Here is a 230686-nt window from a genome sequence, read left to right on the forward strand (position 1 = left end):
CTATTTTATCTTTCTTTGCTAATTTTGATATTCCCTTTCTTATTTCGCCGATAGTAATACAACTTAAGTGTAACTGGCTAGAATGAACAATTGAAAACCATGCTGCTACTTGAGAATTGGATTTTTTCTTTTGAATTTCAGATACAACATTAGTATCTAATAAATATTTCATAATTCAAAATCTCTAGCATATCCCTTTGCTCTCTGAATATCCAAATTATCCGTCTTAGGTATGCTCAATAAATATTCTTTAAAATCAGGTTTTTGTTTAGTAAGTTGCTTATAGTCTTTTATACTAATAATTACAACTGCCTCTTCTCCCCTTTTTGTAATGCATTGAGGTGTACCTTGCATTGCTGTATCAATAATATTACTTAACTTATTTTTTGCTTCGTGTAACTGCCATTTATTCATATAAAATCCTCATATAGCTATATTGTCTAGATTATTATAATATAAAGATTCAAAAAAATAAAATATTTTTTTATTAATTTGAGATCTTAATAATACTCCTTGCCGATTTCGATTTTAGGGCGATTGTTTGCTACTCGCCAATCGTTAGTATCACGGAAAGAATAAACACAGCCGCAAAATTCTTGTTTATAAAAATTCTCTTCTTTGGCGATTTCATACATCCTACTAGCACCACCGTCTTTACGCCAATTATAAGTCCAATATATTATCCCCTCATAATGAGATGCGGCTCTAATCCCTGATTCATTAATTTGGTTCATATCTTTCCATCTAGAAATACCAAGCGAACTAGTTATATAACCTTAAAACCGTTTTCATAAGCATATAAAGCCGTACGCTCGAAACGCATATCAAAACACATTGTGCAGCGTTTACCTCTCTCAGGCTCAAACTCCATCCCTTTAGCACGCCTAAACCAATTTTGCGGATCATAATCTGCGTCGATAAATTCTATATTATGCTTCTCGGCAAACTTAATATTTTCATTCTTACGAAGCTCATATTCTTTTTTAGGATGAATATTAGGATTATAGAAAAAAAGCGTAAACTTAATACCGGTATCAATCATTTTTTCCATTAAAGGACCAACGCACGGAGCACAACAACAATGGAGTAAAACCTTACTTTCACCATCCGGTACTTCAAAAATTTCACTCATGATTAGCTGACCAAATTCTTTTTATATGTCTCTTTATAGAATTTTAGGATTATAGAAGATAACAAAGCAAGTGCAATTAAATAATATGCAATAGCATAATTGTCTCCGGTAACTTTCGTTAATATCATTGCTAACATTGGAGCAGTACCGCCAAATATAGCAGCTGCAAGGTTGTATGAAAGTGCAACGCCGGTAAATCTTACACTAGTCGGGAATATCTCTACTAAAACCGTTGGGATAGGTCCCATATAAATAGCGATAATTCCGGCAAATATTACTTGAGATATTATAGCTAAAGTAAAGTTCATTGATCCTAAGGCTACAAAAATAGGATAGACTGATAAAATTAACAAGATAATCCCCCATATTAGTACAGGACGCCGCCCCACCTTATCCGAAACATACGCAGATATAGGAAATACTATCATCATTACAATTAATATTATACTACTAACAATTGTGCTTTGCGTACTTGTATAACCAAGCGTTTGCATAAAATTACCGATAAAAACCGTAGAAGTATAAAAAGGAGCAGTTACGGTAATATAAAGACCAAGTGCGATAATGAGTTCTTTTGGATATTTAGTTAATGTTTCACGCAAAGGAAAACGTGTTAACCTGCCACTCTCTTTAGCTTTTTTATAAATAGGGCTTTCTGCTAAATTTTTTCTGATATATAGACCTATAGAGCCAATAAATAATCCTGCGATAAAAGGTATTCTCCAACCCCATTCAAATAGCATATCGGCAGGCATAAAATAAGAAAAACCGGCAGCGGTTAGTAGCCCAAGCAGCATACCGCCGCACATACTAACAAACGAGGCACTTCCTGCAAGCCCTCTTTTCTCAAGCGAAGCATGCTCGACTATATAAGAAATACAGCCGCTAAACTCACCTCCTAGAGAAAAACCTTGGATAAGCCTGATAATAGTCAAAATGATGGGGGCAGCAATTCCAATAGTGTTATAACCAGGGAGCAGCCCTATTCCGGCAGTCGGCACTGTCATAGTTATAATACCAATAACTAAAGCAGTACGTCTGCCGAATCTATCTCCGATATTACCGAAAATAATACCTCCGAGTGGACGTACTATAAAACCCGCAGCAAATACAGCAAAAGTTAAGGTATCACGCATTTCAGAATCAGGAAAAAAATGCTGCCCTATAATATAAGCAAATTGTGCATATAACGCATAATCAAACCACTCAGCAGCATTACCGATCATTCCCGGTATTATTACTTTTCTCATTAAGTTATTTTATTGATTTTAAAAAAAGATAATAAAAGGAATATTGTATATTCTCAAGTAAAAATTAGCTTTATAGCTCGTTTATGTCATTCCTAGCTAGAAACAGGGCGTTGTTGCATGGTTCGAGAAATCTACTCGATGTCATTCCCGCGTAGGCGGGAATCCAGCATAAAGCGAGATAACCTAAGCTTTTAATTTTTAAAATTTATATACTTCTTTCTAGATTCCCGCCTACGCGGGAATGACATAAATGAGCCGTGCGGGCAACGCTTATACAATTACGATACCCTATCTATGTTTTTCATTAACCACTTTCTTAGTTAATTTAGCATTTATTTGAGAAGGAGAAACTTTAATATTTTGTTGGATGTTTTTTGTTTTTTCTTGAGAGAGAAGACTTTCTTTATCATTTTGTAATGTTTTCATAAACTTATCTATATTGCTTTGTTCTAGTTTTATTGCATTATCATTATTTAAAATTAATCCTCCAATTTTTTCACCAAGTTCAGGTGCATATCTAACTGCAAAAATCGATGTCGGTACAACTATGATAGAAAAAGCCGCTCCCGAAGTCGCAACACTAATTGCTCCGACTAATAAAGCACAAACAGCACCGGCGATTTTTCCGGTTGCCTGTTTGAATATATTACTTTTTTGTGTAAATGCTAAAGACATCTCTAATATTTTATTAAATTCTTTCTTTATATAGATGGTTGCTTCATCAATATTATTATATTTCTTCATTGCATACATTACAGAAGCCTTAAACAATTTTTTGTGAGACTCCGCATAATTTATTATTTTGTCAAAATTCTTCTCTTTTAAAAGAGTTTTAAATATATTTTTAATTTTTTCTTTTTCGGTACTATTTATTTTTTCATCTCCAAAATAAACTTCTACAAGATTTTCTGCTATTATATCTTGTGATTGCTCCAAAATATTATTCTTATTTTGCTCATTTTCGTCTTCAGAAGTAATCATTATTGCAAATAACTCTAATGCTACGGAAAAATTATCATCGTTAATAACCCGCATACCTAAATAATTTTTGAGTCTAGAAATACATTTATTAATATATTTTTCAGCTTCCGGTTTAGAATTAAGCCTTAGCGTATAATCTATAGCAAGCATATTTGCAATAGTAGAGCAAGTAGATTTCGTAAGATTATTGACAAAATTATTAACAATATCTTTTTTAAATAAATTAGTATTTACGTTATTAAGTACTATTGCATTATTCATTTTGGTAATTTATTTTGAGGCTAATTCTCTGATATATAATATCAATTTAGCATAAATAAGATTAGGAGCATGATTCACTGAAAGTTTATATATATTCTTAGGCGTTAACACTTCTTCATTACGCACTCGTACAAAAGATATAATAGTATTAGGAGGCATATAAGAATAAATTTCAGAGAATATTTTTAGAAAAGTCAAAAAATCTGCACATGCATATTTTATATTTATGCTATAATTATTTACATGAATCGATTCACCTTTTCCTCCTTCAATCGCCTGAACATTATTTTTAAAAAATACTGAATTTATAGATACGTCTATAGGTTCTACTAAATCATATTTATTGCTTAAGCTTTTTATTTTAGGAATTAGTTCTTGATAATTTAAGCAACTCACATTACTTGGAACGCTTAAATCTACATATTTTTTGTAAGATTCTAATATTTCTTCTTTAGAGTTAATGACAGAATAAAGCTTTAAAACTTCCTCTGTTAGATTTTCTTGTGAAACTTGTTTATCAAGAATAGATTTACTGTATTCTTGCTGGAAAATTTTTATTATCCAAATAGTTAAGGAAATAAAGAAGAAATATATAATAAATTGAAAGAATATAAGATTCTTTAAATACATAATATATTTTTCAAACATTATCTTTACCTTGGGTTATTAATGCTGTTGCATGACTTATGTCATTCCCGCATGGCATTGCCTGCGTGGTTCGGTTTCCCGTCATTGCGAGAAGAGTTACGTAGTAATTCGACGAAGCAATCCAGTAAAAAATTCTGATTTACAGAATTTTTTTATTATTTTTTCTGGATTGCCGCGTCGCTTCGCTCCTCGCAATGACGATTTGATATCCACGCAACAATGCCTTCCCGCTTCCACGGGAATGACATAGAATACTACGTTTTAACTATATTAACCGATAAAGGAATTACTACCTTACCGAATATATCAAGTATTTTATCCTTATATATAACATAATCTATCTGCAAATTAGATAATTTATTTTTTACGTTTTGCATATGATCATCTAGCATCTTTAGAGATTCATCTACTGATAGATTATTAGTATGATATTTAAGTATTAATTTGATTATTAATTGTCTCTTAGAAACTAACAGAATATTATCTATATTTGTTAATTCCCATTTAATTTCTTCTAATTTAAAAGCCGGATTTAAAGTAATTATAAGTCTGTTAAGTAAATCAAACGGTAGCGGTACCGGTGCTTCTAGTAATTTTTCTATTACATATAAATCAGCTAGGCTAGTAGTATTTTTAATATAAGGATATTTATATTTAATACTATCATATTCTTGATTTGTTGCATAATATTTTTCATTAATAGAGTTTATGTCTTTGTAATTCTGTTTTGTATTATATTTGATAATACCGACCACTAATATTAATATTATAAGTAATGCACTATATAATTTAAATGTCAGATCCTTTATAGTAACTAGTTTTTTTATTGATTTTAAATTATTATTATAAGCGGGAAAACTCTTATATTCTAGAAACAGCCTACTAATATTCGTATCTATAAATCTTTCTTTTTCTAGAGTTTGCTTATTTAGTATATTATCAACCGGTATAAAGATTACAGGGCGATCTTCAAAATTTGTTGATTCTAATAAAGATTTTAACTCTTCATCTACTATAAGAATTATACAGGCTCTTTGATCAAGATTACTTATATAGTTTTTAAATAATATCAAACAATCATTAATTTCTTGTTCTATAATACCTTGAACATAGCCGGTTGTTTTATCGAATGGATACTCAAGATTTCTAATTGTTATTATATTATTTTTATGTTTGATAATAAATTTTATACCGCTAGCTTGTGAGGCATATACACAAATTTGGAAATAATCATTATATTTATCATTTTCTATATTCTGTACTATTTTATTTATAATAACTTTTAGCTCTAGCGTTAAAAAGTAAATTCCTTTTAAATCAAGCGATCTTTTATCTATAATGCATGAAATTATATCACTTAAAGGTGTTTCAAATGGACACGACATAATTAAAGTCGACCAAATTTCACTTAGTGTAGTAGTAATTTCGTAAACACAATGTGCTATAATGTCTTCTTTATTAAAATAACCTTCGATAAATTGTTCAATAGGATCAAGTTTAACTATTGACTGTAATATAGGTATTTGATCGTGCCGTGTCTTACATTCACTACCGTCAAGTAAAAAATAAATATCGCTTTTTGGAAATTTACTAAAAAAGTTTTTATAAGGGTTTAAGTCTATCTGTTCCTGAGTAGGGATAAATAATTTATCTAATAATTTATTATCGAGAAAAATACTAAGAAATACACCTTTATTACCTAGTAACACCACGATCTTTTTTCTTTTGAAAGAAAATATTTTTAATTTTGTTACAAAATTAACAAAATGTAATTTGATCGAATCAAAAATATTTTTCATAAATAAATTTATTTTAATAATAATTCAGTGTATTTTACTATACTGGACGTCATTTCTGCGTGGATACCCGAGCCGTCATTGCGAGCGACTCTGATAAGGAGCGTGGCAATCTCAGGACTTTGGCAGGAAATTGCTTCGTCAATTACTACGTAATTTTCCTCGCAATGACGAAAAATGATCCACTCCGAAATGACATAACATTAAATAATATATCTTACCATGACTAAATTTACCACTGAAGAAGTTAGAAGTAAATTTATAACTTACTTTAAAGCAAATAATCATACACATGTACCGGCTTGCTCGTTAATTCCACACAATGACCCTAGCTTAATGTTTGTTAATTCCGGAATGGTACAATTTAAAAATGTTTTTACCGGACAAGAAAAAAGACCTTATAACAAAGCGGTAACTAGTCAAAAATCTCTTAGAGCCGGCGGTAAACATAACGACCTTGAGAATGTGGGTTATACGGCAAGACATCATACATTTTTTGAAATGCTAGGTAATTTTTCATTCGGTGACTATTTTAAAGAACAAGCCATATATTACGCTTGGAATTTATTGACTAAAGAATTTGAACTCCCAAAAGACAAGCTTTATGCGACAATTTATCATACTGATGACGAAGCAGCTTCTTATTGGAAAAAAATAGCAGGTTTTGGGGATGATCGCATAATAAGGATTAAAACAAACGATAATTTTTGGTCTATGGGCGATACTGGTCCTTGCGGTCCTTGCTCTGAAATTTTTTATGACCACGGAGAACAAATATACGGCGGGCTACCTGGCACTAAGGATGAAGACGGTGACAGATTTATCGAGATTTGGAACATGGTATTTATGCAATATGAACAAATCGATAAAGATACTAGAATAGAGTTACCGCAAAAATCTATCGATACCGGTATGGGTCTTGAGCGTATGACGGCAATACTACAGCATGTTAACAACAATTATGACATAGATTTATTTCAGGAAATAATTAATTTTACCGAAAATATAGTAAAAGTGAAAATAGAGGGAGAAGCTAAATTTTCTTACCGAGTTATTGCCGACCACTTACGAGCAAGTAGCTTTTTAATAGCTGACGGCGTTATTCCTTCAAATGAGGGGCGTGGTTACGTACTTCGCCGTATTATGAGGCGAGCCATGAGGCATGCTCATATGCTTGGGTCAAAAGAGCCGTTAATGTATAAATTACTGCTAAAACTTGTTGATTTAATGGGGAATGTTTATCCTGAACTTAAAAGAGCCGAAAGCTTTATCAGCAGCATCTTAGAACAAGAAGAAATTAGGTTTAAAACTACTTTAGAACGTGGATTAAAGCTACTTACCGAAGAAACGGAAACGCTAACGAAAGGTAATGAATTATCAGGAGAAATAGCGTTTAAACTATATGATACTTACGGATTTCCGCTTGATTTAACCGAAGATATTCTAAAAAACCGTGATATTTCCGTTGATCACAAAGGGTTTGAAGAGCAAATGCTTATGCAAAAGGAACGTGCTAGAAAATCTTGGCTTGGCACCGGTGAATCAAAAACCGATCAGTTGTGGTTTGATATCAAAGAGCAGCATGGTAGTACGGAGTTTTTAGGATATACACTTAATGAAGCAGAATGTAAAATAATTGCATTAATTAAAGATAATAATTTAGTTAATGATATAAAAGAGATAGATACGCAATTTCTGCTAATCAGCAACCAAACACCTTTTTACGGTGAGTCCGGCGGTCAGATGGGTGACATTGGAACGATATTTGCAAAAGATTCTGAAGTAGAAGTAATAGATACTTTAAAATATTTAGGCTCTATTATAGTCCACAAATGTATTTTAAAAAAGGGGCAGATTAACGTAGGCGAGAATGCTAATTTTAGTATAGACATCAAATATAGACAAAATTTAAGGATTCACCACTCGGCCACGCATATATTACATGCAGTACTACATGAGGTACTTGGTAAACATGTTACACAAAAAGGTTCTTTAGTCGCTCCGACTTATTTACGTTTTGATATTAGCCATTCTAAAGCTGTGACTAATGAAGAAATCACTTTAATCGAAGATAAGGTAAATGAGATTATTAGAGATAATCATGAAGTAAATACTACATTAATGACAACTGAAGATGCAGTCAAACAAGGAGCTATGGCACTGTTTGGCGAGAAATACGACGCTGAAGTAAGAGTAGTTAAGATGGGTGAGACTTCTTTAGAATTATGCGGCGGTACGCATGTCAGACGTACCGGTGACATCGGTTGCTTTAGAATCACAAGCGAAAGTGCTATAGCAGCGGGTGTTCGTAGAATTGAAGCAGTTTGCGGTGAATTCGTAATTAAATTAATGAGAGAAAAGGATAGTTTACTTAAATCAATAGAAAGCAGTTTAAAGACTAACAAAAACGAACTTGTTACTAAGGTTAATAATACCCTAGAGCGTAATAAGGAACTTGAGAAAGAGTTAGAAAAAACTCATTTAGCTCGTTTAGATTTAAGTATAGAGCAAATTGAAAAGCAAGCTAAGGATATAAAAGGAGTTAAGTTAATTTATCGATATATAGAGAATTTAGACAATAAAGTATTGCGTCAGGCTGCAGAAAATTTAACGAAAAAAGTAGAAGATTTAATAGTAGTATATATTACGGGTAATAACGATAAATTATCTATTACGGTTGCAGTTAGTAAGCAATTAATTGATAAATTTAATGCAGGTATAATTGTAAAAGAACTGTCGTTATTTTTAGGCGGTAGCGGTGGAGGTGGGCAGCCTTCGATTGCCCAAGCCGGTGGAAATGATTTAGGTAAGCTAACTAACATCCATGAAAAATTATACAGTTTATTAACAGTATCATAGTGTGCTAGTTTAGGTCATCATTGCGAGCAGGTATTGTTGCGTAGATATCTAATCGTCATTGCGAGGAGCAAAGCGACGTGGCAATCCAGAAAAAATAATAAAAAAATTCTGATTTACAGAATTTTTTACTGGATTGCCACGCAGTCTACGACTGCTCGCAATGACGGGGTGGTATACACGCAACAATGCCTAGCAGGAATGACATAGGTATCCACGCAACCGTATTATTATAATACCGTTAAATTCCCAAGTGCTTCTACTAACTTATGGTTATTAGCAAAATTTTCTGCCTCAGAATGATTGCCGTAATGATCAAAATTTAGTAATAGTTCTTCTTGAGAATTTTTATAAAAAATGTTGGTAAATAAACGCATATCGCCGTCAATTTTAACTTCTACTGCTTTATTTTGTAAAAATTTAACTCCATTGATACCTGTTTTACAATATGTGATACCTTTTTCTATAGCTCGAGTAAAATTCTTATCTAGTGTCCTTTCAACTTCTTTTGCAATTTTTGCAAAACAATTTAAACCTTTATATTTACCTACCCAAAAAGTATTATCTTTTTTAATGATCTGTTTATCAATATTCCAATTACTAACAATTTGGTTATTAGTGATTTTTTGACTAACTTCAAAAAGCTTTTGTTGTTTTACTCGTTGATAATAAGCATGTATTTCTTTTGCGTCATATTGCTCAATAAGCTCGTCTATATTTTCTGCTTTGTTATCTGTAGAATAATTTGCAGAAATTTCTTGTTGTTTTTCTTTGGTTAATTGATTTGCGTATTCTCTTGTTTTTTCTTTATTATTATTTAATAAAGAAGCAGCTATACCTATTTCTAAAGCTTCTTAATTTTTTTGGTCATATTTTAAAGCGTTGTCTACCTTTTCAGGAACAGAGTTAAATTCTTCATTAACAATTAAAACAGTACTCAAGATATTAATTAAATCAGCCGCTTCTTTTCCTTCTAGATGATTGCTATCAATAATAATTTGTGAAGCTTCAATATCCTCTTCTAATCCAAATAAAGCTTTAAATTACCATAAATATTTATTTTGGAATAATTCTTTCTTAGGGATTTTTTGTGCAATGTTTTTTGCAATATCAAATTGTTCAGTATAGATAGCTGCTGAAAGCCATAATGTATTATTATTATAACTGTTAATAAGTTTGTTAAGAACCTTAGCTTTATCAGACTTAGAAAACTTACCTTCATTAAATTTAGCTATATATTCTAAACTTAAAACTAAAGAGGTAAGAGTTTCAGGAATGGGTTTACTTGTAACTGATTTGAGTTTGGTTGTAGAAAGAGTACCTACATCAAAAGACATTTCGAATAAGTTCTTTATATCTTCGGACTGTAAGCTCTTTATATAATTTTCTGCAATTTCTATTTCATTACTGGCTAAACAGATTTTAATTAATTCTACAATCGTGTCTTGATCATTTGGTAAATGTTTTAAAGCACTTAAGTGGTATTTTTTTGCAGATTGATAATCTGCTTTATTGTGATATGCGAGTCCAAGGTTATAATAACAAGCTCCGATGCTTTCATTTGCCGGAGCTTCATTATCTATATTTGCTAGTTTACTTTCTAACAACTCAATTGTTTCATCAAAACGTTTTGTTCCTAGTAAAGCATTAGAAAAATTTACTAATACGTAAAAATTTTTCTGATAATGCTGTTCCAATATTTGAAAAGCATGAACTTGTGATTCTAGCTCTAATAGAATTATTAATTTAGCAATAGTTGCGCTACCTTTATCATTATAATTACAATATTTAGGATCATTATTTCTTAAAAAGATAGTTAAATTTAAATCTGCAGTTTTTAATACTTCTTTTATTAACTCTTCAGCAGTTTTGTCATGATAATTTTTTATAGCAGCACATATAGCATTATACATAGCTTGCATTTTTAAAAATGTATTTTCTATGAAACTCGTATTTTGAGTTTCAATAGACGTAAGTATAACTGTACAAGGTCTGTTATCTATTCGATATGTAAAAAAATTTTCATCTTTAGTTGATTTCTTAATTTTATACTTACTAAGTAATTTATTATCTTTATAGTCTTCATATTTATAACTAGAAAATAATCCTGATATAATAGCTGGTACAGAGTTTAGGTCATTTCTTTTGGTTAAATAATCTAATGAATAAACCAACATTTCTACAGCAGGCTTAACATTTTTTACCGAAGTAATAGAACCGCCTAACAATTGTAAATCTAGCTCTGTTTATAATATATCTAGTAATTGTTTAGAAGTATTATTGGTGGAAAAAATGATTTTACTTTCAGGAAAAGTAATAGCTTGGGGATTATTTGATTTAGATTGTAAAGTTTCTTGGTTTATCATAATAACTTAAGTACTAATTAATTTTTTAATTAGTTATATACTGGTTTTGATTTTTTGTAAAGAACGTTAATATTGAAAGTTACAATATGAAGCGGAGATTATCATTGTAAGAGCTATTGCAAGTAGATAGGAGTAATACTATGGTTGTTAATACTCTGCTTTTACAAAATAAAGTCCAGAGGCGGGGGCAGTAGGACCGGCGGCTTTTCTATCTTTGGCTTCTAGAATATCTTTAATTTGTTCTGTTTGCCAAACATTCTTACCGACAAGCACTAAACTACCGACAATATTACGTACCATATGATGTAAAAACGAAGGGGCTGAAAGATATAATTTTATTTCTTCGTCTTCTTTAATGATATTAAGTTCCGTTAAAGTTTTAATCGGTGATTTTGATTGACATGAGCTAGCCCTAAATGAAGTAAAATCATGTTTGCCTAATAGATAAGCGGCAGCTTTTTGCATAGCTAGAACATCTAAAGGTGAACTAATCCACCATGCTCTATTTAAATCAATTACGGATGGATAAGGTCTATTAATAATTCTATATATATAATGACGGGAGGTAGCTGAAAATCTTGCATGAAAATTATTTGGGACTATTTCGCAATGCCATACCGCTACTGCATAAGGTCTTACAAAATAGTTGATAGCTGTAATAATTTTATGAGATTCTAAATGTTTTGAAAGATCAAAATGTGCTACTTGACCTATAGCATGAACACCGGCATCTGTTCTTCCTGACCCAAACAATATTACCTGTTCACCAGAAAATTTACAAATCGCTTCTTCTAATATCTGCTGTACCGACATTACTCCTGCTTGCCTTTGCCAACCTGCAAGATCCGTGCCTAAATATTCAATGGTAATCTTATATCGATACATAAGGGGATTGTTATTGTCATTCCTGCGGAAAGGATACCTAAGCCGTCATTGCGAGGAAATTACGAAGTAGTTGACGAAGCAATCTCAGGATATATTTGATTAGATTGCCACGCTCCTTTCAGTCGCTCGCAAGGGATTGTTGCGCCTCTAGTAAATCTGATGGATTACCGTCACCACGCTTTCCACCGCTTCTAAAGCTATTAAGCTTTTTGGATCTAATAGGATGTTGTAACTTTCTTAAAGCTTTGGACTCGATTTGTCTTATACGTTCCCTAGTTACTTTAAATTGCTGCCCTACTTCTTCTAATGTATGGTCAGTATTCATACCTATACCGAAACGCATTCTAAGCACTCTTTCTTCACGAGGCGTAAGGGTTGCAAGTACTCTAGTGGTAACTTCTCGTAAATTTGACTGAATTGCCGCATCAATCGGTGCTACTGCATTCTTATCTTCGATAAAATCGCCTAATTGGCCGCCGTCACTATCATCACCTACGGGATTTTCAAGGCTTATAGGTTCTTTAGCTATTTTCATGACTTTACGCACTTTATCAAGCGGCATTGAAAGACGGTTAGCGATTTCCGTTGCTGTCGGTTCATAGCCGAGTTCATTAAGCATTTGCCTTGAAGTACGCAGTATCTTATTAATTGTTTCAATCATATGCACAGGAATACGTATAGTCCTTGCTTGATCTGCAATAGCTCTTGTTATAGCTTGTCTAATCCACCAAGTAGCATAGGTAGAGAATTTATAACCACGGCGATATTCAAATTTATCCACCGCTTTCATAAGTCCTATATTACCTTCTTGAATCAAATCTAAAAACTGCAATCCCCTATTAGCGTATTTTTTAGCGATAGATATAACTAAACGTAAATTCGCTTCTATCATATCTTTTTTTGCTTGTAGCGTTTGTCTCTCACTTTTTTGTATAGTATTCACTAGTTTTTTAAAATCATTAACTAAAAGCCCGGTATTAGATTCTATAAGCGATAATTCGGCAATCATTTGATCTATATAATCCGATTCTTTAGTAATTAACTCTTTCCAAACGACTTTTTTATTTTTCAGCATTTTTTCTTTCCATGCTGCATTGATAACCGATCCTATATATTCATCTAGGAAATTTTGGCGAGTTACTCCGTATTTTTCAGCAAGTTTTAAAAAGGCTGTTTCTTTATTAATTAAATCACGATTTATTCCATACATCTTACCTAAAATTTCTTCCGTTCTTTTAGAATTAAAATGTATTTCCGAAACTTCATTTATCAATAATTCCAAATTATTATTATATTTTTTACTATTTTGTAAAACTTTCGGCTCAAAAGATTTCTCATAACATTTTTTAGCTTCAATGAGTAGCTCTTCGCAGATAAAAGAAATCTTTTTCATACGCTCTATGATATTAGGTAATATCTGTGTTTCTACTCTAGACATAGATAAGTGATTATCCTCATGCTCTTCTCCTTCGGTCTCACTACTATGTTCTTCATCATTTTCGGGTGTTTCGTCATGTAACATGTTAGCTTCTAAATCTATCAGATCGCGTAGTAACATTTTTTCATTAACTAAATCTTCATACCATACTATAAAACAACGCATAGCAATAGGGCTTCTGCATAAGGAAGCAGTCATTGTTTTACGTCCTTCCTCAATCCTTTTTGCTATTTCTACTTCGTTTTCACGAGTTAAAAGATCGACTCCCCCCATATCCTTAAGATACAATCTTACGGGATCATCGGTAGTACCTATATTTTCTTCTTCTACTTCATCCTCAGGTTCATTATCAACATTGGTAGATAGCTTAAATTCTTCATCCATTCCAATATCAAGCTTAATTTCATCATCTTCGTTAGATTCTAAAATATCTACTCCCGCATCGGAAAATTTTAATATAGCTTCCTCTAATTGTCTTATTGAAGGATTTTTATTAAGAGGAAGAGCTTTGTTTATATCATCATAAGTGACCGGTATCTTTTTAGATTTAGCTTTTTTAAGTAAACTATCTATTTTATCTAGATCATTGTCTATATTGCTATTGCTCATTAAATACCTATATGCTTTTTCTTTTAAAAGAAGTTTGAAATAATTAAGTTATCGTGTGATTAATAAAAGATTCGTTTAAAACTTGAAGTTCATTTGCAATCTTCAGAATTTCTTTTTTATATAATAAAACTTTTTCAAAGTCGTGATTGTCTGTACTGTTTATGGTAATAGCGTATTCTTGTTGTAAATTTATTAGATAATATTTCTTATGTAGCCACTGCCATAATAAATCCAGTCTGATATTATTTTTATTAAATGAGATATCTAAAAATAAATTATCCGTTTTTGATAATAATAAAAAAATATCAAAAAAGCTAGTTTTTTCCACAATTGCAGTAATTTCAGTTGCTTCTACGTTATTATCTATAATCTCGTTTAAATACCAATTACGGAATTCTTCAAGCGATTTATTATTAAAATTTAAATTTAAGATGAAATCTCTAATATCTTTTTCTTCAAGTATTATAGGAAATTTAACCAACAAAGCACAAAAAGCGTGTTCTAGAATTTCAAGCTCTGAATAGCCGTGACTTGAAATTATAGGAGCCAAATTTGAGTTTTTAGTTGTAGCTTTCTTCTGCTTTGTGACTAAATTTTGCCATATTTGATCTTTAAAAAACCTGTAATAACTTGCTTTTAAATTACTATCCGATATTTTACTACAGTAATCTTTTAAATTTTTCTCTAAATTAGCTTTTTCTTCCGCAGTTTTAAAACTCTTGCCACTATACTCAATATGCCAAATCATTTCTGATAGGCTTATTCTTTTATCTATAAGCTTTGCAAAAAAATCAGCACCGTTTTTATTTACTGCATCGTCGGGATCAAGTCCACTTGGTAACCTAATAAAAGAAATTTTCTTTTCACTATTAATAAGCGGTAATGCTAAGTTAATAGTTCTTATGCTAGCTTTTATACCTGCATTATCTCCGTCAAGACATAATATAATTTCATCGCCGGCACGCCATAATTTATGTAAATGATTCTCGGTAACGCTAGTACCAAGACTCGCAACCGCTTCGCTAAAACCTGCTTGATGTAGTGCTATAACGTCAAAATAACCTTCTACTAGAATCGAGTGTTTTTTTTTATAGCTACTGCTTATCGCTTTATGCTCACCGTATAGAGTTTCACTTTTTTGAAATACTGTAGTTTCAGGTGAATTCAAGTATTTAGGCAGCCCCTCCCCTAGTACCCTACCGCCAAAGCCTACAATTTTATTGTAAATATTTCTAATTGGAATAGTAATACGGTTAGAAAATAAATTATATATTTCACCGTTTTCTCGCTTGCCGATTAGCCCTGCTTTACCAAGCTTTATAATATCTATATTTTTATCGTGAAAAAACTTTTCAAATTTATTATTCTTCGGAGCGAAGCCTATTGAAAACTCTTTTACTGTTTCTTCGGTAATACCCCTTTCGTGTAGATAATTTAATATTTCAGGCGTTAATTGTGTCCTGAAAAATTTATTGGCGAGTTCTAAAATATTTAGAATTTCATCGGATTCTTCATAAAATTCTTTCTGTTTCGCAGTTAATTTCGGTATCTCTATACCGTAATCGGTTGCAAGCTTTATAGCAGACTCATTATAGGATAAACCGCTAATATTAGAAGTAAATTTTATAACGTCACCGGCTGCTTTACAACCAAAACAATAGAAAAATCTCTTACTATCACTAACTGTAAAAGATGGGGTCTTTTCTTGATGGAAAGGACATAAACCTACATAGTTACCGGATTTTCTAGTTAAAGCTACTTTTTGCCGCACTACATCAGATATGTTAATACGGTTTCTTAAGAACTCATAAAATTCCGGTGTAACTCTCATTATATTACAATATGTAAGAAAGAATAGCTGTAGAAAGACAATAAGAAAGCGGTATAGATAAATTATCGTTAATTCTTAAATCTTTTGAATAAAATTCAGCTGCTGTAGCCCCTATGCAGCTTATAATGATAATAATAAAACTCGTATTGTACCCTAAATAGAAATATACTAATATACTTATAAAAATTGCAGAAGCTAAGAAAGTAACAGAACCTGCTATAGATTTACCGTTACCTAAGCTATTTCCTATTTTAACGCCGACAAGAGCCGCTAAACAATCTGAAATAATTAAAATCAACCACGAACAAATCACTAAATTTTTAGGGAAAAGAAGAGCAGTTAAGAAAAAACCGAGCATCATAAAGCTAATGCCGCTTAAAGCAAAAGAACCGTTATTTTCTTCGAGCCTTATAACTTTTGAAAAAAATCTAGTTACAAATTCGCTAATTTTTGCATTACTATGACGTGATACATCTAAATATAATATAATAGCCGTTATTATAAATAATAATAACGTAATAGCGGTTCTTGGAATAAATAAATAAAGCAACGGAAATATTATAGCCGATAGGTGGAAAATTTTACGCTTTTTCTCAAAGTCAAAATCTTTAATTTCCATAAGATTACTAATTTGTTGCTATTGTTATATGAGAAATAATGCCAACATCATTGCAAGAAATTATTGGTGCGTGGACATTAAATCGTCATTGCGAGCAGCCGTAGACTGCGTGGCAATCTCATGAAATAATACTCCTGAGATTGCTTCGTCAAAACTTACAGTTTTTCCTCGCAATGACGGGAAAACTGAACCGCACAAGCAAGGACCGTTTGCAATAACGATATTTAGGCAATGCCAAATAATTAAAAAGGCTTATTTGACAAATTTAACTATTACAAATATATTGCTGAAATCTATATTATTGAAAATAGTATACTAAAATTACTAAATCTATACAATATAATTATGAATACAAAATTTCCTATCACCGCTAAAGGTTTTGAAAAATTAGAACACGAGCTTAAACATTTAAAACATGTAGAGCGTAAAAAAATTAGTGAAGATATAGCCGAAGCACGAGAACACGGCGATTTATCCGAGAATGCGGAATATGAAGCGGCACGTGAGAAACAAGCATTTATAGAAGGACGTATTAAAGAGCTTGAAGATATGACGGCAAGAGCGGAAATTATTGATATTGGTAAATTATCAGGAGATAACATAAAATTCGGAGCTACGGTTACTTTGATTGACGACGATACTGAAGAAGAAGTAACATATATTATTGTAGGAGAATATGAAGCCGATATAACTAGAAAAAGAGTTTCAATCGCTTCTCCTATAGCAAAAGCTTTGATTGGAAAATCGGTAGGTGATTTTGTAGAAGTTACAACACCGAAAGGATCTAAATCATACGAAGTAGTTACCGTTGAATATAAAGAACTAGAACTTTAATTTGACTTTTTGTCTAATAACTATAGCTTTCGTCATTGCGAAGAAAAATTGAAAATTTTGACGAAGCAATCTCAGGAGTATTATTTCATGAGATTGCCACGCAGCCTACGGCTGCTCGCAATGACGATTTGAGTATCAACGACATTATAATTACTTCTTTTTAAACATCTCGAGCATTCTTTTTGTTACTATAAATCCGCCGAAGATATTTATAGAAGCAAGCAGCGTTGCAAAATACCCAAGTAAACCGGAAAACCCAAAAGCAGAGCTACTTGCGGCAATCATAGAACTAAGAACTATAATACCTGAAATAGCGTTAGTAATAGACATAAGCGGAGTATGGAGTGCAGGCGTTACTTTCCACACTACATAATATCCGACAAAAGAAGCTAATACAAAAATGGTTATAGCAAATACTAGCGGGTCTATAGTACTTGTATTTGTTTGCCAACTAGTATCTATTACCAAATCTTTTAATTTATCTGATAATTCTTGGGTATTATGGGCAATTTCAGCAGCCTGTTTAGCCATTATCGGTAATTGATTCATATTTTTCTCTTGGTTAGTATTTTCTTAGTCATTGCGAGGAAATTACAAAGTAATTGACGAAGCAATCTCAGGAGTTTGTTATTATTTCATGAGATTGCCACGCAGCCTACGGCTGCTCGCAATGACGATAGACATATAATCATTTGATTTTCTCACTCACAATTTTTCCGTCTTTAGTAATCAACATATCACGTACTAAATCATCATCCATATTAAATTTACCGTCTTGCAATGCATAGGTTAGAAAATTATACAAATTCTTAGCATATAATTTTGAGCTATCGGTAGGAATCTTAGCAGCAAGGTTCGACAAACCTATTATGGTAACTCCGTGCTTAGTAACGATCTTATCCGGCTCTGATCCTTCCACATTTCCTCCTGTAGAGGTCGCTATATCAACAATCACTGAACCGTGCTTCATAGATTCTAGCATTTTTTCCGTAACAAGAAGAGGAGCTTTTTTCCCTGGAATTTGCGCAGTAGTAATAACTATATCATATCCTTTAATAATTTTTGCTAAAAACTCTTCTTGTTTAGCTTTGTAATCTTCTGAACTCTCATTAGCATAACCTGATTTATCTTGTAAATCTTCTTGTAGTTCCGGTGAAACAAACTTAGCTCCTAAGCTTTCTACCTGCTCTTTGGTAGCAGCTCTTACGTCATATCCCGCAACAATACTACCAAGTCTTTTTGCTGTTGCAATAGCTTGAAGACCCGCAACGCCGATACCAAGCACCAAAGTTTTACATGGTGAAATCGTGCCTGCTGCCGTCATCATCATAGGAAAAGCCCTTATATAATGATAGCTTGCTTCAATTACGGCTCTATAACCAACTAAGTTACTTTGAGAAGATAAAGCATCCATATTTTGAGCTTTAGTAATTCTCGGGACGAACTCCATGGCAAAAGTCGTAAGATTTTTTTTAGCTGCCGCTTTTATATATTCATGATTTAAATAAGGCGATAATAATCCTATAATAATTGCTCCTTTTTTTGCAAATTCAAGCTCGCTATATTTATCCGTAACGGATGAAGGTTGTACCTTTAATATAATATCGGCATCGGAAATAATTTCGAGCGGTACCGAAGATATTTTAGCACCTAGAGCAATATACTCTTCATCAAGAAAACCGGCATGAAGCCCTATATCTTTTTCTACCGTAACCGCATAGCCTTTTTTGACTAGCAATCCTGCTACTTCAGGCGTTATAGCAACTCGCGTTTCATGCTTGGCTTTTTCTTTTAAAGCAACGATTTTCATAAAAATTATTATTTTGCATTAACTGAATACATAAGGTATTTTAAACATAATTTAAAATATAAAACAACGAAAATGAAAAAAATATTTTTTCTAATTATTATTTATCTTTTTGTGAATTCAAGCTTAGCATTTGGGACAGATGATAAAACAGCTATTTCGGAATTAAAAACTTATCTACGTACGATAAAATCGGTTGCGATAGATTTTACTCAAGAAGATTCTCACAGTACTACGGTTAAAGGGAAATTATTGATTAATAAGCCTAATAATTTCAGATGTAATTATTATCCTCCTTTTCCCATAGTCATAGTCGGTACTAAAAATTTCGTATCGATGTATGATTATGATATGGAACAAGTAAGCCGAATTAGTCGAGCTGAAAATATATTTAATTTTTTATTAGAAGATAATGAGCATTTTGACAAGGATTTTGTTTTTGAATCGGTAGTTAATGAAGGAAATATTTTTAAAATTACTATCTATCATACTTTAACAGAAAAGCGTAGCGAAATTACTTTTAATAAAGCTACTAAACAAATTGAAGCATTAAAAATATTTGAAGATAATAATATAGTCACTATTACTTTTGATAAAATAGCTAAAGTACAAAAATTTTCCGATGATTTGTTTAAATTAAAAAACCCTGAAATATTTGGTCCGCCTGAAAGATTAACAAAATCGGAAATAGAAAAAAAATATATTGTTTCTTGAAAATAAACAGGTTATGTTAATTATGCTAGTAGTGGGCATTGTGCCTGCTTAGTCGGTCAGGTCTGAAAGGAAGCAGCCGGAGTGGGATTCAGTGGGTCATTACTAGCATTATTCTTAAAAGAATTGGATGTCAAAGCCGTCATTGCGAGCAGCCATAGGCTGCGTGGGCTGGTTTTGCCGTCATTGCGAGAAGAATTACGTAGTAATTCTTCGAAGCAATCTCAGGAGCTTGTTATTACTTCATGAGATTGCCACGTCGCTTCGCTTCTCGCAATGACGGTTCGGACACACAGTCAATACTCCCCTCGCAATGACGAGGTAGACATAAAAAGTCTTATAACAATCGTGCTAGATATAAATTCATCTAATCAGTATATTCCTTTTGCAAGGAAATATCGTCCTAGTAATTTTACCGAGCTTCAAGGGCAAGAGGTATTAGTCAAAGTTTTAAGCTATACTATTTTAAATGATAGGCTCACCGGAGGCTATCTTTTAACAGGTATTAGAGGGGTCGGTAAAACTACCTCCGCCCGAATTATTGCTAAAGCCGTAAACTGTTCTGCTTTAATTACTGAAAATACGACCATTAAAACATGCGAAGAATGTACGAATTGTATCAGCTTTAATAATCATAATCACCCCGATATAATCGAAATTGATGCGGCAAGTAAAACTAGCGTAGATGACATACGTAGAATTATAGAATCCGCTGAATATAAACCTCTGCAAGGTAAACATAAAATCTTCATCATTGATGAGGTGCATATGCTCTCTAAGGGAGCATTTAATGCACTTCTTAAGACTTTAGAAGAACCGCCGCCTCATATAATATTTATCTTTGCAACGACGGAAGTACAAAAGATACCTGCAACTATTATCTCAAGATGTCAACGTTATGATTTAAGGCGGTTGAGTTTTGAAGAGATTTTTAAGCTACTTGAATATATAACTAAGCAGGAAAATTTAAAAACCGATATAGAAGCACTAAGAATTATAGCTCATAAGTCTGAAGGATCGGCACGTGATGCAGTATCTATTTTAGATCAAGCGGCTAGTATGTCGGCGAAATCCGATAATATAATTAGCCCTCAAGTAATTAATCAAATGCTTGGGCTTGTTGATAGTTCGGTTATAATAGGATTTGTCGAATGTATTATCCACAGAGAGACGGAAAAAGCTATAAATTTAATAAATAAGCTTTATGATTTTTCGGTTAATCTTGAGATTTTTATAGAATCGGTAGCAGATTTTATTGCGTATCTTAATAAAGTAAAAATGTTACCTAATTATAGTTTGCCAATATATGAATCGTTTAATGATAGAACTAAAAACCTACTAGATACAACCAACTTGCCGTATTTATCAATCTTATGGCAAATATATAATAAGGGAGTAGGAGAAATAAAAATTTCCTATAATCAACTAACAGAAACGGAAATGTTAGTTATAAAATCTATATATTCGATATCGCTACCCTTGCTTGCAGATTTTGACGGTAATAATCAAAATTTAAATCAACCAATTAATCCGGAAATAAAAAAAAAATTTGAAATTGTAGATTTTCTTGAATATCTATATAAAAATAATGAGATAGATATATATTACTTCCTGCTTAATGACACAGAACTTAAAAATCTCAGTGATAATAGATTAGAACTCGTAAGCCTTGAAGTTACAAGCAAAATAAAGAAACAAATAGAAGATTTGTTAGCTGCTTTTACTAAAGAAAAGCTTGAGATAGTAATAATAAAGGAACAGAGCAAGCAAACCTTAAAGAATCAGTTAATAGGTAAGATTGAAGTAAGTAATGATTTTGGTTTAATTAAAAAACATTTTCCTAATGTAACAATTTCAGATATATTACTTAAAAATTAAAGGATAGAATTATGGTAAATTTTAATCAGTTTTTAAAGCAAGCCCAATCAATGCAAAAGAAAATGCAAGAAGCTCAAGAGCAAATGGCAAATGCAAGATATACCGGAAAAGCCGGCGGCGGGCTCGTTGAGGTTATTGCAACAGGTAAAGGTGAAGTTGAAAAGATTACAATTGATGAATCTTTATTAAAAGCGGAAGAAAAAGAAATGCTTGAGGATTTAATTAAAGTTGCTTTTAACGATGCTAAACAAAAATGTGATGAAGATTCTCAAAATTCTTTATCAGGAGCTTTAAACGGTATGAGCTTACCACCAGGCTTTAAAATGCCGTTTTAATACGGCGTTTGTTTATGGTTTAAAATCGTCATTGCGAGCAGCCATAGGCTGCGTGGCAATCTCGTACCAAAATCCTGAGATTGCTTCGTCAAAATTTTCAATTTTTCCTCGCAATGACGATGAAGTCTAATAATTCAGAATCAATAAATCCTTATCAATCCTGAAACCTTTGAAACGCTCAAGTAGCGACATACCGAGTAGTGAAATATCAAGGTCACCTAGACCTACATGTCCTTTGATGTTCTTAAATTCCGTACCGATTACTACACTATTTAAGGTTATAGGGACAGCTTTATTTTCGCCGTTAGCTGTTAGATAAGTTCTAGTATATTTTAATTTAGTTAAGTCAAAGCCTAATTTTTGGGCATCTTCTTTAGTCAAAGCTATATCACTTGCCCCGGTATCTACCATAAATTTTATTTTAACGTTATTTACAAAAGCATTGATATAAAAATGCCCGTCTCCGCTACGGGCTATAATAATTTCTCCGACTTCAGTAGACCATTTATATGACGGAATTAAAGCAGACATTACTCTATGATAAGCATAGTTCAGCTCAAACCTAAAAGCATAACCGGTTATTATAACTAAGAAAATTGCTGCCCACATTGCTAATTGCAAACAAAATCTGCGTATTTCATTTTGGCTAATAGTACTGTAAATTATACTAAATAATATTAATAACGACGCACAAAAACTCCCCATATTTTGTGGCTCTTTAAAAAATTTTGGATAATGTTGATTGATATATTTGTATAATAAACCGGTTACAATCACGGTGCTACAAACGATAAAAATAAGTTTTATGAGTTTTTTATTCATATAATATACTACAAGTAAATAAAGAATAGATATACGAAGTTCTATCTGAGTATATAATTTTAACCTATATAATCAAACCAAAGCCCCAGCCCATTTTTAAGTGGAAAACTACCTTCTTGATTCACTAGAATAATAATTCCAAGTTCTTCTGACGGTATAAAGCCAATAAAAGGATTAATACCGTTAATATAGCCTGAGTGAAAAATTAAATCCTTATTTGAGCGTCCTTTTACTTTAAGAATACGCCATCCAAGAGCATAATATGACTCAATCATTTTTTGATCAATCGGCCAAATCGGTTGCCATTTAAATCCAAAAACATCTTTGTTTGATTTTACTATTTTATACATACGATCTAAAGTACTTTTAGAAATAAGATTCGGTTTATAACCAAAACTAAGTTTGAATATTTCAATCATTCCGTCTATCGATGCAAAAATACCGGCAGATGCAGGTACCGTCTTTGGATAGTAAGGCGGGAACGGCAGTAATGTTATTACCTCTTGTCCGTCTATTATTGCTTTAGAATGCGGATAAGCAAGTTGTATATTCGGCTCTAGCGGTAATATTTGTATATCTTGCGTTTTAAGCGTTGTACGCAAATTATCTATGCAGCATTTAAGCTTGATTTTTTACAATTTAAAGCTTCTTCAAGTAAACTAAAAACGATATTACTATATTTATAACATTGCCCTGGTTTACAACTAGCTTGTTGTTTTTTTAACAAGGTTAAAAGCTTTGAGCGACTCATCCCTTGCTCAATTTCAATATTTCCTGAGAATTGATAACCTGTTGTATGGCTTAAAATATTATTAAGACTAATAGTATTTTTTAAGTATGGTAATTTGAATTTTTCATCAAAATCTAAACTTCCTTGATCTACCATTAATGCAATTGCCGTTGCTGAAACAGCTTTTGAAACCGATGCTAAAGGAAATAAAGTTTTATCCGTAATAACTCCACTATTACCTCTCTGATTTCCAAACGTTGTTTTATAAATTTATAAATAACTTCACCTTTGTATAAAATTGCAATTGCTCCTCCTTGTAATTCGTTTTTTTGCAATTCGAGTTTTATATAAGTTATTTCCACCGTTTACTGCATCTTTGGGTACGTGGGGTGATTTAAGTCTCTCTGATAACTTCTTTTTAAACTGTTCTTTTATTGTAAAACCTAACTTATCCCATTCTTTTTTGGCAATAGGAATAAATTCTAGACTACAAGTCATTTATATCAACCTTGATCGCTGCCTTTTTATCTTTTAATCTAATTTTAGAAAGCTCTAATAAATAATTATCATCTAAAGCTTCAATGATTCTCGCATATAATTTAGCTGAAATTAAATAAGCAGTCGGTTTATTATGATTTAATAAGGCAACAGGCTCACCGCTTGCCTTATCCAATAATGCGGTAGGACTTTTTTTAAATTCAGAGACACTAACTGTTAGATTTGCATAAATATGTTCCATTATTAGACCTACCATTATTAGACCTATCTATAATTAATACTAAATTAAATACTAATTATAATTTACAATTTTATATTTATCAAGAAGATTACATCAAATCACCGATATTCTCTAAAAACAGCCTAGCTCGGTGCGATGCCGGTTTATTAAAAAACTCCTTAGCAGACTGATTTGCCAAAATCTGCCCTTGATCCATAAAAATAACACGATCCGCTATTAATTTTGCAAATTTCAAATGGTGAGTGACTACTACCATACTCATTTGATCTTTTAATAAATTTATATTCTCTATAACATCCTTAATATTTTCGGGATCGAGTGCTGACGTTGGTTCATCGAATAACAAAATTTCCGGTTTCATCATTAAAGCCCTTGCTATCGCGATGCGTTGCTTTTGCCCTCCTGATAGGCTAGCCGGGTATGAGTCAAATTTTTGCGTTAGCTTAAATTTTGCAAGTAATTCCTTTGCCATAGAAATTGCTTGTTCTTTTGGCAATTTTAAAACATTTATCGGCGTATAAATTAGGTTTTCTCCTACCGTTAAATGAGGAAAGAGATTAAAATTTTGAAAAACCATACCGACTTTTAAGCGAAGCTTTCTTCTATCTTTTGGCAGTAGTTTCTTCTGGTCTACCAAAAAAGTACCGCTACTTGGTTCTTCCAAATTATTTAAAATTCTAAGTAGAGTAGTTTTACCGCTTCCCGAAGGACCAATTATTACAGTAGTTTCCTTATTAGTAAAACTTAAATCAATATTCTTAATTGCATAATTTTTGCCGTAACGCTTACAGACTTTTTCTAAAATAATCATAAACTAGACCGTAAATTTATAACCGTCATAAAGAGGCTTAACGTTACTTGGGAGTATTTTCGTAATTTCATGATAATCTATCGTGTGTCTCATATTAGTTAATAATATCTGCTTAGGTTTATATTTTTCACGCCATTCTAGAACTTTATCAAGCCCTGCATGGTTCGGATTTGATTTGTAATCCATACAATCTAATATCCATATTTTTATATCTTTTAAATACTCTTCCGACTCGGGCGGAAAATCAACAACATCGGGTGAATAAACGAAATCACCTATACGCAAGCCTAAACTGTCTATAGGACCGTGATGTTGTCTAAAAAATTGTACTTCTATAGTATTAATTTTGATCTTATCAAAAAAACTCACGGATTTAGTCGCAAGCAGCCTACCAAGCTTAAATAATTTATTATTAAATAAATAATCAAATTTTGCATGGAGCTTTGCCGCACTATCGTGATCCGTATAGATTTCGAATGGCTTATCTTGCATAAAAGTAAATACCCGCAAATCATCTATACCGTTAACGTGATCGGAATGATCATGTGTTAATATAGCACAATCGAGCTTATTTATCTTTTCTCGTAATAGTTGATTTCTAATATCAAAACCGAAATCAACTAATATTTGACTATTTTCATCGTTAATATATATTGCCGATCTAGTCCTTTTATTGTACTTTGAAGGAGATGTGCAAGTACTACAATCGCACCCGATCACCGGTACGCCTATAGATGCTCCACACCCAAGTATTGTTACTTGTAACATAAATATTTAAAATGATGTTTGAAGTTTTTTATAATTTTTGCGGCTTAAATCAAGAAATATTCTTATTTTTGAATAACATTACTAACATTGGTCTAATACCTTATTTTTTAAAAATAATTTCGTTTTGTTTTAATATCGCTAATTTCGCCTTAATATATATTTTATACTGTATATATTTTTATATTCAATTAAAGAAAATTAAAAATGATGAGAAGCGGCAAAATAAATTTTGGCACGGTTATAATAAATTAGTTGAAATCAGTATAATATACGGGGTATTCGGTTTAATTTTTACCGCTCTTAAATTTTCAGTTAATTTCCCTCGCCCTTATTGCAGTCTTCCTGCTGATAGTTTCATGACCATAATAAATACTGCAAATGAAAGATGCTTTTCAAGCTTTCCAAGCAGCCACGCGGCTCTCAGCGTTTTGGTAACATATTTTATTTGGGATTATATTAAATTACCGTTAAAAATCTTAATGATTTATGTTATCATACTCGTGTCTTTATCTCGTATAAGCCTTGCCATGCATTATCCAAGTGATATAATCTACGGCATTGCTATTGCATTTATAACAATACTGATAGGTAAATTAATTTATCGAGTCTTTGCAAATAATATAATAAGGAAGGTTGGAGATTTAATTCTTACTACATATAAAAAACTTGATTTTTAATCTTGAAAGTTTTTAATATAACTGCTACAATGTAGCTACATTGTTGAAAGAAGAATTTTTATGTCTGCTGATTCTATTGTGCGAGCCCGTATTAACGAAGATGTAAAGGAAGAAGCATCCTTAGTGCTTGCTGCTATGGGGCTTACTTTATCTGATGCTGTTCGTATGCTTTTATTTCGTGTTGCTCGTGAAAAAGCATTGCCGTTTGAACCGCTTATCCCAAATGATGAAACAATTAAGGCCATGAAAGCTGCAAGAAGCGGCAAATTAGTTCATATTGGTAATATAAATAATTTGTTGTCCGATTTAAATGAGAACGATTAAACGTACTGCACAGTTTAAACGTGATTATACTCGATGAACTTCAAAAATTGGCTACATCGTCTTATAAGATCTGCGGTGCTCACGTATTAAGTATACGCTCCGCTCCTCGACTTATAGACTCCTTGCTCTTTTTGAAGTTGATCTTCGTATACTAATTTTTCATTTACTTAGAGTATAAAGTTTTTGAAAAGCATTAGATACTATTCCTCATTAAAAATGACGTTGTTGTATGGCTCATTTATGTCATTCCCGCGTAGGCGGGAATCCAGTATGAACGACATCAAAAAATCAAACAAACATTATGCTACTATACCGAAAATACTTTATAAAAAATATCTTACCGCTGCTTATAGTCGTTACTTTTTCAGTGACTAGTATAGTATGGATAACGCAAATATTAAAACTTTTATACTTATTTGATAAAGGTATAAAAGTTATGGACTTCTTCAGTTTAATAGTTCTAGTACTTCCTACTTTATTATTTATTCTGTTACCGGTAATAACGGTTATTGCCGTGATCTATATCTATAATAATTTAAAAGTCGAGCGACAATTAATTATATTACAAGCTTCGGGAGTTAATAATGTACAGCTAGCATTGCCTGCTTTATATGTCGCATTAATAGTTATGCTACTTGTTTATTATATATCTTCTACCATCCTGCCGTTATCTCATATAAACTTAAAATCACGTTTAAACTTTATAAAGAATAATTATATCTCAAGTATGATTGAAGAGAAAACTTTTAATAAAGTAACGAAAGATATCACTGTTTTTATAGATAAAAAATCAGCAGGAAATATTATGAACGGTGTAATAATATTTGATAATCGCAACGCTGATAACCCATCAGTAGTATTTGCGGGTTCAGGTACTCTTAATATATATGATAATAGCCCGATTTTTGAACTTAATAAAGGCATAAGACAAGAATATGACGTAAACGGTAATTTAACTCAGTTAACTTTCGATTCTTTAATGATAAAACTACAAAATGATAATCCTTTAGTATCGCAAAGAACTAAACATAATAAAGAAGCAAACGAATATTATATAAGCGAATTACTTGCCCCTCCTCATGATTTAGCTATTACTAAAAAAATTAAATTAATTGCTGAAGCACATCAAAGAATAATTTGGCCTTTATATAATTTTGTATTACCTTTTTTAGCACTTGCAGTTTTTTTGAGATATCCTTATAGCAAAAAGACAACTTTTATGCCGGTATTATTTTCTGCCTTAACAGTATTGCTAGTTACTTCAATTCATTTTATATTGCAAAATTTTGCTTCAAAAAATCTAGATTTTATTTTTGCTTGTTATTCCAATTTGGTTATTGCTTTAACGATCGGATTATATTTATTTGTACGTAAAAGAATATAAATCTACTCTACCTTATTCCACATTCCACGAAGATTTTGAGTAAAACAATCGATTTTATTTTCTTGCTCGGTAAATTTATTTATTTTAACTGTTAATTCTTTTAAATCTTCCGGTAAATCGGTTATTATAATTATCCTTTTAAAAACTCTTATATATTCTTTTGCTTGTAAAATTTTTCCTATATCCGTAGGCGAAATAATAACAAGCACACTAGCACTATTAGGATTTTGTAACTCATCGGTAATATAAATCGGCTGTTTTTCAGGCTGCGGATCAAGTTTACTACCGTGAGGTATAAATTGCTTACGTGAATAAGTCCAAAGATTTTTATTGAGCATTTCTTGTTGATCTGCATCTGCAGTTAATATCACGCTTTTAAGATCAGAGTGATAGCATTTTTCTATCAGAAGCAATATCGATTTTAGAAGCAATTCATCGCTTGTTTGATAAATACTAAATTGCTGCATAAAAATTTTATGTTATTTTTTATGAGAAAATTTAAGTGGTACGGATGAAGGGACTTGAACCCCCACGCCTCGCGGCACAAGAACCTAAATCTTGCATGTCTACCAGTTTCATCACATCCGCATATGGTAATGTCGTTACCGTAAGTCATTGCCCGCGTGGTTCGGTTTTTGTGTCTGAGCTACGGAAACTGCATAGCAATTGTACGTCCGCAATCTCAGGAATTTGTTATTATTTTATGAGATTGCCTCACAGCCTAAAGCTGCTCGCAATGACGTTTTCTGATCCACACAACAATGATATCAAAGTATTTCTATCAAAAAATTATAATACACATCATATAATTTTTGTAAATCGCTAATTTTTGTGTATTCGTTTATTTTATGTGCCGTTTCGGATAATAAACCGAATTCTACTAACGGACAATAATTTTTGACGAATCTTGCATCTGAGGTACCGCCGCTTGTAGAGAATTCAGGCTTTATTTTAAGCGTCTGTTCTACTATTTTAGAAAATTCTTTTATTTTATCGTTAGGTTTTTGAATAAAACTATCAGCAGAGCTACTATATTCTAGTTTATAATCTACTTTATATTCTTTGCAATGTCGTTTAATAAGTTCTTCTATATGTTTTGCTAAAGTTTCTGCACTATGTAAATTATTAAAACGTATATTGAAAGATGCTTCCGTACTTGCCGGAATTACGTTTGAAGTATTATTACCGACATCGATATTCGTCACTTCAAGATTTGAACTTTGAAAAAATTCCGTCCCTTCATTAAGTCTTATATTTGTTAACTCATTCAATATTTTTATTAAGCAAGGCAACGGATTATTTGCTTTATGAGGATAAGCTACATGCCCGCTTAAGCCTTCTATATTTAATTTAAAGTTAACACTTCCTCTTCTGCCGATCTTAATTGTGTCGCCTATTTCTTTTTCACAAGTGGGTTCACCGACAATAGCAAAATCCATCTTATGCCCTTGGTCATAAATATATTGCAGCATTTCTTTAGTACCATGCTTTGCTTTTCCCTCTTCATCACTAGTAAGTAAGAAACTAATAGAACCTTTAAAACCGGTATTATTTTTTATAAAATCTAAGCTAGCTGCTAGAAAGCACGCTATAGCCCCTTTCATATCCACCGCACCTCTGCCATATATCTTACCGTCTTGCTGGCTAGCCTTAAATGGACTCGCATTATGCCAAAGCTCATGATTACCTGCCGGCACTACATCTACATGCCCAACAAAGCAAATATTAGGCTCATTGCTACCGAAAACAGCATAAAGGTTAGTAACTTGCTCGCTTTTAGAATCGCCGAATATTTTTATTTCGGTCTTAAAGCCGTGCTGTTTAAGCAAATCATCAATATACTCAATAGCCCCGTCGCTCTCAGGAGTTACAGACTTAAAACCAATCAAATCTTTTAAGTAGTTAATGTACATCAATTATAGCCAAAGAGAGTTTAATTTAGCTTCATTATTTGGAATTTTAATTACTTTTTTAGTATCAAGTAAAAATAGCTCATCTACTCTTAGTTTTTCCATTTTTCTATTATCTAATATGTTATGCATATCTTCAAATTTAGAAAACCAATAATATTTCTGTTTATTTGGTTTATGTGCATCGGTAAAATAAAGTATCGACGTTTTTACTCCCACATAAGGTAAGAAAGTACCTTGTGGCAGAGAAATAATAGCCTGTAATTTTGCTTTTGATAGTAAAAATTGACGGACGCTAGATGTGTCTTTCCTAAACAAAAATCCCTCAGGTACTACCAAGGCCATTCTACCGCCTTCTTTTAAATTTTGTAGACAATGCAAAACACAAGCAACATCACCGTTATTTTTCGCAATGCCATTATAATAAAGAGGAGCTATATGATTTTCTGTTATAGTTTTGCCGTTTTTTATAGTTTTTTTAGTGATAGTTTGAGAAAATGGCATATTAGTAGCTATTATGTCAAACTTTAATTGTTGGCTTGTCTTGGAGCTAATATAGTAAGGATTTCTTAGGGTATCTATTTGCTGGATTTCACTATGTCCATCATAACCTTGTAAAACAGTGTTCATCTTTGCGATTCTAGCAGTTTTAGTTAACTCTCGTCCATATAATGTATTAAACCTTAACCTTTCTAAATCTTTTTCAGTGTTAATTATATTATTTTCTTTTATATAATTAAAAGCTTCAGTTAAAAAACCACCTGTACCACAAAAAGGATCATAAATAGTTTCTCCAAACTTGGGATCAATTAGGTTAATAATTGTTTTGATTATATTGCTCGGTGTAGAATATTCACCAAAATTATTTTCAATGAAAATGGTTTTTTCTAGGAAACACTCAAATGCATCACATTTTATATCCGTATCGATTGTAGATAAAATGAGAGGATCGATTGCATCAATAATATAACGAAGAGTATTATTACTTAGAGAAATAGGCGTAAAAACATCACCACCGTATTTATTCTTAATTTGTTCTATAACATAGCTATTAATGTAACCGATAATATTATCGTTTGATTGTGCTTTGATATTATTCCACCAAGATTTTTTGTTGTTTTCGCTTAATAATTTTAAGAATAATATATTTGCAAATTCGCTAAATCTTTCTATTCCTGCTCGGAGTCCTTCACTTCTTAAAAGATTATTCAAGTTTTTAAATATCGATATTAATTCTTCACGTGATACTTTAACTTCTTTCGGTATAGTCCAAGCTTCATTACTGTTTGCTTCTAAAAAAGCTAATAATTCTTTTTCACGCAGTAATTCCCTTACTTCATCACCACATTTAATATAAGCTCTTTATTATTAGCAACAAAACGAGCTTCACAGTAAGCTCCGTTCATTGCAAATACTATAGGTACATCAAGCAATTTTGCATATTCCGTTGCTTGATCCAAAGCTCGCCTTAAATCTGCTCCTGTTTTTTTTGCTTCTATTATTGCAATAGGTTTATCATTATTACTTTCATATAAGATATAATCCGGTCTTTTTCCGTTTAATCTTGTCTGTTCTGTTTTTGATTTTGGTTTTTGGAAATAAACATTCTTTTTAGTATCATTATCTAATATGCCATCCCTTATTTACAAGGTTATTACTGATAATCCATTCGGTTTGCTGTTCTGCTAACCATAAGAATTGCTTAGATATTTTTATTTTGTAATTAATAATTATATCTTCTTACACTTATTATACAAGCTTATAAAAGTATAAAAAACAACTTTTTATCTGACTAAAAAATAAATTATTGCTATGAATTTATATAGATTTTTGACTTTCTTAATGAATTTAAATAACTTAATTATTATGAGCTTGTTATAACTAATATTAAAATCATGGGCATAAATAATCAATTAAGAGAATTAATTAAATCTGGTACTTTTGCCAGTATATTATTAATTATTGCTTTTACTTTAGCAATAATTGTCAGCAATAACATTTTCCTAGCAAAATATTATTCTTCTTTTATTTACAGTAAATTTTCTTTAACAATAGGGAATGTAAGTTTACAAACGACTTTTATAGAGTTGGTTAATGACGGTCTCATGACTTTCTTCTTTTTATTAATAGGTTTAGAGATGAAATTTCACCTAGTAGAAGGTAAATATAAAAATAAAAAAAAACTAATATTACCTGCGGCGGCAGCCCTTGGAGGTGTGGTAGTTCCTGCCTTAATATACATAGTTTTTTAATTATGATAAACCGGGATTAATAAAAGGATGGGCTATTCCTATAGCAACCGATACTGCTTTTGTCCTTGGTATTTTATCTTTTTTCAGTCGACATATATCTTTAGAATTACGAGCTTTTATTATAGGTTTCTCATTAATTGACGATGCTTTTGCGTTAATTATACTAGCCTTGTTTTATACTAAAACAATCAATACTCCGGCATTATTAATTTCCTCTGTAATTATATTCATCTTGTTTATATTGAATTATCGACAAGTTAAACAATTATTTTATTATATAATTGTAGGTTTATTATTATGGATTAGTATGGTGGAGTCAGGTATTCACGGTACTTTATGCGGAGCTATTATAGCACTTTTTATACCTGTTAATATAAAAGGAGAATTTAACACTTCTTTTAAAAAACTTGAAAACTTAACTCGTCCTTTTGTAAATTACTTTATTTTACCGCTTTTTGTATTTATGAATTCCGGTATCCTTTTAGAATATTTTGTATTTAAAGGCACCTGTTCCAACTCAATACTTGCTTTAATTTATGGGATAATATTTGGTTTATTTGTAGGTAAGCAATTATGTATTATGCTATTTTCATATCCATTTGTAAAATTTAAACTCTGTAATTTACCAAGTGATACCTCATGGTTAAAATTTTATTCTATATCTATACTTGGAGGAATTGGATTTACCCTAAGTTTATTTATAGGTAGTATTACGTTTGAGAGTAGTTGTCCTTCAAACTCTATGAGAGCTGCAGTAATAATAGGCTCTTTAATTTCTGCATTATTTGGCGTAGCCGTTCTAAAATATTGTACTAGCAAAGAGTAAAGAACCTAAGAAGCTCTACCTTGAGTAACAGACCCATTTTGTGACAGGCGTGAGGAGCGAAGTCTATAACTAATAGGCAAGCCAACGAACAACAAAGACATTGTTGCGTGGACCGATAAAACCCACGGGGTCCATAAAAACAATAAAAAATACTAATAATTTTAGTATTTTTAACTGGATCCCGTGGTCAAGCCACGGAATGAGACAGAGATAAAATTGATCCGCACAACAATGCTAACAACGAAGCACAAAGTGGGGATCAGTTTACTATACTTATTAAATAACGATGATAAGATTTTAATAACACATCATATTTTTGTTTGGAAAAAACAGGATATGGTACTATATAGATATTATTAGAAGAAGGAATCGCTTTTTCAAGCTTATTTAGCATAAAAGGCATATTATAATTATGCTCTACTAAAATTATTGAAGTAAGATTGTAAGTTACAATAAAATCAACCGCTTTCTTAATATTATCTTCTTCAGACATTATTTTATTCGGAGCAAGTATTACCTGCTGTTCTATAACATTACGTTCCTTTAACAAATTTTTTAATTGCTCTGTAGATTCTATACCGGTAATAAATAATATAGGTGCATAGCCTGCTTTAAGCAAAGCAATACCGGTTTCAATTTTATGTCCTCCTCCTGCAAATACTATTATTGCATTAGTGGTATTACTATTGAGCTTATAAGAATTTATTAAATATAAATAATAACCAAGACCACCAACACAAAGAGCAAAAATTGCTAAAACTGTGAGTAAAAATTTTCTGATCATTTAAATATTTTATTAAATTCAGTTTGAATAATTTTATCAAATTCAGACATTTCAATATGAATTCCTAACTGATTTAAAGATGTTACTAAAGAATTTTCAAGTCCACAAGGAATAATCCCACTAAACTTACTTAAATCTGTTGAAATATTTATAGCTACACCGTGATATGTAACCCATTTTCTTACTCTAACACCTATTGCAGCAATTTTAGCAAATTCATCTTTTCTTACTTTTACCCAAATTCCTACTTTATCTTTAATAATATATGCTTTAATTCCAAAATAATTTAAGCTATTTATAATCCATTCTTCAAGCATTCTTATATATAGCTTTAAATCTTTGTGTCGATTTGGTGAAGCTAAATTAAGAATTGGATAAATAACACGCTGACCCGGTCCATGAAAAGTAAATTTACCGCCACGTCCTGTGTAAATTACCGGAATATCACCGTAATTTAATAATTCTTCTTGTTTATAATTAGTACCGGCTGTATATACTTCCGAATGTTCAACTAAATAAACAATTTCCGGCTCATTATCACTAATTACTTTGTTAACGTAATCTTCCATTAATTTCAAAGTAACCCGATAATCCATAAGATTCGGTATAGTTATAAATTGTAGCATATTATAAATGTGTTATACCGCGAGCTTGTAGCGGTATCTATATATTAATTTTTTGTATACTGCTACAAGCTCGCAGTATGACATCAACTTTGTTGTATCATATTAATTACTTAACTCAGATTTATATTTCAATATTAATGCATCTAAAATTGCTATGGTTTCAGCATCCAAATCGCCAGAAAAATTACTAGGACGAAAATGTATTTGAAACGAAATTATAACATCTTTCATTTTAGAATCTAAAATTCCGGTAGCTTCAAGTTTATAACCGTATGTAATAAATTTTTGCTGAATTGCTTTAATATCGGTTATGTCGACTTGAGGCAATAGCTCGTTAAAAATTTGCTCATCATACCATGCTCCAATATCGTTATCATATAATAGTTTCCAAGGAAATAGCGGACCGGGGTCCTGTTTTCTACCTGGAGCAATATCAGAATGCCCAACCACTCTAGTAGGTTTAATATCATATCTAGCGATAATCTGTTTACACAAACTTATGACACTATTAATTTGCCTTTCCGCATAGGGTAGCCAAACTATATTATTGTTTTTTGTATTTATTTCAAATGCAGGATTTACGATTTCAATACCGATTGATGTATCATTAATACGCTCATAACCTTGCCAGTAACTTACTCCAGCATGCCATGCTCTATCATGCTCTTCTACTAATTGAAATATATGTTCAGGGTTTTCATTGTTTATTAAATAATGGCTACTTAACTTTTCACCGGTTAGAAAATCTAAAGACTGCTTAAAATCACACTGTGTATAATGTAGCACTAGGAATTTAATACGTTTATCAAACCCCACAGCTCTATAAGATGTTTTATCGATTACTATCATAGTTTAAAGGATGTTAATCTTAGTTAAAAACGGCTTTGTTGCATGGCTCTTATGTCATTCCTGCGTGGTATTGTTGTGTGGACCTGTTTATCCGTCATTGCGAGAAAATTTACAATAGTAAATTGACGAAGCAATCTCAGGAGTTTGTTATTATTTCATGAGATTGCCACGCAGCCTACGGCTACTCGCAATGACGATTTGCTATCTATACAAAAATAGCTTCAAAGTATAACAAGAAAAATTTTGATGGTGCCGGATATCGGATTTGAACTGATGACCTACCGCTTACAAGGCGGTTGCTCTACCACTGAGCTAATCCGGCATATTAATATAATTATAGAGAAAAGTATATAATTTGGTAGGAAAAACGTTATCGTATGGATCTAAAAACTTCATTGCGAGAAAATTTACAATAGTAAATTGACGAAGCAATCTCAGGAGTTTGTTATTATTTCATGAGATTGCCACGCAGTCTACGACTGCTCGCAATGACGACTTGGGTATATACCTGCTCGCAATGACAAAAACACACTGCAAATTAAGCTTCTTTAGCTTCCTTTTTACTTGGTCTAGCTTTGCGGTTTTTTGCTTTAACTTCCATTTCCTTTTTAACTTTCTCAGGAAGAGTAACACCCGCTTGCTCAATAAATTTTGCGACTCGTTCAGTTGGTTTAGCACCGGTGCCAAGCCAATATTCTATACGATCTTTTTTTAAAACCACACGCTCACTATTATCTGAAGCAAGCATTGGATTATAAGTTCCGACTTTTTCTAAAAAGTCACCGTCACGAGGTGCTGTTGCGTTAGCTACTACTACACGGTAAAAAGGACGCTTTTTAGCACCGCCTCTAGCTAAACGAATTTTTACTGCCATATATTACTTACAATTATTTTATTTTTTCTTCTTTAAAAAGAACATGTTTTCTAACTACTTTATCATACTTACGAAAAGAAAGCTTCTCGGTTTGGGTTTTCGGATTACGTTTTTTTACCCAAAAAACACCTGTGCCGGCAGTACTTACTAGCCTTACCAAAACATTTTTATTTTTCTTTGCCATTAGCTGACACCTTAAATCAAGATATTATTTTATTATTACTCAAGAAAGCAGAATAAAACGAAATTGAAAAATAGTCAAGTAAAAACTATGCATTGCAAAATAAAGAGAGATACGTCATTGCGAGCGACTAAAAGGAGCGTGGCAATCTCATAAAGCAGGGTTCCTGAGATTGCTTCGTCAAAATTTTCAATTTTTTCTCGCAATGACGTAGGTTTTTTAAGCTATCACCCTTTACCGTCCAAACAAGCGTTCGATATCCTTAAGCTTCAACTCAATATAAGTAGGTCTACCGTGATTACATTGACCTGAAAACGGCGTATTTTCCATTTGACGCAGTAAAGCATTCATTTCGTCTGCCGATAATTTTCGTCCCGCTCTAATAGAGTAATGACAGGCATAAGTTTCCGTCACATGCTCTATTAACTCCGTCAAAGCTATATTCTCACCAAAATCCGATAAATGATCAGCGAGATCCTGAATTAACTTTTGTACGTTTACATCTCCAAGGATATTTGGAATTTCAGTCACTATAATAGATTTCTCACCGAATTTTTCTAGAGTTAAACCAAGTTTATATAGTTTTTCTCTATTTTCATATAAACAATCTGCTTTTCTTTCATTTGGCAGTTCTACTATCTCAGGAATAAGCAAACGCTGTTTTATTAATTCTTCCGTTTTAAGGTAATCTTTTATTTTTTCATATCCTAAACGTTCATGTGCTGCATGCTGGTCGGTAATTACTATACTATCTTCAGTTTGTGAAATAATATAAGTAGTATGAAGTTGTGCTTTAGCTGCCCCAAGTTTATATTGTTTATGGGCTTGCTGCTCATGTTCTATACGTCTTTCTACTTCTTGTTCTATTTTAGCGTGCGGTAATGTATCGATTAGTTTTTGACAAGCAGTATTTGGCGTAGGTTTAAAACTAGGCGACATAGCAGGTCTATAATCTGCCGGTTTACTATTCACGCTTACAGCTTTACTTACTGACGGTTGTTTGTTAATTAAAGGATTTTTAAATAACTGAAGAGCATCAGAGGCGATAGTAGTAGAAGTAACATGGCTTTTATTTGTTAAAGCATTTTTAATCGCTTCTATTAATAAGTTTCGTACATAATTCGGGTCATGAAACCTAACCTCTGCTTTTGCTGGATGTACGTTAACGTCAACAAGTTGCGGATCAATTTGTAAGAATATAGCACATAACGGATAACGATCACGAGCTAAATAATCCTGATATGCTACCCTTAAAGCTACTTGTAGCAACTTATCTTTTACCGGTCTATTATTGATAAATAAAAACTGATCTTCACTTGAAGCCCTGTTATATGTCGGGATACTAGTATAACCGCAAATAGAGAAATCAGGAGTTTTGAAATCTATATAAGCGGCGTTTTTTATAAAATCATCACCTATTATATCAATTATACGCTGTTTTAGGTTAGTTTCTGCATCTTTATTTTGTCCTTTAAACTTTAACAGATTTCTGTCATCATGCGTTAAGCTAAAAGAAATTTCAGGATGTGCTAGAGCGATTTTCTTAACCACGTCTACGGTTGCTGCAAGTTCAGTCTTGTCGGCTCTTAGAAATTTTAAGCGAACAGGTGTTGCGAAAAATAAATCACGTATCTCTATTTTAGTACCTTCATTATGGACAGAAACAGTAACTTGTTTTTCATTGCCACCGATTAACTTAATCTGAAATGCTTTGTCAGCCCCTTGTTTCTTAGAAGTAATTAGCATTTTGCTAATGGCAGCAATAGACGGCAGTGCTTCACCTCTAAAACCGAAAGTATGAATATTTAGGAAATCGCTTTCATCAAGCTTAGAAGTTGTGTGACGTTCAACGGCAATTTCTAATTCCTTATCAGTCATACCGATACCGTCATCGGAAATAATGATTAGATTTTTACCGGCACGTTCTAAAATAATATCTATTTTTGTACTACCAGCATCAACAGCATTTTCAACTAATTCCTTTACTACCGATGCGGGTCTTTCTATAACCTCACCAGCAGCAATTCGGTTGATAGTACTTTCTGAAAGAAATTTGATAGTCATTTTGTTACTAATTTAAATTTCTTACTACAATATGGACAGATAACTTCCTTTTTTTCTTTATCTATCTCTAAATAAACTTTTGGATGGTCATATGGAGGTTCTTTGCCCTGGCAAGATACAGATACATCAACGCTATTAACAATTTCCATAGATTTATACTTTATTTCTTTAAGTGAAATCTAATATAAGTTACTTTTAAATAAAAGACAAATAATAGTTGATTAACTATGTCATGCCGTGGCTTGTACCGGCTAAATCGTCATTGCGAGCAGCCGTAGGCTGCGTGGCAATCTCATGAAATAATAACAAAACTCCTGAGATTGCTTCGTCAATTGCTACGCAATTTCCTCGCAATGACGGTTTAGCTTACAAGTCGCAGAATGACACACAGCAGGAGGTAAAAATGAAAGACAAAGTAGCAGTTATTACCGGTTCTACTAGCGGTATCGGGCTTGAGATAGCAAAACATTTTGCAAAACTTGAGTCTAAAATAGTTATTAACGGTTTTGCAAAAGAAGATGAAGTAGCCAAAATTTTAGCAGAATTGAAAGAGCTTGGTGCAAGTAGCGTATTTTATCAAGGAATAAATTTGGCAGAACCTGAAGAAATACGTTCTATGTTTGAGAGAATAATAAAAGAATTCGGTAAAATAGACATATTAGTAAATAATGCCGGTATTCAGCATGTTGCTCCTATCGATGAATTTCCTGAAGATAAATGGGAGCAAATTTTGCGTATAGATTTAATAGCCTCTTTCTATACTACAAAATATGCAATACCGATTATGAAAAAAAACGGCTTCGGACGAATTGTTAACATTGCTTCCGCTCATGCATATGTCGCATCACCTTTTAAGTCGGCATATGTCGCAGCAAAGCATGGTATCCTTGGGCTTACCAAAACCGTTGCTTTAGAAGTGGCTGAGAATAATATTACAGTTAATGCTATCTGTCCCGGTTACGTCAACACACCGCTCGTGCAGAATCAAATAGCAGATACTGCTAAAGCTAGACATATCAGTGAAGAATCAGCGTTAAGGGATGTAATCCTTAAATCTCAAGCTACGAAAAAATTTGTAGAAGCTGATGAAATAGCAAACTTAGTAATATTCTTATGTGATGAAAAAGCATCATCAATAACAGGTAGTGGACTCTTGATAGATGGCGGCTGGACGGCACAGTAGTTTTTAATTCTTAATATTTGTTAGTTATTGAGAAATAATTAACAATAAAAACTTCTTGCAAAAATTTAATTTACTCCTTTACACTTGAAATAAATCAAAATTTATTCAAGGAGGAATTTATGCCAGAAAAAAAACATCTACATTTTCAAACTGAAGAAATTGAATTAAATAGAGTAAAAAATGCCAAATTAATTCATTTTAAAGATGAACTGGGTAGACCCATAGATGGGCAGTTAGTTATAGGAGAAGTTGAAGAAGTAAAAGAGAAAGAATTTTCTAGACCCGTAGAAGTTGAGGTAAAGCGTAATTTGGGTAAGTTTAAAAAAGCTCTAGCCTATCTTGGAATTATTAAAAATACTAAAAAAGTTATTAAAGAAGAAAAATATACGGAAAAAGTAGTAAGCAAAGAAGAGAAAATTATAGGTACTTATGAATTAGGCAATTTTACTAATGATAAGAATTCCATAGAGAACTTTTTAAACAACTTAGATTTCCATGAAGAAAAACTTTACGCATATGATCTTAATGGTACAAAAGTTGGAGAAGTAGGTGATTTTGGAAAAGTAGTATTAGATGAGAATATTAAGCTTGATGAAACTATTCTTCAAAAAAATGGAAAAGTATTTGCTATTGAAAAAAATGGCAAATTCTTAGATTTAGAAGGTAAAGCTTTACAAAATCAAAATCAGTTTATACAAAAAAGTAGTGGAGTTTATCATTTAAGCACTTCTACAGACATAAAATATTTTGATAAAGATGAAGATATTAAGACTTCAAGAGGTGTTACGAATCTTAACACAAAGCCCGTAAAAAGTGCTCTTAAAGGTAGCAGAGAAGCTACAAAAATAGGAGAAAAGCTACGAAAACAACAAGAAGAACAGAAATTTGCAGGAATTAAAAAGCCAAAAGGAGCTAAACTTACAAAAGTAGGAATTCCGGTAGTTCCCACTAGAGGATAACTAGGTTATAAGTGCTTGACCATTATAACGTGTATATTATAATAGTTATGACCAAATTAATATGCACGTTATAATAGTCATAATAAATATATGAAAAGGATTTATGAATTAGTAATAAAAAATCACTTGCAAGAAAATAGGCAAATGGTTTTTATAGAAGGAGCCCGTCAAGTCGGTAAAACTACTTTAGCTAAAAAAGTAATAGATAAAAATTACTACTTAAATTGGGATGAAGAAAAGGCTCGTTTGCTAATTCTAAAAGGAACAACAGCAATAGCAGATTTTATAGGTCTACATATTCCGGCTCAAAATAACCCTATCGTGATTTTTGATGAGCTACATAAATTCTCAAACTGGCAAACTTTTTTAAAAGGATTTTATGATGTTTATGGAGAACAAACTCACATTATAGTTACCGGCAGCTCAAAGCTTGGAGTATATAAAAAAGGCGGTGATAGTATGATGGGAAGATATTTTCCATATCGTATGCACCCTTTGACACTAGCTGAAGTAATAGAAAATTTTAGTAGTCTAACCAAAGAAATAAATCTACCAAAAAAAATATCTGAAGAACAATTTGAATCCTTATTTAAATTTGGTGGTTTTCCTGATCCTTATCTTAAGAATTCTTCCACATTTTGGCATAGATGGAAGAAAACTAAAAATACTCAGCTTTTTAAAGAAGATATTAGAGAGTTAACACAAATCCAAGAATTATCTCAAATGGAAGTCTTAGGAAGCTTTTTGATTTCCTCTATAGGAGGACAAGCATCTTATAGCTCTCTTGCAAATAAAATTAAAGTATCGATTCCAACCATTACAAGATGGCTTGAGTCATTTGAGTCGTTTTTTTATAGTTATCGTATTTATCCATGGTCAAATAATATTCCTAGAAGTTTAATAAAAGAGCCAAAAATATATCTATGGGACTGGTCGCTTATAGAAGATATGGGAGCAAGATATGAAAATTTTATTGCAAATCATTTATTAAAATTCTGTCATTTTTGGAGTGATTTAGGATTTGGTGAATATGAATTATATTTTATTAGAGATAAACAAAAGAAAGAAGTAGATTTTTTAGTAACAAAAAATAACAAACCATGGATGTTAGTTGAAGCTAAAACTTCTTCAAATCAAGAATTAAACTCAAATTTAAAATATTTTCAAGAACTTTTAAATTGCCCTTTTGCCTTTCAAGTAGTACTTAACATGGAATATAAGGAAATTGATTGCTTCAGTTATAATTATCCTGTAATAGTTCCTGCCAAAACTTTCTTATCCCAATTAGTTTAAACTTTACACTTTATAAATGATGTAACTTGTCTATAATAACTAATTAGTAATTAAGTTATTTAAAGCTCGATGAATAGGTCTAAGTTCATTTTTTTATCTGCTATTTCAGGTAATGTACTCGAATATTATGATTTTACGGTATATTCAGTTTTTTCGCTGATTATTGGACAAGTTTTTTTTCCAGGTGAATCAGAATTCATTAGAATTCTTCTAAGCCTTGGAGTATTTGCAGTTGGCTTTCTGACAAGACCGATAGGAGGCATATTATTCGGTTATATCGGTGATAGATACGGTAGACGTATCGCTTTAATAATTTCGATGCTAGGCATGACTATTCCGACTTTTATTATGGGTCTCATACCCTCATATGCAAGTATTGGGATTTACGCCCCTATAACTCTAGTTATAATGCGGCTTATTCAAGGTTTATGTATTAGTGGTGAAGGGACGGGAGCGGCTATTTTTATTTTGGAACACCATCAAAATTTAAGACCGGGTTTTACGGCAGGTTTAATACATGGTTCAAATATCGCAGGTACCTTAATTGCAACATTTATCGGTATTATAATTGAGCGTTATTTTTCGCATATAGATTTTGCTTGGCGTTTTGCTTTTCTGCTTGGTGGATTTATGGGTCTTGCCGGATTTTACTTGCGATTACGTGTATCGGAAACACCGATTTTTAAAATGCTTGAGAAAAAGAAACAAGTTCTTAAAGCACCTTTTTCCAATGTAATTAGAACTGCTTGGAGATCGATGTTTTTAACTATGTGTATAGGTGCTATTGCTAGCAGTGTTATGTATTTAGTAAAAACTTATATAAATGTTTTCTATTATAATGTAATGCATCTTAGTAATACTATTGCTTTATCATATTTAGCGTATAGTTCATTTATTGCAATGATAGCGATGCCGCTTGCCGGCGGTACTGCCGATATTATCGGAAAATTTAAAATGGCAATGCTTGTTGGTACTGCTATTTTGATATTGATTTTACCGACCATGTTACTTATGTCAGCAGAAGAGATGTGGCAACAAATTATAGCTCTTACAATGCTTGGTATGCTCGCAGGAAGTATAGCAGGTACGGCTTATATATTCGTTATATCCTTGTTTACGGCAGAACAAAGATTTACCGGTGTTGCTTTCAGCTACAATTTTGCAATAGCGATATTCGGCGGAACTTCACCTATTATTTCTCGTTGGCTTGTAGAGCATACAGGCTTATTTTATGCTCCGGCTTTTTATATCATGATCATTGCTGCTGTATTTTTAGTGATTATGTATATGATGAGGAAAGTAATTAAATCGTTGCTTAATAATTATGAAAATAGAAAATAAAGAAATAACAAGTAATTGGTTTACTAATTTACGTGATTTATTGTGCAAAGAATTTGAAAAAATCGAAGAAGAATATGCACAGCCAAAAGGTTTAAAACCGGCTAAGTTTGTACGTACAAACTGGCAACGTAACGGCGGTGGTGGTGGTATTATGTCTCTCATGAAAGGAGAAGTATTTGAAAAAGTCGGGGTTAATATATCTACCGTATTCGGCGAATTTTCTCCCGAATTCCGTAGTGAAATTCCAGGAGCAGAGCTAGACGGGAAATTCTTTGCAACAGGCATTTCATTAGTCGCACATCTTAAATCGCCACTAATTCCCGCTATGCATTTTAATACTCGTTATATAGAAACTTCTAAAAGTTGGTTTGGCGGCGGTGGCGATTTAACACCTTTCTATCCGGAAGAAAACGAAACTGCAAAGTTTCATGCAGCTTTTAAAGAAGCGTGCGATAAGTATGATCCTAGCTATTATCCTAAATTCAAAAAGCAATGTGACGAATATTTTTATCTAAAGCATCGAAAAGAGCTGAGAGGAGTAGGCGGAATATTCTATGATTACTTAAATAGCGGTAATTTTGAACAGGATTTTGCTTTCACGCAGGATGTAGGTAGGGCTTTATTGTCGGTATATCCTGAAATCGTTAGAAGTAAGTTATTTTTACCTTGGACAGCTGAGCAGAAAGAATACCAACTTATAAGGCGAGGTAGATATGTAGAATTTAATTTGCTATATGACCGCGGTACTAAATTCGGCTTAATGACCAACGGAAATGTTGAAGCAATATTAATGTCGCTACCACCTGAAGTAAAGTTTAATTGACTTTTTGGAAGTTATATATAGAACCATAACCGAAATAGTAAAACGCTACGAAACCTCTGTCAAAAGTGAGAGTATTTTTCACAAAACTGATGCAATCCTTGGCTTCTAGCATTATTGCGTGGATACCACCCTATCATTGCGAGCAGGCATTGTTGCGTGGATTAATTTCACCTTTATCATCCCGTGGCTTGACCACGGAATCCAGTTAAAATACTAAAATTATTAGTATTTGTTTATTATTTTTATGGACCTAGTTAGCAAGCCACGAGTGACACAGTGGGTTTTACCGGTCCACGCAACAATGCCTTGCGAGTAGCCGCAGGCTGTGTGGTAATCTAGAAAATAATTAAAAAAATTCTGTAAATGATAACGAACCTGCACTCCTCATGCCATAATTATAACCGCTACTTCTTAATGATGTCGTAACATCATATATAGGTCTTGGTTCGTCGTGATTGGAAGAAATAATATTCACAATCCTCGTTTCTTCCACCATGCGTCAGTTTTATATTCTTCAGGTAACTTTTCCCATTCTTCAGCAAATACTTCCTCTAAACCAAATTTTTGTTTAATTACTTCACACCATTCGTCTCCTAAAGATTTTGGTAATTTTGAACCACACCATGGACAATAATACATTTCTTGTTCTAAACCATAATCATATCCATGTAATAGAAGCCTGTATTCTCTTTTTTCCGAATGATATCTTATTAATTCGTGTTCTTCTTGAGGGGTAGTAATAAAGTAATTCATATTATCGCAACAATATTCACTTTTTAATTCAATCATTTATTTAATTCCTATTAAATCTTTTATTCTTATTATACTTCCAGTTTGTCCTTTATTACTATTCATAACATTTCCAGCCATATCTATATTTGCTTCATGGTAAAGCTTTTCTCCTTTTTGAATAAACTTTTTCCAGTGTTTCCCAGCATGAGTACGATCACCACTTACCTCTTTACTATACCATATTCTATTATCCTTAGCATCACGGTAAATCAGAATTTTTTTTCTTTCTTGCTTCGTCAATTACTTACGTAATTTCCTCGCAATGACGGAAAAATCGATCCACGCAACAACACCTCACGATCTATAACAAATTTTTTTACTTTGTAAGTTTAGGCGGTAAATAATTTTCTGTTGAGATTACTTTTTTACCGGTTTTATTTTCCAAGGCCGTTTTAGCGTTTTTAGCTATACTTCCTCCTATTTTACCTGCAACCTTATTTTCTTCCATTCCTGTTGCATTATTAGTTTCTGCTACCTGACGAGTAGATAATTCAGCAAGAGCCGTATGTCATTCCCGCGGAAGCGGGAATCCAGTAAAAAGTTTAAAAAACTAGATTTCCGCTTCCGCGGGAATGACATAGAATGACTTTTCCGGATCAGAAATTTCTTGAATCCTCTCATAACCGACTTTAGCAAGCCATTGTTTAAACGGTTCTGCTTTTGGAAACGGAATAGATTGTATAATACGAAGTAATGATTCTGTATTTGCACAGTCTGTTTGATAATGTTTACCATCAATACTTAAAAGTTTCAGCTGTACGATTTTTTCGTACAACTCAGTAAATCCTTCAGTTTTTAATAATTGCTTTTTTAAATCTGACCAATATCGCCGTGGGATAGCACTATCAGTCAATGCTCCTACTACGTCGACTACTGAAAACCACCATTCATTATTATGCAAAATTCTTCTAATGGTTTTATCTTTAAAAATTACTAACTTATTAAGTTCATCGCTATTATTCATAATGTTCCATATTATTTTTTATGAATTATAAATATTCTAAATAAATTTTACAACTTATGTACAGAGCTTAAAGGCTATTATGGCTATCGTTGATGGTTTTCTTACTTCCCCGGTGATTGTGTTTAAGAAGTCAAGATAATTTGTTTATATTGTTCCTGCCAAGGCCGTTTGTTTTTAACAATATTATTGATAATAATTATTATCTTTCGCATTACAGCAGTAAGAGCTAATTTTTTGGCTTTTCCTTTTTCCACAAGTCTTTTATAAAAAGGTTTAACGGCGGAATTACATCTTACAGACGTAACAGCTGCCATATATAATGCTGCCCGTACTGTTTTTCTACCACTTTTAGTTTTTGCTTTAAATCGTGTTTTCCCACTTTCCTTACAGTGAGGTGCTACCCCTACTAAAGAAGCAATTTGTTTACAATTTAAATTACCAAGCTCTGGTAATTCTGTAATTAAGGTTATTGCTATAATAGAGCCAATACCTGGGATAGTAATAAGTAAATTATATATTTCTTTGTAACTTTCTAGATTTAAAATAAGATGTAATATAAGCTTTTCTACTTCTTCCTTTTGGCTATTAAGTAAATCAATAACATTATTTATACTATTAATTATTTTTTGATTAGTAACTCTACGTAAGCGATTGCGTTCAGATACTATCATAGTAATTAATTGGTTACGTCTAGATGTAAGTTCTTTTAATTCTTTTTCTATCTCATTCGCTACTTTTCTAGACTCAGGGTTAATTTTTTCTACAAATAATGCTAACATTTGTGCATCAATAGTATCAGTTTTTGTAAACTTACCTCTCATAGTTCTAAATGCTGATGTAAAATAAGGATTAACTACTGACACCAAATAGCCTGTTTTTTGTAAGGTTTTTGCTGCTTTATATTCAAGTCCACCAGTACTTCAATTACAATTTTAGCTATATTATAATCCGCTATATATTCAACTAGCTCCTTAATTCCTTTTTGATCATTATCAAAAACTTTATATTTATTCAATGGGTGTAACCAAACGTCTAAAGTATCTTCAGATACATCGATACCTATAAAAATATGCTTTGTCATGTTTTTCTCTCCTGTCCTATGTACGAGCTAAGGGGTTATTCACTTGATATTAATGGTTGATCGTGAATAACCCCTTACTCTATTGATTGTTCGGAACCAAATGAAGTAAGGAGTAACACACCGCGACACGGTTCATTAATTATAATTAAATACATAGACCACCCGAAGTTAAAATCTTCGGTGGTTGAAACTTGAGCAATTTAAGTTTAATAAATCGGGAGTGTCCATATGTCCAACCAAAATACTAAAACCCTATCTGAACTCGTAGCAGAGTTTACTTCAAAAGAAAATTTAGAAATTCTAAAAATTGAGATAGCAGAGCTGTTAGAAAGACCTTTGAAAAAGAGAGATATCGACGCAATAGAGAAACGCTTAGAAGAACTAGAAGCAATATTTGGTATTGCTAAAGTATAGATGAGCAGGCATTGCTTTCATTTATGTCATTCCTACTATTTAATATTTTAAGCTGTATTTATAGATACCGTGGTCAAGCCACGGTAACAGAACAGAATAAATATTAATCAAATGGTTTCACTATAACCATTATTACTGCAATAACCATACAAATAGCTGGAATCTCATTAACTATACGGTAAAATTTTTCTGAATGGACATTCTTGCCATTTGTAAAATCTTTTCGCCATCTTGCAAGTAAACCGTGAAATATCACTAAAATTAACACTGCAAACATTTTAACGTGAAACCAAGTATCAAGAGCAACAAACCCGTAAATATGAGCATTTATTAAACCGAATATAAATGTGCTAATCATTGCCGGATTCATAATGAACCTGAGTAATTTTAGCTCCATCACTTGTAAGGTATTATCTAGCTCACTACCTATTTTAGCTTTGGTATGGTAAACATATATTCTAGGTAAGTAAAGAAGCCCTGCCATCCAACATATAGCAGATATCAGATGGACTGACTTAAACCATAGATAGTAACTTGCCATTCTTTTCCTTGTTAATTTGTTAATTTACATAAACATTTAGTAAATTCGTTTGGACATATTCTTGTACTAGAGCTACTCGTAACTAAATTAGCATCAACCTTATTAATAAATTGTAGCAATATATTTGTCAAACTATTAATAAAAATTTTATTTGTTCCAAGTGTCGGAATTCGGATATATTGAATTTCATATTTATCTGCGATTAATTTATATTCAATATCAAGTTCTACTAGTGTTTCAACATGCTCGGATACAAAGGATATAGGTACGATAATTATGTCCTTTTTTAACTTTCCTGCTAGCTCTATTTCGTCTTCCGTATTCGGTTTTAACCACTCTATAGGTCCTACTCTACTTTGATAAGTTATCTTATAATCTAGATCTTTTATATTTAATTCTTTAACTATTGCTTTTACTGTTTCTTTTATCTGAAAACTATAAGGATCGCCTGCTTTTATTATTTTTTCAGGTAATCCATGAGCAGAAAATAATATACGAAAATTTTTATCGTCATCGTATAGTTTTTCCTTAATCAATGAAACATGGCTTTTTATAAAATCTTCTTCTAGAGGATAACAACAAATTGTTTTAATTGGAATATCAATATCAAAGTTTTGTAAAAAATTTTTAACCGAAGATCCTGTCGTAGTACTTGAAAATTGAGGATATAGAGGCAATAATATTATTTCGCTTGGATTATATTTTTTTATTTGACCTATTACTTCTTTAGCAAACGGTGCTGAATATCTCATATTTATAAAAATAGCGAAATCTTCTTTTATGAGTTGCTTTAGTTTTTCGGTTAGTGCTAATTTCTGCTCTTCTGTTTCCTGAAGTAAAGAAGATTTACCGCCGATTAAAGAATAAATTTTTTGAGATTTTCTCTCTCTAGTAGTAGAAATTATTTTTGCAATAATATAGCGTAATGGATTCGGTAGATTAATTATAGCTTTGTCATAGAACAAATTAAATAAAAAAGGTTTTACGGATTCAAGGTTTTTTGGACCACCTAAATTAAAAAGTACTATTGCTATTCTTTTCTTCATATAACCTAACATATTCTGTTAAAAATTCTACATTTTCCGGAGGTGTTTCAGGCAAAATACCATGCCCTAAATTAAAGATAAAATTCTTTCCTTTCATTGTCTGAAGAATTTTATAAGCTTTTTCTTTGATAATTTCTTTATTAGTTAATAATACGACTGGATCTAAGTTACCTTGTACTATTACTTTATCACTCCACTCTTTCATTTTTTCAAGAGGGACCATTTGATCTACGGCTAAAATATCTATAGGTACTTCTTTTATAAATTTTTCGTACAATAATCCCGCTCCTTTAGGAAAAACAATTATAGGAATTTTTGGAAAAACTTCTTTTACTTTCAGTATAATCTTTTTTGTCGGTTTTATTACAAATTCAGTAAACTCCTCTTCTGCAAGTACTCCTGACCATGAATCAAAAAGCTTTAAAACATCTGCTCCCGATTTTGCTTGATTTATAAGATGATCAGCTGTTTTTTCCGTAATAAAATTTAATAATTCTTTAGCAAGTATTTTATTTTCATATATAAATTTTTTGCTCGTTTTAAAATTCTGTTTTCCTTTTCCTTCTAGCATGTAACTCATGACTGTCCAAGGACTACCTGCGAATCCTATTAAAGAAGTGGTAGAAGGTAACTCTTCTTTTACTTTTTTTATTATTTCGTAAACTTTCTCTAATTTATTATTCGGATTGCCTTGTAGATATTTAAAATCTTCTTGTGATTTGAACTGCTTTAATATAGGTCCTATATTTTCTTTAAAATCTACTTCCCATCCAAGAGCATGAGGTAAAACTAATATATCAGAAAAAATAATAGCTGCATCAAATCCATAATGTTTTATCGGTTGTAAGGTTACTTCCGTTGCTTTGTTAACATCATAACAAAAATCTAGAAAATTTTTTGTTGTTTGTCTTACTTTTTTATATTCCGGCAAATATCTACCTGCTTGACGCATAAACCAAATAGGTATCTTATTACTATTTCCTTTTAATGGATTTATAATTTGCTTCATGTTATTACTAAAAATATTGTAAATAATAAATATATTTATTATTTGTTGTTTATGTAAACAGAATTATGTAGATTAAATGTTTTAAACAGAGTTATCAACAAAATTTTCATTAAAATTTTCTTAAAAATATCGGTATTTTTAATTATAATTCACATAAATTTATAATGAATTTATATAAGTGGATAATTAAGTGTAAAATTCATTTATAGCTTAGAAAAGACTATTTTTTCAAAGAAAAATGATATTTATTCACAATTTTATCCACAAACTATTTATTTAAAAGAAAATACACTAGATTTACTTGATTTAATAAGGATTTGAGGAAATTTTTAATAGATTTTAATAGGAAAAATAATAAGTTATTAAAAAATTTATCCACAATTACATGTGTAAAGTATGACAAAGCTAATTATTCACTTGGTTTCAGACTCTTCCGTGCAAACTGCAAAATATGCAGCAAATTCTGCTCTTGCACAATTTACTTCCGTAAAACCAAAATTATATCATTGGCCAATGATTAGAAGTTTGGAATTGCTAAATGAAGTATTAAGTAAAATAGAATCTAAACACGGGATAGTATTATACACGATTGCTGATCAAGAACTCCGAAAAGCTTTAACGAAATTTTGCTATGAATTAAAAATTCCATGTATTTCTGTAATAGGTAAGATTATTAAAGAAATGTCTGTTTTTTCAGGTATTGAAATAGAAAAAGAACAAAATTACAATTATAAATTCGATAAAACTTATTTTGATACGCTCGATGCTATAGATTACGCCATAAGACATGATGACGGACAAATGCTTAATGAGTTGTCGGAGGCCGATATAATATTAATAGGTCCTTCTAGAACTTCTAAGACACCAACTTCCGTATTTTTAGCGTATAACGGTCTAAAAGCTGCCAATATTCCTTATGTTTATAATTGTCCCTTTCCTGATTTTATAGAAAAAGACATAGATCAATTAGTAGTAGGACTCGTTATTAATCCAAATAGATTAATAGAGATAAGAGAAGCTAGGTTAAATTTATTGCAAATTAACGAAAATAAAAGCTATACAGATTTTAATATAGTACAAAAAGAATGCTTAGAGGTTAGAAAAATTTGTGATCAAAGAAATTGGCCGGTAATTGATGTGTCGACTAGATCAATAGAAGAAACAGTAGCTTTAATAATGCGGATATATTATAATAGAAAAAATAAATATAATAAATAAAAAGATTTTCATTATTTACAAGTAGAAGCCTGTAAATATAGATGTTGTCCATATGAATATGAAAACAACATTATGTCATTCCCGCGTAGGCGGGAATCCAGTACTTTAAAATTTTTTGAAAAGCTCGATTTATCTCGCTTTACCCTAGATTCCCGCCTACGCGGGAATGACATAAAAGCCATATGGACAATACTAAAAAAACACAGAGGAAAAATTATGGCAAATAACGTAACGGATAGCTCTTTTAAAAAGGAAGTATTAGAATCGGATTTACCGGTACTGGTTGATTTTTGGGCAGAATGGTGTGGACCATGCAAAATGTTAACACCGATAATAGATGAAATCAGTAAAGAATTAAAAGGCAAAGTAAAAGTACTTAAAATGAATATTGATGAAAATCCTAACATTCCTTCAGAATACGGTATTCGTAGTATTCCAACGATAATGTTATTTAAAAACGGTGAACAAAAAGATACTAAAATAGGTTTGCAGCAAAAAAACTCTCTTTTAGATTGGATTAATAAATCTATTTAATAGTTATGTCACTTAGCCATTCAAAAGTATTTATAGAAATAACAAATGGTTATGTAGAAGGTATAGATACTCATAAAAGAGCTCAGGGTTTAAAGCATTTTTTCTTGAAAAAAGGGGTTTCTCTTTCTCCAAATATACCTATATTAAACGATATTAACTTTTCTTGCCAAGAAGGAGAAAAAATAGCTTTTATAGGAAGTAACGGTTCCGGAAAAAGCTCTCTTTTGAAACTAATCGCCGGAATATATCCGTTAAAATCCGGTACGGTTAAAGTTCATGGAGATATTGCTGCAATTATAGATATGGGAGTCGGTTTTGAGCCGGAACAAACCGGTCGTGAAAATATAAAAATGTTGATGCTATATAATAATATGTTAGATAAATATAACAGGAAAATTGAAAATGAGATTATAGATTTTTCGGAACTAGGTAATAAAATCGACTTACCGATAAAAAATTATAGTTCAGGAATGTTATCACGACTTGCTTTTTCTGTATCAATATTTCAAAATCCTCAAATTCTATTACTTGATGAAGTTTTTGCGGCAGGAGATAGCCGTTTTATAGAAAAATCTCTTAATTTAATGAAAAGTAAATTTAAAAATACCCCTATTTCGATAATAGTAAGTCATCAAGAAGAAATTATAAAAGATAATTGCTACAGATGTATTTTATTAAAAGACGGCAATATTATAGGTGATGGTACACCATCGGAAATGTTTAAAATCTATAACCAACAACAAGGAAATTCATAAATGATAAAGTATTTTTTTTCTAAAAAATACTGGCGGGCAATAGCATTACTAGTTAAAGCTTCTATAATTAGGCAAAATAAGGATTCTTTTTTAGGTTCTTTATGGGGTTTAATTCAGCCTTTTATTCACATAATGGTAATTTCATATTTTTTCGGTTTTTTATTAAGACAACCGAGAGAATTTATGGTAATGAACTTAGTCGGCGGTATTCCTTTATGGAGTTTTATAGTAAGCAGCCTAACGATTTGTTCAAGTTCTTTAGTTACACGTGATCAAATAATAAAAAAAGTTAGAATTTCTAAGACTTTTTTTCCTGTTGCGGATAGTTTAGGGCAATTATATACTTTAATTTGCTCATTTTCGGCAATGTATTTTGCTTTTATTTTATTATTTCCAGAAAAATTTTCTTGGCAAATAATATTTATGCCAATATTAATTTTGCCCTTAATAATATGTGTGATTAGCGGTTCTATCGCAGTAGCATTTTTAACGCCGTATATTCGAGATATACCACAAATGTTGAGTGTTATTCTTGGAGTTATTTATTGGAGTATACCGATAGTTTATCCTTATTCACTAATTCCGGAATCTAAAAAAATATATTTTGAATTTAATCCGTTCTTTTTAGTTATAAGACCCGTACAAGCGTTGGTGATTGACGGAACATTACCGGATATGATGCTGATAGTTAAGTCTATTATAGTTGCATTTATTACTGTTTGTGTCAGTTATTTAATTTACAGACAATTTTCTAAAAGAGTTATTTATTACTTATGAAACTTGGTTTTAATCTAGATTTTAATGAATTAGATTTAACCGGACTTAAAAAATTAGATCAAATATTTTTAGATTATCTCTTTAAAGCCGATAAATCTCTGCATAAAGATTTAATGTTATTTAGATCGACTCCTCTCTCCATTATTCCACAAGATTATTCCGAATTTTTATTAAAAATCTCTCCTCATTTAGACGATTTTTTAGCAGAGTTATTTTGTATTTCAAAAGAAGTAACGATATCAAGGTTAAAACATAAAGATTTTGATATTATTTATGAATGTAAAAGAAAATTTGTTCAGCGTGTTGCCGTAAAAAAATACCCACCGGAAAAAATAGAAGATATTGATTTTGAAGATGTGTATTTAAAGCTAACTGATTTAATAGGTACGAATTTTACCTCTAGAGAATTTGCCAAACAAATAATTATATGGCAACAGGATGAAGAGAATTTTGCAGAAGAGTTAGATATAGCAGCTAGGTATGCAGCATGCCATTGTCATTCCCGCGAAAGCGGGAATCCAGAAAAATTATATCTAGATCCCCGTTTTCACGGGGATGACATAAGAGATGATGACATCCTATTCAACCTCCCTCAAAAACTAGATAAAGAAAATCTAATAGATAATAAAAAAATATCTAAATATCAAAAGAATCAGCGGTTAGATTTTGACTATACAGATTCTTTTTTAAATTTAGATGAAGCTTTAAACGATTCTCATTATTGTATTTATTGTCATAAGCAGGGTAAGGATAGCTGTTCCAAAGGCTTGCTACAACCTAAAAATCGTCATTGCGAGGAGCGAAGCGACGTGGCAATCTCGTCAAATCTCCTGAGATTGCCACGCTCCTTGCAGTCGCTCGCAATGACGGAGTTAAAACAAGGCTGCCCTTTAAAGCAAAAAATTTCTGAGATGAACTATGTTAAGGCACAAGGCTTTAACTTAAGTGCTCTTGCTATTATTGTTATTGATAATCCGATGGTTGCAGCAACAGGTCATAGGATTTGTAATGATTGCTCTAAAGCTTGTATTTACCAAAAGCAAGATCCGGTAAATATTCCTTTAATAGAATCAAATATTTTAGAAGAAACGCTCAAATTACCTTACGGTTTAGAGATATATCTACTTCTTACCCGCTGGAATCCACTTAATATTTATGCACCGCTACCACAAGAATCTACTAATTATAACATTTTAGTTACCGGGCTTGGTCCTGCAGGTTTTAGTCTTAGCTATTATTTATTACGGTCAGGTCACAATGTCACGGCTATTGACGGCTTAAAAATTATTCCTTTACCTTTTAACGTTCATAAGCCTATAAAATTTTGGCATGAATATAAAAATTTGTCATCAGAAAGAATGCCGAGAGGATTTGGAGGAGTAGCGGAATATGGGATTACCGTTCGGTGGGATAAAAACAATCTTGATATATTGCGGCTGATACTCGAGAGAAATAACAATTTCAAATATTATGACGGAGTAGCTTTAGATTTTAATATAACGAACGAACAGGCTTTCGATTTGGGTTTTGACCATATAGCTTTTTGTATTGGAGCAGGTCAGCCGAAAGTTTTAGATATAGAAAATTTTGAAGCTAAGGGCGTAAAAACAGCTTCTGATTTCTTAATGACTTTGCAAAGCGGAGGAGCATTTTTGAAAAATTCTAATACTAATATGGTAATTAGAATGCCGATTGTGGTAATAGGTGGTGGTCTTACTTCCTTAGATGCAGCAACGGAAAGTTTATATTACTATAAAAAGCAAGTAGAGGAATTTGCCGAAAATTATATAGAAAAAGATTTAACGGATGAAGATAAAGAAATAGCTGAAGAATTTATTGCTCATGTAAGATTATTTAAAGAAGCTAAGAGTAATGAAGAATTAAGAAAGGTTTTTAATAAGCTTGGAGGAGCTACTGTTTATTATCGTGGAAGATTGCAAGATTCGCCGGCATATAAATTAAATCACGAAGAGCTAATATATACATTAGCACTCGGTGTTGATTTTAAAGAAAATATGCAACCTTTAAGGATTAATGTTGATAAATACGGTCATGTGGAATCTGTGGAGTTTGAGAATCGAAACCGTCATTGCGAGCCAACATTATGTCATTCCCGCGAAAGCGGGAATCTAGAAAAAAATAATATAAGCTCCGGTTTAGTTGATTTTAATTTACTGGATTTCCGCCTCCGTGGGAATGACATAATGGACACTGTGGTACTTAAAGCCAAAACCGTGATTATGGCAATCGGTATAGAAAATAACACTCAATTCGATGAGGATAAATATAGTTATTTCGGTGATTGTAATCCTAAATATTCGGGAAGTGTAGTGAAAGCTCTTGCAAGCACTAAAGAAGGGTACGAGGCTATTAATAAAAGACTTATAAATAATGCCCCTAGCTTTAAAAATAGTTATAAAGACTTTATAACGCAGCTTGATTATTTATTGATTAGTAGAATTCATAAAATAAATATTTTAGATGATAAAACTTTTGAGTTGATAATTCATTCGCCGCTTGCTGCTAAAAATTTTAAGTTCGGACAGTTCTTTCGCTTACAAAATTATTCTGAAGATGCTTCTAAGTTAATAGAACCGGTAGCCTTAAGCCCTACAGATATTGATGTAGAAAAAGGTTTAATTAGATTTGTAATTTATGAAGTCGGTAAATCAACTAGCTTATGTAAAACATTATCTGAAAATGAGAAAGTAGTTTTAATGGGACCGACAGGCTCGCCGCTAGAAATACCTCAAAATAAAAAAATAGTTATTGTTGATTCTGAATGTACTAATATAGGCTTATTAAAAGTTCTAAAAGAAAATAATAATGAAGTTATATTTTTTACTTATCCTAATATAAAAAACCATAAATTAACTTCTGTAGATATAGTAATAATTAATGCTTCTCCTGACATAATAGAAGAATTGCAAAGTCTAAAAAATGAAATATTCGGTGAAAATACGGAGCTAATAGTTAGCGTTAATTCATCGATGCAATGTATGATGAAAGGAATCTGCGGACAATGTATACAAAAGGTTAAAGGAGAGCAGAAATATATTTTTGCATGTATTTGTCAAAATCAAAAAGCAGAAATAATTGATTTTAAGAGCTTAAAAACTCGTTTACGCCAAAATTCTTTACAAGAAAAAATTAGCAGCTAATTCATCCATGATTTAATAGCTTCAATTAACTCTTCTAGTTGTTTAGGTGACAATTCACCAATTTTTTTTTGAATTTTATCACTTCTTATAGCACTAATTTTATCAACCATAGTATGAGATTCTAAATTAAGACCATTAAGCGTTGTAGGAGTCAATAACAGGCGAAAAGTTGGGGCATCTATTAAATCCGTTGTTAGAGGGCAAACTGTTATACTGGGATGATTTTTATATAAATTAGATTGAACAACAACAGCGGGGCGAGGTTTACCATAATCTCTGGATATTACACAAGCAACAATATATCCTTTTTTAATTTCTATTATTTCCATTCATCTAGCCAACTTTCTTCATTGTGCTTTAACCACAAATCGGCATCAGGATTGTTTTCTTTACTAGCTAATAAGGATTGACGTCTAGCTTCTTTGGTTAGGTCTGAATTTTCTAGTTGTTTAAGATATATACGTATTGCTTCACTAATTATCCAGCTTTTGCCACGGTGTAAATCATGAGCTGCTTTTTCAAGTTTTTTACTTAAATTTATTTCTAAACGTATACTAGTTGTAATACTTTTTGTCATTTTTATCCTTTTTAATAAATTAAAATAACTCTGCTTATAATATTTAATTGTAACACAATGTGTTACACATTGCTAGTTAAATAAATTCACTTCTCAAAACGACAAAATGCTCTACTACTATCTTGATTAAGAAAATCGATAATTTGCATTACTATAGAATTATTTTTATATTTCTCGGCAACTTGTTTAATACGTTCAGCAAAATTACCTTCACCTGAGAAAATTTCTTCGATAGCCTTTAAGGCATTTAAAGAATCTGCTTTATCAAACCCTTTTCTATTCATTCCGATTAGGTTTAAGCCCTCAAGCACCGCACGTTTACTACTTACAAGCCCGAACGGTATTACGTCTGCTCCGACCGGTGATAGCCCGCCAATCATCGAATATTCACCGATTCTAGCGTATTGATGTACGGCAGATAGCCCGCCGATTATTGCGTAATCACCTACCTCAATATGACCTGCTAGGCTTACGTAATTAGCAAATACTACATTATTGCCGATTTTACAATCATGACCGATATGAACGCCGACCATAAATAAATTATTATTTCCTACTCTTGTCACCATTCCGCCGCCTTGGCTTCCTGCTTGTACCGTAACATATTCTCTAATAGTATTATTAGAGCCGATTATCGTGCTTGATCGCTCATTAGCATATTTTAAGATTTGCGGAGGTTGACCGATTGATGCAAAAGGATAGATTACGGTATTTTCGCCGATTTCAGTAATCCCTTCAATTATCACATGAGATTTTAGCTCAACATTGTCATGAAACACAACTTCAGGACCTACAATACAGTATGGACCGATTTTTACGTTTTTACCGAGCTTTGCCCCTTCTGCGATTAAACTAGTCGGATGTATATTAGAATTTGACACTATATCCCTTACGATTTATCTTTAATCATTGCGGTAAATTTACTTTCTGCAGCCATTTCACCTTCAACTGTAACCGTACTTGAAAATTTCCATACGTTAGCTCTTTGCTGCTCAATAACAGCGTGGATATGCATAGTATCACCGGGCTGAACGATTCTCCGAAATTTTGCATTTTCGATAGCCATTAAAAACACTTCTTTATTCTTAGTAGAGCCTAACGATTTAGCAACTAATATAGCAGCAAGTTGTGCCATAGCCTCAACCATTAGAACGCCCGGCATAACAGGTCTTGCCGGAAAATGTCCTGTAAATTGCGGTTCGTTAACGGTAACGTTTTTAATACCTTTTATTGATTTGTTAAGATCAATTTCAAGTACCCTATCTACTAATAAAAATGGATAGCGATGAGGTATTAAATCCATGATTTCGGTAATATCTATGATCATTTATTTAGGTCTCTTCTTTAATATAAATTTTCTGTCATTGCGAGCGGGCATTATTGCGTGGAACGGTTTTTCCGTCATTGCAAGAAGAATTACGCAGTAATTCGACGAAGCAATCCAGTTAAAAAATTCTGATTTACAGAATTTTTTTAATTATTTTCTAGATTGCCGCGTCGGCTACGCCTCCTCGCAATGACGATTCAGTATTTTTTCAATAGCAAACTACTTTTTTAATTTGCTATTAGAGGTCTTTACTAATTGTTTCATAATAATAGATTGTCTATGCCAATCCATGATAGGAACTGCAGGGCTACCGCCGACAATTTTACCCGCCTCTATATTTTGTGCTACACCGCCTTGTGCCGCTACCTGTGTCCCGTCGCCTATATTTAGGTGTCCGGCGATTCCTACTTGTCCTCCAAGAGCACAATATTTGCCGATTGTGCTACTTCCTGCTATACCTGCTTGTGCTACGATAATAGAACCTTTGCCTATTTTTACACCATGTCCTATTTGCACTAAATTATCTATGCGGCATAAATCTTCTATAATAGTATCTTGAAGTGAACCTCTATCAATAGTAGTATTGCTACCGATTTCAACATTATTGCCGATTTTAACTATACCTATATGGAATATTTTATGATGTACGCCTTTTTCGGTAGAAAACCCAAACCCGTCCTGTCCGATTTTTGCACCTGCAAGTATTACTACCTCATCACCTATAATTGTATAATTTATTGAAACATGTTGTTCTATTCTAGCGTTTCTGCCGATATTTACGCCTCTACCTATAAAACTTCCGGCTTCTATAATACTATTATCACCTATAATAACATCGTCTTCAATAACTACATTGTGACCTATATAACAATTTTTTCCGATAGTCGCCGAATCTGCAACAATAGCGGATTTCATTATTTTAGCAGGGTATGATTTAATAGGAGTATAGAAAAAATCTATTAATTTGCCGTAAGCAAAATATGAATTCTCGGCATGTATTAAAACAGTATTTGGATTTGCTTCTCCCGTAAAATTTTTCGGCACTATACAAGCAGCAGCTTTGGTAGCTTTTAAAAATTCTGAGTATTTAGGATTGCTTAAAAAGCTAATGTCATTTGAAGATGCTTCTTGTAGAATTTTAATATCATGAATAGCTATATCTTCATGAATCTTAGGAGGTTCTATAATATCGTGTAAAAAATCTATAATTGCCGTTAGTTTTCGTGGTCCTAAATTTTTATAAAAATTACTACTTACCATATGAAACTTTAAGCAAATTAATTATTAGCGACAGTATATAAGTGATAGTTTTATTATGCAACAAAATTTACAGGTGGCATAAAAGGTATTGCTAAGTAAAGAATGATATCGTCATTGCGAGGAAAAACTATAAGTTTTGACGAAGCAATCCAGTAAAAAATTCTGATTTACAGAATTTTTTTATTGTTTTTCTGGATTGCCGCGTCGCTTCGCTCCTCGCAATGACGATTTGGCATCCACATAACAATACCTATTTGATTGTAAGATCTAGGAAAAAAATAGATAAATATTAATTATTAATTCTAATGATAGCCTTGTATTATAACAATGCGAGTTGATAACCCACTATTCGCTTTAATCTTGTTGCGTGGATCAATTTTTCCGTCATTGCGAGGAAAAACTATAAGTTTTGACGAAGCAATCCAGTAAAAAATTCTGATTTACAGAATTTTTTTATTGTTTTTCTGGATTGCCACGTCGCTTCGCTCCTCGCAATGACGATTTGACGTCTACGCGGGCAATATCAATTTCTGAAATCAATAATCATATTGACTTGTTTAGAGTTTTGCTTAGAATCATCTTGGAACAGCTAAGGTTGTTCTGGAGTGTAGAAACCTCCATCAACAGGCGGTAAAACCACCGTTAAATTGGTTTATTCCTCGATATTTTACGGTCGGGGAGGTAGTAGTCATGTTCAGGGCTTAGAGTATAACTTTAGCCTAAAAACTACTCAGCTGTTTTTGTTGACGGTGTTTCTAACTCCCTGATCACCAATCGGGCTTTGAATTAGCTTCTTGGTGATCAAACTTGAATCATTTAAGTTTAATCAGGAGAACTAAGCCGTTATGAACACTAAAACAGCAGAAGAAAAAATGGCTATCATTGAGCCGTATCTAGATTTTATTATTAAAGACAAAAATTTATTACGTGAAATTTATCCGAATGGAGTGGGTGAGGTAAATATAGAACTTATTTTAGCTAAAAAACCTTACACATCATATTCTTACTACAAATTAATCAGAAATTTATTCAAATTACCATACCGAAAAATTGTACTTATAATCGATAAACAACTTCCAAAAGCATCGCTTAGTTTATTCCGCTCAATTATTCTCGGCACTTTCTAGGTCTTTTAGGGAGTTTTCAATATTTTGTTTTGTTATGGTTATTATTTTTAAAAACTCCTCTTGTTTTTCTTGCAATAAATCAAATACTTCTTTCGCATATTCCGGATTAGAATCTATTAAATTTCTACTTACCTATAATATTATCTCGTCAACTATTTGTACCAATTCTTTAGCTACAAACTTTACTCTCAGTATAATCATTACCTGAACTGTGTACTGCAAACACCACTCTTGCTAGTTTATTAGCTACTGCAACAGTTGTTTTATTATGCCCATTTCGTTCAGATAAATTAAACATCCACTTGGTAAACTTGCTATAATCTTTTTTAGATTTTTGCTCTTCCGTGGTAAATCTTATCTTACTATTCAGTACTGCTCTTGCTCCTTGAATCAACAAAGTGCGTAAATAGATATCACCTCTTTTACTAATACCAAGCAACTTATCTTTGCCACCACTAGAATGTTGCCTTGGCACTAATCCTAGCCATGCTGATAATTGCCTGCCATTTTTAAAACAACTAGCATTACCTATTGACGCTATTAAGGCTGTAGCAGTTATTAAACCTATACCTGGTATCGTCATTAGTCGTTGGTGATTACTATACTGGCTAGCTATAATTTTTAATCTTTGTTTTAATTCTTTTATTTTTTTATCATTCTCTAGAAATTCTTCTTTTAACTCACTAAACGTTCGATAGCTTAGCTGACTTAAATCCCCTTCATCTAAAATTTCGGTTAATTTTGTCATAATCTTATTGATTCCTTGCGGAATAACAAAACCAAATTCATGTAATAATCCCCTGATCTCATTAACAAGAGCTGTACGATTTTTTACCAATCTCTGTCTTACCCTATGAATAAATAAAATATCTTGTTGCTCTACAGTTTTGATAGGCACAAACCTCATATTAGGTCTTGCTACTGCCTCACATATTGCTTCTGCATCAGCTTGATCATTTTTATTAGTTTTAACATAAGGCTTAACAAATTGTGGAGCCATTAGTTTTACATTATGACCTAATTTTGTTAATTCTCTTGCCCAATAGCTAGAACCACCGCAAGCTTCCATGCCTACTAGACATCTTCTTGGTAAATTAGCCATAAAAGTTATAACCTGCTCTCTCATTAATTTTTTTTTTAATATTGTCTTACCATTTTTATCTACACCGTGAATTTGAAAAATTCTTTTTGCAATATCTATACCAATTGTGGTAACTTCCATATGGACCTCCTTATTGTTGTTTAGGATTCATTTCCTATCCTAGAAGATTAGCTTCTGCTTCTCATTCTGTATATAGGGTAGGTCCATACCATTATTTTTGAAATGAGTATATCACTAACTTCTTTTAAACCTTGTTCAATACCAGAATGTAGAAGAGTATTATGATAAGCATTAGCTTTATTGAATAACTCAGTATTTTCTATCTTTTCAATTAATTTTTTGGCTTCTATTGTATTTTTTTCTTTTATTGCTTTTGTTAATTTATCATATAACACTTCATCAGATTCTATTTCAAAAAATTCTTTTATACCTGCAAGCATAATTTACTCTTATTAAATTTCATTACCTTATTAACCTTAGGTTAATTAAATTATATAAATAAGTTTAGAAATGCAATGGATATTTAATCGAAGATATAAAAAAGTGGGGTTTAAATAAGAAATGGTGGCCACGGTTGGAATTGAACCAACGACACAAGGATTTTCAGTCCTTTGCTCTACCGACTGAGCTACGTGGCCATGTATACTCGTTTTATTTGAAAAATTGGCTACGTCGTTCTACAAGTACTACGGTACTCACGTATAAGCATACGCTGCGTTCCTCGTCTTGTGAACCGATTACTCTTTTCTAAATAAAACTTAGTCTACTCTTCATTTATTCAGAGGATGCCTAAATCGTCATTGCGAGAAGAATTACGCAGTAATTCGACGAAGCAATCCAGTTAAAAAATTCTGATTTACAGAATTTTTTAACTGGATTGCCGCGTCGCTTCGCTCCTCGCAATAACACTTCCTCGAATGACTGAAAAATCAAATACAACAATAAGCTTATAATAGATTAATCGGCTTTTGTCTATTCTTAATTAGTAATATTAGACAAAAATACTTAATATGATATTATGAGCGTTTATTTTTATAACGGTTTTTTATGATCAAAATCGGCAATATAGAACTTTCTTCAAATGTAATTCTTGCTCCAATGTCTGATATTACGGACTTAGAATTTAGAAAATTGGTAAAAAGATTCGGTGCAGGGCTTGTAGTTTCTGAGATGATAGCAAGTCGAGCAATGGTTGTGAAATCTAGGCAGTCAATGCAAAAATGTGCTATCGTGCATGACGATCCGACAAGTGCATGCGTGCAGCTAGCCGGCTGTGAGCCGAATGTAATAGCTGAAGCTGCTAAAATGAACGAGGATATGGGGGCAAAGATTATCGATCTTAATTTTGGTTGTCCGGCGAAAAAAGTAGTAGGCGGTTATGCAGGTTCAGCTCTAATGAGGGATGAACAGCTGGCAGCTAAGATTTTTGAAGCGACGGTTAAAGCGGTGAAGATTCCGATAACGGTTAAAATGCGTATGGGCTGGGATGATAATACGAAAAACGCTCCGACTTTGGCTAAAATTGCTGAAAACTCAGGGATTCAAATGGTTACCGTTCACGGTAGAACGAGATGTCAGTTTTACTCCGGTAATGCCGATTGGGATTTTATACGATCAGTTAAAGAAACGGTGAAAATCCCGGTTATTGCTAACGGTGACATCACTAATTTTGCTAAAGCAAAAGAAGCCCTGCAAAAATCCGGTGTGGATGGTATTATGGTCGGTAGAGGAGCATACGGCAAACCTTGGATTATTTCACAAATTGATCATTACCTTAAAACCGGTGAAGAAAAACCTGCTCCCTCTATAGCAGAGCAGCTAGATGTCGTAACCGAGCATTATAACGCAATACTTGATTATTACGGCGAATCTGTGGGCGTACCTATTGCTCGTAAGCATATTGGTTGGTATAGTAGCGGTTTGCCGAGTTCAGCAGAGTTTAGAGGTGCCGTTAATTTGATGAACGACCCCGCAGAGGTAAAAGAGAAAATTGCAGAATTTTATACGAGCGTTATGGAGACGAATAAATGAAAAGAATTTTAAGTTTTATTTTTATAATATTGTTTTTTAATTTAAGCTATGCAAGTGAAAAAGCAGCGATTATAACTGATTATAAACCGGTATTTTTGCCTGTAATTGCTGAGAATAAAAAAATAAAAATCGCTATTCGTTCTTATTTAAATAATGAAAAATCATATTTCGTTTTAGTAGACCCGAATTCTTTTAAAACTGAGTTAGTCCTACAAGAGCCGGTAACTTTACCTACGAATAAAATAGAAAAACAAAGCCTTCTAAAAAAATTAAATAAAACTCCGTATATTAAAGCTTTAAATAAATACAACTCTGCACCTTATATGTTACAAAATTATGGTGCTACGAGTAGCATGTATAAAGTAAAAGGTCAATTTCTTACAATTGATATGTGTCCTTCTTCCAAAAGCTTTGAAGAAGATTTTTTTAAAAAGCTCATAGAATTATCGAGCAAACTAAATAAACCTATTCCGATTGCTATATGTGTTTCAGGCTTATGGATTAATAAGCATACAGAAGAGTTCTTATGGTTATTAAAGCAACAAGAAAACGGTTATTTACAAATAACATGGGTTAATCATTCATTTAGCCATCCTTACTTTAAAGATAAACCTCTTGAAGATAATTTTCTTCTTTCCAATAAAGATGATTTTGAAAATGAAGTATTAGAAGCAGGGAAAATATTAGTAAGTTATAATATTGCTCCGTCGCCTTTCTTTCGTTTCCCAGGATTAGTTTCTGATCAAACATTAATAGAAAAGCTAAAAGATTTAGGATTTATTCCGCTTGGCAGCAATACATGGCTTGCTAAAGGCGAAAAAGTTCAAAATGGTTCTTTTATATTGGTACACGGTAATAGTAACGAAAAAGCCGGAATAGATTTAATTATGCCTATGTTACCGGAATTAAAGTTACTTCCTATTGAAAAGGCGTTTTTATTACATGGCAATTGATTAGTTAAATATTAAAATTGGAGCATCAATGACTCAAGCAGTAAAATCACCAGTAATTATAAATAAATACGGCAAACTTCTTATATCACCTGAAGAATATGAGAAATTTAATCAGTTTGAAGATATGTACTGGGCAATGCAAGCAAGAAATGCAAGTAAAAGCGATTTTTTATCAGAGGAAGAGAGTAAAGATTTTTTAGATAAGATGTTAAAGAAATAGATATGATTATAACTTAATTTTTCTAGTAGGACTTTTATCTCTTTGAATATCAAGCTTTGTACCGAATAACGGAGAAGCTTGTAAAAAATCAATAAGGAAAGATTCTGACGAATTTGTTATAATGCTATACAAACGTTTGTTTTCGTCTAATACTTCTAGATTTACTTCGATTAAAGGTTGCGTGAGTAAATGCTTAATAATTTCAGACCATTCTATTAAAATTAAATTGCCGTTTAATGCCTCTTCAAATCCAAGTTCGTAAATTTCTTCAGGTGATTTAAGACGATACAGGTCATAGTGATAGATAGTAAAGTTAGATGCTTTATATGTTTGCAGTAAGTTAAAAGTCGGGCTTATAATGCTCGTATTTTCACCGCAAAAATGTTTAATAATTTCACGACAAAAAAATGTTTTACCTGCTCCAAGGTCACCGTTAAGTAAAACTATATCATTTGGCTTTAAGCTTTGTGCAAAGAGTTTTGCAAGTTTTTTTGTCTCTTCTTCATTATTTAGCGTATGCATTTTTTAACTTGATTAATCATTTGTAAATATTGGTTCTGAAAAGTGTTTGAATGAATATTCTGAACATTCCAGTTTTCGCTATTTAATATTATTATTTTAGCGTTTAATTTGTCGTATAATCGTGAATTTTGTTCGTTACTTAAAATAAGACATTTGTTATTAGACTCTTTAATTAAATCTTCTAGCTTGCTTATATATAGTAGGCTTTTTTGACTTTCGCTATATAATTTTGCAGTTTTAATATTAGTATTAACAAAAAAATACTCGCTACTATCACTTAATAAAATTACGTCTTTTATTGCTCTAAGCTCATTATTTTTAATTTCTTGTAGCTTGTTTAATTCTTTAAGTGCTGCTGAAAGGTTATTATTAATATCTTCTTGTAGCTCAGGAAAATTTTTACTAAATATTCGTGCAAATTCTTGTAGTAAAATTCTTACATTATCAAGATCAAGCCAAATATGCCAATTATCTTTGATAATTTTTAAAGATTTAATATCGCTAGTTTTGATAATATTTTTGCTATGATTATCAATTAATTTTTCGGCAAAACCGTCAAATTGTTCATTAATATAAATAGCTATATCGGCATTTTTAACTTTAGCAAGATCACTTGGCTTTATATTATGGTGATGAGGGCAATCATTGTTTACTGCTAAACTCTCGATATCAGCTTTATCCTTAACAAGCATTGCGGCTATACTAGCGATTGGCGTAATACTTACAACTATCTTAGGCTTAGCGTAGCTAGTAAGGCTGAAGAATGTAAGACATAATAAAATTGTCATTCCCGCGAAAGCTTGCTTGCGTTGATACCAAATCGTCATTGCGAGCGACTGAAAGGAGCGTGGCAATCTCAGGATTTTGGCACGAGATTGCTTCGTCAAAATTTTCAATTTTTCCTCGCAATGACGGCTTGATATACTCGTTCTCATAACTTTTCCAACAACTCCAATTTAGTAAGTTTGAAATCCTGCTCTATCCAAAAATTTTTTAGATATTCCAGTTTTGCACCTATCTCTTTTTTTTCTATATTCATATTTAACAAATCATTACCGTTTACTTGGAATTTCGGACGTAATAACGCATCATATTTATGTATAAATTCTTTTACTTGTAAATAATCTAGTTTACCGATTATGCTAGCTGCTAATAAATATTCCTTATAATCCTTCTTTTCAAACCAAATTTTCTTTATATTAAATTCAGTATCATTCAGAAAGTTTAGTATCGATAATATTTGCATTGCTTCATGTTTTGAGAATTTCCAATCAAGAAGAAGTTTTGAATCTAAATTTTTTTGGTATAATAGGAGAGCATATCGAGTAGCTAATTCTAATTTAAAATCATTTGCCTGCTCAAAAATTTTTATTTCATAATTTTGGATAGAGAATATTAGTTCTAATATTCCTATTTCAAACATAGCTTCTAAAATTTGCGGGGCTCTTTTTGAAACGATGATTTTATCCATTTCGCTTTTTATTCGCTCTCGTGATAAAGTTTTCAAGCCGTTTTTTAAATCTTTACATGCTTTAAAGCTTCCATCATCAAGCTGCTTCGCATAATAGCTAGAAAACCGAAAAAAACGTAGAATTCGTAAATAATCTTCTTTAATTCTATCTAGAGCTTTCCCTATAAATACAACCTTTTCCTGCTGCAAATCCTTAAATCCTTCAAAATAATCATATATCTCGTTCTTAAAGGGACAATAGCTTAAAGCATTAATAGTAAAATCTCGTCTTGCGGCATCTTCGGCAAAATCGTTTGTGAATATTACTTTGGCATGTCTGCCGTTACATTCGATATCTTTTCTGAGAGTTGTAATCTCAAATTTTTCCTCGTTTAAAATAGCCGTAATCGTGCCGAATTTTAAACCGGTCGGGATGGTTTTTATATTATAGTCAAATGATTTGAATTCACTTACATCGTCTCTCGTCGCTCTCCTATTATCTATAGGTTTCGCTCCTCGCTCCTTGTAATTAAATCCAACTGATTTGACTATAGCTTTCGATAAAATATTTATTACTTCATCCGGTATTAAATCAGTAGCTATATCGATATCATAGCTATCTTTCTCAAGTAACGCATCTCGTACACAGCCACCGATAAGCCTTGCTTGCCCTTTTTCATTTAAAAGGCTCAAGATTTTTCTATATCCTTTTGAGGAAATTTTTAATGTTTTATGTATAATTTGCATTATTCGATTTTACCGTACATTCTTTTTTATTGCAAAAGATAAGTATAACAGGGCTTTTTTTAAAAAAATCGTGATTAATCGTTATTAAGCTCCCGTGGCATTTAGCTTTGTAATTGAGATTGATATGAATTTCGGCTTTTTCACAATGATTATTGTTATTAATGACAATTTTCTGTCCGTGATTAGTTATGAAAATATTATCTTTTAAAGGTAACACCATACTATCTTTTTGTTCGAACCAATTAGCCCAATAGGTTCTATTAAATGTAGGCATTTTATCGGCATAAATTATAAGCTTTTCGTCTTTGTCTTTAATGCCTACTGCCATATGATTTGTGTCAAATATTAATTCCGGCTTTGGAGAGTAGAACATAAATATAAAAGATATTATCATAATTACAAGACCAAGCAAATGCCACGAAGTTTTCCATATACAAATCCAAAAAAAACCGAATAAAAAAAGTAAAATACTAAAATTGGTAATATAACCGAAATACCATACCGCTCCTTGCAGATTGTTAAAATAATTTGCTGATCTAATTATTATCTCAATAAAAAATCCCATGATCATTAATATATAGCTATCAAACCCAATCATAGTAAAAGGCAGAGATAGCAAAGCAAGCGGCATAAGGAAGAATGATGTTATTGGAACGACAATAAGATTAGCCGGTACTGAGTATATAGAAAATATGAAGAATTGATTAATTACCACCGGAGCGGTTATAATACTTGCTAAGGAAGCTTGAATAAATATTTGAAGCCATATAAAATTTTACTGCTCCAAAAATGCCTTTATTTTCCCCAATTAACCACGAATTTTTTTAAGTAAAACTCGAAACCTGCAACAAGTGATAATACGGCGATAAAAGATAATTGGAAGCTTGGATGAAAAATATATTCGGGATTTAACGATAATATTACAAAAGCCGCAATTGCGAGTGAACGAAGAGGAAAGCAAGAGCGTCCGATAATAATACCAAAGATGAAGATTGCAGCAGTAATAAAAGCTCTAGTTGCTGCAATTTGCATACCGCTTAGCTCTAAATAACCAAAGCTTCCTATTAGCGAACAATAAGCAGAAATTAATTTTATATTGAAATTATACGCTAAATAATTTGAGAGATTTAATAAAAATCTTGTAGTTACGAAAATAATCATCACAACTAAAGATAGATGCAACCCTGAAACGCAAAGCACGTGCGATATACCGCTTTGCCTCATATCCTGCATTATTTGCCTGTTTAGCCCTTTCGTCTCACCGAGTAATATCGCAGCTGCAAAATTCCCTTTATCTTTTCCTAGCTTTTCTATTAAATTATTATAAATATAAGAACGCACACTATAAATAAAGCTATCAAAATTTGTCTCGTTACGTTCTATAATTTGTGGCTGCGACATCGCATAGCCGTTTGCTCCAATATCCGATAGATAAGCGTAAAACCCGAAATCATACCCCCCGGGGAGTATACTATTTTGCGGCTTATAGAGTTTAGCTAGCAAGGTAATTCTGTCATTTACCCTAATTTCTTTTATACTCGATGGACCCCCAAAATTGGCTACGTCGTCTTTGTAAGCCCTCGGATGCTCACGTACTTCTGTACGCTCCGCTCCTCGGCTTACAGACCGATTACTCCTTTCCAAGTTGATCTTCATATAATCACTCTGCATTTCACTAGAGTATATATACTTTCTCGGTATACTAATTTTAACTTTTTGTAAATTACGATTAATTTTTTCAATCTTAATGTTGTTTAATACTACTTGCCCTCCTATAATAGTTGGTTTTATCGATTCTATATTGCCGCTAATTTTTGTTATTATTGGTTTATGAAGTGTTTCGCCGTGTAAATTTGTCACACAATATTTAGAGATAAATACGCCAAAAATAAAAGCAATAATCATCCAGTAAGTAAACTGTAAAAATATATTAGAATTTCTAGTAAAGGTTAATATTAGGCAAGCACAAAAAATGAAAAAAATTGTTGTAAATGAAAGCTCAAAATCAAGCGAAAAATAAACAATAATACCGTAAATAAAACTAACAAAATACCAAATATTTAAATTATTATACTCTGCTTCCAAAGTTATTTTAAAACATTGTAGCATTTTCAATCAAAAGTTAAAAAATGCATTATACATTATATGTTATATTTATTATATTTTCAATAATTAGAATAAAATTCTCTCGTAATTATAAGTTAAGATAAATTAACTTATATATTGCTTTTATTAACTTATTTATTATAATGCTCGACGTTTATGTATATAAAATTTTAATTTAAGTTGAGATATTTATAATGAATAAGTTAACAGAACAAAATTTACTAAAAAAATCAAGATTTTTAAAATATTCTCTGCTTACCTCTATTTCAGTAGGGGCGGTAATGGCAATGCCTGTTGAAGGAATGGCGATGAATAAAGAAGCATTTCGCACCGAACTCAGTAAGAAATTATCGCTAAATAAAGATACGACAAATACACCGCAGCAGATAGGAACAGTGATTGTACCGGAACCGGAAAGAAACACATATACTTCATCTGAAATAAGAGAAATGGAAATATCTAAGCAATCTAAAGCATTTAATCCATTAAAAGATATTCCTATAGAGGATCATTATAAAGTGGTAGCACATAGTAAGTCTGATGTCGGGAAGGCAAGAAAAGCACGACCAATTACTAGACGCAAAGCATTTGTAGGTGCTGAAAAAGTAGAGCAGAATCAAAATAATTATAATCCTGAACCAACAGAGCAAACGCCTCAAAAACCAGAAATTATAATAACAGCGTCTTCGCCTACTGTTAGCCCAGCTTCAAATGGCTTTGTCACTGCACCTAATACACCAAATACTACTCTGATATCACCGGAACATTATACTACGGCACCTGGTACTCCGTCATCAACACCGGCTACTCCGTATCAGCCTACTCTAGATTCTAAACCAAATGATAATTTAGGAGCTAAGACACCACCAAACACAAACTCAAAGGCAGTACGAAGATTATCGTTTAGTAGCGAGCCACAACAGACAGTACAACCTAACACACAGGCTAAACCTCCGGTTCCTCCAAAACCTCTATTGTTGAGCAGTGCTGAAGTTGCAGCGAAGATGGTAAGTAATATATTAAGAGTTAATGAGACGTTAGGAATCAAGTTAGCTGAAGTAGAATCGACAATTAAAAATACCCAAGGCAAAAAAAATAAAAAACCGTTACAACAGCTACAAAAACAGATAGTTTCATCACAGAAAAAAATAAAAGCACTAAAGTTAGAAGCTGCAGAGATAGGAATAAAAATAAAAGCATTAGATGAAGAAAATAGGAGTCTGGCCAGTTGTAACAAAAAGACAGGAGGAGTAAAAAATAAGCGTGAATTGGATAAAGATAGTGCAAAAGTAAAAGAAAATAATAAAAAAATAGATGAACTTCAACAAAAGTTAACAAATAAAAACGAGGAAGCAAATAGTTTATCTAGAGAAATAGATGTTTCAGTAGGTGGGATAGTTTTAACAAAACCCCAAGGAAAAGCTCCGGTTACGGAGATGCCGCCGGCTGGGTCATTCTTAAATCAGCAGCAACAACTAGAGGTGCTTACTCAACAGCAGAAAGTCAATGCTGCTAGACAAGCTGTAGTCGATAAAAGGAGAGCGGAAGCAAATGAAGTAAGAAGAAATAGTGCAGAATACAAAGATCTAGTAAGTGAAAGAGAGGGAGTTCAATTAGAGCAAAATCAACGACATATTGTTGTAGAAAAAACAAAAAAACAGCAACAAGCGGAGGATAAGCAAAGAACTGAAAGAGAAAAGAAAAGAAAAGAAAAAAATCATCAAAAAGAAAAAGCAAAAGATATAGTAGAAATCAGGGAAGATATTGCAAAAAAAATGCAGCAAATATCAAATGCTAATACAACATCGAACAGGTTGCAAGAATTAGAATTAAAAGTAGGAGCTATAGAGGATAAAAAGCAAAGACGAGAAGCACAAAAACAATTATCGAAAATAAAGAAGCAAGAAAAAGCTATAAAAGCGGCGGCAGATGAAGCTCAAAAAATATTGAATGATGCAAAAAAGGAAGCAAGTAGAACAAAGCTAAAAAAACTGCAAGAGCAAATGGGCAATCATGTTGCAATGGTAACAAATGATAAGATTGAAGAAAGTATAAAAAAACTAGAGGGACTAGTTCTTACTCCGTCAACAACTTCTTCTACTGCTACTATTTCTAAGCAGTCGCTAACAGCAAAGTCAACCATGCCATTAAGTCATGAGCTTCAGAGAACTTTGCCGGAGGATGAAGATGGGTACTTAGAGCCAATAAAAGCTCAGCCTAAAATTAATAAAAATCTAGAACTTTTTTCGGAATTATGGCGTGAAGATAACTATGATCCATTCCTTACAGATTTGGGGAATCAAATCTTTAAAGGAGAACAAGAAATACAAAAGTTAGAAGAAGAGAAAAAAATATTAGAGGACAAAGTTACTCCAAATAGTTTAAAGGATAAACCACTAAGGCGTTCATCTTCAGCTAGTAGCTTAAACATATTTGGTAGTAATGAAGATTTATCATGGGATAATACAGGAGATAATATAGGAGTAGGTCATAGATATGGAGCTGAGGATAGCTGTCCAACTCCGGATCATTCAAGCTCAAAGATAGCCAATAGTAGTGATAAAAATTCAAGTGAAACTAAATTAGCTCTTCTACAGGCATATCAAATGGCAGTAATAGTTAAAAGGCAAGAACTAGAACAATTGCCAAGTACAAGCTCAGGAGCTGCTCAAATCGTTCAGCAGATTGAAGTGCTGAGAGAAGAAGAAGTAACTATGCACGATACTATAAATGCATGTATAGCAGATTCATCAAAATTAAATGATGTTTCTTTTGAAGAAATAAATGAAGCACTTAAGAAATTGGGTTCAGAAATTCCTGAATCAGCTATTAGTGATTTTGAATCTAAAGCCCAGAAAGATCCTGAAGCTATTTCAGATGGATCAATATTACAGGAAATGTTAAGTTCAAAAGATTCTTTAATTCCTGAATCAGCTATTAGTGATTTTGAATCTAAAGTCCAGAAAGATCCTGAAGCTATTTCAGATGGATCAATATTACAGGAAATGTTAAGTTCAAAAGATTCTTTAATTCCTGAATCAGCTATTAGTGATTTTGAATCTAAAGCCCAGAAAGATCCTGAAGCTATTTCAGATGGATCAATATTACAGGAAATGTTAAGTTCAAAAGATTCTTTAATTCCTGAATCAGCTATTAGTGATTTTGAATCTAAAGCCCAGAAAGATCCTGAAGCTATTTCAGATGGATCAATATTACAGGAAATGTTAAGTTCAAAAGATTCTTTGCCATCAGGAGATGAAGAACAAGAAGACACAGAAGTAACAGAATCTGGTATTCAAAAAGCAGGAGATAAAGGGTTACTTGCACTACCTGTATCAAGTAATGAGTGTGCATTAGCATTAAGTGACAGTAGAGAAAAGGAATGTTTAGCATTAGACGATGGTAGCGAAGATGAAGAAAGTTATGATTCAGGATTTGAAGAGGAAGAAGAAATAATAGAGCAATTATCCGATTCCGATGGGGGTAACCTTAAAATAACGGAAGTTGATATGGCTATTCCTCTTGAACAGAAAGCAAAAAAAGAAATGCAAACGCAAATTTCAGAAAATGCTCCTACTTTAAATCAAGCTAAAGTTGTTAATACTATTGTAAATAATATGATTCGTAACAGATTAGATGCATCTATGAATATGTCTAATAATATGGTAGCGGTAGGAGCTGGTGATGAAGAAGAGTCTCGTATAAAAAGAGGTTTGTGGATGCGTGGTATGTACGGCACTAATAATCATGGACGCGTAGAAAATATGACCGGTTATAGAGGTACTAACAAAGGTGCTACTATTGGGTTTGACGTTGAAATCGACAATAATATTCTAGGTATAGCTTATAGTAATGTTCATTCAGTATTTAAATTTAAAAATAGTAAAAATAATGACAAAGAACTTATTGATAGTCATGTGGTTTCTATTTACGGACAAAAAGAATTACCGAGGAATTTTGCACTACAAGCTTTAGTATCTGCTTCTAAAAACTTTATTAAAGATAAGACAACTTATTCATATGGTGATACTAAAATTAGAAGTAATGTAAAACATCGTAATCATAGTTATAATGCGGAAGCATTACTGAATTATAATTATCTTTTGCAGAACAAGCTTGTTATTACCCCAAATATCGGCTTAAGATACGGGAAGTCACGAGACGGGATATATAATGAAACCGGTATTAACATACAAGAAATAGCTCTTACAATGAAAGAGAATAATATATTGTCCGGAATTGTCGGTACTAAAGTCAAAGTACCTTTAAAAGATGTTCTAAAATTTAATAATTTAGGTCTAACATTCCAAGGAGCGGTAGAACATAATTTTAAAGAGAAAACCCAAAGAATAAATAGAGTTGTTAAAATATTTGATAATACATTCAAACAGGATTATCTAATACCGAAGCAACCGAAAACATCCTATAATTTAGGAACGGGTATTATAGGTAGTATCAAGAATACTACTATTTCTTTGGATTATAATTATTATCTTAATAAACATTATAGAAGCCATCAAGGTAGTGTTAAGCTTAAGGTAAACTTATAATTTTTATACTTGCAATATTTGCAAAGTTGTTGTATAAAACTTCTAACTTACTGTCATGCCGTAGATTAATTCCATCACTGTCATACCGTGGCTTGTCCACGGTATCCAGAAAAAAACTAAAAATACTAATATTAGTATTTTTAACTGGATTCTGTGAATAAATCACGGAATGACAACAAAAAAACTGAGCTGGTCGTAGCCACGGTATGACTAATATATCTATTTGCCTACTTTCAAAGTGAAGGCCCCTTCGTCTAGCGGTTAGGACACCACCCTTTCACGGTGGGAACACGGGTTCGAGTCCCGTAGGGGTCACCATTCTATATTTTCCTATAAACTCATTATCTCAAATAATCTAATTTTAAATTCAGAATAAAAATAATAATTGAAAGTAATAACTTTTAATTTATAATACTTCAAAAAGTTTGGTTGAAAACGCAAAGTTCAGTTCAATTAGAGCTAAGTATATTTATGAAAGCAGATGTGTTTTCTTCAAAAAATCCGGTTAATACAAGTGATTATCAAACAATTATAGCGTGTCTAGAACAGAACGTCCCTTCATTTATTCATCTAGATTTTAGCAATCTACATTTAACGCTTCCGCAGTTAGAGGAAATAGCCGCTAAAATCCAAAATAATAATTTTATCGGTAATGTAAGCTGGGGCAAGATGCCTAATGCTTCTAGTGAGCTTGTACAAATCCGAAATGAACAATTAAAAGACTGGAAACTATTTAAAATATTTAACAAGCCTAAAATAGGCAGATATTATGCAGTAGCATATATAAATGAAAATACAAAATATGCTGAAGAGAACAATTATAATTTATCTTTTACCGGTTATTCTTTAGGTGCATGGCTTGCAGAGCTTAGTTTATATTTTGCTCATAGAGATTTTCATTATCAAAAAGCAAAGGCAATCACATTCGATAGTCCGGGTTCGGCATTAACTATAAAAAGCTTTAAGTCAAATGTTCATAGTTATAAAACTGATTTTAATACGAGAATCCTAAATATAACTACTTATTTATCTGCACCGAATTTTGTAAATGTCTGTAATTCTCATATTAATAAGGCATATAGATTATTTCCTGAAATTACTGCAAAATATACAAGTAAGATAATAAATATATTAAATAAAACACCGCTAATTAAAAACTATACTCCCTTGTTACATGGCGTATTATCATTATCCGGTTATTTACTTGACCCAATACTAGATAGTTTTGATCCCAAAACCGGTAAGCCGGTAAAATATGAACAGATATTAGATTGGCCTCGCATAGAATATAATCCTAAAGATAACACACTAATAAATAAGGCACTTGATTTTATACCTTTAGCAAGCAACCTAATATATAAAAATGCTACTGCAGCGACATTTGGAAGCTTCTTAGAGGTAATCGATCAGCTTATAAGCGGTAATATTGCAACCGGACAATTTTTAGAGGTTTATAAGCATTTAGAAAATAATGCAGCACAAGGATACCCATCAAAAGAGATCATAACCTCTGAGGGCAAATTTGAACTTTCTTACAAAGGTCATTACCGCATAGAAGAAGTAAATTTGTCTGTAGATATAGCAAATACAAATAATAAGGGCAGTAGTGATTGGTATCTAGCACAGTTGAGCAAATTGAGTATAGATAAAAAAGAAATACCGAATTTAATAAAACAACAGTTAAAAGTAATAAAAGAACTATATGAAATAAAACCTCAATACGGCAAACATTATAATGATAAAAATATAATTAGCAATTTACCGCTTTTATCGGACCATAATCTTATTACTCGTGAAAAAATATTACAAAAAATAGAAAAAGTTTTAAGTGAAAAACAATTCATATCAATCAGTGCTTTCGCTGGAACAGGTAAGAGTACAATATCTATAGAATATGGTCGTAAACAAAGAGATGAAGCAAAGAAAATAGTACGTTTTATTTATGCAGATTCTGCAGATAAAATCTTTGAAGCATATAGGCAACTCGCTAAAGAGTTTGCTATTTATACAATAGGCGAAAAGGAAGAAGATATAATAAGATTAGTCCATGAGAGGATTGCTAATTTAAAGCCGTCTACATTATTTATTTTTGATAACGTAGAAGCATATAAAGACATTGAGCCTTATATTAACGGTATAATTAATATGCCTAGAGATAAGACGCAAGTTATAATTACTACTAGATATAATAATTTAAGTGATAATATAGAAAATATTAAATTACTGCCTTTTAGCAAAAACGAAGCAATTTCATATTTAGTCGAATCTTTAGGTGATAGGTTGAATGAACAAGATATTAGTAATTTATTAGCAGAACTTAGCAGTGAAGATGGTTTTATATTACCGTATAGCTTATCTGAAGCAGTGGCATGTTTAAAGGAAAATAAATTACTTAAAGTAAACGATTATATTAACTATTTGCAAGATAGTGAAGATGATCATCCAGGAACGGTTTTATTATTGCAATCATTAGAAAAATCGCCGGCAGCTTGGCAGATATTGCAATGTTCTGCACATTTAGACCCAGACTTTATCAGTATAGATATTTTCAAAGAATTATTTTTAGTAAATGAAGAAAAACTGCAAGAACCTATAAAAAGGTTAGAAGAATTATCATTAATGAATCTAATACGTCAAAATGGACAAACCGGCTTACAATTACATAGATTGGTACAAGTCACAGTAAAGAGATATGTAAAAAGACATACAGAATTTGTAATATATGAACAAAAAGTTCGAACAGCCCTAATAGAAGTATTAGATAACTTATTTCCTTATTTAACAGGTGTTCCAAACAAAGACTGGGAAATTTCTAAATTATTTTATCCTCATATAGTAAAAATATTAAACAATAATATTGAAATTGATAAGCTCAGAAAAGCAAACTTATATAGAAAGTTAGCTTATTATAATGACTATATATTATATAAATTTGAGAAATCATTAAAATATCACAAAGAAATTTTAAAAATACTACAAAAACTATATAAATATAATCATCCTAATATTGCTCATTCTCTTAATGATGTCGGGGCAGCATATGAAAAATTAGGATATACTAGAGAAGAGCTAAAGTATTTTAAAGAAGCTTTAAAGATGTCGCAAGGTTTATACCAAGGCAACCATCCTGATATTGCTGCCTCTCTTAATAATGTCGGATTGGTTTATTGAAATTTAGGTGATATCTCTAAAGGTCTAAAATATTTTAAAGAAGCTCTAAAGATGAATCAAGAATTATATAAAGGCAATCACTCTTCTATTGCTAGCTCTCTTAATAATATCGGCGAAATTTATATCAACTTAGGCGATATCTTCAAAGCATTAAAATATTTTAAAGAAGCATTAAAAATGTTTCAAGAATTACCTTATAGCAATCCATTTTCTATTGCTAATTCTCTTAATAACATTGGTAAGGCTTATCGAAGCTTAGGCAACATTTCTAAAGGTCTAGAGTATCAAAAAGTAGCCTTAAAGATATCGCAAGATTTATATCAAGGTAATTATCCTTTCATTACTACCTTTCTTAATAATATTGGATTGACTTATCTAGACTTAGGCGACATTTCTAAAGGTCTAAAATATTTAAAAGAAGCTTTAAAGATGAATCAAGAATTATATAAGGGTAATCACCCTTCTATTGCTAACTCTCTTAATAATATTGGCTTGGCATATCAAAACTTAGGCGATATTTCTAAAGGTCTAAAATATCGAAAAGCAGCCTTAAAGATGTTTGAAGCAGTGTGTCAAAGCAATCATCATAATATTGCTATTTCTCTCAATAACGTTGGTAGATCTTATAAAAACTTAGGCATCCCTTCTAAAGGTCTAAAATATCTAGAAAAAGCTCTAAAAATATTTCGAGTAGTGTGCCAACGAAATCATTCTAATATTGCTAGTTCTATTGTTAATGTCAGTTTAGCTTATTATGAGAAATTAGGTGATACAAACAAAGCCATAGAACTTTATAAACAAGCTTATTTAATGTTTATGCAAACTTTAGGAGAACTCATCCTCATACTAAGGAATTAAAAAGTTACCTTGAGAAAAATGCTCTAGAATTTATAAGAAATAATGAAACTAGGGAGTTTATATTACAAAGAGGCGATTTTGAGGAAGTTACTTTAGAAATTAAACAAAAAATACAAAAAAGAGTCTTAAATAAAATATATATTAATGCTGCTAAAGATAAATGGAATAGTAAGTTCTCAATCTTAGGAAATTGTGAGGTGAAAGGCTATTTAGGCGATAGATATTTAGCAAAACAACTAGGAGCTTTAGCAAATGTTAAAAATATAGAAATAGCAAAAATGTTATGTTTTGAAGCAATCTGCTTAGGAGCGATTAACAGCCCTAGCAAAAACTTCGCTTGTGTAAAAGAATTTGCTGTAAGCTATCCTGCATTAATAAACAAAATAGCCACCGAGCATCCTGAATATTTTATTGACGGCTCGATATTACGGGCATGTATTAATGACGAGGCAATCTTAAATAAGTTGCTGGCTGTGGCTATGTAGCTTTATCCTAATCCTGAGGAAAATCAGATTTATCCATTAAATTTTTAGCAATATTACTTTCTGAAAGCTTAGCTGATTGGAAATATTCGGAGACAAGTTTTATCACTTCATCACAAAATTCATCTTGTAGCTCTTTACTTGCAGTTGATTTTTGGTTTTGAATTAACTTTATAGCATCAGATTTTTTATGCTCTAAAAATTCTTCAATTTCTTTAGTTTTTTCTTGAATGATTTTCTTGGTAACTTCATTGCTTTCTTCTATCATTTGAGAGCGTAAAGTTTCTAATTTTTGTATTTGTGCGTTGGTTTGTTCAAAGAGCAAAGCAGCATCTTCTTTTAACTTTTCAGCTTTTAGAACTTTTTCTTGGACTTCTAAAATCTTAGCATCTAAAGAATTTAAAATAGCCTTTTTTGCCGGTCTATAAATTAAATATACAAAAATTACAAAACTAACGGCAAGCCAGAAGCTTTCATCTAGGAAATTCATTATTTTATTTTTTTTACGTTATTGCCTAATTATCAATATCGTCATTGCGAACGACTGCAAGGAGTGCGGCAATCCAGAAAATAATAAAAAATCCTGTAAATCAGAATTTTTTACTGGATTGCTTCGTCAAAATTTTCAATTTTTCCTCGCAATGACGTAGGCTTTTTAAGCTATCTATATCTGCTTTAGTTCCGGCTATTTTTTCAATAATATTAACTGCGAGCTTTATGATTGCTTCGCTTTTATTAGTTCTAAATTGCTTAGCAGCTAAATTTATATCTTCAATATTTTGATTTATAGAGTTTTTTAAATCTTGCTCTAGATTCTTTTTTTTAATTAAAAATTCTGATTCTAAAGAGCCTATTTTTTCTTTTTTTAGCCTATCTATTTCGGTATTTGTTTTTTCTATTTCCTCGCTATAATATTTATTTAGCTTTTCTACTTCTTGGGTTAGCGTATCGGCTTGCGTAATATTATCTTGAATATTTGTCTGTCTATTATTAAAAATTTCTTCGGATTTTGGAGTGATAAATTTATAAACAAAGATATACAATAAGCCGAAAGTAACGATAAGCCAAAAAATTTGTGAATAATAGGTAGCAATATCAAATTGAGGCATCTTATTTAAAAATGAATTTTAAGAAAAAATAAGTAACATAGCAATTACAAAGGAAAAAAGTCCCATTGCTTCAGCAAGACCTGCACCGATCAGAGCCATTCTTTGTAAGTTTTCTGCAGCTGAAGGGTTTCGTGCTATTGAACTAAGTAGAGAGCTAAATATATTACTAACGCCTAGAGCCGCACCGTACATGCCGATAGCCATAAGTCCTATACCAATAAATTTTAAAGAAACCATATCCATAAAAAACTAACTTTTAATTAATCAAAAAATTTTATCTAATTATCTGTATAATAGGCTTTTTGCACAACGAAGCTAATAAAGAGGAATTTGAAGGAAATACGAAGCACAGAACCGCAGCGTACAAAAAAGTACGTGAGGATTCGAGCATCGGATTGACGTACAAATTACCTTTAGAAGCAAGTTGTGTGACAAGCCTAGTGTAAATTAATAGCATCATTAAGATACATACAAGATAAAATAGTAAAAATATAAGCTTGAAGTATTGCAACAAAAATTTCAAACCCAATTAGTATCACCATAACAGGGATTGGCAGAAATTTCAAGTAAATCATTAATGAAACGGTAAAACCGGCTATTACTTTTAATAAAACATGTCCCGCCATCATATTAGCAGCGAGTCGCAATGATAAACTAACCGGTCTTGCTAAATATGTAAACAGTTCAATTACTATCATCAACGGTGCTAACCATAAAGGAGTACCGTGCGGTAAAAAAAGAGTTAAAAAACGTAAGCCGTGTTTTATGAAACCGACTATAGTGACCGTTAAAAATACTAGAATTGCCAAGGTAAAAGTAACGATAATATGACTAGTAGCAGTAAAGCTATAAGGTGTCATACCAAGTAAATTACAGAATAAAATAAAAATAAACAAACTAAAAACTAACGGAATAAATTTGCGTCCTTTTACTCCTATATTCTGATTTAACATATCAGCTACAAGATTATAAACTATTTCAGCACTTACTTGTAATCTAGAAGGTACTAATTTCCGGTTATAAAAAGCTAAGTAAAAATAAGTTAAGGCTAAGATGCTAGCAAGTAACATATAGATACTCGAATTAGTAAAGCTGACGTCAAAACCGAACATTTTGATGTCTATCAATTTTTTGATATCAAATTGTGCTAAAGGGCTATGAGTCATTTCCTTACTTTTTGTTATTCACTTTTTGCCTTATAATGTTAAAGCCGGCAATCATTCCTATTATTGTAAATATAATAAGAAATAAAGGTTTAGAATTAAAAAACTTATGCGTAAATATTCCAATTACGACACCTACCATTGTACCTGAAACTAAATCTACAGCGATAGTGAACGGGCTAATTTCTTGCCGAATTTTAGGATTAGAAAACTTAGGAGTTTTTAAGTCTTTAATTCTTGCTTTGATATCTTTTAGTTTTTCCGTATTCATTAGTTTATCTCCGTCATTGCGAGAATACATTGTTGCGTGGATACCACCCCGTCATTGCGAGGAGTCATAGGCGACGCGGCAATCCAGGAGATAATTAAAAAAATTCTGTAAATAAGAATTTTTTACTGGATTGCTTCGTCAATTACTTCGTAATTTCCTTGCAATGACGGGAAAACTGATCCACGCTCCTTTCAGTCGCTCGCAATGACGATCTATTGTCAAAATTACAAACTCATCTCATTTTTTGCTTTTCTTTCTGCTCCTCTAAAGCTTTATCAACAGCTGTGGAAATATTATCTATACTATAATTTCCGGTTTGTACTCCGTTAACAAAGAAAGAAGGAGTGCCTATAAATTTTGGTGTTTTTGCTACAAAGTTAGTATTAGCAATTAGCGTTTCAGTAATTTTATCACTATTTAAACATTGCTTATATTCTTCCGGAGGAACACCGCCAAGCTGACCTATATCAGTTAATAATTCTCTGTATTTATTGCTATATGCCCATTTATCTTGTTGTTGTAATATGATATTATGAAACTGTACAAAACTATTTATATCACCCTTGCAGCGGGCTAAAATTGCAGCGTCTAAATCTTGTTTTGTAGCAATAAATTCACGAACCACATATGCAATTTTATTAGTATCGATATATTTTTTCTTAAGTTCCGGAAAAATTGTTTGATGATAATAAGCACAATGCGGACAGGTAGGAGAAAAATACTCGACTACTATAACATTTGATTTTTTGTTACCGAGCACCATATCATTATCATCAACTTTAAAAGTAACTTTAACAGGTTTTATTTCAGGATTTTTTTGTTCTTGTGAAGCCGGCGTTGATACTTCATCAATCTGATTATTATCGTTAGCAGGTACTATCGACTCAGCTGCATTTTCAGAATTTACTGCTTCTTGATTTATTTCTTGAGAAGTGTTGTTGTTTTGCAGAGTTTCCTGCCCTATTATTTGTTTCTCTTCTTGGTTCTTATTTTGTGTTTTTTCTTCTGAACAACTACTCAAAAATAATAAAAATATCGGCACGATAAAAATACTTCGCATAACTTTCCCTTAACTATTAACTTTCTCTACAATAAAAGCGTATCAATTTTATTTCAATAAAAATATCTACTTTATAATAGAAGCAAAATGTGCTATGCTATAGAAAATAATAGTCTAACATTAAGTTCTTAGGCACTAAAACCACTACGGAGGAATTAATAATGGCAAATATAACACAATCCGAAAATAAAACCGAACAAAAATCCGAGTTTAAAATAGGGCAGAGAATTGTCTATCCTGCACATGGAGTTGGTGAAATAACAAATATTGAATATCATACTATTGCAGGTACTGAAATTAAAGTATATGTAATTTCCTTTTCGCAAGATAAAATGACATTAAAAGTGCCTATTAGTAGAGCTGCGGTTGTTGGTCTTAGAGCGGTTGCAAGCAGAAAAGATTTAGATGTCATATATTCAACTCTTCAAGGTAAACCAAAACAAGGAAATAGAATGTGGAGTAGAAGAGCCCAAGAATATGAAGGCAAAATTAACTCAGGTAATATTGTAGCCATAGCCGAAGTATTACGGGACTTACATAAAAATGTTGATAATGATCGTTCTTACAGTGAAAGAACGCTCTACGAATCAGCTTTAAATAGACTCGCAGGCGAGCTTGCTATCCTTGAAAACATCCACCCAACCGAAGCAATTAATAAGTTAGTTGAAGTATTACGTGAAAAATTAGTAGCGTAGATACTCGTTGAACTTGAAAAATTGGCTACGTCGTCTTTGTAAGTCCTCGGATGCTCACGTATTAAGTATACGCTCCGCTCCTCGGCTTATAGACTCCTTGCTCTTTTTCAAGTTGAACTTCGTATAACAACTCTTTATTTCACAGGAGTATATTTTTTGTCATTGCGAGGAAATTTACAATAGTAAATTGACGAAGCAATCTCAGGAGTTTGTTATTATTTCATGAGATTGCCACGCAGCCATGGCTGCAGTCTTGTTGCATGGCTCGAAAAACATGCTCGGTGTCATTCCTGCGAAAGCAGGAATCCATCATAAAGCGAGATAAATCGAGCTTTTAATTTCAAAAATTTGCTATATTTATGCTTTTTTTTTGGATTCCTGCTTTCGCAGGAATGACATAAACAAGCCATACAACAACGCCTGGTTTACGGACCGATTACTCTTTTCTAAGTTGAACTAACTTCGTATAGCTACTCTTCATTACTCGAAGTATATTTCTGCTAGATTGCCATGCTCCTTTTAGTCGCTCGCAATGACGACAAGGTCATACTAACTTACCCTACTAACAGATAGTTCATCCGGAATTTCTCAAGAGATACAGCAACTACATAGTCAACAAATTCTTTTAGTAATTTTGGATCTGTTACTTCTTGTCCTTTATCATCACGAGCAGTTAAAAGTTTTGAATTAATTTTTTCAAGAACTACTTTCTTAATATCATCAATATTATGCGTACCGTCTAACATTTCTAAAATATATTTTTCATGTATCGGTATACCTACCATATCATTAAGTCTATTAGTGACGCTAAACACGCTAGTTACATTATTAAAATGTGCTTGTTTTGCTTGGTATCTTGCAAATTCGCTAGTTTTAGGTTTTTCGGTGATAGTTGCTATAGCATGCGGCTTAGTCTCAAATATTTTGAGATAACCTTGAAAAATGAATGTGATAAAATGTTGTTCTAGTGCAGCTAGAAAATCTTGTAATTGATATTTACCAAGCTTTTTAAAAGCTTCTTTTGCTACTTGTTCTAAGCTTATCGGATTGCTAATATTTTCAGCATATACATATAAAATAGCTTTCATAATCGGTGAAGTGGTTGAAATAAAAGGATCAGGTAAATTTTCGTAATAGAAGCTAACATTTTCCTGTTCGTTAGTTAAATCAACATCTTTTTCTAGAGTTACCGGTCTAATATTAAGGCTAGTAAAAAACTCTTTTAAATTATTAAATTCAATTTTTCTGTTTATAGGTATGTTTTGATGACATAATAATGTCGAACGGAATTTTCTATTAGTGATAAAATCCATATATTGCTCTGTACGAACAATATCGTTAACAGCTTGTAGTTGTTCTGCTGCTTTAGCCGGTAAATTACCGATAAACATTGCAGTAAGCGACGTATCACCTAAGTAATTTAGATGATTTTTTTGAGCTTTTTCTATGAATTGGTGAAAATATGTAGCTGTATTAATTTCGCCTAAATATTCATGTAATACATACGAGTCCGTATATGCGGATAATAATTTTGTTTCATCTCGTAAGAAGTTGGAATAAGGAGTTATAGAACTTTCTAATGAGTCATTAATAAACTTTAAAAGTAATCTAGCTTGCTGTAATTTATCGTGACTAGTATTAAATATTTCTGAGTGGAACATCATCATTTCACGTATTGTTCTCTGCATATTCCACCCCGGCAGCGTATTATAGCTTACAAAGGCTATGCCGTTCGGATTTAGCAGCTTATTACAGACTTCGAGTATTTTATCTTGTACTTCTTTAGGCACCCATGAATATACTCCATGACAAACTATGTAATCAAACTTACCATATGACTCATCGAGATCTAATATAGATAATGCCTTTAGCTCGGCATTTTTTATTTTCAAATCGTTGATAATTTTTTTACCTAATTCTATTTGTGTTTTGGATAAGTCAACACCTAGAGATTGTGATTTAGGATATGTTTCAGCAAAGTTAAGCAGATTAACACCAACTCCACAACCGATATCAAGTACTTTAGCAGTTTCAAGAGGCGGAGGGTTTAGTCCAAATAGCTTACCGATAGTTCTTAAATACGGTGGGGAGGTATAACTGAAAGTAAATGGAGAGTAAGGTACTTCATCGTAGGATATTTTATTAGCTTGTTTTGTCATAGTATTTACATAAATTAAAAATTAATTTTAAGCAGTTTCAAAAGATTAAGCAATATATTTTATATACAATTTCCTGTCATTGCGAGGAAATTACGAAGTAATTGACGAAGCAATCTAGTAAAAAATTCTGATTTACAGAATTTTTTTATTATTTTTCTAGATTGCCGCGTCGGCTATGCCTCCTCGCAATGACGACTCGGATATCTACGCAACAATGCCACGCGAGAATGACATTCGTATAAATTAAACTACAACCTTATCAATTGTGCTTTATTTGCAAAATTTTCTATTCCCTCTAGATCGGTAGCGGTAACCCATAGCTGCATGTTTAAACCGGTAAAAAATTCGATTAAATATTGACGTCTTTTGTCGTCTAGATGCACAAAGACTTCGTCTAAAAGTAAAATCGGTGCTATTTTAGTTAGCTTTATAGCATAATTCATTTCAGCAAGGATTATTGCAATTAATATAGCTTTTTGTTCACCGGTAGAACAGAATTTGGCTAAGATATTTTTCTTTTGATGCTTTACTAAAAAGTCGCTTTTATGAACTCCAAAACTAGTGCGACCAAGTAGTTTATCTTTGCTTCTTGTTTGATAAAGTTCTGCAGTAATAAAATTAACAATATTTTCTTCGCCGTCTAATATTTTTTGTTCAACAATGCCGTCAATCGATAAATCGGCTTTTGGAAATTCATTTTCAAGTTCATCTATTGCTTGCTGCATAAATTCTAAGGTTTTTAAGCGATTATTAGCAATATGACTAGACATATCAGCCATCTTTTCTTCAATAATTTTAAGCCAATTATCATCTCTTATATCTTCTGCTAGAATTTTATTTCTCTCATGCATGTAATATTCGTATTTACTAACTAACTCTGCATGTTTTGGATCAAAATTATAAACTATTCTATCAAGAAATTTTCTTCTATCACTACTACCGCTTGTAAAGATACCTTCCATTTGCGGAGTCAGCCATACCATACTAGTGAATTTACTTAGCTCATTATTAGCTATTTTACTTTCGTTATATTCGGTTATTCGCCTATTTGAGCTGCGTTTGATATGCGTACTAAACTCTGCAAGTCCTAGCTTACTTTGCAATAGAGCTTTAACGATGCAATAATCTTCTGAAGCTTTGCATATATCGGCAAGTTTCGCTGATCGCAAGCCCCTGCCTGGATAAAATAGTGATATAGCTTCTAAAATATTAGTTTTACCGCTACCGTTTTCACCTATTAAAATTATTGGGGTATTATCTGTTTTTAGTTCAAGGTTTTTAAAATTACGATAATTTTCAAGACTTAAGGAATGTAGGAAGATATTTTTCATTTTATGAAAGAGAATAATAGTTAAATTATTGATACGTTGTATACTCGGTGAATTTCAAAAATTGGCTACGTCGTTCTACAAGAGCTGTGGTGCTCACGTATTAAGTATACGCTCCGCTCCTCGCCTTGTGAACTCCTTGCTCTTTTTAAAATTGACCTTCGTATACCAACTCTTCATTTACTCGAGGTATACCGTCTAGAAATTGCCATAGTAGTTTTGCACCTTTTATCGCTCCTTGATATACTAATTTTTGTTCTTTTGAGCTTAAATTATTAATCAAATTTGCACATTCTTGTGTATGCCATTGATCAACTTTACTATGAACAATGAAAAATTGTAAAGTTCTGTAATCTGAAATTCCATAAAATTTTTGTAACCCTTGAATTTTAGAGTCAGATACTTCAGGAGTCTGACGCTCATAAGCATAAAGTGCTCCAAGACCTATAGAAAAAGATTCCTCTGTTAATTTAAAATAACCTTGAACAAGTTGTTGAGTTGAGTCTAATTTAGGTTCTGAAGTGAGCTGGTTTCTTAAACATCCAAGTCCTTCGGCAAAACGTTTCCATAGTTCCGGGTGATTTTCTTCACCTTGTTCTTCTTCTATAAGATTACCAAGTAAATATTTGCCTAGCTTGTATATCACTACATTTGGAATGTATTGCACTTATATAACGTGGGAAAGCTGTAACGTGATGATAATATTCTTTTGCGTAAATTTGTAAAGTGGAATGAGTAAGTTTTCCCATATTCCATAATTGATAAAATGGATGATTTAAAAGGTTATATTGTTCAAGATCTATATTAAGCTGTTCTAAAAATTTCATCTTACCTCTTTATTTAATGAATTTGTAAATTTGATAATTATTTGTCTTGTCTATTATTACCGAATGCCATCCTGCTAGAAAATCAATAGGAAAAAAAGCATCTCCATCATAATTTTTATTTATTTTTGTAAGTAAAAATTCATCAATAAGATTTTGCTCTAGGAAAAGAGTCGCTATTTCTGCCCCTCCAACCATAAAAATTTTCTTATCAGTAAAAGGTTTTATTACCCGCCAAAAATCATCTAAAGATTTAATAAAAAATATATTATTATAAGATTGTAATGGTGTATTTCTTGAAAAAACAATACAAATACAATTTTTTAAAATCTTTGCAGGTATAGAGTCAAAGGTTTTTCGTCCCATGACTATAATATTATTTTTTACCGTCTGATAAAAATATTCAAACTCCTTAGTATAAGACCAAGGCATCTGACCTTTATTACCTATCACCCCTTGTGGGTCACATGCCATTATACCGATGATTTTTCTATTTTTCATGAGATGAATGTTTAATCATATGGTCTGCTACAAAAAATCTTTGATGCTCTATAACATTATGCACTCGTAAATAATCAGCTCCATGCTCTGTTAAATATTTTGATATTGCTATTGTTTCTAAATCTCTTTCCGATGCTTTGGAATTATAAAAAGCAGAAATATAAGATTTTCGTGAGTGTCCTACCAATATCTCACATCCTAGATTTTTAAATTTTTTAATATGTTGTAATATATATAAATTTTGATAAACGGATTTTCCAAAACCAATTCCAGGATCAAGAATGATATTTTTTCTATCAAATTCACATTTTTCTAATTTTGTTATTTCTTGCTCTGCCCATATATTTAAGCTAGCAAGCGGAGATTTATCGAAATCAAGACATTTTTTGTTTTTGCGGTGGAACGGTTAATGAGTGCATAGTAATAATTTTACAATTATAATCGGCAATTAATCGTAATGTATAATTATCTAGATTATTTTTAACCAAGTTTATACAGGAAATAGGGTATTTTTTTAAAACATTTTTAATTACTTCAGGAGTAAAGCTATCAATACTGACTATAATTTCTTTTTCCTTTATAACTTCCCTAAGCTCTTCAAGAACATTCTCAAGCCTTGCATATTCTTCATCTTCATTAATAATTAAAGCAGAAGGACGTGTTGATTGTGATCCAAGTTCAATTATTGTAGCCCCTTCATTTATCAAGCGTACAAAATTTCTAACGGCATCTTCTTTATGAAAATTTAATCCTCCATCAGAAAAAGAATCAGGAGTAATATTTAAAATACCGACAAATTGAGGATTTAAAACAAGAGAGCGTATAACTCCTTGATTTTCAGTTAAATGTGCTATTTCTGCAAAGGTTTTATTGTTGTAAAAATTATTAGTCGAACATGAATAACGACATTCCAAACTTAAACCTGCAATTAGATGAATAAGAAACGGTCTGTTTAATAATTCAGGATGCGGTATTTTTAAATCAGGCAAATCTATATGGTAATTACTCCAAAGTAGGATATCTAAGTCAATAACTCTTGGAGACCATTTATCGTAAGAGCTTGCTCGACCTAGTTGTTTTTCAATCTTTTTAAGCAATTAGAAGTTTACTAGGCGTTAAAGTACTTTTGCCCTGCACCACCATATTTAAATATGATTTATCCCAAGCTTTATCTGCATTAGGTGGTAGAATAACTTGTGTTTCAAAAATAATAGATTGCTTAAGCAATATTAAGCAATCTAAAACCACAGCTTTTTAGTAAATTTAGAGCTTTTTTAATATTTAAAAGTCTATTACCTAAATTACTGCCTATAGAAATATAAATCATAGCGCCTCCTTTCCTGAATAAGAAAAAGAAACTCCGCCATGCACTCCTGAAACCGGTGATTTTAATTTAGTAACGGTTACGTTTAGAAAAATCTTTTCTAATTTAGATTCGATAAAATTTTGATAAATAATATCATATATTTGTGCAGCTAAATACTCGATAAGATTAAAGTGATTTTCTTGAGAAAGTTTTTGTACTAGCCGTACGATTTCTGCATAACAAATAGTATCGTTTATATTATCCGTTACAGTAGCAGGCGGAGGAGTTGATAGAAGGAGTTGTATGTTAATTTTTACAGGTTGAGCGTGGTGTTTTTCTTGAGTACTGCAGCCAAGATGTACCCGAGTTATTAGTTCCGAAATATTAAGTTTACATGAATAATTTAAGTTGAAAGCTTGATACCTATCATAATATTAATTTTATAGTAAACACAGTTGAATTATATACGATTTATACATTATCTTTTAATTTTTTAAAAACATATCTCATGCCGTAAATGGGTTAGCTATTCGCTGGCATTCGCTATATTCTTAAAAAAATAAAACATTTCCTATAAATAGCACATAATTCAACTGCGTTTACTATAGTTTAATATAAGCTCTTTATAAAAAGATACAATAGTTAAATTGATATACCGCCACTTTTTTTAAAGCCGGCATGAGCTTTTTCAAGTTTTTTAATAAGTCTAGGTGAATATGATTTAATGTCTTTTTCCTTGCCGCCTTCATATTTTTTAGCGAGTTTCATTCCCCCTCTGATCATATTATAGGCGAAGTTCATTAGCTTTGTTTCGCCTGCTATTCTTTTTGGGTTCATAAACATATAAACTTGATAAACGGCAAAGCTCTTTATTAAACGCTTTAAGTCCATTCTAGCTTGCCGTGTTATACCTTGCAATTTATCTTTTGGGTTTGCAAGGTTTTTATTAGCATCTCTAACTATTTTAGAATGCTGATGCATTAAATAATTACTGACTTCGGCAACATTCTTGTTGATGAGCTTCTCATCCATTTTAAGCATTTTAAGCTTTAAGTTTTTAGTTTTACCTAAATACTTACGGATTAATAAGATAATTCGGCTTTGCAGTTGAGTTAAATCCATAGTTTGTTCGTTAAAGATAGCAAGTATTCGCTCTATCTCATACTCAAACTCTTCATTTTGGCTTAATTCTTCAAAAATTTCCTCCACCTCTTTACTCTCAAGTACAAGATCGTCACTAATACCCATTAATGCATCTTTTATTTGATCGGCGATTTTTTTGGTATCTTCGGAAAATTGATTATTTGTCATAATCTAATTCATCGTTAAATATAGCTATTTTTATACTAGCACCACATTTCTACTTGTCTATAAAAATTGTATTAAGAGATATTAAATTTTTCTCATTGAGGATACTCTGAGGAATTATAACAAGCACCTAACATATTGCTAGAATCTTCATTATTATCATTAGGTATATCCTTAAGACTAAGTAGATATGAGGTCTCATCTTTTAACGTATTATTAAATTTTAGTGCAAGATCTTTATATGTTACGGCTATCTTATTAAATTTAAGTTGAGTATCAAGAGAGGAGTATAAAGTACTTAGACATTTATAAAGGTTATGTAATATTATATTATTGTTATATTCATCTATGGTTATTGTTGCCGTTATAATATCGAAAAACGCTATTCTTGTTAATTCTTGTGCGTCTCCTGCTAACTTTGTTAGCCCCTTTTACTCTTAAAATATTTTGCTTGTTCTAAATATGCTTCAGTTAATACTAAAGATAATTTTGTTATATCTTCGATACCACCATGTTGTATTTTGCTTATTATTTCTGATTTATGAGTATTGATTAAGCTTTCAAAAGCTTTTAATATGCCGGTTACATCGGGAGTTAAGTGTAAATATTTGAGAGCTTCAGAATAATTCTTCCTGCCGAGTTCTATAGTTCCGAGTTCTATATTTGCTTTAACAGAACCAAGTTCGGCAGCTTTTTTATATAACTCTATTGATTGATTCGGCGTTATTGTGGAGATTTTGGCTTTTTGGCAATAAATTTCAGCTAATTGACGCTTAAAAAATTGTTCTTCCTTATGTTTTTTAGACATATTGTCATAAGCATCTTTTAATAATGTCTCTAACTTGTTATAAGTCTCTATCTCTTGTTGTGGAAGTATTTTAGAAGTAAGTAGCTTATTATAGATTACTATATTTATATCTTCGTCTTTAATAATTTCTGTTATAGAACCGGCAATATATTCCCATAGCGATTTAGCATCTTCTTCATTGACGGGATTTATTAGGTTTTGTAAATTAGTAATATTTTTATCTATAGATAAATTCAAAGATAAATTTATTAAATTTGATTTTAAGTTAGTTTTAATATCTTCTAAATTTTTTATATTAGCGGTTTTAATTCTTGTTAAAAATTCTCTTAGCTTAAATATATCATTAACTTCTGCAGTATCTAAAGTTTTGTTAGTTTTTATGTTATTATAAAAGTTGTGAACAGTTTCATTTAATTTTTTAAGAAACGAATCTTTAGTACTCTCTATCATTGCTATGAAAGCTACTAATAATTCTGCATTTATATTATAGCTTGCTACCTCGCTAAATAAATTATCAAACCACTCTGAAGAATTAATTAAATTTAAATTCTCTTGAAAATTATTGATATTGGAAAAATATTTCAAATAATTTATAAGAGAATTTAAACTACTTTCCAGTTTTGAAATTTGTAAAATAGAATATAATTCATCACTAACCTTAAGAAAATTTGCTATAGTCTTGTCTTTATTGTCCCTAGTTTGAGAATCATTTAGGATTTTTATTAATTGTACTAATTTTTGATTTTTAGATGGATCAAATATTGTATTTTTTTCTTTATCCCATATGTGATCTATTTCTGTTTTAAGTGTATCTATATTAGATTTTATTTCTAGATTAATCATCTGTATTGCACTTAAAATTTCTTGTGAATTATAATCATTTATGGTTATTTTATTACTTTTATTAGGTGTGATATAATCTTTATCATATATTATCTTTAATATTTTTCCGTATTTTTGGCTTATTACTAGGCTTAGGGAAAAAGTATGAATTGGATGTTAATTTAGCAATAATAGATTTTTGTTTTTCACTAAAGCTTTTTTCTTTAAGAGCTTCATTAAAAATATTAGATATTTGAATCTGAGTTTTCTCATTTATTGTGTCGGTAAAAATTACGGATATATTATTACCTGTGTCCATGAATTCAAATAAATTAGTAAATTCCCATAATACACTAGTAAGCTCTTTTATCTTATTTTGAGTATCAGGCGATTGAGCGTTTTGTATGGCAATATCTTTTATTACTAAAATAAATTTGGTTGGTTTAGTATCTAAAATCTTTTGTAAAAAAAATGTATTAAGAATTGACTGGGCAAATGAATGGTTGTTATTTAAATAATTACTGTTATAAATCATTAAATTCGGTTGATTTTTATTTGCAGGAATATTAAAGATGTCTATTTTATCATCCTGTTCGCTTGTTCCAATAAATTCAAAATTTCCAAATTGATCACTCTTAACTTCTAATTGTTTATCTTTAAAAAATTTAGTTAGAATATTTAAATCTTCTTTGTTTGGTCCTAAGGTGACTATAGCTTTATTACTTTGATTAATAATAGGTGCATATTTCTGCTCATATTCATTTATCAGCTTAACAGGTTCTAATATTTCAAGAACAGATTTTTCTATTTCTTGCTGTTGGTGTGTTTTAGTCATCTTTGACCAATCTAACATATTAATTATCCTTATCAGTTGTTTTTTTATTTAATAATCTTAACTTTAAGATTAACTCAAAAAATTTCAATTTAGTTAATAAATTAATTAATTTATTTTAACTAAAAATATGTATATGATAAAAATATCACAATTTAGATATTACGATATTTAATACAGTAAAAGATGATTTTTATTGCATATATGATAAGAATAAGTTTTATTATAAATAAATATTAATAATTACTTAAGGTTATGAGAAATAATAAAAACCAAATGTATATTATAAAAATTTTTATAACCCTAGCTATGATTACGGGCATAATATTTTTATGTTTATTTTATTCTTCATTAACTCCGTCTAAGCTTAAGATTGGTGCAAAAACTAGTAATATGGACGATTCGCCTAAAATTAAGTTCACTCTTATAGATCAAGAAGGAAAGAAATTTGATAGTACCCATTTGCAAGGTCATTTAAGTTTGATTTATTTTGGTACTACCTATTCCTTATATGACAACCAAGCACTAAAAAGAGTAGAAGATATTATTAAGATTTTGAAGAAAGAGAATATTGTAGTACAAGTAGTTTTTATTACTCTAGATCCTGAGCATGATACAAGTGAGGTATTAAAAAAATATTTAGAAAAAATAGATGGTAATTTTATAGGTTTAACAGGAAGAGTACAAGATATTGAACAATTAGCAGATCAATTTAAGGTCTTCTATACATCCAAAATATTTGATGTAAAAACAAACGAATATGAATTACAACATTCTAATTTTGTGTATTTAATTAGTAGCCAGGGAAAATTTTTAAAGCATTATTGCTTAGGCTTACCGAAAAATGGTTAACAGATAATCTCTAAGCATTTCCTATTTGTGATGAGAAATGTATTTCATCAATGCCTAAGTGTTTTAATGCATTATGCCATTTACTTTCAGGATTATCGGCAAAAATAAATTCTTTATTACAATCCATAACCAACCATAGGTTTTTCTCTAATTCTTCTTCAAGCTGCCCTGGTTTCCATGCGGTATAACCGACAATGAATAAGCTATTTTTAGGTCCTTTACCGAAAGCTATATCTTCTGAAATTTCTAAATTAGAGCTTACTGTTAAATCATTCTGGAAATCCAATAACAAATTTTTATTATAATCGCTAGAATGAAGAAAAAAACCTTTTTCATGTTCTACGGGTCCGCCAAGATATATAGGAACCATAACCGGGGTTGTTATTTCGTCATTTTTTATTTTAAAAAACGATTTTAAATCTATATGATTTACTAAGCGGTTAAATATTAATCCTATTGCTCCTTCTTCCGTGTGTGATAACATATAAATTAAGGATTTATGGTAAATGCCTTTTGTAATTACATGCGGTGTAGCAACGAGTGTTTTACCGGATAAGTTATGAAAAATTTTATCGCCCATAAATAAAACTTTAATTATAATATTAGAGGTGATCTATAAAGATATTTTAATTGATAATTAAAGAGCTTTTTTAGCGAAAATGAATAAGATTTTTGTAGTAATAGTAGTTCCTATTTCAAAAAAATCTTACAATTTGCAGCAAGAAAGAATTTAACTAGCTTTAAAATATCTTTATAGATCACCTCTTAAAGTATATAAGATTTAAATTCAATTATTCAATAGAAGTTAACAATAATGATCACATTTTTTGATATTACTATTTTTGCTATTATTACTCTTTTCTCATTTTTCGGCTTATATCAAGGTATAATCGGGTTTTCAACTAGAATACTCGGTTTTATTACTTCTATAATGTTAGGATATTTCTTATATCCGTATATTTCTGAACTAATCGGGAAATATATGGAGAATGAGGTTATAAGAATAATTATTGCCGGTGTTATATCTTATGTTGTTTCTTTAATTTTATGTGTTTTTATAGTTTATAAATTTCTTGCTATAATTTCGTTTATGAGAAACGGTTTTATTGACAGATTCTTAGGGCTATTAGCAGGATTTGCCGTAGGTACTATTATCTCGTTAGTACTATTTTTTATAACAATAATCTTTACTTCTGAAAACTATTTTAAAAGTAAATCTTTAGAAGATTTTGTAGTAAGTAGCAAACAAAGCAAATATGGAGGAGTGCTGAAAGTTTCCGTCACCACTGATTATTTAGATGAATTAAGTAAAAATATTATAGTTATAATTCCAAACGAGACTTTAAAATCTATTGAAATATTTGAAAATAAAGACTTAAATAATTTCAAAAACTCCCTTAAGAAATCAAATGATTCTAACGATGATGAGGATATATTTTCTCAAGAATTACAAGATGAGCTTTCTAATATAGATGATGAATAGGATGTTACTTCATAGCTATTATGTCATTCCCGCGTGGCGTTGTTGCGTGGACCGGTTTTCCGTCATTGCGAGAAGAATTACTACGTAATTCGACGAAGCAATCCAGTAAAAAATTCTGATTTACAGAATTTTTTTAATCTTTTTCTGGATTGCCACGTCGCTTCGCTCCTCGCAATGACGGTTTTGGTATCTACGCAATAGTATCGGGCTACTTGCAAGCATGGAAGGTTTTGCAGCGAATATTGTTCCTGTTCCTGACATGCGTGATCCTAGAAACCCTAATACTGCTTTTACTGCAAGTATAAATCTTTGGCGTAGTAATAATGGTAACTTACATAATCCACGAGGTGGTGATAACATTATTTTATCAGGTCCACATAACGTTGAGATTAATAACGATATTAATTTAGGAGATATTAATAACTTTGGTTATAGAAGCAATGTTATAATTGCTCCTCATTTTGGAGTAGATCGTGTAGTGAGTATAAACAATCTTATTAATGATAACGGTGTTCTCTATAGAAATGCCGGCAGAGATGCTCTAGGTCAACCATTAGTATATGGTAATGCAAATGCAGCAATACAACTCGAGCTTCAAGAAATAGGGATAGTTGGACAGGGTGCAAGCAATGCTAAATTAACTATTACCGGTAATGATATTAGTGCTGTTGATTCCATTATATTAGGTGGTGGTTAGAGTAAAATAATTTTTCAAAATCCTATTACGGTAGATGCTGAAATATATGCTCGGACTAATAATGCTGGGTATATAGAAGCAAATAATGATATTGTTTTTAATAAAGCTATAGGGTTTAGCGGTAATCAAGATCATAGAATTACCGGACTACTTATAAAAGATAATAAAACAGTTACATTAAAATCTGATATTTATGCTTCAGATATTGAGTTAGAAGCAAATTCAAAACTAATTATAGATGCTTCTAAACAAAATATTACAGTAAGGACAGGTATTGCAACCGATCTTTTTGGAAATATGAATGATAACACCGGTAGAATTCAAATAAAAAGTAATACAAAGAATGCTATAACTTTTTATAATGATATAGGGGGAGCAAATGAAAGAGTTGCTGAAATAGAAATTGCTAGAGGTAAGAAAACTGAATTTAAAAGCGATGTATATGCTAAGAACATTAAAGTAGCAGCTAATGATGTCGAGTTTCACGAAAAGCTTGATATGCAACGTCGTAATGGAGGTGGTAATGTAATACATACAGGTAATTTAGAATTTACGAATTACGGTAAAGTAAAATTTCATAAAGATTTTACCGGTGATATAAATACCTCTAAAATTAATAGAGGTGAAGTAACTTTTGTAAATACTCCTGATATTTATGGTGTCGGTGCATTAAATAAAAGGATTGAAAAATTAGTATTTACAGGTAACCATCGTCATAATTTGCATAAGGATATACATGCAGCCCGAACTGAATTTGATGCTGGAACTTATAATATTCATACTAATCCTATTACAATTGATGGAAATGCTAACATTAACGGCTCGACATTTGACCTTAGACATGACTTAATTTTTACCGGTAATGTAGAATTGTCTAATAATATTAGAATAAATTCAGCCGGAAATAGGGTGATTTTTCAAAATTATGCCCCAACTGTAAATAATGCAGGTGCAAATATTACTTTTTTAACGGAGCACCTCCTGCTAATGAAGCAGCAGCATTAGCTGTTTTACACATCAATGTTGGAGGAGTTGTATTCCCTCCTGTCGGATCTCGTTATGATGTGGGTACAGCTACTTTAATTTTACCAGGATTTGGAGGAGCTCAAGTGCAACAGCAGCAGCAACAAGCACAAGCTCAGCAACAAGGAAACGGGCAAGGCGGTCAGCCACAAGTGCAGCAGAACTAGCAACAAGCTCAGCAGAACCAGCAAGGACAAGGTCAGGGGCAAGACAAGCTCAGCAAAATCGGCAGCAAGTGCAGCAGAACCAGCAAGGTCAAGCTCAGCAAAATCAGCAGCAAGTGCAACAGAACCAACAGCAAGTTCAGCAACAACAACAAGTGCAGCAGAACCAGCAACAGCAGCAAGCTCAAGCTCAGCGCGAGGCTAATGAAAGAGCTAGACAGCAAAGACTACAAGCGGAACGTGAAGAAAATGCTAGAAGAGAGCAACAACAACAGCAAGAAGAAGAAAGAAGAAATGAAAATGAAAGATTAGCACAACAAGAGGCTAATGAAAGAGCGATAGCCGAAGAAAATAATAGAAGAATAGAAGAGCAAAGACTGGAAGCAGAGTATCAGCAACGTCAAGCTAATGAAATAAGAGTAGCTGAGGAATATGTTAAAAAACCTGAGCCGCAAAAATTAGCTGAGGCAATCAATAATACTATCGTTGCTTATACAGAAAATACTTTTGTAGCGGAAGCACAAAAAGAAGTGATTAGAGAAAAATCTGCACTTGTTATGAAAGATCCTGAAAGACACGCTGTAGAGCTTGCTAAGGAATTAGTAAATATAAAGCTGAGCTTAAAGAAGTGGCTAAAGTAGCTAACGATGATACTGTTGTAGTGAATAAAACAAAGCAAGAGCAATCTTTATTATTCGTATTATTATTCGTAGCAAACTTAGCTCAAGTTGCACCTGATAATGCAAAAAAAGTAGTAGAGCATTTAACCGAGCAAGGAACAAGATCGGTTAGTGTAGTAAATGTTACGGCTGAAGCAGTAACTGCTAATATTAATAATCACTTATCAGGCGGTACTATGATAGCTGTTGCGGCAGGTGATGAAGAAACCCCTATAATTACTAAAAAAGGATTATGGATTGCCGGTACGTTCGGTTCAAGTAATCAAGATGCATATAAAGGTAATCCTAGCTATAAAGGCACAGTATCCGGCGGTACTATCGGCGGTGATCTTTACATCGGGGAAAATAGTCTTGTCGGTATTGCATATAGCCGTATGAACTCTGACTTTAAGTTTAAAGGTTCAAGCACTGGTGATAAATTATCAGCAGAAAGCGATATTATTTCTCTATACGGTCAACAACAATTTAGTAACAGCCTTATATTACAAGAAATATTTTCAGCAAGTAACAGTAAAATCAACAAGAAGGATTTAAGACCAGTCGGACCTAACAGCTATAAGACTGCTAGCGGTAAATATACAAGCACAGCTTACGGTTTTGAAGGTAATATCGGTTACCAATTCTCTGCTGTTGACGGTATAAATTTAATGCCTAATATCGGTATTAGATATAATACATATAAAGATAATGCTTATACCGAAACCGGTACAGGTGTGAATAATATGTATGTTGCAGATAAATCCGGTAACTTAACTACAGGGATTGCACGCTTCCGTAGAAAATAGCTTTAGCAATAAGCAACCTAAAGTGAAAGCTAGATTTATTTGGGCAGATAATTACTTTGAGAACACTACAAGTAGTAGCACGCCGAAAGTCGGCTATAATGTAGGTGCAAGTTTACTTACGGCTCATAAGAATATTGAGCTACTTGCAACGTATAACTGTAATTTACGCAGCAAATATACTAGCCATCAAAGGTTCATTAAAGTTAAAGATATTGTTCTAAAAACCAAATCGTCATAAGCCGCACAGCCTAGTGTTGTTGCATGGCTCAAAAAACGCCATCGCTGTAATCTAGTAGCTTGTCCACGGTATCCAGAAAACAACTAAAAATACTAATGCTATTAGTATTTTTAACTGGATCCCGTGGTCAAGCCACGGGATGACAGAGGTGAAATTGATCCACGCAACAATGCCTCCCCGCGTAGGCGGGGATCCAGAAAAATAACTTCAATATTAATATAGGAGTTACATATTTGATAAAATAAACCTAAAAAAACAAGTTTTTTATAGGTTTTACTGGATTCCCGCCTACGCGGGAATGACATAAAACGATCCATGTAATAATGCCTACAAGCTCGTAGGACGAAAATAGCTCATAATTCCCTAACCGGTTTCAGTATTAGCTTCTTATTCCTGAAGATATTGGTTTTAGAAAATAAGCTGCTTTTTGGTTTTTTAAAATCACGTTTATAATTTTCACCGGTAACAGCATTATAGCTAGTAATTAAAGAAGGTATAACCTCGTTATAATATATTTTATAAAGGTCATGCATAGTTTCTTTGGTAGTTAAATATCCCCATTTTACGGCTTGTTGAGGTACTCTAGCGAGTGCCTCAATACAGGCTACAGCTTCTTCAATTTCAGGGTTTTTATTTTTATACACTTCAGCGTTTGGTGATAAATTAGCTTGCATATCTTTAAACATAGCCTCAATCATTAATGCCATATATTTATCGGTTTTAAATTTTTTTACAAATATTAGGTTATTCCTACTGCTATAATTTAAAAGCCAAAATTTATATATAAAAATCATGAATTTTATAGCATAAACTTTTAAGCCGCTAACTTTATTTGCATTATAAAATTTAAGTTTCGTTTCATAATCTAATTGCTTTTTCATGCCTGCTTTAAGGAGCTTACCCAGCAAATTATGACAATGTATGATATCATTTTTTCTAGCAATTCGTACTTTATCGGTAGCTTTAGTACCGGAAAAATTAGCCGAATGGCGAGTTATTTGCCTGCCTTTATCATCTCTTTTTATGTCGGCAAAATGCCCAAGCTCTTGGGCTGCGATAATCTGAAGCCTAGCAACGGCAGGCCAGCCATTACCGTACATAGGATAGTCTTTATTGTTTTCAGCAAAAGGATTACCGCCGCATGAAACAAAAATAGCTACGTCCTTGCCGTTAGTGCTTTGCATACCGCTATTACCGCCTACTCGTTGCCAGCTAACCATATCCATCATATCGCCGATATTATGCGAATAGGTGAGGAATACTTCCGTCTTATTAAGAAGAAGCCACCTTATTACGATCGGATGAGCCGACTGAACAAAAAGACGTGCCAACATTTCGGTTACTTCTTTCTTAACCGGTTGTAGCTTTTGTATTTGCTGTTTTAAATTATTGAAAATTGATTTTATTTTCTGATCTGAAGCAGAATTTCTATATAAATTTTGAAAAAGCTTGGTAGTTTCAGGAATTAAATGCGGGCTTGTTAGTTCTTCTTTACTAACCATCAAGCTTATATTAAGAGCAGGTTCGGTAAATCTTGCAAAATTGCAGCAATCATCGGTATCTATCCGTAATTTACCGGACTTAATTAATTGCATCGCCAAATGCTCATACTCTATTTCCATGTCCTGCTTATAAATAGCAGGAACATTGTCAAGAATGTGGTATATGCTGGTCATTTTGTTTAGTTGTTATTATCTTCTACATTACCTGTTGGCTGTGTACTTCGTCATTTTCGTCTATATTTAAAGATAGAAGCTCTAAGTTAAATAAAAGCTCAGGTTCATAGGTACGTGCTTCGGTTTAGGTTCTTCCTCAAGTGTAAGATTTACAACAACATCTACCTTAGGGAATACTGTGTCAGAGCAATCTTTAAAAAATTTATCCGATGATTTTGACTTTATTGCATCTAAGGCTTTTTGTCTACCATCTTCATTTTTAATACATATGTTAATTGTCTCTCTCCTAAAAAATAAATGAGGATAATCATTGAAAATTTTTGTAATTAGTTCCGGCTGTTTCTCGCTAAAATATTCGAGGCATACCTTATTACCATATCTAAATATTTTGTATGCTAAGAATAAGACAAAACAACCTTGTTCTTCTTGAGTAAATTTATCAGCAAAATATTTTTGATCAAGAAAATCCTCAACTCCTCTTCTGACGCCGGTTGAAGAAATCGCTATTTTTTCCAAAAGTGGTTTTGAGAAATCAACTGAAAAGCGAGATATTTTTACACTTCGCAGCTGTCCGTTTTTTGCTTTCTCAGTTATTATTTCAGATTCAGGTACTTGCTTTTCCATTTGCCATAAATCATATTCTACATTACCGGGAGTAGTTTTCATTACATTATCCCATATTTGTATAATCCCTCTTTTGTAGTAGTTAAAATCTGGTTTAAAAACGATTTAGAACTACTTAATATGGCCTCTGCATTATGATACATATAACTAATCAAAGCAATAGCATCTTTATACGCTTGCTTCTCTATAGGCTTATCATTCATTTCTTTGGTATCTGTGGTATCATAACGAAAAAATTTACTTTGCATCGGCAGTTTAGTCTCAAAAAGATTACTAAAACTATTTTTTTGTATCTGCATAATCAAGTTTTGTGATTTCTGCACTCCTTAAATGAGCAAAAGTAACGCTAATTTCTGTAGATCTTGTGCTACAGGTATGGTCATATCAGATTGTTTATTAATCATTTTACAAAATTTAGTAAGTACATCTACTAGCTTTTTTTCTTCCTTAGAGTTAAACATATTATCACCGGCATCATGCAGAACTGCTATTAGAGCAGTGGTAATAGGATTTAAAAAACCGGACGCTGCTATGTCGCCAAGATAACAAACCCATTTTATAAGAGAAGAGGCACTCACACGTTCCAAATGCCCTGCGTCAGGAACTACTAGGCCACTACTTACGGCACTAGCAGCAATACATACATTGTGTAAAGCCATATTAAAACATTTATAATATTCTTCTAATTTAGGGTTAATGACTTTTCAATTCTTTAATTTGGTCGTTTATATCTGCAGTATACCCAATATTTGCAGATTGTAATATTTTTTGTACGTCTGCAATAGTTAGCTTTATTTCTGTAACATCTTGACGAAGTTCAAGCATAGAGCTTTTTAATTCATTATATTCTTCTCTTGTTACATAATCGCTATTATTATTACTTACAATTAATTGACTCTTAGATAAATCATTTTCTCTCGATAACATCAGTGAATTAGTAGTTTTATTAAGTTTTGGAGTTACTTGACTGAGAATTCTCTGAAATTCTTCCTCATGCTCCGGGCAAGGTGTATATTTGATAAGTACAGCACCAGCTTCGCTTAATTTGCCTGCTTTCCAAAAAGCTTTTCCTAATAAAAATCAGTATCTTTAGGCTTAGATGATGTATATAGAGCTGCTTGTTGTAATGAAGCTACTGCTTTAAGGTAAAGGGGTTGTTGCTCAGTTATATTATTAGTATGCTCTCCCCAACATAAGTAAGTGAAGCCTTCATAATAATAATAGGCATGTAGAAAACCTTTATATTGTTTAATTAAGGTAAATATCTTAAGTGCTTCTTTATATTCGTTTTTACTTAAAAACTCTCTTCCTTCAGAGATTAATTGGTCTACTATCTCTTTCATATTCAAATCTATTATAGTTATATTTGTTTAAATCATATTATGGCCGCCGTTGATAGAAATAGTCTCGCCTGTTATAAAGCCGGCATTTTCATCAACTAAAAATGCCACGGCCTAGCTATTTCTTCAGGCTGTCCTAGTCTTTTTTTGGGGATACTATTAACGATTTTAGCAAGTACGTCTTCAGGTACCGCTCCTACCATTTCTGTTGCAATATACCCTGGAGCTATACAGTTAACGGTGATATTTTTAGAAGCAGTTTCACGAGCAAGGGCCTTAGTAAAGCCTATAATTCCGGCTTTAGCGGCAGAGTAATTAGTTTGTCCAACCTGCCCTGCTTGAGCATTAATTGAACTGATATTTACTATACGACCGTAATCTTGGTTTCGCATCTGTTCCATTACGCTACTAGACATATTAAAGCAAGAATTGAGATTAACGTTAATGACGTCATTCCAATCTTGATGACTCATTCTATGTAGCATTCTATCTTTGGTAATACCGGCATTGTTAACAAGAATACTTACCGGTTTTTTAAATTCCTCTTCAATTTCCTTTACTGCTTTTCTACATTCTTCAAAATCCGCAACATTCCAGCGTTTGGTTTTTATACCGTATTTTTCTTCCATTTCTTTAGCCGCATTGTAATTACTGAAAAAATTAGCAACTACCGTAAGACCCTTATTTTTTAATTCTAAAGCGGTAGCTTTACCTATTCCTCTAGTACCGCCTGTTACAATTGCAATTTCTGACATTATTTCTCCATAATTTTGACTTTTATTAAATTTAACAGGTGGGGTTATATTTGGTTTAAGTTGTGACACCGATTTAGTTAACGGTTTAACAACTTTCTTATCACTGCGTATTACGATAGATTCTTTAGGATGATTTTTTTTATATTCTGTATCTATCTTTTTATCCATCTTTTTTTTGTCTTCAATTTTATTTGTTTTAGCCGTTACCTCCATTATAGCAGTAAGTGCTTCTTTTCTACTTTTTGGAATGACTCTTTTATTTTCTTTTTTAGTGCAGTAACAACCTATTGTTGCACCGCCTGCATAAATACTACCTGCTTGCTGAGCAATATGACCGTTTTTAAGTAATTGTTTATCGATGTCTGTTAATTTTTATACCGGTATATTTTGAGACTGCTTGAGATATTTTATTATGTTCATTAAGCCCTTCTCTATCTTTACCGCTAGCACACATTGTTAATATTTCTTCCTGAGGTAAATTTATTAAACTAGTGGTTTTATTTTCTTGTTTATTTTGTCTTATTTTTTCTGTTAAATTACTTAAGACATCTGATATATTTAGATTAATATTTTCTTTATCAAAAGATATAAAAGGAAATTTTGTCTCGAAGGATACTCTAAAAGGAACATCTGCTTGCTCAATATTTTCTCTTAATGTTAAAGCTTTTTTTAATATTTCTTTTTCCTGATCCGTTAAATTTGCATTGTTAATTATTTCTGCTGCATTTCCTTTAGATTTATTTATCCTAAAAAAACGTTCAAATTTGCTTCTAGGTTTAATATGTGCTTTTAATTCATCAATTCCTTTTTCAGTCGGTAAATTTTCTGCTATTTTGTTTAAAGTATCACTCGCTCCTGAAAAGTTATTTGTTACTCCTATAAGCCTAAATAAATTAAGAGGAGTATTAGTATTTTTCCCACCGACATTTTCCATAGATTTTTTTGTCTGATCAACAATTGTGGGATCATTACCAGCTCCTATAGGACCTGAGTTTAATGTATTGGTATGAAGAGTAACACCGTCTTCAGTCCATTCTTGGGCTTGACGTGCATTTAAGTCGGTAATTTTTTGCCTAGAATCTATATCATCCGAAATCGAGGCTAATGTGCCTGCATGTTTAGATGTAAGCAATGTTTCAAAATTTTTACCGTCTTTGTCAGTTATTGCCCCAATTTTCTCAAAGGCATTTTTCATGCCAACAATTTGTCGTAACTGGGTTGGGATAACATGCTTACCATTTTGAATTGTATCAGCGTACTGATCAACAAGCTTCCTCTCCCATTCAGGCATTACATTATACCAGTTTTTACCTTCTCTATTTTGATATTCTTGCTTTTGTTCTTCTGTCAAGCCTTTAAAAGCTACTTCCGCTTCGACTACAATATGCTCTTTTCCCTTATCATTGGTGACTTTTGACAAAGTTACTATATTACAATGCTCATCATTGAAATTTTGAAAATCTTTAGCAACATTTAATTTTTTATGAGCATTTTTAATACCGTTTGTTCCTAGCAATTCAGCAACATTGTCAATCTCAGTTTGCATATTTTTTGAGATATTTTCTTGTGATTTTTCCATATTCAAAGCATTAAAACTATTAATAAATTTTACTGCTTCTTTATTTAATTTCAGCACAAGCTCAGGTTTATTTTCGGTCTTTGCTATGTCTATCGCTCCTCTGATAGCGTTTAAATATTGCATTTCAAAAGCTTCAGTGCCTAAAACAATTTTTTCATTAGGATTGTTACGACCGTCACGTATTAATATTGAAGTTTCGCCATTTTTTCCTTCAATTTTAGTAAGCTTTATACCGGTTTTCTCATGACGTAAAATTTCTAAACCCTGTAATGCCTCGGTAAAGTTGCCTTTTTCAACAGCTTCTTCAATTTTAGCTCTATTTGTTTCTAAAGGAACGCCTACTCCGGATGTAGTTAAAAATTCTTTTGTATGATTTAATAAAAACGCCTTATCGTTATCAAATTGTTTTTTTAATGATGAAAGCATTATAAAATTCTATATGTAGTTGTTCATCTCTTGTTATTTTAATTAAAAATTATTATATAAAAATAGTCTAGTTAAAAATATTTAACTTTATTAATTAAAATATGTTATTTATATGAATATTGATAAATTTACTGCACATGCTAAATCAGTGATAGCTAGTAGCCAATCGATTGCTGCTAAAAACGATCATCAGCAAATATTACCTTTGCATTTATTATCTAGTCTTTTAAGTGAAGAAACAGGTATAATTCAAACCCTTATTAATAATACTGGAGGTAATATAAACTTATTAAAAGATCAAGTTCAGCTAGAACTAAATAAAATCCCAAAAGTTCAGGTTGAGGGAGGGGGACAAGTTTATTCTTCTGCTGAAGCTCTTAAAGTTTTAGAAAAAGCTAGTAGCATTGCTAAAGACAGTGGGGATAGCTTTGTAACCATAGAGCGTATATTTGAAGCATTAACTTATGATAATACTATAGCCGGTAAAATTTTAACGAATAATGGAATTAATAGTAAAAAATTAGCAGCAGCTATTTTACAGCTTCGTAAAGGCAAAAAAGCAGATACCGAATCGGCAGAAAATAGTTACGATGCTCTAAAGAAATACGGCAGAGATGTAATAGAGCTTGCCGAAAGCGGTAAGCTTGACCCGATAATCGGACGTGATGAAGAAATAAGAAGAACCGTGCAGGTACTATCACGACGCATGAAAAACAATCCTGTGTTGATCGGTGAACCAGGAGTCGGTAAAACTGCTATAATAGAGGGGCTTGCACAACGTATATTTAGTAAGGACGTACCTGAGTCGCTTATGAACTGCCGTATTATTGAGCTTGATGTGGGAGCATTAATAGCAGGAGCTAAATATCGAGGTGAATTTGAGGAACGTCTTAAAGCAGTGCTTAGCGAAATTAAAGAATCAAGCGGTGAAATTATTTTATTTATCGATGAATTACATCTATTAGTCGGTACGGGAAAAACCGACGGTGCTATGGATGCCTCGAATTTACTAAAGCCGATGCTTGCTCGTGGTGAGCTGCACTGCATCGGTGCTACTACTCTAGACGAATATCGTAAATATATCGAGAAAGATGCAGCACTTGCTCGCCGTTTCCAGCCTGTTTACGTGAGTGAGCCGACGGTTGAGGATACTATATCAATACTTAGAGGAATTAAAGAAAAATATGAGCTGCATCATGCCGTGCGAATTTCCGATAGTGCAATAGTTGCAGCAGCGACGTTATCAAACCGTTATATTACCGATCGTTATTTACCTGATAAAGCTATTGATTTGATTGATGAAGCTTGTAGCCGTATGAAAATAGAATTGTCAAGTAAGCCTGAAGAGCTTGACGAGCTAGATCGCCGTATTATTCAGATAAAGATTGAGCTTGCAGCACTTAAAAAAGAAAATGACGAGCATTCTAAAAAGAAAATTACCCATTTAACCGAGGAACTCGAAAAGTTAGAATCTAAATCATATGATATGAACGCTAAATGGCAAGCAGAAAAGTCTAAACTACAGCAAGCCCAAAAACTTAAAGAAGAGTTAGAACGAGCAAGAATCGATCTAGAGCGTGCCGAGCGTGACGCTAATCTCGCTAAAGCTAGTGAGTTAAAATACGGAATTATACCTGAGATTATGAAAAAGATTCAGGAAGTCGAAAGTATGGATAATAAAGGGCTATTAAAAGAAATTATATCGGAAAGTGATATAGCAAGTATTATCTCTCGTATTACTGGTATTCCAATTGATACGATGCTATCAAGTGAGCGTGAGCGTCTACTTGTAATGGAGCAGAAATTACGAGAATCGGTAATAGGGCAGGATGAGGCAATTAAAGGTGTTAGTGATGCGGTAAGAAGATCACGTGCAGGTATTCAGGATATTAACCGTCCGCTTGGTTCGTTCTTATTCTTAGGACCGACAGGAGTTGGTAAAACTGAGCTTACCAAAGCCTTAGCTAGTTTTCTTTTTGATGACCGTAATGCGATACTTCGTATAGATATGTCGGAATATATGGAGAAGCACGCTATTTCTCGTCTGATAGGAGCACCTCCCGGCTATATTGGATATGATCAAGGCGGGGTGTTAACGGAAGCAGTAAGACGCCGCCCATATCAGGTAATATTATTTGATGAGGTTGAAAAAGCCCATCCCGACATATTTAATATTATGCTACAAATACTTGATGAGGGAAGATTAACCGATAGTCAGGGTATCACAGTTGATTTTAAAAATACTATCATAGTTTTAACTTCTAATTTAGGTGCTGAGATACTCGTTAATCAGAAAGAGAACGAAGATACATATAAAGTAAAAGATGAGGTTATGGAATATGTAAAAGCAGTATTTAAGCCTGAGTTTTTAAATAGGTTAGACGAAATTATATTATTCCATCGCCTAAATCGTAATAATATTCATGATATAGTTAAGATACAGCTTGAAAGCTTAAAGAAAATTTTACTAGCACAAAATATTATTCTTGAATTTGATGAATCTGCTTTAAATTATTTAGCCGAAAAAGGCTATGACCCAAGCTTTGGAGCAAGACCCTTAAAACGCCTTATCCAGAGGGAAATACAAAATAACTTAGCCAAAATGATTTTAGCAGGCGAAATAAGTAGCGGCAATACCGTGAAAATAGGTAGAGAAAAGGAAGAACTAAGGATAAAGATAATTGATTAAGCTCTGCGTACGAAAACTAAATTATTGCATAATTCATGATTTTCATTAATTTTTTCTTGAGCCTAGTCTATTACTTTGTTATAACCACCTTTCTAACTTTGATAAATAAGTAAGTTAGATACAATAAAAATCTAATGAACGGAGGTGTGAAGCATTATGTATAATGACGATGAAATAGATTATGAAACAGCAGAAGAGATATTGAAAGAAATCTACTCCTTAAATGAGCTGGAAGAATCAAAAAAACAAGATGGAGTAGAACTTGAAGAATATCTCGATGCTTACAATGAAGCAGAATTAGATGATAATAACAGTATAACTTTTAGAGAATTTTTTGCATTGAAAGATTTCAAAGAAACCGGCTATATGAGGTTGTATGATAAAACAAAAGAATCCTATGAAATGCAACGTGCTTTAGTAATACTAACTAATGATCAATACCAAATGAGTCAAGGACAAGTTGAAAATCTTACTATTTGGCGTGGAGAAACAAGAGAAAAATCAGAGGTGGGTACATTTAACATAGGAAATGAATATTCTACAGAGCGGTTTATGTCTACAACTTCTGAGCAGAGAGAGTATTATTAATAATCATATGTCAGATGAATTAAAACCGCATCAAATTAATATTGAATATGAAATTGAAATGAATTCCCCTCTAGTAGGTGCTGATATTTCTTCTATTATATTAAACGATGGGGAAAAGGAAATAGTAGTATTGCCAAATACTAAGTTTGAAATAACTAATGTTAAGCACGAGGATGATCATACCCTATGTATTAGTATGAAAAACAAGCCAATCATATATGATACATGGAAAAGTAATTTTGATCTATAGCTTTCTAACATAGAGCAATTAGTATCCACAAATACCGATATAGACATGGAAACTTATACATTAGGATCCGATGCTTCACAAATTGATATCATAATTTGATATAAAAAAGAAATATTACTCACCGAATTATGGATAAATCTTTATCCATAATTCGGGTCAATTTAGAGTTAATAACATTCAATTTCAGTTAATGTTATACTTTCAGTACCTAATAATTTATAACAATCATTACTAGTAGAGTTAGGAATTTGTAAGTCAAATAATAGTGTTTTTTCTTCTTTATACGGATCAACTAAGTAAGAATTTGTAATATCTGTAACTATTGGCGATAAGTAAGTTGTTGTTTCAATAAGCTTATCAATAGCATTCTGTCCGTCTTTTAATATTTTATCGACTAGTTTTTTATCTTTATAAAAAGTATTTACAGCACCTATTAAGGTTGTTGATATCTCATATATAATAATACCGTTTTTAATTATATTGGTTATATTAGAGTCTAATTTTGCTGTTTTAGAAAAAATTAAAGAAATAACAGTAGGATATTTATTAAATACATTAGGTAGTTCTAAAAAATTATTTACGGCTGAATAGGCAGAATTGGTTGCTTCTGAAAAACAATTAAATGCTTTGTATATGTTTTCATAATTGTTATTGCTCATAAACTTACCTCTTTTTTATATAGATAATTACCATGTTTCATGGTAATTACATATCATACTACTAAATTAAGAAGTGTCAATATTAAAATTTATTTACTGATATCCTCTAAACTCCATCTAGCTTTTGGACAGAAATTCAAAGGAGTAAATAACTTATTATTGTAATGCTCAAGTCCTGCATATGCAATCATTGCAGCATTATCGGTACATAAACGGATAGGTGGATAAATAAGCTGATAACCATATGTTTTAGCACAATTACTTAATATTTCTTGTAAATATTTATTAGCAGCAACACCGCCGGCAATAACTATATTCTTCTTATCAAAATTATTTGTTATTTGTTCATATGCTCTAATAGCATCCTGTACCTTACTACCTAGAATTTCTCCTATGGTGAACTGAAAACTTGCCGCTATATCATTAATTACATCATCATTTAGAAAGCTTGATACAAGCGAATTTTGCGGCTTTCGCCTGTGCTCACGTACTTTTGTACGCTGTGCAGGCTCTTCCTTAAATTCATCTTGTCTGAAGCTTTCTAAATGATGACGGTCTTTATAATTAATTTCTTGCAAATTCATTATTAAAGTATGCACGGCAGTTTTAAGCCCTGAAAAGGACATATTGCAATTACCGCTGTTAATTATAGGTTTTGGAAATTTATATTTATGAGGATCGCCAAGTTTTGCTCTTTTCTCAATTTCAGGTCCTCCAGGAAAGGCTAAGTTTAGCATCTTTGCTACTTTGTCAAAGGCTTCGCCTACGGCATCATCTATAGTAGACCCTAGGATTTTATATTTTCCGAGTCCTAAAACTGCTACAAATTGGCAATGTCCACCCGAAGCTAACAAGAGTAAATAAGGATAAGGGATATTATCGGTTAGCCTTGCGGTTAAGGCATGACCTTCTAAATGATTAATTGCAATAAATGGTTTTTTTAAAGCACTGCTTAGCGACCTTGCAAACATTGAACCGACTATAACACCTCCGATTAAGCCCGGACCGGAAGTTGCGGCAATTGCACTAATTTCCGTTAATTTAGTGTTGCTCTCTTTTAAAACATTTTTTAATGCTTTATCTAGATTAGATAAGTGAGAACGTGCAGCAATTTCAGGCACGACCCCTCCAAAAACTGCATGTTCTGTATTTTGTGAAATGATTATATTAGATAAGATTTCTCGATTTTCGGTGATTATAGAAACAGCTGTATCGTCACAGCTTGATTCTATACCTAAAATTTTTATCATTTAATATTGAAACCGGTATTGGCTAAAAAAGTAGTGTTGTTGCGTGGATCAGTTTTTTCGTCATTGCGAGGAGTTGCGTTAGCAACGACGCGGCAATCTCAGGAGTTTGTTACTATTTCATGAGATTGCCACGCATCCTATGGCTGCTCGCAATGACGACCGGGGCTACGCAACAAGACTCGTTCGCAATGACGATATTTATCTTTATTTAATAATGCCTAATTAGATACCTTTAAGGTATTTAATTGATTATACAGCTTATAAATAGATTGTTCGGCATCAATAATTTTTTTATTAACTATTTTTAGTAATTTTTCCGAAGGTTTTTCTGTTATTTGCGTTGCAGAACTTACTTGCTCTGCTAAATTTTTAAGTGATTCTTGTATTTCTACAAAAGATTTTTTAAATTGTTCTTTAATAGTAATAGATGATTCTTCAAGCTCTTTAATTTTTAAGCATAGATTTTCTAATAAATGATCTATTTTAGTTTGCATTAAAGTCAATTTTTGCTTTTGTTTTTCACTAAGATAGCTTAAAGTTTCTTGCATTTTTGCCTGTATACGTACTTTTGTAGTACGTTCAAGTTCTGAAGCTAAACCTATTTTACTCATTAAAAATATTATCCATTTGTGAACGTCAAAATGATACCATTTTGCACCGTTACGATAATCTGAAGGAAAAGCATGATGGTAATTATGCCAATTTTCACCTAGTAAAAATAGAGCCATCCACCAAATATCTCCAGCGGTACCTTTGTAATATTGTTTACTACCGGCAAAGTGGCATAAAGAATTAACACAAAAGGTTGCTTGCTGCTGTAGGAATCTACCGAGTCCCATAAATAAAAATCCTGCATATGCCGATTGTATAGTACCGCCGACTAAGTAACCGATAAATAAAGGCACGACAATATTCATAAAAGCTGCTATTTGCCAATAATATTTTAGCTGCCATTTTAATAAATTGTTTTTCCCGTGCTTAGCCCAAGTAATACGATCAATAGACTTATAGCTACCGCTTCCGACTAGCATCCATCCTATATGAGACCACATAAAGCCTAAAAATTTATTGTCAAATTTTAAAGGAGTATGCGGATCTTGGTCTTGATCCGTATATCTATGATGTTTATAATGATTCGATGCCCAAGATAAAGCCGGTCCTTGTAATGTTCCTGCAGACAGCATAATTAAGACAAACTCGGCATATTTATTTATTTTATAGGCATTATGAGACCACAATCTATGCAAACCAATCCCAACGGTAATATTATTAATATAATAACTAGCAATTATAAAAATAACTTCAGTTAGTCCTATCCCATAATTAAACGAATATTTAACTACAAGAGATATGATAAAAATAGGATAAAATATTAAAGCAAATAAAGCAGGCTTATTTAGTTTACTTAACATAAAATTTACAGTTTTTAGTTATAAAATATATAAATTGGCAACGAATAAAATCTTATTATATTATAGTATACATAAATATAATTAATAGATATTAACATACTTAATGCATAAATACAAAGAAAATTTTGACAACAAAATTCTAGGTTATGTGAAAGAGGATTAAATTATTTGTATTTTTAGATATTTTTTAGCGAAAATTAATAAGATTTTTGCAGTAATAGTTGTTCCTATCTCAAAAAAATCTTATAATTTACAGTAAAAAATAGATTAATTCTCCTTCACAGAGCCTAACCATTATCCTTATTTAAACAATAACCGATAAAACGAACGGTTTTAATAATTAAATTGTCTTTCCCTAAGGCCTCTCTAATTCTATTTTATATGAACATCTATAAGACGTTCATTAAAGGTCTCTTCACTTTCCCATAAATATTTTATTATTTCTTGACGCGAAAATACTTCATTTGGAAACTGAAAAAAAAAAGTCGCAAAATTTTAAACTCAGTAGGACCTAGGCGAATATTCAGTCCGTCTTTGTATACTTTTTCAGTATTTAAATCAATATTTATATTCTTAAATTTAATAATATTATCCTGTAAAACTGACTTAGAACGTCTCAATAAGCTCTTTAAAGTACCTACTATTTGCTCAGATAAAAAGGGCTTATAAAAAAATAGTACGTTATCGTCTATTTCTGTTACATTTAATTGCTTGTTAATAAAAATATTATAGGCGTTTTAGAAAATTTATTAATTTTTCTAACGTTATTTATTGTTATTAAAGGATTTTCTTGTAATTCTGCACTAATAATCATGATAGCAAGCGGCTGACTAAAGAAATAAGTTAATGCTTTTTCTAGAGTTGAAGCCCTAATCTAATTATATTAAATCCTGCTCTCTCTCTATATCATTACTTAAAGAAATATTAACACTTTTTTTATTTTTTTCTTCTATAATTAAAACTTCAGGTAATAGCTTATCAAACACTGAATTAATCTCCATTAATATTTAGTAAATAATTAAAAACTTTTGTAATAATTTTCTGATTTATTAGGGTTTATAGCAAACTTTTTATAAAAAGAAACAAAGAAATAATAATTTTTTAAAGATAATACTTGAATTTAATAGTTTTAGTTGCTATAAATAGCTTTATTTTAAAGTTTGTTTGTTGGAGATTTTTATATATCATGAGCTTTTATGAATCAGTTTTTATTATACGCCAAGACGTATCATTAAACGATATAGATAAAATCGTTGATGATTTTGTTAAAATTATTAAAGATAATAATGGCACTATAATAAAAAAAGAATATTGGGGGTTAAGAACTTTAGCTTACAAAATCGGTAATAACAAAAAAGGACATTATTATTTTTTAGGTCTAGATATTACTGGTAATGTAAAAGAAGAGCTAGAAAGAAAAATGAAGCTTAACGAAAATATCATTAGATTTCTTACAATTAAAGCAGATTCAATTAGTAGTGAACCTTCACCGATATTAAAAAATCAGAGTACAGAGAATACTCCGGTAATTGATGTAACGATTAATAATTAAATTTGTAAGAATTAAGGTTAAAGAATGTTAAAAAGTAATAATGCTAGTGAAACAGCTACTCGCAAGGTAGGAGATAAAACTGCTAAAAAAGTGTTTTTTAGAAGACGTAAAGGATGCCCTCTTTCTGTGCCTAATGCACCTGTTATTGATTATAAAAATCCTGAGCTTTTAATAAAATTTGTCTCTGAAGGCGGTAGAATGCTACCAAGCAGGATCACAAATGTTTGTGCAAAGAAACAAAGAAAGCTAAATAATGCTATTAAAATTGCAAGAATTTTAGCGTTATTACCTTTTGTATTTCAAGCTAAATAAAGGCATAATACATGGAAATTATATTAATAAAACCCGTAAGAAAATTAGGTAAAATTGGCGACATGCTCAAAGTAGCAGACGGATTTGGTCGTAATTATCTTTTACCGCAAAAATTAGCTATTAGAGCTACTGAGCCTAATAAAGAGCTAATAGTGAAACAAAAACACGAATTTGAAGCAAAAGATAAGCAAATAAGAGAAGAAGTAGAAAAAATTAATGCTCTTATTAAAGATCAAAAATTAGTTTTTATCCGTCAAACATCAGATGACGGTAAACTTTTCGGTTCGGTTACTAACAAAGAAATAGCCGATAAATTATCTGAAAATGTATCTTATAATATCTCTCATTCAAATATTATTCTTGATAAACAAATTAAATCTACCGGAATTTATACAGTTGAAATAAGACTCCATGCGGAGCTTAATGCTATAGTTACGGTTATTGTTGCAAGATCAGAATCAGAAGCACAAGATTATTTACGCGAACAAAAGACTGAAACTTCAGAAAATTTAGCTGAGTCAGCATAAATTTTTTCTATCGTCATTGCGAACGAACGAAGTGAGTGCGGCAATCTAGTTAAAAATTCTGATTTACAGAATTTTTTTAATTATTTTTCTGGATTGCAACAATGCTTCGCTCCTCGCAATGACGGTTCGGTATCCATACAACAACGTCCCACCTATGCGGGAATAACATAATTTGTACACTACCGAATTAACTACGATATCCTTAAAAATAACTTTCAACAATACTAATATTTTTCAACCATGCTATATGAAAAATTTGAGTATAATATCAATAATCTAATAGGTAATTTTGGTTTATCTAAAATAGCGGTTGCAGTCTCCGGTGGGAGCGATTCGGTAGCACTTCTTTATCTTGCTAATATTTGGGCAGAAAAAAATAATATAGAATTATCTGTTATATCGGTTGATCATAACTTACGGGAACAGTCGAAGCAAGAGACCCATTATATCCAAAATATCAGTAATAGTCTAAATCGCAAGCATTATAGTTTATCTTTTGATCATCAAAATAATTTTTCCAATTTACAAGAAAGAGCAAGAGAAGGACGCTATGATTTGATGACAAATCTATGTCTAGAACTCGATATATTAGTACTTTTAACTGCTCACCATGAAGATGATTACGTAGAAAATTTTTGTTTAAGATTAGAACGTAATAGCGGTATATTTGGACTTAGTAGCAGTAATATTAATTGGTATAATAATATACAAATAATTAGACCGCTATATAATATTCCAAAAAGTGAATTAGTAGAGTATTTAGTCAGTCATAATATAAAGTGGTTTGAAGATGAGTCAAATTCATCTGATAAATATAGACGAAATATTATTAGGCAAAAATTAGCTAAAGGTGAAGGCTATATTAAAGCCGAGATAATCTTACAACAGCTTAAAATTAATGATTTACTGGATAATAAATTTAAACCGGAGTTAATATCAGCAATAGCCGAAGCAGTCAAAATTTTTGAATATGGCTTTGCTTTTCTTGATTTAGTTAAATTTGATAAGTTTTCAAATGAGGTGAAAGTACAAATAATTAATTTTTTACTGATAATAATTAGCGGACAATCTAGAGCAGCTCGTTTTTATTCGGTAGAACCTATTTTGAAATTAATTACTCAAGACGTAAACTTTAAGAATACCCTTCATGGCTGTGTAATTAAGCGTATACAAAACGAGTTACTTATATACAGGGAATTCGGCAAAAAATTACCTGAAAGTAAAATATTACTAGATAAATCCGTTATTTGGGATAATAGATTTTGCATCACAAGAAATCAAGAAACTCCAAATTGTTTTGTAACTCATCTATCGTTAGAAGATTATAAAATGATAAAGAAACAATTAGATCTAGAACCTTTGAAAAATCTATCCTGCAAAAACCACAATGCAATTTTATTTACCTTACCTATCATTAAAATACTTGAAAAAGTTATAGTAATACCACATATATCATATTATGATAACGACATGTGGAACTTTGAAGTATCTTTTGCTCCAAATTTTGTATCTCGTTTCACCCATTTTTGCTAACACCGGTATTTAGCTTTGTTGCATGGATACCAAATCGTCATTGCGAGCAGCTGTAGGCTGTGCGGCAATCCATAAAAAATGCTATAAATTAGTGTTTTTTACTGGATTGCTTTGTCAAAACTTGCAATTTTTCTTCGTAATGATGAAAAAAAACGATCCATACAACAACGCCTCTAATACCGATAAAAATTTTTATTAGGTTTTATATCGATGAATAATCAAGGTAGAAGTATTTTAGCTTGGGCAGCACTTTTTGTTTTTGTAATATTACTTTTTAATGTTTTCCAATCTGACGGTTTACTTGGCGGAAGAAATAATATAACTTTCTCGGATTTTTTAACACGAGTTGATGAAAAGACCGTTAATTCGGTAAAAATTCAAGGTAGAGTAATTGAAGGCACTTCAAATGACGGCTCTACTTTTAACACTTATGCTCCTGATTATCCTGATTTAGTAAATCGTCTTACTAGTAATGACGTTAATATTGAAGTGGTGCCTCTTGAAACAAGAATGAATACCTTTTTAGGCTTTTTAATTTCTTGGTTTCCTATGCTTTTATTGATAGGTGTTTGGGTTTTTTTCATGCGTCAAATGCATGGAGGCGGGAAAGCCATGGGGTTTGGAAAATCGAAAGCTAGGTTGCTATCAGATAAAGGACCAAAAATTACCTTTAAAGATGTAGCAGGTATCGATGAAGCAAAAGAAGAATTAACTGAAATAGTAGATTTTTTAAGAGATCCAAGCAAGTTCCAAAACCTTGGCGGTAAAATACCGAAAGGCTGCTTACTTATAGGACCTCCTGGAACAGGAAAGACCCTGCTTGCTAAAGCAATTGCAGGTGAGGCTAATGTTCCGTTTTTTAGCATATCCGGCTCTGATTTTGTTGAAATGTTTGTAGGTGTTGGTGCAAGCCGTGTGCGTGACATGTTTGAACAGGGTAAACGTAATGCTCCTTGTATTATCTTTATCGATGAAATTGATGCGGTAGGTCGCCATAGAGGTATCGGTATGGGCGGCGGCAATGATGAACGTGAGCAAACCTTAAACCAAATGTTAGTTGAAATGGACGGATTTGAAGCAAATGAGGGAGTTGTGATCATTGCAGCTACAAACCGTCCTGATGTTCTTGATCGTGCATTGCTACGTCCTGGTAGGTTTGATCGTCAAATTGCCGTTGCAAACCCTGATATAAACGGTCGTGAGCAAATTCTAAAAGTACATTTAAAGAAAATTAAATATAATAGTACGGTACTAGCACGAATTATTGCTCGTGGTACCCCGGGCTTTTCCGGTGCTGAACTTGCTAACTTAGTTAATGAAGCTGCTCTTATTGCTGCAAGGCTTGGTAAGAAAGAAGTAGATATGCACGACATGGAAGAGGCAAAAGATAAGGTGCTGATGGGAGTTGCACGTCGTTCTATCGCAATGTCGGAAAAAGAAAAAAAATTGACTGCATATCATGAAGGTGGACATGCATTAGTAGGGCTGTATTGTCCTGCAGCATCGCCTATTCATAAGGCTACGATTATACCGCGCGGTAATGCTCTTGGGATGGTGCAAAGACTTCCTGAAACTGATGAATATTCTCAGAATCGTGAACAAATGGAATCATCTATAGCAGTTTATATGGCGGGAAGAGTAGCAGAGGAAATTATTTTCGGTAGAAATAAAGTTACCTCAGGAGCTTCATCGGATATAAAAGGTGCAACTAATATTGCAAGAGCGATGGTTACAAAAGCAGGTTTAAGTGATTTAATAGGACCGATATTCCATGGTTCAAGCAGTGATGATATGTATGGTAGACAACCGAGTAATGAAACCTCGGAAGCTACTGCAGAGTTAATTGATGCCGAAGTTAAAAGAATTATTACGCAAGGATATGAATTTGCAAAAGATATTTTAACAAAACATATAGATCAACTTCATACTTTAGCGAATGCTTTAATTGAGTATGAGACATTATCAGGTCAGCAAATTAAAAATTTACTTAGCGGTAGAGCTTTAGATTCAGAAGAGGAAAATAAGTTTCCTTTTAATGATTCATCTACTATAAAAATAGATAAAGAAAAATCACCTGAGAAAACAAAAACAAGTAAGGCTAAAAAAGAGAATACTTAAATGGCAGAGTTAAGATTACCGCCAAATTCAGTAGTAAAAAAAGGAAAAGAGCATAAAGAACAAGAGGAAATGCTTAAACCTAGAAAGGTAAAAATTTATAGGTATGACCCTGATCTTGATGAGAATCCTACTATCGATAGTTTTGAGATAGATTTAAGCAAAACCGGACCAATGGTTTTAGATGCTTTAATTAAAATCAAAAACGAAATCGATTCGACTCTAACGTTCAGGCGTTCTTGTCGAGAGGGAATTTGCGGTAGTTGTTCCATGAATATTGACGGTACAAATACTTTAGCATGCATAAAACCGATAGAAGAGATATCAGGCGATATCAAAATCTATCCCCTTCCTCATATGAAAGTAGTGAAAGACTTAGTACCTGATATGTCGCATTTTTATGCACAATACGAATCTATAGAACCTTGGCTCAAAACCGATAGCCCTACCCCTTCAAACTCTGAAAGATTACAGTCGATTAAAGACCGAGAAAAGCTTGACGGTTTATATGAGTGCATATTATGTGCTTGCTGTTCTACTTCCTGTCCTAGCTATTGGTGGAACGGTGATAAATATTTGGGTCCTGCGATTTTATTGCAGGCTTATCGATGGATTGCCGATTCAAGGGATGATCATACCGGCGAACGTCTTGAAGATTTAGAAGATCCGTTCAAGCTTTATCGTTGCCATACGATTATGAACTGTACTAAGACCTGCCCGAAAGGCTTAAATCCTGCTAAAGCTATCGGTAAAATAAAAAGTTTAATTGCAGAACGTCATGGCGTATGATTCTTAATTAATTATTTTTAAAAGTAATAATGCCATGACACAAGGTGACATGAATTATTGTGCCGGCGAAGAATATAAGAAAGTTGATAAGAAACTAAATCAAATATATCAAGAAATATTAAAGCATATTTCAGACGAACAAGAAAAAGTTAATTTGCTTAAAAAATCCCAAAATTTATGGATTAAGTACCGAGATGCTGAATAGATTAATTCATAATTTGTAATACTTTAAATAATGTTCCCATTTGTTTCGGTGATATTAATCTTTCTACCTGCTTTTCTATTATTTGGGCTTGCTCCTCGCTAAGCTTGTCTTGTAATGTTTGTTTGCTTAATAAGATTCCGTTTTCTATTAAAAAATCTCGTTGCGATATTGTATTTATTACGTTTATTTTACTATTTTTAACTACTGTTTTTAATGTATAAAAATCCACATGTGCCGATAAATCAGCTTCTCCAAGATTTTCAAGGATGGGGCAATATTTATGGTTTTTGACCGCTTGTAATGTTGGATTATATTGATATCTAGTTCTATCATTTGGAGCTATATCATAGCCATAATCTATTATTAAGCAACTACCGCTCAGTGTTTTTAGATGCTGTGCTATAAATTTTATAATTTCTATCGATTTATAAGATTCTTCAAGCACTGCTCCGTCTTTTGCTTCAATATGAGTACGCAGCAAATATTCTTGTAATTGCTTATTAACGCTTATTTTATCGTATTTAATTCTGCCGTCTACTGGTTGCACTACAAATATTCTTTCATACCATAATTCCTTGACTTTAATATATTGCTTTATCGGCATAGCATCAAAGAATTCATTAGCTATTATTATAGTAGGTTTTTTGGGTATATCTTCTACAAATGATCGATGGCTAATCGGTAAATTAATATCTTGTAAATTAGCCTTTTGATGAGCAATAAAATTTTGATTAATTTCTATTAGTTCAATTGATAAAGCTTTGTAAAATTCCGGTACTAATTTTGCAGTGCGTAGTAAATCACGCATTAATAGACCTCGACCAGGACCAAACTCAACCAAACTAAGACTTTTTGGGCAACCGATTCTTTGCCACTCCTTGATACACCATAAGCCGATAATTTCACCGAATAGCTGCGAAATTTCAGGAGCCGTAACAAAATCCCCTTCGCTAGCCAATGATTTTACTTGCTTATAATAGGAAGTAGGATTTGATTGTAATACTTCCTGCATGAGAACATCGCAAGTAATATAGCCGTTTTGTTCAATTGATTGTCTTATTTTGGATTCGATTGACATATTAAATAACTTCCTAAAAGTAACATAGGTACAGATAAGATTTGTCCCATAGTTAAGCTATCTAAAATAAACCCGATTTGTATGTCTGGTTCTCTAAATATTTCAATAGTGATTCGGAAAAGAGCGTAAAATATTAAAAATATTCCTGAGTTTAAACCGCACTTTTTAAGAGTTTTGTGCCTAAATGTTGCATACGCTAAGATACAAAATAATACTAAACCTTCAAAAAAAGCTTCATATAACTGACTAGGATGACGGGGCTGTAAATCACTATTAGGAAAAATCATACCAAAAGAAGAATTTGTAATACGTCCGTATAGTTCACCGTTAATAAAATTAGCGATTCTACCTAAAAATAATCCGATAGGTACTACAGGGGCTATTATATCTGTGAGACTTAAAAAATTAACTTTATATTTTCGACAAAACAAATAAGCAGCAATAATCACCCCTAAAGCTCCGCCATGGAAAGACATCCCGCCTTCATAAGTTTTTAAGATATCTATTGGATGTGAAAAATATCTAGAAGGGTTATATAATAAAACAAATCCTAGTCTGCCTCCGACTATTATGCCTATAACGGCATAAGTAATGAAATCTTCTAGATTTTTTTTAGTAATTTGAGGCTTAAATTTTTCTATAATTTTGTTTGCATAGAACCAACCTAGCAAAATTCCTACTACATATGAAAGAGAATACCAAGAGACAGCAAGTGGACCTATAGAGAAAATAATTGGATTGATATTAGGAAATGTCATAATAAGTTATTTAATTCATTTAACGTCTGAGTTACGGAAAATTACGTAAGTAATTGACGAAGCAATCCGGTTTTTTATTATTTTTATGGATTGCCACAGTCACTTCGTGGCTTCGCAATAACAGTATCTATATTTGGTTAGCAATACCAAATTCTTTTGAGTTAAAATTATTGAAAAAATAAAATTTTTAGTAATAATAAAAAAGATTTATATTTTATAATAATAATGATAGGTAAAATATGCAATATTTAATGGATCTATATCATACCTCAAGTACTGAGTTAGTATTATTGTTTGTTATGTTAGTATCTCTTATACCGGTGATATTTCTAATTAAAAGATTAATTTTTATTCCTGTAAAAAATTATTTAACTAGACATCATTATGATGATTATGAAAGGATACTAAAAAAATATCCTATATTTCGTTATTTATTACACACTTTATTAGCACTTTACTTTATAGGTTGGGGAAATGTTTTTCATCCTACTTCTTTTAAAGCACATGTATTACTAGGAATCAAAGATACTATAGTAATCTTATATACTAGTATATCTGTGACGATGTTATTATTAACGCTTATAAATGCTTTTGCAGATTTGTATAACAATAGGATCAAGGCCGTTACAAAAAATGCACCGCTTAGCTTATATTTTCAAATATTAAAAATTATTGTCATAGTTATTGCAGCAATGGTAACTATTTCATATATATTAAATATTTCGCTTAGTACATTCTTAACAAGTTTAGGTGCAGCCGCAGCTCTTTTAACATTTGTTTTCAAAGATACCGTTTTAGGGTTACTTGCAAGCTTGCAACTAACTACTCAAGAAATTATTAATATTGGAGACTGGGTACGTATAGGCGAAATTGAAGGAACAGTTGAAAAAATTACTATTTCCGTAGTAACAATTAGGAATTTTGACCAATCTATTTCTACAGTTCCTACTTACAGTATTTTAAATTCTAACGTAACTAATTATAGAGGAATTAGTGAATCAGGAGCAAGAAGGGTAAAGAGAGTATTTAATATTAATATGGCAACTATTAACTTCTGTGATGCTACTATTTTAAAAGAACTAAAAAAATCTCCTTATATATCAAAGGATGTAATAGATAAAATAACTCTTGATAAAGAAGAGAAAGATTTAACCAACATTAAACTATTCAAATTATATATTCAGGAATATCTAAAAAATAATCCAGCAGTTTATACCGAAGGATTTACTTTTCTAGTAAGACAGCTTGAACCTACGATTAATGGGTTGCCTATAGAAATATATATATTTGTTAAAGAAGTGAATTTAATAGGTTATGAAAATATACAAGATAATATTTCTGAACATTTAATTTCTATACTTCCTGAATTTAAATTAAAAATATTTCAGAATGTAGGAGTGGTATAATATATCTGAAGTTAAATTTGTATCCAAGATGGAAGCCGCCCTTCATCTTGGATATTCAATACTTTTGAAAGAAAAGAAGTATATATACTACTTGATTATTTTCTCTAAATGCTTTAAAACTTAAAGCTTTAAAAATATGAAAATTTAAGACCTAGGAATGAATAATAATATAATTAATTTAATAGCCACTATTATACTGTCTTTAAGTATAATTTTCGGTTGGCAATATTTTGTTGTAAAACCTGAACAAAAAAAACAGCAACAGCAAATAGCAGTGCAGAAAGCAGAAAATTTAAAGAAACAACAGTTAAAAGCTTTAGTAAAACCTGCAACTGATATTGTTGTTCAAGAAGAAAGTCAAGTACAGCGTATTAAAATAGAATCTGAATCACTCACCGGTTCTATTTCATTAAAAGGACTTAGATTTGACGATTTAATATTAAAGAAATATAAGCAAGATTTATCTAACAATAGTCCTGAAGTGAGATTATTTTCACCGGCTAATACAGAAAATGCATATTTTGCTGAAATTGGTTTAGTTAGTAATTTATCTAGTGTAAAACTCCCTAACAACGATACTATATGGAATAGTGATAGTGAAATATTAAGCCCTGAAAAACCTGTTAATTTATTTTGGGTTAATGAAGACGGAGTTAAATTTTTAGTTACTATTACTGTCGATGAAAACTATTTATTTACTATAGAACAAACCATTGTTAATAATAGTGATAAAGAACTTCCTGTGCAATCTTACGGTTTAATAAACCGTAAATATATTGCTGTAGAGAAAGCAGTGAATATATTACATCAAGGACCTATCGGGTGTATAGACGAGAATCTTAAAGAATATTCGTATGATGATATTAAAGATAAGAAAAGTGAAAAATTTGCAGCAAGTAAGGTTGACTGGATAGGAATTACCGATAAATATTGGTTATCTTCCTTGATTCCGGATAAATCAAGTAATTACAGCTCGAATTTTAATTATGCTCTTAAGCAAGGGACTGAAAGATATCAGGTAGATTTTATTTCACCGGTACAAATAATAAAGCCCGGCGAAAATTTTTCCATTAAAAGCAGAATTTTTGCAGGAGCAAAAAAAGTAGATTTGCTTGATAAATATGAAAAGCAATATGATATTAAATTATTTGATAGAGCTATTGATTTCGGCTGGTTTTATATAATTACCAAACCGGTTTTCTACGCCATGAATTTTTTCTATGGCTATGTCGGTAATTTCGGTGTTAGTATATTAATTGTTACGGTTATAATTAAGCTATTAATGTTTACTTTAGCCAATAAGTCTTATCGTTCGATGAAAAAAATGAAAAATTTACAGCCGGAAATCGATAGGATAAAAAATTTATACAGTGATGATAAAGCACGTTTAAATCAAGAAATAATGGCTTTATATAAAAAAGAAAAAGTAAATCCGGTAGCGGGTTGTTTGCCTATACTTGTTCAAATTCCGGTATTTTTCTCTATCTATAAAGTATTGTATGTAACTATTGAAATGCGGCAAGCACCGTTTTACGGTTGGATTAAAGATTTATCCGCACCTGACCCTACTACTATTTTTAATTTATTCGGCTTATTACCGTTCTCGCCGCCGTCATTTTTAATGATTGGAGCATGGCCTATTTTAATGGCTATTACTATGTTCTTACAGCAAAAAATGAGTCCTGAACCTGCCGATCCGATGCAAGCTCAAGTAATGAAATTTATGCCGCTAATTTTTTTATTTATGTTTAGTAGTTTTCCTGTGGGACTTTTAATATATTGGTCTTGGAATAATATTCTATCCATAATTCAACAATATTATATTAATAAATTTAATTAATTAATGAGAATAGATAAAAATTTACCTAATTATCTAACTATTGCTCGAATAATGGTAATTCCGGTTATTATACTGGCATTTTATATAAATAATTCACTTGCACGTAAACTTGGGGCATTATTATTTGTTTTAGCTAGTATTACGGATTTTTTTGACGGTTATATTGCAAGAAAATATAATTTAGTTACGAGCTTTGGCAAGATGTTTGACCCTATAGCAGATAAGCTACTAGTAGGTTGCGTTATTATAATGCTACTAAAAAAAGATAACGTAGATGAGATACCTTGTCTATTAATTTTAGTACGAGAATTTTTAGTTAGCGGTCTTCGGGAATTTTTAGCTTTAGTAAAGGTTAGTGTGCCTGTATCGAGACTCGCTAAGGTAAAAACGTTTTTACAAATGTTTGCTTTATCGATATTGATACTAGGCTCCAAAGGTTCAGGAATTATTTATTTAGATATAGTAGGGGAAATAATTTTATGGATTGCCGCTTTTTTAACAATCATTACAGGTTATTCTTATTTTAAAGCATGTAAGAAATATTTTTAAATAGGAGAATTTTATGATATATGTAAAATATATAATTTTAGGGTTTATTATGGTGTCTAGTTTAAATCTTTACGCTGCTAACAATGATATAATTGCCAATAAGAAAGTTGTAAAGGTAGAAGTAAGTAATGAACATTTAAAAACATTAAATGAAGCTTCTACTCTTTTAATTAGTTGTGTAGATTTTAGATTAATAGATGAAACAGATAAATTAATGAAGCAATTAGGGTTAGAAGATAATTTTGATAAAGTATCACTGCCCGGTGCATCGCTTGCCCTCGTTAACGACGAATATACTTATTGGGGAAAAACAATAGAAGATACTATCGAGATTTTACAAGAATTACATAATATCAAACAAATTGTTTTTCTTGATCATAGAGAATGTGGAGCTTATAAAATACTTATAGGTCAGGAACAGCTAAATACCAAGGAAAAAGAAACGGCAGCACATGCAGAAATTTTAAACAAGGCCCGTGATATAATAAAAGAAAAATTCCCCCAATTAAAAGTTTATACTTTTTTAATGGGTCTTGATGGTGTAGTAGAGCAGATTTATGAAATACCTAGCTAAAAGCGTAGTTGTTGTAGGGATAGGTTTACTGTCATTGCGAGGAAGTTGCGTAGCAATTGACGAAGCAATCTCAGGAGCTTGTTATTATTTTATGAGATTGCCGCACAGCCTACGGCTGTTCGCAATGACGATTTTTGACCCGCACAATAACGGCTGAGAAAAATAATTTATTTTGTATCTGTATCCTTATTATCTTTAGAATTAGCAGTATTATTTGGAGAGTTGTCTTCTGTAGGTAGTTTAGAGATGGATAGTTTTTGTTTATATTTTTGCTGCTCTGCTAAAAAATTTTGAGCCTCTTTGGAAAGGCTGTTATATAGTTCACGTTTCTTCTTATTAATATTGACTATTTCTACTCTATATTCTTGTATTTCCTTGCGTACTTCCGGTTTTATAGTACCGGCATAAGCAGAAAAATCATCTATAATTTTTTGTGTTGTAGCGTCGTTGGTTTTTGCTGCATATTTTTTTGAGTCGTCAGAAGTTGTACTATTGGCAAAGCAGCTTGTACTAAGTAAAATAGCTATTCCAAATATTATTTTTTTTATCATATAAACCTTAAGCCTTATTCTTAATAAGTGTTATTGTTGTGTGGGTACCTATGTCATTCCCGCGAAAGCGGGAATCCAGAAAAAAAAGCATAAATATAGCAAATTTTTAAAATTAAAAGCTCGATTTATCTCGCTTTACGCTGGATTCCCGCTTTCGCGGGAATGACATAAGAACCACGCCTATGCTTGTACGCAATGATGACTACGGTATCTACGCAAAAACTTCTTAATAAGTAGACCATTTTTAAGTCTAATAGTCAATGAAAAGATATAATAGAAATTATTTGTATTTTATTGTTTGGTGAGTATAAATATACTAATAGTTGGGAATAAATATAAAATTATGAAAAATATACAATATTATAATAATAATGCTCAAGAGTTTTATAACAGAACAATCAATGCAGATTTATCTGATAATTATAAAGAATTTATTAGCTATTTGCCGAATAAAGCTCATATTCTAGATGCCGGTTGCGGAGTCGGTCGTGATACAAAATATTTTTTAAGTCAAAGATATCAAGTTACTGCTTTTGACGGTTCAACCGAAATGGTTAAATTAGCTACAAAAGAAACTGGAATAAATGTATTACACTCAACTTTTCAAGATATCGATTTTAAGAAGTCGTTTGATGGTGTTTGGGCTCAAGCAACTCTCCTTCATGTACCTTATAATGAAACAACCAATGTTTATAAAAAAGTTCACGCTGCATTAAAGCCAGAAGGAATTTTTTATGCTTCTTACGGATATGGTTCAGATATTATACAACGTGATGCTCGCGATTTTTACAATATGAATAAAGATACAATAAAACCTTATTTTAACGGGCTTTTTGAGGTAGTTAAAATATGGACGGAAAAGAGTAAGAGATTCTCTCCAAGTAAAGAAGCATTATGGTTAAATTTTATTGTAAAAAAAAGTAAAACAATTGATTAGATTAGTTTACTTATTCGTGATTTTAATAATCAGTTTTAAAATATATGCAAAGGAACATACAGGCTTAACGTATAGTCGTTATGAAAAAGATAAGCATATTATCCATGTATTAACTATTGATCCTAAGAATTTTGAGTTAAAACTAGTTAAAGCTCATAATCAGGTTATAGGCAGAGAAACAGTAGACGCTATAGCACGCCGCACTAATGCAGTTGCTGCTATTAATGCTGGATTCTTTGAGATTGCAGGTAGCGATGACGGTAGACCTAGCCTTACCTTAATGGTTGATGGCAAGCTATTTAGTCTTAGAAAACAACTACAAAGTTTGTTAATCATAGATCAAAATAATATTCAAATTACCAAGGCTAGTGCAAAAATTTCTGTAGATATAGGCGATAAATCGATTATTCCAAATCAAGTTAATTATTTTTCAAATCCAAAAGATATTACCTTCTATAATGATGTGTGGGCATCTACTACATTAACGCCGTATACTAACAAAGAAATCTTGATTGATCAGAACTTGATTATTATGGACATAAGCAATCATGGTGATAATCAAATTCCGCAAAAAGGTTTTGTATTATCTTTCCCAAAAGAAGTAAGCTTGCCGATAGTAAATATAAATGATGCTGTGAAGCTGAATTTAGAATTTATTGATAAAGACGGTAAGTCTATAAATTTAAGCAAAACTGCTTCAGTAGTAACAGGCATTCCTGTATTAGTTCAAAACGGTAAAAATATTGTAGATAATATAAAGCAAAATGATTCGGCTCATGCACGTACTGCTTTGGGAGTGCGTAATGACGGTATCATAGTTGTAGTTGTAGCCGAGCATATTTATAAGCAGCATGTAAAAGACCTTAAGCTTGTGCAAGTAAGAACAATATTACGGAAAGAGAAAGGAGTAACTTTTGAGAAATTAACGCTACCCGAAGCTTTAAAGATTCTAGAAAAACACCTTGTAAATGATACTGTGATAGGATTAACTAAAACAGAACTTGCTGATTATATGTTAAGTCTTGGATGTGAATCAGCAATTAATCTAGACGGCGGCGGTTCTTCCACGCTATTTATGGACGGGAAAATTATAAATAATGTTACAGGAGATGAAGATATAAAGCTTTAGGCGAACATACAATACGTCCCGTATCCGATGCAATAGTTATTATACCAAATAATATAGACGAATTTATGCTGCCTTAGCATGGAATGATATCATTCCTGCTAGGCATTGCTTGCGTGGATCAATTTCACCTCTGTCATCCCGTGGCTTGACCACGGGATCTAGTTAAAGCTAAAATTATTAGTATTTTTTATTGTTTTTATGGACCCCGTGGTCAAGCGAACTAGGTGACACAGTGGGTTTTACCGGTCCACGCAACAATACTTGCCTGCGAAGGCAGGAATCCAGTAACTAAAAGATACAAATATATTTAATTTTTTATATTAAAAGCTCGAATAGTTTTGCTTTTTTTTAGATTCCCGCTTTTGCGGCAGTGACATCGTTTCATACAACAATGCAGCTTTTAGTTAGGAATGACATACTAAAATTTTAGCTAGAATGATATTTGAGATTTGGAGGGCTCTAAGATTTTATATTTTCCTGCTCCATAGCTTTTTTACGTTTTTCTAAATATTTTTTTGTCATTATTTTTTCGGGAGCTACATAATCTAAAAATACTTTTCTGTTTAGATGATCGATTTCATGCTGGATAACTCTTGCTAAAAATCCTTCTGCGATGCCTTGGATTTGATTTCCATTTATATCATATGCGTGATAATGAATCTTTTTGAATCTTGCAACTGGACCTGTAGCATTTTCAACAGAAAAGCATCCTTCGTAATCTTCATGTTTATCAATACCTATCGGTTTATATGAGGGATTAATCCATATAGTTTTAGGCATTGTATCCTTAAGGTCAGGACGCCATTTTTTTAACTCTTCATTTTCATGTACTGCAAATATTATTATACATTTTTGAGATACCTATTTGCGGTGCGGCAAGCCCTGCACAATTTTCTTCTTGATCATATTTTTTCTCTAATATAGATACATCACGTAAGTCTTCTGCGGATAAAGGGAAGTTTAACGTTTTTGCCTTTATTCTAATAGTTTTAGCCTCAGAATTATTTAGAGTCTCTAAGTTTAAGGTTACATATTGCGGTAATGAAATATTGTTTTCATTTTTCATATTACTTTTACAACCTGTTATGAAAATTATAGCAGTTAATAATAGAGCTATTTTTAATTTGGACATATATTTTATTATAATAATTTATAAATAGAAAATTATAGATAGAAATTGAAATCAAGTAAATAAATTGTCATATTTCTTTTATACATCTCAGAGTTAATACATTTTATTTAATTTCCTTTGAGAAAAAATCAATAGGTTTGACTTTTCTAACATATTCTAGTATAATATTTATCTTCAAAATAAATAGAAAAATTTAATTTATGAGTACTCCCAAAAGTGACAATTATCTCTCGGAACTAAGAAAGGTAATTTGGCCTATAGAAAGATATGAAAATAAGAAGTTTCTTCCTATGGCGTTTATGATGTTCTGTATTTTATTAAACTACTCAACGCTTCGTTCAATTAAAGACGGATTTGTAGTAACGGATATAGGGGCAGAAGCAATAAGTTTCTTAAAAACATACATAGTACTACCTTCTGCCGTAATTGCTATGGTAATTTATGTTAAGCTCTGCGATATTTTAAAGCAAGAAAACGTATTTTATGTTATTACTTCATTTTTCTTAGGGTATTTTGCGTTATTTGCGTTTGTTCTTTACCCCTACCCTGATTTAGTTCATCCTGATCCTGAAGCCATAGAATCTTTAAGTTTAGCTTACCCTAATTTTAAATGGTTTATAAGAATAGTTGGAAAATGGAGCTTTGCATCTTTTTATACTATGGCAGAGCTTTGGGGAACAATGATGCTTAGTTTATTATTTTGGCAGTTTGCTAACCAAATTACTAAAACCGATGAAGCTAAACGTTTTTACTCAATGTTTGGTTTACTTGCTAATTTAGCATTGCCTGTAACATCCGTGATTATTGGATATTTCTTACATGAAAAAACTCAAATAGTTGCAGAACATCTAAAATTTGTGCCTTTATTTGTTATAATGATAACAAGTAGCTTTTTGGTAATATTAACATATAGATGGATGAATAAAAATGTTCTAACCGATCCTAGACTTTATGATCCGGCATTAGTAAAAGAAAAGAAAGCTAAAGCTAAAATGTCATTAATAGACAGTTTTAAAATGATCTTTACCTCTAAGTATGTAGGTTATATTGCATTGTTAATTATTGCTTACGGTGTTTCAGTAAACTTAGTTGAAGGCGTTTGGAAATCCAAAGTAAAAGAATTGTATCCGACGAAAGAGGCTTATACTATATATATGGGTAAGTTCCAATTTTATCAGGGTTGGGTTGCAATTGCTTTCATGCTTATAGGTAGTAATATTTTAAGAAAAGTATCATGGCTAACTGCAGCTATGATAACTCCATTAATGATGTTAATTACCGGTGCAGCATTTTTTGCATTTATATTTTTTGATAGTGTTATTGCTATGCATTTAACAGGTATTCTTGCTTCAGGTCCTTTAGCACTTGCTGTTATGATCGGTATGATTCAAAATGTTTTAAGTAAAGGTGTAAAATATTCTTTATTTGATGCCACTAAAAACATGGCGTATATTCCGCTTGATAAGGATTTACGAGTAAAAGGGCAAGCTGCTGTTGAAGTTATCGGAGGAAGATTCGGTAAATCGGGTGGTGCTATTATTCAATCCACATTCTTTATTTTATTTCCTGCATTCGGTTTTGTTGAGGCAACACCATATTTTGCTTCTATATTCTTTGTAATAGTAATATTATGGATATATGCCGTTAAAGGTTTAAATAAAGAGTATCAAGTTTTGGTAAATAAAACTGAAAAATAGAGTTTGTTAAAATAAAAAAGCAAGTTTCTTAGAAACTTGCTTTTTTTATAGTCGGAGAGTTTATAATATGACAGATACAAAACCCAAAATTAAAACTCCAAGATCGCCATATGTAAAAAAATATAATAGTTGGCGAATAAGGATTTTGTATTCTATTATTATAGGTTATGCGACTTTTTATTTTTGTCGTCAGAATTTTAATATAGCAACACCTGCTATAAGAGAATATTTTGGAGTTACTAAAACACAAATCGGTTGGATATTAACTGCTTCATCTATTATGTATGGAGTTAGTAAAGTTTGTAACGGGTTTATTAGCGATAAAGTTAATGCTCGGATATTTATGGTTTTGGGTCTTTTATTTGTCGGGGTCATTACTATTCTAATAGGTTTTGCAGATTCTTTATGGCTTATAGGAATTTTATGGATAGCCAGTAACTGGTTTCAATCTATGGGTTGGCCTCCTGCAACAAAAATGCTTACTCACTGGTTCGCTTCAAAAGAACTTGGAACTAAATGGGCTATGGGTGCAACTTCTAATCAAATAGGTGGTGCCCTTGCTATGATAAGCTGCGGTTATTTAATCGATAAATTTGATTGGAGAGCTGCTTTTTTCGTTCCCGGTGTAGTTGCTTGTGTAGTATCGCTTTTTTTATATAATAGGCTTCGTAATTCTCCAAAAGAAGTAGGCTTATCTACCGTAGAGGAATATAAAGAATATCCGCCTGAAGCTATAGGGGATTATGAGAAGCTATTAACTCCTCAATTACTTAAAATGGTCTTTTGTAATAAGCTAATATGGTATGTTTGTTTAGCAAACATGTTTGTTTATATAATACGTTCCGGAGTAATTTATTGGGCTCCAACATTTTTAAAAGATTTACGTAATATAAGCCTTGCAAATGCAGGCTTACAAATCGGTTTATATGAAATGATAGGTATCCCAGGGGCATTAATAGCAGGTGTTTTATCTGATAAACTATTTCAAGGTCGTCGAGGTCCTGTTGCATCCATATGTATGGTATTGCTTAGCTTATTGTTAGTCTTGTTTTGGAAAATTCCTATTCAAAGTGAATTATTAAGTATAGTAATTCTTTCTTTAATAGGCTTTTTTGTTTCAGGACCTCAGCTTCTTGTAGGTATAGCAGCTGCTGATTTTAGTACTCGTCAGGCTGTCGGTACGGCTAATGGATTATCAGGGTTATTTGGTTATTTAGGAGCGGCTATTGCGGGAGTCGGCGTAGGATGGATTAGCGATAATTACGGTTGGAATGGGGTATTTATATTTTTCAGTATTTCTGCTCTTTTAGGAGGAGGGTTATTTGCTTTAACATGGAATCGTTCAGCTAAAAAATAAATTTAACAATTATATCAAATAGGTTACAAAATGACAATACAATATACTTTTTCAATGATTAAGCCTGATGCTATCAAGAGGAATAAAATAGGACAAGTTAATACTTATTTGGAAAATGCAGGCTTAAAGATAGTAGCTCAGAAAATGAAATTTTTAACTAAATATGAAGCTGAGTGTTTCTACGATGAACATAGAGCAAGACCGTTTTTTAATAGCTTAGTTGAATATATTACTTCAGGAGCGGTAGTACTTCAAGTTCTTAAGGGGGAAGATGCTATAATTTTAAACCGTACCATTATGGGTGCAACTAATCCTGCTGAAGCTGAAGCAGGAACTATTAGAAAAGATTTAGGCGAATCAATTGAGGCTAATAGTATTCATGGTTCAGATAGTGAAAACAGTGCGAAAAGAGAAATCGAATTTTTCTTTAACAAATCTGAAATTATAGAATAATTAATGCTAAAATATGACGTAATAGTTATAGGCGGTGGACATGCAGGCGTAGAAGCAGCAGCCGCTTCTGCACGTCTTGGAGCTTCTACTCTCTTAATTACGTTAAAACCGGAAAATTTAGGCGAAATGTCTTGCAATCCAGCAATTGGTGGAATTGCAAAAGGTACATTAGTTAAAGAAATCGACGCCCTTGATGGGTTAATGGGTTATGTTATAGATCAAGCCGGTATACATTATAAAATGCTGAATGAGACTAGAGGACCGGCAGTTTGGGGACCTAGAGCTCAAGCTGATCGAAAGCTTTATAAAAAAGCGATGTATCAAATATTAACAAATTACCCTAATCTAGATATACTATATGGAAAAGTGGAAGATATAGAAATTAAATCTTCTAAAGTTGAAGCGGTTATTTTAAATAACGATAGCAAAATTCCTTGTCAAAAAATTATATTAACTGCGGGTACTTTTCTATCAGGTCTTATTCATATTGGACAAAAAAAAATTCCTGCCGGTAGAGTAGATGAAGAGCCTTCGTATGGATTATCAAATACATTAAAAAAAGTAGGATTTAAGATTGCCCGTTTAAAAACAGGTACACCGCCTAGAATTGACGGTCGTACTATTGATTATAGAAAAACAGTTTTACAGCCAGGTGATAAAACTCCTCGTCCTTTTTCTGAATTAACAAGTGTTGTCAATGTTCCTCAGATAAATTGTTTTATTACAAAAACAACCTCAGAAACTCATGATATTATACGTGAGAACCTTAATAAATCCGCAATGTATTCAGGGCAGATAGAAGGAATAGGACCGCGATATTGTCCTTCTATTGAAGATAAAATAGTCAGATTTAGTACAAAATCAGAACATCGTATATTTTTAGAACCTGAAGGGCTAGATGATTATACGATTTATCCAAACGGTATTTCTACTTCTTTGCCTGAAGATGTACAACATAAATTAATCAAAACAATACCAGGATTAGAAAATGTAAAGGTTTTACGTCCAGGCTATGCTATAGAATATGATTATGTTGATCCACGTGAAATAAGTGTTACGCTAGAGACAAAAAAAATAGCTGGATTGTATTTTGCCGGGCAAATTAACGGTACTACAGGATATGAGGAAGCCGCAGGGCAAGGTATAATAGCCGGTATAAATGCTGCTTTAGCAGTAAAAGATCAAGCACCGTTTATGTTAACAAGAGCAAACAGTTATATTGGAGTAATGATTGACGATTTAACAACATTTTGTACTATAGAACCTTATCGTATGTTTACTTCTCGCTCAGAATATAGATTATCTTTAAGAGCAGATAACGCTGATTTACGTTTAACGGAATTAGGTATAAACATTGGTGTTGTATCAGAAAAACGTAAAAAAATATTTACAAAAAAATGTGAAGATATAGAAAAAACAAAATCATTATTAAATACCTTGTCTTTAACTACTAGTAAACTTGCTAAAATGGGTATACAGGTTGCACAGGATGGTACACATAAAACAGTATTAGACTTATTTAAAATACCTAGTTTTAATGTTGAACAAGCTATTAAAATTTTTCCTATGCTTAAAGAAACGCAAAATAATAATATTTTGCAATTACTCTATATTGAAGCAAAATATGCTTCATATTTAACTAGACAACACGCAGATATTAATTTATTTCAAAGTGAAGAGGTGCAGTTAATACCTAAAAATATTGACTATTTTAAAATACCAAGTATATCATTAGAGATACAGGAAAAACTTTCTTCCCATAAACCTACTACTATTGGTGTAGCACGTCGAATTTCAGGGATTACACCTGCAGCAATTACGGCTATTATAATTTATTTAAAAACTAAATATAGTGATGGAAGTTCCACGTGAAATAATTGAAAAGTTAGAAATTTTTCAAAGATTAGTTAAAAAATGGAATAAATCAATCAATCTTGTATCGGATAATACTATACATAATTTTTGGCAACGTCATATATTAGACTCATTACAATTAATGCAATATATTGATAATAAAGAAATACACCTGGTTGATATAGGAAGTGGGGCCGGTTTTCCCGGTATAGTATTATCTATAGCAGGGGTAGCAAAAGTAAGTTTAATAGAAGCTGATTTACGTAAATGTATATTTTTAGAAAAAGCATCAAAGATATCAAATAATAACATACAAATAATCAATCAAAGAATAGAAAAAGTAGAAATAGATTGTAGTATATTGACTTGTAGAGCTTTCTCTAAATTAAATACAATATTTAATTGTATAAAAAATATTTCAGTACAAGAAAAATTTTTATTATTAAAAGGAAAAAATTATTTAACAGAAATAGTAGAAGCTAAAGAGATATGGTTATTTGATTATTTAATACATCAAAGTATTACTTGTGAAGAAGGGAAAATTCTAGAAGTTAGTAATTTAACAAAAATTATATGAAAGTAATTGCTATTGTTAATCAAAAAGGAGGGGTAGCTAAAACTACAACTACTGTAAATTTAGCTACAGCTTTTGCTGCTGTAAATAAAAAAATTTTAGTTATAGATCTTGATCCTCAAGGGAATAGTAGTACCGGTTTTGGAATTAGCCAGCAACAACGCAAAAATACTATATATCAAGTATTAACAAATTTAATAAAATTGAAAGATGCAATAATTTCTACAGACATACCAAATTTAGAAATAATTACTTCAAACACTAATCTATCTGCGGCTGAATTAGATTTAACAAAATTAAAGGACCGAGAATATATTTTAATGAAGCTATTGGAAGAAATAAAGATATTATATGATTATATAATTATTGATTGCCCTCCTTCATTAAATTTATTAACAGTAAACGCTTTAGTTGCAAGCGATGAAGTGTTGATTCCAATGCAATGTGATTTTTATTCATTAGAAGGATTAAGTCACTTGCTAAAAACAATTAAAATTGTAGAGAAAAAATTAAATCCTAAGATAAAGATTGCAGGTATATTATTTACAATGTATGATAAGCGTAATCGTTTAACTGAACAAGTAGAAGATGATGTTAGAAAATGCTTAGGAGAATTAGTATTTAAAACCGTTATCCCAAGAAATATTAAATTATCTGAAGCACCTTCATACGGAAAACCGGCTATTATATATGATTATAAATGTTCAGGAGCAGTTGCATATATAGAACTTACAAAAGAAATCTTAGAAAGATATGGCGAAAAATAAAGGACTAGGAAGAGGGTTATCTTCATTACTTGGGGAAGAAGTTATTTCTATAGAATCAGAAATAATACAAATAATAAATATTGATAAAATAAGGCCGAATGAGAATCAGCCTAGAAAAAACTTTGAATATGATAAAATAAAAGAATTAGCAGATTCTATATTGAATAATGGTTTATTACAGCCTATTATCGTTGATAATAATTTCCAAATTATAGCAGGAGAGCGACGCTGGCGTGCATGTAAATTAGCAAAAGTTTTAGAGATACCAGTAATTATAAAGAATTTAGATGCTAGAGAGAGTATGGAAATAGCATTAATTGAGAACATACAAAGAACTGATTTAACAGTTATGGAAGAAGCTCGTGGCTTTAAATATTTGGTAGAAAATTTTAATTATACGACAGAAAAATTAGCTGAAAGGCTTGGCAAAAGTCGTAGTCATATAGCTAATTTGTTGAGGCTTAATAATTTGCCACAATCTATTCAAGATAAAGTAAATAAGAATATATTAAGCATGGGACAAGCTCGATGTTTAATAAATCATGAACATGCAGAAGTAATGGCCGATCATATTATAAGTAATGATTTAAATGTACGTCAAACAGAAGAGCTAGTAAGACAATGGTATAAAAATGAATATACGAAATCTCCTAACAATAATAACAAAGTAGGAAAGCGTTTTTTAAAAGACAATGCTACAGATAATGATTTTGAATCATTAGTAAAAGTTTTATCAGAAAAATTTGGTATAAAAGTAACAATAGAAAATTATTCTTTAGGTGGGAAATTAATATTTCATTATAAAAATTTAGAAGAATTAGACGTGATATTATTAAAATTAAATTAAAAAAATTGCTAAAATTAAAGTATATATAGCATTTTATTTCTTAAGATAAATATCTAAACGAGAAAAACAATGATAGAAATTACAATATCTAATTGCAGTAGTAAATATATATATCAGTGTAAAATAATAATATAAGGAAATAAGTAATTTATGTCATATCAATATGTTTATGAAATGGTTGGTTTAAGCAAAATTATAAATGGTAAACGAATTTTAAAAGAAACAAATTTATCATTTTTACCAAAAGCTAAAATCGGTATAATAGGTCCAAATGGAGCAGGCAAATCGACTTTATTAAAAATAATGGCAGGTATTGATAAAGAGTTTGAAGGTAAAGCAACAGCTAAAATTGGTATAAAAGTAGGATATTTACCTCAAGAACCGTATCTTGATGCTAGTAAAAATGTTTTTGATAATATCATAGAAGGTCTTCATGAAAAGAAAAAACTTATTGATGAATTTAATTATATAAGTAACAAATTTGCTGCTGAAATTACTGATGAAGAAATGCAAAAGCTTTTTGATAAACAAGCAGAATTGCAAGAAAAAATAGACAATTGTGATGGATGGAATCTAGAACGTGAAATAGAGATCGCAATGCTTGCTTTACGTTGCCCACCAAAAGAAGCAGATATTACAAAAATTTCCGGTGGAGAAAAAAGAAGAGTGGCTTTATGTAAATTGCTTTTAGAGAAACCTGATATGTTGTTACTTGATGAACCTACAAATCATTTGGATGCAGAATCAGTTTCTTGGCTTGAAGGTTATTTAAAGCATTATGAAGGTACTGTAATAGTAATTACCCATGATCGTTATTTTTTAGATAATGTTACAGAATGGATATTAGAAATAGATCGTGGAAATTGTATACCGTGGGAATCAAATTATAGTTCTTGGCTTGAACAGAAGAAAAAAAAATTAGCTTTAGAAAGTAAAGAAGACGATGATAGAAAAAAACAATTGAATCGTGAACTTGAATGGATTCGTCAAACTCCAAAAGCTAGACAATCAAAAAATAAAGCACGTATTACAGCATATCAAGAATTATTAAATAAACAACAAGAACAAAAAACTGATCCTACTCAAATAATTATACCTAACGGACCTCGTTTAGGGGATCTTGTTATTGAAGCAGAACATATAGCTAAAAAATTTAATAATAAAATATTGTTATCAGATTTTAGTTTTAAAGTTCCACGTGGAGCTATTGTAGGAATTATTGGACCGAATGGAGCAGGTAAATCTACTTTGTTTAATGTTATTACAGGTAAAATAACACCGGATAGTGGTTCTATTAAAATTGGTCAAACGGTAAAATTAGGTTACGTTGATCAATCACGGGATCATTTAGATGATAATAAGACTATATGGGAAGAAATTTCGGAAGGTCTAGATGAATTACAACTTGGTAATAGAATAATTAAAAGTAGAGCTTATTGTGCGGCTTTTAATTTTAGAGGCGGTGATCAACAAAAAAAAGTTGGACAACTTTCAGGTGGAGAACGTAACAGAGTACATTTGGCAAAATTACTAAAAGAAGGAGCAAATGTTATATTATTAGATGAGCCGTCTAATGATTTAGATATTGATACGTTAAGAGCACTTGAAGATGCTATTTTAGATTTTGCAGGTTGTGTATTAGTAATTAGTCATGACAGGTGGTTTTTAGATAGAATAGCCACTCATATTATATCATATGATAAAGAAAATAATGCTACATGGTTTGAAGGAAATTATCAAGATTACCATGAATATATGCTAAGTACTAATGGGGAAAGTATTTTAAATCCAAAATATAAACATAAGAAATTAATATAAATATGTCTTTAACACAAATATTATTAATTTTGTTTGTAGGAATATTGGTAACAAAACCGCATGATATTTTTATAATTATTAAAGAATTTAAAAAAATAAAAGCGTATTTAATTAATATTAAGTCGTCTATTATAAAAAATATAGATGAGCCGTTAGAAACAGAGCAGGTAAATTTTTATTTAAAAAAAATTATTAACCTAGAAGGTTATTATCATGGTAATTATGATTTAACGACAATAAAAGAAAAATATTATACGCTAATAATTAACAATGACTTAATAGAAAATGAATCAACACCTGATATAACAGAGAAACACTAATCCGTGCCTCGCTCAATTAATTAAATCTAAGAATTATGCAAAAAGTAGTAAAACTTAACAATATTAAAATAGGAAATGATTTACCGTTTGTTCTAATTGCAGGACCTTGTCAGATTGAAGGCAAAGATCATGCGTTGTTTATGGCAGAAAAACTTGTTAAATTAACTAGCAAGCTTGAGATTCCATTTATTTATAAATCTTCTTTTGATAAAGCTAATAGAACTTCCGTAAATGGGATTAGAGGACTTGGTATTGAGAAAGGTTTAGAAATTTTATCAAAAGTAAAATCTGAATTCGATTGCCCTATTGTTACTGATGTTCATTCAGAGAATCAATGTACCAAAACAGCTGAAGTAGCAGATATTTTACAAATTCCGGCGTTTTTATGTAGACAAACCGATTTACTCCAAGCTGCAGCAAAAACAGGTAAAATAGTAAAAGTAAAAAAGGGACAGTTTTTAGCTCCGTGGGATATGAAAAATGTACAAACAAAACTAGAAGCTTTTGGGGTAAAAGATATATTATTTACAGAGCGTGGTGCATGTTTTGGTTATAATAATTTGGTATCTGATATGCGTAGTCTTGCAATAATGGCGGAGTTAAATGTACCTGTAGTTTTTGATGCGACGCATTCCGTTCAGCAGCCTGGAGGGCTAGGAGGTAGTACTGGCGGAGAAAGAAAATATGTAGAGCTGCTTGCAAAGGCAGCAACTGCTGTAGGTATCGCCGGTATGTATATGGAAGTACATCAAGATCCAGATAACGCTCCAAGTGATGGTCCATGTATGATTAAGTTGGATAATCTAGAGTCCATTCTTATCAAACTAAAAAAATATGATAAAATTACAAAAGAAAAATAATCTTAGAGATTATCTGTAAATAAATGTTAATTAGTGCAGAACTTCACCAATTCATCTTTAAATCCTTGTTGTAAATTTACTTATTCAGAAAATTTTTTAAAATAGTATTAATATTTATTTATTCAACTTATAGATTAAAAATGTTTTCATTTGTATAAATGCAAATAATTTAATAGGTATAATAATAATTATTATGTGGAATCAAATAAAGGCAGTTGGCAGTACATTGCTTGGTAGCCCCAAACAGGAACGAGGTTTTAAAAATATAAATGATTTTTTGACGGAGTATTTTAATAATATTTTAGAACAAAAAAACACTCCAAACTTAACTTCGTTCTATATTTAATGAAATATTAGTAAAACCAAATAGCGGGCTTGCAGAGTTTATCCAGGTAACTGCTTTGGATTTTAGTAACTACCCCTTTATAACGGAAGATATACAATATATAGCAAATTATTTAAGGAATAATAAGACTATCGAGCGAGTATTTTTGGACAATTGCGGTATAATGATAAGCAAGTAAAAATTTTAGCCGAAATATTTAGGCTTAACAAAATAATAACTAAACTTTCTTTAGTAAGTAATAAAGCAATCACTAATATCGGAATAAAAACTTTATTAGAGATAAAACATAATAATCAGCATAAGTTAGTAGAATTAAAAATCTCTCCTAATTTTAATGATAATTCAGAATTTCAGCTCGTTTCCGAAATAGATATTTTAAATGAAAATTCTGTAAATGCATATTTAAAGAAAACAAAAGCTCGAAACCTCGATTCTGAAATCGAAAATAAAAATTTACAACCTCTTAAAAATTACCATGAATTGGAAAGACCGTTCATAAAGAACGGTAATAAGCTTTTAAAATTAATTGCAGAAAGCCATAATGAAATTACTAAAACAGGAAATATTATAAATAAACTAATTGTAATGGTAGGGATGAACGGAGTAGGGGCGACTACTCTTAGTTGTTTTTTAAGCGGACAAAAATTAGAAGAAGATGAAGACCGCTCTTTATATGCGAAAGAACCGGAATATAATGAAAAAATACATCATCAAGCAAATAATGGATATAAGCTTGTTAATAATTTCTTTATATCTGATGATGAAGGTGGAATTAATATTATAGAATGTCCGGGGATTCATAATAAACCTATAAATTCTATTCAAACAATTCTTAATTTATATATTTACCGGCAAATATTAGAATTAGCCGAAAAAGTTAGATTTTCAGTCGTAATTAGAGATAATAGTGCAAATGATGTTGTTGACTCTACATATCAACAATTCACTAATATTTTTAGAGATAGTAATGGCCAGTTAACTCTGGAAATTAAAGAACAATTAAAAGATGCTGTATCTTATATAATTTCTGTTGCTAATTATAAAACTAAAGAAGAAAAAAAAGCTAAAATTAAAGTAGAAGAAAGTAAACTCCGTAAGGATGCAAAGCGTCAAAATCTAGATGAAGGACAAAAATTTATAATTGAAGAGCTAGGAAAATCTGTAAATTTATTTAAAAAACCTAGCGGTGATACTAAATCTTTTCTAGAAACACTTGATACTAAAGATTTTTTTATTGTTATAGATGCTATTTCGTTAGTAGTTAGAACAATCGCAAATAATGAAATAGAAGCAGAACGAGAACAAATTTTTTCTTATATCGAGGCTATTTTCAGAGTAAAAATGAAGAAGAAAAAAATGCTAATATTGTTCTAATAGATGAACGGCAACGTAAAATCTTGGATGTACTTGCTCCTTCCAAAGATACAGGAAATGTTCTACCTAATTCTGTTTCCACAAATTTTGCTACAACTATAGAAGTTATTTCTCAAAGTAAAAATGAGGAAGAAAAAAACACTAATATTACTGTAATAGATGGGCAGAAACATCCTGATTTGGATGTACTTGTCCCTTTTCCAAAGACACAGGATATGTTCTGCCTAATTCTGCTTCCAATACAAATTCTACGTATGTTTACCAAGGAGGTTAACAGAACAAAATTTTTCAGCGATACACAGACGCTAGTAAATGATTTTGTACCACTGCCAGAGCCGCAAGCCATAGAGTGGCCAAAAGTACAACAAAATCAAAATGAGCAACTACCTAATGATCAAAAAGAATTAACCAAACAGAATGATGATACGCAGCCTTAAAAACAAGAAGAAGTTTTAGTTCAGCTGCAGCAAACACAGCAGCATCAACCACCACCGCTGTCACCGGAAAACAGCCCACTTCATACTGTAGAAAATATACAAAAACCGGATTACTGGTATACTAACGATGATATAAAAAATATATTAGAAGCAAATATATACAAAAATAAATTCTCTATAGTTACTCATGTTGATTTAGCACATCCTGAACAAGTAAGAGAGGCACTTAGCGAGGGAGTATATGAGGATTTAAAGAAAAAAGGTAAAGTTGTAATTTTTAATAGCTCAACAAGCCCAAGAACAACATGTTTATATTAACGTAGATAGTAACGCTTCAGATGACGAAGATAATAACGGTAATAATAATGAAGTAGCCCGCCTTCCTTATGGTGATAATGGTGAAGTTGATGGGCTTGGTATTGTCTCTCAACATCTAGAAGTTTGACGTTGCGATGTCATTCCTGCGAAAGCAGGAATCTAGAAAAAGGTATACATACAGCAAATTTTTGAAATTAAAAGCTCGATTTATCTCGCTTTATGCTGGATTCCCGCCTACGCGGGAAGGCATTGTTGTGTGGACCGGTAAACCTACTGTGTTACCCCGTGGTCAAGCTACGGGATGACACGTTACACCGAAAAAGAATTACCGCAGCCGCATTTTGCTTTAGCTTGCGGATTACTAACATTGAAATATGAACTGCCGAGTTCCTCTATAAAATCTAAAGTACAATCTAGCATAAATTTTTGAGAGATAGGATCAATAATAATTGTAGCATTATGTTTAGTAATGACATAATCATCTTGCTCTATATTATCTTTTGAGACTAGTTCGTAATTATACATAAGTCCTGAACAACCGCCGCTATCAACAGAAACTCGCAGTACTAAATTCTTATCTTTTTCTAGCTCTATTAACTCGCAAACTCGTTGAAAAGCTCTATCCGTAATTGTTATCGTCACCAAAATTACCTTGTAAAAGTCTTGTAAATTATATAGTATAATGAATATTTTTTCAAGATGGCGTTGTGTTGAGGCTACCAAATCGTCATTGCGAGGAGAGGCAAAGCCTCGACGTGGCAATCTCAGGAATTTTATACTGTTTTCTAGATTGCCACGCTCTCTACGTTCGCTCGCAATGACGATTTGGTAGCCTCAACACAACGCCTTTCAAAATAAAGGATAACGATGCTTGCTTCATACGCTTCTGATCCTCTTAAAAGTAGGGGAAGATTATATAAAGAAATTCCTACCTCTTATAGAAATGAGTTTGAACGTGATCGTGATCGCATTATTCATACCAATGCATTTAGGCGTTTGCAATATAAAACTCAGGTTTTTATTAATCATGAGGGAGACCATTACAGAAATAGGCTAACTCATTCCCTAGAGGTTTCGACTGTTGCACGTTCGGTTGCTAATACTTTAAACTTATCAAGTGATTTAGCTGAGACAATAGCACTTGCTCACGATCTTGGGCATACGCCTTTCGGTCATGCGGGAGAGAGAGCTTTAAATGAATGTATGAAAGAGTATAACGGCTTTTCCCATAATGCTCAATCTTTGAAAATATTAACACTACTTGAGAAGAGATATGCCGCTTATAACGGAGTAAATTTAACATGGGAAGTTTTAGAAGGAATCGTAAAACATAATGGTCCTATTACTGCTGAAGTAAATGAATATATAGCAGAGTATAATAAGCAAAATGATTTAGAACTGAGTACTTACGCATCAGCAGAGGCTCAAATAGCAGCACTTACCGATGATATTAGTTATATTTCGCATGATTTGGAAGATAGTATCGGTGCTAAAATTATCGATTTTAATAGTCTTGCTGAGCTTAAATATATTGACAGCTACGTTTTTGAACTCAAGTCAAAATTTAAGAATATTAGCTCCTCTTGTCTGATTTATGAGGTAGTACGTAAGCTAATGCATGAATTGATTACCGATTTATTATGGCAAACAAAAGAAAATTTAAATAAAGAAAAAATTACTAATATAGACGAAATACGTAACTTAAATTATCAGATAGTGGATTTTACCGAAAAAACTAATGACCGTATTAAGGAAACTAAAAAGTTTCTGCATGAGCGAGTTTATAAAAGTAATAAAATTACGGCCATCAGCCTTAAATGTACTAAAATTGTTCAAGGTCTGTTTAAGGTTTATATGGATGATATTAATTTATTACCGGTTAATTGGAAAATGCTAATAGACTCTAATGAAACATATAGTAAAACTAGAGTTATTGCCGATTATATAGCAGGTATGACCGACCGTTTTGCCATTCAAGAATATAATCAGCTTTGTTCGCTGAATTTTAATAATATCTAAAAACTTAATTATGAATATATTTAATCAATTAAAACAAGATATAATTGCGGCAAGCAGGCAATTATATAATAATCAAGAAATAGCAAATAATGCTACTATTGAAACTCCGAAAGATAGTTTTAACGGTGATTTATCAAGTAATATTGCAATGATTATTGCTGCTAAAGAAAATATTTCTCCTCGGGAAGTGGCTTTAAAGTTTAAAGAAATTCTTATAACATTACCTTATATTGCAAGTATAGAAATAGCAGGACCCGGCTTTATTAACTTTACTATAAAAGCCGAAACTTGGCAGATAGCAATTAAAGATATTCTACAGCACGAAGAAAAGTTTTTTGAAATTGATATAGATAAAAGCAGAAATATTAACATCGAGTATGTTTCGGCAAATCCCACCGGTCCAATGCATATAGGGCATGCTAGGGGTGCGGTATATGGTGATGTGCTAGCTAGAATTTTGCAAAAAGTAGGTTATTCCGTTACAAAAGAATATTATGTTAATGATGCGGGCTCACAAATAAATGATTTAGTTAGTACGGTATTATTACGTTATAGAGAAGCTCTGGGCGAGAAAATTACTATCCCTACCGGTTTATATCCAGGCGAGTATTTGATTCCGCTTGGGCAGATTTTGGCGAAAGAATACGGTAATAAATTATTAACGATGGATGAAGCTGAAAGGTTCAAAATAGTCAAAAATTTTGCCGTAGAAAAAATGCTTGATTTAAATAGAAAAGATTTAGCAAACCTTGGCATTAAACATGATATATTTTTTTCTGAACAGTCATTGCATGATAAAGGCGAAATAGAGGAAACGGTGAAATTACTTACCGGTATGGGGCTGATTTATGAAGGAACACTCCCTGCTCCTAAAGGTAAAGTTCACGATGAATGGGATAACAGAGTTCAAAAATTGTTTAAATCTACTAACTATGGTGATAGTCAGGATCGTCCTATAGAAAAAGCTGACGGAAGTTGGTCTTATTTTGCTTCCGATCTTGCATATGCTAAGGATAAAATAGATAGGGGAACGAGTCACCTAATTTATGTACTTGGTGCTGATCATAGCGGATATGTTAAAAGAATTGAGGCAATAGTTAAGGCTCTAGGCAAAGAGCAGGTTAAAGTAGACGTTAAAATCTGTCAATTAGTCAATTTTGTTGAAAACGGCGTACCGGTTAAAATGTCAAAACGTCTTGGGAGCTTTGCTAGTGTACAAGATGTAAACCATGAGGTAGGGAAAGATATCATAAGATTTATGATGTTAACAAGGCAAAATGATAAGCCGCTTGATTTTGATTTAGTAAAAGTGAAAGAACAATCAAGAGAAAATCCTATCTTCTACGTACAATATGCTCATGTAAGAACAATATCGATTTTATCGAAAGCTATGGAACTAATGCCTAAATCTTATAATGACTTTGAAGAAGGCAAGTATGATTTATCGCTGTTATCGTCAGAAGAAGAAATTGAGATCATAAAACTTTTGGCTAGCTGGACAAAAACATTAGAAACATCTGCAAAATATTTTGAACCGCACCGCATTGCATTTTATTTAGTAAACTTAGCTTCAAAATTTCATTCTATGTGGAATTTTGGTAAAGAAAATAGCGATTATAGATTTGTAATTGAGAGCAATAGAGAATTAACTACTGCTCGTCTTGCTCTTGCAAGTGCCATACAGAAAGTTATAGCTAGTGGTCTTGAAGTGATAGGTGTAGAGCCTATGAGTAGGATGTAGTTAGTTGTCATCGTCATTGCGAGCAGCCGTAGGCTGCGTGGCAATCTCATGAAGTAATACTCCTGAGATTGCTTCGTCAAAACTGACAGTTTTCCCTCGCAATGACGTTTTTCTATTATCAAATTACTAATTATGATCAATAATATTTTTGTTAAAATATTTCTAGTGTGTTTAATATGTATATCCGCTATTTATTTTGGTTATCAATATTACCAGAATAGCAAGCCGGTAATTACTATTTATCCTGATGAGCTGCCTACAAAAATAAAACCGTCTATAATAGAAAATAACCAAATAGCAGCAGTACATAGTAGTATATATGAAAATCTTATTGCTAAAGATACAAATATTAAAACTGTAAAATTGCTTCCTGACCCTGAGAAACCTATGAATATAGATTCTCGTAACCAAAGTCAAAGTGATGAATCTTTTGATGAAATATCTAACCTGATTGCATTAATAGAGCCAAATAGTAACTCCAAAAATGAAACGGATTTAAATATCATAAAGCGTGAAAAAGGGAGTAAAGCTAATAATATTAAGAACTGTAATAATTATAAGAGCTATAAAATACAGCTTGGTTCGGTAAAATCTGAAACGGAAGCAATGCAAGAAGGGGAAAGAATAAAAAAGAAATTCCCAAAAATTCTTAAAAATGTTGTTATTACAACCAAAAAAGTTAAATATGACGACGGCAAATTTTTCTATTTAATCTTAGCCGGTGATTATGGTAGTCTTAGTCAAGCCAAAGCGGTTTGTAAGAAACTAGCTTATAATAAGCAAAGTTGTGTGTTGAAGTGATACTTTAGTGTCATACCGTGGCTTGTCCACGGTATCCAGTTAAAAATACTAAAATTATTAGTATTTTTATTGTTTTTATGGACCTCGTGGGTTTTACTGGTCCACGCAACAATGCTACGCGGGAATAACAAACGATCCATGCAACAACAACTGCTTGTAATGACTATAAATAAAAATTAAATAACTTATGAAAGAAGCTAAAATAGAAAATATTGACTTTGGTAATGCGTTATCGGAGCGTTATCTTGCTTATGCGTTGTCAACGATTATGTCACGTTCGCTTCCTGACGTACGCGATGGACTTAAGCCTGTACATCGTAGGTTATTATATGCAATGCTACAGCTAAGGCTTGAGCCGAATTCCGGTTATAAGAAATGTGCAAGAGTAGTCGGTGACGTAATCGGTAAATATCACCCGCACGGTGATGTGGCAGTTTATGATACTTTGGTACGCCTTGCTCAACATTTTTCGCTTCGTTATCCTTTAATTGACGGGCAGGGTAATTTCGGCTCTATCGATGGCGATAATGCAGCAGCTATGCGTTATACCGAATCACGCATGACGGAAATATGTACTTTATTAATGGTAGATATTAATAAAGATACGGTAGATTTTCGCCCTACTTACGACGATTCAGATTTAGAACCGATAATAATGCCAGCAAGTTTTCCGAACTTACTAGCTAACGGTTCGGAAGGTATAGCAGTCGGTATGGCAACCAATATACCGCCGCATAATTTACATGAGTTATGTGATGCTCTAATGCATTTAATCGACCACCCGAAAGCTGAAATTAACGATATAATGAATTTTATCAAAGGTCCTGATTTCCCGACCGGCGGCATAATTATTGATAAAGCCGAAGTTATAAATGCTGCATATACTACCGGACGTGGTAGTTTTAGAGTGAGAAGCAGATGGGAGAAAGAGGAGCTAAGTTACGGTACATATCAGATAGTCGTAACCGAGATACCTTATCAAGTTCAAAAATCAAAACTTATAGAACAAATAGCGATATTACTAAAGGATAAAAAAATCCCGCTTGTTAGCAATATTAGAGATGAATCAACCGACATTATAAGATTGGTTATAGAGCCGAGAGATCGTAGTTGTGATCCACAAATCGTTATGGAGTCTCTATTCAAGCTAACGAATTTAGAAAGCCGTATTCAGCTAAATATGAATGTGATCGGTAGTAATAACGTGCCGAGAGTAATGAATATTTTAGAGGTTTTACAAGAGTTTTTAGCTCATAGACAAAATATTGTTACTCGCAGGTCAACTTATCTTTTAAACAAAATCAAGCATCGTTTAGAAATTCTAGAAGGTCTTAGAATAGCTTATCTAAACCTTGATGAGATAATTAAAATTATTCGTGAAGAGGATGAGCCGAAAGCGATAATGATGGAGCGGTTTAAACTAACCGAAATACAGGTAGAAGCGATATTAAATACAAGGCTTCGTTCACTCCGCAGGCTTGAAGAGCAGGAAATTATTAATGAGCATAGTAATTTGCACAAACAACAAGCTATATTAGAAGAAATTTTAAATAATCCTAAGGAACTATGGAAGGTAGTTAAGAAAGAAATTAAAGCAGTACAAACGAAATTTGGATTAAATACCGTAATAGGAGCTAGACGTACAAGCTTTGAAGAAGTAACGCTTACGAATCAAGTAGTTGATATAACGGCGTTTATTACTAAAGAGCCGATTACTATTATCTGCTCAAAAATGGGGTGGGTGCGTTCGTTAAAAGGTCACAATAATGACTTATCAACTATTAAATATAAAGAAGGTGACGCAGAGAAGTTTATTTTAGAAGCTTATACAACCGATAAGATACTAATAGTAAGTTCGGAGGGTAGGTTTTTTACTTTGCTTGCCGATAATATTTCTAAAGGTAAAGGAACAGGAGAATCTATAAAGCTGCTTGTGGATATAGGCAATAACGATATTACTAATATTTTAGTCCATAAACCTGATCAGCTTTTATTACTCGCAAGTAGTGTAGGTAAGGGGTTTTTAGTTAATTCAAACGAAGTAATGGCTCAAACAAAAACGGGAAAGCAAATTATGAATGTACCCGATGGTCATGCATGTATAGCTTGTTTACCTGTAAATGGGGATAGTATTGCTTGTATCGGTGAGAGCCGTAAATTATTGGTATTTAATATAGATGAAATACCGGAAATGAAAAAGGGGCAAGGCGTAACGCTGCAAAAATTTAAGAATGCAAAGTTACTTGATATTAAAATATTTAATAAAGAAGATGGCTTAGGTTGGAACAACAATGGAAAAGTAAAACTTGAGAAAAACATAATTGCATTTTTGGGAAAAAGAGGCAGTACCGGTAAATTACCTCCTATGGGTTTTCCTAAAAATAATAGATTTTCATCATAATTATAATAAAGATTGAGTGTATACAAAAAAACAGCATATTGTACAAGCGAATTATCTATAAATTCGCTTGTATCGTTCTATTATTAAAAGTTTTTAAATTCATCTTACCTATTTAAATTAATAGATGTTACTATCTCCTACTCCTATAATATCAACCTAATTATCCTGATGACTTTCCTCTAACTGATAATATGTAAAATCTTCATTATTATTACCGAAAAAATTATAAGCCCCGGTTAAGAGCTTATTACTATCTTTAAAAAATTGAATTATAGTAGAACAATCCTCTCTAATTGTATCTATTAAAGGTTTTCCGATACGCCATAAGTGCTGGTACCTTTATTGCATCAAATTTGCTTATAACGTGGTTGGGGCTTGAAATTTTTTTTAAGGTAAAACCTATACTCATTAAATAAGGGATTGCAGTAATATATTTATCTATAATATTACTTGTTTCCATCATGTTTTTAAATACGTTTAATATAGGAGAGAAAAAATTTTCATTGTCCTCTGATGCGGATTTTTCGATGTTCTGAGTTACATCTATCTTTATCTTGAGAGAATTATCCTGTTTCATATTAAAAAACTTCAATGCTGCCTCAAAATCCCCGTCTTTTGTATAGACTTTCTGAATATTTAAAGCATGTAATATTGTAAATATTTTTTTAAGTTGGAACTAGAAACAAAATTATATGCATCTTTAAATAATAATTTAGAAGCGGTTGCATATCTTGTAACTGCTTTTAATCCATTTACAAAGGAATATCTTGAGCTTGTAAATTGAGCATGATTCATAGTGTTACTCCTGTTTTAAAATAATAAAAATCATATATCACATGATTACCATATATTATGGTTGTATCACAATATATGGTAATTAAAGAAAGTCAATATCTAAAAATAAAAAAAGTAAAATATATAATCTTATTTAATCAAAAGGCAGTATAGTACGAATTTTTTAGGATTCGCCGATACTTATGTAATTTATGCTGTGTAGACCAACTTTAAATTCATCTTGGCTGAGTAAATGATACAACATAATTTGACAAGAATTAGAGAGCTGTAAGCTAATAGAATGGGTTTAAAGATTAGCAGAAGATAAGACAAGATTATTACAACAATGGAAAATGGAACTATAAAATTTATTGATAATTCAATTAAGAAAATGAAATAATCAAGGCATAAGATTGCTCTAAGCCTTGATTATAATAGTAATGGGAATTAATTCGTAAATAATTAAAACTTAAGTTTTGTACCTATAAGACCAACAGTACCTCGTGTTGTTTTACTAGGTGTTTCAGGGTAATATACAGGTTTACCTTTAGCTTGGAAATGAGAAATTTCAGCATATGGTAATAAACCAGGCATGATCTTATATTCAGTAGCTAAGCTTACAGCATCGACGGTGTTTTTATATCTTGAAGTTTTAAGATATTCAAGACTTGTTTTTATAGGTCCTTGTCCATAAGCAACTGCTCCATTGTAATAATAGGTATCACGACTGACTTTATAATATTCCTTAGCGGTTAAGCTTTTACCTAAATTACCGTAAGAAGCTCCACAAGAGAAATTACCATAAGTAAATACGGCTCCAAGATTATATGCTTTTAAATTAGAAAGCTTATAGGTATTCAATACTTCTATTACCTTAGTTCCTTCCATTTTAGCATGAACAAGACGACGAGCAGGTTTACCATACTCTCCGGTAACGGATAATTTTAAGTCTGCATCTTCGCTAATTTCATGTTCATAAGTTAAGCCGGCAGAAAAAGCATCTCTAATATTCTGATTTATAGTCATAGTTTCGCCGTTTCCTAAGGAAACCGTCTTTATTCCGGTTCTAGAAACACTAACTCCGTTTCTTCCTGAGCTTTCAAGCGTTAAATTATTTATATCTTTGTTACCACCCGTATTAGCAGTATCGGGAGTATAAGAGATACCGGCCTGGAAGCCTTTCATTTTAGGTGTGAAAAAGTTGAGTCTTCTAGCTTTTTCAGTTTTTTCATTGACTTGATCAAAAGAGTTCGAGTATGATTCAAGATAAAAGCTAGCACTAGTATCGAAATCCGGTTTTAAACCGTTATACCTCATATATTGACCATTAAGTAGAGCATATCTATACCATCCTCCGGTACCTGCGGTTACTTGAGAGCCAGTAACACGCAATTTAGCACTTGCATCGACAGGAGAGCCTAATTCTACTTTACCGTAACTAGTTTCAATAAAGATATGTGATCCGTTATAACTTGCAGAGGTTTTTGCTCTTGTAGTAGGCTGAAGCACTATTTTAGCACCTGCTATTACATCATTGATAGTTTTAGAAATAGTTGCCGCAAACGCTGCTTCCGTGTAAAACCCTAGCTTTTTCCTGTTATCAGTTACATTCTTATCAAATAAAATTAAATGATCCTGTTTAATATAACCGCTTTCAAATAAATAAAATCCTTCTAATTTTATTTCAGTATCAGAATTAGAAATAACAGGTGTTGGATTTTCTTCGGCAAGACCAGCCGATGCAAGGCAAATAATACTTGCAGCTAATAATAATTTTTTCACTTTAATAAAGCCCCCATAAACTTAAATAATAAAATTTACTAATACAAAATAAATATTTTTAGTATTAATAAATATAAATCAACTACACTAGAATATAATAACTTTTTAGAATTGACAATAAAAAACTATTTTAATTTGTAATATATTTAATTTAAAGTATACAATGATGTATTATTATCACTATCATTATTCAAGCAGTCTCAGACTTACAGTTTTAAAGAAAAATTTTGTATTGTAAATAATTATGAGTTATAATCATTAGTTTATTAATTAAATTAAGTTTTGATTATGGCTATAATGTCAGATAAGTGGATAAAGGAAGCTGTTATAAATCAAAGTATGATAAGGCCATTTGCGGAAAAGCAGGTAAGAGTTCATAATAAAGAAAAGATTATTTCTTACGGCTTATCTTCTTACGGTTATGATGCTAGAGTATCTAATGAATTCAAAATATTCACCAATATAAATTCTACTACGGTTGATCCAAAAAATTTCAGTGAATATAATTTAGTTGATAGAGAAGTAGATGTGTGTATTATTCCACCTAATAGTTTTGCCCTTGGCAGAACTATAGAATATTTTAAAATACCGCGTGATGTATTAGTTATTTGTGTCGGCAAGTCCACTTATGCAAGATGCGGTATAATAGTAAATGTGACTCCGTTAGAACCGGAGTGGGAAGGACATGTAACTTTAGAGTTTTCTAATACTACTCCATTACCTGCTAAAATATATGCAAATGAAGGAGCTTGTCAGTTTTTATTTTTAAAAAGTGATCAAATTTGTGATACTTCATATGCCGATCGCCAAGGAAAATATATGAAACAAGTAGGCGTAACTTTACCTTTAACATAACTTTTTTATGTAAGAACCTATTCACGATCTTAATTTTAAAGCTAATTAAAATCTTTTTAGCCGCAAATTATAAGATTTTTTTGAAATAAGAATACTATTCCTACAAAAATCTTATTAATTTTCGCTTAAAAACCTGTTTAATTATCAATCAAAATAAAATCGTGAATAGGTTCTAAAAAATTATATTAAATTTTTAATAAGGATTTTTATGAGTACAATAAACACCGATACTAATGAGGCAATGCCGCATATTTCCGTTAATGCACAATATATAAAAGATTTATCTCTTGAGAACCCTTCTGCCCCGTCTTCTCTTGCGGCTTTAGATCAACGCCCTCAAATTGATTTATCTCTAGATATAAATATTACTAATTTATCGGAAGAAAATTTCTATGAAGTAGAGTTAAATATCGAAGCAACTGCAAGAAATGAAAAATATAAATTATTTCAGATAGAATTAAAATATGCCGGAGTATTTAATTTAATTAATATTGATTCTGAACAACATCTGATTTTATTATCTGTTCATTGTCCGGCAATGATATTTCCATTTGCTAGAAAAATTATAGCTAGCTGTACTCAAGATGCAGGATTCCAGCCTTTAATGATTGATCCTATAGATTTTGGTGCCTTATATCATAAGAAAATGTCAGAGCATCAAAACTAAGAAAATCATTTAATTATTTAATAAATTTCGTTTTAAACGCCATGGTTTTTAAATCACAGATAGAGCTTAATAGTAAAAATTTTATCAATTTGATTAAATATTCTTTACTTATGTAATTAATGAATGTATAAAGCACTAGATAAAAAATTATAATTTAGTTAACAATAATTAACTGTAATTAAATTATAGCACAATATAAAAATTGAATTTTATGGAGAAAAATAATGAGAGTTTTGTTAATTGAAGACGAGCCGGAAATGGCTAACTTAATTGAGCTAACTTTAGCTTCAGAAGGTATAGTTTGCGATAAAGCTTCAGTTGGTGTAGAAGGTTTAAGGTTTGGTAAAGTCGGTGGTTATGATCTAGTGATTTTAGACCTTATGTTACCGGATATTAATGGTTTTGAGATATTATTAAGATTGCGTGCTGCAAAAATAAAAACCCCAATCTTAATTTTATCTAGCTTAACGGATACGGATCAAAAGATTACCGGTTTCTCTTCTGGAGCCGATGATTATTTAACCAAGCCGTTTGTAAGAGAGGAATTAATTGCTAGAATTAAAGCTATAGTTAGACGTTCTAAAGGTCATGCAGCATCAGTATTTAGGTTTGATAAGGTTAGCGTAAACCTAGATACTAGAACTGTAGAAGTTGACAGCAAAAAAGTACATTTGACGAACAAAGAATATGCTATTTTAGAGCTATTAATACTCCGAAGAGGAACTATTTTAACTAAAGAAATGTTCTTAAATCACTTATATAGTAGTGTTGACGAGCCGGAAATGAAAATTATTGACGTATTTATTTGTAAACTTCGTAAAAAGTTAAGTGATGCTGCTGGCGGTAGAGATTATATCGACACTGTATGGGGACGCGGTTATATGCTAAAAGAATATGATGAATTACAACAAAAAGAAATTTTAGCACAAGGAGCATAATTAATGCCTTTATCTACTTCTTTACTTGGTAAAAAAAGTACTTATAAAGATAGTTATGATGCGACTTTATTATTTAAAATTCCACGTATAAATAATCGAAACGAACTTGGAATAAATAGTAATAATCTTCCGTTTTACGGTGTAGATATTTGGAATACATATGAACTATCTTGTATTAATAAGAACAGTAAACCATGGGTTGGAGTAGGCACTTTTTATATACCGACGGATTCTGAAAATATAGTAGAATCAAAATCATTTAAATTATATCTAAATTCTTTTAATAACTTTGTTGTTGAATCAGTAGAAGAACTAGAAAGAATTATCTTGCAGGATCTAAGTAATGTTACACACGCTAAAGTAACAGGATGTATATTTCCTATAAATACAAAAATAGAATTTGGTATTCCAAGCGGTAAAAATATCGATGATTTAGATATAGTATGCAATAATTACGGTCCGCCCGATAATAGTTTAATTGAGTATGAAGATGTTTTGGTAGAAGAAGAGATTAATTCTAATTTACTAAAATCAAATTGCTTAGTAACCGGTCAACCGGATTGGGGTACAATCGTTATAAAATATAAAGGAAGAAAGTTAAAACATGATTCTTTCCTGAAATATCTAATATCTTTTAGAAATTGTAATGAGTTTGCAGAGCAGTGTGCTGAGCGTATTTTTACAGATATTAAAAACGCTATAAATCCTGATTTTCTTTCTATTTATATAGTATATACTAGGCGTGGAGGAATTGATATTTGTCCCTATCGTTCTACCGATAAAAGTTATACTTTACCTAGCGATAAACGATTTATTAGGCAATAATCACTTTTCTAATCCATAAAAAAATCCGTTTGCGAGAAAGACGTTGTTGCGTGGATCGATTTTCCGTCATTGTGAGAAGAATTACGTAGTAATTCGACGAAGCAATCCAGTTAAAAATTCTGTAAATCAGAATTTTTTTATTATTTTTTCTGGATTGCCACGTCGCTTCGCTCCTCGCAATGACAATTAAGATATCTACGCAACAATGCCATGCGGGACTGACATAGAATGCGTTTTTTGAGCCATGCAACAAGACCTGGAAGTGAGCTAATAGAAGTTAGTATAAGAAGTTAGTATAATTTTATGATTCTTTGGTAGGATTTTGTGGAGGCTTTAGGCTTTCTACTATTTTATTCAGGTCTATTTGACTACAGATTCCCAGTAATACGGGATCACGAGGACGAATAGAATTCATATTCCAATGGCTACGAGTTCTAATAGCATCTATAGTAGTCTTAGTAGTGCCTATTAATTTAATTATTTGATGGTCTTGGATGTTCGGATAATTAGACAATAACCAATATATAGCATCCGGTTTATCTTGACGCCTTGCTATAGGAGTGTATTTAGCACGCTGTTTTTTCTGATTTTTCATCAATTCATCAGCAGGGCTATATGAAATTTGTAAATTAGCATTAGGATCTTTACTGCAACGCTCAATTTCCTCTAAAGTTAACTGACCGTTTGCAATTGGATTTAAACCTTTTATAGATTGTGCTACTTCACCGTCAGCCATACCTTTTATTTCAAATTCATGAATACCACAAAAATCGGCAATTTGTTTAAAAGTTAAAGAAGTATTTTCAATTAACCACATAGCCGTGGCTTTTGGCAGAAGCGGTAATGTTTTTTGCGAATTCATGATAATTGTTTTTTGGCTTAATTTAAGAAATTATAACAAATAGAGTTATTTAAGTCAATAGACCTCTTGCATATCGAAGCTAATAAAGAGGAATTTGAAGGAGACACGGAAGCGCTTGCTACCGCAGTGTACACTTTAGTACGTGAGGATGCGAGTACCGGATTGACGTATAAATTACCTTTAGAAGCAAGCTATGCAAGAGGTCTAATCTTCATTTAGAAACTTAACTATCTCCTCAACTACTTTCTTAGCATCGCCGAATAACATAAAAGTATTATCGTGATAAAATAGCTCATTTTCTATACCTGCATATCCTGAAGCCATAGAACGTTTAATAAACAAAATAGTACGTGCTTTTTCAACATCGAGTACCGGCATACCGTAAATCGGGCTGCTTGGATCGTTTTTAGCAGCAGGATTAGTTACGTCATTTGCCCCAATCACAAGCACTACGTCAGTGGTAGCGAAATCTCTATTAATTTCTTCAAGCTCAAGTACTTTCTCATAATCTATATTAGCTTCTGCAAGTAAAACATTCATATGCCCCGGCATTCTACCTGCTACCGGATGTACGGCAAAACGTACATTAATATCTGAACGTTCTAATATATCAACCATCTCTTTTATGATATGCTGAGACTGGGCTACTGCCATACCGTAACCGGGAACAATTATCACCGATGATGCATTAAGTAGTAAATGTGCCGCATCTTCAGGGCAGCTTGTTTTTGCTATTTTATCGTCGTCTATATCCTTGTTAATTCCGGTAGGTGCAGGCAAAAACGCTCCAAAAATAACCTTGATTAGTGAGCGATTCATCGCTTTGCACATTATATAGCTAAGTATAGCTCCGCTACTACCGACTAATGCTCCGGTAATAATAAGTAGGCTATTGCTAAGCGTAAAGCCTATACCTGCTGCTGCAAAACCTGAATAAGAATTTAGCATTGATACTATAACAGGCATATCTGCACCGCCCACCGGTATTATTAGTAATACTCCGATGAACAGCGATAAAAAAACTATTAGATTAAATAAAAATATACTCTCTGAACGAATAAATAATATTATAAGAAGAACTAATATTATTGCCGTTAATAAGCATATATATTGCTGACCGTAGAATTTTAACGGGCTACTTTTCATTAAGCCTTGTAGTTTTAGAAAAGCTATAACCGAACCGCTAAAAGTTAATGCCCCTATAGAAACTCCAAGCGATATTTCTATTAATGAGTTAATAGGTAAACTTCCTGCTATTCCTATAGAAAAATTTTCAGGTGCAAGTATCGTAGCGTAAGCTACAAATACCGCAGCAAGACCAACAAAAGAGTGAAATCCAGCAACTAATTGAGGCATTGCCGTCATGGAGATTTTAAGTGCAATAATCCCTCCGATTATACCGCCTAATAATATGGTTGCTATAATGGGTAATTTATGAGTAAAATCCGGGAGGAAAAAAGTAACGCCGACTGCTATCGCCATTCCCAAGATACCTATGGTACTACCTAAACGTGCTTGTTTCTGTGAGGATAAAAACTTTAGCGACAGAATAAAACAAACAGCCGCAACTAAGTATAATAACTGGATAATTTGTAGGGACATAGGGGAATTTATTTAATAATTTGGAAACGTCATTGCAAAAGAGTTTATCTGCGTGAACACCAAATCGTCATTGCGAGAAGAATTACGTAGTAATTTGACGAAGCAATCCAGTTAAAAATTCTGATTTACAGAATTTTTCTAATTATTTAACTGGATTGCCACGTCGCTTCGCTCCTCGCAATGACGGCTCAGTTCCATACGACAACGTCTGTTTGCAATGACGAGAGATTTTTAAAAAGTAAATCCTATACCTATAGAAACTATTAAAGGATTAAGTTTAACTTTAGAGGTCACGGTTTTATTACCTACTAAATTCGGTTTATACTCAAGTTTAGGATTTAAGAAAAATTGTCTTACGTCAATATTGATTAAAGTATCATCTTTAGCATAAAAATCTACACCTATTTGTCCTACGGCACCGTGTCCGTTTCTAATTTTAAGACCGGTAGCTTGCGTAAGCATATAAGAACCGTGATAACCTATGCCTATATACGGTCTTATTCCACCGTAAGGAGCTATATGAAATTGTCCGGTAACCGTTGCAGGAATCATATAAATAGGTTTGTTTTTTCCTAGTTTGACATTATCAACGCCATAATTATAAGCAACGGCTGCAAGGGATGTATATTTAGTGCGTAAAACATTAAAGCCAAGTGATAATTCAGTAGCTAAATAATTGTTAAAGAATATAGTAGTGGATGCATCACCTCCATAACCGTTTTTTGCAACTTCTCCTACTGGAACAGGTTGAGGAGAGGTAGGAGTAGGTAATCCTTTTTGCTTAGCACTTGAAAAAACACCTCCTAGACGCATCTTGAAAACTAAATTTCCTTCGTTTTCGTAATACGGTGTACTATCATAGTCAGGAGCAGAATCTACATCATCATACATGCTTTTAGCAAAACTATTAATACTTATGCTGGATACAAACAAAATTATCCCTAATTTTTTCACTATTCTTAACATATTAATTATAACCTTTACTTGCTTAAAATTGATTACCGTATTATTATATAAAATTTTTGTTTATATATTTATACCATTGTCATAAAAGATAGAATTCTTTTATGCTAAAAGTCAAGACATTTAAGTAAAATTATAGAAATTATTGGAGCATATTAATGAATGATGCATTAAAAACATATTTAACCGGTATAGGTTGGTTTTTACTTAGTTTAGTAAGTAGTAGTGCCAATGATGTAATGTCTAAATATCTTGGGACTCGTTTACATAGCTTTGAAGTAGCTTTTTTCCGCTTCTTTTTCAGTAGCATAGTTTTACTACCTTTTGTTTTTTATTACGGTAAAAATACCTTAAAAACAAGTCGTCCTTTTGTACATATATTAAGAGGATTATTATTATTTTTCGGTATGACTTCCTGGACTTACGGTCTTACCATAGCTCCCGTTACTACCGCAACCGTTGTAAGTTTTTCTATCCCTTTATTTACTTTAATACTTGCCGTATTTTTTCTTAACGAAAATATTATTTGGCAAAGATGGGTAGTTACCGTAGTAGGATTTATAGGGCTTGTTGTTACGCTTAAACCTCATGCCGAGGATTTTAACCCCGAAATTTTGTATTTTGTATTAGCGGCTATTTCATTTGCTATGCTTGACATTATTAATAAAAAATTCGTAATAAAAGAATCGATGATCAGTATGCTATTTTATTCGGCAATAGTAACTGCTGTAGTATCATTGCCTGTTGCATCGCAATATTGGCTAACCCCTAGCGGTTTTGAATTAGCTTTATTATTTGTACTCGGTAGCAGCGGAAGCTTAATATTATTCTTCCTGCTTAAAGCTTTTTCCATGGTAGATGCAACCGCTACCGCTCCTTATAGATATTTAGAGCTGGTGATTTCGGCAATAGCGGCATATTTCATATTTAATGAGTTTCCCGATAAAAGCACACTTCATGGAGCAGTAATAATAATTCCTGCTACCTTATTTATAATATACTCCGAAAAAAAAGCTATGAGTAGAAAACATGAATCGCAGTAAGCTAGTATTTTCAAGCGGTATCGCTAATACTTTTGAATGGTATGATTATGTATTATTCGGTTATTTTGCACCCATAATAGGAGCAAAATTTTTTCCGAATGATGATGCTAATACTTCTTTACTGCAAGCTTTTTTAGTATTTGCTATAGGTTATTTGGTAAGACCGTTGGGCGGCATATTTTTTGGTGTTATTGGTGATAGATTTGGACGCAAAGTAGCCTTAACTAGTGCGTTATTTTGCATGTCTGCCCCAACCGTATTAATAGGAATATTACCAATTTACCATACTATAGGTATAACTGCGACTATATTAATGATTTGTGTACGAATTCTACAAGGATTATCAATGGGAGGAGCTTTGACCGGTTCTATTTCTTTTGTTATTGAACATGCTAGCCATAAACACCGAGGCTTTACCGGTAGTATTTCAATGTCTAGTATATGCTCCGGTTTATTGCTTGGTTCTTTTGTTTCTTATATCGTTAAGAATATCCTAACAGCTTCACAATTTGATAGTTTTGGCTGGAGAATACCTTTTTTACTTGGATTTTTTATTCTTTTTGCAGCATTTTATATTAAAAAAAATACACATGAAACACCGAATTTTAAAAATCTAAGAGAGCAGAAAAAGATTTTACAATCACCGTTAAAAAAAGTCATTACCAATCATTGGTTTGATATATTAATCTCGATTTTTATCAATGCTCCCGGTTCGATAATATTCTATTTAACTACAATTTACTTGGTATCGTTTTTAAAAATCAGCCGTAACTTTACTGAAAATGAAGTAAATAGCCTCGCTAGCGTATGTTACGTGATTATGATAGCCGTAACTTTATTAAGCGGTTATTTATCCGATATTATAGGTCGCAGGAAAATTTTTGTAATTAACCTGATAATAATTATTATAACAACGCCGTTTTTACTTAATAATTTTGAGAACGGTGGCTTTACAAGCGTAATTATCTCACAATTTATACTAGCTATACTTGCCGCTAGCTATATCGGTCCTGAACCGGTATTACAAGCAGAGTTTTATCCTACAAATATACGTAACACTGCTCTGTCTATTTCATATAACACTGCTACAAGTATTTTCGGAGGTACTACGCCTCTTGTCTTTGAATATTTAGTACAAAAAACAGGGCATGTAACCTCAGCAGTTTATTACGTCATATTAAGCTGTATTTTTGCATTGATCGCCTTATATTTTTACAAAAATAGAAGTTTAGATAAAATATGAAAAAAATTACAAAACCTGCAAACCTAGTTGAATTTAATGATAAAATTGTAGTCTTGACACCTAAGAGTTCTTACTATGGCAATGCTTACGAACACAAAATAACTAAAAAAGGATTAGTTTTTGCTCGTATCTTACAGGATAGCATAAATCACTCCAAAACTGTTGAAAAAATAACTAGTAACGAGGCAATTTCAAGGATAGATATAGACTTATTCGGTACGTGTCATAGAGTTACTACGACTGTAACGACCGACCGACTACGGCAAGAAGAAAGCGGTTCTTTAGAAATGAGGCCTGCTTCTGCAAAAGAGATAGCCCAATTACAAAAGTTAGTACAAGATAATAAAATGATATTAGCATGCCAAACCAAAGAAAAAACCTAAAGATTCTAAGTGATTATTTGCAGAAAGAATTTGGGATGTATGCTAATGAAGCTACAGTAGCATCTTTCTGATGAAGTACATATAGGTGGAGCGAATGAAAAGCTAGAATAAGAGCTTTTTTGTAAATAGTAAACGAATTTCTAAAATTCTTCTTGATTTAATAGCAAATATGTGGCAAAAAGAGTTTGAAATAAAATTCTAGACTATATGAAAGAAAATTAAATTAATCTATTTTTGCTCTTTTTAGCTACAAATTATCAAATTTTTTGAAATAGGCACAGTTATTACCGCAAAAATCTTATTAGTTTGTTTAAAATATCTAAAAATATAAATAATTTAATTTTCTTTCATATAGTCTTGCTACTATAGCTCAGGGGTAGAGCACTTCATTGGTAATGAAGAGGTCGGGGGTTCAATTCCCCCTAGTAGCACCACTATACATCCTAAGCTTTGTGAATTTTTAACCTTTCTTGAAAAACTCATATGCTGATTTTAGTCTAGTTTCTGTCAAATACTATTATAGTATTACGTTTATTTTATAAAGCTAAGTTGCAAATAATATAAAACTAATGTATGATTTACATTTAAAATACGGTAATGATTATTTTATTATATGATAGACATCCTCCTTTTTGTACATATTACTATTGCAATATTGCTAATTATAGTTATTCTGATGCAGCGTAGCGGATCGGATGGAATTAGTAGTATAAGCGGTGGTAATAATATGGGAGTAGTCAGTGCTAAAACAGTCGGTAATTTTCTTACTAAAAGCACTATAATACTTACAACATTATTTTTAATAAATGCAATAGTACTTGCTAATCTTTCCTCAAAAAAGAAATCAGATTTAGTTTCTAAAATTAATGAAATTGAAGAAAATCAAGCAGAAAATAGTTTACCTATAGCTAAATAGTTACAGCTTTATCTTAGTAATATCTCTCATACTTGTCATTGTCTATCTTTGTTGACATTGTTGTGTAGACCGGTAAAACCTACTGTGTCACCTAGTTCGCTTGACCACGGGGTCCATAAATACAATAAAAAATACTAATAATTTTAGTATTTTTAACTAGATCCTGTGGTCAAGCCACGGGATGACAGAGGTAAAACTGATCCACGCAACAACACCTTGCGAGGAGCAAAGCGACGTGGCAATCCAAAAAAATAATTAAAAAAATTCTGATTTACAGAATTTTTTACTGGATTGCTTCGTTGAAACTTACAATTTCTTCTCGCAATGACGAAAAAATCGGGCCATGCAACAAAGCCGCATGACAATAATTCACAAAATAATTTTAGAAATGTCTATAGAATTTAATATAAAAGAAAAAATTTATATCATTTTATGTACGTTTTTTACAGTCCTTATTATAGTAGGAAACTTAATATATCAAAAATTTGTTTACCTTAATATTTTTAATTTTTATATTCTTGAATTATCTATAGGAGCAATTTTTTACCCGTTAACTTTTTTATTAACGGATTTAATAGCTGAGTTTTACGGTAAAGAAAGAGCCAATTTTTGTGTAAAACTTGCTATTATTTTTAATATAATAGTAGTTTTAATAATAAGTCTCATGGATAAATTGGAAGCTACTAATTGGTCTAATGTTGACAACATAACTTTTCATAAAGTCTTTGGTTCATACCATATATCTTTTTTAGCATCAACTTTTGCCTGTTATATAGCTCAACTTGTTGATATTAATATCTATTTATGGATACGTAAAATTACTAAAGGTAAATATTTATGGATAAGAAATAATTTTAGTACGGCAATTTCTTTATTTATTGATACTTTTATTGTAATTGGGATTATGAGCTTATTTAATATTTTTCCTTTTGACCAATTAGGTCAGCTTGTACTTAATAGCTATTCATTTAAACTATTTTTTACCGTATTTAGTACGCCGATATTCTATTTGGCAGTTTGGTTAATAAGCTTGTTTATTAAGAAAGGATAAGCTCTTAGGAGAAACCTATCCTCTATTTATTTTTACAAATTGACTTTTAGTTTAATAAGCCCTTGATGGCTTTGATATTTTCTATGTGTGTAATAGTTATACTCAAGTAGAACATTTATATTCTTTCTACTCATAAGTATATTACTACCAACATTATATCCAAGCTTAGGTTGTTTTGGTATAATAATTGTTTCTTGTAATGTTTGTCCTTTAAAAGTCGCTTTTGCATTAACTTTTGTATTTTTATTATTGAAGTGATGCTCAATATTACCGTACAAACTTGGTGTTAATACTATATTATTTACGGTCGCTATAGGCTTAAACACTATTTTACCGCCAATACTACTTTCAACTGATTGATTTGATTTCTTTTGAATTATCAAATTTTCTATATCTACATTATATTCTTTATAGTTGCTAGCTCTGGAATAATCATATTTAAAACCGATATTAGGAATAAAATGTAAATCATATTTTGTACGATATTTATAATTTAATAAGGTTTGAAAACTTAAATTATTGTTTTGATATTTTCCAATTATATTATTAATACTTTTAGATTTATTCTTAATATAATTATGACCGTAAGATGTTATAGCCTGCAATGAGAAACCTTTAATTAGTTCTTTTAGACCGTAAATACTTAAAAGATGACCGTTAACAGCTGTTTTTCCTAGTTTTTTATTATATTTAATTTGGGATTCTAAATGGCTATAAGCTATTCCTATAACATCATGACTATTAATGAATTCAGTATCAGCTCCGATAGTTACGCCGGTGGTACGACCTTGATATTTTGGAATATTCTTCCAAGTTCCTTGTTTGTTAATGCCGTATAAGCCACTAATCCATACCCCTCTGTTTATACTAGCTTCTTCATCACCAGCGGCAACTATAGGAGCAATATCAAGTCTGTTATTAAAAATATTACTATAAATATGTTTATTAGTAACTGAAATCGTTCTATCTACCACCTCTAATACTGCTACTTTGTTATTAGTTTCGGCAGATACCTGTTGTCTCTGTGTCGCTTCGGCAGATACCTGTTGTCTCTGTGTCGCTTTATCTTGTTCTGCGATGGCTTCAGTTTTGAAGGACACATCGATAGCTTCGTCTTCGCTTTCTAAAGCTATATCTTTTTTTGATTCTTCTTCAGTTGTATTATTGCTTTCTTCTAATTCTTCCTCAGTTTCATATCCTTTATCTTCTTCATCACTAGATCTTAAGGCTAGAAGTGATTTTTTATTATCTGATGATTTATCATTTTTGCTATCGTTAGAACTCAATAACCTCGGTGATAAAGCGGTTTCTGAATCGGATTTCTCTGACTTTTTATTACTATCTTCAGGTTGTGTATCATCCTTTGTTGAGGATTCGTCATTTGTCGCTTCGTTTCCTTGCTGGAATAATGATTGGAATTGTTTCATATCTAAACGTCCTACTTTCTTTTCGTTGTTACTATTTTCCGGTTGAACATCACTACCGTATTTTTGTTCTAGTTCAGTAGATTCTGCTAGTAATTGTTCAACAAATAGAAACAATTCTTTATCTTTTGCTAATTCTAAAAGTTTGGATTTATAAATATTATGTACTTCTTGTCCTATTTCAGTTCTAGGACCTATAAAATCAGAGTTAGCAGTATTAAATGCCTCTTTTACCTCTTCTTCTGGATATTTTGTCAATTGCTGTGTATAAATATTATGTACTTCTTGTCCTATTCTAGTTCTAGGATCTATAGAATCAGAGTCAGCTGAAGTAAACGCCTCCGTTAATTTTTTGCTAAGTATAATATTATCTTCAACATATTTAATAAATTCTTTATCTTTTGTTAATTCCAAAAGTTTAGAAGTATAAATATTATGTATTTTTTGTCCTATTTCAGTTCTAGGACCTATAAAGCTAGAGTGCATAGTGTCGACTGCTTCTTGGATTTTTGCAAAATACTTACTATTTTGATGAACTTTAGATAAATTTTTTGAATGCTCAAATGCTACTGATTCCACTATAGCTTTTTTAAACAAATCGGCATCAGAGTATTTTGCTTTATGTCCTGCTGATTTTTGTCCTGATAAAGCAAATTCTTTATATCTTACAGCTATATCTGAGCTAAAGTTATAAATTTTTGGAGTTGTTTTAAAAATAGATGTAGATGTATTTGCATTTAATTTAGTAATTCTACTTATCCAATCTTTAGTAATCCCTAAACTTGTTAGATAAGCTAATTCCGAATCTTTTGAAGCAGGCGGTGGCGGTGGTGGTGGCATGTTTCCGGTATGGATGTGTTTTTTAGCTTTTTCTTGCGAGTACTCTTTAAGAGCTTTTAATATTGTAGTCATATTTAATTTACTAGAAAGAATTCTTACTTGTTCATTGCTCATATCTGTAAATGAAGGCAAAACTAATCTTAATTGATCTAAATTATTATTACCTTCTAGTTTGATAGTAGTAGCTTTTAAAAACTCTTTTAATAATTCAGGTTCTTTTTCCTTTATTATAGCAAAAAACTCATTTTTAGGTAAATTTGCTGTAATTAATTCTTCAAATTTTATTGTGCTTAAAATAGCTGTTCTTAAATCATCAAGTTTAGCCTGTGCTTGATCAGAATTAATTGTTTTTCTTAAGTTTGTATCTTCTGTTATTAAAAAAGTAGTTTGTTGTGCTATAGTTAATATATTAGGGTTGTTGATTAACTCTTCGACTCTATTGGCAAATATATCTTGATCAAGCATGCTCGTCTTCTTATAAGCAGCTTCTAATTGTTTGAATGGAGTAGATTCGTTATCAATTTCTTTAATCAATTTTAATTGATTTAATTCATGTTTAATAGGTTTCTTTATATCTTCAGATATTTTACATGATGATAATACGATACGTACTGCTGCATCATCAGGGTCTTCATTGAAAAGATCTTTAATTATATCTTCGCTTGTTATTGCTTTCTTACCATTTACAATTATATCTTGCATATATGGGTCTTGAACAAGCTCCTTAAAAATTTCTTTAGCTTTTTCTTCGACTTCAGGATTTGTAATACTAAATAAATTTATAAGAGTTTTCTTGTCAGCTCCTTGGTTGGCGTATGATTCTGTTAATATTTGACGTATAACATTTGTAATGTCATCTTTTCTTTTTATTATTTGGCTTTGTAAATCATTAGCTTTCTCGCTAGTTTTTTTGGTTTTAATATCTAAATTAGTCTCAGCTCTATATTCTACATATAGTTTGGCATAAGCTGTCTCTGGCTCGCTTCTTTCTATGCTGGTTGCACTAGAAGCTGTAGGTTGAAGTGGTACTTTTGGTTGAACAGTAGTATTACGAGTAAACTGAGTATATAATAAATGTATGTGAGGATATTCTGTTTGTAACTTATTTAAATCAAAATTGTTAGAGTTGCTAATAAAGCCTTGAGAATTTAAGGGAGGAGGTGGTGGTGGCATACTCCCATTTAGCGGTAGAGGTGGCGGATTTGGAATACCACCATTTAGTGGTAGAGGTGGTGGATTCGGAATGCCGCTTTGTGTTTGTTCTAAATTATTTGCATTATTACCTACTGCTAATCCTAAAATTTTATTGGTTTCATTGCTTAGTGCGTTATTATCGGATAATATTACTTTAATTACAGAATTTAATGTTTGTTTATTTACTTCTTTGGCTAGTTTAATCATATCGTCTTTAGTTAAACTATCTATTATTAGTCCTTTATTTTTTAGTTCTATATTTATTTCTGCTACTATTTCCGGTGTTAAAATATATTCGCTTTTTACAATATGTGATTGCATTTTATTTTTTAACTCTAATTGCAGAGCTAAAAATTTTTCTACTGAACTCTTATCTTTACTTGCTGCTAGTTTGATAAGATCTAATCGTGCCTTTTCTTTAAATTGATTATTAGATATATTTCGCGTCGCATAGTCTTTAATTCTTTCAGCAAATTTAGTTTTTTCTTCAGAAGAACTATTTTCTAATAATTCTTTTAGAATAGGTCTATTTTTAACATCAATATTGGTATTGAAATCTAATTGTCCCCTATCGTTGCTAAATAATACCCTTTGAATAGTATCATCATTAAAATCACTTAATATAGTAGTTACTGCTTTTTTTTTATAACTACTATCTACTTTAAGATTTAATGCTGCTATAGGATCTGTTTTAATAAGATTTTTAAATTCTTCAATATTTTCTTCTTGTTGTATTATTCTATTTATATTGTGTTGAGACTGTGTTAAATTACCCTTACTTTCTTTAGTATTAAAGTAAGTTTTAAAAGTACTTATAGGATCAAAAGAATATGGTTGTTTCTCTTTTCTACCCGTGGGAACTCCCGAAGATGTTCCTGTAGTATTTGTACCTTGATTTGATATATACCAATTATCACTTTTGGTCCCGCTCTTTTTTTGTGAGCCTCCGACAGACGGTTTAGTAGTATCATTGTTATTTAAAAGCTGGTTTGCATTTATTCCGGCTGTTATTTGCTGTATATAAGAATTTGCTTTTACTGTCCCTATCTTAAATTCTTCCTTTAATTCTTCAACTGTAGGGATAATATTATTATTTATATAAAATGCTTTTTTATTAAGCATCTTCTGAGTTGCTATTGATGCGATATAGTTTCTTGCCTCACCTTTATCAGCACCAAATTTCTGCTCTAGCTCTTTTTCTGTAGGAATATTATTAGCAGCTATATATTGTGGCTTTTCTTTGTCCATAACTTTAAGTCTTATTGACTTAATATAATAGCCATATCTATTATCATCAAGAGATATACCAAACCTAGTTTTTAACTCTTTTTCTGTAGGAATAAGGTTATCCGCTATATATTGTCTCTTTGCGTTTTCCATAATTTCAGTTCTTATTGATACAATAAAAGATTCTGCATCATCTTTATTCATGTTAAGAGCAGTCTTTACTTCTTTCATTTCAGGGATATTATTATTATTAACATAATGTTTGTATTTAATATCTCTGTTTATTGAGCTGATATATAGATCGATTATCGCTTTTTTGTTTTTTTCTGCACGACGTACCTTTTGATCTTTTTCTATATTTTTGTCTGTTTTTTTAGGGTCATAAATTATTTCAAAATTTTTTGCTACTTCTATATCTGTAGGAGCTACACCTCGATTAATATATTCTTGTTTTTTTGTATCAAAATTCTGTTGTTTTACTCTTTCGATGTATAATAAAATTTCAGCTCTTGCTTGTCTTGCTTTATATCTAGTTTTACCTAAAAAACCTAATAAATCTGTTTCCTTATACTTTATTCCTAGATCATCTTGTGCTTGAGTAAAACTAGGAACTAAGTTTGCTTCTTGCCATTTTTTGATTTTTTCATTTGGAGTAAAATCTTTCCAAATATTTTGTTGCTGTTGTAAATTGTGCTTTTCCCATGTCGGGGTTTTACTAAATAAATCTTTAAAGCTTGCCGCTCTAGCACTTGTACTTAAAAAGCTACTAGTCAACAAACATGTTGACATGAAAAAAGTTAAAACATATTTTTTTGAGTGGGAATTTTGTAAGTTCATTCAAACCTCGATCAGTTATTATTTTTTTAAATATAAACGAGGCGGATTATATAATGTTTATTAATTTATGTAAATTATTAATTACTAATTTTTGTTAACTAATAGATTTTTTAACCAAAATGTGCTTAATACATCACATACTAATGGCATCTCAATTTTCGGTAAATAAAATATGCAAATTCAATTTCACTTATATAACACTTTTAGCCGTACTAAAGAGGTTTTTAATCCTCAAGATCAAGCTAACGTAAAAATGTATGTATGTGGACCGACTGTTTATGATAATCCTCATATAGGCAATAGTAGGTCGGTAGTAGTATATGATTTACTTTATCGTATAGTTATAAAAATATTCGGCAGTAGAGCAGTAAAATATGTACGCAATATTACCGATGTTGACGATAAAATTATTGATAGAGCTGAACTACTTGGCATTACTATTAATGAGTTGACTGATAAAGTTACACAAGAGTTTCATACAAATATGGCATATTTAGGTTGCATGCTACCGAGTATTGAGCCGAAAGCTACAGAGCATATTGATGTAATGATCGAAATAATAGAACGCTTAATAGCAAAAGATCATGCATATATTGCGGATAATCATGTTTATTTTGATGTTTTATCAGCTCCAAATTATACGGAATTATCTAACCGAAATTTAGAAGAAATGTTTGAGGGAGTGCGTATAGAAAACAGCAAAACCAAAAAGCATCCACAGGATTTTGTATTATGGAAACCGGCAAAGCCGAATGAATCCGCAAATATGAATTTTGAAAGTCCTTGGGGGCTTGGTCGCCCTGGATGGCATATTGAATGTTCAGCCATGAGCTACAAATATTTAGGTGAGAATTTTGATATTCACGGTGGCGGAGCAGATTTAATCTTCCCGCATCATACTAATGAAATTGCACAAAGTAGATGTGCTTTTCCGGATTCTACCTATGCTAAATATTGGGTACATAATGGCTTTCTAACGGTGAACGGTGAGAAAATGAGTAAATCTCTTGGTAATTTTATTACCGTAAGGGATTTAATGGATAAAGAAATTTCAGGAGAGGTAGTAAGATTATTCTTATTAAGTAGCCATTATAGACGTCCACTTGATTATAATGATAAAGCTATAGAAGATGCTAAAAAGACTTTAGATTATTGGTATAGAGCCATAGAAAATATTAATGTACAAAAAATAGATTTATCTCACAATTTCATGCAAAGCTTACTTGATGACATGAATACGCCGCTTGCCGTTAAAATAATTAATGACTATGCTAAAGGTGTTTTTATTTCTAAAACTGAAGAAGAAAGGCAGCTTAACGCCTCTGCTATTATTACTTGTGCTAATTTTATTGGTTTAATGAATAAGACTCCCCATGAGTGGTTTAATAGCAATGTGGATGAACTCTATATAAATGAGCTTGTAAATAAGCGTTTGGAAGCAAAAAAACAAAAAAATTGGTTATTAGCCGATCAAATTCGTAACCAGTTATTAGAGGAAAAAATAATTCTAGAAGATAAACCTGACGGTACTACTATTTGGCGAAAAGAATAAAAGCTTGTAAATTATGCAATATACGTATATAGTTTGTAGGCTTATTGTAGAACATCATTGCGAGGAAATTATGTAATAATTGACGAAGCAGTCTCAGGATATTTGACGAGATTGCCACGCAGCCTACGGCTGCTCGCAATGACGATTATTCAAAACTTAAGCAAAAAATTCACACGTAAGATATATGTTAGTTCATGTATAGAGCTGTCATTCTAGTTCCTTGATCACGGCATCCAGTAAATATATGATAATAAGTTGTTTTTGGATCCCGTGGTCAAGCCACGGGATGACAAATATACACAATATCTTACGGAGGTATAAACTAACAATTAGGAGAATTTAAAAATGTCAAAAATACCATCTGTTAACATTAAAGAATTATTGGATGCAGGCGTGCATTTCGGTCATAAGACCTCACGTTGGAATCCTAAAATGGCATCTTATATATATGGTGAACGTGATGATGTTCATATAATCGATTTAAGACAAAGTGCCGCTTTAATGAGTGTTGCTTTGAATACAATATATGAAACCGTAAAAAAAGACGGTAAAATATTATTTGTAAGTACTAAAATACAGGCCAGTGATATTATAGCGGAATATGCCGAAAAATGCGGACAATATTACGTAAATCATAGATGGCTTGGCGGTATGCTAACTAACTGGAAAACTATTGTGGGTTCAATAGAAAAACTAAATAAGTTAGAAAAAACCTTAGAAAATGAAGAAGCACTTATGGGTTATACTAAGAAAGAGATACTTGATATGAGCCGTAAGAAAGATAAGTTACTTCTATCTCTTGCCGGTATTAGAAATCTTAATTCTAAACCTGATCTTCTAGTAGTTATTGACACTAATAAAGAGCATATCGCAATTAATGAAGCGGTAAAGCTTAATGTTCCTATAGTTGCAGTAGTCGATACTAATTCTAATCCTGATAATGTAGATTATCCGATTCCGGGTAATGACGATTCTATAAGGTCAATAAGACTTTATTGTAGTTTATTTGCAGATGCGGCATTACAAGGACTTGAAGAATCAATGAAAGCTTCAGGAGTTGACATGGGTGCTATGCAAGAGCATACAGATAAGGCGTTAACTTCTAAAAATGTTTCTAAATTAAAACAAGCTAAAAAATTCTCTAAAACGAAAAATATTGATGAAGAGACAAATACAGAATTTGAGCAAGCATTAAATGATGCCGATGAAAATAAAAATTCTGATAATGCATAAATGTTGTTGTGTGAATTGAAGAACCTACTCGATGTCATCCCCGCGTAGGCGGGGATCCAAATATAGAAGCTACATAATTTGATAGAATAAAAGATAAAAATTTTCATCTGTTTTACTGGATTCCCGCTTTCGCGGGAATGACATAAAGAGCAATTTCCATAGCTCAGACGATTAGGTATCTACACACCCCAAGCCAAATATAATAATTAAGGAGAAAGTAAGGTATGAGTGAAATAAATATAAGTGCTGCAGCGGTTAAAGAATTAAGAGAAAAAACCGGTGCAGGTATGATGGACTGCAAAAAAGCATTAATAGAAACCAGCGGTAATTTTGAAGAAGCTATTGATTTCCTTCGTAAGAAAGGTTTAGCTGCTGCTGCAAAGAAAGCCGGTCGCATGGCTTCTGAAGGCTTAACGGCTGCAAAAGTTGATGGGCTTGTTGGAGTAGTAGTTGAAGTAAATTCTGAAACGGATTTTGTTGCTAGAAATGAGCAGTTCCAGGATTTAGTTAAGAATATTGCGAATCTTGCAGTAATTGCAAAAGATATAGATACGTTAAAAACATCTAAAATGCAAAGCGGTAAATCAGTTGAAGAAGAGATTATAGAAAATATCGCTACAATCGGTGAAAATTTAACATTACGTCGTATGGATATATTAGAGATATCCGAAGGAGCAATCGGTTCGTACGTACATAATGAAGTTGTACCGAATCTAGGAAAAATTTCCGTATTAGTAGGTCTTGCGTCTAACGCAAAAGATAAAGCAAAACTAGAAGCTTTAGCTAAACAAATTGCTGTTCATGTAGCAGGAAATAACCCGCAAAGTATAGATGATTCAAGCTTGGATCAAGCACTCGTAGAGCGTGAGAGAAAAGTATTTTTTGAGAAATCTAAAGAAGAAGGAAAGCCTGATAATATTATAGAAAAAATGGTAGAAGGTAGAATACGTAAATTCTTCTCTGAAGTTGTATTGCTTCAGCAAAATTTCTTATTTGAGCCTAAACTTACTGTTGCGGAAGTAATTAAAAATGCTGAAAAAGAACTCGGTGCAGAAATTAAAATCGCTAAATTTATTAGATACGAACTTGGTGAAGGTATAGAACACGAAGAAAAAAATTTCGCCGATGAAGTAGCAGCCATCACACAGGGTTAAATTTACTTTTCAAAGTCAATAAATGCGAATTTAGATAAGTGCTTATTCTAAATTCGTATTTATAATATCTCTCTAACTACAATCAGCTATCTATTAATAAATAATTTTTCGATTTTTTACTTTATAATAAAAGATTTATATTGACTTAATAATAGAAAGTCTTACATTAATCGTTATTATTAGTTTAAATGGAGAATGTTTTATGTCACGGACAAAAGAGCAATATGCAGCAGAGATTTATGCTGCCGAAGAGCATCGTAGGAGACAAGCTAATTCTAGTGATAGTGATGCCGAACTGCTTGGAGTTATTATAGTATGTGCCGGTTATGCATGTTATAAAGCAGTAGAAGGAGCAGTAAAAGTTACCGTTACAGGAAGCAAAATTATAGAAAACGCCTATAAGATAGGAACGGGACAAATAAAAGTTCTCGGCATTGAACCTGAAAGTAAGACAACCTATATAATAAAGCATCCTTCCCCTCGAGGTACTACGACTGTAACTCAACCAATTGCAGCTAATCCTGTAGATCCTTCGGAGCAAACTCCTCCTAATACTCCTACCTCTAAAAGAGAAAGGCTAAAATATACGGGAAAAAATTGGTAGATAGTGCAAAAACCGGTGCTAAAACTCTTTCAAATGCTTATAAAGTGACAACCGGCAAAATAGAAGTTATAGGTCCTGGAAGTGATTTTAACAGAGACGGTAAAGAAAAATTTATATTTTCTGAACCTACTAAACGTAAAGTTGTTCAAAAAGAATTTAAAAGAGAGGACGGTTATAAGTGTGGTATTGCGTTAGAAGAGATAATTGAAACTTCCTTAATGTTAAGATTAAATAACGAGCGTATAGTTAAAATTAAGGAATTTAGAAGTATGATCCTACCTGATACTACTCAAGATGTAGGAGGGACTTTTGAACTTTCTCTAGTTTTAAAATATTCGGATGGATCAATGTCCAAAGATGATCCTGCTTTTCTAAAGATACATTACGGTAGAGACGGAAAATTAAATAAGTTATCGTTGCCAAACACGCCTATAATTTTTATAACCAATGGTATCCTGCATTAACCGTTTATAAAGGTAAACTATGTTCTTTGCCTGTAAGTAGTGGATATTACAAGTATTTGCATAAAAAAATACTAGAAAATAACAGGACTATAGAAATCGACCACATAGATCGCGAATTTACTATAGAACTTTTAGGGGAATAAAAATTCTTAGTGAAATTCTATCAAAGAAACTTCGTAATTACCTGTAAATATTCATCTAGGATTTTTTGGTTATTCTCAACAAATTTTAAAGCTTTTTCACGATAAGCTTTAAGTTCTAGAGAATTATTAGGGCTAAGTAGATATGTTAGTTTGGTTAGTAAATCTTCACCGTTTTTGATTTGGATAGCTGCTTCATTTTGCAGTACGCCTTTAGCGATATCGGTGTTTTTACTCATATCGGGACCGAATATAATACAATTAGAGAAATATGCCGCTTCTAAAATATTATGCCCGCCTTGTTTAAAAGAACCGCCGATAAAAGAAATTGTAGCTACGGAAAAAAACAATCCCATTTCACCGAATCTATCAACTATATAAAGATCGTCGCTTAATACAGGTAAATCATTTTGCGATTTAGCGGTAGCGGATAAATTATGTGACTTACAATTATCGATAATTGATTTAATTCGCTCAGGATGTCTTGGAATTAATATAATATAGCAATCTAAAAACTGCTCTTTTAGGTTTTTTATTATAGGCAAAATCACCTCTTCATCTTCGGGGTGAGTGCTGGCAAATATCACGATTCTCCTATTGTCTAAATGTAAACTTAGTTTTGATAACTCTTCTTGATTAACTGGAAGTTTTTCGTTGGCAAATTTAATATTACCTAAATTAACTGCATCCGATACGTCAAGTTCATTGAATTTTTGTAAGTCACGCTCGCTTTGCACGATAATTTTACTGAAATTTTTGAGGATAAGCTGAAAGAAGCTTTTTCTTTTTAGCCAAGCTTTAAACGATTTATCGGAAATACGAGCATTTACTAGCAGTAATTTACACTGCCTCGCTCCTTCATTAATAGTACACGGCCATAATTCCGATTCTATAAAAATACCTAAATTAGGTTGCCAATTTTTTAAAAATTTTCGAGTAAAAATAATATTATCTATCGGTAAAAATTGGTGAACTGCTATTTTAGGTAATTTGGCAGTTAATATTTTAGCGGAGCTGTTAGTCCAAGAAGTTACTAAAAAACGAATGTCAGGATAGCGTTTACTTATATTACTTATTAAAGTTAAAGCTGCCATTGATTCGCCGACGCTAGCTGCATGAATCCATATTAAGAAGGAGTTGTCTTGTCGATACTTACCTATAGCAAAACGTTCTTGGATACGTCTTATATCTTCCTTACCTATTAATAAACGTATAAGAATTATGATAAAATAAATAGGTAATAATATAAAGCTTAGAGCATAATATAATAACATCATTTTAAACTCTCTGTTAAGCTTGCTAGTTGTTTTTCAAGGCTTATATGGTTTTGTATTTTATCATTTGTGAGTTCTAAAGGTGAGCCAACTATGATTTTAATGGTACCAAACGGTAGGGGTATTATTAATTTATCCCAACTTTTTAATCTGAAACATCTAGAAGTGGAGCTGACTATAGGAATAAGTTTTTTGTTATATCTATAGGCAATTTCGGTAATGCCGCTATTTACTTTATATACCGGTCCTTTAGGACCGTCCGGCGTGACTATTATATTTGCACCTTGAGATAACTTACCTATAATATTACGTAAAGCTCCAATTGGATTTTTATTAGTAGAACCTACTATCACTCTGCAACCGAATTTTCCTACTAGATCGTTTAAAATTTTCCCGTCTAAATGCGGTGATATTAAAGCATAGATATTTCTATGTCCTATAAACATAGCCGGACTTAAGGCAAGCATATTATGCCAAAATGCAAAGATTACTCCTTGTTCGTTTAGGAATTTTTCCTTATTGCTGTTATCGTAAAATATAAATTTCTGCCTTGAAGTAAAATAAACAAAACGCAAATACCAATATAGTAAAATAGTAATTATACTAAGTACGTATTTATTATTTTTTAAAAATTTTTTAAAAACTTTCCGCATGGTTTTTTTGTTTGTTTAGGTGGTTTTTTAGCTTTTCCGTCATTGCGAGGAAATTACGAAGTAATTGACGAAGCAATCTCAGAATATTTGACGAGATTGCCACGCAGCCTACGGCTGCTCGCAATAACGATTTGGTATCCACGTAAGCCTTAAGCAGGAATGACATACTCAAGCATCACAAGCTCTCTCAATCCTAATACAAGCTTCTTCTAGCTCTTCCATAGAAGTAGCGTAAGAGATTCTGAAATACCCTTCTAAGCCGAAAGCGATACCGGGTACTACGGCAACTTTTGCTTCTTCAAGTAAATATTCGGCAAAATTATTACTATTTGCAATAATTTTTCCTGATTTAGTTTTATGCCCAAATATTTTATCGCATTTAACAAATAAGTAAAACGCTCCTTCCGGCTTATAACACTCAAAATATTTTACTCTTTTCAAAATTGATAAAGCAAGATCACGCTTTTTTTGAAAATTTAAAGCATTAGGCTTTATATAACCTTGAGGACCGTTTAATGCTTCAATAGCAGCCATTTGACTTATTGAACAAGGGTTTGAAGTACTTTGCGACTGAATAATAGTCATTGCTTTAATCAAAGCTTTAGAGCCTGCACCGTATCCTATACGCCAACCTGTCATAGAATAAGCTTTAGATACTCCGTTTACGGTAAATATTCTCTCTTTTAAATCAGGTGCTATTTGGGCTAATGTATAAAATTTAAAATCATCAAAAGTAATATGCTCGTAAATGTCATCGGACATTACGTTCACATGAGGATATTTTCTTAAAACTTTAGCAATATTTTCTAGTTCTTCAAAATTATAGCTTGCACCTGTTGGATTACTAGGTGAGTTAATAATAAGCCATTTAGTTTTATCCGTAATTAGACGCTCTAAAGCTTCCGCACTTAATTTAAAATTATTTTCAATTCCGCAATTTACAAAAACAGGTGTTCCTGTGTTAAGTGCAACCATATCAGGATATGAAACCCAGTAAGGTGCCGGAATAATTACCTCATCCCCTTTGTCCAAAGATGCCATAAACAAATTATATATAACTTGCTTACCGCCGGTGCTTACTATTATTTCATCAAGTTCGTAATCTATGTTATTTTCACGTTTGAATTTGTCTTTTATTGTTTGCTTTAAAAGCGGCATCCCCTCAACGTTAGTATATTTTGTAAAGTTGTCTTTTATAGCTTTGATTGCCGCTTCTTTGATATTATCAGGCGTATCAAAATCAGGCTCACCTGCACCGAGTGCAATAATATCAACGCCTTGTCTTTTAAGCTCAAGAGTTTTTTTTACGACTGCAAGGGTCGGCGACGGCTTTATAGAATTTAGTCTCGTAGAAATAATTGACATAATTTTGAGTCCGTATTAATGAGGTAGTTTGATGTCATTCCTGCGAAAGCAGGAATTCAGAGTAAAGCGAGATAAATCGAGCTTTTAAAAAGCCTTAAAATACTAGATTCCCGCTTTCGTGGGAATGACATTAATAATAAGCAATAATATAGCAATTTTAATCGCAATAAAATTATTTTATTTAAAAATTTATCAAGATATGCTTTATTATAGTAAGTAATATTAATTTAGTAATTAAACTATGCTCGGTAAAATAAAAGACAAAATCAAACATTATTGCTTAACTATAATAAATATACCGAATTTTATTAAGAATAAAATTTTAGAATTTAAAAATTATATAAGTGATTGTAAATATAAATTCTCTCATTTAGCCGAAACTAATTATCAGCTTGGACTTGATCATTTATATAGAGGTAATTTAAATGATGCATTGCTTAGGTTTAAACTAGTCGATAAATTTTTTAATCCTAATGATTCTAAAGTATATTATCAACTCGGATGGGTTTATTTTTTAAAAAATAATTACAGACAAGCTATAGAATATTTAGAAAAATCTAATGAAAAATATAAAGCTATATTTATAAATTTTTTGAAAAATTATAAGGATATTACTGAAATACCTCAAGAAATTTGGGGGAAATATCGTGATTTAACTGCACAATATTATCCTACTATTTTTAATAACGATAAAAATATCCATCTCCCGTATAGGTTTGTTAATGATACACTCAAGCAGATATCTGATTTACCGGATAATTATTCTATTTTGGAACTTGGAAGTAATATAGGGCTGGTAGGTTATGAAATACAAAAACGTTTTCCGGAAAATTTTACTTTAACCGGTGTAGAAATTTCTACTTTAATGAATGATTTACAAGAAACATATTACCCGAACACTAAAATTTACGATCAAATATATAATATTGCTATCGATGAATTTTTAAAACAAAACTCTAATAAATTTGATATTATTTTTAGTTTTTGCGGATTATCGTTTACTAACAATTTAATAGAATATTTTAATTTAATATACTCATCTCTTAGTGAACAAGGGTATTTTGCTCTTCGTTTACCGAACGCCGCGAAGACACAATTCTCAGTAAAACGCAAAGAATTTATTTTTAACTTGAATGAAATAAATAATATTTTACAAAAAAATAATTTTACTATATTAACTTCGGAAGAAATAATACTAGCGGAAAACAATAAATATAGTATTATTGTTTGTAAGAAAATAACATAAATCAATGAGAATTTTAATTATACTATCTATTATACTATGCTCATTATTCGCAAGAGCTGATCTTGAATATGTTGATAATGACATATATAACTATAATGGTGGAAGAAATGAAAACGGTTGCTTAGAAGTTTACGATCCATACGAAAAATTTAACCGTAAAGTGTTTGCATTTAATTCTGTACTAGATTATATAATATTGCGTCCTTTAGCGATAGGTTATAAGAATATCACGAATGATTACGTAAAAGCACGTGTTAATAGTTTCGTCAGTAATGTTGATACACCGCTTACGGCGGTAAATTACGGGCTTCAGTTAAATTACGATAAAACTATGAAAAGCGTTTGGCGGTTTCTCATTAACATGACGCTTGGCATAGGAGGTTTATTTGACGTAGCAGGTAAAGTAGGTTTGCCGTCTGATCGTCAAACTTTCGGTAGTACCCTCGCACATTATGGAGTTGCCCCAGGTCCTTATTTAGTATTGCCGATAATCGGTAGTACTAACGCAAGAGATATGACGGATTCGGTAATTACTAATTATGCTCTTAATCCATTAATGTACTACACTCATAATGATTTTGACTTAGGAGTACTAGCAGTTAGTAAAATAAACGATCGATATGTTGTATTACCGTTTAGTGATTATGTGATGAAGAATTCTACCGATCCTTATGTGGCTATTAGATCAGCATTACATCGTGCTCGTGAAGCATCGGTTCAATATCCTGAAAATTTTAAATGTCCTAAACCCAAGAATTAATTAAATTAACGAGGATTTATATGCAAAAAATTATTACAGGTTTATTTTTATTAGTTATGACGTTTTCCGCTTATTCTAGCGAGAAAGTGCCTGCTGGTTTGAATGATTACGTTACTAATTTAGTAAATGAAGCTTCTAGTATATTAAACGATAGTAAGCTATCTGAGCGAGTAAAAATTGCTAAAGCACGTGAGTTAATGTCTCAAAACCTAGATTTTGATTGGATGGCTAAATATACATTAGGCAGAAATGGGATAAAAACTTTATCAGGTGGGCAGGTTCAGGAATTCATCAAAGTTTACTCTAAATATGTTACTAAATCTTATACTGATTTAATAAAAGATTATAAAGGTGAACAGCCTAAAATAGTAGGAGTTCGTCCTTTAAGCTCGACCGATTTTATGGTTGCTATGAATATCGTTAGTAATAAAGAGCAAGACCCTATTAAAGTAGAATATCTTGTACGTGAAATGAAAGGGAACGGAAAAGATGTTTTTAAAGTTTCTGATATAATTACGGAAGGTGTAAGTCTTATTGGGGCTCAACAAGACGAGTTTACCGATACTTTAAAAAATCAAGGCTTTGAGGCACTAATACAAAAATTAGAAAGTCGTTCTTAAAGTTGCTGTCATACCGTGGCTTGACCACGGTATCTAGGAAACAATAAAAATACTAATAATATTATTATTTTTAACTGGATTCCCGCTTTCGCGGGAATGACCATCGAGATCTTTTAAAAAACTGTCCGGTACTATGGGTCAAGCCACAGGACTCAAGCACTTTAAAACATTATCTCCATGAAGATCTTAGCAGGCAGTAGTAATAAGTTACTTGCATCTCGTTTAGCTATAGCATTAAATATATTGAGCCAAAAATTATCTATTTCAATGATTCCGAAATAAAAGTAGAAATTCAAGAATCATTTCATAATGAAGATGTAATCATAGTACAATCCACATCAAAGCCCGTTAATGTGATCGCTTAATTGAGCTGTTCTTGCTAGTAGATGCAGCAAAAAAAGCGGTAGCAAATCGAATAATTTTAGTAATGCCTTATTTCGGTTATGCAAGGCAAGATAATATAAATTCTCAAAATATAATTCCTGCTAAGTTAATAGCAGATTTTTTAGAGAAACTCGAAGTAACCCATCAAAGCCCGTTAATGTGATCGCTTAATTGAGCTGTTCTTGCTAGTAGATGCAGCAAAAAAAGCGGTAGCAAATCGAATAATTTTAGTAATGCCTTATTTCGGTTATGCAAGGCAAGATAATATAAATTCTCAAAATATAATTCCTGCTAAGTTAATAGCAGATTTTTTAGAGAAACTCGAAGTAACCCATGTAATTACTATTGATTTACATTCCGATAAAATAGAGAAATTTTTTAATATTCCTGTTTCTAATCTTGAACCTATAAATTTATATATCCCGTTTTTAAGAACTTATAGCAATTTCGTTATAGTTGCACCTGATAAAGGAAGTATCAATCGAGTTCAAAAAATTAGTAATTTATTAAATATAGATTCAGCTTATATAAACAAAGAAAGGGATATAAATAATAATTGCGAGATGATATCAATAATATGTAGTGTAGAGGGCAAAAATTGCATATTAATTGATGATATTATAGATAGCGGTGAAACAATCGTAAAAGCAGCAAGATTTTTAAAAGAACATTCGGCTTTATCGGTTAGTGCTTTTATAACTCATGCTCTGCTTGCTGCCGGTTCTAAAGATAAAATTGAAAATTCGGTAATAGATAATATTTTTATTACAGACACCATAGAAACAAGTGACTTATCTCCAAAATTTCATATAATACCGGTAATGTCAATTATCGTAAAAGAGTTAAGAAATATACTATGAGCTTGTGTACTCTAGAAATAAATCTATCTGCAATAAAAAATAATTATCTTTTATTACAAGATATTTGCAAAACCTCATTAGTTGGTGCTGCCGTTAAAGCTAACGGTTACGGTCTTGGAGCAGTGCAAATTTCTAAAGCTTTAATAGAAGAAAATTGTAGGCATTTTTTTGTGGCCTCAAGTGAAGAAGGAGTGAATTTACGCAAAGCTTTAGGGTTAGATGTTAATATTTTAGTTCTTAACGGCGTTTTTGAACATGATGCTTTAGAGCTTATAGAATATAATTTAACGCCTGTTCTAAATAACTTAAAACAAATAGAGATTTGGCAAAAATTTAGTAATTTGAAAAACCAATTATTGCCTTGTTATTTACATTTCAATACGGGGATTAATCGCCTTGGATTAACTCATAATGAAATAGAGCAGTTAATTAATAATCGTGATTTATTAAAAGGGCTAGATTTACAATATATTATAAGCCATCTAGCTATATCCGAGGAAATAGATAATCCTTATAATCTAGAGCAATTAAACAGATTTAAAACTTATTTACAATATTTCCCAAACGTTAAAGCAAGTCTTGCTAATTCCGGCGGCATATTTTTAGGTCAGGATTACCATTTTGATTTAGCAAGACCAGGGGCTGCTTTATACGGGCTTAATTCTTTAATAGACCTCTCGCATAACCTATCTTATAAAGAGGAATTTGAAGGAAACACGGAACGCAGCACCGCAGCGTACAAAAAAGTACGTGAGGATGCGAGTACCGGATTGACGTACAAATTACCTTTAGAAGGGGGTTATGCGAGAGGTCTACAGAATCCTGTAACCTTAAAAGCCCCTATAATTCATTTACAGAATTTGACACTAGATAGCCATATCGGTTATAATATGACTTTTACAACTAAGCGTGATAGTGTTATTGCAACGTTACCGCTTGGTTATGCCGATGGGTTTAATCGTAATTTTAGCAATCAAGGCGAAGTATTTATTAATGGTCGCAGCGTTCCTATAGTAGGGCGAATATCGATGGATTTGATAAATATCGATGTTACCGATCTACCACCGCTTGATATTTTTCTAGGGCAGGAAGCGGAAATTATCGGAAATTATTGCACGCCCGATAAAATAGCGAGTATTATAGGTACTATAGGGTATGAGGTATTGACTAGTCTCGGTAGTAGGTATAAAAGAATTTATAAGTAATCGTCATGAGCTAAGCAATTGAAAGCCTTGTTGCATGGATCGAAAAACCTACTCTATGTCATTCCCGCGTGGCATTGTTACGTGGACCTGTAAACGCTCTTTATGTCATTCCCGCGAAAGCGGGAATCCAGTAAAACCGACAAAAAACTTGTTTTTTTAGGTTTATTTTTTAAATAAATAACTCCCATATCGATATTTGAAGTTATTTTTCTGGATCCCCGCCTACGCGGGGATGACATTGAGTAAGTTTTACCGATCCACGCAGCAATGCCTGTTCATGACGATTTAGATAATAATTACAAAACAAAAAAATATACACAAATGTTATTAAATATAGCTAATTCGGTCGGTAAACGTACTATAAAGTTTGCACAAAGTGTAGGTAGTTTTTCTCTATTTAGCTTTGCTGCCGTTAGCAGTATAATAAGACCGCCTTTATATTTGAGTTTAATCATCAGACAATTATTATTTATCGGGTTTCACTCGCTTCCGGTTGTTGCGATGACGACTTTTTTCTCAGGTGCGGTACTCGCATTACAGAGCTATACAGGCTTTTCTCGTTTCTCGGTTGAAAGTTCCATTGCAACGGTAGTAGTATTATCGCTGACTAGAGAGCTTGGACCTGTCTTAGCCGGACTAATGGTAGCGGGAAGAGTCGGGGCATCAATTGCCGCCGAAATAGCTACGATGAGAGTAACGGAGCAGGTAGATGCTTTATATACTTTATCTACCGATCCTATTAAATATTTAGTTTTTCCAAGAGTAATAGCAGCTATTATTACAATGCCTTGTCTTGTTTTAATCGGTGATATAATTGGTGTTATGGGCGGTTATTTGGTTGGTGTGTATAAGCTTGATTTTAATAGTGCAGCTTATTTAACCAGTACTTTTCAGTATTTAGAACCGATTGACGTAATTTCCGGTCTTGTTAAAGCGGGAGTTTTTGGGTTTATTATTTCTATAATAAGTTGCTATAGCGGCTATTATTCAGGTAAAGGGGCTAAGGGAGTGGGAAGAGCTACTACCTCGGCAGTAGTAAATTCTTCTATCCTTATCTTAATCAGTAATTATTTAATAACCGAATTATTTTTTAAAGTATAAATATGAGTACAAAGGAAGAATTTAAAATTAAAATTCGGTCATTATATAAATCATTTGCTAATCATAAGGTGTTAGACGGAATAGATTTGGATGTAAAAAAGGGCAGTTCATTAGTTATTTTAGGCGGTTCCGGTAGTGGCAAATCGGTTCTAATTAAAAATATAGTAGGACTGATTAAACCTGATAAAGGTAAAATTTATATTGATAATGTAGAAATCCAAGATATCTCAAGTAAACAAAAATTTGAGATTATGGACGGTATAGGCTTTTTATTTCAAAGCGGAGCATTATTTGACTCCTTAAATATACGTGATAATATTACTTTCGAGACTAAAAAATTATCTAAGAAAGAAAAAAACGACCTTGCCGGTGCAAAGCTGAATTCCGTTGGCTTATCTCCTAGAATACTTGATCTTTACCCTTCCGAATTATCGGGAGGAATGCAAAAAAGAGTAGCACTTGCTAGGGCTATTTGTAGTACACCGTCGATTTTATTTCTTGATGAACCGACCACAGGGCTTGATCCTATAATGGCAAATGTTATCAACGAATTAATTATAAAAATCCAAGAAGAGTTAGGGGCAACTACGATTACTATAACTCATGATATGATTAGTGCCGAAAAAATAGCTAAAGAAGTAGCTATGATTTATCAAGGAAAAATTAAATGGTACGGTAGTAAAGATGAAATGCGTAATAGTGATAATCCTTATTTAAAACAATTTATAAATGGATTAACTACCGGTCCTATAGAGGTATAAAATGTTTAAGAACTTATTATGTATAATAATATTTCTAGGTATAAACCTAAATGTTTATGCTATAAACTCTAGCTCTTATACGACAGATGATATAATAAAAATAGTAATTATTCTTGGAATAGTTATTTTAATTTTTAGTCCTGCAAAATTCCGTATAATCGTTATCGGTACTATGTTAGGTTTGGCTTGTGCCTATTTCACATATAAATACATCGTACCTATCTTTATTTCTTCACTAAACGGACCGTAAATGATTGCCAATATCTCTTGTTCACTTTAATAATACCTAAAAGTTAATTAAATAACCCTTGATTTAATTAAAAGTTGTAATTATACTTATACCTGCCTAATTAATATATAGGAGGTATAAATATGTCTGGGCATAAGAAAGATTTTTTAAAATCACCCTCAGCAATTACTGCTGCAAGAAGAGGGCCTGCGGTAGAAAAGGTAATACAAGCTGCTCCTGTAGTAGTACAGCATGTACAGAAATGCGAAGCGATGCAAGTTGCAAACGATCCGTATTATCAACATATGCCTAAAAACAACGCTGCGGCAGCAACAATATATGCAGCAAAAATGGGCGGAGAAAATCACGATATAAGTGGTTGTGAAATCTCATAACTAGAGTTAAGCGGTAAGGAGTAAATATTACTCCTTATTATTATATTTAATTACTGGTTTAATTTTTATTTCAGAAATTAAATAAATAAACATGAGTATTATATAATATAACATAGCAAATATAATAAATGTTATAAAAAAAGAAATAAAATAAATATATTTTGTATTAGAAAAAGTTTTAAAGAAGTTAAAGTTATAAAAAAGAATATTGCTTATAGTTAAGGTAATAAATGCAAAAATTTTTTGTTTAATAATCCATTTGTCAGTATTATTGTATAATAATAAATTTAATAATACGGCTAAAATTATTAAATTTATTATCATGAATGATTTTCCTCCACAAAATAGCGAAGTCCAATAAAATACATTAATTAAATTTTGTATTTTCCACATAAAGCTTAGTACAAACTATTAGTTTAATCTAAATAACAATATAATAATTAGATAAAGCTAAGCAAATATAAAGTATATTTAAATGTTGATAAATAAAAAACGGTACCGTAAATGATTAGCTCTTGACACTAGGGTAGGATTACTTTATATTTTTTATCTATTGTATATTTATAAGTTTTAAGGTATTTAGCTTATGTCACGTAAGTGCGAACTCACAGGTGTGGGTGTTTTATACGGCAATAACGTATCACATTCTCAACGTAAAACTAGAAGACGTTTCGAGCCTAATTTAAGGTCAGTTAAGTTTACAAGTGATATAACGACCGGAGAGTATAGGTTATCGGTTAATGCTAGATGTATTAGTTCAGTGGAAAAAGCCGGCGGTTTTGATGCATATATTCTAAAAGCCGATGATAATGTTTTATCAAGTAACGCTAGAGCTATTAAGAAAAAAATAATTCAGACTAAAACGGCAAAATCATTATGAAAAGCGGTATACATCCAGAATATAAAAAGTTTTTGATTAAAGTAGGAAGCGATGTTTTTGAAACAATGTCTACTCATCCTACAGGTGAAATTTTAATGGATGTTGATTTTAGAAAGCATCCGGCATGGAATAAAGATTCCGGAAACGTAGTAAATCAATCGAACAAAAGTGTTAGTGATTTCAATAAAAGATTCTCAGGTCTTTCTTTCGGTGGTAAGAAAGAAGCTAGTTAAGCTTTGTTTGTGGATACCCAAGTCGTCTGAGCTACGGAAATTGCATAGCAATTGTACGTCCGCAATCTCAGGAGTTTATTATTATTTCATGAGATTGCCACGCAGCCTACGGCTGTTCGCAATGACTACTCGGTATCTATGCAAGAATGACACTAGCAATATTCGCATAGTATTGGACTAAATCACAATATAACACAGATAAATCGTCAATTCTCAATTATTGCGGGGTGGAGCAGCTCGGTAGCTCGTCAGGCTCATAACCTGAAGGTCGTTGGTTCAAATCCAGCCCCCGCTACCATATTTTTTTTAATGTCATTCTAACCCATTTATAGCGTTATTGTATGGTTCATTTTATGTCATTGCGAGAAGGCATTGACTGCGTGGACCGGTTTTTTTGTCATTGCGAGGAAATTTACAATGGTAAATTGACGAAGCAATCTCAGGAGTTTTTTATTATTTCATGAGATTGCCACGCAGTCTACGACTGCTCGCAATGACGACTCGGTATTCACGTAGGCAAAGGCCTTCAATCGCTCGTAATGACGATTTGGTATCCATGCAACAACGCCGGACAAGCCACGGGATGACACAGAGGTGAAATTGATCCATGCAACAAAACCTACAAATTTATCAAATCTAAAAAACTATGACTAATAATGAGAAAGCGATAAATAATAAAAAATTAACTGATAGTATAAAGCTTTTTCGTCATCAAGCTAAATTTGTAGCTGGTGCTATGAATATAAATCAAATCCCCAATTTTTCATTACCGGAAATTGCTTTTGTCGGTAAGTCAAATGTCGGCAAGTCAAGCCTAATAAATACGATATGTAATAATAAAAATCTTGCTAAAGTTTCTAATACTCCTGGACGTACTAGGCAAATCAATTTTTTTAACCTTGCAGATAAACTTATTATAGTTGACCTTCCCGGTTATGGTTTTGCTAATGTTCCTATATCAGTCAAAGAACAGTGGGAAGTGTTAATTAGTTATTATTTACGAAATAGTTATAATTTAAGGTTAGTTAACTTATTGATTGATTCAAGAAGAGGTATAAAAGAAAACGATAAGAAAGTAGCAGAGCTATTACTTGCAAATAAAAGAGAATTTCAAATTATTTTCACAAAATCCGATAAAGTTACGGATCGTAAAAACCTTAACGATGAAGCACAGAATTTTCTTGCAACTTTAAACTACTCATGTAATGTTATGTATGTAAGTAGTAGGAGTAAAGAAGGTGCAAGAGAACTTAAAGCTAGTTTGGCAAAATGCATCAAACCTCAAAGGTAAAGAGGTAGATAGTATTTCTTCATTAAATAACATTGCTATAATTAAGAATATAATAAAGTGTAGTAGTGAGCTGAAGAATCAAGCAATAGTTCTAAAATTACCTGCTACTATTATTATTGACAATAAATTATTTACGGCTTTTATTGAATCTGTTAGATTGCTTGAGATGTGCGGTGCTAAAATATATATAGTACATGATCATATTGATTTACGAAGTTCGTCTTTAATATCACAAATAGATGAAAATTTTAGTCAGAAAATTAGTAAAATAAGCGACTATAGTTCTCTAAATAATCCTATTATTATGGAAATTTTATCTAGTTACGTTAACAAGCTTATAGTAACAAAGTTAAGTAGTATAGGTTGTTATGCAGTTGGTATTTTAGGTAAGGATGCTAATTTACTGCAAGCAAAAAAGTCAAAATTATCTCACCGAAAAATTGTAAATCATGATGTTATAAATGTGATAGCACCATTTGCTAATGATGATCAGGAAAAAACGCATTTATTAAATGTTAACTTAACGGTAGCAACAATTGCTTCTGCATTAAGTGAGGAACATTTAATATTGCCATATGAGATATTACAGGTATCCGAGACATTTCCGTATAATATAAAAATACGAGATATTAACTTATTGAAATCAATGTTAGATGATAGTAATAATTTCATCGAAGAAGAATTAATTAAGATAGCAGTTAATGCACTTGAAAATAATAACGGTTACGTACATTTTGTGAATAGTGAAGTACCGAATTCAATATTGTCAACTATGTTTGATATTAATATAAATTAATAGAGGTTTTTTATGGCAGGAGCATTAGCATCCGATCTTTTATTTGTAGGGTTAACTAGACCGCCGATGATATTTGGAGTAAGTATTAAGTTTGCTGCATTAAATATGATAATGACGATGATAGTATTTATTTGGAATAACGGCATTATGATTTTATTCATTGCAGCTGCTTTGCATTTGGTAGCTTATATTATATGTTTTAAAGAACCGAGATTCATAGAGCTATATTTAAATAAAATGTCAAGAACTAGCCAATGTCCTAATAAATTTTACTACGGAGCAAATTCGTATAATATTTGAGTTTTATGTCATTCTCGCGTGGATGCTAAACCTACTCGATGTCATCCTCGCGCAGGCGGGGATCCAGAAAAAAGGTATAAATACAGCAAATTTTTGAAATTAAAAGTTCGATTTATCTCGCTTTATGCTGGATTCCCGCTTTCGCGGGAATGACATAAAGAGCATTTACCGGTCTACGCAACAAGTCCTTGCGAGCAGCCGTAGGCTGACAGTATAAAATTTCTGAGATTGCCGAGTCGAGGCTTCGCCTCTTCTCGCAATGACAAAATAAATTAAAATAGTTAAATCAGGTGAGGTAATGAAGTTATTTAGAACTAGAGCAGCTAAAGAATTAAGGTCTAAACAAGAAAGACCAACTTCGCATTTTATTCCTTATAAATGTCATTGGGATAGTAATACTATTTTAACAAAAGATAATTCTTTATTACAAGTTATTAAAATAAACGGATTTTCTTTTGAAACTGCTGATGATGAAGATTTAGACATTAAAAAGAATATCAGAAATGCCTTACTTAAAAATATGGCTTCGGGAAATATCGTTATGTATTTCCATACTATTAGAAGACGTAAAGCAGTAATATTTGACGATACGGAATTTACTTATGATCCTACCGTAAAAGTCCCTAATGATTTTATTACTTATTTAGGTGCAGAATGGCGTAAGAAACATGCGGGTGCTAGGTCATTTTTTAACGAATTATATGTTAGTATTTTATATAAGCCTGATACCGGGGGTGCTGCTATAGTTGAGTATTTTCTAAAGAAGCTTAGACAAAAATCTAATAAAACCGCTTGGGAAAATGACATGAAAGAGATGAAAGAAAATCTTCAAGAAATGTCAACTAGAGTGGTTAATACATTCAGAAGTTACGGAGCAAGATTACTTGGAGTTCGTCAAACGCAGTCAGGTAGTTATTGTGAAATTTTAGAATTCCTTTCATCTTTAATCAATTGCGGCGATTCACCAGGCCCTATAGCATTACCGCGTGGTACTATTGACGAATATTTACCGACTCATCGCTTATTTTTTGATTCTCGTACTATTGAAGCAAGAAGTCCGCTTGGCAAAAAATATGCCGGAATGATTAGTATACTTGAATACGGGCCTAATACTTCGGCAGGAATTTTTGACGGATTTCTGCAAATGCCTTTTGAATTTGTCATGACTCAAAGCTTTGTCTTTGCTAATAGAACCGTAGCGATCGGTAAAATGCAATTACAGCAAAATAGAATGATACAATCCGGTGATAAAGCTACTTCGCAAATTGCTGAAATTAATACGGCCCTTGATATGGCCACTAGCGGTGATATCGGTTTCGGTGAGCATCATTTATCGCTTTTATGTTCTGCGAATAATATTAAAGCTTTGGAAGATATATTATCAATGGCAGCAGTTGAGCTTTCTAATTCAGGAATTCAGCCGGTTAGAGAAAAAGTTAACATGGAACCTAGCTATTGGGGACAGTTGCCGGGAAATATGGATTATATAGTACGTAAATCCACTATAAATACTCTTAATATGGCTAGCTTTGCCTCACAACATAATTATCCGCTCGGTAAAATTAGAGATAACCATTGGGGAGAATATGTCACAGTACTTGATACTACTTCAGGTACGCCGTTTTATTTTAATTTCCATGTAAGGGATGTTGGACATACTCTAATTATCGGTCCAACTGGTGCCGGTAAAACAGTTCTTATGAATTTCTTATGTGCGGAAGCACAAAAATTCAAACCTCGTATGTTCTTTTTTGATAAAGATCGAGGAGCAGAAATATTTATACGTGCTTTAAACGGAGTTTATACGGTAATTGATCCGGGATTAAAATGTAATTTTAATCCCTTGCAGCTTGAAGATACTAGTGAGAATAGAACATTTATTTTAGAGTGGCTTCGTGTACTTGTAACTTCTAACGGTGAAAGTTTAACTGCACAAGATAATAAAATCTTATCTCAAGCAGTAAGTGGTAATTTTAGATTAGAGAAAAAAGACAGAAGGCTTAGTAATGTTATAGCATTTCTTGGTATTGATACACCAAATAGTTTGGCAAGTAGGATTGCAATGTGGGTTGGTAAAGGTTCACATGCTAAGATATTTGACAATGAAGTAGATGATATTGATTTACAAAAAGCAAGGGTATTCGGTTTTGATATGACTGAATTACTTAAAGACCCTGTAAGCCTTGCACCGGTATTGTTATATATTTTCCATCGCATTAATATCTCTTTAGATGGGCAGAAAACTATGATAGTACTTGATGAAGCATGGGCTTTAATCGATAATCCGGTATTTGCACCTAAGATCAAAGATTGGTTAAAAGTGTTGAGAAAATTAAATACTTTTGTTATATTTGCTACGCAGAGTGTTGAAGATGCCGCAAAAAGTAGAATTAGTGATACGTTGATTCAACAAACAGCTACGCAGATTTTTTTACCTAATTTGAAAGCTACGGATATTTATCGTAGTGCATTTATGTTAAGTCAGCGAGAATATATTTTAATTAAAACTACCGACCCTACTACACGTTATTTTTTAATAAAACAAGGAATAGATGCCGTAGTTGCTAAAGTTAACTTAGACGGTATGAATAATATAATTAGTGTTTTATCCGGCAGAGTTGAGACTGTAATATTGCTCGATCAAATTAGAGAGAAATACGGCAATGATCCGGATAAGTGGTTACCTATATTTTATGAAGCAGTTAAAACATTATAGATTTAATGGATACCGAGTCGTCATTGCGAGCAGTCGTAGACTGCGTGGCAATCCAGAAAAAGTAATAAAAAAATTCTGTAAATTAGAATTTTTTACTGGATTGCTTCGTCAAAATTTTCAATTTTTCTTCGCAATGACGTTAAAAACTATCTCATACGAGGCAAGTACTAGTCATGAAATTATTTCCTCGTAGTATACTTATAACATTAGTATTAAGCTTTGCCCTAAATTTAGGGCTAGTTACTAAAACCCATGCCAAGGATACTCTTGATAGCATTGTAGATATTTTGAGTGGCTTAACTTGCGAAACCCAAGGCGTAGGCGATTTGCTGCGTACTGAATTTTCTCATACATGTATTGTTGCTCCGTTCTTTACTTTTGCGGTAATGAATCTTGTCTCTCCCGTTTTATACATGAATACGTTTTTAAAGCTTAAAATAAACGACAGTGATTTATTTAACGATAGTAATTTTGGAAATTTCCCCGGAGGTCAATGTACTCGTGAAAACAGAATTGATCCTAAAAATCCAGAATTACGCTTTGCTTTATGTAATAATGCTAAATTAATTGTATCTCGGGCAAAATCTGTTGCTGAATCGGCACTTGCTATTGCTAAAGCCGTCTTAACAGGGAGCGACCCTTGGGATGATATAAAGAAGGCGTGGGAAAATAAAAAAAAGGAATATCATATTCCATATAGTGGTAAGCCCGGTGATGACGGTTTTGCATTTGATGTGGGATTCCCTGTAATATATTGGAAAGTTATTCAAGATAAAGATAGAATATGTGTCTCAACAAAAGGATTTACAGGAGACGTCCCCGTCGGCTGTAAATATATGAAAGAGCCGTTTCCGAAATCCATGTATAATAGTTTTATGGATGTAGCAGATAAGGATTTTATTGAAGATCCTAAGGAAACGCCTACCGATCCTTTAGCTTTAGTTTCCTGTAGTGCAGCAGGTGGCGGATGTTATCAAAAAGCTTATAATGCTTCAAAAACTGCAGTAGTCATGACTTCTCCTCTTATAGAATGTATGAGGCAAATGATTGCTAGATTACTAATTAGTAAAGATGTTTGTAGTTTTGATAATGTAGAACAAGTGGTTAATTTGGCTTCAAGGCAAGATAGTGCATTATTTCAGTTCCAAGTAGGAATGTATAAAATAGTTACGGCTTTTCTAACTTTATATGTTATGTTTTTTGGCTTTAAACTATTACTTGCAGGTGAAGTACCGCCAAAAAGTGAGTATATAAATTTTATATTGAAAATGATATTCGTAACTTATTTTTCAATAGGAATTAATATAACCCCTGGTAATGGCTCTCCGTATGACCGACTAGACGGTATGATTCAGTGGGCGTTTCCTTTCTTACTTGACGGTATAAACGGTTTAGCAAGTTGGGTTATGAATGCTGCTCCGTCCGGTTTATGTAAATTTAACAACCTTTCTTATGACGGTACTGTTTCTTATATTGCATTATGGGATGCGTTAGATTGTAGGGTAGCTCATTATTTAGGGCTTGATATATTATCTACGTTACTTGTCGAAAATGCTTATCGAAGCCATGATTTTTTAAATTTTGATTTCTTTAGTTTTAGTGCTCCACCATATATTTATTTGCTAATTCCGGCGATAATCTCCGGTAATATGATGTTGGTGTCACTCGCTCTTTCTTATCCGTTACTTGTGATTTCGGTTGCTGCCTTTATGGTTAATGCAACGATTATGTGTATGATATCTATAGTAATACTCGGTATTTTAGCTCCTCTTTTTGTACCCATGTTTTTATTCACATATACACGAAATTATTTTGACAGCTGGGTTAAGCTGATGATTTCGTTCTTGCTACAGCCTATGGTGGTAGTTACTTTTATGATTACGATGTTTTCGGTATATGATTATGGTTTCTACGGTAAATGTCAATATAAGAGCAAGTTAATTCACAATAGTATAGAAAATCTTGCACAGAGCGGCGGTACTTCAAGTCGTGATGTTTTGATATTTTATATTAATAATGATTGGGATGATATATCACAATATCCTGATAAAGATGCCGTAGAAAGCTGTCAAAATAGTTTAGGTTATATGTTAAATAATCCTATTACCACGACATTTAACTTTGCAAAAGATAGTGTAAGTGAGATCGTCGATAGTAAACCGGGAGATACCCCTACCGATAAATTTCTTGCTAAATTCCAGTTTTTATCGGGAGTAGTTTTGGGACCCGGAATGTTTTTCATGTCTCCAAAAGTGCTTTTTGAGAAAATTAAAAATATTTTACTTGCATTAGTTACGGCATGTTTTACATTGTATTTGATGTATAATTTTAGTAGTCAGCTAGCTGAATTTGCTGCAGATATGACGGAAGGAGTAGCTCTTAATAATGTTGCTATAAAACCGCAAGCAATATTTAAGGTAGGTATGGCAGCCCTTGCTGCTGCGGGTGCGGCAACTAAGGGGGTCGATCAGATAGCAAGTAGAGGAGGAGTTGGTGATTTAAAAGCTGGTCAAGGTGGAGGAGTAAGTGATAATATTGCTACGAGCGGAGGCAGAGGAACAAATGATAATATTGCTGCAAGTGGAGGTACGTCGGCACCTACGGTAACAACACCGACAGCTTCGTCTTCTGTAGCAACTTCTAGCCCAAAAACAGTAAGTAGTGAAGCAAGATCAGATGTTGTTATTCCTCCTGCTCCTCCGGAAGCTGTTTCACCACCGCCTGCTAGTATTAGAACTTCTATTTCTACACCTGCACCGCAAAGTAATATTGAAACTGAAAGTGTTGGAAAAATCATAAGAGATAATAATCAAGAAAGTAAAAAAGAGATTGATAATACTCCGCCTCCACAGGAAAAAGTTGATAATGCAGCTCCACAAGAAAAAGTTGACAATACAAGTAAAGGTACGGGAGTAATTGATTATAGTTTTAACTTAAAGGAACATGAAAATCCAACGGGAGTAAAGCAAATACGGGAAAATGCAGAGATTCGGGATAAACGTGCAGAAGTAGAGAAAGCATGGAACGAATTAGTAGCAAGCGGCGGAGGAAGAATAAGAGATCAGCAAGGTGAAGAAACATCGGAGCGACGTGTGAATGCAGAAAAGAAATGGAATGAATTAGTCGATAGCGGTGTAGTAACTGAGATAAGAGAAAGAGATAATAGTGTAACTAATAAATTTGATAAATTAGCTGATGAACTTAATAAGTCAGAAAAAGCAAAGGTAGAAGAAAATAAAAATATAGAAAACGACAGAAAAGAAGATAATACTACTACGTCACCGCAAGAAAAAATTGACAGTACAAGTAGGGGTTCAGGAGTAATTGATTATAGTTTTAACTTAAAGGAACATGAAAATCCGACAGGAGTAAAACAGATACGGGAAAATGCAGAGATTCGAGATAAACGTGTAAAAGTAGAAACAGCATGGAATGAACTAGTAGCAAGCGGAGGAGGAAGAATAAGAGAACAAGAAGGAGGAGAAGTATCAGAACGACGTGCAAATGCTGAAAAGACATGGGATGAGTTAGTAAAAAGCGGCGTAGTAACAGAAAAAAAAGATAATAGTTCTAATGAAAACTCTTAAAACCTTAAAGATATTTATTATAGTTTGTATAGCGTCTGTAAGCTTAGCTAGCTTTGCCGGCTTTGGAGAATCATGTTCTAGTTTACCGACTACTTCAGATGGGTATTTAGAAACGGACACGGCATATGGCTATATAATTCGTAATATTGATATGAAAGATCCGAGAGGTAATTGTAACTCAGTTGCGTCTAGTATAACGTTTTGTTTTAAAAATGTAGAAGGTAGTAGTAGCCCTTGCACCATATATAATTTAAATGAAGGTGACTCTAAGAAGATTAGTGATTTAAGTACTGATAATAATCCTGATCTTGGAGCAAATCCTATATTAAAGAATATCGTTTTAACGGTTAAAAAATGGGATAATGATCTATGTTTAGTTATGCCTACGTCAAGAGGACCGATGCCGGTAGCATGTAAATCTTTAAGTGCTACTCCGCCGTCTACTCCGCCTGATGATGAAAATTGTAATATAGGAAAAAGTTGCTATACGGGAGCAAATTATAGTCAATCGTTAATTAATTTTTCCGGTCTTGCAGTTCAGTGTTTGAGCGAAACGCTTAATAAAATATTTTTTGCCGGGAATGGTTGTAGCTCTCAAGATCAAAATTCTAGAATAACTAATCTTGCTGCTTTTTCTACGTTTCAAGGTTATTTAAAGAGAATTATAGGTGCGGCATTAATTCTTTATACTATGTTTTTTGCCGTTAATATGGCTCTAAATAAAGAATATGCAAGTACTGAAAAAATAGCTCTTTTTGTAATAAAGTTCTTATTTGTTACCTATTTTTCTATCGGTCTTGGACCTTTAGATTTTAGCGGCGGTCAGCCGACAAAAGAAAACGGTATGTTAAAATATGGATTACCTATTTTGACGGGAGCAGCACCGGACTTTGCACAGATGATCTTTAATGCAGCAGGTTCTAGAGGATTATGTCAATTTGATAATTCAAAGTATAAGGACGGTTATAAATTTTACGGTTTATGGGATGCAATTGATTGCCGTATAGGTTATTATCTTGGCTTGGATTTACTTTATAATATAGATAAGAATGGAGTTTTAGGGAATTCAGTCGGTAATGGTCCCGGCGGTAATAATACACCTATACCTAATTTTGATCCTGACGGCAAAAAAGACAGACCGAAAGATTTAAGTAAAGCAGGAGCACTTAGATTTTTTACCGTTATGTTTGGATTCTTTATGGCCGGAAACGTTATTATACTTGCAGCAGGTTTAGTATTTTCTGTAATATTTTTATCTATACTTTTATATTTTATTACGCATTATTTAGTTTGCATGATTACTATTTACGTTATGACATATATTTCTCCTATATTCATTCCTATGGCTCTATTTACTTGTACAAAAGCTTATTTTGACGGGTGGTTAAAAGTATGTATTTCATGTGCATTGCAGCCGGCAGTAGTAGCAGGTTTTATAGCTTTATTAATAACTATGTATGATTCTGCAATATTTAAAAATTGCGAATTTCTTAGATATGATTATGAAAAAGGGGATATTAGATTTAGCACTTTTGAGTTAAGGCTCCCTAACGGCGGAGCAGATAAATGTCAGGAAAGTTTTGGATATAAAATGTTACAATATTATGCAGGTGAAGGTTGGGAAGAGCATTTATTGATACTTTTCCCAATAAAATCAATTGTTAGAGATGTTGTATCTATTTTAGCGGAACTTTTGTGCGTATTAGTATTTTCGGTTATTTTTTATTACTTCTCTAAATCTATAGGGCGATTTGCTTCTGATTTAACTAATGGTCCTAATATGGATGCAGTAACGGCAAGTCCAACTAAAATTGTTGATTTAGTAAAGAAAGGAGCAGCTTTCCTTAAGGATGCGGCCATGGCTTCACAAGGTAAGCCGCCGGTAGGAGATAAGCCGAATGTTGGAGGTAAACGTAAAGAGGGAGAGCAGCAAGGCGGGGATTCAGAAAGCGGTGCAGGCGGAGGTAAATAATAGAATATGCAGAGTAACTTATTAAAAGTTTTAGGAGTACTCGCTATAGTAGCAACGTTAGTTTGCTTTATTTTTGCAGCACTTGGTATGATAGGAGCAGTAAAAGTCGGTGACGGCTGCTACATGAGATATGCTCCGGACGGTAAAGGAGGGTCGGATTCAATAACCGGTACTATAACCCTTAATGCTAATGCTAATTATGTAAACACTTCTAAGATGTTGCCCGACGGCACGACTCAGCTTATTCCTGATCCTAATCGTTACGGTGAATGGTTAAATACTCAGGTGCTAGTAGAGAACAATCAACCGGTGAATTTACAAGTGGTCGGTCAGGTTAGTTTGTGTTTAGCTTATGTACCAAAGGATAATGTACAATTTACTGAAAGTACAAGACCTGGTAAATCTAATTTAGACGATAAAGGTAACATGATTCCGATTCCTCGTATTACCGATACAAATAATCCGCCTGTTTCTCTAATAATGGATGCAAAAAATAATGAATGGCGTAATATTGCTGAATTATACGCCAATGATAGAGTTTTAGTTTCTATATCTCCTAATTTTGCCAATACGGATGCGACAGTTGAGGATGCTTTTAAAGATGATAAGGTTACGAAAGATTGTTCACAAGGTAAAACTTCTTATGAGCCGATTTGTGGAAAATATTCTATTTATTCCGGTAAATATGTTAATGCTTGCGAACTGAAGCAAAATTATTGGCAAGGTAATAAGCATCGGGAAAAATGTTATTGTATTTTTGGATGTATTCATCAAGAAAATGTTACACAGTTGGTATGTGAGTATGCTAATGCCATTTCTCGTTGTTGCCTTGGTTTTATATGTGACTCCTTACCTGCTTGGATAAATCACGAGGGCGACATGCCGGAGGCTTATAAAGATGACGGTAGTTTTACCTTTAGCTGGTCGAATAATTCCGGTAATTTATTTATTGATTATGCGGGACTTCAATGTTCTAATAACGCCAATATTCCTCCAAACGGTAAATGTCCTGATAGTGTCGAGAATCGTAGTCCTAAGGATAAAGATTATATTGGAGGTGTAAATTGTACTTCAGGAATATGTAAGGATGGAGATTTTCAAAAGAATCGAAGATTTTGGTATACGGCGGACGGTAAAGGAGGCAAAGGACCAACTGGATTAATATATCAAATGAATGATGCGGGTTCTGTAAGTCAAGCTCTGCCTTCTAAGCTAGAATTTGCTGAGTTTGTTGCAGAGACAGATCAACCGCCTGACTATAAAGATAAAGACGGTAAATATTTATATAAAGTTATATATAATAGACCTTTTAACAGTAATATTGAAAAAAGCTATTTACAATATAGGCTTTGGTATCCCGCCTCACAAGATGCTAGTAAGAATACGGGAGGATATGTTTTAAATATTAAACAGACTAAATGTTATAGAGAGAACGGTAATAGTTTTAACGATACTTTTGATGATCGGGGACGAGTGCAATACATAATAGTAAAGCCTTCGGAAAACCCGAATACTAGCGGTAAAACTTATTCACCTCAAGGAATTAACGTTGATAGTGAAGGTAAATATAACTTTAACGCGAATGAGGCGGGTTATATATGGATGAAAATTCTAAATGATCCTAATAATAATTTAAGGGATTATAAAGATAGTGAAGGTAGCTATAAAGTACATTTCTCAACATCCTTAAAAGTAGGAAGTTTTACTATTAAAGTAATGAATCCGTTACTTCAGTTATTTAAAACTAAAGTACAAAGGGCTGCTACTTCTATTTTTAAAAATATGGTATGTTATAAAGCTAATGATAGCTCGTCCTGTACTAACTTTTTTACCTATATTAAAGCAATTTTAATTCTATATGTGATGACTTACGGAGCAATGTTTTTGCTTGGTTTTGCTAAGATAAACCAAAAAGAGCTAGTAACTAGAATAGCAAAAATCGGGGTAGTTAGCGGACTTATGAACGGTAATACTTTTGAATTTTTCAATAACTATCTTTTTGATGCAATTACCAATTTTTCAGACGCAATTATTGCTAATATGAGTGGATATAGTTTGTTTACTTCTACTAATACTATTTCTAATCCTTTCATGTTTTTAGATGCAGTAATGAGTAAAATATTTTTTAGTCAAACCTTTATCGCTCAATTACTTTCACTTCTTTCTCTTGGGCTTAGCGGTATTATATATTTTATAATTACTTTTATTGCGGTTGGTATAGTAATTATTACGGCACTTAGAGCTGTTGCCGTTTATATTATGGCATTTATGGCAACTTGTATATTAATCGGTATAGCCCCTTTATTTATTAGTTTCTTATTATTTGATTTTACTAGGTATTTATTTGATAATTGGGTGAGGTTTACGATCCGCTATATGATAGAACCGGTAGTTATGATGGCAGGTATTATAGTGCTAACCCAGCTATTTACCATTTATCTAGATTTTGTTTTAGGTTATAGCGTTTGTTGGAAATGTGCTTTACCGATAAAAATTCCGTTTATCGGTACTATTTTACCTATTGCATTGCTGAATGTACCTATCTTCTGTATTAATTGGTTTGCCCCTTGGGGAATGGATTATATGTCGGGTATGATGGGAGTAAATATGCAAAATATCGTAGCTCTAGTTATTATTGCTTATGGTATGTATGGTTATGTCGAATTTTCAGGGCGTATGGTAGCAAAATTAACTAGTGCTGTTGGACCTTCGGCTACTGAAATTGGTGGTAGAATGTCTCATGATGCAGGACAAAAAGCATTAAGTCCAATAGGAATGGATGATAAAACAAGACAAGGTATTATCGGCAGAGCGGAAGCACGATTAAAACAACGCAGTAAGACATTAGACCAGGCTGAGAAAAATAGGAAAAATACGCCAAAAGAAGGGGGCGAGAAGACAAATGAAGAACCGCCTAAACCTGAAACATCGAAATAGATGGTGAATCGAAAATCGCCATTGCGAGTGGGTATTAGTGTTGTTGCATTGCTAGTTTTATGTCATTCCCGCTTCCGTGGGGATGACATCGAGTGCATTTTTCAAGCCATGCAACAATGCCTTTGGTTGCTGGGTTGTTGCATGGATACCCGAATCGTCATTGCGAGGAGCGAAGCGACGTGACAATCCAGAAAAATAATTAAAAAAATTCTGTAAATCAGAATTTTTTACTGGATTGCTTCGTCGAATTACTGCGTAATTCTTCTCGCAATGACGGGAAACCGAGCCATGCAACAACGCCTTTGGTCGCTCGCAATGACAAAAAATAAAAACCACGGTATGACGTGTTGGATAACAATTTAAAATTATGAAAATTCTTAAGAGTTTAATTTTATTAGTTTTGTTTATGGCGATGCCAGCTAAAGCTGATGATGCTTTTTCATGGATGTCAACCAGTTTTGGTGGGTTAAAAAGCTTATTCGGTTGTTTAGAAGTGCCTGAATTTACAAGTTTTAAAGAGGGTAATATAGGAATTAGTTTATCTACAGCCGGAACTTGGCAATCAACAGGTAATACTGTTGAGAAAGGTAAATTGTTAAAAATAAACTGGTCTACTTCAGGTATTACTCCTGAACCTAGAAAATATCTAGTATTATATAGAATTGATCCAAGGTTTAGTACGCCGCAAGTTTTCATTAAAACTTATAAATATGCTGAATCAAAGTTTGAAGCTTTAGGATTTCCTCGTTTTGTTACGGACAATAACAATGCAACACCTGGGGCTATACCGCCTGATAAAGACCTTGATGCACTTTCATTTACTAAAATGTCTGATTCTGTTAAATATTTTAACTATTCTAACGGTAATTCGAGAATTGAAGTTAAGGCCGGCGATGTAGTAAATATTAGTTTGGTTGGTAAAGATAATTTTTTTAGCCCTAATACTCTAGATAATATTTTAACGCAGGAACTTGATAGTTCGATATTCGCTGCTTCTGCACTTTATACTCAAAGTAACCTTGGAAAATTTGATAATAGAATAATTTACTCATCTGCAAAGGAGGTATGTGATCTTATAGATGCTTCAAGAGATCCTGATAAACCAAGCGGGTGTAGCGGTACTGGCTCAGCTACAAAATATAAAAGTATAAATAGTAACGAAGCATTAGTCGGCAAACCTATGATAACGAGAGCGGTACAGAATTTCATGGGCTTAATTAATTCTTGTCCTGCTAATGCCGGTATAAATACTAGCCCTGCTTGCTATTACGATCAAGGTAGAGGGATGATAATTAAAGTAGGCGGGCAGGTTATTAAGGAACGAGATCAGAGTTTTGTAAATTCAGACAGCACTCAAAGTAGCTTTATATATTATCAAGCCACTAGCGGCGGTACTATGGATTTTACTAGCGATTGGCAAGTTAATAACATGTTTAGTAATTCAGTTTTAATGAGTGATTGGAGCCGAAATTTTTCAAATTATGCTAATTTTGTAGATTATATAAATAAGAATGATTGGTCAGCTAATTTTTTATATTTCGGTCGTTATTCGATGATTGTTGAAATAGGTAATGGGGCAAATTCAATTAGTCCGGGTGATCAGCAAAATATAAGTTTAGAATATTTAATAACATCTGATGGTACGTTACCTGATCCATCTGTTCGTGGTACGCTGGTAGATTATAACTTTGCGGCTGATGCACCGCAAGATGGATATTTATGGTTAAGGGTGGTAAATCCTAATAGTGATATACAAGGGGTGGTTAGTGTAAATTATGCTAATTATACCGGTACAACTTGGTTTTCTGATATAATATATAATGGTGCTATTAAACCTATTACCGATCAGTTTAGAACTTTTAGTCAAAACTTTTATATTAAGTTAGTTAAAAATTCTGCAGTGCAGAATATAGCTAAAGCTGCATTAACCCTTTATGTTACTATATTTGGGCTAATGTTCGTTGCGGGAGCATTAAAATTAACTGCCGTAGAAGTAATAACACGTATATGCAAAATAGCTATAGTAGCTTTTTTAATTAGAGAAGAAAGTTGGAGCTTCTTTAATACATACTTCTTTAGTGCATTTACTGACGGTATTGATTTCTTTGTAACTAACGTAGTAGGTGCTACAAGCTCTAGATCTAATATTTTTGGTTTTATTGATCCTATATTTGATAAATATACTAACGGTAGGATTTGGGGATTACTATTTATTGAATTATTACAAATACATAATGGTTTAGCATTTATCGCTATTATAACCATTTATTCACTTATTACTTATTTTAGAGCTATTTTAGAAGTCATAATAGGCTATGTTATTGCATTCATAGGGGTAACTGTTATGATTTCATTAGCACCGTTTTTCATAATATTAATGTTATTTGAAAAAACTAAAAGTTTATTTGATAATTGGATATCGACATTGCTTAGCTATGTAGTGCAGCCGACAATATTATTGATTTTCTTTTTATTGATAGATCAGGTTTTATCTGAGCAGCTTTTAAAAGTAGTAGTTAGAGCCTGTTGGGATACTCTGATACCAATAAAAATAGGGCTTGATTTAACAAATCTTGGTATTCCGATTAATTTCTCTTTTACATTACCGTTCTTACCAGGAATACCTTTCTATGTACCGGATGTACCGGAAATTAGTAGCTCGAATATTCTAACGAACAACGCTAATACTTTCTTAGTATTATTTACTACGGCTTTATTAGTTTATTCATATTGCTTGATGTCATATGGTTTAGTAACTTTTGTAAATATAGTAGTCGGAATGCTTACAAATGTTACACCGGCACGAATATCAGGAAATTATCAAGAACGCTCTGATCCTGTGGGAGCCGTTATGCAGGATATAGGTTCGGTAACAAAACCGATTAAAAAGGCTGCAATGGCTCCGGCTAGAGTTTTCAAAGATAAGATAATTGATCAAAATTATAAAGCTAGAAAACCGGAAGGAGGTGGTGAATTTACAAATAAATTCCTTGCCGAGCGTAATGATGTACCGAAGAAAGAGGAAGAGAGAAAGTAACAAAATTATTTTAGTGTCATCCCACGACTTAAAAATCGTCATTGCGAGCAGCCGTAGGATGGTACGGCAATCTCATGAAATAATAACAAATTCCTGAGATTGCTTCGTCAAAACTTACAGTTTTTCCTCGCAATGACGGTGAAATTGAGACATATAGAAATAACTTAAAATGAACAAAAATATTTTTATTACATTATTAATATCGCTATTGCTGCTTTCCGGTTGTACCGGCGATACTTGTATTGACCCTGATGATTTCGGTTTTATCAAATTCAATGTCTCTTCTAGATATAATCCGGAAGAAATTACTTCAAGACAGGAAGGTGATCAGGTAACACCATGGCGTGATAGTGCTTATAAAGTAAACGGTTATCCTTTAACCGTTATGGTAAGACCGTGGAGTTATATACTTGGTGATAAAAATACTTCAGGTCAGTTATCTGCATGGTGTCCATGGTATGGTCAAAAAAATAACACAACTACTTTGGCTGCTTTTTGCGTTAAGCTACAACCGTGTACTTTTTGGGATAATGCTAGACTTGATATGTGTACTCCTAATCCCGCAAATCAAAATGATGCAATGATTAGTAATCCTCCATGTATAATGACAGACGGTGTCGGGCTTTATTTTCTTATTGCCGCTAAAAATACCGATCCCAATATTTCACCGGACTCACAGCGTAAACCGCAAGGTATAACTCAGCATTTAGGAGAGCTTACTTCGAGTGTAGGCTATGAATTTTATAGTATTAGTAGTACAGGACAATTCTTGAAAGCCGGCGGTATAAATTATCAATATAAAGGTGAAGATAAGTCAAAATATGCTCAATCTCCTCTTTATTTTAAGATTATAGATAAATTTTATGATGATAATAGCGGGCAATATAGATTAGTAATAAAGTCCGGAGTTACTGATACTAGACCCGATCCGCTACAATTTTTAACGGATTTAATAAAAGGAGTATTATTTGGTAAGGATGGGATTGTAAAGAAAACTTATCAACAAATAATTGATACGCCGGGTTATAGGATGAGTGTCTCGGCTATTTTAACTCTATATATAATGTTTACGGGCTTTTCCTTTTTAATAGGTAATATAAACCTTACTCATGTCGAACTTATAGTTAGAATATTAAAAGTTAGTATAGTCTCAATATTATTAAGTACGGATAAAGCTTGGACATTTTTTCATGATTATTTATTCGTATTTTTTATTGACGGGGTTCAGCAAATACTGCAAATAATTAATGAAGCTGCGGCTACCGGTCCCGGTTCTCAAAGTTTGCTGGGGTTACTTATTTCTCCTCAAACTTTATCTAAATTATTTTCTTTACTATTTGTTGATTGGCTTGGTTTTATATATATCATTCTATATTTAATAGCCCTATATTTTATTTTCTTTCTTATATTTAAAGCTACTATTATCTATCTAACCGCTCTTATAACTATCGGTATGATTATAATTATGGGACCGATATTTATTTGTTTCATGTTGTTTAATATAACTCGTTCGTTATTTGAGAATTGGTTAAGACAATTAATATCATATGCATTACAGCCTATAATTTTATTTGCCGGTATCGCTTTTATTTCAATGATCATCAGAACCGAAATATATTCAACGCTTGGTTTTGGGGTATGTAAACATGATTTTCCTAATTTAGGTCCGATAAATGAAATATTCGGTAGTTTTCTTGAGGATATAGATCCAAGCCTTGGTAATTCAATATTTTATTGGTGGTTCCCTGTACCAATGAAAGGAGGTATAAATAATTTCCACAAAGCAAAGATATTAGTTCCCGAAGATCATATAATGGTAGATGATTCTTGTAAGAATGACCCTGATAAATGTAAGCATTGTGCTGCGTATGAGTGTATAGATGAACGCTATATTGAATTACCGTTTTTAGATTTAGTTAAAGATGCAAAAAGGATTAGTAATTTTATAAACGGGAAATTTGTCCAACTTGATGGGATATTACTAATTTTTGTGTCTATTTATTTGCTAAGTAAATTTAACGATACTGCTATATCGACGGCACAATTTATTGCCGGTACCTCAGGTAATTTAACAGACATACAAAAAGTTAATCAGCAATCTTATGAATCTGCAGCGAAGCAAATGAATAGACCGCTAAGTTATGTGGCTAAGACGGTAAGTGCACCTGTAACTAGCCGTGTAAGTGCAAGGAAAGAGCAAGCTAGTATGTTCTTTGCCGAGAAATTTGAAAATATGATGATGGGAAGGCTTGAAAAGCAAGCTCTCGGTTCTTCAGCAAACAAAGCCGTACAAAATGAGGTTAAGAGAAAATACGGTATAGATTCTAAAGATGTAAAAATGAATGCTATTACTGATTATGAAAACGGTATTTCAGGATTGTTAAAGAATTTACCTAAAGGGAATGAATTAAAAGCAAAAGAACTATCGAAAATGAAATTTACTCAGCTTCGAGATAAAATTGCTGCAAATAAATATGGAGTGAAAGATTACGCCGCTTTAAGTAAAGAACAAAAAACAGAGCTTGATAAGTCCTTAAAAGATGCTAACTTACGTGAACTCGCTAGCGATGCGAACTTTACTAAAGATTATCAAGATGCTTATAAATATGCTCACCAAGAAATGTCAGGGCGAGGTGTCGGTCTGTTCGGTAAGAATATAAAACCGCTTAGAAGTTGGCAAGAGATGGAGCATCGTGTTGATACAAAACGTAAATTAAAAGAAGAAAGGCGTGTAGGTATAGGTGAAAAACTCTATGCCGGTTATACGGGAATAAAAAGAGGAGCTTTAACTGCAATAGTCGGTAAAGATTTACGTGATGCTTATGAGGGTAATCTAACCAGTGCCGAATGGCATGATTTTGAATATAACGATCCAAGGCTTAGAACTTATAGCGAAAAATTAAAAGATGATGAAAAAGCACGGGAACGTGAAGAACTCCAAATGCATATTAATAAGGAAACGTTAGCTGCTCAAGCAGATATATTATCACCGGAATATCTAGCAAGACTAGAAAAAGCAGGAAGACAAAGCGATGTGGAATATTATCAAGAATTAGCTCAAAGAAAGCTCATTCATGAGGTGCGTGGTAGGTTATTCGAGGAAGGTGAGCCGGTAATGATGGGCGACAGATTTATGCGTGAGAAAGCTACTGATTCTCAGATGCGAGATATGATAGATAACGCCCATAGAAAACATGCAGAATTTATAGAGGAAGATCGATATACTCGTCGCCAAGAGCATTATGATATTATGCACGAGAAAGCTGAAAGAAATTTAGAACAAACTTATAAAGAGCTTAAAGATCATTTCAAAAGAGATGATATCAACATTGAGGAAATGCCGGCATTAATAGCACAAAAGATCAAAGATACTGAGCAGGGACCTGAAGTAGACGCAAAGATTACGGAAGAGCTTAATAACTTTAATGCTGATGTTAAAAATTATGAATATAGTACTGAAGTATTAAATAAAATAGAGGATAGAAAGCAAGCTATTACCGATGAAGTCAATGCTCAGATCGATCAGATTAATAAATATAGGGAAAATGCCAAAATGGAAAAATATGTGAGACCAATAGTAAATGAAGGCAGAAAACTAAGAAAATTAGAAGATCATTTAAGAAATATGAATTAGTAAAAGATATATATTTAGAATAGTTGTTTGCTTTAATAATAAAGTTAATATATACTATTGAGGTATAGTTATGAATAAAGCAAAAATATTTATGAATGGTCAAAGTCAAGCAGTAAGATTACCTAAGGAATTTCGTTTCTCAGTTAAAGAAGTTAGTGTTATTCCTTTAGGTAAAGGAATAGTATTACAACCAATATTAAAAACATGGAAAGAAGTATTTGATGAAATAAAACCTACAGGTGATTTTTTTCCTGAAGGAAGAGAAGATTCTCCACCGCAAGAACGAAATTGGAAATTATTTAAATGATCTACATGTTAGATACTAAATATATGTATTTATATCATAAACAAAAAACCTATAGCTTAACAGAAACTTGAGGCAGTCGGAAAAAATAGTGTTGTAAGCATTTCTTCCATAGTAGTGGCAGAACTTCAATATGGTGTATTTAATTCTAGCACTCGGAATAAAAAACAAAACAAAATCAAATCAATTATATTATCTAATTAAGTTAGTGATTAATTTATTAAGGTGTTTATGAAGAAACAACATATAATAAACGAGACTTTTTTAGATGCAATTCTAGCTAAGAAATTAGGTACTACTTATACTCCTCCAAAAGAAATCAACGATCCTGACTTTGATGAAGCAGCAAAGCATTTCATCGATCTATTACTTAGAGCCGACGGCTTTAAGCCTGTTAAAACTGCAGTAGTTCATCCAATCGATAAAGAATCATTACTCGGTGCAGTTAGAGCGGCACAATTTAATGTAATAAAACCGGTCTTGATTGGTCCGCAACATAAAATTGAATCAGTAGCAAAAGTTAATAATGTCGATCTTGAGGATTATCAAGTAATTAACGTTGAGCATAGCCACGAAGCAGCAAAAAAAGCCGTAGAGCTTGCAAAGAAAAGAGAAGTTGCGGCTATTATGAAAGGGTCGCTTCATACTGATGAGCTTATGTCTGCAGTAGTTCATAAGGAGAATGGACTACGTACTTGAACGCCGTATAAGCCATGCTTTTTTAATGGCAGTTGCAACGTTCCCAAAGCCTTTTATTATTACTGATGCTGCTATTAATATTCGTCCTACTCTAGAAGATAAGCGTGATATAGTGCAGAATGCTATTGATTTAATGCATATGATTAAAGAAGACAAGCAGGTTAGAGTTGCGGTATTGTCAGCAGTTGAGACGGTAACCTCCGCAATCCCTACAACCCTTGACGCAGCCGCTTTATCGAAAATGGCAGATCGAGGGCAAATTACGAATGCTATAGTTGATGGACCGCTTGCGTTTGATAATGCTATATCTTTATTTGCTGCAGAAGCAAAAGGCATTAGTTCTTCGGTTTCAGGAAATGCCGATATATTAGTAGTACCTGATCTTGAATCAGGCAATATGCTTGCAAAGCAGCTAAAATATTTGGGTCAAGCGGTTATGGCGGGTATCGTTCTTGGAGCCCGTGTGCCTATTATTTTAACAAGTAGAGCCGATCCCATGGATATGCGTGTTATTTCCTGTGTACTTGCTTCATTTATTTATAACCATGCTAAGGCGAAGCTACATATCCAATCAGGTAAATAATATGAAAGATGTTATTTTAATAGCTAATGCCGGCTCATCTAGTTTAAAAATTTCTATTTTTGAAATTCAGAATAAAAAAGTTAAGGATAAAATTTATAATATTTTTTTAGAAAAGAACGACAATAAAATATTATTTCATATAAATAAAAAACAGGAATCTGCTACCGATGTTAAAGATGATGCTATTGAAATGATGATTGATCTTTTTGAAGATTGGTAGAAAAAACAAGAGAATATCAATTTAATTGCAACCGGTCACCGTATTGTCCATGGCGGGAAAAATTTTAATAAACCGATTATTGTTAATGAAAAAGTTAGTGAAGATTTGAGAGTATTAATACCTCTAAGCCCTTTGCATCAACCTTATAATTTGCAGGTACTGGATTTATTTCTTCAAAAATATAAAGAAATCTTGCATATAGCATGTTTTGATACGTCATTTCATTTTACCAATCCGCCTATTACAAAAGCTTTCGGTTTACCGAAAAAATATATGTGTTATTAAAAATGGTCTTAGTCTAACAAGTTCCATGGGCTTTAGCGTACTTGACGGTGTTATGATGGGTACAAGGACAGGTAACCTTGATCCTGGAGTAGTGTTATATCTTATCGACCATGAGAAAATGACTACGAAAGAAGTAACTGAGTTACTATATAAGAAATCAGGATTACTCGGTATGTCCGGTGAAAGCTCTGATATGCGTACCTTGCTTGCCAGTAACTCACCTGATGCTAAATTTGCTATAGATTTATTCGTGTATCGCATTGTACTTGAAATAGGTAAGTTAACTGCTGCCCTTGAGGGGCTTGATTGTCTAATTTTTACTGCCGGTGTCGGACAGAATTCCGCTGTAATACGTGAAATGATTACCGAAAAACTTTTATGGCTAGGCATTAAAATAGATGATGCAAAAAACCAAAAAAACGAGCATCTAATAAGTACTGAAAGCAGTAAGGTTAAAGTTTTCGCTGTGCCGACAAACGAAGAGCTAATCATCGCTGAGGAAGTGATGAAGTTTTTATAACACAAATTGGTTAATTTTTTAATTACTTCTACCTCTATTTTTCTTTATTAACTTTTTTTGAAATAAAATATATGCAACTATAGATATATTTTTAACTTAAATTTTGAGGGAAGTTATGCCGGAAGATTTTGATAAAAAGAAAGCAGAAAAACAAATAAAGGATATTAAAAATAATAAGATAAATCCATATAATGATGCAATGAAGAAAGATTCTAGAGTGAATTTTATGCAGAAGCAAGTTATAAAACGCAGCAGTAGGTTATAAGGCAGCATTAAAAATAGAGCAGCAAGCAAAAGAAGCAGGTATTAGTTTAGATAAAGATGCTATGAGACGTTTAGAGAAAATAAAAAGTCGTTATATAGAAGCTACTAAGAAAGCAGAATTTCAAAAATTTCAAAGTGATCAAGCTCATAAAACGAATCAACAAAAAGCTGAAGCATTTAGGAGTGGTGCAACAGCTGCTGCTAAAAAACAAAGAAAAGAAGATTATAGGACAGGTGGGTGGGGTAAATAATTAAATTATAATTTTATTGCGTTAATTAGTACTGTCTACTATTTTAAACGTATGTCTATACTTCACGCTACAATCTTAACCGTTTTTCCTGAAATGTTTCCTGGTACTCTGGGGTATTCTTTAGCAGGGCAAGCACTGCATAAAAATATTTGGTCATATGATATTATCAATATTCGGGATTTCGGTATAACTAAGCATAAAAATGTCGATGATGAAGCTTACGGCGGAGGTGACGGGCTTATAATGCGTCCTGATGTTTTAGGCGGTAGTATAGATCATGCTCTTTCTTTAAATCCTAATGCTGAAATTTACTATCCTTCACCTCGCGGTAGAGTCTTTACTCAAAGCTTTGCTAAGGAGATGTTAAAAAATAAAAACCTTATATTCTTATGTGGACGTTACGAAGGGATTGACGAACGTGTAATTGAAGAGTATAATGTTAAAGAAATTAGTGTAGGCGACTACATTTTATCCGGCGGAGAAATACCTACCCTTACCATTCTCGATTGCTTAATTAGACTACTGCCAGGTGTTTTAATGAACCAAAATACCTTATCTTCCGAGTCTTTTGAAGAAGACGGGGAATTTAAGGGCGGGCTTGAATGCGGTCTATATACAAGACCTGAAATTTGGCGTGATCGAGCTGTACCGAGTGTTTTATTATCCGGTAACCACAGGCTAATTAATGAGTGGAAAAAAGAGCAATCACATATGATTACTAAATTACGCCGTCCGGAGTTACTTAAAGATTTATAGAGTTAAGGAGTTAAAAAAATGAATATTATTGACCGCTTTGAACAGGAAAATATTTCAAAGCTTACTGCAAATAAAAAAATTCCTGATTTTGAAGCCGGCGATACAGTTAAAGTGACTGTTAAAATTATTGATAGATTGATTGAGAAAGACGGTAAGGAAAAATTAACGGAAAGATTTCAAGCTTATGAAGGTGTAGTTATCGCAAAAAGAAATCGTGGCATTACTTCATCTTTCTTAGTACGTAAAATTAGCCATGGTGAAGGTGTCGAAAGACGCTTTATGACTTACTCGCCGATAGTACACTCTATTGATGTAGTAAAATATGGGGTAGTTCGTCGTGCTAAACTTTATTATTTAAGAAATAGAAGCGGTAAGTCTGCTAGAATTAAAGAGAGACATATCCCTATTGCTAAAACCAAAGCAGCAAAAGCTTAAGTATACTCGGTGAATTTCAAAAAGAGCAAGGAGTTCACAAGGCGAGGAGCGGAGCGTATACTTAATACGTGAGCACCACAGCTCTTGGAGAACGGCGTAGCCAATTTTTGAAATTCACCTTCGTCTACCGATTCTTCATTTACTCAATACGTCATTGCGAGCGACTGAAAGGAGCGTGGCAATCCCAAAAAAAAAATAACAAAAGAATTCTGTAAATCAGAATTTTCTACTGGATTGCTCGTAATTTCCTCGCAATGACATATGACTCAAATCCCTAAAGTATCTCTATAAAGCTCAAGCATAGCATCCTGCTCGGCAAGCTTGTCTTTATCCAATTTCTTTAGTTTCAATATAGATTTCATAGCTTTAACATCAAATCCATGTGAAGAAGCATCTTGGAAAATATCTTTTACTTCTTGAGATAAATCAGCTTTTTCTTGTTCTAATCTTTCTATTTTGCTTATATATTGCTCTAATTGTTCTTTTACTACTACTTCTGACATAAAAAATCGTTTAACCTTTTTGAATTTACTATATAATACAAATATACTACTTATCTTTCAAGAATTGTTCTTTCATTTTATCAAGGATTCGCATCCTCACCTATTAAGTATAGGCTGCGGGTGCTCACCTCTCAAAATAAAATGAGGGTTCTTGAAATACAAGCAGTATATAACTTTTATTCAACGAAATATTATGCAAATTTATCCTTTAAGACTTTTACCTAATAAAATCGATTTTGATTTTATGAACTTTAAAAAAGTCAGTTACAGTTTCTCAATTATTTTATCGCTCATTAGCTTTATTTGGATCGGGATATATAAATTTAATTTCGGTATTGATTTTGCCGGCGGTATAGTTATTGAGGTAAGGCTTGATCAAGCTCCTGATTTGCCAAAAATGCGGGGGGTTCTAGGTGAGCTTGGAATAGGTGAGGTGGTCTTACAGAATTTCGGTAGTGAGCGTGATTTATCGATTAGATTCGGTAGTAGTAGCGAAGAAAATCTCATGAAAAATATTGAGTTAATTAAAGCATCTTTGCAAAGTAATTTTCCGTATAAGTTTGAATATCGTAAGGTAGATTTTGTCGGTCCGCAAGTCGGTAGGCAGCTAATAGAAGTGGGGGCTATGGCTATGCTGTTCTCTTTCTTAGCTATTATGGTTTATATTTGGGTGCGTTTTGAGTGGTATTTCGGTCTTGGTATACTTATCGCCTTAGTGCATGACGTAATACTCGCTCTTGGGTTTATGAGTATGACAAAGCTTGATTTTAACTTAAGCACTATTGCCGCAGTGTTAACTATTATAGGTTATTCCGTTAATGATTCGGTAGTAATATATGATAGGATTAGAGAAAATTTACGTAAATATCATAAAAAAAATATCACGGAAATTATAAATTTAAGTATCAATGAGACTTTATCAAGAACTATTTTAACGGTAATTACTACACTACTTGCCAATTTAGCCCTTATTCTTTTTGGCGGTGAGGCAATCCGTAGTTTTAGCGTCCTTGTATTTTTGGGGATAATAGCCGGTACTTATTCATCAATTTTTATCTCCGCTCCGATACTTACAATGTTCGCTAATAGAAAGTTTAATAAAAAAGTAATAGAAAGGTAAAAAATCGTCATTGCAAGCGGGCATCGCCTGTGGTGTGTATACCCAAGTCGTCATTGCGAGCAGCCGTAGGCTGCGTGGCAATCTCAGGATTTTGGCACGAGATTGCTTCGTCAAAATTTTCAATTTTTCCTCGCAATGACGTTTTTAAGCCATAACGAGAATAGTTTATGCTAAAAGAAGAAGACAAAATTTTTACTAACCTACATGAGCAGCAAAGCCATGATTTGAAATCTAGCAAGAAGCGAGGCGATTGGGATAATACTAAAGCTTTGCTTGATAAAGGTAGAGACTTTATTATTGAAGAGGTCAAGAAATCAGGGCTTAGAGGGCGAGGCGGTGCCGGGTTTTCTACAGGCATGAAATGGTCATTTATGCCCAAAAATTCAGAGAAGCCTTGCTATTTAGTAGTAAATGCCGACGAGTCTGAGCCGGGTACTTGTAAGGATCGTGATATATTAAGGTTTGAGCCGCACAAATTAATAGAAGGTTGCTTGCTTGCAAGCTTTGCTATAGGAGCGAATGATTGCTATATCTATATTAGAGGTGAATTTTATAATGAAGCTTCTAATATTCAGCGTGCCTTAGATGAAGCTTATAAAGAAGGGTTAATAGGAAAAAATGCTTGTGGTTCGGGTTTCGATTGTAATATTTATTTACATCGTGGGGCAGGGGCTTATATTTGCGGTGAGGAAACGGCATTACTTGAAAGCTTAGAGGGCAAAAAAGGTATGCCACGGCTTAAGCCGCCTTTCCCTGCCGGATTTGGGCTATATGGCTGCCCGACTACTATAAATAATGTTGAGTCTATTGCAGTAGTGCCGACCATTTTAAGACGAGGAGCTAGTTGGTTTGCTTCTATCGGTAAGCCTAACAATACCGGTACTAAGATTTTCTGCATATCGGGGCATGTTAATAAGCCTTGCAATGTTGAAGAGGCAATGGGAATTTCGTTAAAAGAATTGATTGAAAAATATGCCGGCGGTGTTCGTGGTGGATGGGATAATCTTAAAGCCATAATTCCGGGCGGTTCTTCGGTGCCTTTACTTCCTAAGTCATTATGTGAAGTGGATATGGATTTTGATAGTTTAAGAACCGCAGGTTCCGGACTTGGTACAGGTGGTATTATAGTTATGGATAAATCTACCGACATTATTTATGCAATAGCAAGGCTTAGTAAATTTTATATGCATGAATCATGTGGGCAATGTACTCCTTGCCGTGAAGGTACGGGCTGGATGTGGCGAGTTATGATGCGGCTAGTTAAAGGTAATGCCCAAAAATCCGAGATAGACGAACTTCTTAATGTTACGAAAGAAATAGAGGGGCATACTATTTGTGCCTTAGGTGATGCGGCAGCTTGGCCAATCCAAGGGCTGATACGCCATTTTAGAAGCGAGATTGAGGAGAGGATAAAGAGTTATAGTGTGGCTTGACTTTATTGTCATTGCGAGCGACTGTAAGGAGCGTGGCAATCTCATGAAATAATAATAAACTCCTGAGATTGCTTCGTCAATTACTTTGTAATTTCCTCGCAATGACGAAAGCCATGCAACAAGGCTTACAGTCGTTCACAATGACGATTTCAATTTATAAATAATTAAGAGATTATGCAAACAGATAATACAAAATCAAACACTAATAAAACAGCTAAGCAAGAGTGGGGGTCTTTTGCTTTTGTAATATGTATCGCTTTACTTATTAGAATACTTATTATGGAGCCGTTTACCGTTCCAACCGGTTCTATGAAAGCAACCATACTTGAGAATGACTATATATTTTCTACGAAATATAGTTATGGTTATAGTAATTATTCTTTATCTTTTTTTGATTTTATTCCTCTTTTTAAAGGACGAATATTTGCTTGTAAACCGGAGCGTGGCGATATTGTAGTTTTTCGTCCGCCTAACGATATGAATGTTAGATATATAAAGCGTTTAATAGGGCTACCCGGCGATAGAATTCAATTGATTGATGACGTAATATATATTAACGATAAAAAAATAGAACGCACGGAAGTTGGAACTTATATAAGCGAAGAGGGAATAAAATATTTGAAGTTTAAAGAAACCTTGCCAAACGGTAGAACATATTTTTCTTATAAGCTTGCTCCTATTTTTGGCGTTATATATAATGATAGATATGGTAACACGGATGTTTTTTATGTACCTGAAGGAAAATATTTCTTTTTAGGGGATAATAGAGATCAGTCAAATGATAGTAGAGTAAATCTTGGATTTGTACCGTTTGAAAATTTTATTGCTAAAGCACAATTTATTTGGTTCTCAACAAAAATAACTTGGTGGGATAACGATATAGGAGTTATTAATCTAGTACTAAGGTTAAAACCATGGATTGAATCTGTTAGGTTAAATCGAATTTTCAGAAATCTTTATAACACGGATGAGTAATGAAATCATTTGAGAAGTTAGAAAAGCTGCTTGGCTATAGTTTCAAAAATAAAGAGCTTTTAATAGAAGCGTTGAGTCATCCGTCTTTAAGACAACATCATGAGTATAAGGATGATAAAGATTATGAACGATTAGAGTTCCTAGGTGATGCTGTATTAAATTTAGTAGTCACGGAAATTTTATTTAGAAATTTTGCAAATTATAATGAGGGGAATTTAGCTAAAATTAGATCATATTTAGTTTGCAAAGAAACAATATGTGTGGTTGGGACCAAGCTCACTTTAAAAGATTATATAATTATGACTCATGGTGAAGAAGTAGCAGGAGGGCGTGATAATCCTAATAATATAGAAAATGCTACGGAAGCTTTAATTGCAGCTATATATCTTGATAGCAATATTGAAACAACCCGTAATATTATCGGGAAATTATGGGCAGAATTTATAAAAATTCAGAATTTAACGGATTATGATCCAAAAACTGCTTTACAAGAATGGGCTCAAGCGAGTAGCCATCACCTACCTATATACCGTCTGATAAAAAGAGAAGGAGCAGCCCATTCATCAACTTTTACGGTGCTTGTGAAAGTAAAAGATTATGAACAAACAGGCACGGGGCATTCTATAAAAGAAGCCGAAAAAAACGCAGCACGAAGCTTATTACATAGACTTAAAAATGATTAATCAAGCTCAAAAAACTATATCTGTCTGTATAATAGGGCGACCAAATAGTGGGAAGTCGACTTTGCTAAATAGAATAATCGATGAGAAGCTTTCAATTGTTACCCCAAAAGTTCAAACGACTAGGTCAATTATTACCGGCATTATTACTTTAAAGGATACGCAGGTCATTTTATATGATACGCCGGGAATATTTGAGCCGAAAGGAACGCTTGAGAAGGCGATGGTCAGATGTGCGTGGTCTAGTTTGCATAGTGCGGATTTAGTAATGTTAATTATCGATAGTTTAAAACCGTTTGACGATGTAACGCACGATATTTTAGATAAGCTTCGCTCACTTAATATTGTTCCGATATTTTTATTGAATAAAATAGACATCGAATCAAAATATCTAGATGACATTAAAGCTTTTTTAACGGAAAATCATCCTGATAGTTTGCTTTTTCCTATATCTGCTTTATCGGGCAAAAATATTGATGGATTACTTGAATATATAACAGGTAAGGCAAAAATTTCTCCTTGGCTTTATGCAGAAGACGACATAACGGATTTACCAATGCGTTTTATTGCGGCAGAAATTACAAGAGAGCAATTATTTTTTAATTTGCAGCAAGAACTACCTTATAAATTAACCGTACAAACCGAAAAGTGGGAAGAGCTTAAAGACAAATCCGTAAAGATTAATCAAGTTATAGTAGTCTCAAGAGAGAGCTATAAAACTATAATACTCGGTAAAAACGGCTCTAAAATCAGAGAGATAGGGGCAAAATCTCGAATGCAAATGGAGCGGTTTTTTGGCTTTCCTGTTCATTTATTTTTATTTGTTAAGGTGCGCGAACTGTGGGAAAATAACCCGGATTTTTATCAGTATATGAGAGTAAAGTGATATGAGAAAATATTTTAGGTTTTTTCTATCCATTTTGTCATTTATTTTCCCGACAACTGGTAAAGCTGAAATTAAAGATGTTTCCTATACGAATTATTATAATCAAGGTATTGAGTTTTATGAATCAGGACAATACGATTCCGCCCTTAAAGCTTATAATAAAGCAATAGAATTAGAACCTAATAATGCAGATTTTCATTTTGAAAAAGGCTTAACTTTAAACGAGTTAGAACAACCCGAACTTGCTATTGAAAGCTTCAACAAAGCTATAGAATTAAACCCTAATGAATCAGAGTTTTATTATGGTAAAACTGTAACATTGGTAGGTCTTAAAAAATATGATTTGGCACTTGAAGCAATTGATAATGCTGTTAAGTTAAATAACAATAATTCTAATTTTTATTGTTTTAAAGGTGTAATATTATCTATCCTAGAGCAATATAGTTTGGCACTTGAAAATTTTAATAAAGCAATAGAGTTAGACCCTAATAATGCAAATTTTTATTGTGATAAAGCGGTATCATTGGCAGATTTAGGCAAGTATGATGAAGCACTTGAAAATTTTAACAACGCACTTGAATTAAACCCTGACCACGCTAATGCACAAGAAATGAAACAGTTTTTATTAAAAGAGATAGCAAAATAACTATGATAGTACTTGGGATTGATCCGGCACTTGGGAGTCTTGGATGGGCGGTGGTTGCAAAGGATACCGCAAAGCTGAAATATTTAGCTAGCGGTATTATTAAAACAAATAGTAAGGATGAAATTCATAATAGACTTGCCTTTATTAACAGTACATTAGAAAAAGTAATATTAGAATATCAACCAAATATGGCAGTGATTGAAGAAACATTTGTTAATACTAATAGCGTGACTTCGTTAAAGCTCGGCTATGCTAGAGGTGCGATAATGTCGCTGTTTGGTAGGTATAATTTGGACATGCGGGAATTTAAACCAAATACGGTAAAAAAAACTGTAACCGGCTATGGTCATGCAGAAAAAGACCAAATTTTGCATATGATAAAGCTTTTGCTGCCCGGCACTTCCTTAATTACTAATTCCGATGAAGCTGACGCTATAGCAATCGCTTATACTTGTCATGTTATGAGGGTTTAAATGAATCCGATTATAATATTAGTTGCCCCGCAAATGGGCGAGAATATCGGTGCTACTGCAAGAGCAATGAAGAATTTTGGCTTAAGTGAGCTTAGAATCGTAGCTCCACGAGACGGCTGGCCAAATGAGCGAGCACGTAGTAATGCAGTTGGAGCGGTTAATATTATAGATAATGCAAAAGTTTATGATAGTCTTGAGGATAGTATTAAAGACCTCGAATGTTTATATGCTACTACTTGCATTAAAAGGGCTATGAATAAAGACTATGTATTTTCGCAAAATTTGCCGTTAGATTATCCAAATTCTGCAAAAGTCGGGATAATGTTCGGGAGGGAAAATAACGGGCTTAGTAATGAAGAGGTTTCACTTGCCAATAAGATTATCACTATTAACACCACTGAATTTAGCTCATTAAATATTGCTCAAGCGGTTATTATTATATGCTATGAATTATTTCGTAATTCTACCTCTAGAGAGGATATATACAATATTCAAAAATTAGCTACCAAAGAAGAAATAGAGCATTTTTTAGCAAATTTATTCGGCAGACTCGATAAAGCCGGTTTCTTCAAAGCTCCTGACAAAAAGCCCGCTATGCAGCAAAATATCACTAATATATTTACACGTATCAATAGTCTCTCTTCCCCTGAAGTTCAAACACTGCAAGGCATTATAAAGTCTTTGAATCAATAGCATCTAGTAACTTCTTAAGTTCAGGAACATAATTTCTTATCCGGCTATAGATATTTCATCGGCAAGTTTTTTATCGTAAGTATGAGATGTCATATTACGATCAGTAAGCATATAAATCCATAAACTCTCATCATTTATAATACCGGTAACAAAAGCTTCCCTTATCACTTCTTTAGGATAGTGAAGAACTGTGCCTTTTTGAGAAAAATATTCTTTTAAAAACTTCCAAGCGAGTTCAAAAGTAAATTCAAATCTTTGTATAGTGGCATCAATATAAGCCCTATCTGCTGTGACTGGTTTTAAATAGATATCTTCAAGTGTCATAAAAGCTTTACGAAATTTTTCAAGCTTAAGGTTTATTTTTGACATATATAATTTTTTTCTCTTTTAATATATTTTCATAAAGTTCAGAGCTTGTTTTAGTATTTTCAAACCTTACACAATCTATCTTTAAAAGGGTGTCGGCATTCTCTATAATATCCATAACTTTTAGCCATTCTTGATCTGTAATATTAGGGCAGATAATTGCAATATCAATATCGGAACGTTCATCGTTATCCCCTCTAGCACGAGAACCGAAAAGCCATATTTCTTCAACGAATGATAAAGACTTTAACTTCTCAATAAATATATATGATTTTATATCTTTATCCATATAATTACCAGCTTTTGGTTAAAGATTTAATAATTTCAGCTACTCTTTCTGTTTCATTTAAGGGTTTGTAGCTATACTCCTCCAGCATCGTTACGGACTCATCAAAAGTTTTTGCTATTTTCTGCTCTACTAATTGCTTTATAAAAATCTTATGCTTTGAGGAATTAAAATTTGATGGGCAGAATATATAAAGAGGCTTGCCGCTTAATGCTGCTTCACTGCACATTGAAATCGAGTCGGCCGTAGAGATTATATATTTTGCATTAGCAAGCATAGCTATATAAGGATTATAGCCCGCTTCTTCATTCGGATCATAAATAATTGTGGAAGCCGGCATATTATTTTTAATAATTGATTTTACGGCTTGTGGTGTACGTCTGCTGAAACTAATGAAAAACGGTATTTGTTGATTAGTATATATTTTATTTAATAATGAAGAAAATAAATTTGCTTCATTTTCGTTGAAATTGAATTTTTTATTATTCCCACCTATTATCACGGCAATAAAATGTTTAAGATCAGGATAATGTTTTTGGAGTTCCAAGTTCGCCGCAGCGAACTTTTCGGTTATGTTATTGATAGCTCCGTTGATGGAGATGATGTTTTTAAAGTTGTCATTGCGAGGAAATACGAAGTATTGACGAAGCAATCTAGTAAAAAAGTCCTGAGATTGCCGCAGCCACTTTGTGGCTTCGCAATGACGTTTTGGGTTTTTACTGGATCCCGTGGCGGGGACACGGGATGACAAGCGACGACAATCATGATAAGGCAGAATAACGGCATCAAATACATTATAGGGAAGATTAGGCTGCATTATTTGGATTAGCTTAATATCTTTAAATTTCTTTTTTAAATAAAATGCTAAAACTGCTGTTCTTCTGCCGGCGGTAATTATCATATCAGGTAAAGGTTTTGCCATAATATCTTGCAATAGCTCACTTTTTATATGAATAGGATAATATTTTAGTAAGAAATTCGGTAGCTTAGCTAAGCAATTATACTGCAGTCTAATTATTGTATATTCTTCCGTTAGTTTTTCTGCAAGTGCAATAGCCTGATGCGTGTTGCCTGTTCTATCATCTGCAATAACCCATATTTTCATGATAAATATTCTTTTAAAGGTAATGTTAATAAATCTGTTAGAGGTAGTGATTTATCGCAAGCATCGGCTATTTGCGGCATAATTGGGATTTGAGCGATTAAGGGAATATTATATTTTTGCGATAAATGCCCGCCGCTATTATTTTCAAACATATAACTCATATTCTCAATTATTCCCAAAATAGGTAAATTAAGTTTTTGATATAAATCTATAGAACGTATTACATCTATCTCTGATATTTTTTGCGGTGTTGTTACGATTATTACGCCATCTAAATGATAATTCTCTAAAAGGCTTAAATGAATATCACCAGTTCCCGGCGGCATATCGATAATTAGATAATTTAAATTATCCCATTTTGTTACTGATAATAATTGATAAATGGTCTTACTAGCCATAGGACCACGCCAAATAATTGCCGAATGGTCTTTAACAAAAAAGCCTATAGAAATAACTTGGATGCTTTTTACCGTTATCGGTATTATTCGTCCATCTGTTGTTTTCGGTACTTCGTTAATGCCGAATATATGCGGAATTGACGGACCGTAAATGTCCGCATCTACTATCCCTACTCGGTAATTTTCTAGACTCAATTGCTGAGCAATAAGAGCCGATATTGTAGATTTTCCGACTCCGCCTTTACCTGACGCTACTAAGATAATTTTTTTTACGTTTTCTACAAAATGTTTTGGTTTTTGAGCTTTTTTCTCCATCGGTTTACTTTCGGTAAAAACAATTGTTATTTTATTTATTTCCGAAATCTCATTAAGCTTATCAATTGCTTTAATTTTTATTTCTTCGGCTTCTAACTTGTTTTTACCTGATATATCTATGGAAAAACCTATATTATTACCCTTAATTATAATATCTGATATAACTTTATTTAAAAAAGTACCGTCTTTAAAGATAATATGCTGAAGTTTATCGATAATTTGCTTTTGGTGTAAATCCGCCATAATTAAATTTCCTTTTTAAGGCTGTTTAAGTTCGTAACTTGACGTTATATGCTATAATATATATAATCACTTAATCCTTAAAATAATATAAAAAAGCAAATGCTTAGTAAAAAATATAGCTCGATTTTAAAAAAATCCCCATGGAAAGATTTTGATTCTAATAAAGACAATAACATATTCACAAGACCGCGTAAAAATCAATTTAATTTTGATAAATTTCAATTCCAGTTTAATTTCAATGCTAAAACAATAATTTTAGCTGTTGTCGCAGTGATTGCTTTATGGCTTGCTTCGGGTATTTATGAAATAAAAGAAGGTGAAGAAGCAGCGGTAATAAGATTTGGGCGTTTTGTACGTAAGGGCTCCCCCGGGCTTAATTATCATTTGCCTGCCCCTTTTGAAAAGATAATAGTTGAAAAAGTTAAACAATCACGCCGAATTGAGATTGGTTATCGTACAAATAGCTCGGCACGTAGCGGTGGCGATAATACTAAAAATATTGCCGGTGAAAGTATAATGCTTACCGGTGATGAAAATATTGTTGCTTTAAATTGTGACGTAATGTGGCATATTAATAACCTTGAAGATTTTATTTTTAACGTACAAAGACCTGAAGAAACAGTAAAAGCAACAGTAGAAAGTGCTGTTAGAGAAGTAATAGGCAATACTCCTATTTCTTGGGTATTATCTGATCAAAAGCAAGAAATTACTTACAAAATAGAAAAATTAGCACAAAAGATACTGGATAGTTATAATGCCGGTGTTATGATTGAGAAAGTACAATTATTAAAAGCCGAGCCGCCTGCCGAAGTAATAGACGCTTATAGAGACGTGCAAACTTCAAAAGCAGATAAAGAGAAAGAAATAAATCAAGCTCAAGCCTATAATAATAAGATTTTGCCGGAAGCTAGAGGAGCGGCCGCAAAGATTATACAAGAAGCAGAAGGTTATAGAGAAGAAGTTATATCAAAAGCAGAAGGTGATAGCCAAAGATTTAATGCTATTTATAAACAATATACTATAGGTAGGCAAGTAACTAGAGATAGGTTATATTTAGAAGTAGTAGAAGAGATATTAGGCGGTTCGAATAAAACTATTATTAATAATGCACTACTACCGCATATGGCTATTAAACCGTAGCGTACTATGTCATTCCGCGTGGATACCGATGTCATTCCCGCGTAAGCGGGAATCCAGCGTAAAGCGAGATAAATCGAGCTTTTAATTTCAAAGATTTGCCGTATTTATACTTTTTTTCTGGATCCCGCCTACGCGGGAATGACATAAAATGATCAATGCAACAATGCCTTCTCGCAATGACGTAAAAATCGTTTCACGCAGGTAATGATGGAGCTAATAAAAAAACAACAAGGAATATTAAATGCAACATAAGATTTATTATATAATTTTTACAATTGTTTTTGGGCTGATACTGATTTTTAGCTCCTTATTTTCAGTGGACCAACGCCAGTCTGCTGTGGTATTCCAGTTTGGTGAGGCAGTGAGAACTATAGAAAATCCAGGACTAAATATTAAAATCCCATTTATTCAAAATGTTGAATTTTTTGATAAGCGTCTTTTAGATGTTGAGGTTGAGGCAAAAGAATTAACGGCTGCCGACGGTAAACGAGTTATTGTTGATGCTTATGCCAAATTCCAAATTAATAATCCCGTAATGTTTTATAAAACGGTACATGATTATCAAGGTGTGAAAATCAGGTTGACTCGTAATCTTGAATCGTCAATGCGTAAAGTGATAGGTAAAATTTCGCTAAGTAGTCTTTTAAGTCAAGAGCGTAGTAATGTAATGCTAAATATCTTAAATCAAGTAGACGGAGAAGCTAAAAGCTTTGGAATTGATGTTGTAGATGTTAGAATTTTAAGAGCAGATTTACCGAAAGAAAATAGTGCGGCTATTTATCGCCGTATGCAAACGGCACGTGAAAAAGAAGCGACCCAAATTAGAGCAGAAGGACAGGAAGAAAGCGTGCGTATCCGTTCAAAAGCAGATAAAGAAAGTAAAATAATACTTGCTAAAGCTTATCGAGATGCACAAATTATCAAAGGTGACGGCGATGAAAAAGCAGCAAAAATATATAATTCCGCTTATTCCGTCGATCCGGAATTTTACAAATTTTATAGATCACTTTTAGTATATAAAAATTCTTTAAAGAAAGAAGATACTAATTTTGTGATTTCACCGGATGCTGAAGTTTTAAAATACCTTAATTTAACTAAGTAGTATGATGAATCTGAAAATAGTTCTTGTTATAATAGTTTTAATATCAAGTAACATTGTTCTAGCAAAAGAAAATAGTAAATCTTTAAAAGTAGCGGATCAAGAAGAGAATGAATTTACGGCAATAAATTCTGCTCCTTTAAAAGTAAGTGAAGCTGCCCGTTATAGCTTTGCCGATATAGTTGAGCCGTTAATTCCTGCAGTCGTTAATATTTCGACAATAGAATATGTTAATAGTAAGTCGGAAAATGCTGAGAAAGATCCGCTGCAAGAAAAAAAGCCTTTAGACTTCATTAATGATTTTTTAGAAAAGCTTAATATACCGCTGAATTTGGAAGAGGTCGATCAAACTCCTAAAAGCGTTCCGCTTGGTTCAGGGTTTATTATTGAGCCTAACGGTTTAATAGTGACAAACTATCATGTAATTGCAAATGTTGATAAAATTAATATAAAACTTGCAGATAATACCGAATTATCGGCTAAATTAATAGGTAGTGATACTAAAACCGATTTAGCTCTCTTAAAAATAGATAGTGAGGAACCGTTAACGTTTGTTGAGTTTGGAGATTCAAATGATGCAAGAGTAGGAGACTGGGTTATTGCAATCGGTAATCCATTCGGTAATCTAGGCGGTACGGTGACAAGCGGTATTATTTCCTCTAAAGGGCGGGATATCGATATAGATACGGATAATATAGTCGATAATTTTATTCAAACGGATGCTGCAATTAATAACGGTAATTCCGGCGGTCCTATGTTTAATTTGGATCAGAAAGTAATAGGCGTAAATACGGCAATTTTTTCACCGCTCGGTACTAATATAGGTATTGGTTTTGCAATACCGTCAAATACTGCAAAGCCCATAATCGAACGTCTTAAGAAAGATGGAAAAGTAAGTAGAGGACGTCTTGGAGTAACAATACAAGATTTAACCGAGGAAATTTCTGAAGGGCTAGGACTTAAAGATACTAGGGGGGTGTTAGTAGCTAAAGTACAAGAAGACGGTCCAGGTGATAAAGCAGGAATTAAAACAGGGGATATAATAATAAAGTTTGCAGATATACCGGTTAAAAATACTAAAAAATTGCGTGTAATTATTGCAGATGCTACTATTGATCAGGAAGTAAAAGTAAAAATACTTCGCGATAAAAAAGAGCTTGAATTACCTATTAAAATTACTTCAGATAATGAAGAAGTTACCAAAGATTCTACAGAAGAGACCAATAAAGAAGAAATAACAAACAAAGAAGAAAGTAATTTATCTATTACTAAAAATAATATTACTTTTAGTAATTTGACTGAAGAATTAAGACAACAATATAATATTCCGAGCGATAAAGCGGGAATAGTTATAACCAATATTGATGAAGAAGAAAGTAGCTTCAAAATTGGCGATCTGATAACCAATATTAATCAAGAAAGCATAGACGATATAAGTAAGCTAGAAGAGTTATATGAAAACGCTAAAAAATCAGATAAGCAAAATATTTTGCTCTTGATTGAAAGGGGTGATACAAGTGTGTTCGTGCCGTTATCGGTGGTGTAGAATCCTATCGTCATTGCGAGGAGCCGTAGGCGACGCGGCAATCCAGAAAATAATTTTTTACTGGATTGCTTCGTCAAAACTTACAGTTTTTCCTCGCAATGACGTTAACAATAATAATACCTAAATAATTATGAATGAAAAAATAGCAATTTTAAGTGCATATAGTTTTGTTAATATAGAAGAACCGGCGAATTTGATACCGAAACTTTTGCTTATCGGTAAAAGAAAATATGTTAGAGGTACTATTTTATTAGCTAATGAAGGCTTTAACGGTTCTTTTTCAGGTTCATACGAAAATGTAAATCTTGTACTTGAAGAACTAATAAAGCTAACCGGTCCCAAAGATGTTAACGTTAAAATAAATTATAGTGATGTTCATCCTTTTCAAAAGTTGAAGGTAAGGCTTAAGAAAGAGATCATAGCGATGAATGTTGAAGATTTGAATGTTGATTTATTTAAAGGTGAGTATATAGAGCCGAAAGATTGGGACGAATTTATCACTAAACAAAATGTTATAGTAATAGATACTCGTAATGATTATGAAGTAGAGGTCGGTACATTTAAATCGGCAATTAATCCTAATACTAAAACATTTAAGCAGTTTCCTGCTTGGGTTCAGCAGAATCAAGAATTGCTCAAAGGTAAAAAAATTGCTATGGTTTGTACAGGTGGTATTAGGTGTGAAAAATCCACCAGCTTACTTAAAAGTATAGGTTATGATGAGGTGTATCATTTGAAAGGCGGTATATTGCAATATTTAGAAGATACGCAAAATAAGAATAATTTATGGCAAGGTGAATGTTTTGTCTTTGATGATAGGAGAGCAGTGGCGGATGATTTATCGCCCGCAGAAGGGCATTGGTTGCAGAGATAGATGTCATTGACCTAGTGGTGTATGAACGTATAGGATGTCATTCCATACCTAATCGTCATTGCGAGCAGCCATAGGCTGCGTGGCAATCTCATGAAATAATAACAAACTCCTGAGATTGCTTCGTCAAAATTTTCAATTTTTCCTCGCAATGACGTTATACAAGTTTTTTATTATTATATTAAATATCTATGACTAAAACCAGACAAGAAATTTATAATAAGCGTCCGACTTCGCCGCATTTAAGCATATATAAGCCGCAAATTAGTTCTACTTTATCGATTTTGCATCGTATGACCGGCGTAGCTCTATTTTTTGCAGTATCGATTTTGGTTTGGTGGTTGATTCTTAGCAAATATGACAATAATTATTTACAACTTGCTAATTGCTGTATTATAAAAATATGCTTAGTAGCAGTAAGCTACGCTTGGTTTTATCATTTATGTAACGGTATTCGGCATTTATTTTGGGATATCGGTTACGGCTTTTCTATAAAAGCAGTTAATATCACCGGCTGGTGTGTGACGGTAGGGTCTGTATTATTAACGGTATTGTTGTGGATGTAGTAATTAAAAACGTCATTGCGAGGAGAATTACAGCGTAATTCGACGAAGCAATCTCAGGATACTTGACGAGATTGCCGCACTCCTTACAGTCGCTCGCAATGACGAAAAGCTAAAACAAATAATAGAGAAAATTAATGGTATATGATTTTAAAGCAGAAATTGTAAAAGCAAAAAATAGCGGTTCTGCTAAAAGTGGTTCTCATCATTGGTTATTGCAAAGAGTAACGGGGATTATATTAGCTTTATGTTCTATATGGTTAATATATTTTACGCTAACTAACAAAAATAATGACATAAATATTATTATGTGGGAGCTTAAAAAGTCTTTTAACGTAGTAGCATTGTTAATTACGGTGGCTATTTCGTTGTATCATGCAATGCTTGGTATGCGTGTAGTGATTGAGGATTATGTAAGTTGTCACAAATTACGTAATATATTGATTATAATAGTGCAATTATTTTGCATTGTGACTATTACAGCTTTTGTAGTAGCGATGTTTTATAGGGGATGAATTATAAGGTAATTTATTATGGATATAAACTTAACCAATAATCTAGAAGAATTAGTAATCGCAAAAGTTAATTCAGGAATGTATAGTAATGCGAGTGAGGTAGTAGCAGAAGCTTTAAGATTGTTAGATAAATTTGAAAAAGCACAAAGTATTAAATTAGACTTGCTGCGTCAAGCTGTAGGTGTAGGAATATATCAAGCAGAGAATAATATATTTAGTGAGAAATCAATTTTAGATTTGATGGATGATGAGTAAGATAGTGTCTTACAAATTAACTAAAATTGCTGAAAATGATTTGCTGCAAATAATATTATAGTGAAGAAGTATGGGGGCAAGAGATAGCCAGAAAATATTTAACTCAAATACATAATAAATGTATAGAAATTTGTAATTTTCCAAATATAGGGATAAATCGTCCGGAAATTTTTAAAAATATAAAATCAATAATTGTTAATAGCCATATAATACTTTATTGCTTGATTGAAAATGAAATTAGTATACTTAGAGTGTTGCATAAAAATATGGATATAACTGAAATATATAGTAAAAAATTAATTTAATGACCAAAGCGTATAATATAATTCATCATAAATTTGACGTAGTAGTTGTAGGTGCAGGCGGAGCTGGTCTTCGTTCTGCATTTGGTATGGCTAAAGAAGGGCTAAACACCGCCTGTATAACTAAGCTATTCCCGACTCGTAGTCATACTGTGGCTGCTCAAGGCGGAATTAGTGCAGCACTTGGAAATATGGGTGAAGATGATTGGCGTTGGCATATGTATGATACGGTGAAAGGTTCAGACTGGTTAGGTGATCAGGATGCCATCGAGTATATGTGCAAGAATGCTCCCGATGCGATTTTAGAGCTTGAGCATTACGGAGTACCTTTTTCAAGAACTGAAGAGGGAAGAATTTATCAGCGTCCTTTTGGCGGTATGACAACAGAGTATGGTAAAGGAAAAGCGGCTCAGCGTACATGTGCTGCGGCAGATCGTACGGGGCATGCCATACTTCATACTTTATATCAGCAGTCACTAAAGCATAAAGTGCAGTTTTTTGTTGAATATTTTGCTATTGATTTATTGATGGAAGACGGTGAATGTAGAGGCGTAGTTGCGTGGAATTTAGATGACGGTAGCCTGCATTGTTTTAGAGCTCATAATGTAGTGCTTGCAACGGGCGGATATGGGCGTGCTTATTTTTCAGCAACGTCCGCTCATACTTGTACGGGCGACGGGGGCGGTATGGCGATTAGAGCAGGTTTGCCTCTGCAAGATATGGAGTTTGTACAGTTCCATCCGACAGGCATATATTCGGCGGGCTGTCTTATTACCGAGGGAGCTAGAGGTGAAGGGGGATATCTCGTTAATGCAAACGGAGAGCGTTTTATGGAGCGTTACGCTCCTGCTGCAAAGGATTTAGCTTCAAGAGACGTAGTTTCAAGAGCGATGACTATTGAGATTCGTGAAGGGCGAGGAGTCGGCGAGCATAAAGATCATGTATTCCTGCATTTAAATCATTTATCGCCTGAGATTTTACATAGCCGTTTGCCAGGTATTTCTGAGACGGCTAAAATTTTTGCCGGTGTTGATGTCACTAAAGAGCCGATACCGGTACTTCCTACTGTTCATTATAATATGGGCGGGATACCGACTAATTACCACGGTCAAGTCATTATTAAAGACGGCACTAATCATAATAGCGTAGTAAAAGGCCTTATGGCAATTGGTGAAGCGGCTTGTGTATCGGTACACGGTGCTAATCGATTAGGTTCAAACTCTTTACTTGATTTAGTAGTATTCGGTAGAAGTAGTGCTTTAAAAGCAGCTGAGCTTATTAGTCCAGCGAGTCCTCATAAGCCTATAAAAGAGGCAAGTCTTGAAAAAATTATAAATAGATTTGATAAAGTCCGTCACGCTAACGGTAATATTTTAGTTGCAGATTTAAGGCTTAAAATGCAAAGAACTATGCAAAGCCACGCTTCGGTATTTAGAACTCAAGAAGTACTAGATGAAGGAGCAGGAATGATTAGCGAAATAAGAAGCGGCTATAAAGATATAAAAATTAACGATAAATCTTTAATTTGGAATAGTGATTTAGTTGAAGCCTTAGAGCTAGATAATCTACTTGATCAAGCTTTGGTTACGGTATATTCGGCAGCTGCAAGAAAAGAAAGTAGAGGAGCTCATGCTAGGGAAGATTATCCTGATCGTAATGATGGAGATTGGATGAAACATACTCTTAGTTCTATCAATGAAGCAGGTAAAGTAGTTCTTGATTATAAACCTGTAACGCTAACCACTTTAACCGATGAGATAAGTGCAATTCCACCGGCAAAAAGAGTGTATTAATGTATATACTTGGTGAATTTCAAAAATTGGCGTTGTTGTTTCGTAGATACCAAATCGTCATTGCGAGAAGAATTACGTAGTAATTCGACGAAGCAATCCAGTTAAAAAATGCTAATTTATAGCATTTTTTGTTTTTTCCTAGATTGCCACGTCGCTTCGCTCCTCGCAATGACGATAAGGCTGATTCGTATGGGAATAAATCTATAACAATTTATGTTTGAGTATTTAATAAAATTTTATCCAAAAATCCTTTTTATTGTAGAGGGGACTTTAGTAACTTTAAAATATAGCGTTATTGCCGTTATATTCGGTTTAGTAATAGGGATGTTGCTCGCTATTTGTAAGGTAAATAAGAATCGTGCTTTAAGGCTTTTTGCAAATTTCTATACTTCTATTTTCAGAGGTACTCCTTTATTAATTCAATTAAGTATTATTTATTTTGCTTCACCTTATATTATAGGCGTTAAATTTAGTGTGTTTATGGCGGGAGCTATTTCTTTTTCTCTTAATTCGGGAGCATATGTTTCCGAAGTAATAAGGGCGGGGATTAATGCAGTTGATAAAGGGCAGTTTGAAGCGGCTGAAGCTCTTGCTATTCCAAAGTTTTTAATAATGAAAGATATAATTCTGCCGCAAGCAGTTAAAAATATTTTTCCGTCATTAGTAAATGAGCTTGTAAATTTGATTAAAGAATCAGCCATTATTTCTATGCTTGGAGAAATGGATTTAATGCGTAGAGCACAAATTGTATCAATTGAAACATATAATTATTTTTTTCCAATGTTTATTGCTGCGTGCTGTTATTATATTTTAGTGATGTTAATCAGCTTTATAGCAAAAATAATTGAGAAAAAAATGATTGTTAATTAAAACATACTTGCTTTTATGGAAAAAGTAATTATAATTTAAATTTAGTGTAATTTACAAATTCCTATAATTTGTATTTAGAAATGATTTAAAATAAAGGGTGGAAGTATTTTTTTACCCTTTAATTATCGTATATATAAGTTTTTTTTGGAGTATTTTTTTTAATGCCGACATATAATCAATTAGTACGTTTTGGGAGAAAGTCAAAAACTCGTAAGACCAAATCTCCTGCCTTAGAATCTAATCCTTTTAAAAGTGGTGTTTGCCTAGTTGTAAAAACCGTTACCCCTAAAAAGCCTAACTCTGCACTCCGTAAGATTGCAACGGTGCGTTTAAGTAATAAAAGAACAGTAAATGCATATATTCCCGGTGAAAAGCATAGTGTAAAGGAGCATGATAGGGTATTAGTAAGAGGAGGTCAGGTTCCTGATCTTCCGGGGGTGAAATATCATATCGTACTCGGTGCATATGATATTGCTGGAGTTAAAGGACGTAAGCAAGGTCGTTCACGTTATGGTGCTCCTCGTAAACAAGTTGCAGTTACAAAAAAATAAATTATTAGTTAGAGAGAAAAAATAAAATGTCACGTCGTCACGCCGCCGAAAAGCGAGTAATTTTACCTGATATGAAATATAACAGTATTTTACTGTCAAGATTTATCAATAATATTATGAAAGAAGGGAAGAAAGCCCTTGCAGAGAAAATTGTTTATTCAGCCTTTAATAAAATTGAAAAGAAGCATAGAGTCGATCCGTATCAAACCTTTAATAATGCTATGCATAACGTGAAGCCGCATTTAGAAGTAACTTCGGTTAGGGTTGGAGGAGCTAATTATCAAGTTCCGACGCATGTTGATGAAAGAAGAGGATATGCTCTTGCTAGCCGTTGGATTATTAATGCTGCGTCAAAACGTTCTGAAAAAATGATG

At 32.4% G+C, this 230686-nt stretch carries 240 protein-coding genes, 6 tRNA genes, 1 other RNA gene and 19 pseudogenes (2 of these 266 only partly in view); 149 read left to right on the plus strand and 117 right to left on the minus strand.

Annotation, left to right across the window (positions count from 1 at the left end; genetic code table 11):
- The 6 genes and pseudogenes from BN1174_RS03615 to BN1174_RS03640 all read right to left on the minus strand — a co-directional run.
- Positions 1-172 (minus strand): annotated as a pseudogene (locus tag BN1174_RS03615) (PIN domain-containing protein); it reaches 246 nt to the left of the window's first position.
- Complete coding sequence (locus BN1174_RS03620; RefSeq protein WP_040256572.1) at positions 169-414, minus strand: type II toxin-antitoxin system Phd/YefM family antitoxin; 246 nt, start codon at positions 412-414, stop codon at positions 169-171. Before BN1174_RS03620 ends, BN1174_RS03615 begins: the two are co-directional and overlap by 4 nt.
- A gap of 86 nt (positions 415-500) precedes the next feature.
- Positions 501-1132 (minus strand): annotated as a pseudogene (locus BN1174_RS03625) (epoxyqueuosine reductase QueH).
- A gap of 2 nt (positions 1133-1134) precedes the next feature.
- Complete coding sequence (locus tag BN1174_RS03630; protein WP_040256574.1) at positions 1135-2382, minus strand: metabolite/H+ symporter; 1248 nt, start codon at positions 2380-2382, stop codon at positions 1135-1137.
- A gap of 288 nt (positions 2383-2670) precedes the next feature.
- On the minus strand, positions 2671-3624 hold the full coding sequence (locus BN1174_RS03635) for an RP853 family protein (protein WP_040256576.1): 954 nt from the start codon (positions 3622-3624) through the stop codon (positions 2671-2673).
- A gap of 9 nt (positions 3625-3633) precedes the next feature.
- Positions 3634-4272, minus strand: coding sequence for a hypothetical protein (locus BN1174_RS03640; RefSeq protein WP_040256578.1), 639 nt, complete (start codon positions 4270-4272; stop codon positions 3634-3636).
- A gap of 31 nt (positions 4273-4303) precedes the next feature.
- Between BN1174_RS03640 and BN1174_RS10750 the strand changes: the two genes are divergently transcribed.
- Positions 4304-4522, plus strand: coding sequence for a hypothetical protein (locus tag BN1174_RS10750; RefSeq protein WP_231555782.1), 219 nt, complete (start codon positions 4304-4306; stop codon positions 4520-4522).
- Between the two features lie 4 nt (positions 4523-4526).
- On the opposite strand, the gene BN1174_RS03645 is transcribed toward BN1174_RS10750, so the two are convergent.
- Entirely contained in the window at positions 4527-6092 is a 1566-nt protein-coding gene (locus BN1174_RS03645) for a hypothetical protein (protein WP_040256580.1), read from the minus strand.
- Positions 6093-6168: 76 nt separating this feature from the next.
- Here BN1174_RS03645 and BN1174_RS13045 point away from each other — a divergent pair.
- Positions 6169-6246, plus strand: a pseudogene (locus BN1174_RS13045) (octaprenyl-diphosphate synthase); the annotation flags it as partial.
- A 44-nt stretch (positions 6247-6290) separates the two neighbouring features.
- The gene (alaS, locus tag BN1174_RS03650; protein WP_040256582.1) at positions 6291-8927 is read left to right on the plus strand and encodes an alanine--tRNA ligase; all 2637 of its coding nucleotides are present in this window, start codon (positions 6291-6293) and stop codon (positions 8925-8927) included.
- 48 nt (positions 8928-8975) lie between these two features.
- Here alaS and BN1174_RS10755 read toward each other — a convergent pair whose 3' ends face one another.
- From BN1174_RS10755 to BN1174_RS03680, 7 genes are all read right to left on the minus strand, one after another.
- Positions 8976-9113 (minus strand): hypothetical protein, encoded by a 138-nt coding sequence (locus BN1174_RS10755; RefSeq protein ID WP_197062036.1) that lies wholly within the window; start codon positions 9111-9113, stop codon positions 8976-8978.
- A gap of 41 nt (positions 9114-9154) precedes the next feature.
- Positions 9155-9301 (minus strand): hypothetical protein, encoded by a 147-nt coding sequence (locus BN1174_RS10760; RefSeq protein WP_197062037.1) that lies wholly within the window; start codon positions 9299-9301, stop codon positions 9155-9157.
- A 666-nt stretch (positions 9302-9967) separates the two neighbouring features.
- On the minus strand, positions 9968-11152 hold the full coding sequence (locus BN1174_RS03660) for a tetratricopeptide repeat protein (protein ID WP_040256584.1): 1185 nt from the start codon (positions 11150-11152) through the stop codon (positions 9968-9970).
- A 285-nt stretch (positions 11153-11437) separates the two neighbouring features.
- Positions 11438-12175 (minus strand): tRNA pseudouridine(38-40) synthase TruA, encoded by a 738-nt coding sequence (gene truA / locus BN1174_RS03665; protein WP_040256586.1) that lies wholly within the window; start codon positions 12173-12175, stop codon positions 11438-11440.
- A gap of 118 nt (positions 12176-12293) precedes the next feature.
- Positions 12294-14222, minus strand: coding sequence for an RNA polymerase sigma factor RpoD (gene rpoD / locus BN1174_RS03670; protein ID WP_040256592.1), 1929 nt, complete (start codon positions 14220-14222; stop codon positions 12294-12296).
- 43 nt (positions 14223-14265) lie between these two features.
- Positions 14266-16053 carry a DNA primase gene (gene dnaG, locus BN1174_RS03675; protein ID WP_040256593.1) on the minus strand — a complete coding sequence of 596 codons (1788 nt, stop codon included), beginning with the start codon at positions 16051-16053 and terminating at the stop codon, positions 14266-14268.
- Between the two features lie 4 nt (positions 16054-16057).
- Positions 16058-16672 (minus strand): diacylglycerol/polyprenol kinase family protein, encoded by a 615-nt coding sequence (locus BN1174_RS03680; RefSeq protein WP_040256594.1) that lies wholly within the window; start codon positions 16670-16672, stop codon positions 16058-16060.
- Positions 16673-17017: 345 nt separating this feature from the next.
- Here BN1174_RS03680 and greA point away from each other — a divergent pair, with 345 nt between their 5' ends.
- Positions 17018-17506: a transcription elongation factor GreA gene (gene greA, locus BN1174_RS03685; RefSeq protein WP_037213737.1), complete on the plus strand. Its 489-nt coding sequence runs from the start codon at positions 17018-17020 to the stop codon at positions 17504-17506.
- A 35-nt stretch (positions 17507-17541) separates the two neighbouring features.
- Positions 17542-17670 carry a hypothetical protein gene (locus BN1174_RS12250; protein ID WP_269378868.1) on the plus strand — a complete coding sequence of 43 codons (129 nt, stop codon included), beginning with the start codon at positions 17542-17544 and terminating at the stop codon, positions 17668-17670.
- Here the strand turns inward: BN1174_RS12250 and BN1174_RS03690 are convergent.
- Positions 17657-18055, minus strand: a complete 399-nt coding sequence (locus tag BN1174_RS03690) for an NAD(P) transhydrogenase subunit alpha part 2 (RefSeq protein WP_023507355.1) — start codon at positions 18053-18055, stop codon at positions 17657-17659. The genes BN1174_RS12250 and BN1174_RS03690 overlap by 14 nt on opposite strands.
- 31 nt (positions 18056-18086) lie before the next feature.
- On the opposite strand from BN1174_RS03690, the gene BN1174_RS08710 reads away from it, so the two are divergent.
- Positions 18087-18194 carry an RND transporter gene (locus BN1174_RS08710; protein ID WP_082022280.1) on the plus strand — a complete coding sequence of 36 codons (108 nt, stop codon included), beginning with the start codon at positions 18087-18089 and terminating at the stop codon, positions 18192-18194.
- Here the strand turns inward: BN1174_RS08710 and BN1174_RS03695 are convergent, their stop codons facing one another.
- The gene (locus BN1174_RS03695; RefSeq protein ID WP_040256610.1) at positions 18195-19316 is read right to left on the minus strand and encodes a Re/Si-specific NAD(P)(+) transhydrogenase subunit alpha; all 1122 of its coding nucleotides are present in this window, start codon (positions 19314-19316) and stop codon (positions 18195-18197) included.
- Between the two features lie 72 nt (positions 19317-19388).
- Between BN1174_RS03695 and BN1174_RS03700 the strand changes: the two genes are divergently transcribed.
- The 5 genes from BN1174_RS03700 (at position 19389) to BN1174_RS03710 (ending at position 22237) form a co-directional block, all read left to right on the plus strand.
- A complete protein-coding gene (locus tag BN1174_RS03700; protein ID WP_040256612.1) occupies positions 19389-20027 on the plus strand; it encodes an outer-membrane lipoprotein carrier protein LolA in 639 nt (212 codons plus the stop codon).
- A 20-nt stretch (positions 20028-20047) separates the two neighbouring features.
- Positions 20048-20141, plus strand: an RNA gene (ffs, locus tag BN1174_RS08715) — signal recognition particle sRNA small type.
- Between the two features lie 13 nt (positions 20142-20154).
- Positions 20155-20304: a hypothetical protein gene (locus BN1174_RS09880; protein ID WP_156138472.1), complete on the plus strand. Its 150-nt coding sequence runs from the start codon at positions 20155-20157 to the stop codon at positions 20302-20304.
- Between the two features lie 68 nt (positions 20305-20372).
- Positions 20373-21902 (plus strand): DNA polymerase III subunit gamma/tau, encoded by a 1530-nt coding sequence (gene dnaX / locus BN1174_RS03705; RefSeq protein WP_040256614.1) that lies wholly within the window; start codon positions 20373-20375, stop codon positions 21900-21902.
- 11 nt (positions 21903-21913) lie between these two features.
- Positions 21914-22237 carry a YbaB/EbfC family nucleoid-associated protein gene (locus tag BN1174_RS03710; protein WP_040256616.1) on the plus strand — a complete coding sequence of 108 codons (324 nt, stop codon included), beginning with the start codon at positions 21914-21916 and terminating at the stop codon, positions 22235-22237.
- Positions 22238-22363: 126 nt separating this feature from the next.
- Here the strand turns inward: BN1174_RS03710 and BN1174_RS03715 are convergent, their stop codons facing one another.
- From BN1174_RS03715 to BN1174_RS03750, 6 genes are all read right to left on the minus strand, one after another.
- Positions 22364-23059 carry an aspartic protease APRc gene (locus BN1174_RS03715; protein ID WP_040256618.1) on the minus strand — a complete coding sequence of 232 codons (696 nt, stop codon included), beginning with the start codon at positions 23057-23059 and terminating at the stop codon, positions 22364-22366.
- 59 nt (positions 23060-23118) lie between these two features.
- Complete coding sequence (locus BN1174_RS09885; protein WP_156138473.1) at positions 23119-23661, minus strand: serine hydrolase; 543 nt, start codon at positions 23659-23661, stop codon at positions 23119-23121.
- Between the two features lie 5 nt (positions 23662-23666).
- Positions 23667-24059, minus strand: a complete 393-nt coding sequence (locus tag BN1174_RS11660) for a serine hydrolase domain-containing protein (RefSeq protein WP_331370591.1) — start codon at positions 24057-24059, stop codon at positions 23667-23669.
- Positions 24060-24276: 217 nt separating this feature from the next.
- On the minus strand, positions 24277-24528 hold the full coding sequence (locus tag BN1174_RS03740) for a type II toxin-antitoxin system Phd/YefM family antitoxin (RefSeq protein ID WP_040256620.1): 252 nt from the start codon (positions 24526-24528) through the stop codon (positions 24277-24279).
- An 88-nt stretch (positions 24529-24616) separates the two neighbouring features.
- A complete protein-coding gene (locus BN1174_RS03745) occupies positions 24617-25339 on the minus strand; it encodes an amino acid ABC transporter ATP-binding protein (RefSeq protein WP_040256622.1) in 723 nt (240 codons plus the stop codon).
- Between the two features lie 3 nt (positions 25340-25342).
- On the minus strand, positions 25343-26107 hold the full coding sequence (locus BN1174_RS03750; protein ID WP_040256624.1) for an MBL fold metallo-hydrolase: 765 nt from the start codon (positions 26105-26107) through the stop codon (positions 25343-25345).
- Between the two features lie 14 nt (positions 26108-26121).
- Here BN1174_RS03750 and BN1174_RS03755 point away from each other — a divergent pair, with 14 nt between their 5' ends.
- The 3 genes from BN1174_RS03755 (at position 26122) to BN1174_RS03765 (ending at position 28492) form a co-directional block, all read left to right on the plus strand.
- A complete protein-coding gene (locus BN1174_RS03755; RefSeq protein WP_040256625.1) occupies positions 26122-26784 on the plus strand; it encodes a phosphatase PAP2 family protein in 663 nt (220 codons plus the stop codon).
- 60 nt (positions 26785-26844) lie between these two features.
- A complete protein-coding gene (locus BN1174_RS03760) occupies positions 26845-27108 on the plus strand; it encodes a type II toxin-antitoxin system RelB/DinJ family antitoxin (protein ID WP_040256626.1) in 264 nt (87 codons plus the stop codon).
- A 301-nt stretch (positions 27109-27409) separates the two neighbouring features.
- Positions 27410-28492, plus strand: coding sequence for an LptF/LptG family permease (locus BN1174_RS03765; protein WP_040256627.1), 1083 nt, complete (start codon positions 27410-27412; stop codon positions 28490-28492).
- A gap of 2 nt (positions 28493-28494) precedes the next feature.
- On the opposite strand, the gene BN1174_RS03770 is transcribed toward BN1174_RS03765, so the two are convergent.
- From BN1174_RS03770 to BN1174_RS13060, 6 genes and pseudogenes are all read right to left on the minus strand, one after another.
- Complete coding sequence (locus BN1174_RS03770; RefSeq protein ID WP_040256629.1) at positions 28495-28959, minus strand: DNA polymerase III subunit chi; 465 nt, start codon at positions 28957-28959, stop codon at positions 28495-28497.
- 36 nt (positions 28960-28995) lie between these two features.
- Positions 28996-29080, minus strand: a tRNA-Leu gene (locus BN1174_RS03775).
- Between the two features lie 179 nt (positions 29081-29259).
- Positions 29260-30405: a succinyl-diaminopimelate desuccinylase gene (dapE, locus tag BN1174_RS03780; RefSeq protein ID WP_040256632.1), complete on the minus strand. Its 1146-nt coding sequence runs from the start codon at positions 30403-30405 to the stop codon at positions 29260-29262.
- 3 nt (positions 30406-30408) lie between these two features.
- On the minus strand, positions 30409-31614 hold the full coding sequence (locus tag BN1174_RS08725; protein ID WP_197062038.1) for an HsdM family class I SAM-dependent methyltransferase: 1206 nt from the start codon (positions 31612-31614) through the stop codon (positions 30409-30411).
- Positions 31615-31733: 119 nt separating this feature from the next.
- The gene (locus BN1174_RS13055; RefSeq protein ID WP_408005869.1) at positions 31734-31862 is read right to left on the minus strand and encodes a type I restriction endonuclease subunit M; all 129 of its coding nucleotides are present in this window, start codon (positions 31860-31862) and stop codon (positions 31734-31736) included.
- Between the two features lie 30 nt (positions 31863-31892).
- Positions 31893-32045 (minus strand): annotated as a pseudogene (locus BN1174_RS13060) (type I restriction enzyme HsdR N-terminal domain-containing protein); the annotation flags it as partial.
- 252 nt (positions 32046-32297) lie between these two features.
- Here BN1174_RS13060 and nhaA point away from each other — a divergent pair.
- Positions 32298-33480 (plus strand): annotated as a pseudogene (nhaA, locus tag BN1174_RS08740) (Na+/H+ antiporter NhaA).
- A gap of 259 nt (positions 33481-33739) precedes the next feature.
- Here nhaA and BN1174_RS03805 read toward each other — a convergent pair.
- The 6 genes from BN1174_RS03805 to rpmG form a co-directional block, all read right to left on the minus strand.
- Positions 33740-34264, minus strand: a complete 525-nt coding sequence (locus tag BN1174_RS03805) for a YdcF family protein (protein ID WP_040256636.1) — start codon at positions 34262-34264, stop codon at positions 33740-33742.
- Complete coding sequence (lipB, locus tag BN1174_RS03810) at positions 34261-34890, minus strand: lipoyl(octanoyl) transferase LipB (protein ID WP_040256638.1); 630 nt, start codon at positions 34888-34890, stop codon at positions 34261-34263. Before lipB ends, BN1174_RS03805 begins: the two co-directional genes overlap by 4 nt.
- Positions 34891-34992: 102 nt before the next feature.
- Entirely contained in the window at positions 34993-35739 is a 747-nt protein-coding gene (locus tag BN1174_RS03815) for an N-acetylmuramoyl-L-alanine amidase (protein WP_040256641.1), read from the minus strand.
- 247 nt (positions 35740-35986) lie between these two features.
- Positions 35987-36061, minus strand: a tRNA-Thr gene (locus BN1174_RS03820).
- Between the two features lie 216 nt (positions 36062-36277).
- Positions 36278-36613 (minus strand): 30S ribosomal protein S16, encoded by a 336-nt coding sequence (gene rpsP / locus BN1174_RS03825; protein WP_040256643.1) that lies wholly within the window; start codon positions 36611-36613, stop codon positions 36278-36280.
- A 13-nt stretch (positions 36614-36626) separates the two neighbouring features.
- Complete coding sequence (gene rpmG, locus BN1174_RS03830) at positions 36627-36797, minus strand: 50S ribosomal protein L33 (protein ID WP_004997072.1); 171 nt, start codon at positions 36795-36797, stop codon at positions 36627-36629.
- Between the two features lie 109 nt (positions 36798-36906).
- Here rpmG and BN1174_RS13065 point away from each other — a divergent pair.
- Positions 36907-37005 (plus strand): annotated as a pseudogene (locus BN1174_RS13065) (octaprenyl-diphosphate synthase); the annotation flags it as partial.
- Between the two features lie 23 nt (positions 37006-37028).
- On the opposite strand, the gene mutL reads toward BN1174_RS13065, so the two are convergent.
- The 3 genes from mutL to BN1174_RS12260 form a co-directional block, all read right to left on the minus strand.
- The gene (mutL, locus tag BN1174_RS03835) at positions 37029-38858 is read right to left on the minus strand and encodes a DNA mismatch repair endonuclease MutL (protein WP_040256660.1); all 1830 of its coding nucleotides are present in this window, start codon (positions 38856-38858) and stop codon (positions 37029-37031) included.
- A complete protein-coding gene (locus BN1174_RS08750) occupies positions 38855-39007 on the minus strand; it encodes a zinc-finger domain-containing protein (protein WP_082022283.1) in 153 nt (50 codons plus the stop codon). The genes mutL and BN1174_RS08750 overlap by 4 nt, the downstream gene beginning before the upstream one ends.
- A 76-nt stretch (positions 39008-39083) precedes the next feature.
- Complete coding sequence (locus tag BN1174_RS12260) at positions 39084-39212, minus strand: hypothetical protein (RefSeq protein ID WP_266265154.1); 129 nt, start codon at positions 39210-39212, stop codon at positions 39084-39086.
- 49 nt (positions 39213-39261) lie between these two features.
- Here BN1174_RS12260 and BN1174_RS03840 point away from each other — a divergent pair, with 49 nt between their 5' ends.
- From BN1174_RS03840 to hemF, 5 genes are all read left to right on the plus strand, one after another.
- Positions 39262-40041 (plus strand): 3-hydroxybutyrate dehydrogenase, encoded by a 780-nt coding sequence (locus BN1174_RS03840; RefSeq protein ID WP_040256663.1) that lies wholly within the window; start codon positions 39262-39264, stop codon positions 40039-40041.
- Between the two features lie 119 nt (positions 40042-40160).
- Positions 40161-41000, plus strand: coding sequence for a hypothetical protein (locus BN1174_RS03845; protein ID WP_040256665.1), 840 nt, complete (start codon positions 40161-40163; stop codon positions 40998-41000).
- Between the two features lie 90 nt (positions 41001-41090).
- Positions 41091-42293 carry an ATP-binding protein gene (locus BN1174_RS03850; protein ID WP_040256667.1) on the plus strand — a complete coding sequence of 401 codons (1203 nt, stop codon included), beginning with the start codon at positions 41091-41093 and terminating at the stop codon, positions 42291-42293.
- Positions 42294-42362: 69 nt separating this feature from the next.
- Positions 42363-43634: an MFS transporter gene (locus BN1174_RS03855; RefSeq protein WP_040256668.1), complete on the plus strand. Its 1272-nt coding sequence runs from the start codon at positions 42363-42365 to the stop codon at positions 43632-43634.
- Positions 43618-44457 (plus strand): oxygen-dependent coproporphyrinogen oxidase, encoded by an 840-nt coding sequence (gene hemF, locus BN1174_RS03860; protein ID WP_040256670.1) that lies wholly within the window; start codon positions 43618-43620, stop codon positions 44455-44457. The genes BN1174_RS03855 and hemF overlap by 17 nt, the downstream gene beginning before the upstream one ends.
- A 346-nt stretch (positions 44458-44803) precedes the next feature.
- On the opposite strand, the gene BN1174_RS12265 is transcribed toward hemF, so the two are convergent.
- From BN1174_RS12265 to BN1174_RS07855, 7 genes are all read right to left on the minus strand, one after another.
- Complete coding sequence (locus BN1174_RS12265; RefSeq protein WP_269378883.1) at positions 44804-44932, minus strand: hypothetical protein; 129 nt, start codon at positions 44930-44932, stop codon at positions 44804-44806.
- Positions 44929-45246, minus strand: a complete 318-nt coding sequence (locus tag BN1174_RS03865) for a DUF6980 family protein (RefSeq protein ID WP_052454733.1) — start codon at positions 45244-45246, stop codon at positions 44929-44931. The genes BN1174_RS12265 and BN1174_RS03865 overlap by 4 nt, the downstream gene beginning before the upstream one ends.
- The gene (locus BN1174_RS03870; RefSeq protein ID WP_040256672.1) at positions 45247-45489 is read right to left on the minus strand and encodes a hypothetical protein; all 243 of its coding nucleotides are present in this window, start codon (positions 45487-45489) and stop codon (positions 45247-45249) included.
- Between the two features lie 76 nt (positions 45490-45565).
- Positions 45566-45697, minus strand: a complete 132-nt coding sequence (locus BN1174_RS10770) for a phage antirepressor protein (protein ID WP_197062039.1) — start codon at positions 45695-45697, stop codon at positions 45566-45568.
- A gap of 102 nt (positions 45698-45799) precedes the next feature.
- A complete protein-coding gene (locus BN1174_RS10775) occupies positions 45800-46213 on the minus strand; it encodes a BRO-N domain-containing protein (protein ID WP_197062040.1) in 414 nt (137 codons plus the stop codon).
- A 122-nt stretch (positions 46214-46335) separates the two neighbouring features.
- On the minus strand, positions 46336-47076 hold the full coding sequence (locus BN1174_RS03880) for an IS110 family RNA-guided transposase (protein ID WP_052454726.1): 741 nt from the start codon (positions 47074-47076) through the stop codon (positions 46336-46338).
- Positions 47067-47294, minus strand: coding sequence for a hypothetical protein (locus BN1174_RS07855; protein ID WP_052454725.1), 228 nt, complete (start codon positions 47292-47294; stop codon positions 47067-47069). Before BN1174_RS07855 ends, BN1174_RS03880 begins: the two co-directional genes overlap by 10 nt.
- A 228-nt stretch (positions 47295-47522) precedes the next feature.
- Between BN1174_RS07855 and BN1174_RS03885 the strand changes: the two genes are divergently transcribed.
- Complete coding sequence (locus BN1174_RS03885) at positions 47523-47708, plus strand: DUF5320 domain-containing protein (protein ID WP_040256674.1); 186 nt, start codon at positions 47523-47525, stop codon at positions 47706-47708.
- 103 nt (positions 47709-47811) lie between these two features.
- Here BN1174_RS03885 and hemJ read toward each other — a convergent pair whose 3' ends face one another.
- Genes hemJ through hemE form a run of 3 tightly spaced genes read right to left on the minus strand, consistent with a single transcriptional unit; the run spans position 47812 to position 50304 of the window.
- Positions 47812-48249: a protoporphyrinogen oxidase HemJ gene (gene hemJ / locus BN1174_RS03890; RefSeq protein ID WP_040256676.1), complete on the minus strand. Its 438-nt coding sequence runs from the start codon at positions 48247-48249 to the stop codon at positions 47812-47814.
- Positions 48250-48260: 11 nt separating this feature from the next.
- Positions 48261-49307 carry a ferrochelatase gene (gene hemH / locus BN1174_RS03895; protein WP_040256678.1) on the minus strand — a complete coding sequence of 349 codons (1047 nt, stop codon included), beginning with the start codon at positions 49305-49307 and terminating at the stop codon, positions 48261-48263.
- The gene (hemE, locus tag BN1174_RS03900) at positions 49264-50304 is read right to left on the minus strand and encodes a uroporphyrinogen decarboxylase (RefSeq protein WP_040256680.1); all 1041 of its coding nucleotides are present in this window, start codon (positions 50302-50304) and stop codon (positions 49264-49266) included. The genes hemH and hemE overlap by 44 nt, the downstream gene beginning before the upstream one ends.
- A gap of 396 nt (positions 50305-50700) precedes the next feature.
- On the opposite strand from hemE, the gene BN1174_RS03905 reads away from it, so the two are divergent.
- The 5 genes from BN1174_RS03905 (at position 50701) to BN1174_RS03925 (ending at position 56749) form a co-directional block, all read left to right on the plus strand.
- Positions 50701-51522: a pyruvate, water dikinase regulatory protein gene (locus BN1174_RS03905; protein ID WP_040256681.1), complete on the plus strand. Its 822-nt coding sequence runs from the start codon at positions 50701-50703 to the stop codon at positions 51520-51522.
- A gap of 216 nt (positions 51523-51738) precedes the next feature.
- Positions 51739-52056 (plus strand): thioredoxin, encoded by a 318-nt coding sequence (trxA, locus tag BN1174_RS03910; RefSeq protein WP_039594746.1) that lies wholly within the window; start codon positions 51739-51741, stop codon positions 52054-52056.
- A 5-nt stretch (positions 52057-52061) separates the two neighbouring features.
- Complete coding sequence (locus BN1174_RS03915; protein ID WP_040256682.1) at positions 52062-52811, plus strand: ABC transporter ATP-binding protein; 750 nt, start codon at positions 52062-52064, stop codon at positions 52809-52811.
- Complete coding sequence (locus BN1174_RS03920) at positions 52812-53588, plus strand: ABC transporter permease (protein WP_040256684.1); 777 nt, start codon at positions 52812-52814, stop codon at positions 53586-53588.
- On the plus strand, positions 53585-56749 hold the full coding sequence (locus BN1174_RS03925; protein WP_040256686.1) for an FAD-dependent oxidoreductase: 3165 nt from the start codon (positions 53585-53587) through the stop codon (positions 56747-56749). The genes BN1174_RS03920 and BN1174_RS03925 overlap by 4 nt, the downstream gene beginning before the upstream one ends.
- Here BN1174_RS03925 and BN1174_RS03930 read toward each other — a convergent pair.
- The 6 genes and pseudogenes from BN1174_RS03930 to BN1174_RS13070 all read right to left on the minus strand — a co-directional run.
- Positions 56746-57078, minus strand: a complete 333-nt coding sequence (locus tag BN1174_RS03930; protein WP_040256687.1) for a type II toxin-antitoxin system PemK/MazF family toxin — start codon at positions 57076-57078, stop codon at positions 56746-56748. The two genes, BN1174_RS03925 and BN1174_RS03930, sit on opposite strands and share 4 nt — an antisense overlap.
- Positions 57069-57326, minus strand: coding sequence for a CopG family ribbon-helix-helix protein (locus BN1174_RS03935; RefSeq protein WP_040256689.1), 258 nt, complete (start codon positions 57324-57326; stop codon positions 57069-57071). Before BN1174_RS03935 ends, BN1174_RS03930 begins: the two co-directional genes overlap by 10 nt.
- Positions 57327-57412: 86 nt before the next feature.
- Positions 57413-58207: an acyl-ACP--UDP-N-acetylglucosamine O-acyltransferase gene (lpxA, locus tag BN1174_RS03940; RefSeq protein ID WP_040256691.1), complete on the minus strand. Its 795-nt coding sequence runs from the start codon at positions 58205-58207 to the stop codon at positions 57413-57415.
- Between the two features lie 8 nt (positions 58208-58215).
- Positions 58216-58653: a 3-hydroxyacyl-ACP dehydratase FabZ gene (fabZ, locus tag BN1174_RS03945; protein ID WP_040256693.1), complete on the minus strand. Its 438-nt coding sequence runs from the start codon at positions 58651-58653 to the stop codon at positions 58216-58218.
- A 219-nt stretch (positions 58654-58872) separates the two neighbouring features.
- Positions 58873-59913: a UDP-3-O-(3-hydroxymyristoyl)glucosamine N-acyltransferase gene (gene lpxD, locus BN1174_RS03950; protein ID WP_040256695.1), complete on the minus strand. Its 1041-nt coding sequence runs from the start codon at positions 59911-59913 to the stop codon at positions 58873-58875.
- Between the two features lie 377 nt (positions 59914-60290).
- A pseudogene (locus BN1174_RS13070) lies at positions 60291-60415 on the minus strand (lytic transglycosylase domain-containing protein); the annotation flags it as partial.
- A 343-nt stretch (positions 60416-60758) separates the two neighbouring features.
- Between BN1174_RS13070 and BN1174_RS03955 the strand changes: the two are divergent.
- Positions 60759-61040: a hypothetical protein gene (locus BN1174_RS03955; RefSeq protein ID WP_040256697.1), complete on the plus strand. Its 282-nt coding sequence runs from the start codon at positions 60759-60761 to the stop codon at positions 61038-61040.
- A 169-nt stretch (positions 61041-61209) separates the two neighbouring features.
- Here the strand turns inward: BN1174_RS03955 and BN1174_RS03960 are convergent, their stop codons facing one another.
- The 3 genes from BN1174_RS03960 to BN1174_RS03970 form a co-directional block, all read right to left on the minus strand.
- A complete protein-coding gene (locus BN1174_RS03960) occupies positions 61210-62262 on the minus strand; it encodes an IS110 family RNA-guided transposase (RefSeq protein WP_040255744.1) in 1053 nt (350 codons plus the stop codon).
- 47 nt (positions 62263-62309) lie between these two features.
- Positions 62310-62582 (minus strand): hypothetical protein, encoded by a 273-nt coding sequence (locus tag BN1174_RS03965; protein WP_040256699.1) that lies wholly within the window; start codon positions 62580-62582, stop codon positions 62310-62312.
- Positions 62583-62704: 122 nt separating this feature from the next.
- Positions 62705-62780 (minus strand) — tRNA-Phe (locus tag BN1174_RS03970).
- 409 nt (positions 62781-63189) lie between these two features.
- Here BN1174_RS03970 and dusB point away from each other — a divergent pair.
- The 3 genes and pseudogenes from dusB to BN1174_RS12665 all read left to right on the plus strand — a co-directional run.
- On the plus strand, positions 63190-64173 hold the full coding sequence (gene dusB, locus BN1174_RS03975) for a tRNA dihydrouridine synthase DusB (protein ID WP_040256701.1): 984 nt from the start codon (positions 63190-63192) through the stop codon (positions 64171-64173).
- Positions 64170-65126 (plus strand): polysaccharide deacetylase family protein, encoded by a 957-nt coding sequence (locus BN1174_RS03980; RefSeq protein WP_040256703.1) that lies wholly within the window; start codon positions 64170-64172, stop codon positions 65124-65126. Before dusB ends, BN1174_RS03980 begins: the two co-directional genes overlap by 4 nt.
- Before the next feature lie 124 nt (positions 65127-65250).
- Positions 65251-65337: pseudogene (locus BN1174_RS12665) on the plus strand (type II toxin-antitoxin system Phd/YefM family antitoxin); the annotation flags it as partial.
- Positions 65338-65352: 15 nt separating this feature from the next.
- Here BN1174_RS12665 and tsaE read toward each other — a convergent pair.
- The 6 genes and pseudogenes from tsaE to BN1174_RS12675 form a co-directional block, all read right to left on the minus strand.
- Positions 65353-65868: a tRNA (adenosine(37)-N6)-threonylcarbamoyltransferase complex ATPase subunit type 1 TsaE gene (gene tsaE, locus BN1174_RS03990; RefSeq protein WP_040256707.1), complete on the minus strand. Its 516-nt coding sequence runs from the start codon at positions 65866-65868 to the stop codon at positions 65353-65355.
- On the minus strand, positions 65856-66656 hold the full coding sequence (locus BN1174_RS03995) for a metal ABC transporter solute-binding protein, Zn/Mn family (RefSeq protein WP_231555783.1): 801 nt from the start codon (positions 66654-66656) through the stop codon (positions 65856-65858). Before BN1174_RS03995 ends, tsaE begins: the two co-directional genes overlap by 13 nt.
- Positions 66616-66777 carry a hypothetical protein gene (locus BN1174_RS11665; protein ID WP_231555784.1) on the minus strand — a complete coding sequence of 54 codons (162 nt, stop codon included), beginning with the start codon at positions 66775-66777 and terminating at the stop codon, positions 66616-66618. Before BN1174_RS11665 ends, BN1174_RS03995 begins: the two co-directional genes overlap by 41 nt.
- Before the next feature lie 22 nt (positions 66778-66799).
- On the minus strand, positions 66800-68065 hold the full coding sequence (locus BN1174_RS04000; protein WP_040256711.1) for a palindromic element RPE2 domain-containing protein: 1266 nt from the start codon (positions 68063-68065) through the stop codon (positions 66800-66802).
- 190 nt (positions 68066-68255) lie between these two features.
- Positions 68256-68459, minus strand: a pseudogene (locus BN1174_RS12670) (ComEC/Rec2 family competence protein); the annotation flags it as partial.
- 87 nt (positions 68460-68546) lie between these two features.
- Positions 68547-69289: pseudogene (locus BN1174_RS12675) on the minus strand (ComEC/Rec2 family competence protein); the annotation flags it as partial.
- 1076 nt (positions 69290-70365) lie between these two features.
- On the opposite strand from BN1174_RS12675, the gene BN1174_RS04015 reads away from it, so the two are divergent.
- The 5 genes from BN1174_RS04015 (at position 70366) to BN1174_RS04050 (ending at position 79235) form a co-directional block, all read left to right on the plus strand.
- Positions 70366-74721, plus strand: a complete 4356-nt coding sequence (locus tag BN1174_RS04015; protein WP_040256713.1) for an autotransporter outer membrane beta-barrel domain-containing protein — start codon at positions 70366-70368, stop codon at positions 74719-74721.
- A 243-nt stretch (positions 74722-74964) separates the two neighbouring features.
- A tRNA-Glu gene (locus tag BN1174_RS04025) sits at positions 74965-75039 on the plus strand.
- A 111-nt stretch (positions 75040-75150) separates the two neighbouring features.
- Positions 75151-77892 (plus strand): tetratricopeptide repeat protein, encoded by a 2742-nt coding sequence (locus BN1174_RS13080; protein ID WP_408005870.1) that lies wholly within the window; start codon positions 75151-75153, stop codon positions 77890-77892.
- 51 nt (positions 77893-77943) lie between these two features.
- Positions 77944-78750, plus strand: coding sequence for a tetratricopeptide repeat protein (locus BN1174_RS04045; RefSeq protein ID WP_040256717.1), 807 nt, complete (start codon positions 77944-77946; stop codon positions 78748-78750).
- Positions 78751-78947: 197 nt separating this feature from the next.
- On the plus strand, positions 78948-79235 hold the full coding sequence (locus BN1174_RS04050) for a hypothetical protein (protein WP_231555785.1): 288 nt from the start codon (positions 78948-78950) through the stop codon (positions 79233-79235).
- 7 nt (positions 79236-79242) lie between these two features.
- Here BN1174_RS04050 and BN1174_RS04055 read toward each other — a convergent pair whose 3' ends face one another.
- From BN1174_RS04055 to BN1174_RS04065, 3 genes are all read right to left on the minus strand, one after another.
- Positions 79243-79722, minus strand: a complete 480-nt coding sequence (locus BN1174_RS04055) for a F0F1 ATP synthase subunit B (protein ID WP_040256719.1) — start codon at positions 79720-79722, stop codon at positions 79243-79245.
- 100 nt (positions 79723-79822) lie between these two features.
- On the minus strand, positions 79823-80341 hold the full coding sequence (locus BN1174_RS04060; protein ID WP_040256721.1) for a F0F1 ATP synthase subunit B family protein: 519 nt from the start codon (positions 80339-80341) through the stop codon (positions 79823-79825).
- A gap of 18 nt (positions 80342-80359) precedes the next feature.
- Positions 80360-80584: a F0F1 ATP synthase subunit C gene (locus tag BN1174_RS04065; protein ID WP_010420727.1), complete on the minus strand. Its 225-nt coding sequence runs from the start codon at positions 80582-80584 to the stop codon at positions 80360-80362.
- A gap of 47 nt (positions 80585-80631) precedes the next feature.
- Here BN1174_RS04065 and BN1174_RS08800 point away from each other — a divergent pair.
- Positions 80632-80778: pseudogene (locus BN1174_RS08800) on the plus strand (palindromic element RPE1 domain-containing protein); the annotation flags it as partial.
- On the opposite strand, the gene BN1174_RS04070 reads toward BN1174_RS08800, so the two are convergent.
- From BN1174_RS04070 to BN1174_RS04080, 3 genes and pseudogenes are all read right to left on the minus strand, one after another.
- Positions 80779-81507, minus strand: a complete 729-nt coding sequence (locus BN1174_RS04070) for a F0F1 ATP synthase subunit A (RefSeq protein WP_040256725.1) — start codon at positions 81505-81507, stop codon at positions 80779-80781.
- Between the two features lie 4 nt (positions 81508-81511).
- Positions 81512-81775, minus strand: a complete 264-nt coding sequence (locus BN1174_RS04075; protein WP_040258001.1) for an AtpZ/AtpI family protein — start codon at positions 81773-81775, stop codon at positions 81512-81514.
- Positions 81776-81999: 224 nt separating this feature from the next.
- A pseudogene (locus BN1174_RS04080) lies at positions 82000-82835 on the minus strand (DsbA family protein).
- Between the two features lie 161 nt (positions 82836-82996).
- Here BN1174_RS04080 and BN1174_RS04085 point away from each other — a divergent pair.
- Positions 82997-83530, plus strand: a complete 534-nt coding sequence (locus tag BN1174_RS04085; protein ID WP_040256730.1) for a CarD family transcriptional regulator — start codon at positions 82997-82999, stop codon at positions 83528-83530.
- 554 nt (positions 83531-84084) lie between these two features.
- Here the strand turns inward: BN1174_RS04085 and BN1174_RS04090 are convergent.
- From BN1174_RS04090 to BN1174_RS07880, 12 genes are all read right to left on the minus strand, one after another.
- Positions 84085-85689 (minus strand): class I SAM-dependent methyltransferase, encoded by a 1605-nt coding sequence (locus BN1174_RS04090; protein ID WP_040256732.1) that lies wholly within the window; start codon positions 85687-85689, stop codon positions 84085-84087.
- 248 nt (positions 85690-85937) lie between these two features.
- Positions 85938-87020, minus strand: coding sequence for a DNA replication/repair protein RecF (gene recF, locus BN1174_RS04095; protein ID WP_040256734.1), 1083 nt, complete (start codon positions 87018-87020; stop codon positions 85938-85940).
- Between the two features lie 145 nt (positions 87021-87165).
- The gene (locus BN1174_RS07865) at positions 87166-87663 is read right to left on the minus strand and encodes a CADD family putative folate metabolism protein (protein ID WP_231555786.1); all 498 of its coding nucleotides are present in this window, start codon (positions 87661-87663) and stop codon (positions 87166-87168) included.
- Positions 87629-87844, minus strand: a complete 216-nt coding sequence (locus BN1174_RS12685) for a thiaminase II/PqqC family protein (RefSeq protein WP_045812788.1) — start codon at positions 87842-87844, stop codon at positions 87629-87631. The genes BN1174_RS07865 and BN1174_RS12685 overlap by 35 nt, the downstream gene beginning before the upstream one ends.
- A gap of 9 nt (positions 87845-87853) precedes the next feature.
- Positions 87854-88342 (minus strand): dihydrofolate reductase, encoded by a 489-nt coding sequence (locus tag BN1174_RS04105; protein ID WP_040256736.1) that lies wholly within the window; start codon positions 88340-88342, stop codon positions 87854-87856.
- A complete protein-coding gene (locus BN1174_RS12280; protein WP_331370593.1) occupies positions 88332-88685 on the minus strand; it encodes a dihydropteroate synthase in 354 nt (117 codons plus the stop codon). The genes BN1174_RS04105 and BN1174_RS12280 overlap by 11 nt, the downstream gene beginning before the upstream one ends.
- A gap of 31 nt (positions 88686-88716) precedes the next feature.
- Positions 88717-89439: a dihydropteroate synthase gene (locus BN1174_RS11695; protein ID WP_269378905.1), complete on the minus strand. Its 723-nt coding sequence runs from the start codon at positions 89437-89439 to the stop codon at positions 88717-88719.
- Positions 89432-89590, minus strand: coding sequence for a hypothetical protein (locus tag BN1174_RS10805; protein ID WP_231555787.1), 159 nt, complete (start codon positions 89588-89590; stop codon positions 89432-89434). Before BN1174_RS10805 ends, BN1174_RS11695 begins: the two co-directional genes overlap by 8 nt.
- A 75-nt stretch (positions 89591-89665) precedes the next feature.
- Positions 89666-90031, minus strand: coding sequence for a dihydroneopterin aldolase (locus BN1174_RS08820; protein WP_082022363.1), 366 nt, complete (start codon positions 90029-90031; stop codon positions 89666-89668).
- Positions 90032-90290: 259 nt separating this feature from the next.
- Positions 90291-90959, minus strand: coding sequence for a DUF5394 family protein (locus tag BN1174_RS04125; RefSeq protein WP_040256737.1), 669 nt, complete (start codon positions 90957-90959; stop codon positions 90291-90293).
- Positions 90960-91377: 418 nt separating this feature from the next.
- On the minus strand, positions 91378-92607 hold the full coding sequence (locus BN1174_RS11700) for a hypothetical protein (protein ID WP_231555788.1): 1230 nt from the start codon (positions 92605-92607) through the stop codon (positions 91378-91380).
- Between the two features lie 82 nt (positions 92608-92689).
- Positions 92690-93439: a hypothetical protein gene (locus tag BN1174_RS07880; protein WP_052454734.1), complete on the minus strand. Its 750-nt coding sequence runs from the start codon at positions 93437-93439 to the stop codon at positions 92690-92692.
- Between the two features lie 234 nt (positions 93440-93673).
- Here BN1174_RS07880 and BN1174_RS04145 point away from each other — a divergent pair, with 234 nt between their 5' ends.
- Positions 93674-94270 carry an SCO family protein gene (locus tag BN1174_RS04145; protein ID WP_040256740.1) on the plus strand — a complete coding sequence of 199 codons (597 nt, stop codon included), beginning with the start codon at positions 93674-93676 and terminating at the stop codon, positions 94268-94270.
- A gap of 10 nt (positions 94271-94280) precedes the next feature.
- Here the strand turns inward: BN1174_RS04145 and BN1174_RS04150 are convergent, their stop codons facing one another.
- The gene (locus tag BN1174_RS04150; protein WP_040256741.1) at positions 94281-94850 is read right to left on the minus strand and encodes a YqgE/AlgH family protein; all 570 of its coding nucleotides are present in this window, start codon (positions 94848-94850) and stop codon (positions 94281-94283) included.
- A gap of 234 nt (positions 94851-95084) precedes the next feature.
- Between BN1174_RS04150 and BN1174_RS04155 the strand changes: the two genes are divergently transcribed.
- The 6 genes and pseudogenes from BN1174_RS04155 to BN1174_RS04175 all read left to right on the plus strand — a co-directional run bounded on the left by BN1174_RS04155 (position 95085) and on the right by BN1174_RS04175 (position 99340).
- The gene (locus BN1174_RS04155) at positions 95085-95753 is read left to right on the plus strand and encodes a CvpA family protein (protein ID WP_040256743.1); all 669 of its coding nucleotides are present in this window, start codon (positions 95085-95087) and stop codon (positions 95751-95753) included.
- Between the two features lie 220 nt (positions 95754-95973).
- Positions 95974-96450, plus strand: coding sequence for a hypothetical protein (locus tag BN1174_RS04160; RefSeq protein WP_040256745.1), 477 nt, complete (start codon positions 95974-95976; stop codon positions 96448-96450).
- A gap of 297 nt (positions 96451-96747) precedes the next feature.
- Positions 96748-97455, plus strand: a complete 708-nt coding sequence (locus tag BN1174_RS10810) for a hypothetical protein (RefSeq protein WP_052454735.1) — start codon at positions 96748-96750, stop codon at positions 97453-97455.
- A 59-nt stretch (positions 97456-97514) separates the two neighbouring features.
- A complete protein-coding gene (locus tag BN1174_RS12285) occupies positions 97515-97640 on the plus strand; it encodes a hypothetical protein (RefSeq protein ID WP_269378911.1) in 126 nt (41 codons plus the stop codon).
- Between the two features lie 68 nt (positions 97641-97708).
- Positions 97709-98278, plus strand: a complete 570-nt coding sequence (locus BN1174_RS11705; protein ID WP_231555789.1) for a hypothetical protein — start codon at positions 97709-97711, stop codon at positions 98276-98278.
- Between the two features lie 20 nt (positions 98279-98298).
- Positions 98299-99340, plus strand: a pseudogene (locus BN1174_RS04175) (autotransporter outer membrane beta-barrel domain-containing protein).
- A gap of 353 nt (positions 99341-99693) precedes the next feature.
- Here BN1174_RS04175 and BN1174_RS04185 read toward each other — a convergent pair.
- From BN1174_RS04185 to BN1174_RS11720, 8 genes and pseudogenes are all read right to left on the minus strand, one after another.
- The gene (locus tag BN1174_RS04185; protein ID WP_040256747.1) at positions 99694-101016 is read right to left on the minus strand and encodes a DUF2748 family protein; all 1323 of its coding nucleotides are present in this window, start codon (positions 101014-101016) and stop codon (positions 99694-99696) included.
- A gap of 5 nt (positions 101017-101021) precedes the next feature.
- Positions 101022-101552 (minus strand): annotated as a pseudogene (locus tag BN1174_RS07890) (hypothetical protein).
- Between the two features lie 129 nt (positions 101553-101681).
- Positions 101682-101939 (minus strand): hypothetical protein, encoded by a 258-nt coding sequence (locus tag BN1174_RS10815; RefSeq protein ID WP_231555792.1) that lies wholly within the window; start codon positions 101937-101939, stop codon positions 101682-101684.
- 27 nt (positions 101940-101966) lie between these two features.
- A complete protein-coding gene (locus BN1174_RS04200; protein ID WP_231555793.1) occupies positions 101967-102299 on the minus strand; it encodes a hypothetical protein in 333 nt (110 codons plus the stop codon).
- Between the two features lie 34 nt (positions 102300-102333).
- Positions 102334-102567 (minus strand): hypothetical protein, encoded by a 234-nt coding sequence (locus tag BN1174_RS10820; protein WP_197062042.1) that lies wholly within the window; start codon positions 102565-102567, stop codon positions 102334-102336.
- A 143-nt stretch (positions 102568-102710) separates the two neighbouring features.
- Complete coding sequence (locus tag BN1174_RS11715) at positions 102711-102983, minus strand: NinB/YbcN family protein (RefSeq protein WP_231555794.1); 273 nt, start codon at positions 102981-102983, stop codon at positions 102711-102713.
- 27 nt (positions 102984-103010) lie between these two features.
- A pseudogene (locus BN1174_RS04215) lies at positions 103011-103735 on the minus strand (SDR family oxidoreductase).
- A gap of 352 nt (positions 103736-104087) precedes the next feature.
- On the minus strand, positions 104088-105740 hold the full coding sequence (locus BN1174_RS11720) for a hypothetical protein (protein ID WP_231555795.1): 1653 nt from the start codon (positions 105738-105740) through the stop codon (positions 104088-104090).
- A 112-nt stretch (positions 105741-105852) separates the two neighbouring features.
- Here BN1174_RS11720 and clpB point away from each other — a divergent pair, with 112 nt between their 5' ends.
- The 3 genes from clpB (at position 105853) to BN1174_RS04245 (ending at position 109267) form a co-directional block, all read left to right on the plus strand.
- Entirely contained in the window at positions 105853-108429 is a 2577-nt protein-coding gene (gene clpB, locus BN1174_RS04235; protein WP_040256749.1) for an ATP-dependent chaperone ClpB, read from the plus strand.
- A gap of 156 nt (positions 108430-108585) precedes the next feature.
- On the plus strand, positions 108586-109017 hold the full coding sequence (locus BN1174_RS04240) for a hypothetical protein (protein ID WP_040256750.1): 432 nt from the start codon (positions 108586-108588) through the stop codon (positions 109015-109017).
- A gap of 7 nt (positions 109018-109024) precedes the next feature.
- Positions 109025-109267 (plus strand): hypothetical protein, encoded by a 243-nt coding sequence (locus BN1174_RS04245; protein ID WP_197062043.1) that lies wholly within the window; start codon positions 109025-109027, stop codon positions 109265-109267.
- A 167-nt stretch (positions 109268-109434) separates the two neighbouring features.
- Here the strand turns inward: BN1174_RS04245 and BN1174_RS04250 are convergent, their stop codons facing one another.
- The 5 genes from BN1174_RS04250 to BN1174_RS12290 form a co-directional block, all read right to left on the minus strand.
- Entirely contained in the window at positions 109435-109926 is a 492-nt protein-coding gene (locus BN1174_RS04250; RefSeq protein ID WP_040256756.1) for a DUF5424 family protein, read from the minus strand.
- An 89-nt stretch (positions 109927-110015) separates the two neighbouring features.
- Entirely contained in the window at positions 110016-111176 is a 1161-nt protein-coding gene (gene tsaD, locus BN1174_RS04255) for a tRNA (adenosine(37)-N6)-threonylcarbamoyltransferase complex transferase subunit TsaD (RefSeq protein ID WP_040256759.1), read from the minus strand.
- A gap of 218 nt (positions 111177-111394) precedes the next feature.
- Complete coding sequence (locus tag BN1174_RS04260) at positions 111395-112588, minus strand: fatty acid desaturase (RefSeq protein ID WP_040256761.1); 1194 nt, start codon at positions 112586-112588, stop codon at positions 111395-111397.
- A 372-nt stretch (positions 112589-112960) separates the two neighbouring features.
- Positions 112961-113029 carry a hypothetical protein gene (locus tag BN1174_RS11725; protein WP_331370594.1) on the minus strand — a complete coding sequence of 23 codons (69 nt, stop codon included), beginning with the start codon at positions 113027-113029 and terminating at the stop codon, positions 112961-112963.
- Positions 113030-113466: 437 nt separating this feature from the next.
- A complete protein-coding gene (locus tag BN1174_RS12290) occupies positions 113467-113589 on the minus strand; it encodes a hypothetical protein (RefSeq protein ID WP_269378917.1) in 123 nt (40 codons plus the stop codon).
- Between the two features lie 185 nt (positions 113590-113774).
- On the opposite strand from BN1174_RS12290, the gene rpsF reads away from it, so the two are divergent.
- The 7 genes from rpsF (at position 113775) to BN1174_RS08845 (ending at position 119621) form a co-directional block, all read left to right on the plus strand.
- Complete coding sequence (rpsF, locus tag BN1174_RS04270) at positions 113775-114140, plus strand: 30S ribosomal protein S6 (RefSeq protein ID WP_040258023.1); 366 nt, start codon at positions 113775-113777, stop codon at positions 114138-114140.
- 24 nt (positions 114141-114164) lie between these two features.
- Entirely contained in the window at positions 114165-114452 is a 288-nt protein-coding gene (gene rpsR, locus BN1174_RS04275; protein ID WP_010420625.1) for a 30S ribosomal protein S18, read from the plus strand.
- A gap of 11 nt (positions 114453-114463) precedes the next feature.
- Positions 114464-114979 carry a 50S ribosomal protein L9 gene (rplI, locus tag BN1174_RS04280; RefSeq protein WP_040256764.1) on the plus strand — a complete coding sequence of 172 codons (516 nt, stop codon included), beginning with the start codon at positions 114464-114466 and terminating at the stop codon, positions 114977-114979.
- A 240-nt stretch (positions 114980-115219) separates the two neighbouring features.
- On the plus strand, positions 115220-116512 hold the full coding sequence (gene tilS, locus BN1174_RS04285) for a tRNA lysidine(34) synthetase TilS (RefSeq protein ID WP_040256766.1): 1293 nt from the start codon (positions 115220-115222) through the stop codon (positions 116510-116512).
- A gap of 210 nt (positions 116513-116722) precedes the next feature.
- Positions 116723-118630, plus strand: coding sequence for an ATP-dependent zinc metalloprotease FtsH (gene ftsH / locus BN1174_RS04290; protein WP_040256768.1), 1908 nt, complete (start codon positions 116723-116725; stop codon positions 118628-118630).
- Positions 118631-119416 carry a succinate dehydrogenase iron-sulfur subunit gene (locus BN1174_RS04295; protein ID WP_040256770.1) on the plus strand — a complete coding sequence of 262 codons (786 nt, stop codon included), beginning with the start codon at positions 118631-118633 and terminating at the stop codon, positions 119414-119416.
- A 34-nt stretch (positions 119417-119450) separates the two neighbouring features.
- Positions 119451-119621 carry a lysozyme inhibitor LprI family protein gene (locus BN1174_RS08845; protein ID WP_082022288.1) on the plus strand — a complete coding sequence of 57 codons (171 nt, stop codon included), beginning with the start codon at positions 119451-119453 and terminating at the stop codon, positions 119619-119621.
- A 1-nt stretch (position 119622) separates the two neighbouring features.
- Here the strand turns inward: BN1174_RS08845 and BN1174_RS04300 are convergent, their stop codons facing one another.
- Together BN1174_RS04300 and lgt are read right to left on the minus strand one after the other, a co-directional pair.
- On the minus strand, positions 119623-120699 hold the full coding sequence (locus tag BN1174_RS04300; RefSeq protein ID WP_040256772.1) for a class I SAM-dependent methyltransferase: 1077 nt from the start codon (positions 120697-120699) through the stop codon (positions 119623-119625).
- Positions 120678-121457 (minus strand): prolipoprotein diacylglyceryl transferase, encoded by a 780-nt coding sequence (gene lgt / locus BN1174_RS04305; RefSeq protein ID WP_040256774.1) that lies wholly within the window; start codon positions 121455-121457, stop codon positions 120678-120680. The genes BN1174_RS04300 and lgt overlap by 22 nt, the downstream gene beginning before the upstream one ends.
- 239 nt (positions 121458-121696) lie before the next feature.
- Between lgt and BN1174_RS04310 the strand changes: the two genes are divergently transcribed.
- The 5 genes from BN1174_RS04310 to BN1174_RS08855 all read left to right on the plus strand — a co-directional run bounded on the left by BN1174_RS04310 (position 121697) and on the right by BN1174_RS08855 (position 125983).
- Entirely contained in the window at positions 121697-122863 is a 1167-nt protein-coding gene (locus BN1174_RS04310; protein ID WP_040256776.1) for a mechanosensitive ion channel family protein, read from the plus strand.
- A gap of 157 nt (positions 122864-123020) precedes the next feature.
- Positions 123021-124703 carry a membrane protein insertase YidC gene (yidC, locus tag BN1174_RS04315; protein ID WP_040256777.1) on the plus strand — a complete coding sequence of 561 codons (1683 nt, stop codon included), beginning with the start codon at positions 123021-123023 and terminating at the stop codon, positions 124701-124703.
- Positions 124704-124706: 3 nt separating this feature from the next.
- Positions 124707-125252, plus strand: a complete 546-nt coding sequence (gene pgsA / locus BN1174_RS04320; RefSeq protein WP_040256778.1) for a CDP-diacylglycerol--glycerol-3-phosphate 3-phosphatidyltransferase — start codon at positions 124707-124709, stop codon at positions 125250-125252.
- 13 nt (positions 125253-125265) lie between these two features.
- A complete protein-coding gene (locus BN1174_RS04325) occupies positions 125266-125826 on the plus strand; it encodes a carbonic anhydrase (protein ID WP_040256779.1) in 561 nt (186 codons plus the stop codon).
- Positions 125810-125983: a hypothetical protein gene (locus BN1174_RS08855; protein ID WP_231555796.1), complete on the plus strand. Its 174-nt coding sequence runs from the start codon at positions 125810-125812 to the stop codon at positions 125981-125983. Before BN1174_RS04325 ends, BN1174_RS08855 begins: the two co-directional genes overlap by 17 nt.
- 10 nt (positions 125984-125993) lie before the next feature.
- Here the strand turns inward: BN1174_RS08855 and BN1174_RS04330 are convergent, their stop codons facing one another.
- Entirely contained in the window at positions 125994-126377 is a 384-nt protein-coding gene (locus BN1174_RS04330) for a hypothetical protein (RefSeq protein ID WP_040256781.1), read from the minus strand.
- A gap of 343 nt (positions 126378-126720) precedes the next feature.
- Here BN1174_RS04330 and BN1174_RS04335 point away from each other — a divergent pair, with 343 nt between their 5' ends.
- Entirely contained in the window at positions 126721-127314 is a 594-nt protein-coding gene (locus tag BN1174_RS04335; protein WP_082022289.1) for a class I SAM-dependent methyltransferase, read from the plus strand.
- Positions 127307-128443 (plus strand): phosphodiester glycosidase family protein, encoded by a 1137-nt coding sequence (locus BN1174_RS04340; RefSeq protein ID WP_231555797.1) that lies wholly within the window; start codon positions 127307-127309, stop codon positions 128441-128443. Before BN1174_RS04335 ends, BN1174_RS04340 begins: the two co-directional genes overlap by 8 nt.
- Before the next feature lie 459 nt (positions 128444-128902).
- Here BN1174_RS04340 and BN1174_RS10840 read toward each other — a convergent pair.
- A pseudogene (locus BN1174_RS10840) lies at positions 128903-129575 on the minus strand (peptide deformylase).
- Positions 129576-129775: 200 nt separating this feature from the next.
- Between BN1174_RS10840 and tlc1 the strand changes: the two are divergent.
- From tlc1 to BN1174_RS11730, 13 genes are all read left to right on the plus strand, one after another.
- Positions 129776-131272, plus strand: coding sequence for an ATP/ADP exchange transporter Tlc1 (gene tlc1 / locus BN1174_RS04355; protein WP_040256787.1), 1497 nt, complete (start codon positions 129776-129778; stop codon positions 131270-131272).
- Between the two features lie 67 nt (positions 131273-131339).
- Positions 131340-132629: an MFS transporter gene (locus BN1174_RS04360; RefSeq protein WP_040256789.1), complete on the plus strand. Its 1290-nt coding sequence runs from the start codon at positions 131340-131342 to the stop codon at positions 132627-132629.
- A gap of 30 nt (positions 132630-132659) precedes the next feature.
- Positions 132660-133082: a nucleoside-diphosphate kinase gene (gene ndk / locus BN1174_RS04365; protein ID WP_011270474.1), complete on the plus strand. Its 423-nt coding sequence runs from the start codon at positions 132660-132662 to the stop codon at positions 133080-133082.
- A gap of 3 nt (positions 133083-133085) precedes the next feature.
- Complete coding sequence (mnmG, locus tag BN1174_RS04370) at positions 133086-134954, plus strand: tRNA uridine-5-carboxymethylaminomethyl(34) synthesis enzyme MnmG (RefSeq protein ID WP_040256791.1); 1869 nt, start codon at positions 133086-133088, stop codon at positions 134952-134954.
- On the plus strand, positions 134938-135513 hold the full coding sequence (gene rsmG / locus BN1174_RS04375; RefSeq protein ID WP_156138483.1) for a 16S rRNA (guanine(527)-N(7))-methyltransferase RsmG: 576 nt from the start codon (positions 134938-134940) through the stop codon (positions 135511-135513). Before mnmG ends, rsmG begins: the two co-directional genes overlap by 17 nt.
- The gene (locus BN1174_RS04380) at positions 135510-136277 is read left to right on the plus strand and encodes a ParA family protein (RefSeq protein WP_040256795.1); all 768 of its coding nucleotides are present in this window, start codon (positions 135510-135512) and stop codon (positions 136275-136277) included. The genes rsmG and BN1174_RS04380 overlap by 4 nt, the downstream gene beginning before the upstream one ends.
- Entirely contained in the window at positions 136264-137124 is an 861-nt protein-coding gene (locus BN1174_RS04385) for a ParB/RepB/Spo0J family partition protein (RefSeq protein WP_040256797.1), read from the plus strand. The genes BN1174_RS04380 and BN1174_RS04385 overlap by 14 nt, the downstream gene beginning before the upstream one ends.
- Before the next feature lie 150 nt (positions 137125-137274).
- Complete coding sequence (ettA, locus tag BN1174_RS04390; RefSeq protein ID WP_040256799.1) at positions 137275-138942, plus strand: energy-dependent translational throttle protein EttA; 1668 nt, start codon at positions 137275-137277, stop codon at positions 138940-138942.
- Positions 138943-138944: 2 nt separating this feature from the next.
- Positions 138945-139262, plus strand: coding sequence for a DUF2672 domain-containing protein (locus tag BN1174_RS04395; protein WP_040256801.1), 318 nt, complete (start codon positions 138945-138947; stop codon positions 139260-139262).
- Positions 139263-139297: 35 nt separating this feature from the next.
- Positions 139298-140122, plus strand: a complete 825-nt coding sequence (gene kdsA, locus BN1174_RS04400) for a 3-deoxy-8-phosphooctulonate synthase (protein WP_040256803.1) — start codon at positions 139298-139300, stop codon at positions 140120-140122.
- 193 nt (positions 140123-140315) lie between these two features.
- Positions 140316-140468 (plus strand): hypothetical protein, encoded by a 153-nt coding sequence (locus BN1174_RS09945; RefSeq protein ID WP_156138484.1) that lies wholly within the window; start codon positions 140316-140318, stop codon positions 140466-140468.
- A gap of 153 nt (positions 140469-140621) precedes the next feature.
- Positions 140622-141842, plus strand: coding sequence for a hypothetical protein (locus BN1174_RS07895; protein WP_052454736.1), 1221 nt, complete (start codon positions 140622-140624; stop codon positions 141840-141842).
- Between the two features lie 23 nt (positions 141843-141865).
- A complete protein-coding gene (locus tag BN1174_RS11730; protein WP_231555798.1) occupies positions 141866-142279 on the plus strand; it encodes a hypothetical protein in 414 nt (137 codons plus the stop codon).
- A 627-nt stretch (positions 142280-142906) separates the two neighbouring features.
- On the opposite strand, the gene BN1174_RS04415 is transcribed toward BN1174_RS11730, so the two are convergent.
- Entirely contained in the window at positions 142907-143239 is a 333-nt protein-coding gene (locus tag BN1174_RS04415; protein WP_040256805.1) for an iron-sulfur cluster assembly accessory protein, read from the minus strand.
- 40 nt (positions 143240-143279) lie between these two features.
- Here BN1174_RS04415 and BN1174_RS09950 point away from each other — a divergent pair, with 40 nt between their 5' ends.
- The 5 genes from BN1174_RS09950 to parC all read left to right on the plus strand — a co-directional run bounded on the left by BN1174_RS09950 (position 143280) and on the right by parC (position 149559).
- Positions 143280-143429, plus strand: a complete 150-nt coding sequence (locus tag BN1174_RS09950) for a hypothetical protein (RefSeq protein WP_156138485.1) — start codon at positions 143280-143282, stop codon at positions 143427-143429.
- A gap of 35 nt (positions 143430-143464) precedes the next feature.
- Positions 143465-144616, plus strand: coding sequence for a deoxyguanosinetriphosphate triphosphohydrolase (locus BN1174_RS04420; RefSeq protein WP_040256807.1), 1152 nt, complete (start codon positions 143465-143467; stop codon positions 144614-144616).
- Between the two features lie 10 nt (positions 144617-144626).
- Positions 144627-146357 carry an arginine--tRNA ligase gene (argS, locus tag BN1174_RS04425; protein ID WP_040256809.1) on the plus strand — a complete coding sequence of 577 codons (1731 nt, stop codon included), beginning with the start codon at positions 144627-144629 and terminating at the stop codon, positions 146355-146357.
- Between the two features lie 132 nt (positions 146358-146489).
- Positions 146490-147158 carry an SPOR domain-containing protein gene (locus BN1174_RS04430; protein ID WP_040256811.1) on the plus strand — a complete coding sequence of 223 codons (669 nt, stop codon included), beginning with the start codon at positions 146490-146492 and terminating at the stop codon, positions 147156-147158.
- 187 nt (positions 147159-147345) lie between these two features.
- Positions 147346-149559 (plus strand): DNA topoisomerase IV subunit A, encoded by a 2214-nt coding sequence (parC, locus tag BN1174_RS04435; protein ID WP_040256812.1) that lies wholly within the window; start codon positions 147346-147348, stop codon positions 149557-149559.
- Between the two features lie 289 nt (positions 149560-149848).
- On the opposite strand, the gene BN1174_RS11735 is transcribed toward parC, so the two are convergent.
- The 3 genes from BN1174_RS11735 to BN1174_RS04445 form a co-directional block, all read right to left on the minus strand.
- The gene (locus BN1174_RS11735; RefSeq protein ID WP_231555799.1) at positions 149849-150136 is read right to left on the minus strand and encodes a hypothetical protein; all 288 of its coding nucleotides are present in this window, start codon (positions 150134-150136) and stop codon (positions 149849-149851) included.
- 59 nt (positions 150137-150195) lie between these two features.
- Positions 150196-150354 carry a hypothetical protein gene (locus BN1174_RS10845; RefSeq protein ID WP_008579542.1) on the minus strand — a complete coding sequence of 53 codons (159 nt, stop codon included), beginning with the start codon at positions 150352-150354 and terminating at the stop codon, positions 150196-150198.
- Between the two features lie 441 nt (positions 150355-150795).
- Positions 150796-152115 carry a porin gene (locus BN1174_RS04445; RefSeq protein ID WP_040256814.1) on the minus strand — a complete coding sequence of 440 codons (1320 nt, stop codon included), beginning with the start codon at positions 152113-152115 and terminating at the stop codon, positions 150796-150798.
- A 288-nt stretch (positions 152116-152403) separates the two neighbouring features.
- On the opposite strand from BN1174_RS04445, the gene dcd reads away from it, so the two are divergent.
- The 5 genes from dcd (at position 152404) to BN1174_RS09960 (ending at position 155590) form a co-directional block, all read left to right on the plus strand.
- Positions 152404-152970: a dCTP deaminase gene (gene dcd / locus BN1174_RS04450; protein WP_010420471.1), complete on the plus strand. Its 567-nt coding sequence runs from the start codon at positions 152404-152406 to the stop codon at positions 152968-152970.
- A gap of 208 nt (positions 152971-153178) precedes the next feature.
- Positions 153179-153637 (plus strand): protein-export chaperone SecB, encoded by a 459-nt coding sequence (secB, locus tag BN1174_RS04455; protein WP_040256816.1) that lies wholly within the window; start codon positions 153179-153181, stop codon positions 153635-153637.
- A 224-nt stretch (positions 153638-153861) separates the two neighbouring features.
- Positions 153862-154575, plus strand: a complete 714-nt coding sequence (ctrA, locus tag BN1174_RS04460) for a response regulator transcription factor CtrA (protein ID WP_040256817.1) — start codon at positions 153862-153864, stop codon at positions 154573-154575.
- 3 nt (positions 154576-154578) lie between these two features.
- A complete protein-coding gene (gene queF, locus BN1174_RS04465) occupies positions 154579-155400 on the plus strand; it encodes an NADPH-dependent 7-cyano-7-deazaguanine reductase QueF (protein ID WP_040256819.1) in 822 nt (273 codons plus the stop codon).
- 46 nt (positions 155401-155446) lie between these two features.
- Complete coding sequence (locus BN1174_RS09960; protein WP_156138487.1) at positions 155447-155590, plus strand: hypothetical protein; 144 nt, start codon at positions 155447-155449, stop codon at positions 155588-155590.
- A gap of 111 nt (positions 155591-155701) precedes the next feature.
- Here the strand turns inward: BN1174_RS09960 and BN1174_RS04470 are convergent, their stop codons facing one another.
- Complete coding sequence (locus BN1174_RS04470) at positions 155702-156262, minus strand: cell cycle transcriptional regulator TrcR (protein ID WP_040256821.1); 561 nt, start codon at positions 156260-156262, stop codon at positions 155702-155704.
- A 39-nt stretch (positions 156263-156301) separates the two neighbouring features.
- Between BN1174_RS04470 and BN1174_RS04475 the strand changes: the two genes are divergently transcribed.
- Positions 156302-156481, plus strand: coding sequence for a palindromic element RPE1 domain-containing protein (locus BN1174_RS04475; protein ID WP_040256823.1), 180 nt, complete (start codon positions 156302-156304; stop codon positions 156479-156481).
- On the opposite strand, the gene BN1174_RS04480 is transcribed toward BN1174_RS04475, so the two are convergent.
- On the minus strand, positions 156467-157864 hold the full coding sequence (locus BN1174_RS04480) for an NAD(P)(+) transhydrogenase (Re/Si-specific) subunit beta (RefSeq protein ID WP_040256825.1): 1398 nt from the start codon (positions 157862-157864) through the stop codon (positions 156467-156469). The genes BN1174_RS04475 and BN1174_RS04480 overlap by 15 nt on opposite strands.
- 231 nt (positions 157865-158095) lie before the next feature.
- Positions 158096-158830 (minus strand): OmpW family outer membrane protein, encoded by a 735-nt coding sequence (locus tag BN1174_RS04485; protein ID WP_040256827.1) that lies wholly within the window; start codon positions 158828-158830, stop codon positions 158096-158098.
- Positions 158831-158985: 155 nt separating this feature from the next.
- On the opposite strand from BN1174_RS04485, the gene BN1174_RS04490 reads away from it, so the two are divergent.
- The 6 genes and pseudogenes from BN1174_RS04490 (at position 158986) to BN1174_RS04515 (ending at position 163463) form a co-directional block, all read left to right on the plus strand.
- Positions 158986-159870: a DMT family transporter gene (locus BN1174_RS04490; RefSeq protein WP_040256829.1), complete on the plus strand. Its 885-nt coding sequence runs from the start codon at positions 158986-158988 to the stop codon at positions 159868-159870.
- Positions 159857-161113: an MFS transporter gene (locus BN1174_RS04495; RefSeq protein ID WP_040256831.1), complete on the plus strand. Its 1257-nt coding sequence runs from the start codon at positions 159857-159859 to the stop codon at positions 161111-161113. The genes BN1174_RS04490 and BN1174_RS04495 overlap by 14 nt, the downstream gene beginning before the upstream one ends.
- Positions 161114-161400: 287 nt before the next feature.
- Positions 161401-161607 (plus strand): annotated as a pseudogene (locus BN1174_RS11740) (hypothetical protein).
- A gap of 248 nt (positions 161608-161855) precedes the next feature.
- A tRNA-Thr gene (locus BN1174_RS04505) sits at positions 161856-161930 on the plus strand.
- A 179-nt stretch (positions 161931-162109) separates the two neighbouring features.
- On the plus strand, positions 162110-162412 hold the full coding sequence (gene secG, locus BN1174_RS04510; protein WP_004996773.1) for a preprotein translocase subunit SecG: 303 nt from the start codon (positions 162110-162112) through the stop codon (positions 162410-162412).
- A 388-nt stretch (positions 162413-162800) separates the two neighbouring features.
- A complete protein-coding gene (locus BN1174_RS04515; RefSeq protein WP_040258027.1) occupies positions 162801-163463 on the plus strand; it encodes a queuosine precursor transporter in 663 nt (220 codons plus the stop codon).
- 32 nt (positions 163464-163495) lie between these two features.
- On the opposite strand, the gene BN1174_RS04520 is transcribed toward BN1174_RS04515, so the two are convergent.
- Positions 163496-168985, minus strand: a complete 5490-nt coding sequence (locus BN1174_RS04520; RefSeq protein ID WP_197062044.1) for a surface cell antigen Sca2 — start codon at positions 168983-168985, stop codon at positions 163496-163498.
- A gap of 172 nt (positions 168986-169157) precedes the next feature.
- Between BN1174_RS04520 and cysS the strand changes: the two genes are divergently transcribed.
- The 6 genes from cysS (at position 169158) to BN1174_RS04545 (ending at position 173992) form a co-directional block, all read left to right on the plus strand.
- Complete coding sequence (gene cysS / locus BN1174_RS04525; protein ID WP_040256845.1) at positions 169158-170537, plus strand: cysteine--tRNA ligase; 1380 nt, start codon at positions 169158-169160, stop codon at positions 170535-170537.
- 57 nt (positions 170538-170594) lie between these two features.
- A complete protein-coding gene (locus tag BN1174_RS09965) occupies positions 170595-170753 on the plus strand; it encodes a hypothetical protein (protein ID WP_156138488.1) in 159 nt (52 codons plus the stop codon).
- A 129-nt stretch (positions 170754-170882) separates the two neighbouring features.
- Positions 170883-171770, plus strand: a complete 888-nt coding sequence (gene rpsB, locus BN1174_RS04530; protein ID WP_040256847.1) for a 30S ribosomal protein S2 — start codon at positions 170883-170885, stop codon at positions 171768-171770.
- A gap of 224 nt (positions 171771-171994) precedes the next feature.
- Positions 171995-172924 (plus strand): translation elongation factor Ts, encoded by a 930-nt coding sequence (gene tsf / locus BN1174_RS04535; RefSeq protein ID WP_040256849.1) that lies wholly within the window; start codon positions 171995-171997, stop codon positions 172922-172924.
- 202 nt (positions 172925-173126) lie between these two features.
- The gene (locus tag BN1174_RS04540) at positions 173127-173528 is read left to right on the plus strand and encodes a hypothetical protein (protein ID WP_040256851.1); all 402 of its coding nucleotides are present in this window, start codon (positions 173127-173129) and stop codon (positions 173526-173528) included.
- Positions 173522-173992 carry a hypothetical protein gene (locus BN1174_RS04545; protein ID WP_231555801.1) on the plus strand — a complete coding sequence of 157 codons (471 nt, stop codon included), beginning with the start codon at positions 173522-173524 and terminating at the stop codon, positions 173990-173992. The genes BN1174_RS04540 and BN1174_RS04545 overlap by 7 nt, the downstream gene beginning before the upstream one ends.
- Positions 173993-174155: 163 nt before the next feature.
- Here the strand turns inward: BN1174_RS04545 and waaA are convergent, their stop codons facing one another.
- From waaA to BN1174_RS04560, 3 genes are all read right to left on the minus strand, one after another.
- Positions 174156-175409, minus strand: coding sequence for a lipid IV(A) 3-deoxy-D-manno-octulosonic acid transferase (gene waaA, locus BN1174_RS04550; protein WP_040256853.1), 1254 nt, complete (start codon positions 175407-175409; stop codon positions 174156-174158).
- A complete protein-coding gene (locus BN1174_RS04555) occupies positions 175406-176059 on the minus strand; it encodes a lysophospholipid acyltransferase family protein (RefSeq protein ID WP_040256854.1) in 654 nt (217 codons plus the stop codon). The genes waaA and BN1174_RS04555 overlap by 4 nt, the downstream gene beginning before the upstream one ends.
- A gap of 168 nt (positions 176060-176227) precedes the next feature.
- Complete coding sequence (locus BN1174_RS04560) at positions 176228-177424, minus strand: pyridoxal phosphate-dependent aminotransferase (protein ID WP_040256856.1); 1197 nt, start codon at positions 177422-177424, stop codon at positions 176228-176230.
- A gap of 241 nt (positions 177425-177665) precedes the next feature.
- Between BN1174_RS04560 and BN1174_RS04565 the strand changes: the two genes are divergently transcribed.
- The 22 genes from BN1174_RS04565 (at position 177666) to BN1174_RS04670 (ending at position 199697) form a co-directional block, all read left to right on the plus strand.
- Positions 177666-178670: a methyltransferase domain-containing protein gene (locus BN1174_RS04565; RefSeq protein WP_040256858.1), complete on the plus strand. Its 1005-nt coding sequence runs from the start codon at positions 177666-177668 to the stop codon at positions 178668-178670.
- A 4-nt stretch (positions 178671-178674) separates the two neighbouring features.
- Positions 178675-179430, plus strand: coding sequence for an MlaA family lipoprotein (locus BN1174_RS04570; protein WP_040256859.1), 756 nt, complete (start codon positions 178675-178677; stop codon positions 179428-179430).
- Positions 179431-179450: 20 nt separating this feature from the next.
- Positions 179451-180050, plus strand: a complete 600-nt coding sequence (locus BN1174_RS04575) for an MlaC/ttg2D family ABC transporter substrate-binding protein (protein ID WP_011270432.1) — start codon at positions 179451-179453, stop codon at positions 180048-180050.
- Positions 180051-180328: 278 nt separating this feature from the next.
- Positions 180329-180415 carry a hypothetical protein gene (locus tag BN1174_RS12295; RefSeq protein ID WP_269379106.1) on the plus strand — a complete coding sequence of 29 codons (87 nt, stop codon included), beginning with the start codon at positions 180329-180331 and terminating at the stop codon, positions 180413-180415.
- Positions 180415-180597: a ribose-phosphate pyrophosphokinase-like domain-containing protein gene (locus BN1174_RS12300; RefSeq protein WP_408005891.1), complete on the plus strand. Its 183-nt coding sequence runs from the start codon at positions 180415-180417 to the stop codon at positions 180595-180597. The genes BN1174_RS12295 and BN1174_RS12300 overlap by 1 nt, the downstream gene beginning before the upstream one ends.
- Positions 180598-180616: 19 nt before the next feature.
- On the plus strand, positions 180617-181294 hold the full coding sequence (locus BN1174_RS11750) for a ribose-phosphate diphosphokinase (RefSeq protein ID WP_082022294.1): 678 nt from the start codon (positions 180617-180619) through the stop codon (positions 181292-181294).
- The gene (locus BN1174_RS04590; RefSeq protein ID WP_040256861.1) at positions 181291-182499 is read left to right on the plus strand and encodes an alanine racemase; all 1209 of its coding nucleotides are present in this window, start codon (positions 181291-181293) and stop codon (positions 182497-182499) included. The genes BN1174_RS11750 and BN1174_RS04590 overlap by 4 nt, the downstream gene beginning before the upstream one ends.
- 321 nt (positions 182500-182820) lie before the next feature.
- Complete coding sequence (locus BN1174_RS04595) at positions 182821-183600, plus strand: MlaE family ABC transporter permease (protein WP_040258033.1); 780 nt, start codon at positions 182821-182823, stop codon at positions 183598-183600.
- Between the two features lie 2 nt (positions 183601-183602).
- On the plus strand, positions 183603-184361 hold the full coding sequence (locus BN1174_RS04600) for an ABC transporter ATP-binding protein (protein ID WP_040256863.1): 759 nt from the start codon (positions 183603-183605) through the stop codon (positions 184359-184361).
- 1 nt (position 184362) lies between these two features.
- A complete protein-coding gene (locus tag BN1174_RS04605) occupies positions 184363-184611 on the plus strand; it encodes a DUF5510 family protein (protein WP_040256865.1) in 249 nt (82 codons plus the stop codon).
- A 122-nt stretch (positions 184612-184733) separates the two neighbouring features.
- Positions 184734-184985 (plus strand): hypothetical protein, encoded by a 252-nt coding sequence (locus BN1174_RS04610; protein ID WP_040256868.1) that lies wholly within the window; start codon positions 184734-184736, stop codon positions 184983-184985.
- Between the two features lie 586 nt (positions 184986-185571).
- Positions 185572-185865, plus strand: coding sequence for a 50S ribosomal protein L28 (rpmB, locus tag BN1174_RS04620; RefSeq protein WP_040256871.1), 294 nt, complete (start codon positions 185572-185574; stop codon positions 185863-185865).
- Positions 185862-186098 (plus strand): 50S ribosomal protein L31, encoded by a 237-nt coding sequence (gene rpmE, locus BN1174_RS04625; protein ID WP_014412015.1) that lies wholly within the window; start codon positions 185862-185864, stop codon positions 186096-186098. Before rpmB ends, rpmE begins: the two co-directional genes overlap by 4 nt.
- Before the next feature lie 7 nt (positions 186099-186105).
- Positions 186106-186279 (plus strand): hypothetical protein, encoded by a 174-nt coding sequence (locus BN1174_RS09980; protein WP_197062045.1) that lies wholly within the window; start codon positions 186106-186108, stop codon positions 186277-186279.
- A gap of 40 nt (positions 186280-186319) precedes the next feature.
- Positions 186320-186396, plus strand: a tRNA-Met gene (locus tag BN1174_RS04630).
- A 348-nt stretch (positions 186397-186744) separates the two neighbouring features.
- Positions 186745-187389, plus strand: coding sequence for a ribosome biogenesis GTP-binding protein YihA/YsxC (gene yihA, locus BN1174_RS04635; protein ID WP_040256875.1), 645 nt, complete (start codon positions 186745-186747; stop codon positions 187387-187389).
- Positions 187337-188185: an amino acid kinase family protein gene (locus tag BN1174_RS04640; protein ID WP_040256877.1), complete on the plus strand. Its 849-nt coding sequence runs from the start codon at positions 187337-187339 to the stop codon at positions 188183-188185. Before yihA ends, BN1174_RS04640 begins: the two co-directional genes overlap by 53 nt.
- Before the next feature lie 12 nt (positions 188186-188197).
- Complete coding sequence (locus tag BN1174_RS04645; RefSeq protein WP_010976817.1) at positions 188198-188485, plus strand: type IV secretion system protein VirB3; 288 nt, start codon at positions 188198-188200, stop codon at positions 188483-188485.
- Positions 188486-188783: 298 nt separating this feature from the next.
- Positions 188784-191201 (plus strand): VirB4 family type IV secretion/conjugal transfer ATPase, encoded by a 2418-nt coding sequence (locus BN1174_RS04650; RefSeq protein WP_040256884.1) that lies wholly within the window; start codon positions 188784-188786, stop codon positions 191199-191201.
- Positions 191202-191374: 173 nt separating this feature from the next.
- Positions 191375-194788, plus strand: coding sequence for a TrbL/VirB6 family protein (locus BN1174_RS04660; RefSeq protein ID WP_040256887.1), 3414 nt, complete (start codon positions 191375-191377; stop codon positions 194786-194788).
- The gene (locus tag BN1174_RS04665) at positions 194775-196760 is read left to right on the plus strand and encodes a TrbL/VirB6 family protein (protein WP_040256889.1); all 1986 of its coding nucleotides are present in this window, start codon (positions 194775-194777) and stop codon (positions 196758-196760) included. The genes BN1174_RS04660 and BN1174_RS04665 overlap by 14 nt, the downstream gene beginning before the upstream one ends.
- 6 nt (positions 196761-196766) lie before the next feature.
- Positions 196767-199697 carry a TrbL/VirB6 family protein gene (locus BN1174_RS04670; RefSeq protein ID WP_040256891.1) on the plus strand — a complete coding sequence of 977 codons (2931 nt, stop codon included), beginning with the start codon at positions 196767-196769 and terminating at the stop codon, positions 199695-199697.
- Positions 199698-199754: 57 nt separating this feature from the next.
- Here BN1174_RS04670 and BN1174_RS11755 read toward each other — a convergent pair whose 3' ends face one another.
- Positions 199755-200033: a hypothetical protein gene (locus BN1174_RS11755; RefSeq protein WP_231555802.1), complete on the minus strand. Its 279-nt coding sequence runs from the start codon at positions 200031-200033 to the stop codon at positions 199755-199757.
- A 31-nt stretch (positions 200034-200064) separates the two neighbouring features.
- On the opposite strand from BN1174_RS11755, the gene BN1174_RS04675 reads away from it, so the two are divergent.
- From BN1174_RS04675 to rplS, 9 genes and pseudogenes are all read left to right on the plus strand, one after another.
- Positions 200065-202734, plus strand: coding sequence for a TrbL/VirB6 family protein (locus BN1174_RS04675; protein ID WP_040256893.1), 2670 nt, complete (start codon positions 200065-200067; stop codon positions 202732-202734).
- Between the two features lie 169 nt (positions 202735-202903).
- Positions 202904-206368, plus strand: a complete 3465-nt coding sequence (locus tag BN1174_RS04680) for a TrbL/VirB6 family protein (RefSeq protein ID WP_040256895.1) — start codon at positions 202904-202906, stop codon at positions 206366-206368.
- Positions 206369-206459: 91 nt separating this feature from the next.
- On the plus strand, positions 206460-206675 hold the full coding sequence (vapB, locus tag BN1174_RS04685; RefSeq protein WP_231555803.1) for a type II toxin-antitoxin system VapB family antitoxin: 216 nt from the start codon (positions 206460-206462) through the stop codon (positions 206673-206675).
- Between the two features lie 228 nt (positions 206676-206903).
- Positions 206904-207954, plus strand: a pseudogene (locus tag BN1174_RS04690) (phosphate acetyltransferase).
- A 1-nt stretch (position 207955) separates the two neighbouring features.
- Positions 207956-208979, plus strand: a pseudogene (locus tag BN1174_RS04695) (acetate/propionate family kinase).
- A gap of 115 nt (positions 208980-209094) precedes the next feature.
- Complete coding sequence (locus BN1174_RS10855; RefSeq protein ID WP_040256899.1) at positions 209095-209244, plus strand: hypothetical protein; 150 nt, start codon at positions 209095-209097, stop codon at positions 209242-209244.
- 61 nt (positions 209245-209305) lie between these two features.
- Positions 209306-209494, plus strand: a complete 189-nt coding sequence (locus BN1174_RS04705) for a hypothetical protein (RefSeq protein WP_040256901.1) — start codon at positions 209306-209308, stop codon at positions 209492-209494.
- A gap of 51 nt (positions 209495-209545) precedes the next feature.
- Positions 209546-210250, plus strand: a complete 705-nt coding sequence (trmD, locus tag BN1174_RS04710; protein ID WP_040256903.1) for a tRNA (guanosine(37)-N1)-methyltransferase TrmD — start codon at positions 209546-209548, stop codon at positions 210248-210250.
- Positions 210251-210268: 18 nt separating this feature from the next.
- Complete coding sequence (gene rplS, locus BN1174_RS04715; RefSeq protein ID WP_040256906.1) at positions 210269-210685, plus strand: 50S ribosomal protein L19; 417 nt, start codon at positions 210269-210271, stop codon at positions 210683-210685.
- A 266-nt stretch (positions 210686-210951) separates the two neighbouring features.
- Here the strand turns inward: rplS and BN1174_RS04720 are convergent, their stop codons facing one another.
- Complete coding sequence (locus BN1174_RS04720; protein ID WP_004996682.1) at positions 210952-211188, minus strand: DUF2312 domain-containing protein; 237 nt, start codon at positions 211186-211188, stop codon at positions 210952-210954.
- A gap of 193 nt (positions 211189-211381) precedes the next feature.
- Here BN1174_RS04720 and secF point away from each other — a divergent pair, with 193 nt between their 5' ends.
- Positions 211382-212308 carry a protein translocase subunit SecF gene (gene secF / locus BN1174_RS04725; RefSeq protein ID WP_040256914.1) on the plus strand — a complete coding sequence of 309 codons (927 nt, stop codon included), beginning with the start codon at positions 211382-211384 and terminating at the stop codon, positions 212306-212308.
- A gap of 7 nt (positions 212309-212315) precedes the next feature.
- Here secF and BN1174_RS12305 read toward each other — a convergent pair whose 3' ends face one another.
- A complete protein-coding gene (locus tag BN1174_RS12305; RefSeq protein WP_269378953.1) occupies positions 212316-212444 on the minus strand; it encodes a hypothetical protein in 129 nt (42 codons plus the stop codon).
- Between the two features lie 31 nt (positions 212445-212475).
- On the opposite strand from BN1174_RS12305, the gene nuoF reads away from it, so the two are divergent.
- The 7 genes from nuoF (at position 212476) to BN1174_RS04760 (ending at position 218094) form a co-directional block, all read left to right on the plus strand.
- Positions 212476-213741, plus strand: coding sequence for an NADH-quinone oxidoreductase subunit NuoF (nuoF, locus tag BN1174_RS04730; RefSeq protein ID WP_040256916.1), 1266 nt, complete (start codon positions 212476-212478; stop codon positions 213739-213741).
- A 174-nt stretch (positions 213742-213915) separates the two neighbouring features.
- Positions 213916-214716: a signal peptidase I gene (gene lepB / locus BN1174_RS04735; RefSeq protein ID WP_040256918.1), complete on the plus strand. Its 801-nt coding sequence runs from the start codon at positions 213916-213918 to the stop codon at positions 214714-214716.
- Entirely contained in the window at positions 214716-215399 is a 684-nt protein-coding gene (rnc, locus tag BN1174_RS04740; protein ID WP_040256920.1) for a ribonuclease III, read from the plus strand. Before lepB ends, rnc begins: the two co-directional genes overlap by 1 nt.
- A complete protein-coding gene (gene era, locus BN1174_RS04745; protein ID WP_040256922.1) occupies positions 215392-216282 on the plus strand; it encodes a GTPase Era in 891 nt (296 codons plus the stop codon). The genes rnc and era overlap by 8 nt, the downstream gene beginning before the upstream one ends.
- A 34-nt stretch (positions 216283-216316) precedes the next feature.
- Positions 216317-216928, plus strand: coding sequence for a tetratricopeptide repeat protein (locus BN1174_RS04750; RefSeq protein ID WP_197062046.1), 612 nt, complete (start codon positions 216317-216319; stop codon positions 216926-216928).
- A 2-nt stretch (positions 216929-216930) separates the two neighbouring features.
- Positions 216931-217401, plus strand: coding sequence for a crossover junction endodeoxyribonuclease RuvC (ruvC, locus tag BN1174_RS04755; protein ID WP_040256926.1), 471 nt, complete (start codon positions 216931-216933; stop codon positions 217399-217401).
- A complete protein-coding gene (locus BN1174_RS04760; protein WP_040256928.1) occupies positions 217402-218094 on the plus strand; it encodes an RNA methyltransferase in 693 nt (230 codons plus the stop codon).
- A 36-nt stretch (positions 218095-218130) separates the two neighbouring features.
- Here the strand turns inward: BN1174_RS04760 and BN1174_RS04765 are convergent, their stop codons facing one another.
- The 4 genes from BN1174_RS04765 to BN1174_RS04780 are packed head-to-tail and all read right to left on the minus strand — an operon-like array spanning position 218131 to position 220807.
- The gene (locus tag BN1174_RS04765; protein WP_231555804.1) at positions 218131-218463 is read right to left on the minus strand and encodes an HI0074 family nucleotidyltransferase substrate-binding subunit; all 333 of its coding nucleotides are present in this window, start codon (positions 218461-218463) and stop codon (positions 218131-218133) included.
- Positions 218444-218749, minus strand: a complete 306-nt coding sequence (locus BN1174_RS04770) for a nucleotidyltransferase domain-containing protein (RefSeq protein WP_040256930.1) — start codon at positions 218747-218749, stop codon at positions 218444-218446. Before BN1174_RS04770 ends, BN1174_RS04765 begins: the two co-directional genes overlap by 20 nt.
- Before the next feature lie 4 nt (positions 218750-218753).
- A complete protein-coding gene (locus BN1174_RS04775; RefSeq protein ID WP_040256933.1) occupies positions 218754-219851 on the minus strand; it encodes a mitochondrial fission ELM1 family protein in 1098 nt (365 codons plus the stop codon).
- Positions 219848-220807, minus strand: coding sequence for an Mrp/NBP35 family ATP-binding protein (locus BN1174_RS04780; protein ID WP_040256935.1), 960 nt, complete (start codon positions 220805-220807; stop codon positions 219848-219850). The genes BN1174_RS04775 and BN1174_RS04780 overlap by 4 nt, the downstream gene beginning before the upstream one ends.
- 99 nt (positions 220808-220906) lie before the next feature.
- Here BN1174_RS04780 and hflK point away from each other — a divergent pair, with 99 nt between their 5' ends.
- From hflK to trhO, 4 genes are all read left to right on the plus strand, one after another.
- On the plus strand, positions 220907-221947 hold the full coding sequence (hflK, locus tag BN1174_RS04785) for an FtsH protease activity modulator HflK (protein ID WP_040256937.1): 1041 nt from the start codon (positions 220907-220909) through the stop codon (positions 221945-221947).
- A gap of 241 nt (positions 221948-222188) precedes the next feature.
- A complete protein-coding gene (gene hflC / locus BN1174_RS04790) occupies positions 222189-223049 on the plus strand; it encodes a protease modulator HflC (protein WP_040256939.1) in 861 nt (286 codons plus the stop codon).
- Position 223050: 1 nt separating this feature from the next.
- Positions 223051-224592: a Do family serine endopeptidase gene (locus BN1174_RS04795; RefSeq protein WP_040256941.1), complete on the plus strand. Its 1542-nt coding sequence runs from the start codon at positions 223051-223053 to the stop codon at positions 224590-224592.
- Positions 224593-224722: 130 nt separating this feature from the next.
- Positions 224723-225466: an oxygen-dependent tRNA uridine(34) hydroxylase TrhO gene (gene trhO, locus BN1174_RS04800; RefSeq protein WP_040256943.1), complete on the plus strand. Its 744-nt coding sequence runs from the start codon at positions 224723-224725 to the stop codon at positions 225464-225466.
- 11 nt (positions 225467-225477) lie between these two features.
- On the opposite strand, the gene BN1174_RS08895 is transcribed toward trhO, so the two are convergent.
- On the minus strand, positions 225478-225615 hold the full coding sequence (locus BN1174_RS08895) for an RND transporter (protein WP_082022296.1): 138 nt from the start codon (positions 225613-225615) through the stop codon (positions 225478-225480).
- Positions 225616-225654: 39 nt separating this feature from the next.
- On the opposite strand from BN1174_RS08895, the gene sdhC reads away from it, so the two are divergent.
- From sdhC to rpsG, 8 genes are all read left to right on the plus strand, one after another.
- Positions 225655-226029, plus strand: a complete 375-nt coding sequence (gene sdhC / locus BN1174_RS04805; protein ID WP_040256946.1) for a succinate dehydrogenase, cytochrome b556 subunit — start codon at positions 225655-225657, stop codon at positions 226027-226029.
- A 134-nt stretch (positions 226030-226163) separates the two neighbouring features.
- Complete coding sequence (gene sdhD, locus BN1174_RS04810) at positions 226164-226541, plus strand: succinate dehydrogenase, hydrophobic membrane anchor protein (protein WP_040256948.1); 378 nt, start codon at positions 226164-226166, stop codon at positions 226539-226541.
- 18 nt (positions 226542-226559) lie between these two features.
- Positions 226560-226796, plus strand: coding sequence for a type II toxin-antitoxin system ParD family antitoxin (locus BN1174_RS04815; protein WP_040256951.1), 237 nt, complete (start codon positions 226560-226562; stop codon positions 226794-226796).
- 122 nt (positions 226797-226918) lie between these two features.
- Complete coding sequence (locus BN1174_RS11760; RefSeq protein WP_331370595.1) at positions 226919-227101, plus strand: type II toxin-antitoxin system RelE/ParE family toxin; 183 nt, start codon at positions 226919-226921, stop codon at positions 227099-227101.
- On the plus strand, positions 227101-228891 hold the full coding sequence (gene sdhA, locus BN1174_RS04820; protein WP_040256952.1) for a succinate dehydrogenase flavoprotein subunit: 1791 nt from the start codon (positions 227101-227103) through the stop codon (positions 228889-228891). The genes BN1174_RS11760 and sdhA overlap by 1 nt, the downstream gene beginning before the upstream one ends.
- Before the next feature lie 213 nt (positions 228892-229104).
- Entirely contained in the window at positions 229105-229761 is a 657-nt protein-coding gene (locus BN1174_RS04825; RefSeq protein WP_040256954.1) for an amino acid ABC transporter permease, read from the plus strand.
- Positions 229762-229922: 161 nt separating this feature from the next.
- The gene (rpsL, locus tag BN1174_RS04830; RefSeq protein WP_004996647.1) at positions 229923-230312 is read left to right on the plus strand and encodes a 30S ribosomal protein S12; all 390 of its coding nucleotides are present in this window, start codon (positions 229923-229925) and stop codon (positions 230310-230312) included.
- Between the two features lie 26 nt (positions 230313-230338).
- On the plus strand, positions 230339-230686 hold the 5' portion of the coding sequence (gene rpsG / locus BN1174_RS04835) for a 30S ribosomal protein S7 (protein ID WP_004996646.1). 135 nt of this gene lie beyond the right edge of the window; the window shows 348 of its 483 coding nt (coding positions 1-348); the start codon lies at positions 230339-230341; its stop codon lies off the right edge, out of view.

The organism is Rickettsia hoogstraalii (assembly GCF_000825685.1).
Classification (GTDB): domain Bacteria; phylum Pseudomonadota; class Alphaproteobacteria; order Rickettsiales; family Rickettsiaceae; genus Rickettsia; species Rickettsia hoogstraalii.

Bases quoted from the DNA above. Each gene is read 5' to 3' on its own strand.
- BN1174_RS03620 (WP_040256572.1), bottom strand. From the start codon at position 414: ATGAATAAATGGCAGTTACACGAAGCAAAAAATAAGTTAAGTAATATT.
- BN1174_RS03630 (WP_040256574.1), bottom strand. From the start codon at position 2,382: ATGAGAAAAGTAATAATACCGGGAATGATCGGTAATGCTGCTGAGTGG.
- BN1174_RS03635 (WP_040256576.1), bottom strand. From the start codon at position 3,624: ATGAATAATGCAATAGTACTTAATAACGTAAATACTAATTTATTTAAA.
- BN1174_RS03640 (WP_040256578.1), bottom strand. From the start codon at position 4,272: ATGTTTGAAAAATATATTATGTATTTAAAGAATCTTATATTCTTTCAA.
- BN1174_RS10750 (WP_231555782.1), top strand. From the start codon at position 4,304: ATGACTTATGTCATTCCCGCATGGCATTGCCTGCGTGGTTCGGTTTCC.
- alaS (WP_040256582.1), top strand. From the start codon at position 6,291: ATGACTAAATTTACCACTGAAGAAGTTAGAAGTAAATTTATAACTTAC.
- BN1174_RS10760 (WP_197062037.1), bottom strand. From the start codon at position 9,301: ATGCGTTTATTTACCAACATTTTTTATAAAAATTCTCAAGAAGAACTA.
- truA (WP_040256586.1), bottom strand. From the start codon at position 12,175: ATGTATCGATATAAGATTACCATTGAATATTTAGGCACGGATCTTGCA.
- rpoD (WP_040256592.1), bottom strand. From the start codon at position 14,222: ATGAGCAATAGCAATATAGACAATGATCTAGATAAAATAGATAGTTTA.
- dnaG (WP_040256593.1), bottom strand. From the start codon at position 16,053: ATGAGAGTTACACCGGAATTTTATGAGTTCTTAAGAAACCGTATTAAC.
- BN1174_RS03680 (WP_040256594.1), bottom strand. From the start codon at position 16,672: ATGGAAATTAAAGATTTTGACTTTGAGAAAAAGCGTAAAATTTTCCAC.
- greA (WP_037213737.1), top strand. From the start codon at position 17,018: ATGAATACAAAATTTCCTATCACCGCTAAAGGTTTTGAAAAATTAGAA.
- BN1174_RS03690 (WP_023507355.1), bottom strand. From the start codon at position 18,055: ATGAATCAATTACCGATAATGGCTAAACAGGCTGCTGAAATTGCCCAT.
- BN1174_RS03695 (WP_040256610.1), bottom strand. From the start codon at position 19,316: ATGAAAATCGTTGCTTTAAAAGAAAAAGCCAAGCATGAAACGCGAGTT.
- BN1174_RS03700 (WP_040256612.1), top strand. From the start codon at position 19,389: ATGAAAAAAATATTTTTTCTAATTATTATTTATCTTTTTGTGAATTCA.
- BN1174_RS09880 (WP_156138472.1), top strand. From the start codon at position 20,155: ATGTCAAAGCCGTCATTGCGAGCAGCCATAGGCTGCGTGGGCTGGTTT.
- BN1174_RS03710 (WP_040256616.1), top strand. From the start codon at position 21,914: ATGGTAAATTTTAATCAGTTTTTAAAGCAAGCCCAATCAATGCAAAAG.
- BN1174_RS03715 (WP_040256618.1), bottom strand. From the start codon at position 23,059: ATGAATAAAAAACTCATAAAACTTATTTTTATCGTTTGTAGCACCGTG.
- BN1174_RS03740 (WP_040256620.1), bottom strand. From the start codon at position 24,528: ATGGAACATATTTATGCAAATCTAACAGTTAGTGTCTCTGAATTTAAA.
- BN1174_RS03745 (WP_040256622.1), bottom strand. From the start codon at position 25,339: ATGATTATTTTAGAAAAAGTCTGTAAGCGTTACGGCAAAAATTATGCA.
- BN1174_RS03750 (WP_040256624.1), bottom strand. From the start codon at position 26,107: ATGTTACAAGTAACAATACTTGGGTGTGGAGCATCTATAGGCGTACCG.
- BN1174_RS03755 (WP_040256625.1), top strand. From the start codon at position 26,122: ATGTTTGAAGTTTTTTATAATTTTTGCGGCTTAAATCAAGAAATATTC.
- BN1174_RS03760 (WP_040256626.1), top strand. From the start codon at position 26,845: ATGTCTGCTGATTCTATTGTGCGAGCCCGTATTAACGAAGATGTAAAG.
- BN1174_RS03765 (WP_040256627.1), top strand. From the start codon at position 27,410: ATGCTACTATACCGAAAATACTTTATAAAAAATATCTTACCGCTGCTT.
- BN1174_RS03770 (WP_040256629.1), bottom strand. From the start codon at position 28,959: ATGCAGCAATTTAGTATTTATCAAACAAGCGATGAATTGCTTCTAAAA.
- dapE (WP_040256632.1), bottom strand. From the start codon at position 30,405: ATGTACATTAACTACTTAAAAGATTTGATTGGTTTTAAGTCTGTAACT.
- BN1174_RS03805 (WP_040256636.1), bottom strand. From the start codon at position 34,264: ATGATCAGAAAATTTTTACTCACAGTTTTAGCAATTTTTGCTCTTTGT.
- lipB (WP_040256638.1), bottom strand. From the start codon at position 34,890: ATGCTACAATTTATAACTATACCGAATCTTATGGATTATCGGGTTACT.
- BN1174_RS03815 (WP_040256641.1), bottom strand. From the start codon at position 35,739: ATGATAGTAATCGATAAAACATCTTATAGAGCTGTGGGGTTTGATAAA.
- rpsP (WP_040256643.1), bottom strand. From the start codon at position 36,613: ATGGCAGTAAAAATTCGTTTAGCTAGAGGCGGTGCTAAAAAGCGTCCT.
- rpmG (WP_004997072.1), bottom strand. From the start codon at position 36,797: ATGGCAAAGAAAAATAAAAATGTTTTGGTAAGGCTAGTAAGTACTGCC.
- mutL (WP_040256660.1), bottom strand. From the start codon at position 38,858: ATGACTATCAAATTTCTTTCAGAAAGTACTATCAACCGAATTGCTGCT.
- BN1174_RS08750 (WP_082022283.1), bottom strand. From the start codon at position 39,007: ATGGAAATTGTTAATAGCGTTGATGTATCTGTATCTTGCCAGGGCAAA.
- BN1174_RS03840 (WP_040256663.1), top strand. From the start codon at position 39,262: ATGAAAGACAAAGTAGCAGTTATTACCGGTTCTACTAGCGGTATCGGG.
- BN1174_RS03845 (WP_040256665.1), top strand. From the start codon at position 40,161: ATGCCAGAAAAAAAACATCTACATTTTCAAACTGAAGAAATTGAATTA.
- BN1174_RS03850 (WP_040256667.1), top strand. From the start codon at position 41,091: ATGAAAAGGATTTATGAATTAGTAATAAAAAATCACTTGCAAGAAAAT.
- BN1174_RS03855 (WP_040256668.1), top strand. From the start codon at position 42,363: ATGAATAGGTCTAAGTTCATTTTTTTATCTGCTATTTCAGGTAATGTA.
- hemF (WP_040256670.1), top strand. From the start codon at position 43,618: ATGAAAATAGAAAATAAAGAAATAACAAGTAATTGGTTTACTAATTTA.
- BN1174_RS03865 (WP_052454733.1), bottom strand. From the start codon at position 45,246: ATGATTGAATTAAAAAGTGAATATTGTTGCGATAATATGAATTACTTT.
- BN1174_RS10770 (WP_197062039.1), bottom strand. From the start codon at position 45,697: ATGGAAGAAAATAAGGTTGCAGGTAAAATAGGAGGAAGTATAGCTAAA.
- BN1174_RS10775 (WP_197062040.1), bottom strand. From the start codon at position 46,213: ATGAATAATAGCGATGAACTTAATAAGTTAGTAATTTTTAAAGATAAA.
- BN1174_RS07855 (WP_052454725.1), bottom strand. From the start codon at position 47,294: ATGACAAAGCATATTTTTATAGGTATCGATGTATCTGAAGATACTTTA.
- BN1174_RS03885 (WP_040256674.1), top strand. From the start codon at position 47,523: ATGTCCAACCAAAATACTAAAACCCTATCTGAACTCGTAGCAGAGTTT.
- hemJ (WP_040256676.1), bottom strand. From the start codon at position 48,249: ATGGCAAGTTACTATCTATGGTTTAAGTCAGTCCATCTGATATCTGCT.
- hemH (WP_040256678.1), bottom strand. From the start codon at position 49,307: ATGTTAGGTTATATGAAGAAAAGAATAGCAATAGTACTTTTTAATTTA.
- hemE (WP_040256680.1), bottom strand. From the start codon at position 50,304: ATGAAGCAAATTATAAATCCATTAAAAGGAAATAGTAATAAGATACCT.
- BN1174_RS03905 (WP_040256681.1), top strand. From the start codon at position 50,701: ATGACAAAGCTAATTATTCACTTGGTTTCAGACTCTTCCGTGCAAACT.
- trxA (WP_039594746.1), top strand. From the start codon at position 51,739: ATGGCAAATAACGTAACGGATAGCTCTTTTAAAAAGGAAGTATTAGAA.
- BN1174_RS03915 (WP_040256682.1), top strand. From the start codon at position 52,062: ATGTCACTTAGCCATTCAAAAGTATTTATAGAAATAACAAATGGTTAT.
- BN1174_RS03920 (WP_040256684.1), top strand. From the start codon at position 52,812: ATGATAAAGTATTTTTTTTCTAAAAAATACTGGCGGGCAATAGCATTA.
- BN1174_RS03925 (WP_040256686.1), top strand. From the start codon at position 53,585: ATGAAACTTGGTTTTAATCTAGATTTTAATGAATTAGATTTAACCGGA.
- BN1174_RS03930 (WP_040256687.1), bottom strand. From the start codon at position 57,078: ATGGAAATAATAGAAATTAAAAAAGGATATATTGTTGCTTGTGTAATA.
- BN1174_RS03935 (WP_040256689.1), bottom strand. From the start codon at position 57,326: ATGACAAAAAGTATTACAACTAGTATACGTTTAGAAATAAATTTAAGT.
- fabZ (WP_040256693.1), bottom strand. From the start codon at position 58,653: ATGATCATAGATATTACCGAAATCATGGATTTAATACCTCATCGCTAT.
- lpxD (WP_040256695.1), bottom strand. From the start codon at position 59,913: ATGGTAAGTAGTAATTTTTATAAAAATTTAGGACCACGAAAACTAACG.
- BN1174_RS03955 (WP_040256697.1), top strand. From the start codon at position 60,759: ATGAACACTAAAACAGCAGAAGAAAAAATGGCTATCATTGAGCCGTAT.
- BN1174_RS03960 (WP_040255744.1), bottom strand. From the start codon at position 62,262: ATGGAAGTTACCACAATTGGTATAGATATTGCAAAAAGAATTTTTCAA.
- BN1174_RS03965 (WP_040256699.1), bottom strand. From the start codon at position 62,582: ATGCTTGCAGGTATAAAAGAATTTTTTGAAATAGAATCTGATGAAGTG.
- dusB (WP_040256701.1), top strand. From the start codon at position 63,190: ATGATCAAAATCGGCAATATAGAACTTTCTTCAAATGTAATTCTTGCT.
- BN1174_RS03980 (WP_040256703.1), top strand. From the start codon at position 64,170: ATGAAAAGAATTTTAAGTTTTATTTTTATAATATTGTTTTTTAATTTA.
- tsaE (WP_040256707.1), bottom strand. From the start codon at position 65,868: ATGCATACGCTAAATAATGAAGAAGAGACAAAAAAACTTGCAAAACTC.
- BN1174_RS03995 (WP_231555783.1), bottom strand. From the start codon at position 66,656: ATGACAATTTTATTATGTCTTACATTCTTCAGCCTTACTAGCTACGCT.
- BN1174_RS04000 (WP_040256711.1), bottom strand. From the start codon at position 68,065: ATGCAAATTATACATAAAACATTAAAAATTTCCTCAAAAGGATATAGA.
- BN1174_RS04015 (WP_040256713.1), top strand. From the start codon at position 70,366: ATGAATAAGTTAACAGAACAAAATTTACTAAAAAAATCAAGATTTTTA.
- BN1174_RS04045 (WP_040256717.1), top strand. From the start codon at position 77,944: ATGAATCAAGAATTATATAAAGGCAATCACTCTTCTATTGCTAGCTCT.
- BN1174_RS04055 (WP_040256719.1), bottom strand. From the start codon at position 79,722: ATGAATTTCCTAGATGAAAGCTTCTGGCTTGCCGTTAGTTTTGTAATT.
- BN1174_RS04060 (WP_040256721.1), bottom strand. From the start codon at position 80,341: ATGCCTCAATTTGATATTGCTACCTATTATTCACAAATTTTTTGGCTT.
- BN1174_RS04065 (WP_010420727.1), bottom strand. From the start codon at position 80,584: ATGGATATGGTTTCTTTAAAATTTATTGGTATAGGACTTATGGCTATC.
- BN1174_RS04070 (WP_040256725.1), bottom strand. From the start codon at position 81,507: ATGACTCATAGCCCTTTAGCACAATTTGATATCAAAAAATTGATAGAC.
- BN1174_RS04075 (WP_040258001.1), bottom strand. From the start codon at position 81,775: ATGAATACGGAAAAACTAAAAGATATCAAAGCAAGAATTAAAGACTTA.
- BN1174_RS04085 (WP_040256730.1), top strand. From the start codon at position 82,997: ATGGCAAATATAACACAATCCGAAAATAAAACCGAACAAAAATCCGAG.
- BN1174_RS04090 (WP_040256732.1), bottom strand. From the start codon at position 85,689: ATGACAAAACAAGCTAATAAAATATCCTACGATGAAGTACCTTACTCT.
- recF (WP_040256734.1), bottom strand. From the start codon at position 87,020: ATGAAAAATATCTTCCTACATTCCTTAAGTCTTGAAAATTATCGTAAT.
- BN1174_RS12685 (WP_045812788.1), bottom strand. From the start codon at position 87,844: ATGAAATTTTTAGAACAGCTTAATATAGATCTTGAACAATATAACCTT.
- BN1174_RS04105 (WP_040256736.1), bottom strand. From the start codon at position 88,342: ATGAAAAATAGAAAAATCATCGGTATAATGGCATGTGACCCACAAGGG.
- BN1174_RS04125 (WP_040256737.1), bottom strand. From the start codon at position 90,959: ATGACAAATAATCAATTTTCCGAAGATACCAAAAAAATCGCCGATCAA.
- BN1174_RS11700 (WP_231555788.1), bottom strand. From the start codon at position 92,607: ATGATTAATCTAGAAATAAAATCTAATATAGATACACTTAAAACAGAA.
- BN1174_RS07880 (WP_052454734.1), bottom strand. From the start codon at position 93,439: ATGTTAGATTGGTCAAAGATGACTAAAACACACCAACAGCAAGAAATA.
- BN1174_RS04145 (WP_040256740.1), top strand. From the start codon at position 93,674: ATGAGAAATAATAAAAACCAAATGTATATTATAAAAATTTTTATAACC.
- BN1174_RS04150 (WP_040256741.1), bottom strand. From the start codon at position 94,850: ATGGGCGATAAAATTTTTCATAACTTATCCGGTAAAACACTCGTTGCT.
- BN1174_RS04155 (WP_040256743.1), top strand. From the start codon at position 95,085: ATGATCACATTTTTTGATATTACTATTTTTGCTATTATTACTCTTTTC.
- BN1174_RS04160 (WP_040256745.1), top strand. From the start codon at position 95,974: ATGGAAGGTTTTGCAGCGAATATTGTTCCTGTTCCTGACATGCGTGAT.
- BN1174_RS10810 (WP_052454735.1), top strand. From the start codon at position 96,748: ATGAATGATAACACCGGTAGAATTCAAATAAAAAGTAATACAAAGAAT.
- BN1174_RS04185 (WP_040256747.1), bottom strand. From the start codon at position 101,016: ATGACCAGCATATACCACATTCTTGACAATGTTCCTGCTATTTATAAG.
- BN1174_RS10815 (WP_231555792.1), bottom strand. From the start codon at position 101,939: ATGCAGATACAAAAAAATAGTTTTAGTAATCTTTTTGAGACTAAACTG.
- BN1174_RS04200 (WP_231555793.1), bottom strand. From the start codon at position 102,299: ATGGCTTTACACAATGTATGTATTGCTGCTAGTGCCGTAAGTAGTGGC.
- BN1174_RS10820 (WP_197062042.1), bottom strand. From the start codon at position 102,567: ATGTTATCGAGAGAAAATGATTTATCTAAGAGTCAATTAATTGTAAGT.
- BN1174_RS11715 (WP_231555794.1), bottom strand. From the start codon at position 102,983: ATGAAAGAGATAGTAGACCAATTAATCTCTGAAGGAAGAGAGTTTTTA.
- BN1174_RS11720 (WP_231555795.1), bottom strand. From the start codon at position 105,740: ATGCTTTCATCATTAAAAAAACAATTTGATAACGATAAGGCGTTTTTA.
- clpB (WP_040256749.1), top strand. From the start codon at position 105,853: ATGAATATTGATAAATTTACTGCACATGCTAAATCAGTGATAGCTAGT.
- BN1174_RS04240 (WP_040256750.1), top strand. From the start codon at position 108,586: ATGTATAATGACGATGAAATAGATTATGAAACAGCAGAAGAGATATTG.
- BN1174_RS04245 (WP_197062043.1), top strand. From the start codon at position 109,025: ATGTCAGATGAATTAAAACCGCATCAAATTAATATTGAATATGAAATT.
- BN1174_RS04250 (WP_040256756.1), bottom strand. From the start codon at position 109,926: ATGAGCAATAACAATTATGAAAACATATACAAAGCATTTAATTGTTTT.
- tsaD (WP_040256759.1), bottom strand. From the start codon at position 111,176: ATGATAAAAATTTTAGGTATAGAATCAAGCTGTGACGATACAGCTGTT.
- BN1174_RS04260 (WP_040256761.1), bottom strand. From the start codon at position 112,588: ATGTTAAGTAAACTAAATAAGCCTGCTTTATTTGCTTTAATATTTTAT.
- BN1174_RS12290 (WP_269378917.1), bottom strand. From the start codon at position 113,589: ATGGAGATTAATTCAGTGTTTGATAAGCTATTACCTGAAGTTTTAATT.
- rpsF (WP_040258023.1), top strand. From the start codon at position 113,775: ATGAGCTTTTATGAATCAGTTTTTATTATACGCCAAGACGTATCATTA.
- rpsR (WP_010420625.1), top strand. From the start codon at position 114,165: ATGTTAAAAAGTAATAATGCTAGTGAAACAGCTACTCGCAAGGTAGGA.
- rplI (WP_040256764.1), top strand. From the start codon at position 114,464: ATGGAAATTATATTAATAAAACCCGTAAGAAAATTAGGTAAAATTGGC.
- tilS (WP_040256766.1), top strand. From the start codon at position 115,220: ATGCTATATGAAAAATTTGAGTATAATATCAATAATCTAATAGGTAAT.
- ftsH (WP_040256768.1), top strand. From the start codon at position 116,723: ATGAATAATCAAGGTAGAAGTATTTTAGCTTGGGCAGCACTTTTTGTT.
- BN1174_RS04295 (WP_040256770.1), top strand. From the start codon at position 118,631: ATGGCAGAGTTAAGATTACCGCCAAATTCAGTAGTAAAAAAAGGAAAA.
- BN1174_RS08845 (WP_082022288.1), top strand. From the start codon at position 119,451: ATGACACAAGGTGACATGAATTATTGTGCCGGCGAAGAATATAAGAAA.
- BN1174_RS04300 (WP_040256772.1), bottom strand. From the start codon at position 120,699: ATGTCAATCGAATCCAAAATAAGACAATCAATTGAACAAAACGGCTAT.
- lgt (WP_040256774.1), bottom strand. From the start codon at position 121,457: ATGACATTTCCTAATATCAATCCAATTATTTTCTCTATAGGTCCACTT.
- BN1174_RS04310 (WP_040256776.1), top strand. From the start codon at position 121,697: ATGCAATATTTAATGGATCTATATCATACCTCAAGTACTGAGTTAGTA.
- yidC (WP_040256777.1), top strand. From the start codon at position 123,021: ATGAATAATAATATAATTAATTTAATAGCCACTATTATACTGTCTTTA.
- pgsA (WP_040256778.1), top strand. From the start codon at position 124,707: ATGAGAATAGATAAAAATTTACCTAATTATCTAACTATTGCTCGAATA.
- BN1174_RS04325 (WP_040256779.1), top strand. From the start codon at position 125,266: ATGATATATGTAAAATATATAATTTTAGGGTTTATTATGGTGTCTAGT.
- BN1174_RS08855 (WP_231555796.1), top strand. From the start codon at position 125,810: ATGAAATACCTAGCTAAAAGCGTAGTTGTTGTAGGGATAGGTTTACTG.
- BN1174_RS04330 (WP_040256781.1), bottom strand. From the start codon at position 126,377: ATGATAAAAAAAATAATATTTGGAATAGCTATTTTACTTAGTACAAGC.
- BN1174_RS04335 (WP_082022289.1), top strand. From the start codon at position 126,721: ATGAAAAATATACAATATTATAATAATAATGCTCAAGAGTTTTATAAC.
- tlc1 (WP_040256787.1), top strand. From the start codon at position 129,776: ATGAGTACTCCCAAAAGTGACAATTATCTCTCGGAACTAAGAAAGGTA.
- BN1174_RS04360 (WP_040256789.1), top strand. From the start codon at position 131,340: ATGACAGATACAAAACCCAAAATTAAAACTCCAAGATCGCCATATGTA.
- ndk (WP_011270474.1), top strand. From the start codon at position 132,660: ATGACAATACAATATACTTTTTCAATGATTAAGCCTGATGCTATCAAG.
- mnmG (WP_040256791.1), top strand. From the start codon at position 133,086: ATGCTAAAATATGACGTAATAGTTATAGGCGGTGGACATGCAGGCGTA.
- rsmG (WP_156138483.1), top strand. From the start codon at position 134,938: ATGGAAGTTCCACGTGAAATAATTGAAAAGTTAGAAATTTTTCAAAGA.
- BN1174_RS04380 (WP_040256795.1), top strand. From the start codon at position 135,510: ATGAAAGTAATTGCTATTGTTAATCAAAAAGGAGGGGTAGCTAAAACT.
- BN1174_RS04385 (WP_040256797.1), top strand. From the start codon at position 136,264: ATGGCGAAAAATAAAGGACTAGGAAGAGGGTTATCTTCATTACTTGGG.
- ettA (WP_040256799.1), top strand. From the start codon at position 137,275: ATGTCATATCAATATGTTTATGAAATGGTTGGTTTAAGCAAAATTATA.
- BN1174_RS04395 (WP_040256801.1), top strand. From the start codon at position 138,945: ATGTCTTTAACACAAATATTATTAATTTTGTTTGTAGGAATATTGGTA.
- kdsA (WP_040256803.1), top strand. From the start codon at position 139,298: ATGCAAAAAGTAGTAAAACTTAACAATATTAAAATAGGAAATGATTTA.
- BN1174_RS09945 (WP_156138484.1), top strand. From the start codon at position 140,316: ATGTGGAATCAAATAAAGGCAGTTGGCAGTACATTGCTTGGTAGCCCC.
- BN1174_RS09950 (WP_156138485.1), top strand. From the start codon at position 143,280: ATGAATATTTTTTCAAGATGGCGTTGTGTTGAGGCTACCAAATCGTCA.
- BN1174_RS04420 (WP_040256807.1), top strand. From the start codon at position 143,465: ATGCTTGCTTCATACGCTTCTGATCCTCTTAAAAGTAGGGGAAGATTA.
- argS (WP_040256809.1), top strand. From the start codon at position 144,627: ATGAATATATTTAATCAATTAAAACAAGATATAATTGCGGCAAGCAGG.
- BN1174_RS04430 (WP_040256811.1), top strand. From the start codon at position 146,490: ATGATCAATAATATTTTTGTTAAAATATTTCTAGTGTGTTTAATATGT.
- parC (WP_040256812.1), top strand. From the start codon at position 147,346: ATGAAAGAAGCTAAAATAGAAAATATTGACTTTGGTAATGCGTTATCG.
- BN1174_RS11735 (WP_231555799.1), bottom strand. From the start codon at position 150,136: ATGAAACAGGATAATTCTCTCAAGATAAAGATAGATGTAACTCAGAAC.
- BN1174_RS10845 (WP_008579542.1), bottom strand. From the start codon at position 150,354: ATGAATCATGCTCAATTTACAAGCTCAAGATATTCCTTTGTAAATGGA.
- dcd (WP_010420471.1), top strand. From the start codon at position 152,404: ATGGCTATAATGTCAGATAAGTGGATAAAGGAAGCTGTTATAAATCAA.
- secB (WP_040256816.1), top strand. From the start codon at position 153,179: ATGAGTACAATAAACACCGATACTAATGAGGCAATGCCGCATATTTCC.
- ctrA (WP_040256817.1), top strand. From the start codon at position 153,862: ATGAGAGTTTTGTTAATTGAAGACGAGCCGGAAATGGCTAACTTAATT.
- queF (WP_040256819.1), top strand. From the start codon at position 154,579: ATGCCTTTATCTACTTCTTTACTTGGTAAAAAAAGTACTTATAAAGAT.
- BN1174_RS04470 (WP_040256821.1), bottom strand. From the start codon at position 156,262: ATGAATTCGCAAAAAACATTACCGCTTCTGCCAAAAGCCACGGCTATG.
- BN1174_RS04480 (WP_040256825.1), bottom strand. From the start codon at position 157,864: ATGTCCCTACAAATTATCCAGTTATTATACTTAGTTGCGGCTGTTTGT.
- BN1174_RS04485 (WP_040256827.1), bottom strand. From the start codon at position 158,830: ATGTTAAGAATAGTGAAAAAATTAGGGATAATTTTGTTTGTATCCAGC.
- BN1174_RS04490 (WP_040256829.1), top strand. From the start codon at position 158,986: ATGAATGATGCATTAAAAACATATTTAACCGGTATAGGTTGGTTTTTA.
- BN1174_RS04495 (WP_040256831.1), top strand. From the start codon at position 159,857: ATGAATCGCAGTAAGCTAGTATTTTCAAGCGGTATCGCTAATACTTTT.
- secG (WP_004996773.1), top strand. From the start codon at position 162,110: ATGATAGACATCCTCCTTTTTGTACATATTACTATTGCAATATTGCTA.
- BN1174_RS04515 (WP_040258027.1), top strand. From the start codon at position 162,801: ATGTCTATAGAATTTAATATAAAAGAAAAAATTTATATCATTTTATGT.
- BN1174_RS04520 (WP_197062044.1), bottom strand. From the start codon at position 168,985: ATGAACTTACAAAATTCCCACTCAAAAAAATATGTTTTAACTTTTTTC.
- cysS (WP_040256845.1), top strand. From the start codon at position 169,158: ATGCAAATTCAATTTCACTTATATAACACTTTTAGCCGTACTAAAGAG.
- rpsB (WP_040256847.1), top strand. From the start codon at position 170,883: ATGTCAAAAATACCATCTGTTAACATTAAAGAATTATTGGATGCAGGC.
- tsf (WP_040256849.1), top strand. From the start codon at position 171,995: ATGAGTGAAATAAATATAAGTGCTGCAGCGGTTAAAGAATTAAGAGAA.
- BN1174_RS04540 (WP_040256851.1), top strand. From the start codon at position 173,127: ATGTCACGGACAAAAGAGCAATATGCAGCAGAGATTTATGCTGCCGAA.
- waaA (WP_040256853.1), bottom strand. From the start codon at position 175,409: ATGATGTTATTATATTATGCTCTAAGCTTTATATTATTACCTATTTAT.
- BN1174_RS04555 (WP_040256854.1), bottom strand. From the start codon at position 176,059: ATGCGGAAAGTTTTTAAAAAATTTTTAAAAAATAATAAATACGTACTT.
- BN1174_RS04560 (WP_040256856.1), bottom strand. From the start codon at position 177,424: ATGTCAATTATTTCTACGAGACTAAATTCTATAAAGCCGTCGCCGACC.
- BN1174_RS04565 (WP_040256858.1), top strand. From the start codon at position 177,666: ATGCTCGGTAAAATAAAAGACAAAATCAAACATTATTGCTTAACTATA.
- BN1174_RS04570 (WP_040256859.1), top strand. From the start codon at position 178,675: ATGAGAATTTTAATTATACTATCTATTATACTATGCTCATTATTCGCA.
- BN1174_RS04575 (WP_011270432.1), top strand. From the start codon at position 179,451: ATGCAAAAAATTATTACAGGTTTATTTTTATTAGTTATGACGTTTTCC.
- BN1174_RS04590 (WP_040256861.1), top strand. From the start codon at position 181,291: ATGAGCTTGTGTACTCTAGAAATAAATCTATCTGCAATAAAAAATAAT.
- BN1174_RS04595 (WP_040258033.1), top strand. From the start codon at position 182,821: ATGTTATTAAATATAGCTAATTCGGTCGGTAAACGTACTATAAAGTTT.
- BN1174_RS04600 (WP_040256863.1), top strand. From the start codon at position 183,603: ATGAGTACAAAGGAAGAATTTAAAATTAAAATTCGGTCATTATATAAA.
- BN1174_RS04605 (WP_040256865.1), top strand. From the start codon at position 184,363: ATGTTTAAGAACTTATTATGTATAATAATATTTCTAGGTATAAACCTA.
- BN1174_RS04610 (WP_040256868.1), top strand. From the start codon at position 184,734: ATGTCTGGGCATAAGAAAGATTTTTTAAAATCACCCTCAGCAATTACT.
- rpmB (WP_040256871.1), top strand. From the start codon at position 185,572: ATGTCACGTAAGTGCGAACTCACAGGTGTGGGTGTTTTATACGGCAAT.
- rpmE (WP_014412015.1), top strand. From the start codon at position 185,862: ATGAAAAGCGGTATACATCCAGAATATAAAAAGTTTTTGATTAAAGTA.
- yihA (WP_040256875.1), top strand. From the start codon at position 186,745: ATGACTAATAATGAGAAAGCGATAAATAATAAAAAATTAACTGATAGT.
- BN1174_RS04645 (WP_010976817.1), top strand. From the start codon at position 188,198: ATGGCAGGAGCATTAGCATCCGATCTTTTATTTGTAGGGTTAACTAGA.
- BN1174_RS04650 (WP_040256884.1), top strand. From the start codon at position 188,784: ATGAAGTTATTTAGAACTAGAGCAGCTAAAGAATTAAGGTCTAAACAA.
- BN1174_RS04660 (WP_040256887.1), top strand. From the start codon at position 191,375: ATGAAATTATTTCCTCGTAGTATACTTATAACATTAGTATTAAGCTTT.
- BN1174_RS04665 (WP_040256889.1), top strand. From the start codon at position 194,775: ATGAAAACTCTTAAAACCTTAAAGATATTTATTATAGTTTGTATAGCG.
- BN1174_RS04670 (WP_040256891.1), top strand. From the start codon at position 196,767: ATGCAGAGTAACTTATTAAAAGTTTTAGGAGTACTCGCTATAGTAGCA.
- BN1174_RS04675 (WP_040256893.1), top strand. From the start codon at position 200,065: ATGAAAATTCTTAAGAGTTTAATTTTATTAGTTTTGTTTATGGCGATG.
- BN1174_RS04680 (WP_040256895.1), top strand. From the start codon at position 202,904: ATGAACAAAAATATTTTTATTACATTATTAATATCGCTATTGCTGCTT.
- vapB (WP_231555803.1), top strand. From the start codon at position 206,460: ATGAATGGTCAAAGTCAAGCAGTAAGATTACCTAAGGAATTTCGTTTC.
- BN1174_RS10855 (WP_040256899.1), top strand. From the start codon at position 209,095: ATGCCGGAAGATTTTGATAAAAAGAAAGCAGAAAAACAAATAAAGGAT.
- BN1174_RS04705 (WP_040256901.1), top strand. From the start codon at position 209,306: ATGAGACGTTTAGAGAAAATAAAAAGTCGTTATATAGAAGCTACTAAG.
- trmD (WP_040256903.1), top strand. From the start codon at position 209,546: ATGTCTATACTTCACGCTACAATCTTAACCGTTTTTCCTGAAATGTTT.
- rplS (WP_040256906.1), top strand. From the start codon at position 210,269: ATGAATATTATTGACCGCTTTGAACAGGAAAATATTTCAAAGCTTACT.
- BN1174_RS04720 (WP_004996682.1), bottom strand. From the start codon at position 211,188: ATGTCAGAAGTAGTAGTAAAAGAACAATTAGAGCAATATATAAGCAAA.
- secF (WP_040256914.1), top strand. From the start codon at position 211,382: ATGCAAATTTATCCTTTAAGACTTTTACCTAATAAAATCGATTTTGAT.
- nuoF (WP_040256916.1), top strand. From the start codon at position 212,476: ATGCTAAAAGAAGAAGACAAAATTTTTACTAACCTACATGAGCAGCAA.
- lepB (WP_040256918.1), top strand. From the start codon at position 213,916: ATGCAAACAGATAATACAAAATCAAACACTAATAAAACAGCTAAGCAA.
- rnc (WP_040256920.1), top strand. From the start codon at position 214,716: ATGAAATCATTTGAGAAGTTAGAAAAGCTGCTTGGCTATAGTTTCAAA.
- era (WP_040256922.1), top strand. From the start codon at position 215,392: ATGATTAATCAAGCTCAAAAAACTATATCTGTCTGTATAATAGGGCGA.
- ruvC (WP_040256926.1), top strand. From the start codon at position 216,931: ATGATAGTACTTGGGATTGATCCGGCACTTGGGAGTCTTGGATGGGCG.
- BN1174_RS04760 (WP_040256928.1), top strand. From the start codon at position 217,402: ATGAATCCGATTATAATATTAGTTGCCCCGCAAATGGGCGAGAATATC.
- BN1174_RS04765 (WP_231555804.1), bottom strand. From the start codon at position 218,463: ATGTCAAAAATAAACCTTAAGCTTGAAAAATTTCGTAAAGCTTTTATG.
- BN1174_RS04770 (WP_040256930.1), bottom strand. From the start codon at position 218,749: ATGGATAAAGATATAAAATCATATATATTTATTGAGAAGTTAAAGTCT.
- BN1174_RS04775 (WP_040256933.1), bottom strand. From the start codon at position 219,851: ATGAAAATATGGGTTATTGCAGATGATAGAACAGGCAACACGCATCAG.
- BN1174_RS04780 (WP_040256935.1), bottom strand. From the start codon at position 220,807: ATGGCGGATTTACACCAAAAGCAAATTATCGATAAACTTCAGCATATT.
- hflK (WP_040256937.1), top strand. From the start codon at position 220,907: ATGCTTAGTAAAAAATATAGCTCGATTTTAAAAAAATCCCCATGGAAA.
- hflC (WP_040256939.1), top strand. From the start codon at position 222,189: ATGCAACATAAGATTTATTATATAATTTTTACAATTGTTTTTGGGCTG.
- BN1174_RS04795 (WP_040256941.1), top strand. From the start codon at position 223,051: ATGATGAATCTGAAAATAGTTCTTGTTATAATAGTTTTAATATCAAGT.
- trhO (WP_040256943.1), top strand. From the start codon at position 224,723: ATGAATGAAAAAATAGCAATTTTAAGTGCATATAGTTTTGTTAATATA.
- sdhC (WP_040256946.1), top strand. From the start codon at position 225,655: ATGACTAAAACCAGACAAGAAATTTATAATAAGCGTCCGACTTCGCCG.
- sdhD (WP_040256948.1), top strand. From the start codon at position 226,164: ATGGTATATGATTTTAAAGCAGAAATTGTAAAAGCAAAAAATAGCGGT.
- BN1174_RS04815 (WP_040256951.1), top strand. From the start codon at position 226,560: ATGGATATAAACTTAACCAATAATCTAGAAGAATTAGTAATCGCAAAA.
- sdhA (WP_040256952.1), top strand. From the start codon at position 227,101: ATGACCAAAGCGTATAATATAATTCATCATAAATTTGACGTAGTAGTT.
- BN1174_RS04825 (WP_040256954.1), top strand. From the start codon at position 229,105: ATGTTTGAGTATTTAATAAAATTTTATCCAAAAATCCTTTTTATTGTA.
- rpsL (WP_004996647.1), top strand. From the start codon at position 229,923: ATGCCGACATATAATCAATTAGTACGTTTTGGGAGAAAGTCAAAAACT.